The sequence below is a fragment of the Micromonospora noduli genome (genome assembly GCF_003264475.1).
GTDB classification, from domain to species: domain Bacteria; phylum Actinomycetota; class Actinomycetes; order Mycobacteriales; family Micromonosporaceae; genus Micromonospora; species Micromonospora noduli.
Window position 1 is genome coordinate 1 of sequence record NZ_PYAC01000002.1, and the last position, 227,010, is coordinate 227,010.

The 227,010-nt window shown below is 71.2% G+C and carries 209 protein-coding genes, 4 tRNA genes, 1 other RNA gene and 2 pseudogenes; 131 read left to right on the forward strand and 85 right to left on the reverse strand.

Annotation, left to right across the window (positions count from 1 at the left end):
- The first annotated feature begins 324 nt into the window (after positions 1-324).
- On the forward strand, positions 325-948 hold the full coding sequence (locus MED15_RS05545; RefSeq protein WP_112586860.1) for a DUF6230 family protein: 624 nt from the start codon (positions 325-327) through the stop codon (positions 946-948).
- 92 nt (positions 949-1,040) lie between these two features.
- On the forward strand, positions 1,041-2,597 hold the full coding sequence (locus MED15_RS05550; protein WP_112734948.1) for a DUF6114 domain-containing protein: 1,557 nt from the start codon (positions 1,041-1,043) through the stop codon (positions 2,595-2,597).
- 122 nt (positions 2,598-2,719) lie between these two features.
- Here the strand turns inward: MED15_RS05550 and MED15_RS05555 are convergent, their stop codons facing one another.
- Positions 2,720-4,390: a DUF885 domain-containing protein gene (locus MED15_RS05555; RefSeq protein ID WP_112604771.1), complete on the reverse strand. Its 1,671-nt coding sequence runs from the start codon at positions 4,388-4,390 to the stop codon at positions 2,720-2,722.
- Positions 4,391-4,520: 130 nt separating this feature from the next.
- Here MED15_RS05555 and MED15_RS05560 point away from each other — a divergent pair, with 130 nt between their 5' ends.
- Positions 4,521-5,501 (forward strand): DMT family transporter, encoded by a 981-nt coding sequence (locus MED15_RS05560; protein ID WP_112586854.1) that lies wholly within the window; start codon positions 4,521-4,523, stop codon positions 5,499-5,501.
- Between the two features lie 189 nt (positions 5,502-5,690).
- On the opposite strand, the gene MED15_RS05565 is transcribed toward MED15_RS05560, so the two are convergent.
- Both MED15_RS05565 and MED15_RS05570 read right to left on the reverse strand, forming a co-directional pair.
- Positions 5,691-6,764 carry a PHP domain-containing protein gene (locus MED15_RS05565; protein ID WP_112586852.1) on the reverse strand — a complete coding sequence of 358 codons (1,074 nt, stop codon included), beginning with the start codon at positions 6,762-6,764 and terminating at the stop codon, positions 5,691-5,693.
- Position 6,765: 1 nt separating this feature from the next.
- On the reverse strand, positions 6,766-7,527 hold the full coding sequence (locus MED15_RS05570) for a M23 family metallopeptidase (RefSeq protein WP_112586850.1): 762 nt from the start codon (positions 7,525-7,527) through the stop codon (positions 6,766-6,768).
- A gap of 64 nt (positions 7,528-7,591) precedes the next feature.
- On the opposite strand from MED15_RS05570, the gene MED15_RS05575 reads away from it, so the two are divergent.
- The 4 genes from MED15_RS05575 to MED15_RS05585 all read left to right on the forward strand — a co-directional run bounded on the left by MED15_RS05575 (position 7,592) and on the right by MED15_RS05585 (position 9,497).
- Entirely contained in the window at positions 7,592-7,981 is a 390-nt protein-coding gene (locus MED15_RS05575) for a hypothetical protein (RefSeq protein WP_181518659.1), read from the forward strand.
- Between the two features lie 111 nt (positions 7,982-8,092).
- Positions 8,093-8,260 carry a hypothetical protein gene (locus tag MED15_RS33390; RefSeq protein ID WP_167362451.1) on the forward strand — a complete coding sequence of 56 codons (168 nt, stop codon included), beginning with the start codon at positions 8,093-8,095 and terminating at the stop codon, positions 8,258-8,260.
- Positions 8,261-8,377: 117 nt separating this feature from the next.
- Positions 8,378-8,905, forward strand: coding sequence for a tRNA adenosine deaminase-associated protein (locus MED15_RS05580; protein WP_112586846.1), 528 nt, complete (start codon positions 8,378-8,380; stop codon positions 8,903-8,905).
- 145 nt (positions 8,906-9,050) lie between these two features.
- The gene (locus tag MED15_RS05585; protein WP_091403639.1) at positions 9,051-9,497 is read left to right on the forward strand and encodes a nucleoside deaminase; all 447 of its coding nucleotides are present in this window, start codon (positions 9,051-9,053) and stop codon (positions 9,495-9,497) included.
- Positions 9,498-9,511: 14 nt separating this feature from the next.
- Here MED15_RS05585 and MED15_RS05590 read toward each other — a convergent pair whose 3' ends face one another.
- Complete coding sequence (locus MED15_RS05590; RefSeq protein WP_112734949.1) at positions 9,512-10,666, reverse strand: sensor histidine kinase; 1,155 nt, start codon at positions 10,664-10,666, stop codon at positions 9,512-9,514.
- The gene (locus MED15_RS05595; protein WP_208646544.1) at positions 10,663-11,319 is read right to left on the reverse strand and encodes a response regulator transcription factor; all 657 of its coding nucleotides are present in this window, start codon (positions 11,317-11,319) and stop codon (positions 10,663-10,665) included. The genes MED15_RS05590 and MED15_RS05595 overlap by 4 nt, the downstream gene beginning before the upstream one ends.
- A 141-nt stretch (positions 11,320-11,460) precedes the next feature.
- Here MED15_RS05595 and MED15_RS05600 point away from each other — a divergent pair, with 141 nt between their 5' ends.
- Genes MED15_RS05600 through MED15_RS05615 form a run of 4 tightly spaced genes read left to right on the forward strand, consistent with a single transcriptional unit; the run spans position 11,461 to position 14,952 of the window.
- Positions 11,461-11,973 (forward strand): hypothetical protein, encoded by a 513-nt coding sequence (locus MED15_RS05600; RefSeq protein ID WP_225855149.1) that lies wholly within the window; start codon positions 11,461-11,463, stop codon positions 11,971-11,973.
- Entirely contained in the window at positions 11,970-13,061 is a 1,092-nt protein-coding gene (locus MED15_RS05605; protein ID WP_112734951.1) for a peptidoglycan-binding protein, read from the forward strand. The genes MED15_RS05600 and MED15_RS05605 overlap by 4 nt, the downstream gene beginning before the upstream one ends.
- Positions 13,062-13,069: 8 nt before the next feature.
- The gene (locus tag MED15_RS05610) at positions 13,070-13,753 is read left to right on the forward strand and encodes an ABC transporter ATP-binding protein (protein WP_208646576.1); all 684 of its coding nucleotides are present in this window, start codon (positions 13,070-13,072) and stop codon (positions 13,751-13,753) included.
- Positions 13,753-14,952 (forward strand): ABC transporter permease, encoded by a 1,200-nt coding sequence (locus MED15_RS05615; RefSeq protein WP_112604765.1) that lies wholly within the window; start codon positions 13,753-13,755, stop codon positions 14,950-14,952. Before MED15_RS05610 ends, MED15_RS05615 begins: the two co-directional genes overlap by 1 nt.
- 242 nt (positions 14,953-15,194) lie before the next feature.
- Here MED15_RS05615 and deoD read toward each other — a convergent pair whose 3' ends face one another.
- The gene (deoD, locus tag MED15_RS05620; protein ID WP_074315244.1) at positions 15,195-15,902 is read right to left on the reverse strand and encodes a purine-nucleoside phosphorylase; all 708 of its coding nucleotides are present in this window, start codon (positions 15,900-15,902) and stop codon (positions 15,195-15,197) included.
- A gap of 75 nt (positions 15,903-15,977) precedes the next feature.
- Here deoD and MED15_RS05625 point away from each other — a divergent pair.
- From MED15_RS05625 to MED15_RS05635, 3 genes are all read left to right on the forward strand, one after another.
- Positions 15,978-16,064, forward strand: a tRNA-Ser gene (locus tag MED15_RS05625).
- Between the two features lie 269 nt (positions 16,065-16,333).
- Positions 16,334-17,110, forward strand: a complete 777-nt coding sequence (locus MED15_RS05630) for a DUF5131 family protein (RefSeq protein ID WP_112604762.1) — start codon at positions 16,334-16,336, stop codon at positions 17,108-17,110.
- An 82-nt stretch (positions 17,111-17,192) separates the two neighbouring features.
- On the forward strand, positions 17,193-18,287 hold the full coding sequence (locus MED15_RS05635; RefSeq protein WP_112604759.1) for a three-Cys-motif partner protein TcmP: 1,095 nt from the start codon (positions 17,193-17,195) through the stop codon (positions 18,285-18,287).
- Between the two features lie 448 nt (positions 18,288-18,735).
- Here the strand turns inward: MED15_RS05635 and MED15_RS05645 are convergent, their stop codons facing one another.
- Both MED15_RS05645 and MED15_RS05650 read right to left on the reverse strand, forming a co-directional pair.
- Positions 18,736-19,485 carry an SDR family oxidoreductase gene (locus MED15_RS05645; RefSeq protein ID WP_112586831.1) on the reverse strand — a complete coding sequence of 250 codons (750 nt, stop codon included), beginning with the start codon at positions 19,483-19,485 and terminating at the stop codon, positions 18,736-18,738.
- A 56-nt stretch (positions 19,486-19,541) separates the two neighbouring features.
- On the reverse strand, positions 19,542-20,456 hold the full coding sequence (locus tag MED15_RS05650; RefSeq protein WP_244220387.1) for a TIGR03620 family F420-dependent LLM class oxidoreductase: 915 nt from the start codon (positions 20,454-20,456) through the stop codon (positions 19,542-19,544).
- A gap of 129 nt (positions 20,457-20,585) precedes the next feature.
- On the opposite strand from MED15_RS05650, the gene MED15_RS05655 reads away from it, so the two are divergent.
- Entirely contained in the window at positions 20,586-21,221 is a 636-nt protein-coding gene (locus MED15_RS05655; RefSeq protein ID WP_112700049.1) for a TetR/AcrR family transcriptional regulator, read from the forward strand.
- Between the two features lie 84 nt (positions 21,222-21,305).
- Here the strand turns inward: MED15_RS05655 and MED15_RS05660 are convergent, their stop codons facing one another.
- The 3 genes from MED15_RS05660 to MED15_RS05670 form a co-directional block, all read right to left on the reverse strand.
- The gene (locus tag MED15_RS05660; RefSeq protein WP_112734952.1) at positions 21,306-23,729 is read right to left on the reverse strand and encodes a hypothetical protein; all 2,424 of its coding nucleotides are present in this window, start codon (positions 23,727-23,729) and stop codon (positions 21,306-21,308) included.
- 159 nt (positions 23,730-23,888) lie between these two features.
- On the reverse strand, positions 23,889-24,383 hold the full coding sequence (locus MED15_RS05665) for a hypothetical protein (RefSeq protein WP_373861091.1): 495 nt from the start codon (positions 24,381-24,383) through the stop codon (positions 23,889-23,891).
- Positions 24,384-24,476: 93 nt separating this feature from the next.
- A complete protein-coding gene (locus tag MED15_RS05670; protein WP_112700047.1) occupies positions 24,477-25,031 on the reverse strand; it encodes a hypothetical protein in 555 nt (184 codons plus the stop codon).
- Positions 25,032-25,155: 124 nt separating this feature from the next.
- On the opposite strand from MED15_RS05670, the gene MED15_RS34095 reads away from it, so the two are divergent.
- Positions 25,156-25,377, forward strand: coding sequence for a DUF1349 domain-containing protein (locus MED15_RS34095; protein WP_244220388.1), 222 nt, complete (start codon positions 25,156-25,158; stop codon positions 25,375-25,377).
- Positions 25,378-25,411: 34 nt separating this feature from the next.
- On the opposite strand, the gene MED15_RS05680 is transcribed toward MED15_RS34095, so the two are convergent.
- Both MED15_RS05680 and MED15_RS05685 read right to left on the reverse strand, forming a co-directional pair.
- Positions 25,412-25,603 (reverse strand): DUF397 domain-containing protein, encoded by a 192-nt coding sequence (locus tag MED15_RS05680; protein WP_112734953.1) that lies wholly within the window; start codon positions 25,601-25,603, stop codon positions 25,412-25,414.
- A complete protein-coding gene (locus tag MED15_RS05685) occupies positions 25,594-26,361 on the reverse strand; it encodes a helix-turn-helix domain-containing protein (RefSeq protein ID WP_112734954.1) in 768 nt (255 codons plus the stop codon). The genes MED15_RS05680 and MED15_RS05685 overlap by 10 nt, the downstream gene beginning before the upstream one ends.
- A 197-nt stretch (positions 26,362-26,558) precedes the next feature.
- Between MED15_RS05685 and MED15_RS05690 the strand changes: the two genes are divergently transcribed.
- The gene (locus MED15_RS05690) at positions 26,559-26,801 is read left to right on the forward strand and encodes a flavin reductase (protein WP_112734955.1); all 243 of its coding nucleotides are present in this window, start codon (positions 26,559-26,561) and stop codon (positions 26,799-26,801) included.
- A 197-nt stretch (positions 26,802-26,998) separates the two neighbouring features.
- Here the strand turns inward: MED15_RS05690 and MED15_RS05695 are convergent.
- A tRNA-Ser gene (locus MED15_RS05695) sits at positions 26,999-27,083 on the reverse strand.
- 82 nt (positions 27,084-27,165) lie between these two features.
- On the opposite strand from MED15_RS05695, the gene ffs reads away from it, so the two are divergent.
- Positions 27,166-27,255, forward strand: an RNA gene (gene ffs / locus MED15_RS05700) — signal recognition particle sRNA small type.
- Positions 27,256-27,458: 203 nt separating this feature from the next.
- A complete protein-coding gene (locus MED15_RS05705) occupies positions 27,459-30,305 on the forward strand; it encodes a DNA polymerase III subunit gamma and tau (protein WP_112734956.1) in 2,847 nt (948 codons plus the stop codon).
- Positions 30,306-30,365: 60 nt separating this feature from the next.
- Here MED15_RS05705 and MED15_RS05710 read toward each other — a convergent pair whose 3' ends face one another.
- Entirely contained in the window at positions 30,366-31,037 is a 672-nt protein-coding gene (locus MED15_RS05710; protein WP_112730897.1) for a DUF998 domain-containing protein, read from the reverse strand.
- A 201-nt stretch (positions 31,038-31,238) separates the two neighbouring features.
- On the opposite strand from MED15_RS05710, the gene MED15_RS05715 reads away from it, so the two are divergent.
- The 7 genes from MED15_RS05715 to MED15_RS05745 all read left to right on the forward strand — a co-directional run bounded on the left by MED15_RS05715 (position 31,239) and on the right by MED15_RS05745 (position 38,300).
- Positions 31,239-31,547: a YbaB/EbfC family nucleoid-associated protein gene (locus MED15_RS05715; RefSeq protein WP_007466279.1), complete on the forward strand. Its 309-nt coding sequence runs from the start codon at positions 31,239-31,241 to the stop codon at positions 31,545-31,547.
- An 8-nt stretch (positions 31,548-31,555) separates the two neighbouring features.
- Positions 31,556-32,149 (forward strand): recombination mediator RecR, encoded by a 594-nt coding sequence (gene recR / locus MED15_RS05720; RefSeq protein ID WP_091403417.1) that lies wholly within the window; start codon positions 31,556-31,558, stop codon positions 32,147-32,149.
- Positions 32,150-32,464: 315 nt separating this feature from the next.
- Positions 32,465-34,129 carry an ABC transporter substrate-binding protein gene (locus MED15_RS05725; protein WP_112604800.1) on the forward strand — a complete coding sequence of 555 codons (1,665 nt, stop codon included), beginning with the start codon at positions 32,465-32,467 and terminating at the stop codon, positions 34,127-34,129.
- Positions 34,130-34,214: 85 nt separating this feature from the next.
- The gene (locus MED15_RS05730) at positions 34,215-35,219 is read left to right on the forward strand and encodes an ABC transporter permease (RefSeq protein ID WP_088950603.1); all 1,005 of its coding nucleotides are present in this window, start codon (positions 34,215-34,217) and stop codon (positions 35,217-35,219) included.
- The gene (locus MED15_RS05735; RefSeq protein ID WP_112588586.1) at positions 35,216-36,178 is read left to right on the forward strand and encodes an ABC transporter permease; all 963 of its coding nucleotides are present in this window, start codon (positions 35,216-35,218) and stop codon (positions 36,176-36,178) included. Before MED15_RS05730 ends, MED15_RS05735 begins: the two co-directional genes overlap by 4 nt.
- An 8-nt stretch (positions 36,179-36,186) precedes the next feature.
- Positions 36,187-37,200 carry an ABC transporter ATP-binding protein gene (locus tag MED15_RS05740; protein WP_112588584.1) on the forward strand — a complete coding sequence of 338 codons (1,014 nt, stop codon included), beginning with the start codon at positions 36,187-36,189 and terminating at the stop codon, positions 37,198-37,200.
- Positions 37,197-38,300: an ABC transporter ATP-binding protein gene (locus MED15_RS05745; protein ID WP_112588582.1), complete on the forward strand. Its 1,104-nt coding sequence runs from the start codon at positions 37,197-37,199 to the stop codon at positions 38,298-38,300. Before MED15_RS05740 ends, MED15_RS05745 begins: the two co-directional genes overlap by 4 nt.
- Before the next feature lie 24 nt (positions 38,301-38,324).
- Here the strand turns inward: MED15_RS05745 and MED15_RS05750 are convergent, their stop codons facing one another.
- Both MED15_RS05750 and MED15_RS05755 read right to left on the reverse strand, forming a co-directional pair.
- Positions 38,325-38,714, reverse strand: a complete 390-nt coding sequence (locus MED15_RS05750; protein WP_112604883.1) for a hypothetical protein — start codon at positions 38,712-38,714, stop codon at positions 38,325-38,327.
- Positions 38,690-39,346, reverse strand: coding sequence for an HNH endonuclease family protein (locus MED15_RS05755; protein WP_112588598.1), 657 nt, complete (start codon positions 39,344-39,346; stop codon positions 38,690-38,692). The genes MED15_RS05750 and MED15_RS05755 overlap by 25 nt, the downstream gene beginning before the upstream one ends.
- 107 nt (positions 39,347-39,453) lie before the next feature.
- Between MED15_RS05755 and MED15_RS05760 the strand changes: the two genes are divergently transcribed.
- On the forward strand, positions 39,454-40,947 hold the full coding sequence (locus tag MED15_RS05760; RefSeq protein WP_112588580.1) for an MFS transporter: 1,494 nt from the start codon (positions 39,454-39,456) through the stop codon (positions 40,945-40,947).
- A 29-nt stretch (positions 40,948-40,976) separates the two neighbouring features.
- On the opposite strand, the gene leuA is transcribed toward MED15_RS05760, so the two are convergent.
- Both leuA and MED15_RS05770 read right to left on the reverse strand, forming a co-directional pair.
- A complete protein-coding gene (gene leuA / locus MED15_RS05765; protein ID WP_112588578.1) occupies positions 40,977-42,728 on the reverse strand; it encodes a 2-isopropylmalate synthase in 1,752 nt (583 codons plus the stop codon).
- Between the two features lie 237 nt (positions 42,729-42,965).
- Positions 42,966-44,237 (reverse strand): MFS transporter, encoded by a 1,272-nt coding sequence (locus tag MED15_RS05770; RefSeq protein ID WP_112726043.1) that lies wholly within the window; start codon positions 44,235-44,237, stop codon positions 42,966-42,968.
- Positions 44,238-44,314: 77 nt separating this feature from the next.
- Between MED15_RS05770 and MED15_RS05775 the strand changes: the two genes are divergently transcribed.
- Positions 44,315-45,301 carry an ArsR/SmtB family transcription factor gene (locus MED15_RS05775; RefSeq protein WP_112604811.1) on the forward strand — a complete coding sequence of 329 codons (987 nt, stop codon included), beginning with the start codon at positions 44,315-44,317 and terminating at the stop codon, positions 45,299-45,301.
- A 6-nt stretch (positions 45,302-45,307) separates the two neighbouring features.
- Here the strand turns inward: MED15_RS05775 and MED15_RS05780 are convergent, their stop codons facing one another.
- Positions 45,308-45,838, reverse strand: a complete 531-nt coding sequence (locus MED15_RS05780) for a nitroreductase family protein (RefSeq protein ID WP_112588573.1) — start codon at positions 45,836-45,838, stop codon at positions 45,308-45,310.
- Positions 45,839-45,922: 84 nt separating this feature from the next.
- Entirely contained in the window at positions 45,923-46,711 is a 789-nt protein-coding gene (locus MED15_RS05785) for a hypothetical protein (protein ID WP_225855148.1), read from the reverse strand.
- 259 nt (positions 46,712-46,970) lie between these two features.
- Here MED15_RS05785 and MED15_RS05790 point away from each other — a divergent pair, with 259 nt between their 5' ends.
- Positions 46,971-48,236 (forward strand): aspartate kinase, encoded by a 1,266-nt coding sequence (locus MED15_RS05790; RefSeq protein ID WP_030489892.1) that lies wholly within the window; start codon positions 46,971-46,973, stop codon positions 48,234-48,236.
- A gap of 5 nt (positions 48,237-48,241) precedes the next feature.
- Positions 48,242-49,303, forward strand: a complete 1,062-nt coding sequence (locus MED15_RS05795; protein ID WP_112734957.1) for an aspartate-semialdehyde dehydrogenase — start codon at positions 48,242-48,244, stop codon at positions 49,301-49,303.
- A gap of 100 nt (positions 49,304-49,403) precedes the next feature.
- Here the strand turns inward: MED15_RS05795 and MED15_RS05800 are convergent, their stop codons facing one another.
- On the reverse strand, positions 49,404-50,768 hold the full coding sequence (locus MED15_RS05800; protein WP_208646578.1) for a GGDEF domain-containing protein: 1,365 nt from the start codon (positions 50,766-50,768) through the stop codon (positions 49,404-49,406).
- Positions 50,769-51,013: 245 nt separating this feature from the next.
- Here MED15_RS05800 and MED15_RS05805 point away from each other — a divergent pair, with 245 nt between their 5' ends.
- Entirely contained in the window at positions 51,014-51,793 is a 780-nt protein-coding gene (locus tag MED15_RS05805) for a phosphodiesterase (protein WP_112588569.1), read from the forward strand.
- Positions 51,794-51,802: 9 nt separating this feature from the next.
- Entirely contained in the window at positions 51,803-52,453 is a 651-nt protein-coding gene (locus MED15_RS05810; RefSeq protein ID WP_225855147.1) for a histone deacetylase, read from the forward strand.
- 34 nt (positions 52,454-52,487) lie between these two features.
- Here the strand turns inward: MED15_RS05810 and MED15_RS05815 are convergent, their stop codons facing one another.
- Positions 52,488-53,285: an alpha/beta fold hydrolase gene (locus tag MED15_RS05815; RefSeq protein WP_112734959.1), complete on the reverse strand. Its 798-nt coding sequence runs from the start codon at positions 53,283-53,285 to the stop codon at positions 52,488-52,490.
- Positions 53,286-53,563: 278 nt separating this feature from the next.
- Here MED15_RS05815 and MED15_RS05820 point away from each other — a divergent pair, with 278 nt between their 5' ends.
- Positions 53,564-55,291, forward strand: a complete 1,728-nt coding sequence (locus MED15_RS05820) for a bifunctional metallophosphatase/5'-nucleotidase (protein ID WP_112734960.1) — start codon at positions 53,564-53,566, stop codon at positions 55,289-55,291.
- Positions 55,292-55,904: 613 nt separating this feature from the next.
- Here MED15_RS05820 and MED15_RS05830 read toward each other — a convergent pair.
- The gene (locus tag MED15_RS05830) at positions 55,905-57,188 is read right to left on the reverse strand and encodes an MFS transporter (protein ID WP_112588563.1); all 1,284 of its coding nucleotides are present in this window, start codon (positions 57,186-57,188) and stop codon (positions 55,905-55,907) included.
- 150 nt (positions 57,189-57,338) lie between these two features.
- On the opposite strand from MED15_RS05830, the gene MED15_RS05835 reads away from it, so the two are divergent.
- Positions 57,339-57,812 carry a hypothetical protein gene (locus MED15_RS05835; protein WP_112588561.1) on the forward strand — a complete coding sequence of 158 codons (474 nt, stop codon included), beginning with the start codon at positions 57,339-57,341 and terminating at the stop codon, positions 57,810-57,812.
- Between the two features lie 96 nt (positions 57,813-57,908).
- On the opposite strand, the gene MED15_RS05840 is transcribed toward MED15_RS05835, so the two are convergent.
- The 5 genes from MED15_RS05840 to MED15_RS05860 form a co-directional block, all read right to left on the reverse strand.
- Positions 57,909-58,733, reverse strand: a complete 825-nt coding sequence (locus MED15_RS05840; protein ID WP_112699830.1) for a class I SAM-dependent methyltransferase — start codon at positions 58,731-58,733, stop codon at positions 57,909-57,911.
- A 38-nt stretch (positions 58,734-58,771) separates the two neighbouring features.
- Positions 58,772-61,396, reverse strand: coding sequence for an ATP-binding protein (locus MED15_RS05845; RefSeq protein ID WP_112734962.1), 2,625 nt, complete (start codon positions 61,394-61,396; stop codon positions 58,772-58,774).
- Positions 61,397-61,553: 157 nt separating this feature from the next.
- Positions 61,554-63,551, reverse strand: a complete 1,998-nt coding sequence (locus MED15_RS05850) for an FG-GAP-like repeat-containing protein (protein ID WP_167457613.1) — start codon at positions 63,549-63,551, stop codon at positions 61,554-61,556.
- 469 nt (positions 63,552-64,020) lie between these two features.
- Positions 64,021-64,635, reverse strand: a complete 615-nt coding sequence (locus MED15_RS05855; RefSeq protein ID WP_112734963.1) for a hypothetical protein — start codon at positions 64,633-64,635, stop codon at positions 64,021-64,023.
- 237 nt (positions 64,636-64,872) lie between these two features.
- A complete protein-coding gene (locus tag MED15_RS05860) occupies positions 64,873-66,165 on the reverse strand; it encodes an HNH endonuclease signature motif containing protein (protein WP_112734964.1) in 1,293 nt (430 codons plus the stop codon).
- 881 nt (positions 66,166-67,046) lie between these two features.
- On the opposite strand from MED15_RS05860, the gene MED15_RS33175 reads away from it, so the two are divergent.
- The 4 genes from MED15_RS33175 to MED15_RS05880 all read left to right on the forward strand — a co-directional run bounded on the left by MED15_RS33175 (position 67,047) and on the right by MED15_RS05880 (position 71,725).
- Positions 67,047-67,478 carry a hypothetical protein gene (locus tag MED15_RS33175; RefSeq protein WP_146766690.1) on the forward strand — a complete coding sequence of 144 codons (432 nt, stop codon included), beginning with the start codon at positions 67,047-67,049 and terminating at the stop codon, positions 67,476-67,478.
- A gap of 178 nt (positions 67,479-67,656) precedes the next feature.
- Complete coding sequence (locus tag MED15_RS05870) at positions 67,657-69,219, forward strand: AAA family ATPase (RefSeq protein ID WP_146766691.1); 1,563 nt, start codon at positions 67,657-67,659, stop codon at positions 69,217-69,219.
- Positions 69,220-69,223: 4 nt separating this feature from the next.
- Complete coding sequence (locus tag MED15_RS05875; RefSeq protein ID WP_112734967.1) at positions 69,224-70,075, forward strand: HNH endonuclease; 852 nt, start codon at positions 69,224-69,226, stop codon at positions 70,073-70,075.
- Between the two features lie 870 nt (positions 70,076-70,945).
- Complete coding sequence (locus MED15_RS05880; RefSeq protein ID WP_112734968.1) at positions 70,946-71,725, forward strand: HAD family hydrolase; 780 nt, start codon at positions 70,946-70,948, stop codon at positions 71,723-71,725.
- Here MED15_RS05880 and MED15_RS05885 read toward each other — a convergent pair.
- Complete coding sequence (locus MED15_RS05885; protein WP_244220389.1) at positions 71,683-72,186, reverse strand: P-loop NTPase family protein; 504 nt, start codon at positions 72,184-72,186, stop codon at positions 71,683-71,685. The two genes, MED15_RS05880 and MED15_RS05885, sit on opposite strands and share 43 nt — an antisense overlap.
- Positions 72,187-72,233: 47 nt before the next feature.
- Positions 72,234-73,088, reverse strand: coding sequence for an AAA family ATPase (locus MED15_RS05890; protein WP_112734970.1), 855 nt, complete (start codon positions 73,086-73,088; stop codon positions 72,234-72,236).
- 200 nt (positions 73,089-73,288) lie between these two features.
- Between MED15_RS05890 and MED15_RS05895 the strand changes: the two genes are divergently transcribed.
- From MED15_RS05895 to MED15_RS05945, 11 genes are all read left to right on the forward strand, one after another.
- A complete protein-coding gene (locus tag MED15_RS05895) occupies positions 73,289-73,687 on the forward strand; it encodes a transcriptional regulator (protein ID WP_112734971.1) in 399 nt (132 codons plus the stop codon).
- A gap of 257 nt (positions 73,688-73,944) precedes the next feature.
- Entirely contained in the window at positions 73,945-75,594 is a 1,650-nt protein-coding gene (locus MED15_RS05900) for an FtsK/SpoIIIE domain-containing protein (protein WP_244220394.1), read from the forward strand.
- On the forward strand, positions 75,591-75,896 hold the full coding sequence (locus MED15_RS05905) for a spread protein (protein WP_112734973.1): 306 nt from the start codon (positions 75,591-75,593) through the stop codon (positions 75,894-75,896). Before MED15_RS05900 ends, MED15_RS05905 begins: the two co-directional genes overlap by 4 nt.
- A 27-nt stretch (positions 75,897-75,923) precedes the next feature.
- On the forward strand, positions 75,924-76,112 hold the full coding sequence (locus MED15_RS05910; protein ID WP_112734974.1) for a hypothetical protein: 189 nt from the start codon (positions 75,924-75,926) through the stop codon (positions 76,110-76,112).
- Entirely contained in the window at positions 76,109-76,375 is a 267-nt protein-coding gene (locus MED15_RS05915; RefSeq protein ID WP_112734975.1) for a hypothetical protein, read from the forward strand. Before MED15_RS05910 ends, MED15_RS05915 begins: the two co-directional genes overlap by 4 nt.
- On the forward strand, positions 76,360-76,974 hold the full coding sequence (locus MED15_RS05920) for a hypothetical protein (protein WP_112734976.1): 615 nt from the start codon (positions 76,360-76,362) through the stop codon (positions 76,972-76,974). Before MED15_RS05915 ends, MED15_RS05920 begins: the two co-directional genes overlap by 16 nt.
- Complete coding sequence (locus tag MED15_RS05925; protein ID WP_112734977.1) at positions 76,971-77,408, forward strand: hypothetical protein; 438 nt, start codon at positions 76,971-76,973, stop codon at positions 77,406-77,408. Before MED15_RS05920 ends, MED15_RS05925 begins: the two co-directional genes overlap by 4 nt.
- Positions 77,396-77,635 carry a hypothetical protein gene (locus MED15_RS05930; protein WP_146766692.1) on the forward strand — a complete coding sequence of 80 codons (240 nt, stop codon included), beginning with the start codon at positions 77,396-77,398 and terminating at the stop codon, positions 77,633-77,635. Before MED15_RS05925 ends, MED15_RS05930 begins: the two co-directional genes overlap by 13 nt.
- On the forward strand, positions 77,632-79,359 hold the full coding sequence (locus tag MED15_RS05935; RefSeq protein WP_112734979.1) for a replication initiator: 1,728 nt from the start codon (positions 77,632-77,634) through the stop codon (positions 79,357-79,359). The genes MED15_RS05930 and MED15_RS05935 overlap by 4 nt, the downstream gene beginning before the upstream one ends.
- Positions 79,360-79,370: 11 nt before the next feature.
- Positions 79,371-79,637 carry a helix-turn-helix domain-containing protein gene (locus MED15_RS05940; protein ID WP_112734980.1) on the forward strand — a complete coding sequence of 89 codons (267 nt, stop codon included), beginning with the start codon at positions 79,371-79,373 and terminating at the stop codon, positions 79,635-79,637.
- Entirely contained in the window at positions 79,637-80,728 is a 1,092-nt protein-coding gene (locus MED15_RS05945) for a tyrosine-type recombinase/integrase (RefSeq protein WP_112735039.1), read from the forward strand. The genes MED15_RS05940 and MED15_RS05945 overlap by 1 nt, the downstream gene beginning before the upstream one ends.
- Before the next feature lie 56 nt (positions 80,729-80,784).
- Here the strand turns inward: MED15_RS05945 and MED15_RS05950 are convergent.
- Together MED15_RS05950 and MED15_RS05955 are read right to left on the reverse strand one after the other, a co-directional pair.
- Positions 80,785-80,861, reverse strand: a tRNA-Pro gene (locus MED15_RS05950).
- A 220-nt stretch (positions 80,862-81,081) separates the two neighbouring features.
- Complete coding sequence (locus tag MED15_RS05955) at positions 81,082-81,975, reverse strand: metallophosphoesterase (RefSeq protein WP_091403364.1); 894 nt, start codon at positions 81,973-81,975, stop codon at positions 81,082-81,084.
- Between the two features lie 25 nt (positions 81,976-82,000).
- Here MED15_RS05955 and MED15_RS05960 point away from each other — a divergent pair, with 25 nt between their 5' ends.
- Complete coding sequence (locus MED15_RS05960) at positions 82,001-82,456, forward strand: GatB/YqeY domain-containing protein (protein ID WP_112726035.1); 456 nt, start codon at positions 82,001-82,003, stop codon at positions 82,454-82,456.
- A 111-nt stretch (positions 82,457-82,567) separates the two neighbouring features.
- Here MED15_RS05960 and MED15_RS05965 read toward each other — a convergent pair whose 3' ends face one another.
- Positions 82,568-85,012 (reverse strand): penicillin-binding protein, encoded by a 2,445-nt coding sequence (locus MED15_RS05965; RefSeq protein ID WP_112604886.1) that lies wholly within the window; start codon positions 85,010-85,012, stop codon positions 82,568-82,570.
- A 407-nt stretch (positions 85,013-85,419) separates the two neighbouring features.
- Between MED15_RS05965 and MED15_RS05970 the strand changes: the two genes are divergently transcribed.
- Positions 85,420-85,740 (forward strand): WhiB family transcriptional regulator, encoded by a 321-nt coding sequence (locus MED15_RS05970; RefSeq protein WP_030328078.1) that lies wholly within the window; start codon positions 85,420-85,422, stop codon positions 85,738-85,740.
- Positions 85,741-85,746: 6 nt separating this feature from the next.
- On the opposite strand, the gene bagB is transcribed toward MED15_RS05970, so the two are convergent.
- From bagB to MED15_RS05985, 3 genes and pseudogenes are all read right to left on the reverse strand, one after another.
- Complete coding sequence (gene bagB / locus MED15_RS05975; RefSeq protein WP_091403361.1) at positions 85,747-86,898, reverse strand: ArsA family ATPase; 1,152 nt, start codon at positions 86,896-86,898, stop codon at positions 85,747-85,749.
- A 53-nt stretch (positions 86,899-86,951) separates the two neighbouring features.
- On the reverse strand, positions 86,952-87,929 hold the full coding sequence (bagA, locus tag MED15_RS05980) for an ATPase BagA (protein WP_112588553.1): 978 nt from the start codon (positions 87,927-87,929) through the stop codon (positions 86,952-86,954).
- 26 nt (positions 87,930-87,955) lie between these two features.
- Positions 87,956-88,525 (reverse strand): annotated as a pseudogene (locus tag MED15_RS05985) (Rv0361 family membrane protein); the annotation flags it as partial.
- 602 nt (positions 88,526-89,127) lie between these two features.
- Between MED15_RS05985 and MED15_RS05990 the strand changes: the two are divergent.
- From MED15_RS05990 to MED15_RS06015, 7 genes are all read left to right on the forward strand, one after another.
- Positions 89,128-89,610, forward strand: a complete 483-nt coding sequence (locus MED15_RS05990; protein ID WP_112726034.1) for a hypothetical protein — start codon at positions 89,128-89,130, stop codon at positions 89,608-89,610.
- 44 nt (positions 89,611-89,654) lie between these two features.
- Complete coding sequence (gene sp36, locus MED15_RS33395; protein ID WP_007466198.1) at positions 89,655-89,810, forward strand: Sp36 family protein; 156 nt, start codon at positions 89,655-89,657, stop codon at positions 89,808-89,810.
- Positions 89,807-90,268: a RidA family protein gene (locus MED15_RS05995; RefSeq protein ID WP_112726033.1), complete on the forward strand. Its 462-nt coding sequence runs from the start codon at positions 89,807-89,809 to the stop codon at positions 90,266-90,268. Before sp36 ends, MED15_RS05995 begins: the two co-directional genes overlap by 4 nt.
- Positions 90,269-90,390: 122 nt before the next feature.
- The gene (locus MED15_RS06000) at positions 90,391-91,227 is read left to right on the forward strand and encodes an MBL fold metallo-hydrolase (RefSeq protein WP_112726032.1); all 837 of its coding nucleotides are present in this window, start codon (positions 90,391-90,393) and stop codon (positions 91,225-91,227) included.
- Entirely contained in the window at positions 91,224-94,871 is a 3,648-nt protein-coding gene (locus tag MED15_RS06005) for an adenylate/guanylate cyclase domain-containing protein (RefSeq protein ID WP_112726031.1), read from the forward strand. The genes MED15_RS06000 and MED15_RS06005 overlap by 4 nt, the downstream gene beginning before the upstream one ends.
- A gap of 231 nt (positions 94,872-95,102) precedes the next feature.
- Positions 95,103-95,606 (forward strand): hypothetical protein, encoded by a 504-nt coding sequence (locus MED15_RS06010; RefSeq protein ID WP_112588543.1) that lies wholly within the window; start codon positions 95,103-95,105, stop codon positions 95,604-95,606.
- A 30-nt stretch (positions 95,607-95,636) separates the two neighbouring features.
- Complete coding sequence (locus MED15_RS06015; RefSeq protein ID WP_112734981.1) at positions 95,637-97,133, forward strand: serine/threonine-protein kinase; 1,497 nt, start codon at positions 95,637-95,639, stop codon at positions 97,131-97,133.
- Here MED15_RS06015 and MED15_RS06020 read toward each other — a convergent pair.
- Positions 97,120-97,461: a hypothetical protein gene (locus MED15_RS06020; RefSeq protein ID WP_146758878.1), complete on the reverse strand. Its 342-nt coding sequence runs from the start codon at positions 97,459-97,461 to the stop codon at positions 97,120-97,122. The two genes, MED15_RS06015 and MED15_RS06020, sit on opposite strands and share 14 nt — an antisense overlap.
- Before the next feature lie 168 nt (positions 97,462-97,629).
- On the opposite strand from MED15_RS06020, the gene MED15_RS06025 reads away from it, so the two are divergent.
- Positions 97,630-98,571 (forward strand): transporter substrate-binding domain-containing protein, encoded by a 942-nt coding sequence (locus MED15_RS06025; RefSeq protein ID WP_112588537.1) that lies wholly within the window; start codon positions 97,630-97,632, stop codon positions 98,569-98,571.
- Positions 98,568-99,761: a hypothetical protein gene (locus MED15_RS06030; protein WP_112734982.1), complete on the forward strand. Its 1,194-nt coding sequence runs from the start codon at positions 98,568-98,570 to the stop codon at positions 99,759-99,761. Before MED15_RS06025 ends, MED15_RS06030 begins: the two co-directional genes overlap by 4 nt.
- A gap of 111 nt (positions 99,762-99,872) precedes the next feature.
- Here the strand turns inward: MED15_RS06030 and MED15_RS06035 are convergent, their stop codons facing one another.
- The 9 genes from MED15_RS06035 to MED15_RS06075 form a co-directional block, all read right to left on the reverse strand.
- Positions 99,873-101,063 (reverse strand): acyl-CoA dehydrogenase family protein, encoded by a 1,191-nt coding sequence (locus MED15_RS06035; RefSeq protein ID WP_112588533.1) that lies wholly within the window; start codon positions 101,061-101,063, stop codon positions 99,873-99,875.
- Positions 101,060-103,057 carry an ATP-binding protein gene (locus MED15_RS06040; RefSeq protein WP_112604851.1) on the reverse strand — a complete coding sequence of 666 codons (1,998 nt, stop codon included), beginning with the start codon at positions 103,055-103,057 and terminating at the stop codon, positions 101,060-101,062. Before MED15_RS06040 ends, MED15_RS06035 begins: the two co-directional genes overlap by 4 nt.
- Before the next feature lie 11 nt (positions 103,058-103,068).
- Positions 103,069-104,670, reverse strand: a complete 1,602-nt coding sequence (locus MED15_RS06045; protein WP_112699837.1) for an acyl-CoA carboxylase subunit beta — start codon at positions 104,668-104,670, stop codon at positions 103,069-103,071.
- Complete coding sequence (locus MED15_RS06050) at positions 104,667-105,863, reverse strand: acyl-CoA dehydrogenase family protein (protein WP_112734983.1); 1,197 nt, start codon at positions 105,861-105,863, stop codon at positions 104,667-104,669. Before MED15_RS06050 ends, MED15_RS06045 begins: the two co-directional genes overlap by 4 nt.
- Positions 105,860-107,536: an acyclic terpene utilization AtuA family protein gene (locus tag MED15_RS06055; protein ID WP_112734984.1), complete on the reverse strand. Its 1,677-nt coding sequence runs from the start codon at positions 107,534-107,536 to the stop codon at positions 105,860-105,862. Before MED15_RS06055 ends, MED15_RS06050 begins: the two co-directional genes overlap by 4 nt.
- Entirely contained in the window at positions 107,533-108,330 is a 798-nt protein-coding gene (locus MED15_RS06060) for a TIGR03084 family metal-binding protein (RefSeq protein ID WP_112734985.1), read from the reverse strand. The genes MED15_RS06055 and MED15_RS06060 overlap by 4 nt, the downstream gene beginning before the upstream one ends.
- A gap of 37 nt (positions 108,331-108,367) precedes the next feature.
- Positions 108,368-108,973, reverse strand: a complete 606-nt coding sequence (locus MED15_RS06065) for a TetR/AcrR family transcriptional regulator (protein ID WP_091403316.1) — start codon at positions 108,971-108,973, stop codon at positions 108,368-108,370.
- 437 nt (positions 108,974-109,410) lie between these two features.
- Entirely contained in the window at positions 109,411-110,154 is a 744-nt protein-coding gene (locus MED15_RS06070) for a metallophosphoesterase family protein (protein WP_112734986.1), read from the reverse strand.
- A 111-nt stretch (positions 110,155-110,265) separates the two neighbouring features.
- A complete protein-coding gene (locus MED15_RS06075; protein WP_007466162.1) occupies positions 110,266-110,943 on the reverse strand; it encodes a Crp/Fnr family transcriptional regulator in 678 nt (225 codons plus the stop codon).
- Positions 110,944-111,086: 143 nt separating this feature from the next.
- Here MED15_RS06075 and MED15_RS06080 point away from each other — a divergent pair, with 143 nt between their 5' ends.
- The 6 genes from MED15_RS06080 to MED15_RS06105 all read left to right on the forward strand — a co-directional run bounded on the left by MED15_RS06080 (position 111,087) and on the right by MED15_RS06105 (position 116,425).
- Positions 111,087-111,794, forward strand: a complete 708-nt coding sequence (locus MED15_RS06080; RefSeq protein ID WP_112699842.1) for an adenosylcobinamide amidohydrolase — start codon at positions 111,087-111,089, stop codon at positions 111,792-111,794.
- A gap of 11 nt (positions 111,795-111,805) precedes the next feature.
- Positions 111,806-112,984, forward strand: a complete 1,179-nt coding sequence (locus MED15_RS06085) for a CapA family protein (protein ID WP_112699843.1) — start codon at positions 111,806-111,808, stop codon at positions 112,982-112,984.
- A gap of 41 nt (positions 112,985-113,025) precedes the next feature.
- Positions 113,026-113,814 carry an endonuclease III gene (gene nth / locus MED15_RS06090; RefSeq protein ID WP_112731218.1) on the forward strand — a complete coding sequence of 263 codons (789 nt, stop codon included), beginning with the start codon at positions 113,026-113,028 and terminating at the stop codon, positions 113,812-113,814.
- Entirely contained in the window at positions 113,811-114,494 is a 684-nt protein-coding gene (locus MED15_RS06095) for a TlpA family protein disulfide reductase (RefSeq protein WP_112604866.1), read from the forward strand. The genes nth and MED15_RS06095 overlap by 4 nt, the downstream gene beginning before the upstream one ends.
- Complete coding sequence (locus MED15_RS06100; RefSeq protein WP_091403299.1) at positions 114,491-115,183, forward strand: NUDIX hydrolase; 693 nt, start codon at positions 114,491-114,493, stop codon at positions 115,181-115,183. Before MED15_RS06095 ends, MED15_RS06100 begins: the two co-directional genes overlap by 4 nt.
- Positions 115,184-115,246: 63 nt before the next feature.
- Entirely contained in the window at positions 115,247-116,425 is a 1,179-nt protein-coding gene (locus tag MED15_RS06105; RefSeq protein WP_091403296.1) for a MarP family serine protease, read from the forward strand.
- Positions 116,426-116,444: 19 nt separating this feature from the next.
- Here MED15_RS06105 and MED15_RS06110 read toward each other — a convergent pair whose 3' ends face one another.
- The 4 genes from MED15_RS06110 to eccCa all read right to left on the reverse strand — a co-directional run bounded on the left by MED15_RS06110 (position 116,445) and on the right by eccCa (position 123,432).
- Positions 116,445-117,152 carry a phosphatase PAP2 family protein gene (locus MED15_RS06110; protein WP_112734987.1) on the reverse strand — a complete coding sequence of 236 codons (708 nt, stop codon included), beginning with the start codon at positions 117,150-117,152 and terminating at the stop codon, positions 116,445-116,447.
- Positions 117,153-117,189: 37 nt separating this feature from the next.
- Positions 117,190-117,981 (reverse strand): phosphatase PAP2 family protein, encoded by a 792-nt coding sequence (locus MED15_RS06115; protein WP_112604871.1) that lies wholly within the window; start codon positions 117,979-117,981, stop codon positions 117,190-117,192.
- 52 nt (positions 117,982-118,033) lie between these two features.
- Positions 118,034-119,374: a type VII secretion-associated serine protease mycosin gene (mycP, locus tag MED15_RS06120; protein ID WP_112604874.1), complete on the reverse strand. Its 1,341-nt coding sequence runs from the start codon at positions 119,372-119,374 to the stop codon at positions 118,034-118,036.
- Positions 119,375-119,448: 74 nt separating this feature from the next.
- A complete protein-coding gene (eccCa, locus tag MED15_RS06125; RefSeq protein ID WP_112734988.1) occupies positions 119,449-123,432 on the reverse strand; it encodes a type VII secretion protein EccCa in 3,984 nt (1,327 codons plus the stop codon).
- Positions 123,433-123,533: 101 nt separating this feature from the next.
- Between eccCa and eccD the strand changes: the two genes are divergently transcribed.
- The gene (gene eccD / locus MED15_RS06130) at positions 123,534-124,937 is read left to right on the forward strand and encodes a type VII secretion integral membrane protein EccD (protein ID WP_112734989.1); all 1,404 of its coding nucleotides are present in this window, start codon (positions 123,534-123,536) and stop codon (positions 124,935-124,937) included.
- 31 nt (positions 124,938-124,968) lie between these two features.
- Here eccD and MED15_RS06135 read toward each other — a convergent pair whose 3' ends face one another.
- The gene (locus tag MED15_RS06135) at positions 124,969-125,475 is read right to left on the reverse strand and encodes an inorganic diphosphatase (protein ID WP_091403280.1); all 507 of its coding nucleotides are present in this window, start codon (positions 125,473-125,475) and stop codon (positions 124,969-124,971) included.
- A 527-nt stretch (positions 125,476-126,002) separates the two neighbouring features.
- On the opposite strand from MED15_RS06135, the gene dacB reads away from it, so the two are divergent.
- The 3 genes from dacB to tilS all read left to right on the forward strand — a co-directional run bounded on the left by dacB (position 126,003) and on the right by tilS (position 129,640).
- The gene (gene dacB, locus MED15_RS06140) at positions 126,003-127,472 is read left to right on the forward strand and encodes a D-alanyl-D-alanine carboxypeptidase/D-alanyl-D-alanine endopeptidase (RefSeq protein WP_341866338.1); all 1,470 of its coding nucleotides are present in this window, start codon (positions 126,003-126,005) and stop codon (positions 127,470-127,472) included.
- Positions 127,473-127,566: 94 nt separating this feature from the next.
- Positions 127,567-128,637, forward strand: a complete 1,071-nt coding sequence (locus MED15_RS06145) for a zinc-dependent metalloprotease (protein ID WP_091403614.1) — start codon at positions 127,567-127,569, stop codon at positions 128,635-128,637.
- A 10-nt stretch (positions 128,638-128,647) separates the two neighbouring features.
- Complete coding sequence (gene tilS / locus MED15_RS06150; RefSeq protein ID WP_112601569.1) at positions 128,648-129,640, forward strand: tRNA lysidine(34) synthetase TilS; 993 nt, start codon at positions 128,648-128,650, stop codon at positions 129,638-129,640.
- Between the two features lie 13 nt (positions 129,641-129,653).
- On the opposite strand, the gene MED15_RS06155 is transcribed toward tilS, so the two are convergent.
- Positions 129,654-130,616, reverse strand: a complete 963-nt coding sequence (locus MED15_RS06155) for a GlxA family transcriptional regulator (RefSeq protein WP_112582848.1) — start codon at positions 130,614-130,616, stop codon at positions 129,654-129,656.
- A 42-nt stretch (positions 130,617-130,658) separates the two neighbouring features.
- On the opposite strand from MED15_RS06155, the gene MED15_RS06160 reads away from it, so the two are divergent.
- The 4 genes from MED15_RS06160 to folE all read left to right on the forward strand — a co-directional run bounded on the left by MED15_RS06160 (position 130,659) and on the right by folE (position 134,781).
- Positions 130,659-130,904, forward strand: coding sequence for a hypothetical protein (locus MED15_RS06160; RefSeq protein WP_112700626.1), 246 nt, complete (start codon positions 130,659-130,661; stop codon positions 130,902-130,904).
- Positions 130,905-131,004: 100 nt separating this feature from the next.
- Positions 131,005-131,580, forward strand: a complete 576-nt coding sequence (gene hpt / locus MED15_RS06165; RefSeq protein WP_112582849.1) for a hypoxanthine phosphoribosyltransferase — start codon at positions 131,005-131,007, stop codon at positions 131,578-131,580.
- Positions 131,581-132,110: 530 nt separating this feature from the next.
- The gene (gene ftsH, locus MED15_RS06170; RefSeq protein ID WP_112582850.1) at positions 132,111-134,129 is read left to right on the forward strand and encodes an ATP-dependent zinc metalloprotease FtsH; all 2,019 of its coding nucleotides are present in this window, start codon (positions 132,111-132,113) and stop codon (positions 134,127-134,129) included.
- A 34-nt stretch (positions 134,130-134,163) separates the two neighbouring features.
- Positions 134,164-134,781, forward strand: coding sequence for a GTP cyclohydrolase I FolE (folE, locus tag MED15_RS06175; RefSeq protein WP_112601529.1), 618 nt, complete (start codon positions 134,164-134,166; stop codon positions 134,779-134,781).
- 106 nt (positions 134,782-134,887) lie between these two features.
- Here the strand turns inward: folE and MED15_RS06180 are convergent, their stop codons facing one another.
- Entirely contained in the window at positions 134,888-135,622 is a 735-nt protein-coding gene (locus MED15_RS06180; RefSeq protein WP_373861304.1) for a hypothetical protein, read from the reverse strand.
- A gap of 13 nt (positions 135,623-135,635) precedes the next feature.
- Positions 135,636-138,197 carry an FtsK/SpoIIIE domain-containing protein gene (locus tag MED15_RS06185; RefSeq protein ID WP_112734991.1) on the reverse strand — a complete coding sequence of 854 codons (2,562 nt, stop codon included), beginning with the start codon at positions 138,195-138,197 and terminating at the stop codon, positions 135,636-135,638.
- Positions 138,198-138,392: 195 nt separating this feature from the next.
- On the opposite strand from MED15_RS06185, the gene MED15_RS06190 reads away from it, so the two are divergent.
- Complete coding sequence (locus MED15_RS06190; protein WP_112734992.1) at positions 138,393-138,947, forward strand: hypothetical protein; 555 nt, start codon at positions 138,393-138,395, stop codon at positions 138,945-138,947.
- A gap of 6 nt (positions 138,948-138,953) precedes the next feature.
- Here MED15_RS06190 and MED15_RS06195 read toward each other — a convergent pair whose 3' ends face one another.
- The 7 genes from MED15_RS06195 to MED15_RS06225 form a co-directional block, all read right to left on the reverse strand.
- Positions 138,954-139,553 (reverse strand): hypothetical protein, encoded by a 600-nt coding sequence (locus MED15_RS06195; protein WP_112700338.1) that lies wholly within the window; start codon positions 139,551-139,553, stop codon positions 138,954-138,956.
- Positions 139,554-139,566: 13 nt separating this feature from the next.
- Positions 139,567-140,745 carry a M23 family metallopeptidase gene (locus tag MED15_RS06200; protein WP_112730709.1) on the reverse strand — a complete coding sequence of 393 codons (1,179 nt, stop codon included), beginning with the start codon at positions 140,743-140,745 and terminating at the stop codon, positions 139,567-139,569.
- The gene (locus MED15_RS06205) at positions 140,742-141,299 is read right to left on the reverse strand and encodes a hypothetical protein (RefSeq protein ID WP_112734993.1); all 558 of its coding nucleotides are present in this window, start codon (positions 141,297-141,299) and stop codon (positions 140,742-140,744) included. The genes MED15_RS06200 and MED15_RS06205 overlap by 4 nt, the downstream gene beginning before the upstream one ends.
- The gene (locus tag MED15_RS06210) at positions 141,296-143,251 is read right to left on the reverse strand and encodes an MFS transporter (RefSeq protein ID WP_112734994.1); all 1,956 of its coding nucleotides are present in this window, start codon (positions 143,249-143,251) and stop codon (positions 141,296-141,298) included. Before MED15_RS06210 ends, MED15_RS06205 begins: the two co-directional genes overlap by 4 nt.
- 1 nt (position 143,252) lies before the next feature.
- Entirely contained in the window at positions 143,253-146,684 is a 3,432-nt protein-coding gene (locus MED15_RS06215; RefSeq protein ID WP_112734995.1) for an ATP-binding protein, read from the reverse strand.
- Positions 146,685-146,754: 70 nt separating this feature from the next.
- Positions 146,755-147,117, reverse strand: a complete 363-nt coding sequence (locus MED15_RS06220) for a hypothetical protein (protein WP_053654782.1) — start codon at positions 147,115-147,117, stop codon at positions 146,755-146,757.
- A gap of 13 nt (positions 147,118-147,130) precedes the next feature.
- Positions 147,131-147,445, reverse strand: a complete 315-nt coding sequence (locus tag MED15_RS06225) for a hypothetical protein (RefSeq protein ID WP_030327982.1) — start codon at positions 147,443-147,445, stop codon at positions 147,131-147,133.
- Positions 147,446-147,801: 356 nt separating this feature from the next.
- On the opposite strand from MED15_RS06225, the gene folP reads away from it, so the two are divergent.
- The 7 genes from folP (at position 147,802) to MED15_RS06260 (ending at position 152,395) form a co-directional block, all read left to right on the forward strand.
- Complete coding sequence (gene folP, locus MED15_RS06230) at positions 147,802-148,698, forward strand: dihydropteroate synthase (RefSeq protein ID WP_112734996.1); 897 nt, start codon at positions 147,802-147,804, stop codon at positions 148,696-148,698.
- Positions 148,695-149,063: a dihydroneopterin aldolase gene (gene folB / locus MED15_RS06235; RefSeq protein ID WP_112601536.1), complete on the forward strand. Its 369-nt coding sequence runs from the start codon at positions 148,695-148,697 to the stop codon at positions 149,061-149,063. The genes folP and folB overlap by 4 nt, the downstream gene beginning before the upstream one ends.
- Positions 149,060-149,587 carry a 2-amino-4-hydroxy-6-hydroxymethyldihydropteridine diphosphokinase gene (gene folK, locus MED15_RS06240; RefSeq protein ID WP_112582861.1) on the forward strand — a complete coding sequence of 176 codons (528 nt, stop codon included), beginning with the start codon at positions 149,060-149,062 and terminating at the stop codon, positions 149,585-149,587. Before folB ends, folK begins: the two co-directional genes overlap by 4 nt.
- 19 nt (positions 149,588-149,606) lie before the next feature.
- Positions 149,607-150,143 (forward strand): DUF3180 domain-containing protein, encoded by a 537-nt coding sequence (locus tag MED15_RS06245; RefSeq protein WP_112734997.1) that lies wholly within the window; start codon positions 149,607-149,609, stop codon positions 150,141-150,143.
- A gap of 118 nt (positions 150,144-150,261) precedes the next feature.
- Positions 150,262-151,476 carry an ABC transporter permease gene (locus MED15_RS06250; RefSeq protein ID WP_112732332.1) on the forward strand — a complete coding sequence of 405 codons (1,215 nt, stop codon included), beginning with the start codon at positions 150,262-150,264 and terminating at the stop codon, positions 151,474-151,476.
- Positions 151,477-151,529: 53 nt separating this feature from the next.
- Complete coding sequence (locus MED15_RS06255; protein ID WP_091403607.1) at positions 151,530-151,838, forward strand: hypothetical protein; 309 nt, start codon at positions 151,530-151,532, stop codon at positions 151,836-151,838.
- A 125-nt stretch (positions 151,839-151,963) separates the two neighbouring features.
- Positions 151,964-152,395 carry a hypothetical protein gene (locus MED15_RS06260; protein ID WP_309251436.1) on the forward strand — a complete coding sequence of 144 codons (432 nt, stop codon included), beginning with the start codon at positions 151,964-151,966 and terminating at the stop codon, positions 152,393-152,395.
- Positions 152,396-152,447: 52 nt separating this feature from the next.
- On the opposite strand, the gene MED15_RS06265 is transcribed toward MED15_RS06260, so the two are convergent.
- Positions 152,448-153,452: an ABC transporter ATP-binding protein gene (locus MED15_RS06265; RefSeq protein WP_208646565.1), complete on the reverse strand. Its 1,005-nt coding sequence runs from the start codon at positions 153,450-153,452 to the stop codon at positions 152,448-152,450.
- A gap of 2 nt (positions 153,453-153,454) precedes the next feature.
- On the opposite strand from MED15_RS06265, the gene MED15_RS06270 reads away from it, so the two are divergent.
- The 4 genes from MED15_RS06270 (at position 153,455) to MED15_RS06285 (ending at position 157,860) form a co-directional block, all read left to right on the forward strand.
- Entirely contained in the window at positions 153,455-154,141 is a 687-nt protein-coding gene (locus tag MED15_RS06270; protein WP_091403225.1) for an ABC transporter permease, read from the forward strand.
- Positions 154,138-154,878 carry an ABC transporter permease gene (locus tag MED15_RS06275; protein WP_091403223.1) on the forward strand — a complete coding sequence of 247 codons (741 nt, stop codon included), beginning with the start codon at positions 154,138-154,140 and terminating at the stop codon, positions 154,876-154,878. The genes MED15_RS06270 and MED15_RS06275 overlap by 4 nt, the downstream gene beginning before the upstream one ends.
- Positions 154,879-155,078: 200 nt before the next feature.
- Positions 155,079-156,083 carry a glycine betaine ABC transporter substrate-binding protein gene (locus MED15_RS06280; RefSeq protein ID WP_112582865.1) on the forward strand — a complete coding sequence of 335 codons (1,005 nt, stop codon included), beginning with the start codon at positions 155,079-155,081 and terminating at the stop codon, positions 156,081-156,083.
- A gap of 160 nt (positions 156,084-156,243) precedes the next feature.
- A complete protein-coding gene (locus MED15_RS06285; RefSeq protein WP_208646567.1) occupies positions 156,244-157,860 on the forward strand; it encodes a hypothetical protein in 1,617 nt (538 codons plus the stop codon).
- Between the two features lie 18 nt (positions 157,861-157,878).
- Here the strand turns inward: MED15_RS06285 and MED15_RS06290 are convergent, their stop codons facing one another.
- From MED15_RS06290 to MED15_RS06300, 3 genes are all read right to left on the reverse strand, one after another.
- Positions 157,879-159,066 carry an NADH-quinone oxidoreductase subunit D gene (locus tag MED15_RS06290; RefSeq protein WP_181518448.1) on the reverse strand — a complete coding sequence of 396 codons (1,188 nt, stop codon included), beginning with the start codon at positions 159,064-159,066 and terminating at the stop codon, positions 157,879-157,881.
- Positions 159,063-160,211 (reverse strand): SAM-dependent methyltransferase, encoded by a 1,149-nt coding sequence (locus MED15_RS06295; RefSeq protein WP_112734998.1) that lies wholly within the window; start codon positions 160,209-160,211, stop codon positions 159,063-159,065. The genes MED15_RS06290 and MED15_RS06295 overlap by 4 nt, the downstream gene beginning before the upstream one ends.
- A 65-nt stretch (positions 160,212-160,276) precedes the next feature.
- Entirely contained in the window at positions 160,277-161,188 is a 912-nt protein-coding gene (locus MED15_RS06300) for an SDR family oxidoreductase (protein WP_112734999.1), read from the reverse strand.
- Positions 161,189-161,306: 118 nt separating this feature from the next.
- On the opposite strand from MED15_RS06300, the gene MED15_RS06305 reads away from it, so the two are divergent.
- The 8 genes from MED15_RS06305 (at position 161,307) to MED15_RS06340 (ending at position 168,762) form a co-directional block, all read left to right on the forward strand.
- On the forward strand, positions 161,307-161,876 hold the full coding sequence (locus tag MED15_RS06305; protein WP_112735000.1) for a TetR family transcriptional regulator: 570 nt from the start codon (positions 161,307-161,309) through the stop codon (positions 161,874-161,876).
- 128 nt (positions 161,877-162,004) lie between these two features.
- Positions 162,005-162,979, forward strand: coding sequence for a Rossmann-like and DUF2520 domain-containing protein (locus MED15_RS06310; protein ID WP_112735001.1), 975 nt, complete (start codon positions 162,005-162,007; stop codon positions 162,977-162,979).
- The gene (gene panC / locus MED15_RS06315; protein ID WP_112735002.1) at positions 162,976-163,824 is read left to right on the forward strand and encodes a pantoate--beta-alanine ligase; all 849 of its coding nucleotides are present in this window, start codon (positions 162,976-162,978) and stop codon (positions 163,822-163,824) included. Before MED15_RS06310 ends, panC begins: the two co-directional genes overlap by 4 nt.
- A gap of 44 nt (positions 163,825-163,868) precedes the next feature.
- Entirely contained in the window at positions 163,869-164,297 is a 429-nt protein-coding gene (gene panD, locus MED15_RS06320) for an aspartate 1-decarboxylase (RefSeq protein WP_030327945.1), read from the forward strand.
- A 96-nt stretch (positions 164,298-164,393) separates the two neighbouring features.
- Positions 164,394-165,290 (forward strand): septum formation family protein, encoded by an 897-nt coding sequence (locus MED15_RS06325; RefSeq protein WP_112735003.1) that lies wholly within the window; start codon positions 164,394-164,396, stop codon positions 165,288-165,290.
- Between the two features lie 108 nt (positions 165,291-165,398).
- On the forward strand, positions 165,399-167,093 hold the full coding sequence (locus tag MED15_RS06330; protein WP_112601542.1) for an L-aspartate oxidase: 1,695 nt from the start codon (positions 165,399-165,401) through the stop codon (positions 167,091-167,093).
- The gene (gene nadC, locus MED15_RS06335) at positions 167,090-167,986 is read left to right on the forward strand and encodes a carboxylating nicotinate-nucleotide diphosphorylase (RefSeq protein WP_112582873.1); all 897 of its coding nucleotides are present in this window, start codon (positions 167,090-167,092) and stop codon (positions 167,984-167,986) included. Before MED15_RS06330 ends, nadC begins: the two co-directional genes overlap by 4 nt.
- 17 nt (positions 167,987-168,003) lie before the next feature.
- Positions 168,004-168,762, forward strand: a complete 759-nt coding sequence (locus MED15_RS06340; RefSeq protein ID WP_091403191.1) for a type III pantothenate kinase — start codon at positions 168,004-168,006, stop codon at positions 168,760-168,762.
- Positions 168,763-168,798: 36 nt separating this feature from the next.
- Here the strand turns inward: MED15_RS06340 and MED15_RS06345 are convergent, their stop codons facing one another.
- Positions 168,799-169,539, reverse strand: a complete 741-nt coding sequence (locus MED15_RS06345) for a class I SAM-dependent methyltransferase (protein ID WP_112735004.1) — start codon at positions 169,537-169,539, stop codon at positions 168,799-168,801.
- Positions 169,540-169,627: 88 nt separating this feature from the next.
- On the opposite strand from MED15_RS06345, the gene lysS reads away from it, so the two are divergent.
- The 3 genes from lysS (at position 169,628) to MED15_RS06360 (ending at position 174,675) form a co-directional block, all read left to right on the forward strand.
- On the forward strand, positions 169,628-171,136 hold the full coding sequence (lysS, locus tag MED15_RS06350) for a lysine--tRNA ligase (protein WP_112733703.1): 1,509 nt from the start codon (positions 169,628-169,630) through the stop codon (positions 171,134-171,136).
- A 112-nt stretch (positions 171,137-171,248) separates the two neighbouring features.
- On the forward strand, positions 171,249-171,593 hold the full coding sequence (locus tag MED15_RS06355; RefSeq protein WP_036392792.1) for a histone-like nucleoid-structuring protein Lsr2: 345 nt from the start codon (positions 171,249-171,251) through the stop codon (positions 171,591-171,593).
- Positions 171,594-172,131: 538 nt separating this feature from the next.
- On the forward strand, positions 172,132-174,675 hold the full coding sequence (locus MED15_RS06360) for an ATP-dependent Clp protease ATP-binding subunit (RefSeq protein WP_030327930.1): 2,544 nt from the start codon (positions 172,132-172,134) through the stop codon (positions 174,673-174,675).
- 617 nt (positions 174,676-175,292) lie between these two features.
- On the opposite strand, the gene MED15_RS06365 is transcribed toward MED15_RS06360, so the two are convergent.
- Positions 175,293-176,204, reverse strand: a complete 912-nt coding sequence (locus tag MED15_RS06365; RefSeq protein ID WP_112601574.1) for an HhH-GPD family protein — start codon at positions 176,202-176,204, stop codon at positions 175,293-175,295.
- A 96-nt stretch (positions 176,205-176,300) separates the two neighbouring features.
- On the opposite strand from MED15_RS06365, the gene MED15_RS06370 reads away from it, so the two are divergent.
- The 3 genes from MED15_RS06370 to MED15_RS06380 all read left to right on the forward strand — a co-directional run bounded on the left by MED15_RS06370 (position 176,301) and on the right by MED15_RS06380 (position 178,205).
- Positions 176,301-176,813, forward strand: coding sequence for a glycine cleavage system transcriptional repressor (locus MED15_RS06370; protein ID WP_112588162.1), 513 nt, complete (start codon positions 176,301-176,303; stop codon positions 176,811-176,813).
- Between the two features lie 5 nt (positions 176,814-176,818).
- Entirely contained in the window at positions 176,819-177,382 is a 564-nt protein-coding gene (locus MED15_RS06375) for a peptide deformylase (protein ID WP_112588179.1), read from the forward strand.
- 106 nt (positions 177,383-177,488) lie between these two features.
- Positions 177,489-178,205 carry a hypothetical protein gene (locus MED15_RS06380; RefSeq protein WP_112699310.1) on the forward strand — a complete coding sequence of 239 codons (717 nt, stop codon included), beginning with the start codon at positions 177,489-177,491 and terminating at the stop codon, positions 178,203-178,205.
- Positions 178,206-178,211: 6 nt separating this feature from the next.
- Here the strand turns inward: MED15_RS06380 and disA are convergent, their stop codons facing one another.
- The 4 genes from disA to MED15_RS06400 form a co-directional block, all read right to left on the reverse strand.
- Positions 178,212-179,396 carry a DNA integrity scanning diadenylate cyclase DisA gene (gene disA, locus MED15_RS06385; protein WP_030327921.1) on the reverse strand — a complete coding sequence of 395 codons (1,185 nt, stop codon included), beginning with the start codon at positions 179,394-179,396 and terminating at the stop codon, positions 178,212-178,214.
- Positions 179,397-179,527: 131 nt separating this feature from the next.
- Positions 179,528-180,985 (reverse strand): DNA repair protein RadA, encoded by a 1,458-nt coding sequence (radA, locus tag MED15_RS06390; RefSeq protein ID WP_091403173.1) that lies wholly within the window; start codon positions 180,983-180,985, stop codon positions 179,528-179,530.
- Positions 180,986-181,070: 85 nt separating this feature from the next.
- Positions 181,071-181,850: a hypothetical protein gene (locus MED15_RS06395; protein WP_112735005.1), complete on the reverse strand. Its 780-nt coding sequence runs from the start codon at positions 181,848-181,850 to the stop codon at positions 181,071-181,073.
- Positions 181,851-181,990: 140 nt separating this feature from the next.
- Positions 181,991-182,830: a UbiA family prenyltransferase gene (locus MED15_RS06400; protein ID WP_225855232.1), complete on the reverse strand. Its 840-nt coding sequence runs from the start codon at positions 182,828-182,830 to the stop codon at positions 181,991-181,993.
- A gap of 46 nt (positions 182,831-182,876) precedes the next feature.
- On the opposite strand from MED15_RS06400, the gene MED15_RS06405 reads away from it, so the two are divergent.
- The 4 genes from MED15_RS06405 (at position 182,877) to MED15_RS06420 (ending at position 186,676) form a co-directional block, all read left to right on the forward strand.
- A complete protein-coding gene (locus MED15_RS06405; protein ID WP_112735006.1) occupies positions 182,877-183,650 on the forward strand; it encodes a class I SAM-dependent methyltransferase in 774 nt (257 codons plus the stop codon).
- Positions 183,651-183,690: 40 nt separating this feature from the next.
- Positions 183,691-184,857, forward strand: coding sequence for an acyl-CoA dehydrogenase family protein (locus tag MED15_RS06410; protein ID WP_112601545.1), 1,167 nt, complete (start codon positions 183,691-183,693; stop codon positions 184,855-184,857).
- An 85-nt stretch (positions 184,858-184,942) separates the two neighbouring features.
- Positions 184,943-186,001, forward strand: coding sequence for a type III polyketide synthase (locus MED15_RS06415; RefSeq protein WP_373861102.1), 1,059 nt, complete (start codon positions 184,943-184,945; stop codon positions 185,999-186,001).
- 24 nt (positions 186,002-186,025) lie between these two features.
- The gene (locus tag MED15_RS06420) at positions 186,026-186,676 is read left to right on the forward strand and encodes a flagellar basal body-associated FliL family protein (RefSeq protein WP_112601546.1); all 651 of its coding nucleotides are present in this window, start codon (positions 186,026-186,028) and stop codon (positions 186,674-186,676) included.
- 10 nt (positions 186,677-186,686) lie between these two features.
- On the opposite strand, the gene MED15_RS06425 is transcribed toward MED15_RS06420, so the two are convergent.
- The gene (locus MED15_RS06425) at positions 186,687-187,379 is read right to left on the reverse strand and encodes a hypothetical protein (RefSeq protein ID WP_112588150.1); all 693 of its coding nucleotides are present in this window, start codon (positions 187,377-187,379) and stop codon (positions 186,687-186,689) included.
- Positions 187,380-187,707: 328 nt separating this feature from the next.
- Between MED15_RS06425 and MED15_RS06430 the strand changes: the two genes are divergently transcribed.
- The 4 genes from MED15_RS06430 to MED15_RS06445 are packed head-to-tail and all read left to right on the forward strand — an operon-like array spanning position 187,708 to position 190,483.
- The gene (locus MED15_RS06430) at positions 187,708-188,193 is read left to right on the forward strand and encodes a CarD family transcriptional regulator (protein ID WP_007073334.1); all 486 of its coding nucleotides are present in this window, start codon (positions 187,708-187,710) and stop codon (positions 188,191-188,193) included.
- A 56-nt stretch (positions 188,194-188,249) separates the two neighbouring features.
- A complete protein-coding gene (gene ispD / locus MED15_RS06435) occupies positions 188,250-188,945 on the forward strand; it encodes a 2-C-methyl-D-erythritol 4-phosphate cytidylyltransferase (protein WP_091403154.1) in 696 nt (231 codons plus the stop codon).
- A 13-nt stretch (positions 188,946-188,958) separates the two neighbouring features.
- Complete coding sequence (gene ispF / locus MED15_RS06440; RefSeq protein ID WP_112588173.1) at positions 188,959-189,444, forward strand: 2-C-methyl-D-erythritol 2,4-cyclodiphosphate synthase; 486 nt, start codon at positions 188,959-188,961, stop codon at positions 189,442-189,444.
- 10 nt (positions 189,445-189,454) lie between these two features.
- The gene (locus MED15_RS06445) at positions 189,455-190,483 is read left to right on the forward strand and encodes a tetratricopeptide repeat protein (protein WP_112735007.1); all 1,029 of its coding nucleotides are present in this window, start codon (positions 189,455-189,457) and stop codon (positions 190,481-190,483) included.
- On the opposite strand, the gene MED15_RS06450 is transcribed toward MED15_RS06445, so the two are convergent.
- Positions 190,480-191,646: a homogentisate 1,2-dioxygenase gene (locus MED15_RS06450; RefSeq protein ID WP_112735008.1), complete on the reverse strand. Its 1,167-nt coding sequence runs from the start codon at positions 191,644-191,646 to the stop codon at positions 190,480-190,482. The two genes, MED15_RS06445 and MED15_RS06450, sit on opposite strands and share 4 nt — an antisense overlap.
- A 94-nt stretch (positions 191,647-191,740) precedes the next feature.
- Here MED15_RS06450 and MED15_RS06455 point away from each other — a divergent pair, with 94 nt between their 5' ends.
- The 6 genes from MED15_RS06455 to MED15_RS06480 all read left to right on the forward strand — a co-directional run bounded on the left by MED15_RS06455 (position 191,741) and on the right by MED15_RS06480 (position 196,618).
- The gene (locus MED15_RS06455) at positions 191,741-192,610 is read left to right on the forward strand and encodes a hypothetical protein (RefSeq protein ID WP_112735009.1); all 870 of its coding nucleotides are present in this window, start codon (positions 191,741-191,743) and stop codon (positions 192,608-192,610) included.
- On the forward strand, positions 192,607-193,803 hold the full coding sequence (gene fahA / locus MED15_RS06460) for a fumarylacetoacetase (protein ID WP_112735010.1): 1,197 nt from the start codon (positions 192,607-192,609) through the stop codon (positions 193,801-193,803). The genes MED15_RS06455 and fahA overlap by 4 nt, the downstream gene beginning before the upstream one ends.
- 175 nt (positions 193,804-193,978) lie before the next feature.
- Positions 193,979-194,188 (forward strand): DUF397 domain-containing protein, encoded by a 210-nt coding sequence (locus tag MED15_RS06465; protein WP_112588140.1) that lies wholly within the window; start codon positions 193,979-193,981, stop codon positions 194,186-194,188.
- A gap of 144 nt (positions 194,189-194,332) precedes the next feature.
- Positions 194,333-194,815: an SRPBCC family protein gene (locus MED15_RS06470; protein WP_091403139.1), complete on the forward strand. Its 483-nt coding sequence runs from the start codon at positions 194,333-194,335 to the stop codon at positions 194,813-194,815.
- A gap of 81 nt (positions 194,816-194,896) precedes the next feature.
- Positions 194,897-196,153: an outer membrane protein assembly factor BamB family protein gene (locus tag MED15_RS06475; RefSeq protein WP_112735011.1), complete on the forward strand. Its 1,257-nt coding sequence runs from the start codon at positions 194,897-194,899 to the stop codon at positions 196,151-196,153.
- A 102-nt stretch (positions 196,154-196,255) separates the two neighbouring features.
- Complete coding sequence (locus tag MED15_RS06480) at positions 196,256-196,618, forward strand: LPXTG cell wall anchor domain-containing protein (protein ID WP_112588136.1); 363 nt, start codon at positions 196,256-196,258, stop codon at positions 196,616-196,618.
- 40 nt (positions 196,619-196,658) lie between these two features.
- Here the strand turns inward: MED15_RS06480 and MED15_RS06485 are convergent, their stop codons facing one another.
- Both MED15_RS06485 and MED15_RS06490 read right to left on the reverse strand, forming a co-directional pair.
- A complete protein-coding gene (locus tag MED15_RS06485) occupies positions 196,659-197,582 on the reverse strand; it encodes a hypothetical protein (RefSeq protein ID WP_208646569.1) in 924 nt (307 codons plus the stop codon).
- Positions 197,583-197,709: 127 nt separating this feature from the next.
- Positions 197,710-198,264 (reverse strand): hypothetical protein, encoded by a 555-nt coding sequence (locus MED15_RS06490; protein WP_225855229.1) that lies wholly within the window; start codon positions 198,262-198,264, stop codon positions 197,710-197,712.
- Between the two features lie 178 nt (positions 198,265-198,442).
- Here MED15_RS06490 and MED15_RS06495 point away from each other — a divergent pair, with 178 nt between their 5' ends.
- Positions 198,443-198,895 carry a hypothetical protein gene (locus tag MED15_RS06495; RefSeq protein WP_146766693.1) on the forward strand — a complete coding sequence of 151 codons (453 nt, stop codon included), beginning with the start codon at positions 198,443-198,445 and terminating at the stop codon, positions 198,893-198,895.
- Positions 198,896-198,986: 91 nt separating this feature from the next.
- Here MED15_RS06495 and hisC read toward each other — a convergent pair whose 3' ends face one another.
- From hisC to hppD, 4 genes are read right to left on the reverse strand one after another with little or no spacing between them, the layout of a single operon-like run.
- Positions 198,987-200,090 (reverse strand): histidinol-phosphate transaminase, encoded by a 1,104-nt coding sequence (gene hisC, locus MED15_RS06500; protein ID WP_112588132.1) that lies wholly within the window; start codon positions 200,088-200,090, stop codon positions 198,987-198,989.
- Positions 200,087-201,082 (reverse strand): RDD family protein, encoded by a 996-nt coding sequence (locus MED15_RS06505; protein WP_112735014.1) that lies wholly within the window; start codon positions 201,080-201,082, stop codon positions 200,087-200,089. Before MED15_RS06505 ends, hisC begins: the two co-directional genes overlap by 4 nt.
- Positions 201,079-201,786, reverse strand: coding sequence for an RDD family protein (locus MED15_RS06510; protein ID WP_112735015.1), 708 nt, complete (start codon positions 201,784-201,786; stop codon positions 201,079-201,081). The genes MED15_RS06505 and MED15_RS06510 overlap by 4 nt, the downstream gene beginning before the upstream one ends.
- Positions 201,787-201,797: 11 nt before the next feature.
- The gene (hppD, locus tag MED15_RS06515; RefSeq protein WP_112588126.1) at positions 201,798-203,003 is read right to left on the reverse strand and encodes a 4-hydroxyphenylpyruvate dioxygenase; all 1,206 of its coding nucleotides are present in this window, start codon (positions 203,001-203,003) and stop codon (positions 201,798-201,800) included.
- Between the two features lie 139 nt (positions 203,004-203,142).
- Here hppD and MED15_RS06520 point away from each other — a divergent pair, with 139 nt between their 5' ends.
- From MED15_RS06520 to MED15_RS06540, 5 genes are all read left to right on the forward strand, one after another.
- Positions 203,143-203,646 carry an Lrp/AsnC family transcriptional regulator gene (locus MED15_RS06520; protein ID WP_112588124.1) on the forward strand — a complete coding sequence of 168 codons (504 nt, stop codon included), beginning with the start codon at positions 203,143-203,145 and terminating at the stop codon, positions 203,644-203,646.
- A gap of 72 nt (positions 203,647-203,718) precedes the next feature.
- Positions 203,719-205,161 carry an outer membrane protein assembly factor BamB family protein gene (locus MED15_RS06525; RefSeq protein WP_425271072.1) on the forward strand — a complete coding sequence of 481 codons (1,443 nt, stop codon included), beginning with the start codon at positions 203,719-203,721 and terminating at the stop codon, positions 205,159-205,161.
- 126 nt (positions 205,162-205,287) lie between these two features.
- Positions 205,288-206,955 carry a fumarate hydratase gene (locus tag MED15_RS06530; protein WP_091403108.1) on the forward strand — a complete coding sequence of 556 codons (1,668 nt, stop codon included), beginning with the start codon at positions 205,288-205,290 and terminating at the stop codon, positions 206,953-206,955.
- Positions 206,956-207,214: 259 nt separating this feature from the next.
- Positions 207,215-210,193, forward strand: coding sequence for an AfsR/SARP family transcriptional regulator (locus MED15_RS06535; protein ID WP_112735016.1), 2,979 nt, complete (start codon positions 207,215-207,217; stop codon positions 210,191-210,193).
- Positions 210,194-210,228: 35 nt separating this feature from the next.
- Positions 210,229-211,638 carry a class II fumarate hydratase gene (locus MED15_RS06540; protein ID WP_181518450.1) on the forward strand — a complete coding sequence of 470 codons (1,410 nt, stop codon included), beginning with the start codon at positions 210,229-210,231 and terminating at the stop codon, positions 211,636-211,638.
- 19 nt (positions 211,639-211,657) lie between these two features.
- Here the strand turns inward: MED15_RS06540 and MED15_RS06545 are convergent, their stop codons facing one another.
- The gene (locus MED15_RS06545) at positions 211,658-211,948 is read right to left on the reverse strand and encodes a hypothetical protein (protein ID WP_112601553.1); all 291 of its coding nucleotides are present in this window, start codon (positions 211,946-211,948) and stop codon (positions 211,658-211,660) included.
- Positions 211,949-212,778: 830 nt separating this feature from the next.
- Here MED15_RS06545 and MED15_RS06550 point away from each other — a divergent pair.
- From MED15_RS06550 to MED15_RS06560, 3 genes are all read left to right on the forward strand, one after another.
- On the forward strand, positions 212,779-213,591 hold the full coding sequence (locus MED15_RS06550; protein WP_112601578.1) for a helix-turn-helix domain-containing protein: 813 nt from the start codon (positions 212,779-212,781) through the stop codon (positions 213,589-213,591).
- Positions 213,582-213,764, forward strand: a complete 183-nt coding sequence (locus MED15_RS06555) for a DUF397 domain-containing protein (protein ID WP_112601554.1) — start codon at positions 213,582-213,584, stop codon at positions 213,762-213,764. The genes MED15_RS06550 and MED15_RS06555 overlap by 10 nt, the downstream gene beginning before the upstream one ends.
- A 97-nt stretch (positions 213,765-213,861) precedes the next feature.
- The gene (locus MED15_RS06560) at positions 213,862-214,461 is read left to right on the forward strand and encodes a GNAT family N-acetyltransferase (RefSeq protein WP_112699293.1); all 600 of its coding nucleotides are present in this window, start codon (positions 213,862-213,864) and stop codon (positions 214,459-214,461) included.
- Here the strand turns inward: MED15_RS06560 and MED15_RS06565 are convergent.
- On the reverse strand, positions 214,428-214,973 hold the full coding sequence (locus MED15_RS06565; protein WP_091403587.1) for a CGNR zinc finger domain-containing protein: 546 nt from the start codon (positions 214,971-214,973) through the stop codon (positions 214,428-214,430). The two genes, MED15_RS06560 and MED15_RS06565, sit on opposite strands and share 34 nt — an antisense overlap.
- Positions 214,974-215,059: 86 nt before the next feature.
- On the opposite strand from MED15_RS06565, the gene MED15_RS06570 reads away from it, so the two are divergent.
- The 3 genes from MED15_RS06570 (at position 215,060) to MED15_RS06580 (ending at position 218,728) form a co-directional block, all read left to right on the forward strand.
- Positions 215,060-216,025 carry an EamA family transporter gene (locus tag MED15_RS06570; protein ID WP_112699294.1) on the forward strand — a complete coding sequence of 322 codons (966 nt, stop codon included), beginning with the start codon at positions 215,060-215,062 and terminating at the stop codon, positions 216,023-216,025.
- A 97-nt stretch (positions 216,026-216,122) separates the two neighbouring features.
- On the forward strand, positions 216,123-216,818 hold the full coding sequence (locus MED15_RS06575; protein ID WP_112735017.1) for an HAD family hydrolase: 696 nt from the start codon (positions 216,123-216,125) through the stop codon (positions 216,816-216,818).
- A 191-nt stretch (positions 216,819-217,009) separates the two neighbouring features.
- Positions 217,010-218,728, forward strand: a complete 1,719-nt coding sequence (locus MED15_RS06580) for a S8 family serine peptidase (protein WP_112735045.1) — start codon at positions 217,010-217,012, stop codon at positions 218,726-218,728.
- Positions 218,729-218,927: 199 nt separating this feature from the next.
- Here the strand turns inward: MED15_RS06580 and MED15_RS33775 are convergent, their stop codons facing one another.
- Positions 218,928-219,407 (reverse strand): endonuclease domain-containing protein, encoded by a 480-nt coding sequence (locus tag MED15_RS33775; RefSeq protein WP_208646571.1) that lies wholly within the window; start codon positions 219,405-219,407, stop codon positions 218,928-218,930.
- Positions 219,408-219,646: 239 nt separating this feature from the next.
- Here MED15_RS33775 and MED15_RS33780 point away from each other — a divergent pair, with 239 nt between their 5' ends.
- The gene (locus MED15_RS33780) at positions 219,647-219,961 is read left to right on the forward strand and encodes a hypothetical protein (RefSeq protein ID WP_208646573.1); all 315 of its coding nucleotides are present in this window, start codon (positions 219,647-219,649) and stop codon (positions 219,959-219,961) included.
- Positions 219,962-220,618: 657 nt separating this feature from the next.
- Here the strand turns inward: MED15_RS33780 and MED15_RS06590 are convergent.
- Positions 220,619-221,260: pseudogene (locus MED15_RS06590) on the reverse strand (IclR family transcriptional regulator); the annotation flags it as partial.
- Between the two features lie 381 nt (positions 221,261-221,641).
- On the opposite strand from MED15_RS06590, the gene cysS reads away from it, so the two are divergent.
- The gene (gene cysS / locus MED15_RS06595; RefSeq protein ID WP_112735018.1) at positions 221,642-223,057 is read left to right on the forward strand and encodes a cysteine--tRNA ligase; all 1,416 of its coding nucleotides are present in this window, start codon (positions 221,642-221,644) and stop codon (positions 223,055-223,057) included.
- Positions 223,057-224,190 carry a 23S rRNA (guanosine(2251)-2'-O)-methyltransferase RlmB gene (rlmB, locus tag MED15_RS06600; protein WP_112582882.1) on the forward strand — a complete coding sequence of 378 codons (1,134 nt, stop codon included), beginning with the start codon at positions 223,057-223,059 and terminating at the stop codon, positions 224,188-224,190. The genes cysS and rlmB overlap by 1 nt, the downstream gene beginning before the upstream one ends.
- Before the next feature lie 138 nt (positions 224,191-224,328).
- On the opposite strand, the gene MED15_RS06605 is transcribed toward rlmB, so the two are convergent.
- On the reverse strand, positions 224,329-225,420 hold the full coding sequence (locus tag MED15_RS06605) for an ABC transporter ATP-binding protein (RefSeq protein ID WP_091403085.1): 1,092 nt from the start codon (positions 225,418-225,420) through the stop codon (positions 224,329-224,331).
- Positions 225,421-225,761: 341 nt separating this feature from the next.
- On the opposite strand from MED15_RS06605, the gene MED15_RS06610 reads away from it, so the two are divergent.
- Positions 225,762-225,838, forward strand: a tRNA-Thr gene (locus MED15_RS06610).
- A gap of 129 nt (positions 225,839-225,967) precedes the next feature.
- Positions 225,968-226,759: a hypothetical protein gene (locus MED15_RS06615; RefSeq protein ID WP_112735019.1), complete on the forward strand. Its 792-nt coding sequence runs from the start codon at positions 225,968-225,970 to the stop codon at positions 226,757-226,759.
- The last annotated feature ends 251 nt before the right edge of the window (positions 226,760-227,010 follow it).

Consider the following 227,010-nt stretch of genomic DNA (forward strand, 5'->3'; position numbering starts at 1 on the left):
CGTACGACCTGCGTGCTTTACATTTGTTATTTGATTGTAATTAGTCAATGCAGAGTCACGTTGCGCTGATACCACTGCCGCTTCATGCCTGCCTTGTCGCCATATAGGACGGTTGCGAGGGTGAATGAGTTCACTTTCAGTGATGCCGTACCTCCGTCTGGTTGCCCGGCTGTTACCGCCTGGTAATCAGGGGGTTGTGACCTGCGCCGCAACGGGTGCACCATCAAGCCCGATGGTTACCAGCCGGTAACAGGCTGCGGGCTCCCAGTGCGGGTCGCCCGCTCGGGACCGGCCACTCGCGCGCATCGACCCGAGGAGGAACCCGTGCAGGATCGGTTAGAGAGTCAGGGTCGTACCCGATGGTGGCGGTTCGCCGCCATGATGGTGCCCGCCACGGCGGCTGCCGGCGCCATCCTCTTCGGAATGTCGACCGGCGCGATCGCGTCCGACATCACGGTCTCCGGGCAGACGTTCAAGATCGGCGCCGACCGTCTGGAGGGCGACGGCTTCAAGCAGTACGGCGGCATCGTCCGCGAGAAGGGCAAGGACGGGAAGTCCGGTCAGGTCCACCCGATCGCGCTCTCCGAGATCAGCAGCGCCGAGTTGTACAGCCTCTGCCAGTCCGTCCGCGCCGACCTGCCGGGCCTGCCGGTGGTGCTCACCATCAACGCCGGCGAGGGCAAGGAACCCGCCCGCGCCAAGGACCTGCTGATCGCGATGGACTCGTTGAACGGCAACGCGACCTTCACCAACATCAGGATCGGTCGGGACGCCACCGACCTGAACCCGACGGCGCAGGCCGGCTCGTTCGGCCAGAACTCCGACCACGTCACCATCACCAACCTGCAGCAGGTGTCCCGCTACACCACGGCGGCCACGTTCAACCTGGTCGGCCTCCGACTCAAGGTCAACGTGGGTGACGACGCCAAGGGCAAGGAGTGCTTCTGAGCTGAGCCCAGGCCCGCGGTGGTCAACGCCGCGGGCCGGGCCCATGCCCCCATCCCCGCTCGGTCCCGTCTCTGCTCGGCCAGGAGGAGTACGTGACAACCGCGAACCCGTCCCACGCCCGGCCCGGTGGTCCGGCTCAGGCGTGGCGGCTCTTCCGCCGCTGGCAGCGCAGCCGGCCGTTCTGGGGCGGACTGCTCATCGCCCTGGCCGGGCTGGAGATGTTCGCCTCCACCCGGATGACCCTCAACGGCCTCAGCTTCCACAGTGGTGCGACAGGCCTGCTCTCGCTGCTGATCCCGATCATCCTGGTGACCTGTGGCCTGCTGCTCTGGTTCACCCCGGCGCAGCGGCTGTTCTACTCGGTCGTCGCGGCGGTCACCGCTGTGTACTCGCTGATCGGGCTCAACCTGGGCGGCTTCTTCGTCGGTCTGCTGCTCGGCATCGTCGGCAGCGCGCTCGCCTTCGCCTGGACCCCGATCCACCTCACACCACCCACCCCGCCACCGGCCGAGATCGAGCAGAACGGCGACGACCCGGGCGGTGCCGGCCTGGCCGGCGTCGGCCTGGCTGATGTTGGCGCCGACGGATCTGACAGTGGCAGCGCCGAGCAGGACGGTGTCGGACGGGCCGGCGCCAGCCCGGGCGGTGTTGACCAGGGCGGTGCTGGCCAGGGAGGTGCTGGCCAGGGCGGTGTCGTGCGGGTCGATCATCCGGGGGGCGGAGCGTCCGACGAGGGTGCACCGCCCGAGTGGCCGGGACGTTCCGCTGATCCGCGAGCCTTCGCCATTGCTCTCGTGATCCTCGGCCTGGCGGCCGTCGGTCTGGCCAGCCAGCCCCGAGCGGTGCAGGCCGCGCCGAGCCGACCGGCCTCGACCGGCTGCCCCACTCCGCCCCGGGCCGTCACCCCGTCGCCCAGCCGTAGCGCGGCCGCGCCGACGCCCACCCCGAGCCCGGCGCGGGGCGGCAACGTGATCACCGACATCCTGGACGGGATCGGCGATCTGCTCGGCATTGGAGGCGAAGAGGACCCTGCCCCCTCGGTGGGTCCCACTGTCACACCGACAGTCCGGCCGACCAGCACGGCGACGCCCCGCCCCGGCCCCGCCGACTGCCCGTCGCAGGCCCCGGGCAAGCCGACCCCGGGCAAGCCCGGGAAGCCGGCACCCGACCGGCCGGAAACGGTGCAGCCGGGCAAGTTGCTGCCGCGGATCGCCGCCGATCCGGCCCTGCCGACGGTGGCCCAGACGCCGTCGAAGCTCACCGGGTCGTCGGTGCGGATGACCGGGCTGCGGTTCGAGGGAGTCACGGACCTGCACACCGTGAAGGGCGACCTCAAGGTGCTGAAGTTCAGCATGCGAGAGGCGGTGACCGCCGACTTCCTGCTGCGGGCCGACGGCCCCGCAGGGCGCGACCAGCGGTACGCGACCAACCAGTTGACAGTGCGGGGAGACGTGGCCTTCTACGCGACCCGGTTCGTCGGCCGACTGCTCGGCATCAAGATCACGCTGACTCCGGATCTGCCGCTACCGGACGGTCTTCCGATCACCTCGCCCATCCCGATCACGTTCACCGACCCCACCATCGACCTGGCGTACGTCACCAGCGACACGCTGACCGCCCGCCCGGCGTTGGCACTCACCCTCGGCTGAACGCACAGCCGCAGAGCGGCCTCGGGGTGGAGCGCCCGTCGCGCGAGCAGCCTCGGCTCGGGGCGTGGCCGCGCGCGGCGACGGACTCGTCGTACCGTCGGCGCGCGCAGCCACCGCCCCGGTCAGAGCCGGGCCAGCGCCCGGCGCAGCGGGTCGAGACCCAGCGCACCCAGGTCCAACGCCTGCCGGTGGAACTCCCGCAGGTCGAAATCGGCGCCCTTGCGGGCCTTGGCGTCCTCGCGGGCCTGGAGCCAGATCCGCTCACCCACCTTGTACGACGGCGCCTGCCCCGGCCAACCCAGGTAGCGGTTCAGCTCGAAGCGCAGGTTCTCGTCCGGAACCCGGCAGTGCGCCCGCATGAACTCCCAGCCCAGCTCGGGCGTCCACCGCTCGCCCGGGTGGAAACCGAACGGATTGTCCTTCGGGATCTCCAGCTCCAGGTGCATGCCGATGTCCACGATCACCCGTGCCGCGCGCATCGCCTGGCCGTCGAGCATGCCCAGCTTGTCGCCCGGATCCTCCAGGTAGCCCAGCTCGTCCATCAGCCGCTCCGAGTAGAGCGCCCAGCCCTCACCGTGGCCGGAGACCCAGCAGAGCAACCGCTGCCAACGGTTGAGCAGGTCGGCCCGGACGGCGGTCTGCCCCACCTGGAGGTGGTGACCCGGCACGCCCTCGTGGAAGACCGTGGTCACCTCTCGCCAGGTGGAGAAGTCGCTGATGCCCTGCGGCACCGCCCACCACATCCGACCCGGCCGGGAGAAGTCCTCACTCGGGCCGGTGTAGTAGATGGCGCCGTCACTGGTCGGTGCGAGGCAGCACTCGATGCGGCGGACCTGCTCCGGGATGTCGAAGTGGGTGCCGTGCAGCTCGGTGATCGCCTTGTCGGCCAGCGCCTGCATCCAGTCCCGGAATGCCTCCTTGCCCTGGATGGTCCGGGCCGGGTCGGCGTCCAGGGTGGCCACGGCCTCGTCGACGCTGGCACCGGAGCCGGCGATGCGCCCCGCCACGACCCGCATCTCCGCCTCCAGGCGGGCCAGCTCGGCGAAGCCCCACGCGTACGTCTCGTCCAGGTCGACCTTGGCGCCGAGGAAGTACTGCGAGGCGAGCTCGTAGCGCTCCCGGCCGGCGGCCTGCTTGTCCCGCCCGTGCGGGGCCAGCTCGGTACGCAGGAACTGGCCGAACTCCGCGGTCGCCGCGGTCGCCGCCGCCGCACCCCGACGCAGTTCGGAGCCGAGCGTGCCCTCCGCCCCGAGCCGCTCGACCAGCCCGTGGAAGAAGTTGTCACCGGTCGGGTCGACCCAGATGTCGCACTGCTTCGCCACCTCGACCAGCTGCACCTTCGAGCTGACCTCACCGGCGGCGAGCGCCTCACGCAGCGTGGTCTTGTAGCCCTCCAGTGCGGCGCCGAAGCCGTTGAGGCGGGCGGCGATGTTGGCCTGGTCGTCGCTGGTAGTGGTGGGCATCAGGTCGAACACCATGCGGATCTCGTGCAGCCCGCTGGTGATCACGCTGACCTCGCTGGTCACCTCGCCGGCGTCGTACCGGGCGAGGTCCAGGCCGAGCCGTTCCTGCATGGCCTCCTTGGCGGTCCGTTCCGATTCGGTCTCCGGCTCGGTCACCTCCAGCTCGGCTAGGGTCCGGCGGGTGAGGTCCGCGCGCGCCCCGTAGCCCTCGGGCGAGAGGTCGTCGAGCTGGTCGTCATGGCCGGCGATGCCGACGAAGGTCGCGCCGGTGGGGCTCAACGGCGCCCACTCGGCCACGTAACGGTTGGCGAGTTCATCAATTCGTCCCACGCTGCGACCCTACGTGACCACCCCACCCCTGTGTCGCCGACGTTTGTCGTGTTGGAGCTGCGGGTTCAGGTACGGCGTGACGGCCGAAAGGCGCGCGACTTTGTCGTACGGTTGCGGCAGAGTGTCAGGGGTGACCACCGATACCACTCCTGACAAAGCGCCGGTCCGCGCCTGGCTGCCCGGCTTTGTCGCCCTCGCCGCGATCTGGGGTTCCAGCTTTCTCTTCATCAAGGTCGGGGTGGCCGAGCTGCACCCGGTCCAACTCACCCTCTACCGGGTCGTCGCCGGCGGTCTGACCCTGCTGGTGGTCCTCGCCGTGCTGCGCGACCGGCTGCCCCGTGAGCCCCGGGTCTGGGCACACCTGACCGTCGTCGCCGCCTTCGGCGTGGCGGTGCCGTTCACCCTCTTCGGCTACGGCGAGCAGCGGGTCGAGTCGATGCTGGCCGGCATCTGGAACGCCACCACGCCGTTGATCGTGCTGCCGCTGGCGGTGCTGGTCTTCCGCACCGAGCGGCTCACACTGCGCCGCGCGGTCGGGCTCGGGCTGGGCTTCGTCGGGGTGCTGGTGGTGCTCGGGGTCTGGGAGGGCATCGGCGGGGCGCACTTCACCGGGCAGCTCATGTGCTTCGGTGCGGCGGCCTGCTACGGCGTGTCCATCCCGTACCAGAAGCGGTTCGTCGCCGGCAGCGCGTACTCGGGTCTGTCGCTCTCCACCGCGCAACTGCTGCTCGCCGCCGCGCAGCTGGCCATCGTCACCCCCTTCGTCGCCGGCCTGCCGCCGCTGCCCACCGAGCTGTCGGCGGGGGTGGTGGCAAGTGTGCTGACCCTCGGCGCGCTCGGCACCGGGCTCGCTTTCGTGATCAACATGCGCAACATCCGGGTGGCCGGCGCGAGCACCGCGTCCACCGTCACGTACCTGATTCCGATCTTCGCGGTGCTGATCGGTGCTCTGGCGCTCGACGAACGACTCAACTGGCACCAACCGGTCGGCGCACTGATCGTGCTGCTCGGGGTCGCGGTCTCGCAGGGGATGTTCAGTCGCCGCCGGAGCAGCCCGGTCGTCGGCGTCGGTGCTCCCGCCACACCCGCCGCCGAACCCGCCCGCCGCTGACAGCACCGCACCCGCCCGCGGGCAGGCCGCCGTGGACCGTCGGGCCAGTCGCCGTGTCCATCCGGTTCGTGATCGACTCGGTTTCCTTGAAATCGGCAGGTCCCGGTCCGCCGGACACCCCGGTTTCAAGGAACGCGAGTCGATCAACGCTGAGCTGGCCGGCCGTCGAGGAGGCGCGAGGGAGGCTGGTCAGGTGCGGTTGTGCGTCCAGGTCACCAGTTGCTCTGCCGACCAGGTGTTGATCACGCGGTCGGCGGGGACGCCGCAGAGGGCGGCGCGTTCACAGCCGAATCGTTGCCAGTCGAGTTGGCCGGGCGCGTGCGCGTCGGTGTTGATGGCGAACCGGCAGCCAGCCTCCAGGGCGCGGCGGATCAGGCGCTTCGGCGGGTCCTGCCGCTCCGGCCGAGAGTTGATCTCGACGGCGGTGTCGTGCTCGGCGCAGGCGGCGAAGACGGCGTCCGCGTCGAAGTCGCTCTCCGCCCGGGTACGCGCGCGGTGCCCCCGATCGCCCGGACCGGTCACCCCGGCCGGGCGGGACGACACCATTCGGCCGGTGACGTGACCGAGGATGTCCAGGTGCGGGTTGGCGACCGCCTTCAGCATGCGCCGGGTCATCTTCGACCGCTCGTCCTTCAGGCCGCTGTGCACCGACCCGACCACCACGTCGAGCCGCGCCAGCAGGTCGTCGTCCTGGTCCAGGGAGCCGTCGGCGAGGATGTCCACCTCGATCCCGGTGAGGATCCGGAAACCCTCGGGCAGCGCCGCGTTGACCTGCGCCACGTGGTCGAGTTGCCGGCGTAGGCGCTCCGCGGTCAGCCCCCGGGCCACCGTCAGCCGGGGCGAGTGGTCGGTCAGCACCAGGTACTCGTGGCCCAACTCCACCGCTGCCAGCGCCATCTCCTCGATGGGCGAGCCGCCGTCGGACCAGTCCGAGTGGGTGTGACAGTCGCCGCGCAGGGCGGCGCGGAGCGCCGTGGCCTCGGCGTCCAGGTCGCTGCCCTCGGTCGCCACCAGCCGGCGGAGGTAGACCGGTTCCTCACCGGCGAGGGACTCCGCCACGCAGCGGGCCGTGACGTCACCGACACCGGCCAGTTCGGTGAGCGTGCCGTTGCCGGCCCGTTCGGTCAGCTCGGCCGCAGGCAGGCCGGCCAGCGCCTTCGCCGCCGACCGGAACGCGCGTACCCGGTAGGTGGCCTCGTTCGCCCGTTCCAGCAGGAACGCGATCCGGCGCAGGTCGGCGATGGGATCTCTCGCGCGGGCCATGTCAGGGCGCCTTCGGGCAGCCGTGCTTGCGTTGCCACGCGGTGACCTCGGCGGCCGGCTCCCGGTTGCCGCCGCGCCGCCAGGAGTCCAGGTAACGCGCCGGCCAGATCACCCCGCGCCGGATCCACCAGCCGTCCTTGCCCGCGCACGCCGGCGAGATGCCGAAGTGCACGTGACACACGTTGTTCGCGTTGCCGGTGCGGCCCACCTTGCCGAGCTGCTGCCCGGCGCGGACCCGCACCCCGACGTCGACTCCGCTGGTCACGACGCTCAGGTGCGAGCCGTAGTAGCGCACCCCGTCATCGCCGAGCAGAGCGACCGACAGACCGCCGTTGTCCGGGCCCTGTGGCCCACGCTTGCGGTACCGGTCCACGCGGCTCACCTCCAGCACCGTCCCGTCGGTCACCGCCACGAACGGCTCGCCGCAGTCGGCGAAGAGATCCGTCCCCGGGTACGCCCCGTGCGTCGGGTGGTAGTCGACGTTGTCGGCGCGTACCGGAAAGACGTGCTTCAGCCCGGTGCGGGGTGCCGTCGCCGACGGCCTGGCCGACGACGGCGCCGGGGGGCTCGGGTCGGTCGCCGCCGGCGTGGGCGGCTGCGACGCCGGTTGGTCGGCGGTCGCCCAGACCGAAGGTGGCGTCGGCGCGGCGCCTTCGGGCACCCCCGGCCGGGTGGTCGCACAGCCGGCGGCCAGCACCGGGGCGAGCAGCAGCAGGATCGGGTACGCCGGACGAGCGCGGCGCCTGATCGTCGGCGAGGACATCCGGTCATCCTGGCAGAGCCGGTACCGTGGGCACGAGCGGCACGCGTGAGAGAGGGCAGCGACGGTGACCATTGCCCGACCCGATCCTGGCCCGGATTTCGGTGCCGTCCGCCCGGTGCCGCGTACCCCGTCGGGTCTCTTCCCCTCCGGGCCACCGACGCGGCCCACCTACCGCGAGCCGCACCCGGTCACCGGTGGTGGTGTCGCCTCCGGTGGTGGCGCGGCGGCCGGTTGGCTGCTGCTGTTCGGCCTGCTCGGCACCGACGTGACCAGCTACGCGTGGTGGACGGTGTTCGCCGGCCTGCTGGCCTGGGTCACCGCCCTGGTGCTGGTCCGCTACGGCGACCGAGGGGTGGCCACCGGGGTCGCCATCGTCACGGCGGGTGGTTGGAGCATCGCGGCCGCCGTGGTGGCGGTCCGCTGGGCCACCAGTGGTGACTGGCCGCTGTGGTGACCGGCACGGACGGGCCCCGAAACGGCGCTCGGTGACTGCACCGTGTGCCCGGTTGGCTGCGTAGCGAACGCCGTCTTGACGTGGCCGCCGAGACTCGGCACGCTCGGGACTATGGCCTGGACCACTCCCCGGCAGGATCCCGATCGCAATCGCCGTCGACTGCAGTTGCTGGCCGAGTTGGCGGGCGCCCGGGCGGTCCGCCAGCGCAGCCGACCGCAGCGGCAGCGCACCGAGCGTCTGCGCCAGCTCATCGCCACCCGCCGTCGAGTCGTCGGCTGATCCGACTTTGTCAGGAATGACCCGCCCTTCGGGGCGTTGACGAGTCACCTGCCGACCCGACCGGCTAACGTGCACGCGTAACGAGTCGACGCTGTGTCGAGGGCTATTGGGGGGACCGTGTCGTACTTCGCTGCGGCCGTGGTGCGCGACGACAGTGGCTGGACCGCCGCCGAGGTCAGCCTGCGTGGCGCCACCGACATCGACGAGGTTGCCGACCGGCTGCGTGACGTCGACCAGGAGGCCGACGTGTCGCTGCTCTTCGTCGAGGGCGACGACGCGTACCTGGTGATCCTGCGCCTCGACGAGGGCGAGGACCTGCGGGTGTTCGGTTCGGACTCCGCGTACGCGGAGGAGTCGCAGCTCGGGGCGCTGCTGGTCGGTGACCTGAAGACCTCGGTCACCGGGCTCGACGGTGACGACGAGCCACGCCCGGTGAGCACCGGTGACGAGGAGAGCGAGCAGCCCGTCGTCGACCCGGAGGCCGACCCGGTCGGTGACGCCGACCTGCTGGCCAACCTGGGCATCTCCGCACAGAAGCTGCTGACCCTCTGCACCCACGAGGGGATGATGCCGGCGGACGTCACCGCCGAGATCTGCCAGGTGCTCGGCTGCGCCGACGAGGTCGAGGAGCTGCGTGAGGTCTGAGCCGGCCGACGCCACCGATCCGTCGCTGGAGTCGATCCGACCGGGCCAGCCGACCCCCGGCGTGGTGGGCCGCGCCGGGCCCGGCGCCCACGAGGGTTTGGCGGACCCGGGCGAGGTCGGCCGACGACAGCGGCACGAGCTGTGGATGCGTCGCGCCCTGGAGATCGCCGTCGCCGGTCCACCCGTCGACGACACGGTCAGTACCGACGTCGACGACGTGCCGGTGGGGGCGGTGCTCTACGGGCCCGACGGCACCGAGTTGGCCACCGGACGCAACGAGCGCGAGCTCACCGGAGACCCCACCGCCCACGCCGAGGTGCTGGCCCTGCGCCGGGGTGCCGAGCGCACCGGCCGGTGGCGGCTGGACGGCTGCACCCTGGTGGTCACCCTCGAACCGTGCACCATGTGCGCCGGAGCGCTGGTGCTGGCCCGGGTCTCCACAGTCGTGTTCGGCGCGTGGGAGCCCAAGACCGGCGCGGCCGGATCGCTCTGGGACGTGCTGCGGGACCGTCGGCTCAACCACCGCCCCGAGGTCTACGGCGGGGTGCTGGAGGCTGAGACCGCCACCGTCCTGCGCGCGTTCTTCCGCTGAAGCCGCGTCGCCGGTCAGGCCGGCGGCAGTGTGACCGTGACGATCAGACCGCCGTCCGGCCGGGGCTGCGCCTCGGCGGTGCCGCCGTGAGCCCGGGCCACCGCGCGGACGATGGACAGCCCCAGCCCGAAGCCCCGCGCGCCGACGACCCGCTCCCGCGACAGCCGGCGGAAGGGCTGGAACATCGTCTCGACGTCGTAGCCGGGGATGACAGGGCCGGTGTTGGTCACCGTGAGGGTGGGCCGGCCGTCGACCAGCCCGGTGCGCACCTCCACCCAACCGTCGGCGGGCAGGTTGTGGCGCAGCGCGTTCTCCACCAGGTTGAACGTGAGCCGCTCCAACAGCACCGGGTCGCCGCTGGTGGGCGCCGGGGCCAGGGCCCGCCGAACCCGCACGTCGGGTGCCTGCTTCCCGGCCTGATCGGTCGTGTGCGCGCAGACCTCGGCCAGGTCGACCGGCGTACGCTCGGTCAGCTCGTTCTCCGAGTCGGCCAGGGTCAGCAGACCGTCGATCAACCGCTCGTGGCGTTCGTTGACCGCCAACAGCGACTCGCCCAGTCGCCGGGTCTCCGCCGACGCGTCCGGGCGGGTGATCGCCAGCTCCACCAGGGCGCGGTTGAGCGCCAGCGGCGTACGCAGCTCGTGCGAGGCGTTCGCCACGAACCGGCGCTGCCCGTCGAAGGAGCGATCCAGCCGTTCCAGCATCTCGTCGAAGGTGTCGGCGAGTTCGCGTACCTCGTCGGGAGGGCCGGTGAGCGCGATCCGCTCGTGCAGACCACGGCCGGCGGTGTCCGCGCCGGCGATCCGGCGGGCCGTGCCGGTGATCTGGAGCAGGGGCTGCAACGCCCGACCGGCGAGCAGCCAGCCGAACGCGATCGCCACCGTCGACACCACGATCAACGCGATACCGCCCTGGGTGAGCAGCGACTCCAACGCGTTGCGCTTCGCCTCGTCCTGCACCTCCTGCAACAGGGCGCGCAGGTTGTCGACGTTCTGCCCGCTGGGCGTCGTGGGGGCTGTCTTCGGCAGGTCTCGCAGGCTCACCCCGAACGGCTGCGGCATCCGCTGATCCACCAGCACGTACGTGACGGCGAGCAGGACCACGCCGGCCAACAGGAAGAGCCCGCCGTAGATGAGGGTGAGCCGGGCGCGGATCGTCAGGCGTTTCATCGGATCTGGTACCCCGCCCCGGGGACCGTCTCGATCACCGGTGGGTCGCCGAGTTTGCGGCGCAGCTTCATGACTGTCACCCGGACCACGTTGGTGAACGGGTCAATGTGCTCGTCCCAGGCGCGTTCCAGCAGGTCCTCGGCGGAGACCACCGCGCCGTCGGCGCGCAGCAGCTCGGCCAGCACCGCGAACTCCTTGCGGGACAGCGCCACGTGCCGGTCGTCACGGCGTACCTCGTGTCGGGCCGGGTCGAGCTGGATGCCGGCGCGACGCAGCGTCGGCGGCGCCGCCGGGCGGGACCGGCGGGTCAGCGCGTGCACCCGGGCCGACAGCTCGACCAGGGCGAACGGCTTGGTCAGGTAGTCGTCGGCACCGAGCGCCAACCCCGCCACCCGTTCCCGGACCGCCGCCGACGCGGTAAGCATCAGCACCCGGGTCTCCCCGCCCGCGTCCACGATCGCCCGGCACACGTCGTCGCCGTGCACCACCGGCAGATCCCGGTCCAGGACCACCACGGCGTACTCGTTGACGCCGATCCGCTCCAACGCGGCGTCCCCGTCGTACGCCACGTCGACAGCGAACGACTCCCGACGCAGCCACTCGGCGATGGCGTCCGCCAGCACGTTCTCGTCCTCGACCACCAGCACTCTCACCCCTCAATGGTGCTCGGGGTGCGGTAACGCCGGCATAACCGCCGACGGTAACGCCGGGGATACGCCCACTGCCATGCACTGGGTGTCACGTTCGGCAAACCGCGCCGGACCTGAGCGGAAGCGGACACCATGCGACGACAGATGCTTGCGATCCCCGTCCTGCTCGCCCTGGCGCTGTCCGGGTGCGGCGCGGGAGGCGACGACGGCGGCGGGGTCGCTACCGCCGGTGGGGCGAAGGCCGAGGCCACGGCGAGCGGCACGCCGGTCAGTGACTCGGAGCGGCAACTCGCCTTCGCCCGTTGCATGCGGGAGAACGGGGTGGACATGCCCGACCCGGAGGCGGGCGGGCGTCCCGGCTTCCGGTTCGGTGCGGATGTGGATCAGCAGAAGGTCCAGGCGGCCATGGAGAAGTGCCAGGACAAGCTGCCCAACGGCGGGCAGGGACCGCAGCTCAACCCCGAGCAGGCCGAGCAGATGCGGACGCTGGCCAAGTGCATGCGGGAGAACGGGGTGCCGGACTTCCCGGACCCGGACGCCGACGGGCGGGTCCGTATCGGGGCGGGGGGCAACGCGATCAACATCGGCGACCCGGCCATGAAGGCCGCGCTGGAGAAGTGCCGGCAGCACGCGCCGCAGTTCGGAGGTGGCCGGTGACCGGCCCCATCCGACGCTCGCGGTTGCGCGCCGCCGTCACCGGCGGCGTCGTCCTGCTGGTCGCCGCCGTGGGCGTGGTCGCCGCGGTGGGCTTCGGCGGCGGCGCCGACGGGGGCCGCGCCCAGGCCGGCGGCGCGCCACCCGCCACCGCCACTGTCACCCGGCAGACCCTCGCCGACTCGGAGACCGCGGACGGTGAGCTGGGGTACGGCGCGACGCGTACCGCCACGGCGAGGCTCAACGGCACCGTCACCGGGCTGGCGGCCACCGGGTCGACGGTGCGGCGGGGCAAGGCGCTCTACCTGGTCGACAACGAGGAGGTGGTGCTGCTCCACGGCGGGTTGCCCGCGTACCGGACCCTCGCCCCCGGGGTGGAGGGGCCCGACGTCGCGCAGTTCGAGCGGAACCTCGAAGCGCTGGGCTACACCGGCTTCACTGTCGACGACGAGTACACCGGCGCCACCGCGGACGCCGTCCGGGACTGGCAGGACGATCTGGGCCTGAGCGAGACCGGTCGGGTCGAGCCGGGGCGGGTCGTGTACGCCGACCGGGAGGTCCGGGTGGAGAGCCACCAGGTCGACGTCGGCGATCTCACCCAGCCCGGCCAGGCGGTGCTGACGTACACCGGCACCAGCCGGGTCGTCACCGTCGAGTTGGACGTGGACGACCAGCGGTTGGCCAGGCGCGACGCGAAGGTCACCGTGCGGCTGCCGGACGGCGGGACGGTGGCGGGCACGATCAGCACTGTCGAAACGGTCGTCCAGGCCGGCGCGACCGGCGCCAACGGGCAGGCCGGCGACGCCGAGACGAAGATCGAGGTGACCGTCGCGGTGACCGACCCGAAGGCCCTCACCGGCTTCGACCAGGCCAGCGCGGACGTGACGTTCACCGTCTCGGAGCGCCGCGACGTGCTCACCGTGCCGGTGGCGGCGCTGTTGGCGCTGGCCGAGGGCGGCTACGGCGTCCAGGTCGCCGAGGGCGACGCGAGCCGGGTCCTCGCGGTGACCACCGGGTTGTTCGCCGACGGCCGGGTGGAGGTCACCGGTACGGGCCTCACCGAGGGCACGTCGGTGGTGGTGCCGACGTGAGCGGCGAGGTGATCGTGCTCGACCGGGTCAGCAAGCGGTACACCGGTGGCGTCGTCGCGTTGGACGACGTGTCGCTGCGGATCGGTCACGGCGAGTTGGTCGCGATCGTCGGCCCGTCCGGATCGGGCAAGTCGACCATGCTGCACCTGATCGGCACCCTGGACCGGCCGTCGTCGGGCAGCGTCCTCATCGACGGGTACGACGCGGCGAAGCTGACCGACCGGGAACTGTCCGCGCTGCGGGCCACCCGGATCGGCTTCGTCTTCCAGCAGTTCCACCTCGCTCCTGGCGTCCCGGTCGTGGACAACGTGGCCGACGGGTTGCTCTACTCCGGCGTACCGCTGCGGCGGCGGCGCGAACGGGCGGAGGCCGCGTTGGTCCGGGTCGGCCTGGGCCACCGGTTGGGGCACCGGCCGCACGAGCTGTCCGGCGGGGAACGGCAGCGGGTGGCCGTGGCCCGCGCGGTGGTCGGCGAGCCGGCGGTGCTGCTCGCCGACGAGCCGACCGGCAACCTCGACTCCCACTCCGGTGCCGGGGTGTTGGAGTTGCTGCACGATCTGCACCGGGCCGGCACCACCGTCGTGGTGATCACCCATGATCGGGAGATCGCGGGAAGCCTGCCCCGGCAGGTGCGGATGCGCGACGGCGCGGTGCGGCACGACTCGGCCCTCGCGTCGGGTGGGGTCGGCTGATGGCGACGCTGACCCCGGCCCGACTGCGGCCGGCGGACGTCGTGCGCGTCGGCGGGGTGGGGCTGCGGACCCGTCCCCTGCGGGCGTTCCTCTCCGCGTTGGGCATCGCGATCGGCATCGCAGCGATGATCGCGGTGGTCGGCATCTCCTCGTCGTCCCGGGCCGAGCTGGACCGGGCGCTCGACGCGCTCGGCACCAACCTGCTCACCGTCGAGCCGGGCACCACCCTGTTCGGCGCGGACGCCCAACTGCCCGAGGAGTCGATCGCGATGATCGGGCGGATCGGTCCGGTGACCGAGGTGTCCGCGACCGGGCAGGTGCCCGACGCCAAGGTGTACCGCTCGGACCGGATCCCGGCGGCGGAGACCGGTGGCATCGCCACCCGGGCGGCCCGGCTGGACCTGCTCGGCACCGTAGGAGCCGAGGTGACCACCGGCACCTGGCTCAACGAGGCGACCGCCCGTTACCCGGCGGTCGTGCTCGGTGCCACCGCCGCGCAGCGGCTCGGGATCACCTCGGCGGACCCGCAGGTGCAGGTGTGGCTGGGTGGGCGGCCGTTCACAGTGGTCGGCACCCTCGCCGCCGCACCGCTCGCCCCGGAGTTGGACACGTCGGCGTTGGTCGGCTGGGCGGCGGCGGCCGAATACCTGGGCTTCGACGGTCACCCGACCACCGTCTACACCCGGGCGCAGGAGTCGCAGGTCGAGGCGGTCCGGTCGGTGCTCGGCGCGACCACCAATCCGGAGGCGCCGAACGAGGTCGAGGTGTCCAGGCCCTCGGACGCGCTGGCCGCCGCCGAGGCGACCGACGACGCGTTCACCGGCCTGTTGCTGGGCCTGGGCGCGGTCGCCCTGCTGGTCGGTGGGGTCGGTGTGGCGAACACCATGGTGATCTCGGTGCTGGAACGCCGAGCCGAGATCGGCCTGCGCCGGTCACTGGGCGCCACCCGCGGTCAGGTACGGGCCCAGTTCCTCACCGAATCGCTGCTGCTCTCCGCGCTCGGCGGGATCGGTGGGGTGGTGCTGGGCATCCTGGTCACCTCGGGCTACGCGCTGTCGCAGGACTGGCCGACAGTGGTGCCGGCCTGGGCGATGCTCGGCGGGGTGGGCGCGACGCTGGTCATCGGCGGCTTCGCCGGCCTCTACCCGGCGGTGCGCGCCGCCCGCCTGGCGCCGACCGAGGCGCTGGCCGCCGCCTGACTGGGCTGGCGGGTCGGGCTGGCATGGCGGTCTGGCCCGGCGTGGCGCGGTCGGGCCGGTGTGGCGCGGTCGGGCCGGTGTGGCGCGGTCGGGCCGGTGTGGCGCGGTCGGGCCGGTGTGGCGCGGTCGGGCCGGCGTGGCGGTCTGGGCCCGGCATATGTGGAAGAGCGGTATGACTCTGAGGCATATTTATACCTCTGAGTCATACCGCTCTCGGCAGTGCCAGCGCCCGCCGGAATGGATCAGGCGATGATCGTGTCGAGGGCGATCTCGACCATCTGACTGAAGGTCTGCTCGCGCTCCTCCGAGGTGGTCTTCTCACCGGTCTTGATGTGGTCGCTGACTGTCAACACGGTCAGCGCACGGGCCTTGAACCGGGCAGCGATCGTGTAGAGCGCCGCCGACTCCATCTCCACCGCCAGCACGCCGTAGTCGGCGAGGGTGTCGTACAGGTCCGGCCGGTCGGTGTAGAAGGCGTCCGCCGCCAGGATCGGCCCCACGTGCATGGTGATGCCGCGCCGCTCGGCCACCTCGACCGACGTACGCAGCAGCCCGAAGTCGGCCACCGGGGCGTAGTCGATCAGCCCGTCGAAGCGCATCCGGTTCATGTTCGAGTCGGTGGACGACCCGATCGCGGCCACCACGTCCCGCAGTTGCAGGTCGGTGCTGAGGGCACCACAGGAGCCGACCCGGATCAGCGTCTTCACGCCGTACTCGTTGATCAGCTCGTGGGCGTAGATGGAGGCCGACGGCATGCCCATGCCGGAGCCCTGGACGGAAACCTCGACGCCGTTCCAGCGGCCGGTGAAGCCCAGCATGCCCCGAACCGTCGAGTAGCAGGTGGCGCCCTCGAGGTAGGTCTCCGCGATCCACTTGGCCCGCAGGGGGTCACCCGGCATCAGGACCCGCTCGGCGATCTCGCCCGGCTTCGCGCCGATGTGCGTACTCATGGCAAAGATCCTGCCAGGCCGGCCCGGGCGATACCGGTTCGGCGTCGGAACCGGCGGTCCTGTACCCTCGTCGGCGGTGGCGTGTCCGAGCGGCCTAAGGAGCACGCCTCGAAAGCGTGTGAGGGTTAACGCCCTCCGAGGGTTCAAATCCCTCCGCCACCGCTCTGAGATGCAGAAACGCCCGGTCGATCCGCGAGGATCGACCGGGCGTTCCGCTTGTGGTCTCAGTTGGGTCCTTCGGCGCCCGACCCCGCCCGCCTGCTGCTTCGGCCGGCCGTACGGCTTGTCCGGTCGAACGCGCTGCCCTCGGCCCCGTGAGGCGTTATACGGATGACATAAGCCATCTCACACCCGTATGAGACGTGACGGTAGGTGACCCTTCCGTTCCGAACGGATGTTCGACAAGATGTGTGATCAGAGGAGGTGATGACGTGGCGGATCGTAGTTCCATCGAGTGGACAGAAGCTACGTGGAACCCTACGACCGGATGTGATCGCATCTCCGCGGGTTGCGACAACTGCTACGCCCTCGCCCTGTCCAAGCGGCTCAAGGCCATGGGCTCGGCTAAGTATCAGAATGATGGCGATCCACGAACGTCTGGGCCGGGATTTGGCGTGACGGTCCATGCGGACGCGTTAGAGATCCCGCGTCGGTGGCGAGACCCGCGGCTCGTGTTCGTCAACTCGATGTCTGATTTGTTCCATGCCCGGGTGCCGTTGAGTTACGTGCAACAGGTGTTCGAGGTTATGCGTGAGACGCCTCGACATACATACCAATTGCTCACCAAGCGGGCCGCAAGGCTGACGAAGGTGGCCCACCAGCTCGACTGGCCCTCAAATGTATGGATGGGCGTTAGCGTCGAGGACGCCAGCGAGGTGGGTCGCATTGATGACTTGCGGGAGGTGCCCGCCGCCGTGCGCTTCGTCTCCGCTGAGCCCCTGCTAGGCCCGCTCCTCGATCTGAATCTGGACGGTATCGATTGGCTGATCGCCGGCGGCGAGTCTGGGCTCAACTGCCGTCCGGTGGACGCGGCATGGGTGCGAGCGCTGAGAGATCAGTGCGTCGCAGCCGGGACTGCCTTCTTCTTCAAGCAGTGGGGTGGCCGCACACCGAAGGCCGGCGGCCGTCGTCTCGATGGGTTTGAACACTCTGCGATGCCCGCGGTTGGCTTTAGGGGTGTTCAGGAGATGGAGGCTGCCCGCAGCTGAGACGTGCAGCCCTAATCGGGAGTTCCATCGGAGCGGTTGCGATGGGACACTGATCCATGACCTTGAGTAGTCAGGAGGGCTGATGCCGGTCAGCGGTGACGTTCCATGGCCATGTGCGCAACACACGGGTGCTAAACACGACATCTACCGCCGCTATCTTGAGCGATGGTTCCCCATCCTGCTCGCCGGCTCTAACGCATACCCGTCGGTCACCTACGCGGAGGGCTTCTCCGGCCCGGGCGTCTACAGCGGCGGCGAAGACGGCTCGCCTGTCATCGCGATGCGGGCGCTCATCGAGAAGGTTCCACCGAACAAGGGTGTTGCTCGCTTCGCCTTCATCGACGACGACCAGCGCTGCGTCGATATGTTGTGGGACACCCTCAGGGCCGTCTTCCCTGACCGTCCGCGACCGGACACGGCGATGCCATTGAAGATCGTCAAGGGGACGTGTGCCGCCCATCTGGAGGCGACCCTCGACATCATGAAGGCATGGGGCCAGCCGATCTTTGCGAATCTGGACTCCTGGGGAAACGCCCCAGTGCCGTATCGGCTTCTGAGACGTCTGGCTGCGAACGTCTCAAGCGAGGTCATCGTCACCCTGTTCCCCCAACACTTCGTCCGCTTCGTCAGCACCCAAGGCGAAGCGGCTGATGAGGTGTTCGGTGGTGATCCGAACTGGCGAACGGTTATGGACCTGGCTCCCGCAGCGAAGAGCAGGCATATCCTCACCTGTTATCGAGAAGCGCTGCACAAGGCGGGCTTTTCGTACTTACTGGACTTCGAACTCATCCCCAGGAACGGGCAACCTCTCTATCTCGTCTTCGGTACCGGCCACCCTCTCGGGGTGAAAAAGATGAAGGACAGCCTCTGGGAGGTCGACCGTGCCCAAGGCGTCGGCTTCCGCGATCCTCGGGACGAGCAGGCCGAGACGTTGTTCGCCTTTGATGAACCCCAACTCGGGCCACTGACCCGGCTGCTTGCCCACAAACTTCGGGAGAGCGGTCCTGTGCGGGTGCAGGAACTGCGCGACTTCACACTGTTTGAGACCGTTTACCGACCGGAGCACGTCATCGAAGCGTTGAAGCCGCTTAGGGATCAAGGCGCGCTCAACGTCGATGGTGGGGGCCCGTTGCGGATAGCGTCACTGGTCTCGCTGGCGCCAGCACCGTCCCGCTAGGCCCTAGCCTTACCGCTCCGGTGGCCTGGGCTAGCACCAACGCTGCCAGCCCAGGCCGCCCTTCTGCTAGTCGCCGGGGTCTTCGGCGTCCCAGAGCAGGCCGCCAATCCGTTGAGCGATGTCTCGTCGGACCCGAACAAATCACCGGTCACCCCGTGACCGTCCAACGTCAACCGCCTAAGACTGAACCACCGGAGCTGATCGCCGACATCAACCGCGCTCGCACCATTCTGGACTGGACCCCAGCAAGGTCCAAGCTGAGCGAGATCCTTGCGGATGCATGGGAGGCATGGCCCCGTGGTCTGTCGACAGAGCGCGGCTAGAGGGCGGGCCGACTATGCCTCCGGCAGGGGCCAAACAATGAGTTACTTCTTGTCGCGAATCCTGGTCGGACGTCGAGGGGTGCGATGACCGCACGAGTTAGGGCGATCAGGTATGCGTTTTCGCGTCAGAGCTGCTGCTCGCCACCGTCGACGAACAACTCGCCGCCGGTCATGAAGCTGCTCTGGTCGGAGGCGAGGAAGAGCGCGGCGTTGGCGATCTCGTCCGGGTGTGCCATGCGCTGCATGGGCACGCCCGAGGCGATGGCCTTCAGCAACCCGGGAGCTTCCGCGGGGCTGGGCGCGAGGCCCGCGAGCCCGGGGGTCTCGGTCGAGCCGGGGATCAGAGTGTTGACCCGGATCTTCCGGCCGATCAGCTCGGCGGCCCAGGTGCGGCCGAACGAGCGGATGGCCGCCTTGGACGCGGCGTAGACGCTGAACGCCGGGGTGCCGTTGCTGGCGGCGGTCGAGCCGGTCAGCACGATCGACGCGCCCTCGTTGAGCAGGGGCAGGGCCTTCTGCACTGTGAAGATGGTGCCGTAGATGTTGGTGTCGAAGGTGGTGGCCACGTGCTCGACAGTGATCGAGTCGAGCGACCGGAACTCGCCACCGCCGGCGTTGGCGAACACCACGTCCAGGCCGGCGCCCCGCTCCTCGATCGCCCGCATCACCCGGTCCAGGTCGTCGAGCTTGCTGACATCGCTGGCGATGCCGGTGACGTTCGCGCCGATGCTGGCGACGGCCTCGTCCACCGGGCCCTTGCGGCGACCGGTGACGAAGACGTACGCGCCTTCGGCGGCGAAGCGGCGGGCGGCGGCCAGGCCGATGCCAGTGGTGCCCCCGGTGACGAGGGCGGTCTTGCCGTCGAGCTGTCCCACGATGGATCTCCTCTGTTGGGGTGTGGCGGTGTGCGGCCGGCCGTTGGGGCCGGTGGTCAATGGGTTGCGGAGGCGGCGAAGCTCGGCAGGAGGGTGGCCAGTTCGCGCCACTGCGGCAGGGGCAGCGTCGGCCGGTCGGGGCCGTCGGGCCGCAGCACGTGGAGGGCGACGTGGTCCGCGCCCGCGTCCAGGTGCTCCCGGATGCGCGTGGCCACCGCGTCCAGGTCACCCCAGGCGACGAGGGCGTCGATCAGGCGGTCGCTGCCGCCGGGGACCAGGTCGTCGTCGGTAAACCCGAGGCGTGCCAGGTTCGCCCGGTAGGTGGGGAAGCCGATGAACATCCCGATCCCCGCCCGAGCGGCGGCGCGGGCCCGGTCCGGGTCCTTGTCGAGGACGACCGCGAGGTGTGGCGCGATCAGCGGCTGATCCCCGACGCGCTCGCGCTGCGTCGCCGTGTAGTCCGGCGTCACGAGGAACGGGTGCCAGCCGGCCGTCCGGTCGGCGGCCAGGTCCGCCATCTTTGGCCCGAGCGCGCCGAGGATGCGTCGTCCGGCGGGGACCGGCCGAGGCGCGGCGTCGAGGGCGTCCAGCCAGCGACCCATCGTCTCCACCGGTCGGCCGTACTCCTGGCCCGCCTGAGCTGCGGAGTGGGCGTTGCTCACCCCGAAGCCGAGAACCGTCCGGGGTCCGTGTGCGGCGTCCAGCGCGGCCAACCGGTCGCCCAGAGCCGTCGGGTCCTGGCCCCAGATCGCCAGCACTCCCAGTGCGACCGTCGCGTGCGGTGCCGCCCCCAGCAGGTGCCCGACGTCGTCCACGGCGCCGCCGCCGTCCAGCCCGGGCACCCACAGCGCCCGGAAGCCGTGCTCGTCGAGTTCGGCCGCCGCGTCCCGGACGGCCGGGTCGGCGGCCCCACGCAGCTCCATGCTCCAGAGCCCGAACGCAGGCAGCGAGGCGTTCAGTCCAGCCGTCACACCAACCTCCAGCAAGTTTTGTACCGAGCGGTACGTATCCGACCGTAGCAACCGCCGACCGGGTCCGCAAATTTCTGTACCGATCGGTTTTTGCTGCCGGTAGGATGGGCGGAGAAGGGGTGGTGGGCTGTGCCGCAGCGAGGTCGACCACGGGGCTTCGACGCCGACGAGGCGCTGGAGCGCGCTGTGGAGGTGTTCTGGCGTCAGGGGTACGAGGGCGCCTCGGTGAGCGACCTCAGCGAGGCGATGGGGATCAACAAGCCCAGCCTCTACGCCGCCTTCGGCAGTAAGGAGGAGCTGTTCCGCAAGGCCGTGGCCCTCTACGCCGAAAAGGACATGGGGTACGCGCGGGACGCCTTCGCCCAACCGACCGCGTACGAGGTGGTCGCCACCCTGCTGCGCGAGAACGTGGTCGCCGTGACCCGGACCGACCGGCCGGCCGGTTGCCTGTCGATCCAGGGCGGCACCAGCTGCTCCACCGAGAACGCGCCCATCGCCGGGTTCCTCGCCGCCAGCCGCCTGGGCGGTGAAGGTGCCCTCGCCGACCGGCTCGCCCGCGCCGTCGCCGAAGGCGACCTACCCGCGCACGCCGATCCGGTAGCGCTCGCCCGCTTCGTCATGATCGTCACCGAGGGGCAGGCGGTGCATGCCGCCGCCGGAGTCAGCCGGGACGACCTGCGACAGGCCGCGGAGATCGCGCTCGCCGGTTTCGTCGCCGCGTCCGGGGCGCGGCCGGGAACGAGCGATTTCGCGACGGTCCACTAGTACGACTTCTGGCGGTCGCTCGGCCGCTGACGCTGTGGTGTTCGGCGAGCCGGCTCTCCGAGTGGAGAGCCGGCTCGCCGCCCGTCACGCGCCGGGGTTGCTGGGGTCGCGGTGGGTCAACTGGTACGCGGCGTCGACGCCGTCCGCCTCCAGGATCACCGTGACTGGTCCGTCAGGTAGCGAGCAGGAAATGGTCCGCTCGACGGCGTAACCGGTCGGGCCGCAGTAGCGACGCCCCTCCGAGTCGAACACCGACAGGCGAGCGTCACCGGTACCGTCGGTCCGCTTCCACGTGAACGACTCCGTGGCGGCGCGAGCGTCGGCCGGGATCGAGAAACAGACCCCGAACCGGTCCGCACCCGTCGTCACCGTGGCACCCGTCGCACCCGCCGGCAGCGTCGGGCAGGCGGGCGGGCCGTCGGTACGTGCGAACGCGAGCGAGTACGGCCCGTCCGAGGCGCCGTTGCGCGAGTTGAGCACGGCGAGGAACGGCGCCTGGCCGGTCAGCTCGCAGTGGTACTGGCGCAGCGCCCAGGAGGAGTCACACATGAACGCCCCGGTGGAGTCGATCACCGTCACGTCGGGCGAGCCGGCTCCGGTGGCGTCACCCGGGAGCAGTTCGGTGATGAGGGCGCCGGAAGGGCTGCTCAGCTGGAGGCAGTCGTACTGCGCGGGGTTGGCGAGCTGCCCTCGTACCGGTGCGTCCTGCCAACCGGTGTCGGACGCCGGCCGGCAGTCGGACGGCAACCACGGCAACACCGCGAGGTGGTACCGCAGGCCCTCGTCGATCACGGAGTCCGGAGCACCGCCACCGAGCACGAGCGTGTACCTGCCGGCGGTGGGGACCTGACACGACTCGTCCGTGCACACCCGGTGGCCGGTGCTGTCGTAGACGTTCGCGTACTGCCGGTAGTTGTCTTCCCCGACCGCCTTGACCCGGTAGGCGCCCGCGGCGGGGAGGTCCAGGACGCGGCACCGGACGGCGCCGAGCGGGCCGGCCGGGGCGGCGTTGTACGCACCGGGCGTGACCGTCGGGCAGCCGGTCGCGTCCGAGAGGCTGCGCACCTGCATCCGGTAGGTCAGGTCGGTGTCCTCCGACTCCCAGCGGGAGAGGTAGGAGATGACCCGGAAGGTCCCGGTCGACGGAAGGACGCAACCGTCCTCCCCCTCCGTGGTTTCGGTGCACACCACGCCGCCCTGCTCGTCGACGAGCCAGGAGGAGACGTCGTTGTACCGGTCCGGGGTCCGGTAGACCATGACGCGCTCACCGGCCTCGCCGTGGAACGGCTGGCAGTTGGTCTGCACCGCCGAGGTCTGGTGCACCGTCAGGGTCGGCTGGTCCCACCCGAGCCCGGTGGGGGCGGCACAACCTTCGAGCTGGTCGAGCCGGGCCACCGCCACCTGATAGGTGACCGGTTCCCAGTTCCAGTTCTGCGCCACGAAGGTGTAGTTGCCGGCCGTCGGTGCGGCGCAGGACCGCGAGGAGTCCCACTCCGTGCACACCACTCGTCCGGCCTCGTCGTACACCTGCCAGTTGAGGTACTGGTTCGCGTACTGCTCCATGCGGACGACGAGCGGGCCGGGGGTGGTGACCCGCAGCGCTTGACAGCTGATGCCCTGGTTCGGCGGCACGGTGCCGGTCCCGATCGCCGCGCCCGGGTCCCCGAATGCGGTCAGGGGCAGGGCCGGGCAGCCGACGGACCGCGAGAGCCGCGGCATCTTGAGGGTGTAGGCGGCCTTGTTGCCGTAGGTCTCCTGAAGGAAGAGCCGGTACGGCCCGGACCCTTCGAGCGTGCAGTCCGTGGGGTAGCGCACCGAGCAGACCGGCTGGAACTGCCCGTTGAGGATGGCGCCCTGGATGTCCTCCTCGCCGCCCGGGTCGGCCAGGTGCAGGACCGTGCCGGCGGGCTGCTTGAACGTGAAGCAGCGGGCGGCCAGGCCGGCGGGCAGCGTGCCGCTGCGTCCGGTCGAGGCGAAGGAGAAGAAGCCCTCGGGCAGATTGGCGCAGGTGGAGGGGGTTCGCATCGACTCTGCCGACAGCGAGTAGGCGCCCTTGCCGGTGTTGTGGCTGAGAGCCACCGTCACCGTGTAGGTGCCCGCGGCGCCGAGCACGCAGTCCGTCAGGTATGAGCTGACGTAGCAGGCGTGGGTGCCATCGGGGCCCTTGACCTCGGCCCCGACACCGTCACCGGAGATTGCTCGGAGCCGGATGTAGAGGGTGTCCTGGTCAACGGTCGAGGTGATCGTCCACGTCTGCTTTGCGGCGTCGGCGATCGACGCGCAGTTCTTGACCGTGCCCAGCGGAAGCTGTCCGCCGCAGGTGGCCGCCGTGCTGCCGACCTTCGCCTGGGTCTCGGTGGCCGCCGGGATGACCGGCGCCTGCGCCGGCTTGGTGGCCGGGCGCGGCTGCTCGGTTGTCACTGCCGGTCGCGCTGGCTGCTCGCCGGTCGGGGCGGCGGTGGCAGGACCGGCCAGCAGGCCCGCCCCGGCGGCGCTGAGGGCGGCCACGGCCGTCCACCTCGCCAGGTATCTCCACACTGGATCGAACACGGTTGTACGCACGCTTGGCTCCCCCGCTAGAGTCGCGCGATCTGCGCGAGCGGAGGCATAATTTCACGAAGCTCGATGACCAACAATCGGCTTGTCGGGCACCAGCTGAACGGCGCTTCAGCAGGGGCCGACGCCCTCGTCGAAGAGGCGGCGGGCCCAGTCCGCGTACCCGGCGATGGTTTTTCGGACCGTGCGCCCGTCGTGCAGGAACAGGTACGCGCGGTCGCCGCTGCGGGCGAGCAACCCGTCGAGGCGACGCGTCCCCTGTGGAGCGCGCAACCGGCTGACCTCCGGGTAGCGGTCCCAGACCTCATCGACGGGTGAGCCTGCCGCTATGCCCTCCGGTGTCCGCATCGGGTCGCCGACCCAGAGCAGCACGAGCTTGTCTTCCATGAAGACCGGGCTGACCGTGTCGTGGCCGGCGAGCATCGGCCCGCAGGCGTCCAGGCTGGTACGCAGGATGCCGCGTCGGGTCAGCTCGTCCTCGGTGGCACCGAACTCGATGTTGCGCAGGCCGTTCAGGTCAATGATTTCCACGTTGCCGGCGGGCCGGCCGTTCGGGATCGACCCGGTTGGTGGTACGCCGCTGCCCGCGATCGAGGCAGCCGTCAGCAGTGTGGCGATAAATGCAAATTGTCGCAATTTCATGGAATCCCCCAGTCCCCCAACGGAACGGGAGCGTTCAGGTTGCTGCCGAACGCCGGATTACTGGTTTTCCCACTGTTCGACCAGCTCGTCCCAGTAGTCGGCGCTGAGTCGACGCCGCCCGTGTGCCAGCCAACCGTCGGTGTTCCGCTCCAGGTGCAACCCCAGTTCGGCGAACGGGTCGATCCACGTGCCGGGCTCGACACCCAGCTGGGTCAGGGCACCGTTGATCGGCCACCGCTCGCGCGGCCCATCCAACTCGTCGTCGAAGCGTGGGCCCCAGGACGGCACCCCGCCCAGCCACACCGCCGCCGACTGGTAGCCGGCTCCGCCACCGAACTCCGCCTCCAGATAGGCCACCGGCCCCGACTGTGACCAGCGGGTCAGCACCTCGACCAGCGCCGTCGACAACACCAGGCCGAACGGATGCTCGGCGCTGCGGTCGTCCGTCGCGTAATCAGGCAGCGACCCGGTCAGCTCGACCACCAACTGGGGCGTGACCGGCAGCAGCCCGAAATCCTGGCGCAGCTCGCCCAGGACCGCGTGATCCAGCTCTGCGGTCTGCTCGCGGAGCAGTTCGATGTCCGCGACCACCGCGCTGAGCTGGTAACCCATGGAACCTCCGGTCGTCCACAGCCTGTGGATAGAACATGTGTACGACGGCATGTCGGCCCGTCGGTGCCTGGCACGGTACCGGGGTCTCGCCCCACGAGCGGGGCACCGGCGAGCAGGGGCGACGGTGTGGCTGCGGGTCTCCCGGATCGACGGGGTCTACGCGTACCACGCCTCGGTCGACGGGGAGACCTGGCAGTTGATCCGCGTCTTCCTCCTCGACCCGGACACGTCTCGCGACCGGATCGGCCTCGCTGGCCAGTCCCCGACGGGTGAGGGGTGCGGCGTGACCTTCGACGAGATCACGTTCCGGGCAGAGCGCCTGGCCGACCTCCGCGACGGCTCCTGACCTACCTGCCGTTGGGCAAGTGACCGGGCGCAGGTCAGGCGCGTCGGGTGAGCTGGGTGACGAACGCGCGCCAGGCCGTGGGCGCGAAGGCGAGCGCCGGGCCGGTGGGGTCCTTTGAATCCCGTACGCCGATGACGCCGGGCAGGTTGTCGGCGACCTCGACGCAGGCGCCGCCGTTGCCGCTGCTGCGGCTGCTCTTGCGCCACCGGGCGCCGTTCAGCTCCATGACTCCGCCACTTCCTGGATGAGTTCGACCGACTGCCAGTGGGACAACGCCTCGCCGCGCACGTTCTCCCATGCCGCCATCATGGCCGCGATGTCCTCGGGGTCGCTAGCCACTTGTCCCTGAAGTTGGTTGTCGAGGTAGCCGGCGACCCGGTGGTCGTGGCTGTGCGCGATCACGAAAGGTCCGTTGAGGCCGGCATAGGCGCCGACCGTGCTGGGCACGACGTGCACCCGGATGTGCGGCTCGACGCAGGCCGACGCCACGGCCAGCAGTTGCTCGCGCATCGTCGACCGGCCGCCCACCGGACGGCGGATGACCGCCTCGTCGACGACCGCCGTGAACTGCGGCGGGTCGTCCCGCTTGAGGATGCCCTGCCGGCCGAGCCGGACCGTGAGATGCCGCTCGATCTCACCCCGAGGGATCAGGCCCGCGTCGCCCAGCACCGCGCGGGCGTACGCCTCGGTCTGGAGCAACCCCGGCAGAACTGTCGACTCGAACCAGCGAAGCGACACCGCCTCGCGCTCGATCTCCTGCCACGGACGAAACCAAATGGGATCACGACGTCTTGAAGTGTCCGGCCAGATGTCCGACACGTCCTTGTGCAGCGCCTCCGCGGCCGCCAGCCGGTGGCGTGGATGCGGGATGCGGTCCTCGGTCAACCAGCGCCCCACGGTCTTCGGGTCGACGCCGACGGTCTCGGCGAGGGATTCGGTGGTGTGCCCGGTGTCGCTGAGCGCCACCCGAAGCGCGTCGTTCACGGCCCCTCCATTGGATGTCCTAAATATCTGGCAACCATATCGCTACGCGGTGTATCTGTCTCATAACTCTCCCGAGGGTGGTCCACAGAAGACGGCGTGGCCGGTGGAGGTGCAGGAGCCCGGCGGTCGGCGTCAGTCCGGGGTCGCCCCGACGGGGAGGCGGGGCGGCCCCCGCCCACCGCGAAGGAGATCCGCCCATGCCCCGCCGCCGCTACCGGAACCACCTACCGACCCGGCCGACCTGGCGCTGTGCCGCGTGCGGCATCGCCTGGCCCTGCTCGGCGGCGAAGCTGCGACTGCTCGGCGAATACCGGCACGACCGGCTCGCGTTGGCCGTCTACCTGGCGGCGCTGCAAACAGAGGCCGGCGAACACCTCACCGACGTCGACCCGGCCCGGCTGACCGACCGCTTCCTCTCCTGGGCCCGCGCCCGCGCCTGACCTCGCCAGCTAGCTGCGAAGCGAGAACACGCTAGGTTCCGGAGGTCGAAGTGATACGGCAAGGTGGTGTTCGGGGAGGGGTGGTTCTCGGCGCAGGGCGCGGAGCACGTCCAGGTGGTGGGCTGACGCCACCGCACAGACGACTCAGGGCCGGTCCCCGTTAGGGCCGGCCCTGTCGTTCGTGCTGCTCAGGCGAGCGGAGGATACGAGATTCGAACTCGTGAGGGTGTAAACCCAACACGCTTTCCAAGCGTGCGCCCTAGGCCTCTAGGCGAATCCTCCGCGAGCCAGGATACAGGCCCGTGTCGGCCGGGCCACCCCACCACCCCCTGAAGATCGACGGGCGGTCGGGTAGGCTGGGCGTCACCTCCCGTGCGGCGGTATCTCGTGAACCTCCCCAGGGCCGGAAGGCAGCAAGGATAAGCGAGCTCTGCCGGGTGCACGGGAGGCCTTTTTGTCTGTGGGCCGGTTGATCCACTCGGCATCCGTGATGTCGCGGTGTCCCGGCCATGCGGACACCGCGGTTTCCAGGAAGCCGAGTCGATCAAGGCCGATAGCCGAGTCGATCAAGCCCGAAGGCCCAGGCGCCCCGGGGTGGTGGGTGGTCACCCGCGCCCGACCGGCGCAGAATGGCTCGGTCGAGAGGAGGCGGGACGAGTGACGCTGGCGCTCTACCGCAAGTACCGGCCGCGTACCTTCGCTGAGGTCATCGGTCAGGAGCACGTGACCGAGCCGCTGTCGCAGGCGCTGCGCAGCGGACGGCTCAACCACGCCTACCTCTTCTCCGGCCCCCGTGGCTGCGGCAAGACCACCAGCGCCCGGATCATGGCCCGCTCGCTCAACTGTGAGCAGGGCCCCACTCCCGAGCCGTGCGGCAAGTGTGACTCCTGTCGCTCGCTGGCCGCCGACGGCGCCGGCTCGATCGACGTGATCGAGATCGACGCGGCCAGCCACGGCGGTGTCGACGACGCCCGCGAGCTGCGCGAGCGCGCCTTCTTCGCGCCGGCCAGCAGCCGCTTCAAGATCTACATCATCGACGAGGCGCACATGGTCTCGACCCAGGGCTTCAACGCCCTGCTCAAGTTGGTCGAGGAGCCCCCGGAGTACGTCAAGTTCATCTTCGCCACCACCGAGCCGGAGAAGGTCCTCGGCACGATCCGGTCGCGGACCCACCACTACCCGTTCCGGCTGTTTCCGCCGAAGGTGGTCCGCCCGTACCTGGAGCAGCTCACCCAGGCCGAGGGCGTCGCCGTCGAGCCGGCGGTCTTTCCGCTGGTGGTCCGCGCCGGTGGCGGCAGTATGCGGGACAGCCTCTCGGTGCTCGACCAGCTCATCGCCGGCGCCGGCGCGGAGGGGGTCAGCTACGCCCGGGCCGTCGCGCTGCTCGGGGTCACCGACTCGGCGCTGATCGACGAGATGTGCGACGCGCTGGCCGCCGGTGACGGCGCGGCCGCGTACGCCACCGTCGACCGGGTCGCCGAGGCCGGGCACGACATGCGCCGGTTCGCCTCCGACCTGCTGGAGCGGCTCCGCGACCTGATCGTGATCCAGCAGGTGCCGGACGCCGCCGCGAAGGGTCTCATCGACGGCCCGGCCGACCAGATCGAGCGGATGGCAGCCCAGGCTTCGCAGCTCGGCTCGGCCACCCTGTCCCGCTGCGCCGACATCGTGCACAACGGGCTGGTTGAGATGCGCGGCACCACCGCGCCCCGCCTGCTGCTGGAGCTGATCTGCGCCCGGATGCTGCTGCCCGGCGCGGACGACTCCACCGGCGGCCTGCTCCAGCGCCTGGAGCGGATGGAACGCCGGCTCACAGTGGGCGGCACCGACGCGCCGTCGGCCGCCGCCGGTTCCGCGCCGGCCAACCACCCAGGGGTACGCCCACAGCAAGCCACCCCGGTCCCGGCTGCCGCCACCCCGGCACCTGCGAACGCCCCGACCTCCGCACCGCCGTGGGCTGTCGACCAGGCGGCGTCCCCGGCCCAGGGCGCTTCCGCCCCGGCTGCTTCGGTCACCCGGGCGCCCGCTCCGACCTCCGGTGCACCGGCCACGTACGCCTCGGCGGCCGACTCGCCGATCCCGGCCTCCCCCGGCGCGTCGACCGGGTCGGCCCCCGCTGACCAGGCCGCACCCGTCTCGCCCGCCGGGCCGGCCCCGCGTCGCGTGGTGCCACCGTCGGCGGTGCTTCCCGACCCGGCCACGCCCGCGCCGCCCCGACCCGGAGCACCGGCCGCAGCGCTGGACGCGGTAGCGGTCCGCCGCGTCTGGCCCGACGTGGTCGGCAAGGTCAACCGGACCAACAAGCGGATCGCCGCCCTGATGCGCGACGCGGTCGTCCGCGAACTCGACGGCGACATGCTGGTGCTGACGGTGAAGTCCACAGTGCTGGCCAAGATGATGGCCGACCACGCGGCGGTGCTCACCGACGCGCTGTACGAGGAGTTGGGCGGGCGCTGGCAGATCCGCTGCGAGGTGGCCGGCGAGCGCGGTGGCGTGTCGTTGTCCGGCTCACCGCGCACCCAGCAGACCGCACCGGCCCGCCCCGCCGCGCCGCCAGCCACGTCGGACACGCCCGCCGCTGCGACGAACGCCGCGACCCCGGCTGCCCCCGGCCCGACGAGCGCGCCGCCAGCCGGGCCGAGCACGAACCGCGCGCCTGGCTCGAACGCAGCGCCAGGTGCGAACGCCGCCCGGCCGGGGACTGTGGGACCCAACGCCCCGACCGCCGCCGGTCCGACGAACGCCTCGCCTACCGACGCGAACCCGACCGGCGCTGCCGGCTCGGCTTCACGTGGCGGTGTCGGTGCGGGTTCCGCTGGTCACGGTGCTGGTGGGCAGGGCGCAGCGCCCTCCGCCCCGGCGACGGACGACGACGGCGACTGGCCGGCGGCGGCCCGCCCCGGCGGCGGCGCTCTCGCCGCCGAGGCTACGGATGACGAGGACTGGCCGGAGGCCGCCCGACCTGGCGGCGCGTCGGCCGGAAACGAGTCGAACTCCCACTCCGCACCGGCGTCGAGCGGCGCGAACGGCAGCGGCATCAACGGTGGTGGCACCAACGGCGGTGGCGCGAACGGCACCGGAGCAGGCGGTGCCGGGTCAGCGGCCGGTGGCGGTAAGCCGAGCGGGCGGGGTAACCCGACACCGGCGGCCCGGCAGCCGGCGACAGCCGGTGGTGCGCCGGTGAGCAGCGCCATCGCCGCGGCTCGCGCGGCGGCGGCGGGGCGCGGTGCCCGTACCGGAGCGGCAGCCCGGCCGGTCGCGGACGCCGAATGGGCCGGCGAGCCGCCCTACGACCCGGACTTCGACGGCCCCGCGCGGGCCGGCCGACCCGGCGGCGCGGCACCGGCCGCGGCCCCGGCCTTTGAAGGGTTCGACCCGGGCGACGAGCCGTTGGACGAGATCATCGACGAGAAGACCGCACGGGAGTCCAGCGAGGAGCAGGCGGTACGGCTGCTCCGGGAAACCTTCGGCGCCGAGAAGATCAACGAAGTCGACGCCCGCTAGCGGCTCCGCTCGGCACGGCGATCTTGCAGCTTCGGTCGTCGTCTTGCGTGGAATGCCCCCTTATGTCGAGGCAGGAAGTGCAAGATCGCGCAGGGGAGGGGCCTCGGCGAGCAGGACACCCAGGGCGCAGGCCCAGAGGGGGAAGGGTAGGACGGCTACTCGTTCCATGCCGCCTACCCCGATGGCCAGGCCCTGCTGGGCGGCGAACAGTGTCGTTCCGGCCAGCGCGATGAGCCCGGCGGTGAGAGTGAGTCGTCGCCACCGGCCGAGCGTCGTGCCGCGTGGTGCGAAGCCGGCGAGGAGCAGGCCGATGTTGCCCATCCCCATGATCAGGACTGCGCCGAGGACGTGCAGGTTCTCGTCGATGTCGGCCGGGTGGAGGGCCACGAGGGCGTATCCGCCGGTGGCCAGCAGCAGGAGTGTCTGAGCCGTGCGCACCACCGGGCCGTGACCGAGGATCCGCCAGGTCAGCAGCAGCCCGGCGGCGAGCAGGACGGCGGTGGCCAGTGTCGCGGTGTTCATCAGTGGGTGCCACGGTGAGCAGACGTAGCGGGGGCGGGTCGTGTCCCAGATGCCGCAGTGGGCGTTGCCGAGGTCGCTGATGTTGTGGGTGGCCCAGCTGTAGGCGGGCTCGCGCCACCGCAGCCCGGTGATCAGGCTGGCGACGAGGAAGATGGGCGCGGCCGCGAGCCAGCACAGTGCGCCGACCCGGCCGGTGCGGTTGAGGTTCATGCCACGAGCAGACCAGTGCGACGGCTGTGGGCGCACTACCAGCAGATGGCCGGTTCGGGGTAGGGGTAGCCGTACCCGAAGGCTCGGCGTGGGCGGACGCACCGGGCGGGGCGAGGTCGGTCCCAGCGGATAGGCTGAGCGGCGGTCGAGCAGACGAGTGCGAGAAGGAGCCATCCCGTGCGCCCAGGTGGACAGCCGAACATGCAGCAGATGCTGAAGCAGGCGCAGAAGATGCAGCAGCAGATCGCCGCCGCCCAGGCCGAGCTGGCCGAGGCCGAGCTGACCGGCACCGCCGGCGGCGGGCTGGTCACCGCGACCGTCTCCGGCTCCGGTGAGCTGAAGGCCATCAAGATCGACCCGAAGGCCGTCGACCCGGACGACGTGGAGACGCTGGAAGATCTGGTCGTCGCGGCCGTGCACAACGCCGCCGAGGCGGCCCGGGAGTTGACCGAGCGCAAGATGGGCCCGGTCGCCGGCGGCATGGGCGGCCTCGGCCTGCCCGGTTTCTGAGCCGGCAGATGTACGAAGGTGCCATCCAGGATCTGATCGACGAGCTGGGTCGGCTGCCGGGCGTGGGTCCGAAGAGCGCTCAGCGGATCGCGTTCCACGTCCTCTCGGCGGATCCGGCCGACGTCAACCGGCTGGCCGGCGCGCTGCGCAAGGTCAAGGAGCTGGTGCGGTTCTGCACGACCTGCTACAACGTGGCCGAGTCCGAGCAGTGCCGGATCTGCCGCGACCAGCGTCGCACCGACGAGGTGCTGTGCGTGGTCGAGGAGCCCAAGGACGTGGTGGCCATCGAGCGGACGGGTGAGTTCCGCGGTCGCTACCACGTGCTGGGTGGCGCGATCAATCCGCTGGAGGGGATCGGCCCGGACAACCTACGCATCCGGGAGCTGATGATCCGGCTCGGTGGCGGCGGGGTACGGGAGTTGATCCTGGCCACGGATCCGAACACCGAGGGCGAGGCGACCGCCACCTACCTGGCGTTGATGGTGAAGCCGATGGGCATCTCGGTGACCCGGCTGGCCAGCGGGCTGCCGGTCGGTGGCGATCTGGAGTACGCCGACGAGATCACCCTCGGTCGGGCCTTCGAGGGGCGCCGCGCGGTCTGATCCCCCTGACGAACGGCCGGTGGCCGGCACCCCGTGTGGGTGCCGGCCACCGCTGCGTCTCTGCCCGGAAATGATCTGACACCTGTGCCCTCATCGGGGCTGTTCGACGTAACAGTTTGGCATCGCGGGTGCTGATTGATCGGTTTTTGCCGCTGTTTACCTAAGAATCGAATGTCAAGCGGCGGTTGAGGCACGATCCGATACCAACCGTCCACTCAGCGGTTTCCGGGTGGACGCATCGGGAGCTATGGTCACCGCCATCGGTGACCCCTGTCACCACGTTGTCCGTACCCCCAAGGACGAGGTGAAGCACACATGCGTGCACCCAGGCCGAAGGTCGCGATCGCGGCCATCGCGGTCGCGGCCCTCGCGGTAGCAGGCTGCGCCGAGAGCAACCGCGACGACGACAAATCCGGTGGTAGCAAGAAGGACACCCTCGTCTTCGGCGTCGCCGGAGACCCGAAGGTGCTCGACCCGAGCTTCGCCAGCGATGGTGAGTCGCTGCGCGTCGCGCGTCAGGTCTTCGAGACCCTGGTCCGACCGGAGGAGGGTGGCACGAAGGTCACCCCCGGCCTGGCCGAGTCCTGGACCCCGGACGCCGCCGGCACCACCTGGACCTTCAAGCTCCGCTCGGGCGTGAAGTTCCACGACGGCACCGACTTCAACGCCGAGGCCGTCTGCGTCAACTTCAACCGCTGGTACAACGCCAAGGGCCTCATGCAGAGCCCGGACGTGACCGCGTACTGGCAGGACGTCATGGGTGGCTTCGCGAAGAACGAGAGCGAAGACCTGCCCGCGAGCCTCTTCAAGTCGTGCGCCGCCAAGGACGCGACCACTGTGGACCTGGCGTTCACCCGGGTTTCCAGCAAGATCCCGGCCGCGCTGATGCTCCCCTCGTTCTCCATCCACAGCCCGAAGGCGCTGCAGGAGTTCGACGCGAGCAACGTCGCGGGCACCGCCGAGGACATCAAGTACCCGGCGTACGCGACGGCGCACCCGACCGGCACCGGCCCGTTCAAGTTCAAGGCCTGGGACGTCGCCAACAAGACGCTGACCCTGGAGCGCAACGAGGACTACTCGGGCGCCAAGGCCAAGCTGAAGACCCTCATCTTCAAGACGATCTCGGACGAGAACGCCCGCAAGCAGGCGCTGCGCTCCGGCGACATCCAGGGCTACGACCTGGTTGGCCCGGCCGACGTCGAGCCGCTGAAGAGCGAGGGCTTCAACATGCTCACGCGCCCGGCGTTCAACGTGCTCTACCTGGCCATGAACCAGAAGGGCAACCCGAAGCTCGCCGACATCCGCGTCCGGCAGGCCATCGCGTACGCCCTGAACCGTCAGCAGCTGGTCACCTCCAAGCTGCCGCCGGGTGCCAAGGTCGCCGACAACTTCATGCCGGACACCGTCGAGGGCTGGAACGGTGACGTCACGAAGTACACCTACGACCCGGCCAAGGCGAAGGCGCTGCTGGCCGAGGCGGGCGCGTCGAACCTGACGCTGAAGTTCCACTACCCGACCGAGGTCACCCGGCCGTATATGCCGAACCCGAAGGACATCTTCGAGTTGCTGTCGGCGGACCTGAAGGCCGTTGGCATCACCGTCGAGGCGATCCCGCTGAAGTGGAGCCCGGACTACCTGAACGCCACCACCTCGGGTAGCAAGCACGACATCCACTTCCTGGGCTGGACCGGTGACTACGGCGACGCCTACAACTTCATCGGCACCTTCTTCGACCGGCCGAAGGACGAGTGGGGCTTCAACAACAAGGCCCTGTTCGACCAGTTCAAGGACGCGGACACCACCGCGGACATCGCGGCCCGGACCGAGAAGTACAAGGCCCTGAACAAGTCCGTGATGGAGTTCCTGCCCGGTGTGCCGATCTCGCACTCGCCGCCGGCGATCGTGTTCGGCAAGGACGTGACCGGCGTCAAGGCGAGCCCGCTCACCGACGAGCGCTTCGCGACCGCCGAGTTCAAGTAAGTCCTGATCTGACGCAGCAAGGAACGCGGGCGGGCGCTGTCGCACAGCGCCCGCCCGCAACCCTCCGCACCCCTTCGAGGCCGCCGTGTTCCGGTTCATCGTCAGGCGCCTGCTTCAGCTGATACCCACGCTGTTCGGGCTCTCCCTTCTGCTCTTCATCTGGCTCCGCCGGCTCCCCGGCGGCCCCGAGACCGCCATCCTCGGCGAGCGCGGCACGCCCGAGATGCGTGCCGCCATCCGCCGCAACATGGGGCTCGACGAGCCCATCCTGGTGCAGTACGGCCGGTTCGTCCGGCGGATGATCAAGCTCGACCTGGGCACCTCGACCTCCACCAAGCGGGCGGTCACCACGGAGTTCATCGAGCGCTTCCCCGGCACCGTCGAGCTGACCATCACCGCGATGATCATCGCGATCGGCATCGGCATCCCGCTGGGCTACCTGGCCGCCCGCCGTCGCGGCCGTTTCCTGGACCACGCGTCCGTGGGCGGTTCGCTGATCGGCATCTGCATCCCGGTGTTCTTCCTGGGCTACGTGCTCAAGGCGATCTTCTCGGAGAACCTGCACTGGTTCCCGTCCAGCGGGCGGCAGGACCCGACGCTTGAGGCGACCCGGGTCACCAACTTCTTCGTCCTCGATGGCCTGATGACCCGCGAGTGGGACGCCGCCGCCGACGCGCTATGGCATCTCGTGCTGCCCGCCATCGCGCTGGCCAGCATCCCGCTGGCGATCATCGTCCGGATCACCCGGGCGAGCGTGCTGGAGGTGCTCAACGAGGACTTCGTCCGCACCGCCGAGGCGAAGGGCCTGACCGAGCAGACGGTCCGTCGCCGGCACGTCCTGCGCAACGCGATGCTGCCGGTGGCCACCTCGATCGGTCTGCTCGCGGGCGGCCTGCTCTCCGGCGCGGTGCTGACCGAGACCGTCTTCGCCTTCAGCGGCATCGGAGCGTTCGTCGCCGAGGCCATCGGCCAGCGCGACTATCCGGTGCTGATGGGCTTCATTCTGATCATCGCGGTGGTGTACGTGCTGGTGAACCTCCTGGTGGACCTCTCCTACAGCTTCATCGACCCGAGGGTGAGGGTGCGATGACGCTCAGCCCAGGCAAGAAGCGCGAGAAGATCGACCGGCTCTCCGAACTGGCCGCCCGGGACGACGAGCGCGGCGTCAGCCTCTGGCAGGAGGCGTTCCGCCGGCTGCGGGGCAACCCGGCCGCGATCGTCGGCGCCGTCATCCTGGCGCTCTTCGTGCTGGTAGCGATCGTCGGACCGTTCCTCGTGCCGTACGCGGCGACGGACACGATCGGCATCCGGGAAGGGCTGATCAAGCCGGGTGTCATCCCCGGCCCGACCGGTGACCACTGGTTCGGTTACGACCACCAGGGCCGCGACGAGTTCAGCCGGATGATCGTGGGTGCCCGGCAGACCCTGCTGGTCGGCGTGGTCTCCACCCTGATCGGTCTGGCGATCGGCGCGTTGATCGGTGGCGTCTCCGGTGCCGCGGCCGGTCTCGGTGGCCGGTGGGGGCGGTGGATCGACACCACCCTGATGCGCTTCATCGACATGCTGCTGGCGATGCCGAGCCTGCTGCTGGCGGTGAGCATCGCCGCCCTGCTCGGGGCCAGCCTGACCACTGTGATGATCGCGGTCGGTGTGGTCTCGGTGCCGGTGTTCGCCCGGCTGCTGCGCGGCTCGATGATCTCCCAGGCCAACAGCGACTACGTGCTGGCGGCGACCTCGCTCGGCGTCAAGAAGTCGAAGATCGCGCTGACCCACGTGGTGCCGAACTCGCTCGCCCCGGTGATCGTGCAGGCCACGCTGACCCTGGCCACCGCGATCATCGAGGCCGCGGCGCTCTCCTTCCTCGGCCTCGGCAACCCGGACACCGCCGTACCGGAGTGGGGGGTCATGCTCGCCGACGCGCAGCAGTACCTCGGCATCCGGCCGTCACTGGCGATCTACCCGGCCGTCGCGATCATCATCACCGCGCTCGGCTTCACCCTGCTGGGTGAGGCGATGCGTGAGGCCCTCGACCCGAAGCTGCGGAAGTAGGCCCGGCAATGGCACTGCTCGAAGTTGAAGATCTCTCCGTCACGTTCGCGCGCCGCGGTCAGCGGGCCGTGCACGCTGTCGACGGGGTGTCCTTCTCGGTCGACGCCGGTGAGGTGGTCGGCCTGGTCGGCGAGTCCGGCTGCGGCAAGAGCGTCACCTCGCTCGCGATCATGGGTCTGCTGCCCAAGCAGCCCGGCCTGCGGGTCGGCGGCAAGGCCGTCTTCGACGGCACCGACCTGCTCCAACTCGACGACCGGTCGCGGCGGGACATCCGGGGCCGGGACATCGCGATGATCTTCCAGGACCCGCTCTCCTCGCTGAACCCGGTGATCCCGATCGGGTTGCAGGTGACCGAGGTGCTCACCCGGCACCGGGGGATGAAGGGCGAGGCCGCGGCGAAGGAGGCGGCGGCGCTGCTGGACCGGGTCGGCATCCCCGACCCGAAGCGGCGGCTCAAGGAGTATCCGCACCAGCTCTCCGGTGGGATGCGCCAGCGCGCGCTCATCGCGATGGCGGTGGCCTGCCAGCCTCGGCTGCTGATCGCCGACGAGCCGACCACCGCGCTGGACGTCACCATCCAGGCCCAGATCCTGGAGCTGCTCAAGGAGTTGGTCCGGGACTCCGGCACCGCACTGTTGATGATCACGCACGATCTGGGCGTGGTGGCCGGCATGTGCGACACCGTCAACGTGCTCTACGGCGGCCGGGTGGTGGAGACGGCCCGCCGTCGTCCGCTGTTCCGCCAGCCGCGTCACCCGTACACAGTGGGTCTGCTCGGCTCGGTGCCACGCCTGGACGCCGGGCGGGGCGAGAAGCTCAACCCGATTCCCGGTTCGGTCCGCGACCTGCTGCCCTGGCCGGACGGATGTGCCTTCGCCCCGCGCTGCGCCCGTCGGATCGACGAGTGCGTGGGTGAGCCGCCGGAGCTGGTGCACGCGCACGACGGACGGAGCTACCGGTGCGTCAACCCGGAGCCGCTGCCGGGCATGGTGCCCGCCCCGCGCGAGGAGGAATCAGCGTGAGCGAGAACGACGTCCTCGTCGAGGTGCGCGACCTGAAGGTGCACTTCCCGATCAAACGGGGGGTGCTCTTCGACCGGGTGGTCGGCCAGGTGAAGGCCGTCGACGGGGTCGACCTGAGCATCGCGCGGGGCAAGACGTACGGCCTGGTGGGCGAGTCCGGCTGCGGCAAGTCCACGTTGGGTCGGGCGCTGCTCCAGCTCACCCCGCCGACCGCCGGTGAGGTCAGCTTCGACGGCGTCGAGCTGACGACGCTGCCGCCCGGGAAGCTGCGCAGCATGCGTCGCCGGATGCAGATGATCTTCCAGGACCCGATGTCCAGCCTCGACCCCCGGCAGAACGTCGAGTCGATCCTGACCGAGGGCCTGCAGACCCACGGGATCGGCACCGACCGCACCGACCGTCGACGGATCATCGGCGAGACCCTGGACGCGGTCGGGCTGCCGCGCTGGGCGCTGTCCCGCTACCCGCACGAGTTCTCCGGCGGGCAGCGCCAGCGCATCGGCATCGCCCGCGCGCTGGTGCTCGGGCCGGAGCTGATCGTCGCCGACGAGCCGGTCTCGGCGCTCGACGTGTCGATCCAGGCCCAGGTGGTCAACCTGCTGGACGAACTCCAGGACAGCCTGGGGCTGACCTACCTGGTGATCGCGCACGACCTCGCTGTGGTCCGGCACATTTCCGACACGGTCGGCGTCATGTACCTGGGCGCGCTGGTCGAGGAGGCGCCGAGCGACCGGCTCTACACCGAGCCGCTGCACCCGTACACGCGGGCGCTGATGTCGGCGGTGCCGGTGCCGGACCCGGACGTGGAGGACCGCCGGGAGCGGATCCTGCTCGCCGGTGACCTGCCGTCGCCGGCCAACCCGCCGTCCGGCTGCCGCTTCCACACCCGCTGCCCGTGGGCGCAGCCCACCCGCTGCGCCGACGAGCGACCGGTGCTGCGGGACATTGGCGCCAGCCGGGTGGCCTGCCACTGGGCCGAGCAGATCGCCAGCGGCGAACTGCGCCCGCACGGGGTCAGCGCGCAGATCGTCCGACCCGAGGGTGAGGGGGACGCGCCGGGCGTGGTCTCCGCGCCCACCGAGCCCGGCTCGTACGTCTGAGACTGGACGCGGTGCCGGCGCTCGTCAGCCCTCGGGGCGGTTCAGCAGCCCCACGGCGACGCCGTGCACCGCGTCCAGCCCGGCCGGGTCGGCCAGCGTGACCGACGTGCCGGTCACCGCGTACCACTCGTCCGCGTCCTTGTACTGCACCCGCACTGTGACCTTGCCGTCGGCGTACTCGGTGCGCAGCGTCAGGTCACCGGTGACGACGCCGACCTCGTCGGTCATCACGCCGCCGGGGCCGGGCACGATGTCGGTGGTGCGGGCCTGTGGGCCGGCCGCCCCGCCCGAATCCGCGACCATGCCGGCACCCGGCACGGCGGCGGGGGTCTCGGCGGTGCCGTCCGCGGTCATGCCGGCGGCGGACGGGCCGCTCTCCCCGGCGGCGTTCACGAATCGCTCCCCACTGAACAGCCCTCCAACATGTCGGTCAGGGCGGCCTTCTCGGCGGTGGTCACCGTCAGCCGCCAGTAGTGCTTGACCGTCACCCAGTCCTGAGCGTATTTGCACCAGTAGGACCGGTTTGCCGGCTTCCACTGCGACGGGTCCTGGTCACCCTTTGCCCGGTTCGACGAGGCGGAAACCGCGAAAAGCTGCGGACGGGTGGTGTCGTTGGCGAAATCGCCGCGCTTCGTGTTGTCCCACTCGTCGGCACCCGAGCGCCACGCGTTGGCCAACGGCACCATGTGGTCGATGTCCACGTCGGAGGGATCCGAGAAGCTGCGACCGTCGTACACGCTCTCCCAGCGCCCACCGACCACGTTGCAGCCGGAGAGCTTCACGTCCTTGCCGTCGCGCTGGAGGATGCTGTCCCGGACATCGCAGTTCTTGCCGGTGTCCCGCCAGTGCGGGAAACGCTCCCGGCTGTAGCCCTTCATCGAGCCGGCGGTAGCGACGGTGAGCTGGCTCAGCTGCTCCGCGGCGTTGCCGCCGTCGCTCGACGGCGGTGTGGTCGGCTCATCCTGCGGGACGCAACCGGCCACGCCGAGCGCCAGCGCCGCGGTAAGCGCGGCCACCGCCGCTCGCGGTCCTGATCTGGTACGCACAGACGACACCTCTCCAGCTTGGGGGCTCCCGGCGATTGCGCACAGTACCCGGGCACGGTTTCGGCGTTTCGTGGCGTCTCCCACATGATGCAAGGCAGATTGGTGGGATGACCGCATCCGTACCGGCGACCGCCCTCCGGATGGGCACCACCGCCGGCCGGGGCACGCTGCTCGCCGCCGTACTCGCCTCTGGCATGGTCTTCCTTGACAGCACCGTCGTCAACGTGGCGCTGCCGAAACTCGGGCAGGACCTTGGCGCGAACGTGGCCGATCTCCAGTGGACCATCAACGGCTATCTGCTGATGCTGGCGGCGTTCGTGCTGCTCGGCGGCGCGCTCGGCGACCGCTTCGGCCGACGACGCGTCTTCCTCATCGGCGTGGTCTGGTTCACCGCCGCCTCCGTGCTCTGCGGGCTGGCACAGGGCACCGGCATGCTGATCGCGGCCCGGTTCCTCCAGGGCGCCGGTGGCGCGCTGCTCACACCCGGGTCGCTGTCGGTGCTCCAGGCGAGCTTCCATCCGGACGACCGGGGCCGGGCGATCGGTGCCTGGGCCGGGCTGTCCGGGGTGTCCACAGCGCTGGGCCCGTTCATCGGGGGCTGGCTGATCGACGCGCTCTCCTGGCGCTGGATCTTCTTCCTCAACCTGCCGATCGCCGTGCTGGTGCTGCTGGCCGCCCTGCGCTGGGTGCCGGAGAGCCGGGACGAGAGCGCCTCCCGCACCGAGGGACGGGGTCGGACCCGACGGCGGTTCGACGTCGCCGGAGCCCTGCTCGGAGCGCTCGCGCTCGCCGGCGTCACCTACGCCCTGATCGACGCGCCGGCCCGCGGGTTCGACTCCGCCGAGGTGCTGATCGCAGCCGTGGTCGGGGTGCTCTCCGCAGTGGCCTTCGTCCTGCTGGAACGGCGGCGTGGCGACGCCGCGATGCTGCCCACCGGGCTGTTCAGCAGCCGACTCTTCTCGGTGCTGAACCTCTTCACCGTCGTCGTCTACGCAGCACTCGGCGGCTTCACCTTCTTCTTCGCCGTCTACCTGCAGAACGTGGTCGGCTGGTCGGCCTTCCGCACCGGCATCGCGTTGCTGCCGATGACAGTGCTGCTGTTGGTCGGCTCCGCGCGCGCCGGTGCGCTGTCGGCCCGGATCGGCCCACGGCTGCCGCTGGCCATCGGACCGGTGGTAGCCGCGGTCGGCCTGCTGCTGCTGCGCGGCGTCGGACCGGGCGCGTCGTACTGGCGGGACGTGCTGCCCGGGGTGCTGCTCTTCGGCATCGGGTTGACCCTGGTGGTGGCACCGCTGACCGCGTCGGTGCTGGCCGCCGTGCAGGACCGGTTCTCCGGTGTGGCCAGCGGTTTCAACAACGCCGCGTCCCGCGCCGGCGGCCTGCTCGCGGTGGCGGCGCTGCCGCTGCTCGTCGGGCTCTCCGGCGGCGGCTACGAGCAGAAGGCCGAGCTGACCGACGCGTTCCGGGGCGCGATGGAGTGGTGTGCCGGGCTGCTCGTGGCCGGCGCGCTGCTGGCCCTGGTGCTGGTCCACCGACCGCCCCGGAAAGCCCCGCCGTCCCAGCCCTGCCATTCACTGCCGGCCGCGACACCCCCGAAGTAGGAAGCCACTTCGGGGGTGTCGCGCCCAGGTCAGCGGCGGGCGCGGTTGACGGCGCTGGTGACCGCCTTGATCGACGCCGTGACGATGTTGGCGTCGGTGCCGACACCCCAGACCGTCCTGCCGTCCACCTCACACTCCACGTACGCGGCGGCCTGCGCGTCACCACCGGAGGAGAGCGCGTGCTCGTGGTAGTCGAGCACCCGTACGCCCACCCCGACCGACTGGAGCGCGTTGACGTACGCGTCGATCGGGCCGTTGCCGACCGCGGCGAGCGAGCGCTGTTCGCCGCCCACACCGACCTGGGCCTCGATCTCGACCTTGCCGTCCACCGTGCCGATCGTGTAGCCGGTCAGCCGGACCGTCGGGTCGGGCTGGTGGTCGAGCAGGTAGTGCGTCGCGAAGATCTCCCACATGGCGGCCGGGTCGACCTCGCCGCCGTCGTGATCGGTGACCTGCTGCACCACCCCGGAGAACTCGATCTGGAGCCGGCGCGGCAGGTCCAGTTGGTGCTCGCTCTTCATGATGTACGCGACGCCGCCCTTGCCGGACTGCGAGTTGACCCGGATGACCGCCTCGTAGGTGCGGCCCAGATCCTTCGGGTCGATCGGCAGGTACGGCACCGCCCAGGTGTGCTCGTCCATCGGTACGCCGGCCGCCTTCGCGTCGGCGGCGAGGGCGTCGAAGCCCTTCTTGATCGCGTCCTGGTGGGAACCGGAGAAGGCGGTGTAGACCAGGTCGCCCGCGTACGGGTGGCGCTCGTGCACCGGCAGCTGGTTGCAGTACTCGACGGCTCGTCGGATCTCGTCGATGTTCGAGAAGTCGATCATCGGGTCGATGCCCTGGGAGAAGATGTTGAGCCCCAGGGTCACCAGGTCGACGTTGCCGGTGCGCTCGCCGTTGCCGAACAGGCAGCCCTCGATGCGGTCCGCGCCGGCGAGCAGGCCCAGCTCGGCGGCGGCCACGCCGGTGCCCCGGTCGTTGTGCGGGTGCAGGCTCAGCACCACGCTGTCCCGGCGCGGCAGGTGCCGGTGCATCCACTCGATCGAGTCGGCGTACACGTTGGGGGTGGCCATCTCGACGGTGGCCGGCAGGTTGATGATCAGCGGCCGGTCCGGGGTCGGGTCGATCACGTCGATCACCCGGGAGCAGACCTCCAGCGCGTACTCCAGCTCGGTGCCCGTGTACGACTCCGGCGAGTACTCGTAGAAGATCTCCGTGTCCGGGGTGTGGATCTCCGCGTACTTCTGGCAGAGCCGCGCCCCGGTGGTGGCGATGTCGGCGATGCCGTCCCGATCCAGACCGAAGACCACCCGCCGCTGAAGGGTGGAGGTCGAGTTGTAGAAGTGCACGATGGCCCGCTTCGCGCCGCGCAGCGACTCGAACGTCCGGTCGATCAGGTGCTCCCGGCACTGCGTGAGCACCTGGATGGTGACGTCGTCCGGGATCATGTCGTCTTCGATGAGCTGCCGGACGAAGTCGAAGTCGGTCTGGCTGGCCGAGGGGAAGCCGACCTCGATCTCCTTGTAGCCCATCTGGACCAGCAGCTGGAACATCCGGCGCTTGCGCTCGGGCGACATCGGGTCGATCAGGGCCTGGTTGCCGTCGCGGAGATCCACGGCGCACCAGCGGGGGGCGGCCTCGACGGCGCGGGTGGGCCAGGTGCGGTCGGGCAGTTCGACGCGGAACTGCTCCTGGTACGGCTGGTAGCGGTGGTACGGCATCCGGCTCGGGCGTTGCCGGGCGATCGGATCGGTCTCAGCGTCGGTGACAGGTTGAGCCATCTCAGAGTGCTCCCTGGAACATGTGGCGTCAGCAGATCGGAAGGTGTCGGCGAGATGCCGGGCGACGGTGCGCGGCGGTGCCGAGAAGAAGTTCGGATGTGCTGGACGGCGCGATGCGACTCCGCGACGAGGTGCCGGCCGGTCAGGCCTCGTCGCGGCGGCTAAGGAGGAGAAGCGCCTGCCACATGTCCAGGTCACCCTACGTGATGGAACGGGGGGTGGAAAGACAGGTCCGGACTATGGGACCGGGGTCATGGCCGGCTCTGCGGCCTCGGCACCCAGCCTCGGCGTCCGTTGCGCCCAGGCCACTGCGGGCACGATCGCCGCCGCTACCAGCACGAAGATCGCTGCCGTCGGTAACCAGCCCCACCCGCCGGTGGTCACCCCGAGCGCGGTCAGCCCCGCCGGCGCGATCAGATACTGGACCTGCACGCCGAGTCCGAGCGCCCCCACGTACGCACCGCGCTGGTCGGCCGGCGGAAGGGTGGCGGTGAGCCCCCAGCTGCCCGCCGACTCGATCAGCTCGGCCAGGATCAGCAACATGGCGGCGGCCACCAGCACCACGACGGTCAGCAGGCCCCGGGTGACCCCGGAGATCGGCAGGACCAGGCAGAACAGTGCGATCAGCAGCCCGCCCCGGCGGGATGCCCGGGCCGCGCCGGCCGCGGTGTCCGCACCCCGGCTGACACGCACCTGGAGCAGCACGATCAGGATCGTGTTGAGCAGCACCAGCCCGGCGATCATCGTCTTCGGGGCGTCGGTGTGGGTGAGGATCCACAGCGGCATGACCGTCAGGTAGAGCACCCCGTGCGCGGTGAGCAGCCCGGACAGCACTGACACCGCCATGAACGGCCGGTCCCGCAGCACGGCGAGCCGACTCATCGGCTCTGCCGGTCGGGCCACCTGCGGCAGCCGGGGCAGGCGCCGCACGAAGAGGGCCGTCACGAGGAAGACCGTCGAGATGAACCAGACCATCCCCCGGTACGCGGTGATCGTGTCCACCGCCAGCACCAGGCCGCTGATCACCGCGCCGAGCCCGAAGCCGACGTTCAGCGACGAGCGCTGGTACGCCATCGCCGTGACCCGTTCGGCCGGCGGAAGCGCGTTGATCGAGTAGACCTGTCGGGCCACGCCGACAGCGGCGTCCACGGCGGCCAGCGCCACCACCACGGCGAGGAACCCCGCGAAGCCGCCCACGAACGGGTAGGTCGCGAACAGCGCCGCGTTGAGCACCAGCCCCACCACCCAGACCCGCTGCGGCCCGTACCGGTCGGTGAGCCCACCCAGCGGCACCGTGCCCAGCAGCGACACCCCCGCCGCGACGGACAGCCCCAACCCGACCTGGGCGGCGCTGAGCCCGAGCGCCCGGGTGAAGAAGACGGCGCTGCCGGCGTGGAACAGGCCGCTGCCGACGGCGTAGACCATGGCCTGCACGGCCAGGGCGCGGGTCAGCCCGGCCGGCGGTACGACGTCTCGAACGGCGGTGCGGATGGTTTCTCTGGTCCCCATGTCCGGGGAGTGAAGCGGGCCCCCATCGGTCCGGTCGAGTCTTTTAGGCTGGACCGAATCCTGTTCCTGGGGGGCGTGTGTCCGAGTTGCGGTTCAGCCTGGCCGACGTGGCGGGAGTACGGCTCGCCGTGTCACCGGCCAACGAGACGGTCATGAGCATGTGGGCGCTGGCCAACCCGATCCGCTACGCGGTGCACCTGCCCTGGATCGACCGGGCCCGGGTGACGTTGCGTCGTCCCGAGGTGGCCGACCGGGTCCGACCTCTGGTGGGGTTGGTCGTGCCGGGTCGCTGGCTGCCCGACTTCCTCACCCCGGCCGCCCGGCCGAACGTGGAGATGGCCGAGCAGCTCGACCAGATCGCCGCGACGCCGCCGGCCGTGGTGGTCCAGGACCTGCTGTCGACCACCTGGCGGAAACCGTTGAGCCCGTTCGGGCGGGCGCTGCTCGCCGACCCCGGCGGGCTGCTGCCGCAGGTCGTCGACGCGGTGCGGGTCTGGCACGACGAGGCGATCGCCCCGGACTGGCCGCGGATGCGGGCGCTGCTCGACGCCGACGTGGCGTACCGGGCCGCGCAGCTCGCCGAGAGCGGCGCCGGTCGGTTCTTCGAGCAGCTCCACCCGAGTCTGCGCTGGCACGGCGACCGGGTGATCAGCGACGACACGTTCGAGCGGGACTTCGACCTCCGCGGTCGTGGGCTGGCGCTGAACCCGACGGTGTTCACGGAGCAGCACGTGCTGTGGAACCTGCTGGAGGATTCGCTGCCGGCCGGCGCGTACCCGGTTCGTGCCGTCGGGACGCTCTGGGAGGCGGCCGCGCCGCCGTCCGGCGACCCACTGGCACGGGTGATCGGGCCGGGCCGGACCGCGCTGCTGTACCTGCTCGAGACGGCGCTGACCACCACCGACCTGGCCCGACTCACCGGGATGTCCGCTGGAAACGTCTCCCAGCACCTGGCCGCGCTGCACGGCGCCGGCCTGGTGTCCCGGTCCCGCGAGGGTCGGCACGTGCGCTATCGCAACACCGATGCCGCAGCGGTCCTCGTCCGGGCCAGCCGCGGCGGGTGAGTCGGCTCAGCGCAGCAGCAGGTCGGCGACCGGACGGCGGTGACGCAGGCCGGTCTCCCTGGCCCGTAGTTCGGCCGGAAGGGCGAACGGGTCCCCGAGTCGGCCGACGGCGGCGACCACCAACGGGCGGACGCCGCCGGGCAGGTCGAGTTCGGTGGAGAGGCCGGCCCGGTCGAACCGGGTGAGCTGGTGCACGTGCAGGCCGAGCGCGGTGGCCTGCACGGTCAGGTGGGCGACCGCCTGGCCCAGGTCGTACGCGGCCCGCTCGGTGTCGAGGCCGGTGTGGGCGCCGACCACCAGGGTCGCGGCGTGCCGGATCCAGATCTGGTCGTCGACCGGGAGGCTGATCAGGATCCGTTTCCAGGTCTCGTCGTCGCGGTGGCCGAGGGCGAACCGCCAGGGCTGCCCGTTCTCCGCCGACGGGGCCCAGCGCGCGGCCTCAAGCAGCGAGGCGGACTCCTCCGGGGTCAGCTCGGCGCTCGGGTCGAAGGCTCGTGGACTCCAGCGGTAGGCGAGCAGCGGGGTGAGGTCGGCCATACACCGGATCGTCCTGTATGGGTGATTCGCCCCTCAGGATGGGGGGCATAAATGTGGGCAAGAGCACCCGTAACGGGACGAAGATCAGGGCGTTCCCGCGCTCGGGCTCTCCGACGGGTCCGGGGTCGGCGGCGCTGCGGTGTCGAGCGGCTCCCGGTCGATCACCACCGGGCCGGCCAGCTGCACGGTGGCCGGTGCCGGGCCGGGTGCAGCGGCCAGCCGCAGCGTCCCGGCCCCGGTCCGGACGCCGGTCGGCGTGCCGTCCTGGTCGTAGCAGTAGATGCCCACATCCAGCGGGGCGTTGAGCGAGGCCGAGGTGGAATCCACCGAGTAGCAGGTGCCGGTGAGACCCTTGGGCGGGTTGGCCGGGGCGACCGCCAACGGCGCGCGGCGGTCGGTGAGTACGTTCAACCAGTCGGTGAGCAGGTGCTGAACCCGGGGGTCCGACCGGCGTGGGATCGCGTCGTCGCGATCACCCAGACGTACGCAACTCGCCGACCCGGTATGACCGGCCGACGGCAGGGCGCACTGGAACAGCCCGTCGGCAGTGCCGGCCATCGAGACATCGGCGGTGCCACCCAGGGCACCCCCCGGCACATCCACCCGCCAGCTGCCGTCGTTCGCGCTGGTGAACACGATGGTGCGATCCGGCTTGCCCGCCTGGCTGTAGACGTACTGGGCCACCAGGTGACGGTCCTGAGCCGCCGCGGCCAGCGCGGCCAGCTCATCCCGTGCGGCGTCCACCTCGACCGGCCCCGGATCGACGGGCGGCGGAGTCGGAGGCTGTTCACTGGTGCAGGCGACCAGGAGGGCTGGCAGGGCGAGGACGAGCGGCCCGAGCACGCGGCCGGCCGAACGGATGAGGACGGGCACCGGCCCATTCTGGTGGGTGCGGGCGGTCGGTGGGTGCCGGCGCGTACCGGGCTCCTTCCGGCGTGTCGGGCGGGGCGTCCCGGCGTACCCGTCGGACCTGGTGGGACCGGCCCGGCCGGTCCCGGCCGGGCCGGATGGTGGGATCACCTGACCCGGCTTCGTTGTCCGCCGGATACCCTCATGGGGTCTGACACGCGCCGCCGGCCCCGGTTCCGGCGGCGTCGGCACGCTCAGGGTCGCTGGGAGGGAGTGCACCGTCGTGGCACTCGTGGTGCAGAAGTACGGCGGGTCCTCCGTCGCCAACGCCGAGCGGATCAAGCGGGTGGCCGAGCGCATCGTCGCCGCCCGCAAGGCCGGCGACGACGTGGTGGTGGTGGTCTCCGCGATGGGCGACACCACCGACGAGCTGCTCGACCTGGCCAACCAGGTCAGCCCGCTGCCGCCGGGCCGCGAGCTGGACATGCTGCTCACCGCCGGGGAGCGGATCTCGATGGCCCTGCTGGCCATGGCCATCCACAACCTGGGGTACGAAGCCCGCTCGTTCACCGGTTCGCAGGCCGGCGTGATCACCACTTCGGTGCACGGCCGCGCCCGGATCATTGACGTCACCCCCGGGCGGCTCAAGGGCGCGCTCGACGAGGGTTCGGTGGTCATCGTGGCCGGCTTCCAGGGCGTCTCGCAGGACACCAAGGACGTCACCACGCTGGGCCGGGGTGGTTCGGACACCACCGCCGTGGCGCTCGCCGCCGCCCTGCACGCCGACGTCTGCGAGATCTACACCGACGTGGACGGCATCTTCACCGCCGACCCGCGGATCGTGCCCAACGCCCGACACATCCAGCACATCACCTACGAGGAGATGTTGGAGCTGGCCGCCTGCGGCGCGAAGGTGCTGCACCTGCGTAGCGTGGAGTACGCCCGGCGGGCGGGGTTGCCGATCCACGTCCGTTCGTCATACTCGACCAACACCGGCACGATGGTCACCGGATCGATGGAGGACCTTTCCGTGGAGCAGGCACTGATCACCGGGGTCGCGCACGACCGCAGTGAGGCCAAGATCACGATCGTCGGGGTGCCCGACGAGCCGGGTGCCGCCGCGCGGATCTTCGACACCGTCGCCGGCGCCGAGATCAACATCGACATGATCGTGCAGAACGTCTCCACCGAGGGCACCGGCCGGACGGACATCTCGTTCACCCTGCCCAAGGCCGACGGCCCCACCGCGATGGCGGCGCTCAGCAAGATCCAGGAGCCGGTCAAGTTCAAGGGCCTGCTCTACGACGACCACGTCGGCAAGGTCTCGCTGATCGGCGCGGGCATGCGCTCGCACCCCGGGGTGGCGGCCGGCTTCTTCGCCGCGCTCGGCGCGGCCGGGGTCAACATCGAGATGATCTCCACCTCCGAGATCCGGGTCTCCGTGGTCTGCCGGGACACCGACCTCGACGCCGCCGTCCGCGCCATCCACGACGCGTTCGAGCTGGGCGGCGACACCGAAGCCGTGGTCTACGCGGGGACAGGTAGGTAGCGCCGATGACGGCGCTGCCCACCCTCGCCGTGGTCGGAGCGACAGGTGCCGTCGGCACCGTGATGTGTGAGCTGCTCACCGGGCGACGCAACGTCTGGGGTGAGATCCGGCTGCTCGCCTCCGAGCGCTCCGTCGGACGCCGGGTCCGCTGCCGGGGCGAGGAACTCGTCGTCCAGGCGCTGACCCCCGAGGCGTTCGACGGGGTCCAGGTGGCCATGTTCGACGTGCCCGACGAGGTCTCCGCCGAGTGGGCGCCGATCGCCGTCGCCCGGGGCGCGATCGCTGTCGACAACTCCGGCGCGTTCCGGATGGACCGCGACGTCCCGCTGGTCGTTCCGGAGATCAACCCCGAGCAGGTCCGCAACCGGCCCCGGGGCATCATCGCCAACGCCAACTGCACAACCCTCGCGATGATCGTCGCCGTCGCGCCGCTGCACCGCGAGTACGGCCTACGGGAGCTGGTGCTCGCCTCCTACCAGGCGGTCTCCGGAGCCGGTCAGTCCGGCGTCGACATCCTGCACGACCAGCTCACCAAGGTCGCCGGCGATCGGGCGCTCGGCTCGCGCACCGGCGACGTACGCCAGGCGGTCGGCGACGACCTGGGTCCGTTCCCGGCACCCATGGCGCTCAACGTGGTCCCCTGGGCCGGCTCCCCGGCGGACAGCGGCTGGTCATCGGAAGAGATGAAGATCCGCGACGAGTCGCGGAAGATCCTCGGCCTCCCCGACCTCAAGGTCTCCGCCACCTGCGTCCGGGTGCCGGTGGTCACCGCCCACTCGGTCGCCGTGCACGCGGTCTTCGCCACCGAGGTCGACGCCGAGGGCGCCCGCGAGGCGCTGCGCAACGCACCCGGGGTGATCCTGGTCGACGACCCCGCGGCCGGGGAGTTCCCGATGCCGATCGACGCCGTCGGCACCGACCCGTCCTGGGTCGGCCGGATCCGCCGCGCCCTGGACGATCCCCGCGCCCTCGACTTCTTCGTCACCGGCGACAACCTCCGCAAGGGCGCAGCCCTCAACACCGCCCAGATCGCCGAACTCCTGGCCAAAGAACTCCGCACCCCCTGACCCTCCGCTGCCGCGATCTTGCAGTTTCTGTGCCGACACAAGGGGCGAGGGCGACAGAACGGCAACCGAAAGTGCAAGATCAGCGGGGACCTGGGGGCGGTTACGCCGCAGAGAGCAGGACGCCGTCTCGGCCTTGGCGTTTCACCGCGTAGAGGGCCTGGTCGGCTCTCTTCAGGGTGCGGTCGGGGGTTTCGCCGGGGCGGGGCAGTGCGACGCCCACACTGATCGTGCGGCCGATGCGTCGTGCCGCCTCGGTGAGCCGTTCGGCGATCCGGACCGCCTCCTCCGGGCGGCTCACCTCGATCACCGCGACGAACTCGTCACCGCCGATCCGGTACAACTCGTCGCCGTGCCGCAGCGCCCCCTCCAGCGCCCGGGCCAACCCGACCAGCACCCGGTCGCCGGCCTGGTGGCCGTACGTGTCGTTCACGGTCTTGAAGCCGTCCACGTCGATCGCCAGCAGCGCCGTACGCCCGGGGGTGGCCGCCGCGATCCGCTGCCCGAACGGGCCGGTGTGCCGCAACCCGGTCAGCGGGTCGGAGCTGGCCTGCTCCCGCAGCCGGGCCAGCGTGCGCAGCCGGTCCACGCTCGTCCAGGCCTGCCCGGCGAGCAACTCCATCAGGCTGACAGTGGTCGGGTCCGGGCGCAGCGCGCGTTCGTCGGCGACCAGCAGCACCCCACCGGCGTCCGTGGGCCCGACCGGCACGGCCACCAGCGTGCGTACCCCCGCCCGGGTCAACGGGCGGTAGTCCTCGGTCGGGGGATGCCCGGTCTCGCCCAGCGTGTACCCGGCGCCGTAACGATGGGCCCGTACGACCATCCGGTCCAGGGCGGCCGGACCCGCCGCGGCCAGCTCGGCGCGAATCCGGGTCTCCAGGTCGCTCGGCGTCGCCGGGGACGGGCCGAGCTGACCGCCGATCAGCAGCAGCGCGGTGGAGAGCGTGGAGACCTCCCGGGCGGCGCGGGCCGCTGCCCCCATCACCTCGCCCTCGGTCGGCGCGGAGGAGAGCGCCGCCGCGTGGCGAAGCAGCTTCTCGCTGCGACTCTCCGCAGGTGGGCCACCGAGGGCGGTGATCCGCGCGCCGAGCCCGTCGGCCAGCCGCTGCGCGGTCTCCCGCCACGGCTCCAGGTCGGTCGGCTCACTCCACTGCAAATCGAGGACGCCGATCGCCCGGCCCGTCGGGTCCAGCACCGGTACGCACAGCTCGGCGGTCACATCCGGGCGGACCGGTAGGTAGTCCGGGTCGACGGTGACGTCCGGGACGACGGCGGGGACGCCGGTCGCGTACACCCGGCCGACGATGCCGGTCCGCGCCGGCACGGTGGCGAAGACCTGCCAGGCCCCGGTCGCGGCGACGCAGCGCAGGCGGTCGTGGACCGCGAGCAGCACGGAGATGGTCGCCGGGGTGTGGCGGGACAGCCCGGTGACCGTCCACCGACACGCCTCCGGCGTGCTCGACGCCATCGGCAGGCGGACGGTGACGTCACGGATGACTCGCTGATGATCCACTCGCACGTCGTTCCAGGTAGGGGAGGGGGCTCGGCCGACGCCGAACCGCTCGATCAAGCGTACTCACGGTGGCTGAGACCGGCCGGGCTTCGTACACACGTGCTATCCACAGGCTGTGGACGCAGCCTGTGGACGCATGCCCCCCGGGACGCCGCGCCTGCCGATAGCGTGAAGCCTCCCGGCGCCGAGGAGGCGAGCCCATGCTCATCGCCCAGCTCAGTGACCCGCACCTGACCACCGGCCTGCTCGCCGCCGAACCGGCCGCCGGGTTGCACCGAGCGCTCGGCCGGGTGCTGGCGTTGCGACCCCGACCGGACTGCGTGGTGATCAGCGGCGACCTGGCCGACCACGGCCAGCCCGACGAGTACGCGGCGCTGCGCGAGGTGATCGGCCGCTTTCCGCTGCCGGTGCACCTGACCACCGGTAACCATGACGACCGTGAGTCCCTGCTCGACGCGTTCGGCGGCACGCCCTGGCTCGGCGGCGGCTTCTCGGCCTACTACCACGTCGACCACGATGCGGCGTCCGTCGTGGTGCTCGACTCGCTCGTCCCCGGCAGCGACGGCGGCCTACTCGGCGAGGAACAGCTCGGCTGGCTCGACGGGGTGCTCACCGGACGGCCCGAGGTGCCCGCCCTGGTCTTCCTGCACCACCCGCCGGTCGCGGTCGGCATCCCCGTGGCGGACTCCATCCGGCTCGCCGACGGTGACGCGCTCGCCGAGGTGATCGGCCGGCACCGGCACGTGGTACGGGTCGGCGCCGGCCACCTGCACCGCCCGGTCACCACGGCGTACGCGGGCACCGTCCTCACCGTGGCGCCCAGCACCTGGAAGCAGAGCACGCTCACCATGAGCGCCGACGAGCAGATCGGTTGGGTCAACGAGCCCACCGCCTTCCTGCTGCACTCGGTCGAGGCCGGCGGATGCGTGACCCACACCGTGCAGGTGAGCCACACCGCCGGGCAGACCTGCGGCTTCTGAGGGGTCGTCGTGCTGGCCTGGTACGTCTCGTACGGCTCGAACATGCACGCCGCCCGGCTGGGCTGGTACATCAGTGGCGGCTGCCCACCCGGCGGAAAGCGGACATACCCGGGCTGCCGCGACCGGCGTCCACCGAGCCGGTCGGCACCGGTGTCGCTGCCCGGCGGCATCTACTTCGCCGGCGAGTCCGGTGCCTGGACCGGCGGCATGGCCTTCTACGACCCGCACCTGCCGGGTGAGGCCGCAGCCCGCGCCTACCTGGTCACCCTGGAGCAGTTCACCGACATCGCGGCCCAGGAGATGTACCGCCCGCCGGGCGACACGACCGAGCTGATCCCGGCGACCGGCGCGGCCATCGACGCCGCCGTCGCCAACGGGCGGGCCACCCTGGGCCCGGGGCGGTACGAGACGCTGATCTGCCCGGGCAGCCGCGACGGCGTTCCGATGCTCACCTTCACCGCCCCCGAGAGGGCGTCAGCCGTGCCGTGCCGACCTCCCGCGCCGATCTACCTCGGCATGATCGCCCGAGGGCTGCGCGAGTCGCACGGCTGGCCCGCCGAGCGGATCGCCACCTACCTGGCGGCCCGGCCCGGCGTTGCGGGCGCCTGGCCACCGGCCGCCGTAGCTGCCCTGGTCGACAAGGCGCTGGCTGACGGCTGACCCGCGGGCTCGCGCCTCGTCGGCCGCTGGGCGGTCAACCGAGCAGGAACTCGCGCAGCGCGGGGGCCAGCGTCGTCGGCGGCACGTCGTGGTAACCGCCGTCGAGGCTCACGGACCGGCCCCCCGGAACGGCCTCGGCCGCCGCCCGACTCGCGTCCCGCAGCCACTGTGGACTGCCGGTGCTGTCCACCGCGAGGGTCGGCGCGGTGATGGCTGCCAGCCGCTCGGCGGGGAGTCGCCCTCCGGCGGTGACGATCGAGTCGTACACCAGCGTGTGCGCGACCGCCGTCAGCCCACCCCACACCGGTTGCGACCGCATCCCGCTGATCTGCTCGGCCGGCAGCCCCACCGAGGCGCTGAGGAAGGTCTCCACCGCGCCGTCCCGGTCGTTGGCGGCGATCAGCTCGATGAGCTGCGGGGTGATGTCCTTGCTGACGCCCACGTGCGAGCCGACCTGGAACGGTGGCTCGAACATGACCAACTTGGTCACCGGCAAACCCTGTGCGGTGGCGAGGGCGGCCAGGACGGCACCGGAGGAAATGCCGTAGACGGCGGCGGAACCACCCGCCGCCGCGATCAGCGCGGCCAGGTCGTCGATCTCGCGGCCGACCTCGTACGGTGCGGTGTCGCCGCTGTAGCCCCGACCGCGACGGTCATAGCTGAAGGCGGTGAAATCCGGCGCCAGCGCCGCGCCCAAATCGCGGGTCGCGTTGCGATCGCTGAACGCGCCGCCGACGAGGACGACCGCCGGCCCGGCACCGGACCGCTCGAACGCGATGGGTGTGCCGTCGACCGATCGCACCTGCTCCGCCACGGGTGTCGTTCCGCTCATGATGCCGCCCCCACTCCTCGTTGGCTGTCCAGTCCTTTCTAGACCCTGGGTCCGACGTTGTCCGGCAGACCGCGTTTAACGATGATCGATAGCGGCCTCGGCGTACGCGCTGCTCCGATGCGCTGCCCGGGTCGACCGGCGGGCGTCCGGATGAGAGGCTGTCGGGGCGGGGGCCATGCTCAACCACCGTCATCCGCGACCCTTTCGACGGCGTCCGTCGGCGGCCCGGTCGACCCAGAGGCCAGGCACCGTACGCGCCGATTCTCACGAGGAGATCCATGTTCATACCCGGGATGCGTCGGGCCGCTGTCGGCCTGACCGCGCTCGCGGTGGCCGCTTTCGGCGCGGTCGCCACCAGCCCTGAGCAGGCCGACGCCGGGCCGAAGCCGGTCGACGTCACCCTGCTCGCCCTCAACGACTTCCACGGCAACCTCGAACCGCCGACCTCGTCCAGCGGCACCATCGCCGGGCAGACCGCGGGCGGTGTCGAATACCTGGCGACGCACCTGGCCGAACTGCGTGCCGCAGCCAAGAAGAAGAACACCATCACGGTCGCCGCCGGTGACCTGATCGGCGCGTCCCCGCTGCTCTCCGCCGCGTTCCACGACGAGCCGACCATCGAGGCGCTGAGCATGGCCGGGCTGGACTACGCCAGCGTCGGCAACCACGAATTCGACGAAGGCGCCGCCGAGCTGCTGCGGATCCAGAACGGCGGCTGCCACCCGGTGGACGGTTGCGCCGACGGCACCCCGTACCGAGGTGCCGGCTTCCAGTACCTGTCCGCGAACGCCTTCACGACCGCCACCGGTAAGCCGTTGATGGCGCCGTACGCGATCCACAAGGTGCAGGGCGTCAAGGTCGGCTTCATCGGGATGACCCTGGAGGGCACCCCGCAGATCGTCAGCCAGCAGGGCGTCGCCGGCCTCAGCTTCGCCGACGAGGCGGACACCGCCAACCGGTACGCTCGCGAGCTGCGCCGCAAGGGCGTGGAGACGATCGTCGTGCTGCTGCACGAGGGCGGCGCCCAGGCGTCGACCGGCGGCATCAACGACTGCGTCGGCCTGACCGGGCCCATCGTGGACATCACCAACCGGATGGACCCGTCGATCGACGTGGTGGTCAGCGGGCACACCCACCAGGCGTACAACTGTGACATCAACGGCAAGTTGGTCACCAGTGCCAGCTCGTTCGGTCGCCTGATCACCGACATCGATCTCAAGATCGACCGTCGGAGCGGGGACGTGATCTCCGCCGCCGCGAACAACGTCGTGGTCACCCGCGACGTGGCCCCGGACCGGAGGCAGACCACGCTGATCAACCGGTACAAGACGGTGCTCGGCCCGGTCGCCGACCGCCAGGTCGGCGTGACCGCCACCCCCCTCCCCACGACGCAGGAGAAGCTGCTCGGCACCTGCTCACCGCAGGTGCCCAACTCGTGCGGAGAGTCGCCGATCGGCAACGTGATCGCCGACGCGCAGCTCGCCGCCACCGATGACGAGCAGGGCGCGGTTGCCGCCCTCATGAACCCAGGTGGGGTGCGGGCCGCCCTGGACGCCGGCCCGGTCACCTATGGGGAGGCCTTCACGGTGCAGCCGTTCGCCAACAACCTGGTGACGTTGGACCTGACCGGCGCGCAGCTCTACTGCGTCCTGGAGCAGCAGTTCGTCACCGGCCGCACGTTGTACCCGTCGGCCACGCTGAGCTACGTGGTCGACCTGAACGGCACCAGCGCCACCGCGGCCGACCCGTGCGCCGGCACCCGCGTGGTCCGGGGCAGTCTCACCATCGGCGGCACCGCCGTCGACACCGCCGCCACCTACCGGGTGACGGTGAACAACTTCCTGGCCGGCGGCGGTGACGGTTTCAGCACCTTCACCGGCGGGACGAACCTGGTCACCGGCCAGATCGACCTGGACGCGTTCGTGGCCTACCTGACCGCCCAGTCGCCGGTCTCCGCGCCGACGCTGGACCGGATCCGCACCACCGCCGAGGTCCCCGCCGCCTGACGGCCGACCCCGCGATCATCGGGCCCCGGAGCACCCGCTCCGGGGCCCGACCCGTCCCCGACACCGCCTGCCCGCGCCCGTGCCTGCCCGCCCGTGCCCGCCTGTGCCTGCCTGCCCGCCCGTGCCTGCCTGCCCGCCCGTGCCTGCCCGCGCACGCGCCTGCCTGGTGTTGCGGCCCGCGCACGCGCCTCCGGGCAAGATCGCGCTCGAACATGGATGTAGTGGCATCGGTGCGCGGGGATGCCACTACATCCAGGATTGAGCGCGATCTTGGTCCTCGACAAGATCAATGCCGAGGTCAATGAGGAAGATCCGCGCAACTTCCTGGATGTTGCTGTCTCCCGCGCGCCCGAGGCACCAACTTCCGGGAAGTTGCTCGGATCTTGGGCGTGGGTGCGGGTGCGGGTGCGGGTGCGGGGCGCCGGGGTGCGGGTGCGGGGCGTGGGGTGCGGGGTGCGGGGTGTGGGGTGCGGGGCGTGGGGCCGGGCGTGGGGCGCCGGGGCGCGGGGCCGGGCGCGGGGCGCCGGGGTGCGGGGCGCCGGGGTGCGGGGCGCCGGGGTGCGGGGTGCGGGGTGCGGGGTGCGGGGTGTGGGGCGCGGAGGGGGGTTCGAGGTCAGGCTGGGGTGGGTGCGGGGGCGGGGGACGCCGGGGCGGTCGTCGCGAGGCCGTCCTGCTCCGTGGTGAGCAGCCGGCGCAGGGAGAGCGCGACCAGCGAGGCGACCAGGCAGCCGCCTACCACCGTCGCCACCCAGAGCATGCCGTTGGCGGCGCCGATGAGCGGGCCGGCGGTCACTGGGCCGATCACACCGCTGATTCCGAAGATCATCGAACTCATCGCGTTGTAGCGGCCGCGCAGCTCGTCGGTGGCCAACGCGTTGGTCAGTGCGGGCATCACCGGGGACAGCATCGTCTCGCCGAAACCGAAGATCGCCGAGCAGAGCACCACGCACAGGGCGGCCAGCACGGCGTTCTCAGCACTGACCAGGCCGGCCGCGCCGAGGACCAGCCAGGCGGCGGCGAACACCGCTCCCACCACGGCCAACGCCCGGGTGCGGCTGCGCCCCTCGATCCGGCGGATAACCAGCAGTTGCGCGAGCACGATCATCACGGTGTTGGCGGCGAGTGCCCAGGCCACGACCCGGGGGTTCACCTCGGCCACCCGCACCGCGTACGCGGCGAAGCCCACCTCCACCTGCGCGTAGCCGCAGGTGGTGAGGATCAGCCCGAAGATCACCAGCCGCCGGAACGGGCGGTCGCGGAGCACCGTCAGGTAGCCACCGGGCGACGGCTCGTCGACGCCTCGACGTTTGCCGAGCCGGTGGCCCACTCCGGGCAGGGTGAGCAGGATCAGCGCCGGCATCAGGTAGGTCACCGCGTCCAGTAGGTAGATCGCCTGGAAGGTGCCGGGCCGGGCGGTGTCGACGATCGCGCCGGACGTCATGCCACCGATGCCGATGCCGAGGTTGAGCAGGGCGAAGTTCAACCCGAAGACGCGTTGCCGCTCATCGTCGTCGGTCAGCGACGCGAGGATGGTGTTCTGCCCGGACCAGATCGCCGAGCTGCCGATGGCGATGACCGTCATCACCAGCAGGGCCGAGCCGGTCGAGTGGACCAGCGCCAACGAGCCGGTGCCGATCGCCTCGATCAGCAGGCAGGGCACCACCACCCGGCGGGCGCCGATCCGGTCGATCAGCGTCCCGCCCAGCGGCGACAGGGCCAGGGTGACCACGCCGTACCAGCCGATGACGAGCCCCGCGCGGGTGTCGGTCAGCCCGCGTACGTCGGTCAGGTAGATGAACAGGAACGGCAGGGTCAGACCCCGCCCGATCGCCGACAGCAGAGTGCCGAGGAGGATCCGGCGAGCTTCCGAACGGCGGGGCAGGGCACGACGCAGCATGCAGGCATTCTGTTCGGTGGGTCTGACGCCGCGCGAACCGTTTTGGCCACACCTCGCGGTCACCGGGACCGGCGGGTGACCAATCCCACGTTGATCCACTCGCTGTGGTCGAGGCCGGTTGGTGTCCGCCGGGTCTGCGATGCTGGCGCGATGACCGGCACCTGGCGACATCTGCCCGCTACCGCCCGCGCCATCGCGTTGACCGCTACGACGGCCGTCGCCGCCGCCCAGGCACGCGACGGTCAGGCGTACGACGAGGCGGTCGGCGGTCTCGCCGCTGACGAGCGTTCCGGCTTGGTGCTCGGCGCGGTGGTCCGGTTGCTGCTGGAGGAGAGCCACCCGGACGGGTTGACCGGCGACGACATCCGCCAGGTGTTGACCCGTTGCGTGCAGGAGTCGACGCGGTGGCGAACGGATGTCGACCCGCACGTGGTGCTGGTCCTGTTGGCCGGCGCGCTGGGCGTGTACGACCCCGACGGCGACGAGTCACCGCCGGACGCGTCGGCGCTGGCCCGACACGCTCCACTACTGGTGGCCGACCTGTTGGCGGCGACCAGCGTCCCGTTGGAGGACTACCTGGCCGCCGCGTTCGCCGAGATCGAGCGCACCGAGCGGCAGGACTGAGATCGAGCGCACCGAGCGGCAGGACTGAGATCGAGCGCACCGAGCGGCAGGACCGACCGGCCCGCGCCACCTCGAACGGCGTGGCGCGGACGGGTGTCAGGCCGGGTCGGGGGTCCGCTGCGCCACGACCTCCAGGTACTCAGCCGGGATGCGGACCGTGGCGTCGGTGGCGCGGTTGTGGGTGCGGGCCAGCTCCACCAGATCGGCGTGCAGGTCCGGGCGTCGCTCCTCGGGCAGCACCTCGAACGCCTTCAACGTCGGCCCGTAGTTGGCCCGGAAGAAGTCGGCGAACTCCTCCGGTGTGCCGAAACGGAAGACGAATTCCCGGCGTACCGCCCGCACTTCACCCACGGCCGCGCCGAGCAGCTCGCGGACCCGGCCCTCGTCGCCCCACTCGACCGGCGGGCGCAGCCCTGCCGGTGGCGGCACATGCCGCCCCACCGTGCGGAACAGGTCGCCGATGAAGCCCTGCGGCGTCCACGACGCCAGCGCCACAGTGCCGCCGGGCCGGCAGACCCGGACCAGCTCCGCCGCCGCCCGCTCCTGGTCCGGCGCGAACATCACCCCGACGACGGAGACCACCGCGTCGAAGGACCCGTCGGCGTACGCCAGGCGCTCCGCGTCGCCGGTCACGAACGTGACCGGGAGCCGTTCCGCCGCCGCCCGCGTGTGCCCCCGTTCCAACAGTTCGGGTACGTAGTCGACGCCCGTCACGACGCAGCCGCAGCGGGCGGCGGCGATGGCGGCGTTGCCGGTGCCGGTCGCCACGTCCAGGACGAGGGCACCGGCCGACAGGTCGGCCGCGGTCACCAGCAGTTCGGAGATCGGGTGAATGAGCGCGGCGACCGCGCCGTAGTCGCCGCTGGCCCAGGTCACCTGCTGGCGTGCCTTCACGGCGCTGAGATCGATTGCGGTGGTCATGATGGTCCCCCCTCGGACGGTTCGTCGTGCCATCGACGCTAGGCGTGGCGGGGCCCCCGGGGATCGGCAGAAACACCTATGTTGGGCGGCACCAGGCCCTGCCGGCGGGCCGACGCGGCCGCCTGGCCCCGGCTGGGCACCGCGAGCTTGCCCAGCACCGCCGACACGTGGTGGTCGACGGTCCGGATGGAGAGCGACAGCCGGGCGGCGATCTCGGCGTTGCTGAGCCCGTCGGCGAGCAGCACGAGCACCTCCCGTTGCCGCGCGGTCAGACCTGTCGGGTGCGCGGCTGTCGCCGGTCGTGGCCCCCTCGGCACCCGGGCCATTCCGCGTCCGCGCAGGTCGGCCCGGACCCGTCGGACCACGGCCACCGCGCCAAGCCCGTCCAGGATGCGCAGCGCCTCGCCAGCCGCCGGGCCGTCGCCGCAGGCCAGCGCCTCGGCCCGGGCGTACGGACAGCCGAGTTGCTGCCATTCTTCGGCCGCACCGGCCCAGTCGCCCTCGATCAGTCGCCGGTACGGCGATGCCAGCACGCCAATGTCCCCGACCGGCTCGCCGATTCGCCACAGCCAGTACGCCAGTTCGCCGGCGAACCAGGGCTGGCATGCCTCGATCGCGAGCCGGTACGCACGCCGCAGCTCGGCGACCGCCGGCCCTGGCTCACCGGCCAGCCAGTGCCGTTCTGCCAACGCCGCCGCGACCGGCACCACGAACTGGAGTTCTCGGCTCTGCGCCGCCCAGCGTGCCGCCGTGTCCAGGTGTGTGGTCGGCTCGTCCCGGCGGGCACTGAGCCGGCCCAGTGCGGCCAGGGCCGGGACCAGGCTCCCACCGGGCTGCGCGGCGCCGGCCAGCGCCTGTTCGGCGTCGGAGCGCGCTCCGGCCCAGTCGCCGGTGGCCAACCGCAGCCGGGCCCGGTAGCCCAGCAGGTGCCGGGTGTACCCGTCGAGGTCCCGGCTGGTGGTGAACCGCAGCGCCCGGTCCAGGGCCTCGGCGGCCGGCGTGACCCGGTGCCACTCCACGGTCAGGGTGGCCAGGTTGACCAACGCCCGCGCCGCGTGATCGTCCAGGTGGTGTGCGGCGGCCAGGGTGTGCCCGCGCTCCAGCTCGATGATGCCCGCGACGTCTCCGCCCTGAAGGCGCGCCGAACCGACGTTGACCAGAGCGTGCGCCTCGGTCTCCACGTCACCGAGCCGCCGGGCCAGCTCCCGGGCCCGGTTGCCCCAGTCGATGGAACGGCGGTTCTCGTCGGCGAGCATGAGCAGCTGCGACATGTTGCTGTAGGCCATCGCCAGCTGCCTGCCGGGAGGCGCGGACTCCAGCACCTGGACGGCTCGGGTGCCCGCCGCCCGGGCCGCCGGACTGTCTCCGGTCCACCAGCACAGCCGGGACACCCAGCGCAGGTTCTCGCCGATCCGCAGCGGGTCGCCGTCGGCCTCCCGTAGGGCGAGCGCCTCGCGGCGGGCGGCCAGCGCCTGCGCGGCCAGCCCGGCCAGGTACGCCGCCGTCGCGTACGCCTCCAACAGCTCCGCATGGCGCGGCGTGGGCAGGCCAGCGGCGTGCGGCAGTACAACGGCAAGGTGGTCGGCGGCCTGCAGGTGGGCACCAGCCCGACTGGCCCGCTCGGCTGCCACGGGCGCCCAACGCAGCACGGCCTCCGGATCATCGGCGTGGTGCGCGTGGTGCACCAGCCGGGCGGCGTCCACGTCGGCGCGTGGCGTGAGCCGAGCCAGCACGGCAGCATGCAGTGCCACCCGACGCACCGGCGACAGCGACTCGCGTACCGCCCGACCCAGCAGCTCGTGCCGGAATGCCACCGCGTTGCCGACCGACACCAGCACGCCCCGGTCGAGGCATTCCTGCACCGCCGCAGGCGGGCGATCGTCCAGCAGGTACGCCTCGGCCCGGGACGGAACCACCGAGACCAGGGCGGCGACCTCCCGGGCCGGCGGCGGCAGCGCGGCCAGCCGGGCCAACACCAGATCGCGTACGGTCGGCGGCACGCCCGGGCCGGTCGCGGCCAGCACCTCGGTGACCAGCAGCGGGTTGCCGCCGGTGGCCTGGTACAACCCATTCAGGCTGCGGCCGGCGGTGCGGGCCAGCGCCGCGACGGCATCGGTCGACAGCGCCGGCAGCGGGAGCCGACGGACCAGCGGACGGGGCAGGCCCGCGAGCACGGCGTGCAGTGGATGCTCCGCCCCGAGCTCGTCGTCGCGCACGGTCAGCACGAGCAGCGCCGGGTGGCGGGCCAGCCGCCTCCCCACGTACGCGATCAGGTCCAGAGTGGCCCCGTCCGCCCAGTGCGCGTCCTCCACCACCATCACCGTCCGGCGGCCGGGCCGGGGACCCGTCAGCTCGTCGAGGAGCGCGTCGAACACGGCACCCCGGCGTTCGGCCTCCGTCGCGGCGTGCAGCGCGGCCAGTCGGTCCGCGAGCACCCCGCCCACCTGACGGGCGACGTCGTGCAGCGGGCCGAGCGCCCGAGGCGTCAGCAGCGGATCGCAGCTGCCCCAGAGCACCCTTGCCCTGGTCGTCGCGGCGAACGCGCCGACCAGGGCGGACTTGCCGGCACCCGCCTCGCCCGTGACGAGCGCGATCGCGCCGCCGGGGGAGACCAGCAGCCCGTCCAGGGTGGCGAGCGCGTCCGCGCGCTCCAGCAGCTCCATCGAGGTCGATGCTAGTCAGCGGGGTGCCGCCCAGGCATCGGCCGCGACGGCGGCTTCCCCACGTTTTCGCAGCAGAGTTCGGGCCGGAGGGAGCGCTGCCCGCCGAGCACAACCGCTGCCTGGGCGGCCTCGGCGGGACGGCGCTCTCCCACGTCACTCAGGCCCGACCCACCTGGACCTTCGGCGACGTCGCCGCTGACGCCGCTGCGGGCCGTTGCGGTACCACCACGAGCCCGTAGTTGTAGTTGGCCATCAGCAGGTCCTTCAGGCCGTCGTTGTTGATGTCGGCGACCGCGAGCCCACGGGGGGTGAAGGAGCTGGCGGGCGGCAACTGGGACACCCGGAACTCGTTGCCCAGCCAGCCGTCCGGCCGCTGCAGTAGGACGCTCGCCGCGCTCCAACCGCCGTGAGTGATGGCGACGTCGTCCCGACCGTCGTTGTTGACATCTGCGATCGCGATGGCGTCCGGCATCTCGTAGACCGGGTAGCGGATCCACCGTCCGAGCACACCGCTGCTGTCGTGGGTGAGCACCTGCACCTGGGCGTTCGGCGCGTTGCCGGACACGGTGACGACGACGTCCTTCCTGCCGTCGCCCGTCACGTCGCCGACGGCCATGGAAGCGACAGTCTGCAGGTGTCCGGCGGGCGCCTGATACCCCACCGGGTCGGCGAACGACCGAGGCTCCACCTGGGCGCTGATCTGGATCAGCTGCCCGAGCTGCACCACCAGGTCCGGCCGGCCGTCCCCGGTCATGTCGACCACGTCCAGCACGAAGCCGCGGTGCGGCGAGGCGAGAGCCGCGGGCGCGAAGCTACCGTTGTCGTCGCCGTACCGCACCAGGACGCCGTTGTCGCTCACCGCGACGATGTCCGTCCGGCCGTCACCATCGAGGTCGCGGAGCCTGAGGTCGATGAGGTCGTCGGCGAACGACAGGTGCTCGGCCGTCGAGAGCCCCGATCCGGTACGGCGGAACACGTCGACCCCGTCGCCCGTGGCGACGACCAGTTCGTCCGCGCCGTCACCGTCCAGGTCGCCGATCACCGGGTACATACTGCCGCCGGTGGAGGTCGACATCGCTACCTGCTGCTTCATCACGAGCTGGTTGTCCGCCTCCTGCACGAACAGGAAAGCGGAATGGTCGTTCGCGTCGTCGGAGTACTCGGTCGTCGTGATCACCACGTCCGAGAGGCCATCGCCGGTCAGGTCTCCGGCGGCGACCGCTTCCTCCCAGGAGCCGAGCTTCAGCCACGAGGGCCCGTTGAAGGCCACGGACCCGTAGGGCTGGGTGACCACGGGCACGGCATCGCCGGACACGCTCGCCCCGGCCGGTTGCCAGTCGGAGCCCTGGAACTGCGCATAGACCGAGGTCGGAGTCCATCCAGTGCCGTTGACCATGGCGATCGCCGTGCCGTCGGTGCCGTTGACACTGGCGAACGCGACAGTGCCGGCCGCGGACATGAACGCCACCTCGCCGCTGGGAATCCGGCCGTCGGCGTACCGCACGTTCGCGATGAGCAGGATCCGCTGTCCCTGCTCCACCGAGCCCGGTGACACCGTGATCGTCGTCGTGGTGGGGGGTCCGGTGTAGACCCGTACGGCGTCGGACGTGGCCGTGGCGCCGCCCGCGGCGACTGCCCGGATCCAGTAGACGTAGCGGGTGGCGACCGTGAGGCCGGTGTCCAGGTACTCGGTCGACGTCGTGGTGCCGACCACCGTCTCCACCGGGACCGCGTTACTCAGGCGGACGATCTCGTAGCGCACGGTGCCGGCCACGGCCTTCCACCGTAGGGTCATGCTCGTCTCCGCGGCGGTTGCCCGTACGTCGACGGGCTTCGGAAGCGAGGTCTGCACCGACACCTCGGACGAGTCGCCCGACGCCCGCTTGCCGGACCGGGACCGCACCACGTAGTAGTAGGTGGTCTCGGCGGCAACGGTTTCGTCGATGTACGACGTCCCGGTGGCGGTTCCCAGCATCGTGTACGGGCCACCCGACACGGTCGCACGCCGTACTTCATAGCTGCTGGCGCCTGCCACCGCCTGCCAGCTCACCTCGACCCGGGTCTCAGACACCGGTTTCGCGCCGACCGAAGCCGGTGGTGGCAGGGCCGCCGCGAACGCCGGTGTGCTGGACGCCACCATCACGAGCAGAGCCATCAGCAAGACCATCACGCCACGATTCAGCCTTCGCAGTTGCGACAACATGCGCATCTCCAGATCCCCCGGGGGCTTGTCACAGGCAGCCGTTGATACAGCGGCGGCGCATGCGGGAACGTCACGCGGGACGGTACGGCGGACCGATCAGGGAGCGGGGTCGGCCATGGGTTACGCACACCGCCGAGGCCGACCGAGGACCAGCCGTGACCAGCCGGCGACCCCGGCCGATGGGAAGATCGCCGGCGGCAAGAGAAAAGGCCAGGTGAGAGAAGATCCCACCTGGCCTTTTGCCTCTGGTCGGGGTGGCCGGATTCGAACCGACGACCTCTTCGTCCCGAACGCGGGCATGGCGCACCATCGGGTGTCGCCCGTTACGGATTTTCGCCGCTCAGCACGAGGGCGGTGCCGGTCTTTGCGGTCCTTGAACAGCGACCGCCGGTCGTCTCGCTGCCTCTAGGCTGCCCCTGGATTACCGCATCCGGTCAAACAAGCCGGGCTTGTCCTGCCGAACGTCGATCGTCCACGCCTCGCCGAGAACCTCCTGCGCAACGGTGTGAGTCAGTTGGTCCCAACTCCGCTGGTACTCCAAACTGGCGTCGGTTGCCTTCACGCTGATCTGGACGACGTTCTCTTCAACTCGGTGCCAAGACGCGGTTCTCAGCAGATCTGCTACCCGAGGCAGGAGGCCGCGCATTCGCTCCGCAGTCAAATCCCGGGCAGCGGAGAAGTCACCGGCGGCGGCGCGGGAGCGGGCAGCATCGCAACTAGCCAACCACTCACGTGCCTTCTCCCGCTTTTGGCGGTCCCGCCTTGCCTGCTGTTCCTTCGGGTCGCGAGCCTGGTGGGATTCGGCGGCCTCTCGGGCTTCGTCAGCAGTGGCACCGAGGAACCACTGTCGAGGACTCGCCCAGGCAGTAGCGGAAGGGCTGCCGGCGGAGCTGTAGACGTAGATGGGCACCCCGCGTTCACCCTCTACATCCTCTTCGGGCTTGGGGATGTGCCAGGCGATGACCCTACCGACGATCGGAGACTCGCCGTCGCCGAAGGTTTCCGCGACCCACAGTTCGTAGGTTTGAGGGATCATGGCGACCTCCTGGAGGGCTGGTTGTGCCTGCAAGATCGAGGGTGCAGGATCTTCCTCTGGCGCGCTACCCCACGCTGTCCTCCCGGTCGCACCTTCTGATCCGTAGCTCCGGGCGGTGCATTCTTGTAGGCACCTGCGAGCCGTTAGGCAGTCCCGCGTTGCCATAGGGCGGCCGTCGCAGTGCGAGTTGGTTGCTGTACTCGCTGCTGTACTACGGCCCGCTCGGCACTACGTACGTCAGCCGCGGAACATGTTCGAGTGGTGCCAGGCGTAGTAGGCCGAGCTGGCCTTCGTGTGGGTGCTGACGAGCCGTCCTTCGAGGTCGGCCACCTTGGTAGCAATGGCTTTGTGCTCTGACCCAAAGCTGCTGGTAACGATCTGGCCGTTTTCGTTGACGCTGATGTAGCCCGTCTCGAACAGCGCATCGCAACCGAAGACACAGGCGAGCATCCCCACGTGCGATAGGTCGCGGCGTTCGGCGTCCGTGCAGATCGACCGCGGCTTGATGTGGGCCGCCCATAAAAGGCGGGCTGGGTAGGTCTCGCCGCAGATAGCGCACTCTGCTTCGGACATCGAGCCGAGCAGTCGGCGGCGCAGAGCTGGTTGCTCTCCTCGCTGGGTTCCCGCGAACGGCTTCTCGAGGCTGCCTGTGAAGGGATCCGCTGCGACCTTGTCTGTTGGCGGCGTTGGGCTGGCGTCTGACTCAATCGCGGCACCGGCCTGGAAGCTGATGACGGGAGGACTGCCGGTCGCCTGGGCGTAGGGCAACTGGAGTAGAACGGCTCCGATGAAGGCACTCCGGTAGCCGACCTGGTCGGGGTGGATGGTGACTGAACCATGTTCCCGCAAAAGCTGCAGGGCCTCCTCGACCCAAGCGATCTGCACCAGTGCCCCGGCAGGTGACGACTCCGTGGCAACAACCACATCCGGCGGTTGAACGGCAAGGATCTTGTTCGTCCGACCTTTAACGGTAAGCAGAGGCACGCCGATGAGTGCACGGAGCAGCTCGGCTGCCTCCATCCGCGCTTCGCTCGGCACATAGCTGCCGGCGGCAACTCCCAGGGCTGGAAACCTGTCACTGAAGGTCGCTGTAAACGACTTGCCGAAGGTCTTGCTCAAAGGGAAGAGATAGCCCTGCTTAACCTTGCCCGCACGGTCGAACGGCCCACCCTGTGGCTCCCTCAGCCGTTCATCAAGCAGCAACTCGTCCAACGCAATCGCGTCCGCGGCTTCGCTGTAGGTGGTCCGAACCACGCGTCCGTCGCGGTCCCACATGTCTTCTGGCAGGTCACCGGGCCTGTGTGCGTCGACCGCGGCGGTCGCCACCACGCTGAGCGCACGGACGCCCTTCGCGTAGTGGAGGATCACGTCTCCTGCCCGCACGTCGAGCATCGACTGCCAGTGCAGAGGCTGGACGCCATTCTTCTGCACCTTCGGCGCCCAGAGGATCCCAGCCTTGCGCTCCTGGGGGTAGGTCTGGCCCTGGTTGACCCACCAGTAGTTCGTCTGCCCTAGCTCTGGTTCTGCCACGATGTCTGGTCTACCGAGTCATGCCAGCGGAAGACAAGGTTCGTTCGGTCGGCCCGCGTCGGCAACAGAGGTAGGGCGGCGCACTTGTGTCCATAACCTTTGGCTCCATGGCGCCGACCGGTCCGTCTAGCACCCCCGCGTGCGCCACGACCCGACCGCCAGCCATCGCGATGCTGGCCGCTACAGCCCCGTAGCTGCTGCTGCAACATGCTCTCCGGTGCCATCGCCTGCCTTCTCAGGCCATCGCCTCACCCCCGGTCCGCCGCCGCGCGCTACCCCCACGAACTTGATGGCGAATCTGTCATGTACCTGATAGACATCCAGCTCCACATAGGCCTGAGTAGGGGGCCGGGCCAGTGAACAGGCCTTACGCGCCTGGGTGCTTCTAACTGAGAGCATCTGTCAGTACGCTCACAGCTACGACTGTCGGGGGGACGGCTTACCTTGGAGGTGCTTCGTGACGGCGAGTCAGGGCCACCATCGGGAGGGGGAAGCCGAGATGTCCGTAGTGCCGCTACAGCGCCGGTATAGCCCTCCCCCAGCGAAGGCCTGCCAGGGATACGTGATCCCTTTTCGGCTGCCGAAGCCAGGCAACGAGCTGCATGTGGAATGCAGGACCTACCGAGACCACATCGTCGACTTCAGCGTTACACAGAGCGTTAGAGCTGACGGCCGGTGGGCAAAGGTGTCGCAGGTCCTGCAGGACGACGGGGCAGTAAAGCTCCGCCAGTACACAAGATCGACACAGTCAGAGGCAGCCGCAGAACTCGAGCTGCAAGTCATTCCTACGGATGGAGCCTGGGACGTGGTCGATAGGAGCTATGCCGAAGCGGTAGCCATGATGCAAGATAAGTGGGAAGAAAACCTTCGGAGGTGGGACGATGACAGCGCGTGACATCGACGAGCGCAGCGCCGCCTTCGATCTTGCTCAGCGACTAAGGGATCCACAGTTCCGGGCATACATGGTCCGAAACGGGTACGTGTCGGGCACGACAGTGGTCGTCGCCTACGACGATGAACCAGTGGCTGAGGTCTTCTCGCGGATAGTCAGTGAAGCCCAGCCGCCGGTCATCGTTGCAGTCCATCGGCCATCTGCAAAGCCTTACGGCTTCGTATTTATGCAAATAGGCCAGGTGGATTACGACGCCTCACCCGCGGCCTCCGACGACGATCCAAACATCGGCGACTCGGCAAGCATCGGAATGCTCTACGACACGATGGATGCTCAGACGCGACCTAAGACTCACCTAACCATTCCGAACGATTGGCGGCCGGCACGATTCAAAGTGCAGCTAGCCGGGGCGGCTTTTTAGCGCCCCCATATATTCACCAGAGGCCGAAGCAGCTCCTTGGCGCGCTTCGGCCTCTGCGTATGTATGCGATCGACCCCCAGGCCTCGAGGACGCAACACATGCAAACAGCCATGCCAGAGGATAACCAGCGGAGGCGGCGTGTCATCTCCACGTGTCCTCCCAAGGGTGGTGCTCGGCCGTGAAGTTCTATGTCATTTATGACTATCGCGACACTCCTCCGGCCTTGGAGTATCCCGCCGCCCTGCTCTACTGGGATAAGTGGGACGATTACGGTTTCAAGACGACATACACCTTGTTGATTGCGCTAGATCAGAACCGGCTGGCGGAAATTGGTGCGGTAAAGATCCTAAAGGACAGTCAGGCTTCCGGCGCGACTCCCTTGTCGGATTCGCCCTTCAGCCACTTGGACGAGTCGTACTGCTCTCTCGGTCAATCCCTGAGCTACTACCAGAGTTTAAAGCAACTAGGCGACCGATATTACCCTGCGATTCTCGCAGGGCTCAAGGATATCGTTTACGACCCCAGCATAGCTCAGCCATTCCTTGCTCACCGAGGCTTCAAGGACTCTCTTGAGCGCTTCGGAAGCTCTGTTCTAGCCATCAGCGACGCTGCTCCACTCTTCCGCGAGGCAAGCGTTAGGCTGACGGGTGAGTCAGTCTCGATGCGCTTTCAGACATCAGTTGGTGGAAACCAATTCCAAGTTCCGCTAGTCTTCAACGACGTACCGGAAATCCCTGGTCGACTAAATGCTCTCATCGGCTACAACGGGAGTGGCAAGACCCGACTACTTGCGAACCTTGCGCAGGTGGCCCATGCGGGGCTCACCACCCGGGGCGATTCAACCTTCGTTGATAAGAATGGCGCCTTCGTTGAGGGGCACGACTTCCGCTTCAGTTCGGTTATCGCGGTCTCGTATAGTGCTTTCGACACCTTCGACGTCCCTGGTGGGCACGAAGAGGAACGCGAGCAGCTGGGACGGCGAGGGGAGGTCTTTGGGTATGTCTACGCCGGTCTACGCAGCTTCGCTGATGCAGACGCCGATGATGCTGAGCTATCGGATACGGCGAGTGAGGAACCTGACCGACTCAAGTCTATCCAAGAGATAACTGCTGATTTCGAAGCTGCGCTTGCCGCGACACGGCACCCCTCCCGCGGAGAGCCACTAAAAGAGGTTTTGGCAAAGGTGCTGAGCGAAGCCTCATTCTTGCGGCTGGGTGTGGACCTTAATTCGATCCATGACGTGAACTTTGTACAGGACGTGTTTGCTCGGCTTAGCACAGGTCATAAAATTGTCTTGAATATCGCGGTCCAGCTTGTGGCCCACCTTGGGTTTCGATCTCTTGTGCTCATCGATGAGCCGGAGTCCCACCTGCATCCTCCTCTGCTGGCTGCACTGCTCCGCGGTATCAATACCGCGCTTGACATCTATGACTCGTACGCCGTGATTGCTACGCATTCCCCAGTCGTCCTTCAGGAAGTCCCACGGCGTTACGTCACAATCTTGCGCCGGTTCGATTCTGTAACCATTGTAGAGCAACCAACTGACGAGACATTCGGCGAGAACGTAGGGTTCTTGACCAAGAACGTGTTCAACTTGAACACGTCCGCGACCGATCACCATGCCGTCCTCAGGGAACTTGCACGCAGCCACTCTCTGCCCGAGATTGAGGAAATGTTTGGGAACCCTCTAAGCCTTCCAGCTCGAGCTTATGTAGAAAACATCCGTCGGTCGATCGGGTAGGTCCATGTATTCTCTCACCCCTCCCAACCGCGATGACTGGGAGGATTTCCTGGTCATGTGCACCCGCCGGGCTCCCGAGAATCGTTCAGTTCTGTCAGGGGTTTCTGCACAAGTTGAAGCCGCCTACGTCGATTACCATCGTCAGTATCAGAAGCCGTCTCGCCTCTCGGCAATAAGCATCACCAAAGAGCAGAGCGACGCATTAAAAGGAAACTTTGACCTCTTTGACGTGGGTCGGCCTTTTCGCACGCTGCGTACGCAGCTGATGGCTGAGGCGCGGAATAGGAAATGTCCGATGTGCGGGCACCGAGACGTTGCGACGTTGGATCATTTCCTGCCTAAATCCGTATATCCAGAGTACAGTGCCCTGTCGATCAACCTGGTGCCCGTATGCCCTTACTGCAATAACGAGAAGGGGAACAAGCTGGGCGACGCGGCTGGCAGGCGGTTCGTTCATGCCTATTACGACACATTACCGGAAATGGAACTACTCGTCGCGGACGTCACTGTTGACTCGTCGGTCTTTGTAACTTTCCGAATCGATCGACCGAGTGGCTTTGCCGATCCGCTGATTGATAATCTGGAATACCATTTCAAGGAGCTGAAGCTTGGGGAATGCTTTGAAAGCGAGGCTTTTGACGAGCTGACCGGCCGCGCCGGAATGTTCCACTACCAATACGCCAACAACGGAGGCGAACAGGGCCTAGCCGCCATGCTTAGCGTCGAGGCGGTCAGTGAACGACGCAAGGCTGGCCTGAACAGTTGGCGAGTTGCCCTCTACAATGCGCTGGCTCGCAACCGTGATTTTTGTTCGAGTGGCTTCCGCCTTCTTTCACGTGAGGACTGGGACTTCTAGCATCCTGCAGTGCCTAGTTCTGGCGCCAGAATGAGCGACTTACTGCTCCATCCCGTCTGCCGCCGACCCACACCTCGGTGGAGCGGGCCAGGGCCAGGGTGACAAGGTGGAGCGCCCTACCGGACGAACGACCTTGGCACCCTGGCCCTGGTCTGCTCGGCTTGCCTGGGTCGGTGGTAGACGGGATGGCAGCTCCCCAACCACCCACCCACCGGAACCGTTCGGCAACTCCATCTCGGAGTCGTCTGGCCCCCGCCGGAGGCAGCCCTAACCCCACTACTCCCTCATCCACCAACCCTCTCCACCTCCTTCCCTCTTCCTCGGGCCTCAGCGGAGCCGTGACCGCCGTTCGGCAACTCCGGCTGCCCGAGGTGCCTGCCGGTCTTCGTGCGCCTTCGGATCGCTGAGAACGGGTAGAGGCATGTTCGCCCCGGCCACGGCCATCCGGACTCGTCACCGGGTCACCTCACTGACCCAGGGGTGACGCGCGGGGCGGGGTGTGGGGTTCGGGCCGGCTGACTTTCCGCCCCGGCGCCGTAGGCGGCCGGGGCGGCGGCTCCGTCAGGAGCCGGTTACCGCGCCCCGGCCCGCGCCGCGCGGAGCGCCTTGATCTAGTACAGGCCAATTCGGCAACAGATCACAGGCAACTCCGAGCGACCAAGGCCAGCGCGACGCAACTCACCCAATCGAGCTTTCCACCGGCCGCGACGTGCCGCCCGGCCACGCTCCGGCGCAGTCGACTGAAACAGCCGCGACGAGGCCACTCAACGCTCCGGCGCCCCGACCCGCTCACATCGAGATCCTGCCGGCTCACCAAGCCCTAGATCACTGCTCCTTCACCGCTTCTCTTCGCTAGTGAAGGATGGCCCCATGCTTCGTACGCCTCGCGCACTCCTGCTGGACTTCGGCGGCGTCCTGGTTGACGCCCCTCCGCAGCCTTCGGCCCCGCCCGAGCTGGTTCGCCAGTTCGCCCGGATCGTGAAAGGCGCGGTATCCGATGAGCAGATCGCCGCTGATCTGAGCCAGGGCGCACGGGCATACGCGCTGTGGCGCGATGAGGTGGGCAAGACCGCCAACCCGATCGAAATTCCGCACGCGCAGGTGTGGGCTAACTTTGTCTCCCCCACCTGGCCTCGGTCAGCCCGAGACGCGGTCGAGCGGGAAGCCACCGCACTGGCATACGCCTGGACATGGCGGGCCGAATGGGAGGTACGTCCCGGCGTCCCGGAGGCACTGCGCGCCGCTGCCGACGCCGGGCTCCCCCTGGCCGTGGTCAGCAACACCCTGTGCGGCGCCGCCCACCGCGACTACCTCGCCACCACCGGCCTGTCCGACCTGTTCACCGCCGAGTTCTACAGCGACGAAGCCGGCCCCCGTAAACCCAACCCGCAGCTGGCCCTTCTGGCAGCTGACGCCGTTGGCGTACCTATCGGAGACTGCTGGTTCATCGGTGACAGCCTGCACCGGGACATCGCCTGCGCCCGCCGCGCTGCTGCTCAAGCCGCTATTCTGCTGCGTTCGCCCCGCACGGACCGTGAGCCACCGGACCCCGAACTGACCCCCGACGCGACGATCCAGGATGGTCACGGTCTACTCGAACTGCTCCGTCAGGCGTTCGGCACGGTCCATCGACCATCGGCCAGGACGTGACGGTGGATCCGCTCAGCTGCGGCATGCGGCGACACCTCTGCGGTGTCGATGATGAGATCCGCATCGGGTAGAGGTTCGGTGTCATCCCATGCCCGCAGACGCGCGTCCGCGTCGCCGGTCTGCCGCGCCAGGATCCTCCGCTCAGCCACGTCACGGGGACACCAGAGGTAGACCACCCACCAGCTGGCATCGGGGACAGCCCTCGTAACAGCCGCGACAGCTTCGCGTTGCCCAAGGTGCACGACAGGCACCGCGGCCGACAGCCGCTGCGCCAGGAACGGACGGTCGACCACGTACCGCGCGCCGTATCGATGGTTCTCCCAAACGACATCGCCGGCAAGGCGCAACTGGTCGAGCGTCGTCGCATCGGCCATGCGATAGCCCCTCGTGCGGCCCGGTCCCACCTTCAGCCGCTCGAACAGGACGTACCGGGGGTCGAGGTCGCGCAACGCAGCGGTCACGGTGTCCTTGCCGGCCGCTGGTGGTCCGTAGAGGATCACACCCCGCGTCACAAGCCCTCGCCCGCGAGGATCCCCTTTACCAATTCCTTGGCCTGCTCCTGCAAGGGACGGCTCGAAGCGCAGTTGTCTACCACCAAGTGAGCGTCCACCGGACGGAAGTCAAGGTTGATGGAGCCCACGTACGCCGGCCAGTCGGCAAGTTTGAACCCATCGCGGGCAGCGCCGCGCCGACGTACGTAAGTCAGCATCGTGTCGGCATCGCAGTACACCCAGACCACGGTGACAGCGGCGTTCGCCGCCTCGTAGAACGCACGTGTGCGAGCCATCCATGCGGGATCGCCGAACTCTCGAATGAAGGGCGCTGTCACAACGACGCTGTTACCGCACTGCACGTTCTCACTAGCCGCGTCTTGCAGGGCTTCGTACTCGCGCGGGCGGATAGTGGTCAGGTACGTCTGCGACTCGCGATCGTTCGGCGATAGTCCCAGCGTATCCAGCGCTGCCTCAACTACTGGCCGAGTCAGAGTGTCCTTGTCGAGCATCGGCCACCCCGTTTCGCGCGCCAGGATGCGGCCCAACTCGGTCTTGCCGCTACCTGCGTAGCCACCGATCAACAAAACTCGCGGACGCTCCGGGCGTACCTCGCTGCGGCGCAGCTGGTCTGGCGCGTGTACCACCCGCTTCGAGCGGGACTCGTTGATGACGAGCCCTTCATCGGCCAGCACCTTCATGGCTTCGGTGATGGTGAAGACGCTGACGCCCCACTCGTCCGCAAGCTTCCTGGTCGACGGCAGGGCGGTGCCGTGCACCAGTCGACCCGCCTCAATCTCGTTGCGGATGTTTCGAGCCACCTGCTGATGCCGGGCCTCCGGCCGCTCGGTGCGGCCCTGCGGAGAGGTCATCGCGGTGCTCCCTGTGGTTGGCGTCGCGTACCGCTTGCAGGCTACCAGCGGCCTAACAGATGAGCGGTGCCCTGACTGCTCGCTTGCGCTCCGCGAGAACTGATGACCTAACAGTTGACTGTCATCCATATCAGTTGTTAGGTTAGATGCATCACAGAGACCGGAGCGCCGGTCAAGTCGCAGCAGCGAAGGAGATCGACATGGCCCTCAGGGGTGGTACTCGGTTCTCGGTTCCGTTCGAGGCGGTTTTCCCGCACGGCTGTGTGTTGGTGCCGGACTCGATCGCGGAGGCGCAGGACTTCGATGAGAAGACCCGAGCGCGGACGCCGAGTAAGGACAAGCTGACGGGTCAGCGGGTGTGGCAGTGCCGGGTGATGGACATGGACCCGGAGTTGGGTTCTCGTTCGCGTGAGGTGTCGATCAAGGTTCTGGCGGATGTACAGCCGGTGCCGCCGGTGGGTCCGTTCCAGCCGGTGGAGTTCGAGAACCTGATGGTGACGCCGTACGTCGGCAGCAACGGCCGGCTGGCCTACTCCTACCGGGCGACCGCGCTGACGGCGCCGAAGACCCTGGCCGAGTCGCGCGGCAAGGTTGCTTGATCCCTTTCGTGGCGCGGGGCGGTCCGCTTCCTACGGCCTGACCGCCCCGCTGCCCTCTCAACCCTCTCGGCCTGGAAGGGCAGGTTCATCATGCCAATTTCCTTGGACTGGACTCGCGGCGGTAGTGCCGGCGCGCCGGTCCCGTGTGTGATCTGCGGGAAGCCGGCGATCTGCCGCAGCCCTGCGGGCAAGCCGGTGCACAAGGTTTGCGCGGAGGCGTGGACCGAGCAGCACAGCGCCCGTAAGGCGGTGGCGTGATGCGCGCCCCGCTGGTCAACTTCCGCCGCCTCCAGGTGGCTACCCCGTGGCCCTTGGTCTGGACGGTCACGATCGCGTTCCTTCTGGTCCGCCTCGCCGTGGCGGTGGTGCGCCTCGGAATCTGGGCGCTGCGCCACTGGCGTGCCTGGCCGAGCGTCGCCCTGGTCTTGGTCGCCGTCGACGTTCAGCAGTCGCGCGGCTGGTGGCCTCACCTTCTGGTCCTGCTCGTCCTCGCCGCTGCGGGCGGTGTCTGGTTCTGGCGTGGTCGGGACTCGTTCCACCGCCTGGTTGTTTTGCGTGCGGTCACGGTGTGGCGGCGGCTGTGGGTCTACCGGCGTCAGTGGCACGAGGCGATGACGCTGTGCGGGCTGGTGAAGAAGTACGACGGTGGCGAGAAGGTCCCCGACCTGCTGGCGGTGCGCTGCTCCTATGCCACGGATGAAGTGGTGCTGCGGATGCCTCGGGGGCAGAACCCGGAGGCGTATCACAAGGCGGCCCGGGACCTGGCGTACTCGTTCGGCACCCGGCACTGCCGCGTGTTCTCCGGCCGCCGGCAGGCACCGCCCGTGCGCTCGGGTCGCCTGGCCTGGCTGCTGCGCCGGGTCGATGCGATCCGGTTCCGGGATCGGCCTCGGCACGTGTGGCTGGTGTTCATCCGCCGGGACCCGCTGACCCGCATCGTGGCGCCGCTGCCCGTGCCAGCCCGCCCGGACTTCACCGCCTTACCGCTCGGGCTGCGCGAAGACCTGGCCGTCTACTGCCTACGACTCCTGGCGACCCACGTCCTGGTCGGCGGGGCAACCCGGATGGGCAAGGGCTCGGTCATCTGGTCCCTGCTTCGCGCGCTCGCCGCCGGCATCCGGTCGGGCCTCGTGAGGGTGTGGGCGATCGACCCGAAGGGCGGCATGGAGCTGTCCATCGGACGGCCGTTGTTCTCCCGCTACGTAGACGACGACTGGACCCGCATGGCGGACATGCTCGACGACGCCGTGACCCGGATGCGCGCTCGGCAACGGCTGCTGCGGGGCAAGGTTCGGGTGCACACACCAACGGTGGATGAGCCCCTGATCGTCATCGTGATTGACGAGATCGCCGCCTTGCTGGCGTACCTGCCCGACAGCGACATCCGCAACCGGATCGCCCAGAGCTTGGGGCTACTGCTGTCGCAGGGTGCCGGGCTCGGCGTCCTGGTCGTCGCCGCGACCCAAGACCCCCGCAAGGAAGTCGTCTCGGTCCGCGATCTGTTCCCGACCCGCATCGCCCTCGGCCTCACCGAACGCGGCCACGTTGATCTCCTGCTTGGTGACGGCGCCAGGGACCGGGGAGCACTGGCGGATCAGATCCCGCTCTCGGCCAAGGGCGTGGCCTACGTCCTGCTTGACGGCCAGCCGGAACCCGCCCGGGTCCGGTTCTCCTACATCGCCGATGACGTGATCCGGGACATGGCCGCGACGTTCCCCGCGTCGCCTGAGATGTCGCCGGAACCCGTCGAGTCCCCGGCCCCGGTGAAGCCGGCCCGCTCCAACGGCAACGGGCGGCACACCTACCGGCCAACCCCACCCCGCCAGGCTTCCGCGCCGCTGCTGCCGCCGTCGCTGCTCAACGCCCTGGACCTCAACACCACCCCGAACGGCGGTGACCCCCGATGACCGAGCTGCCCGAGGACGTCCCGGTGCGGATGCCTTACGCCGACGAACCTGACGAGCAGACGCCGGAGCAGCGTCGCTTCTACCGGCTGCGCGCCCCGCACGTTGACAAGGCCACGGTGCCGGTCACGGTCCGGGTCACCCCCGACGCCGACCTGTACATCGCGGTCGGCTCCGGCCGCCGCCGCATGTACCTCACCCCGGCTGAGGCGTGGGCGCTGTGGCGCTGCCTCTCGGAAGCCGTGGCCTCGACCGGTGAGCCACCGGAGTGGATCCGCGTGCACATCACCCCCACCCACCGCTGACCCCCTGCCCTGCTTGGAGCTTGCGCGATGCGTACCCGTCGACTCAACCGCCGGCCCATCCGCCGGACCTGCCTCGATCTCGCCCACACCGACCCCGACCAGCAGTGCCCCTACTGCGCTCCCGACACCGCTACCGACGCGATCTTCGCCGCCGCGCTCGCCCGGCACGCCGAGATCGCCGCCGACGACGCCGAAGCGTGGGGGTGGGCCGCATGAACCCTCAGCTGTGGTCCTGGCTCCTGATGGCCGTCGGCGTCACCGGCCTCTACCTCGCCGGTAAGCGCTCCTGGACCGGCTGGGCCGTCGGCCTCGCCGCTCAACTCCTGTGGCTGGCCTACTCCATCACCACCGAGCAGTGGGGCTTCCTCGTCTCCTGCTTCGCCTACGGCGCCATCTACATCCGCAACCTGCTCGCCTGGCTCCGCCCTACTCCGCCGACCGCGTCCGAGTCGGAGGTGACCGAATGCGCCGCGTCCTGAACGCCGATCGGTTGGAAGCCGTCGCCTTGGTCCTCATCCTCCTGGCCGTGGGCGGGATGGCCGGCGCCGCGTCGTTCACCCACGTCAAGGACTGGACCATGCTCCACGCCCCCGCCGGCACCGGGGACTGGTTCGGCTGGTCCAACGCCGTCATTTCCGAACTGACCCCGGCCGCCGCGCTGCTGGTCATCCGCCGACGTCGCCGCCACGACTCGCAAGCCTCCGTGCTCTACCCGCTGGCGATCCTGATCGCCGCCGTGGCGCTGTCCCTTGCCGCGCAGATCGCCGTCGCCAACGACAGTTTCTCGTCGCGGCTGCTGTCCTCGGTCCCAGCGCTGGCGTTCCTCGCCCTGTCCAAGCTCATCCTCAGCGGCAAGCCCACCGACCCGGCTCCGGCTCCGACCCGGCCCACGTCAGTCGCAGCAGAGGAACCGGCCGACATCGCCCCGGTCGACATGCCCGCCGATCCGACTCCGGCCGCCGTGGTCCCGACCGCACCGATGCCCACCCCGACGCCGGTGCTGCGCCCCGCGCTGGTGTCCTCCGTCGTCCAGTCGCCCCGCAACGGCCACGTCTTCACCTCGGAGGTGACCCGATGACCCGCACCCAGCTCGCCCGCGTCCAAACTCGCCGCCCCGCCGTCGTCGCTCGCCGGATCGTCGGCACCCCCACCGAAGTCGCCGCGACCGTCGCCCTGGTCCGCGACTCCAACCGGCTGCTCTCGATGAGCGAACCGCGCCTGCTCCCCGGCGACTCCCGGGTGACGGTCACGGTGCGGTTCCTCGACACCAACCGACCCACGCCCGCCCCGGCCCGCAGGGTCAACCGGGGTCGAGTCGCCGCAGCCGTCGTCCTCCCGGCCGTGGGCGCCCTCGCCGCTGTCGGCTACCTCGCCGCGCAGCTCGTCCAAGCGATCCGGGCTGCGTTTCCCGCTCTCGCGGGCGTCGTCCTGGTCCTGATCGTCATCGCCCTGCTACTGCGCCGCTCGGGTCGCTGCTGCCCCGGCCTGCACTGCCCCGGATGCGGCCACTGACCGCCATGGCTACCGGCTGGCCCACCTACTGCGCCCGCTGCGGTGGGCCAGCCACCGCCCTGATCGAAGCCGGCCAACCCGGCACCGGCCGCTACCGCGCCGAAACCACCTGCGAACGCCACACCGCTGCCGCCCACCGCTGGGCCAGCACCGCCGGCCCGACCCGCACCACTCCAATCGGTGACACCCAACCCGCCCTGTTCGACCTCCCGGAGGTGACCCGTTGACCGCCCCGACCCTGCCCGGCCTCGCCCCCGACGCCACCACCGAACCCACCCCCGCCCCGGCTGTCCCGCCGGCGAGCGGGTCCCGTGCCGCCCGCCTCGCTCTGCCCATGTCCCGTCAGGTGCTCACCGAGATGGCCGCCGAGTACGGCGTCTGTCTGCGCCCGGTCACCCTGCGCCGCACCGACCTGCACACCGGCCAAACCGAAGTCATCGACCTGCCCTGCGGCTCCACCCGGGAAGACAAGTGCGAGCCGTGCGCCAAACGCGCCCGTCGGCTGCGCCAGACCCAGATCCGCGAAGGTTGGCACCGCACCGACGAACCCGCCCCCGCGCCTGACCCCGCCACCGATGCACAGCGGGAGCTGATCCTGCTGCGCGCACACCTGGAATTCGCCCGCGATGAGGCCCAACGCGCCGCGCAGTTTGACCAGGTACCCGGCATCGACCACGCCATCGCGGAGGTAGAGGAAGCCATCGCCGCCGAAGGGCTACGCGGGCAAGTCGCCCCACCTCACGACGATGACGACTCTGACGGCGCCCGGCGCAAGCGGTCCACCAAACGTCGCCAGGACGCCCCCGACCTACCCCGCAAGAAGGTAGAACGACGCACCCTCGGCAAGGTCTACACCGCTCCCGACGGCACCGAACACCGCCCGTCGATGTGGCTGTCGCTCACCCTCGACAGCTACGGTCGAGTTCGGCCCGATGGGACACCGGTCGACCCGGACAGCTACGACTACCGGCGGGCCGCCTGGGATGCGGTGCACTTCGCCCGGCTCCTCGACCGGTTCTGGCAGAACCTTAGGCGGTGCGCTGGCTGGAACGTCCAATATGCCGGGTGCGTCGAGCCCCAACGCCGCCTGGCGCCGCACGCGCACTTCGCCATCCGAGGAACCATCCCCCGCGCGGTGCTGCGGCAGGTCGCCGCCGCCACCTACCACCAGGTGTGGTGGCCACCCGCTGACGAACCCGTGTACTCCCTCGACCGGCTGCCCCTCTGGGATAACGACCGCGGGGAGTGGGTCGACCCTGACACCGCCCAGCCGCTGCCGTCCTGGGCTGACGCCCTGGACCTGATCGACCCCGACCCCGACGCCGAACCCGTCCACGTCGTGCGCTTCGGGCGGCAGGTCCACGCCGAAGGCGTCACCCCCGGAACCGTGCACGCCGACCGCACCATCGGCTACATCACGAAGTACATCACCAAGAGCGCCGCCGACTGCCACAAGACCGACACCGACCGGCAGCGGGACCACCTTGACCGGCTGTGGCACCAACTGCGGGTGACGCCGTGCAACGAGCGGTGCGCCAACTGGCTGCTCTACGGCATCCAACCGAAGAAGGCACACGGACGGCTGCAAGCGGGACGCTGCAAAGGCAAGGTCCACCAACGTGCCACCCTCGGCATCGGTGGGCGCCGCATCCTGGTTTCCCGCGACTGGTCCGGAAAGACCTTGGCCGATCACCGCGCCGACGCTCGCGCCTGGGTCCGCAACCTCCTCGGCATCACCACCGGCGCCGACGGCTCCGACCCCGCCGGCCCGGACCAACCCACCGCCTACGCCTGGGAAATGGCCCGCCCCGACGACCCCGACATCCCACCCCTGCAACACCGGCTCCTACGTGCCCTGTCGCAACGGGCGCAATGGAAGGCCGCGCTCCTAGCCGCGAGAGACCGCGCTGCCACCGCCGCCCCGACCACCGTCGACCACCCCACATCCTGACCGGAGGAGCAATGGAACGCGCCACCATCCCCACCGCCACCCGTCCGGATCTGCCCGGTCGGATCCTGCGCACTAGTGACACCCGCGCCGTCTACTCCGTCCGCGAGGTCGCCCGCCTGCTCTCGCTCTCCCTGGGCAGCACCTACGCCCTGGTCCGCGAGGGAGAGATACCCGCCCGCAAGCTCGGCGGGCGCTGGGTTATCCCCAAGAAGCGATTCCACGACTGGCTCAACGAGGCCGACGAGCAGGACAACCGAGCATCGGAGGGGTGGGCCTGATGGGCTTCGTTCGTAAGACTCCCGTTGGGCGTCACCGGGCGTGCTGGCGTGATCCGGCTGGCCAGCAGCGATCAAAGACGTTCCGCACCAAGAAGGAGGCCAACGCCTTCCTGGCCGAAGTCGAGTCGGCGCTCAACCGCGGAACGTACGTCGCTCCCGATGCCGGCCGGCTCCGCTTCGCTGACTACGCGCAACGCTGGCTGAGCAATCGCAACGACGAGAAGGCGACTGCTGCCCGCGATGCCTCCATCATGCGAAACCACGTCGTGCCGCGTTGGGGTGCGGTGCCGTTGGCGAAGATCGAACACTCGGCCGTGCAGGAGTGGGTGACCAAGCTGGGGGAGCGGCTGTCGCCGGCTACGGTGCGCGAGTGCTACCGGCTCACGTCAGGGGTGCTTCGGTCGGCGGTTCGTGACCGGCTCATCGGCTTCAACCCCTGCGAGGGCGTCCGTCTCCCGCCCCGGCGGCGCATGGACACCGACGAACTGGTCATCTCCCGCGCGGATCTGTTCGACAGGCTTCTCCCCGCCGTCCCGGACCGGTATCGCGCCCTGGTCGCCGTCGCGGCCGGCACCGGCATCCGCTGGGGCGAGTGCGCGGGACTCCGCTGGGATGCCGTGGACCTGGCCGCGGGCGCGCTCCGGGTGGTGCGGGTCGCGGAGGAGGTGTCAGGACACGTCACGCTCAAGCCCTATCCGAAGTCACGAGCTGGCCGGCGAACTGTGCCGCTGCCGCCCTTCGTGGTCCAGGCGCTGGCCGACCACCAGCAGTCCTTCGAGACCGGCGCCGAAGATCTGATCTTCGTTGCCCGGACCGGCGAACCGCTCAAGCGCGGCACCTTCCGGGCGCGGATCTGGAAGCCTTCGCTGCAACGGGCCGGGCTGCCCGTCGCGCTCCGGTTTCACGACCTGCGGCACTCGTATGCGACCTGGCTCGTCTCCGATGGCGTGCCGATCAATGACGTCGCGAAGGTGATGGGACACGAGCAGACGTCCACGACTCTGGACCGCTACACGCACTCGACCCGCGACCGGGATCGCAGGGTGCTCGCGTCATTCGCTGCCTTCTCGCTGCCTCAGGATGAGCGATGAGCCCTGAAAACGAATCAAGACCCCTCCGTGGAGGGGCCTTGACCTGCTGTTACCTCTGGTCGGGGTGGCCGGATTCGAACCGACGACCTCTTCGTCCCGAACGAAGCGCGCTACCAAGCTGCGCCACACCCCGAGGCGTGCCGACAAATAGTAGCCCACCCGCCCCGATGGTCAAACTCGGTACCCCCGCCGCCCCGACCGTGCCCGGGGTGGCCAAGATCCGCACAACTTCCGGGATGTTGCCGCCTCGCGACGCGCCGAGGCAGCAACATCCCGGATGGTTCGCGAATCTTGAAGCGAATCTTGAAGCGGAGCGGCGGCGGGGTGGCGGCGGGGTGGCGACCAACCGGCGGTCAGCGGGGGATGAGGGTCAGGATGCTGGCCTCCGGGGGGCAGGCGAAGCGGATCGGGGCAGTCGGGTGGGTGCCGAGGCCGGCGGAGACGTGCAGCCAGGAGTCCGAGCCCGGCCACCGGTGCAGGCCGCGCGCCATCGAGCGGGGCAGGCCACAGTTGGTCACCAGCGCCCCGAAGCCGGGTACGCAGACCTGACCACCGTGGGTGTGCCCGGCCAGCAGCAGCCCGAAGCCGTCCGCCGCCATCTGGTCGAGCACCCGTGGTTCGGGTGAGTGGGTCAGCGCGATGGAGAGGTCCGCCGAGGACGACACCGCGCCGGCCACGGAGGGGTAGTCGTCCCGGTCGATGTGCGGGTCGTCGACGCCGACCAGATCGAGCTGTCGGCCACCGGCCTTCAGCATGGTCCGGGCGTTGTTGAGGTCCGCCCAGCCGGCGCCGGTGAAGACCTGACGCAGCTCCTCGTAGGGCAGCTCGACGCCCTCGGTGTACTCCCGGTCGGGCAGGAAGTAGGTGAAGGGGTTCTTCAGCACCGGCCCGGTGTAGTCGTTGGAGCCGAACACGAACGCGCCCGGGTAGTCCAGCAGTGGTTGCAGGGCCCGCAGCACCCCGGGCACCGCGCCAGGGTGCGCCATGTTGTCGCCGGTGACCACCACCAGGTCGGGGTCGAGGGCGGCCAGCGATGCCACCCAGCGCTGCTTGCGCGCCTGGTCGGGCATCATGTGCAGGTCCGACAGGTGCAGCACGCGCAGCGGCTCCGCGTCGGCCGGGAGCACCGGCACGTCGTACCGCCGCAGGGTGAACATGTTGCGCTCGACGAGCGACGCGTACGCGAGGGTGGCCGCGCCGATCGTGGCGGTTCCGGCGGCGAGCCGGAATAGTGTGCGCTTTCGCATGGCGTTCAGGGTAGTTTGACCGTCCATGAGCACGCTGAAGGACCGCCTCACTGCCGACATGCGTTCCGCGCTCAAGGCGCGCGACGAGCTGACCACCTCCACGCTGCGGATGGCCCTGGCCGCCGTCGGCACCGCCGAGGTCGCCGGCAAGGCCAAGCGCGAGCTCACCGATGACGAGGTGCTCGCGGTGCTGACCAAGGAAGCCAAGAAGCGTCGGGAGGCGGCCACCGCCTTCGCCGACGCCGGGCGCGCCGAGCAGGCAGCGAAGGAGAGCGCCGAGGGTGAGGTGCTGGACCGCTACCTGCCCAAGCAGCTCTCGGACGCCGAGCTGACCGAGCTGGTGTCGGGGGCGCTCGCCGCGGGCGGCTTTACCGGAAAGACCCAGATGGGCCCGGCGATGAAGGCGGCACAGGCCGCGGTGGCGGGCCAGGCCGAGGGTGGCCGGGTGGCCGCCGAGGTACGCCGACAGCTCGGTCTCTGACCCAGCGGGGTCAGCGGCGCTCAGGACGTGCGCCGCCGCTCGCTGGTCCGGACAGACGAAACGGGCGGGCACCCGAGGAGGGTGCCCGCCCGTTGTGTCCTACTCGTCGGCTCAGCCGTTCGGACGGCCGTTGCCTGGTCGGCCGGGTTGGTTGCCGGGCTGGCCGCCCGGAGTGCCGTTGGTGTTGCCCGGCGTACCGCCGCCGCTGCTGACCTGGATGGTGACCACGCCACCCTTGATCGTCCGTCCGTCCGGGCTGGTGCCGGCCGCGTCGCCCGCCTTGCAGGACGACGGCACCTTGGCGCTGGAGACAACAGGCTCGAAGCCGGCGCCCTTGAGCCGGGACTTCGCCTGATCCACCGAAACGCACTTCACGTCGGGGATGCTGCGCTGGTCACCCTCGGAGATCTTCTGGCCCGGAGGCTCGAACTGGATCCGCGGTTTGCCCTTCATGGCATCCCGCAGGGTCTCGTACACCGGCGGGTTGATGCCGTCCTTCTGGGAGTGCTTCATCTTGACGTTCGTCTGCGGCCAGTCCGGGTCGGCCATGATGCCGGCCACCGAGTACTGCTTGGTCATGGCGACCAGGGCGGCCGTCTTCTCCGAGTCGGTGGTGCCGGACTTGCCGGCCACCGGCGCGTCGACGATGCCCTTCACGACGGCGGCCGTACGGTTGCCACCGCACTTGCTGGTTCTGGAGTTGTCGCCCACCGGGCAACGGGCGGCGTCCACGGCGGCCCGGGCCACCTCGGTGCTGAACCGCTTCTCGCAGCGCGGGTTGGCGATGTCCAGCTTGTTGCCCTCCGGGTCCCGGATCTCCTGCACCGGGATCGGCTCGCAGTACTTGCCGTCGGCCGCCAGGGTCGCGTACGCGTTGGCCAGGTCGAGTGGGGTGGTGGAGGAGACACCAAGGGTGAAGGCGCCCCACTGGTGGGCATCGTTCTTGGTCGCGGCGAACTTGGCGTCGTTGCTCGCCCGGAACTGGATGCCGGCCCGCCGGGCGGCGTCGACCACGTTCTCCGCACCGACCTGCTGCTGCAGTGGGACGAAGTAGGTGTTGACCGACTGGGCGAACGCGCTCCACATGTTCTGCACGCCGCCGGGCTTGAGACCGGAGTTGGTCGGGCAGTAGAAGTGGGTGCCCTTGCAGGCCGCCGGGCTGCTGCTGTCGATGATGTATTCCGACTTGAACTGCTGCGGCGCGTTGAAGGTGTAGCTGAGCGGAATGCCCTTCTCCAGGGCGGCGACGATGCTGAAGATCTTGAAGGTCGAGCCGGCCTGGTAACCGGTGATGCCGTTGCCGCCGGTGAGCAGCGGGTTGACCGTCGCCGGGTAGTTGCCCCGGATCTTCTTCTTACTCTTCGCGGGGTCGCTGGAGAGCTTGTTCTTCGGGTTCTTCGGGTCGTCGAGCTTGAACTGCCGGTTGACCGCGAGCGCCCGCACCCGGCCGGTACCCGGCTCGACCACCGCGACCATTGCCGCTTCCTTGCTGTTCACGCTCTTGGCCTTACGGACCGCCTTGTCCGCGCCGCGCTGCGCCTGGACGTCGATCGAGGTGACGACGGTGTAGCCGCCGCTCTTCAGCCGCCGCTCCCGGTCGTACGTGGTCGAGCCGAACGTCTCCTGCTCCATCCACCAGCGGTAGAAGTAGTCGCAGAAGAAGCCCCACTCGTTGACGTTGGCGGCGACGCAGCCGTTCGGGGTGCGCTTGTCCTTCACCACCAGCTTGGTCGCCTTGGCGGCGTCCGCCTCCTGCTGGGTGATGGCTTTGATGTCGACCATGTTCTGGATGACGTAGTTGCGACGATCCAGTGCGAGCGGGTAACCCGCCTCGGTGGTCGGGTCGTTCGTCGTCGGCGCCTTGACCATGCCGGCCAGCAACGCCGCTTCCTCGATCTTCAGCTTGCTCGGCGACTTACCGAAGTAGACCTGGCTGGCGGCGTAGATGCCGTACGCGCCGTTGCCGAACGAGGCCAGGTTGAGGTAGCGGGTGAGGATCTCGTCCTTGGAGAACTCCTTGTCGACCTGGAGGGCCAGCCGCATCTCGCGCAGCTTGCGGGCGCTGGTGTCCTCGGTCGCCGCGACGACGTCCGCCGGGTGGGTGGCCGAGTAGGCGATGGCCAGTCGGACGTACTGCATGGTCAGCGTCGACGCGCCCTGCCGGCCGGAGCCTTCGCTCTGGTTGTTGACGAACGCGCGGGCGACACCGTTGATGTCGACGCCGTTGTGCTTGTAGAAGTCATGGTCCTCGGCCGCGATGATGGCCTTCTGCATGAACGGCGAGATGTCGGCGAGCTTCACGTCACGCCGGTTCTCGTCGTACATCGTCGCGAGCGGTGTCTTGCCGTCCGATGCCAGCAGGTAGCTGATCTGTGGCGCGCGGGCCACCGTCAGCTCCGTGGGCAGGGCACCGAATGTCTCGGCGCCGGCCTTTGCGGCCAAGCCGGACATCGCTACCGCGGGGAAGGCCGCCGCAGCGACCACCACGCCGGCCAGCAGGCCACACACGGCTAGCGATGCGGCGTTGGTCAGCACATTGTGGTCACGTTTCCGCATCCAGGTCACCTCGACAGGGTACGCGAGTAGGGAACGAGGGGCGCTGGGGCGTTCTTTCCCCATTTCCTGCGTGCGCTGCCCTCGTTGTGCTAAACGCACGACCCCCGGTGCTTGGTTGCGTGTGACCTGGCGTGAGTCTCCTCCGATTCAGTGAGGCGGCGCAGCGTTATCGCTGACCTCGGCGGGGTAACCGGCGGTCGAACGCCCGGGAAGCCGGGAGTGTCCGGAATGATGGATTTCGTCGACAACGTTGCGTAATCAGTCGACTACAGAGCATGATGGGGGCGGCGACAGCGCCACATGTCGTCCGCGCCGCCTTGGGGAAGGCAGGCCGGGCGATCGGGGGGAATTGCCGGCTGGCGTGCATCGACGAGGTCGGTAGGTACTGCAAGGGGGGACGTGTACACATGGGCATGATCACTGACTGGCCGTCGCTGGCGGCATGTCAGAACGGGGACCCGGACGCGTTGTTCGTACAGGGCGCCGAACAGAACGTGGCGAAGCGGATCTGCCGGAGCTGCCCAGTTCGGTACGAGTGCCTGGCCGACGCGCTGGACAACCGGATCGAGTTCGGTGTGTGGGGCGGCATGACCGAACGCGAACGGCGGGCGCTACTGCGTCGTCACCCGCAGGTGACGAGCTGGCGCAAGATGTTCGAGGCCGCGATGAAGAAGAACAGCAAGGACAAGGCCGGCAAGGACAAGATTCTCGTCAGCGCGGCCAACTGACGCCGGTCACGGCCGGCTGATCGCCGCGCCGATCGTCCGTAGCCCGTCGACGTCGTGCACGTCGGCGGGCTGCGCCGTGACCGAAACCGCCGGCACGGCAGGGAACGCCTCGGTGAAGCGCGCGGCGACCTGCTGCTCGCGTACCGCCTGGCGAGCCAACGCCGCGTGCGCCCGCAGCACGTCGGCGGTGGCCTCATGCCCACCCAGCTGGGTCAGCCGCTCGGCGGCGACCCGGCTCTGCTCGGCGTCCAGCTCCGGGACCGCCGGGCGGTGTACCCGGTTGAGCACCAGGCCGGCCAGCGGCATCCGCTCGTCCCGCAGCCGGCCCGCGAAATAGGCGGCCTCCCGGACCGCGTCCGGCTCCGGCGTCGCGACCAGCAGAAAGGCCGTCTCCCGCGCCTGCAGGATGCGGTACGTCTGCTCGGCGCGCTGCCGGAAACCACCGAACATCGAATCCAGTGCCGCCACGAAGCCGGACAGGTCGGTGAGCAGCTGCGCGCCGAGCACCTTCTGCACCACCTTCGAGAACATCCCGAACGAGGCCGTGACCAGGCTGAACATGCTCCGACCGCCGCTGCGCGCCGGGGCCAGCAGCAGCCGCAGCATCCGGCCGTCAAGGAAACGGGAGAGCCGAGCCGGCGCGTCCAGGAAGTCCAGTGCCGAGCGGGACGGTGGAGTGTCCACCACGATCAGGTCCCATTCGCCCCGGGCGTGCAACTGGCCCAGCTTCTCCATCGCCATGTATTCCTGCGTGCCGGCGAAGGTCGAGCTCATCGCCTGGTAGAACGGGTTCGCGAAGATCTCCGCGGCCTTCGTCGGGTCGGTGTGCTGCAACACCACGTCGTCGAAGGTGCGCTTCATGTCGAGCATCATGGCGTGCAACTCGCCGCCGCTGCTCTCGACGTCGATCCCCTTGACCTGGCGGGGGGTGTTGTCCAGCTCGGTCAGGCCCAGCGACTGGGCCAGCCGGCGGGCCGGGTCGATGGTGAGCACCACAGTGCGCCGGCCGTGGTGCTCGGCGGCCCGCAGCGCCAGCGCCGCGGCCGTGGTCGTCTTTCCCACTCCGCCGGCACCGCAGCACACGACGATCCGCACGCCTGGGTCGGCGAGGATCTGGTCGACGTCCAGCTGCGGCGCCGCGTCTTCGGAAGGCACCAATCGAGCGTATCGGGCCGGTGGGTCCGCGCGCCCGTGCTGCGCTCAGGTGTGAGTCATTCGGCGCGGACGAGGGTCTGGGCCAGGGTCGCGAGCCCCGCCCGATCAACCCCGTCGGGCAGCAACGGCAGCTCGATCATCGGCAGCCCCAACTCCACCAGGTCGGCGCGGAGCGAATCTTCCAGTTCACGCCGGATGAGCTGATCACGTGCCTCATCGTGCAATCCGGCCACAATGTCCCGATCGGCCGGCAGCCCGGCGGCGACCAGCCCGCGCTTCAACTCCGCGGCGGTGACCGCCGCTCCGGCGGGCAGCGGCGGCCGGACTCCGTTGACGAGCACCTTCCCGACGCCGAAGCCGAGGGCGGTCAGGTCGGCGATCGCGTCGACCGTCTCCTGGATCGGCATCTCCTCCAGCAGCGTGACCACGTGCACCGCGGTCATCGGGGACCGCAGCAACGCGGCGACCCCCTCGCTCTGGGTCTTGATCGGGCCCACCTTGGCCAGCCGGGCGGTCTCCGCCGTCACGTTGAGGAACCGGCCGATCCGCCCGGTCGGCGGGGCGTCCAGCACCACCGCGTCGTACGCGCGCCGCTGCCCGGTGGTGCGGGTGGTGGCCTCCTTCACCTTGCCGGTGAGGAGGACGTCCCGCAGGCCGGGCGCGATGGTGGTGGCGAAGTCGATGGCGCCGAGCTTGCGCAGTGCCCGGCCCGCCGCGCCCAGTTTGTAGAACATGTCCAGGTACTCGAGCAGCGCCTCCTCGGCGTCCACCGCGAGCGCGCGCACCTCACCGCCGTCCGGCGCATCGGCGAGGTGCCGCTCCTCGTAGGGCAGCGGCTCGATGCCGAACAGTTGGGCGATGCCCTGCCGCCCCTCGACCTCGACCAGCAGGGTGCGCCGGCCGCCGGCGGCGAGCGCGAGGGCCAGCGCCGCCGCCACGCTGGTCTTACCGGTGCCGCCCTTGCCGGTCACCACGTGGAGACGGGCGGGCCACCCGGTACCGGCCGGGTCGATCGGACGCTCAGCTGCACACACCCGTCGAGCCTATCCAGGCTGGCCGGTCAGGCGACCTCGCAGACCCACCAACCCGTCTTCTGCACCACAGTGAAGCGCAACTCCTGGTCGGCCACCTTCTCGTCGGCGGTGGTCATGGTGAGCCGGGTGGAGACGGTGGCCCGTTCCCCGGTCTGGTTGTCCACCTTCGGGGTGGTCCACCGGAAGCGCGGGTTCTGGTAGGTGGAGGCGTACTTCTCCACCTCGGCAACCTTCGCAGCGATCTTGTCGTCGTCGCGGGAAGCGGCGCAGACGCGACCGGCCGCCTTTGTCGCGTCGCGATCCTTGTAGACAGCGGTGAGGAACTCGTCGACGGCGACCGCCGGCTCCTTGGCGCCCTCGCCGGTCTCGGCATCGCGCAGGGTCAGGAAGGCCACCACGCCGCCCCCCACGCAGAGCACCATGATCACGACCAGGGCGATCGCCGCGATCAGCAGACCACGCTTCTTCTTCGGCTCGGCCGTGCCCGGATAGGGCGGATAGGCCGGCGGTGCCGCGGGGATCGACGAGGGGTTCGGGCTACCCGGCTGCGTCGGTGCGGTGGCCGAGGTGGGGCCACCAGGCCCTTCCGGCTGCCCGGCGCCGCCGAGCTGCCCCGGGAAGGCCGGCTGGCTGGGGCCGCCGGGCTGCCCCGGGAAAGCCGGTGAGGTGGGGGCGGCGGAGAGTGCCGGCTGGGCGGGGGAGGCGGGGAGAGCGAGCTGCCCGGGCGGTGCAGCGGGGGTCGGCTGGCTGGGGATGATCGGCGCACCGGGCTGACCGGCGGGATCCGGGTGTGCCGGTGGCTGAGCGGGTGTACCGGCCTGGTCGCCGCTGGGCGGGTGGGTCATGTCGTTCCCCCAGGGGTGCGGCGCCCGCCGCCACCCCTGGCGCCGAGCGTGATCGAGCGGGCGGCCGGGCGCTGCGCGACCGTCCGACCGGAAGGGTAGCGGTCGATGACCGGATCGGTGTCGCCCCTGCCTGTCGAGCGGCCCAGCGATCCGGTGAGCGGTACCCGCGTCGGTTTCGGTGTCGGGCCCCCGACCTGCGGTGTGTCGCATATGTGACTGTTGGTGGCTTCTTGTGCGCGTCCTGTTGGCGGGACCGCGGCGACAGACCTACCTTCGTCCCGGTGCGGGGGCCGGAACGGACGAATGGGTCCGGGCCGGAAGCATGGTCCGAGAGGTACGACCGGAGGCAGTGCATGCGCGACGCGGACAACATCCCTCGCACCCAGTTCCCGACGAACGACCGGCCCCGCCGGCTCGGGTCCGTGGTCGACGCCGGCGGGCAGGTCACCAACCAGCCGATCAACGAACGGTCGTACCGCCGGACGCCGGAGCCGGCGGAGACGGCCCGGATGCCGAGCCAGCCCGCCGAGCGGACCCGCGAGGACGACGAGCCGGGCTTCGTCATCCACCTGCCGATCCGGGTGCCGAATCTGGCGGCGGCGACCGTGCTGGCCGGTCGGGTCGCGGTGTCCCTGGGCTTCCTGCCCGAGTTGGACGCCGGCGAGACCACCGTCTCCAACGCCGACGATCAGAACAACCGGCACCGGGTTTTCTGTGACCTACTGCTGCCCGACCGGTCCCGCTGCCCCCAGGGGTACGAGCACGAGGGGCGCTGCGGGGAGCTGCCGGCCGCGCCGGAGCAGCGTCCCGTACCTCGTCCGGCCAGCGGACCGTAGGCTGTCCCTCGAACAATTCCGCACCGAGAGGGAGCCCTTCAGCGATGCAGAAGTGGGAATACTCCACGGTCCCGCTGCTGGTCCACGCGACCAAGCAGATCCTCGACAACTGGGGCGAGGACGGGTGGGAGCTCGTCGCCGTGGTCCCGGGCCCGAATCCGGACCAGCTGGTCGCCTACCTGAAGCGGCCCAAGGCGTGAGCAACGGTCCGCACGCGAAGCTCGCCGAGCTGGGTCTCGAACTGCCCGAGGTCGTGCCGCCGGTGGCCAGTTACGTCCCGGCCGTGCAGTCCGGGCAGCACGTGTACGTTTCCGGCCAGTTGCCGATGGCCGAGGGCAAGTTGCTGGCTACCGGCAAGGTCGGCGCCGGGATCTCCGCCGAGCAGGCGAAGGATCTGGCCCAGCGGTGCGGGCTCAACGCGCTGGCCGCCGTCGACTCGCTGGTCGGCTTGGAGAACGTGGTGAAGGTGGTCAAGGTGACCGGGTTCGTGGCCTCCGCGCCCGGCTTCACCGGTCAGCCCGCCGTGATCAACGGTGCCTCGGATCTCTTCGGCACCGTCTTCGGGGAGGCTGGCCGGCACGCGCGCAGCGCGGTGGGTGTGGCCGAGTTGCCCCTGGACGCCCCGGTGGAGGTCGAGCTGATCGTCGAGGTCGCCTGACGCGTCCCATCGCCCCGCGATCTTGCACTTCCTGCTCGGACGAAAGCCCTGAACCGGGATGAATCAGGGGCCGCAAGTGCAGGATCGTGGGGTGTGGCGAGCGGGGTCGTACGATCGCAGCCATGAGCGGGCACGTGACGGGGGCGGTGGCGGCGCTTGCCGACGAGTTGCCCCGCTGGGTTTCACTGCTGCGTGCGCCGAACCCGGGGCCGATGACCCTCGACGGCACCAACACCTGGGTGCTGCGCGCGCCAGCGGCCGAGTCGGGCATCGTGGTCGACCCGGGGCCGGCGGACGAGGGGCACCTGACCCGGATCACCGAGCACGGCCCGGTCGGGCTGATTCTGATCACGCACGGCCACCCCGACCACACTGAGGGCGCGGCCCGGCTGAGTGAGCTGCTCGGCGGCGTGCACGTGCTCGCCGTCGACCCGGCGCACACCATCGGCGGCGAGCCGCTGACCGAACCGGGCGAGCACTTGGGCGGCTTCGGTCTGCACATCAGCCTGTTGCAGACGCCAGGCCACACCGCCGACTCGGTCTGTTTCCTGGTCGAGCACGGCGACGAGCGGGTGGTGCTCACCGGTGACACCATCCTCGGCCGGGGCACCACCGTGGTCGCCCACCCCGACGGGCACCTCGGTGACTACCTGAGCAGCCTGGAGCTGCTGTCCGCGTACCGGGGGATTCCGGCGCTGCCTGGACACGGCCCGGCACTGGCCGACTGCGCCGCCGCCGCCGACTTCTACCTCGCCCACCGCCGGGCCCGGCTCGACCAGGTCCGGGCGGCGGTCGCCGCCGGCGCCCACACCCCCGCCGACGTGGTGGCGACGGTCTACGCGGACGTGGACCGCTCACTCTGGTGGGCGGCCGAATGGTCGGTCCGGGCCCAGCTGGAGTACCTGGGCGTCGACACCGGGGAATCCGCGCCCGGGGTCAGTGGGTTGGAGCACATGTGACCTGCCCCGTGTGTGGAACCGTTGCCGTTCCCGGCGCGCGGTTCTGCCACAACTGTGGCGCCGCGCTGCCGGCCGCCGCCACGTTGCCGGCGGCCGAGCGCCGGGTGGTCACCGTGCTCTTCGGTGACCTCTCCGAGTTCACCTCCTGGTCGGAGGATCTCGACCCGGAACGCGTCGGTGCGGTCACCGACCGGGTGCTCGCCGCCCTCGCCGGTGCGGTGAAGACGTTCGGCGGGCACGTCGACAAGCTGACCGGTGACGGCATCATGGCGGTCTTCGGCGCCCCGGTGGCGCACGAGGACGACGCCGAACGTGCCGTCCGGGCCGCCCTGTCCATGCAACGGGCCGTCCGCCGGGTGCTCGACGACGAGCGGGGCGGCGGCGCGCCGCTCGGGCTGCGGGTCGGGCTGAACACCGGCGACGTCATCGCGGGCATCCAGGCCGCGATTGAATACACGGTCATCGGCGACACTGTGAACACCGCGGCCCGGCTCGCCGACGCCGCCGCCGTCGGGGCCGTCTACGCCGGTGGACGTACCGCCGCGGCCACCAGGCACGTCTCCTCCTGGCGGGCGCTGCGCCCACTGCGGCTCAAGGGCAAGCGTGAGCCGGTCGAGGCGTACGAGCTGCTGGGTCTGCTGGACGCGCCGGGCACCCGCTCGGGGCTCGGCGACGAGGCGCCGTACGTCGGCCGGGAGACGGAGATCGGTCGGGTCGCGGGCCGGCTCGCCGAGGTGATCGACCAGGGCGACCCACGGGTGCTGCTGATGACCGCCGAGGCGGGCATCGGCAAGTCCCGGTTCGCCGCCGAGGTGGAGCGCCTCGCCGCCGGGTACGACGTCGGTGCTGGTCGGTACGCGGCACACACCGGGGCCCGGGTGCTCTCGGTGCGCTGTGCGGCGTTCGGGGAGCGGCGACGCCTCGCACCCCTGGCCGATCTGGTGCGGGCCGCCGTCGGTCTGCCCAGCGACGCGTCCACAGCGCTGACCCGCCCGGCGGTTGAGGAGCGGCTGCGCCGGCTCGGGCAGCGGCTCGCCCGCTCCGGTGCGGAGACGCCGCCGATCGCCACGGAACAGCTGCTGGCCCTGCTCGGCTACGCCGAACTCCCGGCCCACGGTGGCAGCGACAGCGGCGAGTGGGGCGGATCGGGCACTCCGGCAGCGGACGCCGAGGTGGTGCCGAACGCGGTCGCCGACCTGCTCAGTGGGCTCGCCTCGGAGGCGCCGCTGGTGATCGTGGTGGACGACCTGCACGACGCCACCGCCGAGACGATCAGTGCCCTCGGGTTGACCCTGTCCAGGCTCACCGGCCCGGTGCTGGTGCTGCTGCTCGGCCGCCCCGAGCTGGTGCGTACCGCTGGCGCGCTGACCCGGGTCGCGGACGCCGAGGTGCACTCGCTGCCGCCGCTGCGCGGTGCCGACGCGGCCCGGCTGCTCACGACCTACCTCGGCGGCGGCAAGCTGCCGCAGGCCGACACCGACCGGTTGCTCGCCACCGCGCAGGGCAACCCGTTCTACCTGGCTGAGCTGGTCACCCTGCTTATCGAACGGGGTGCGCTCACCACCGAATCAGTGCGCGGCGCCGCCTCGACGCGGGGTGCCGCGGGGGATCGGTCCGCCTCCGGCGAGCGGGAGCAGAGCGGGTCGACCGGCTGGCGGCTGGTACCGGGCTCGCTGGGCAGCCGGCTGCTCTCCCGGGACCTCGCCGCCGTGCTCGCAGCGCGGATCGACGCGTTGCCGCCGGACGCCCGGTCGGTGCTGCGCGACGCCGCGGTCACCGGTGACACGGTGCCGACCGGCGCTCTGGAGGCGATGCGGGAGCAACGCGGCGGTCGCGACGGTCGGCCGTCGGCAGTGGTCGCCGTCGAGCTCGACCGGGCGGTCGAGGAGTTGCTGCAACGCCGCATGCTGCACCGCTCGCGTGCCGGCTACTCGTTCGCCACACCGCTAATGCGGGAGGCCGCGTACGCAGGGGTGAGCAAGGCCGAGTTGGCTGAGCGGCACGCGGCGCTGGCCCGCTGGGCGGCGCCGACGGACGAGACCACGGCCAGCATGGTGGGCGGGTTCACCGACGAGGCCCGGGACGACTTCGTGGCGACGCACGTCGAGCGGGCCGCCACGCTCGCCGACGCGGTGAAGCTGCGCCCCGACGCGCCGGCCCGGGCGGTGGTTCCGCTCGGCGTCGCCGCGCTCGGCCGGGCCGCCCGCCGGTCGCTCTCCGCCGGTGAGCCGGCGATGGCGGTCGAGTACGCCGAGCGCGCCACCGAACTGGCCCGTGACGGGGTGCCGGCAGCCGATCGGGTGGTGCACGCGCGGGCGTTGCTCCAGATCGGCCGGGTCACCGACGCGTTGGCGTACGCCGAGAAGATCGCCGCGAACGCGGGGGACGAGGCCACACGGGTCAGCGCCCTGCTGTTGGCGGGGCAGGCCCAGGAGACCCTCGGCGATCAGGGCCGGGCGGTGACCGCATGGCAGGAGGCCTTGCAGGTCGCCACCGAGGGTCGGCTGCCCACGCAGCGCGCCACGGCGATGCGCCGGCTCGGCATGGCCGACTTCGTGGCCGGGCGGCTAAGTCAGGCGAGCAGCCGGTTGGCGGCCGCGTACCAGGTCAGCCTCGGTGCGCAGGACCGACGCGGGCAGGCGTGGTCCCTACAGAACCTGGCCTGGGTGACCACCACCCGGGGTGACTTCGCCGGGACCGACGCGGTGCTCGGCCGGGCCGCCAGACTCTTCGCCGAGCTGAAGGACCCGTACGGGCGGGCCTGGCTGCGCGGCACCACGGCGTTCGCCCGGCTGCTCGCCGGCCGACTGCGCGAGGCGTGTCGGATGGCGCAGGTGTTCCTGCCGTTCGGCGAGCGGGTCGGTGAGGCGTGGGCGGTGGGCACGTTGCGCGCGGTGGCGGCGTTCGCCACGGCCGAGCTGGGTGACCTGGCCGAGGCGGACCGGGAGGCCCGGCGGGCGTACCGGGAGTTCGCCGCCGCGTCCGACGACTGGGGGCGCGGGTTCGCCCTGGTGGTCCGGGCGGTGGTGGCGCGCGGCCTGGGCGAGCCGGAGCACGCCGCCGACCTGCTCACCGACGCCCTGGCGTACGCGGAGCGCACCTCGCATCCGCTGCTCACCGGGATGGCCGGCACACTGCGCGGCTTCGTCGCGTTGGACATGGGCGACTGCGAGACGGCCGAGCGGGTGGCCCGCGCGGTGCTGACCGCCGTGGAGCCGCACAACCCGCAGGCTCCGGCGCAGGTGGCGCCCCGGGTGCTGCTGGCGACGGCCCGTCTCGCCGCCGGCGACTCGGCGACAGCGGTCGGGCTGCTCGCCCCGGTGGCCACGGCCGCCGCGAACGCACCCTCGCTGCTCTTCTCCCGCCGCCAGACGATGGCTCAGTACGCTGCGGCGCTGCTCGCGCACGGGCAGCGGGAGCAGGCGTTGGACTGGGCACGTCGTGCGGTCACCGCACCGGCCGAGGACGTGCGCAGCCAGGTGATCGCGGCGAGTGTGCTGGCCGAGGCGTTGGCCGCCTGCGGTCGCCCGGCGGAGGCGGTGTCCTGCGCGCAGGAGGCGGTCCGCCTGGCGTACGCCACCGAGCAGCGCAGCGAACGAGCCGCAGCCGACGCCCTGCACACCCGCCTGACCGCCCTGGTCTAACCCCGCCCACACCCACCCCTGTCGATGCCCTCACCCACCCCTGTTGATCAAGAGGTTCGCGTCAGGATCCGGGCTACCGGTGACCGAAAGCTCTTGATCAACGCGACCCTGGGGGTGGGGGTGCAGGTTCTGCCGGTTCTGGGGATGTGGTGGTCTCGGGGAGCGGCTAGCGTGTCACCACCGCGTACGGGTCCACATTGGGGACCGTCGCCGTGCCTGGGGAGGCCGTTCATGAAGCTGCCGCGATCCATCGCGGGCTGGACCATCGCGGTCTTCGGCGTGTTGGCGCTGGTGATGGGCGCGGTTGGGCTGCTCTGGCCGGAGGCGCAGCTGCGCATGCTCGGGTTCGAGGTGCCGGCGACGCGGTCCGTCGGTGACCACACCGGGACGTTCCTGCTGGCGTCCTCGATGGCGGCCTTCAACATGGGCGTCTACTACCTGCTCGCCACGGTGACCGAGTGGCGGGTGTTCTACCGGTTCACAGTGGTCTTCCGGCTGGTCACGTTCACCGTGTTCACCATCGCGGTGCTGGCCGACATCGCTCCCGACCGGTTCTTCGGTGTGGCGGCGTGGGAAGGGCTGGGCGCCGTGGCCACCGCCATCGGTCTGCGTCTGGACGCCCGGCGGGGCATCCCGGCCGGCGGGGTCGGATCGTCCGAGGGTGCCGGGACGACTGCGGTCGCCGAGGAGGGTACCGGTCCCGCCGGTGCGGCTCCGGCGGACGCGGTGCGCTGAGCCATCGGTCGGGTTGGGTATTTTCGAGCGGTGACCGACACCCCGACCGGCGGCCTGCCAGTGCCGATCGTGCCCGGCCTGACTGATTTGCGGGTCTTTGCCCGGGGCGGGTACGCGACCGTCTACCAGGCCACCCAGATCTCCGTGGGTCGCGAGGTCGCCGTCAAGGTGGAGAACCGGACGCTGGACAGCGAGCGCGATCAGGCCCGCTTCCTGCGCGAGGCGCGGGCGGCGGGCCGGATGTCGTCCCACCCGCACGTGGTGGACCTTTTCGACGTCGGGGTCACCGTCGATCAGCACCCCTACCTGATCATGGAGCTCTGCGACGGCTCGTACGCCGAACGGATGCGCACCTCGCCGCTCGGCCCGGTGGAGGCCCGCGACCTCGGCATCAAGATCGCGGACGCGCTGGCCCACTCGCACGCCGCCGGGGTGCTGCACCGGGACGTGAAGCCGGCCAACATCCTCCACTCGCATTTCAACTCGGCGGTGCTCGCCGACTTCGGGCTCGCCGTCCTCGCCGAGCACCGGGACGCCTCGGTCACGCTGGAGGTGCTCACCCCGGCGTACGCACCGCCGGAGATGTTCAGCCACAGCCCGCCGTCACCGGCCGTCGACGTGTACGCGCTCTGCGCCACCCTCTACGCGGTGATGCACGGCCGGCCGCCGCGCTGGCAGTCCGAGCGCAACCCGAGCCTGGTCACCGTGCTGGAGATGTTCAACCAGCCGCTCCCCGCCCTGCCCGGGGTGCCGGACGAACTGATCGACGTGCTGCGCATCGGCATGGCAAACGATCCGGGCGAGCGTCCCTCCGCCCTCGAGTTGCACGACCTGCTCACCAATATCCCACTCGGCTCGCCGGCGACACCGGTGAGCGGCGCTCCGGTCAGCGGTGCCGCAACGCTCTCCGGCCCGTACGCGGCCAGCCAGCCGGTGCCCCGACCGCCCATCGAGGACACTCAGCGAACCGACCCCGCCGGTCGACGATGGCGGCGCTGGCTCTTCGGCGGCGCCGGGGTGCTCGCGCTCGCCGCCTCCGCGACCGCCGGGGCCTGGGTCGCCGACCGGGCGCCACCACCCGCCCCGTACCCGTCGGCCACCCAGATCGCCGCACCGGCGACCGGGCCGCTGCCCGGCTGTGCGACCGGCACCGGTGCGCCCACCGCCCTGCCCGAGGGTGCCCGGTGCCTGCCCGAGCTGGAGTGCTTCGGCCCGATGCGGATCCGCGGCAGCCGCGCCGAGGCGGCTCGACTGTCCTGCGCCGGCCGACACACCTGGGAGACGTACGCCGAGGGCATCCTGCCGGTGTCGCTGGTCGGCGCGGACTACGACGAGGTGGCCGCCGCTGAGCCGGTGCGGCAGGTGTGCAGCGCGAGGACGTTCCGGTTGACCACCGGGATCGCCGAGGCGACCGGTTGGCACCTGGAGGTGCTACCTCCGGTCGACGGCAGCATCGACCGGACCTACCGGTGTCTGGCGGGGCGCGGTGTGGACGCGCTCTCCGCGCCCACGCTCACCGGCCGCTGAGCCCGTTCGACCCGCGGCGGCGGTCACGCACCGCACGCAACGCGTCCCGGGGGTCCAGGGCGTCGAGGGTGTCCGCGTCGATCCCGTACGGCATCAGCTCGGGCGGCCCGAGGGCTGCCGACCGGTCCGCCGGCTCCGGATCGTCGACCTGCCGAGCGGCGGAGACGGCAACCCCGGCGATCATGGTCATTAGCACGCAGAGTAGCGCGAGAACCACGCCGAGGAGGTCCTGTCGGCGCCACACCACCAGCATGACCAGCGGCGCAAGGGCTCCGAGCGCCGCGAGCACCGCCACCGTGCGCGCATCAGGTCTGGACAATCGGCTCACCCGTCCAGCATGTCGCGGCCAGGCCGGCTGTCAACCGCAGAGCCGACCGCCGCGCCGATCGACGTCGATCCGAGCTGTCCACTCGACAGGGTCCACCGCGTCCACACGGATTGGACAAGAACGGCTACTCTCGGTGTTCCGCAGGCCCTTCCGGTAGCGAGGTCGCCCATGAACTCAGGCAGTTCGCAGTCCCGGCTCCGCTCGATCGCGTCGACGCTGGCGGTCGCTCTCACTCTCGTGCTCGCCGCTGCGGCCGGTTGCGACAGCCGGGAGGAACCGGAGCTGCCGTCGGTGCAGGAGAAGATGCGCGAGACGCACATCTACGGTCAGTCCAAGCTGCGGATCGGTGTCGCCACCAACGAGCCGCTGATGGGTGAGCTGCGAAACGGCCAGCACGTCGGGTTTGACGTCGAGATCGCCCGGTACGTCGCGGCCTCCCTCGGCTACGAGGGGGAACAGCGGCTGGAGTTCGTGTCGGTCGCCACCGAGGACCGCATCCCGTCGCTGCAAGGCGGCACCGTCGACCTGGTGGTGTCCAGCTTCTCCATGACGGAAGACCGTAAGCAGCTGGTCAGCTTCGCCGGGCCGTACTTCGTCACCACGCAGGAGGTGATGGTGCCGGTTCGACTCAAGGACAAGGTCCGCACCATCGAGGATCTGCGCGATCCGGCGTACAAGGTCTGCACCAGCGGCGGCTCCACCACGGAGGCCGAGTTGGAGAAGCACCAGGTCAAGACGTTCGTGGTGAAGGACGTCGGCGACTGCGTCGACGGCATCCGGAAAGGCCGGTACGACGCGGTCAGCTCCGACGAGTCGATCCTTGCCGGTTTCCTGGCCAGCTTCCCCAAGGAGTTCGAGATCGTGGACATGCCGTTCGGCACCAGCGAGTTGCTGGGCATCGGCGTGCCGATCGGTGATCCCGCGCTGCGCGACCTGGTCGCGTTCTTCCTGCAGAAGAGCTACGAGCAGGGCCGCGACGGAGATGCCAGCCCTTGGCAGACCGCGTACAACCGGACCCTGGGCCCCTGGCTGAAGGCCGAGAAGCGCCAGCCGCAGCCGCTGGAGGTCCCGAAGCTTGTCGACTTCGACGACAAGGCGCCCGCGAAGTGAGCGCGGCACCGACCGCCACCAGCGGCGACGGGCCGGTCCCGCCGCCCCGGACGTCAGTGCCCGGCGGCGACGCCGGGCCGGCGATCGACGGTACGGCCGCAGCGCCGCCGGCCGTCGATCGTCCAGCGGCTGGCGCAGGAGCTGACGTTGCCTGGCCGGCCGGAGTGCCGGTCGCCGAACCGGCCGAACCGGTCGTCGCCGCGGTTGAGCCCGGCCGGGTCCGGTGGGATCCGGCGGAGCGCCGCGCCCGCGCCAGCCAGTCGTTCTGGACGGCAGTGGTGGGCGTACCGGCGATCTTCTCCGTCCTCCGCCTCGGCGTGGAGGCCGGCGGGGAGCTCCAGACCACGCTGCTGCTGGTGGCCAACGTCGGGCCGGTCAACCTGCTCGCCGGTTTCCTGACCACGGCGGCCCGGCTGCTCTCCACCGGGCTGGTCGCCGTCTTCGCGCTCGGCGCGGTACTGGCCGTCAGCGCGGATCGACTTCCGCCGGGCACCCGCCGCCGCCCGCTCTTCGCCCGCTGGGCCGACATCACCCCGGCCTGGGTGGTGCTGGCCAGCTTCCTGCTCGCCCTGATCACCTGGCCGTTGCTCTATCTGCCGTTGCTGTTGCCGGCGTTCGTGGCGGCGTTCCAACTGCGCCCGGCGCGGCTGCACGAGCGGGTGGTGCCTCGGCTGCTGCTGATCGTCGCGCTGCTCGCCGGGTACGGCTTGCGAGATGCGATGCGGCAGGGCGACGAGTGGCTGGTGCTGGCGCTCATCGTGGTGCCCCCGCTGCTGGCGCTCTTCGTCGCGGGGCCGCTGCCGGGCATGGTGATCCGGCCGCTGGCGTCGGTGACCGAGGTGGCGGTGCTGGCCACCCTGATCTGGGCCGCGGTGCCGGTGATCACCACACCGGTGTTGCCGCTGACCGTCACCACGGTGGGCCCGGAGAGTGGGCCCACCGAGGACGTACGCGGGCACGTGGTCACCACCGACGACGTCAACATGGTGATCCTTCAGGAACGGGGTGGCGTCCGGTACGTCCCGGTCGGTCTGGTCCGCGCCCAGGTGCTCTGCCCGAGCGAGGAGGAGCTGCCCCGCCACCAACTGCGCATTCACGACTTTCACGTCGAGGATTCGCTGTTGGAGGGCATGGGTCGTCGGGTCCGCCCGGTCCACCGCATCGACGCCGCCTGCCGTACCCCAGCCTGACGGCCCCACCGGGGTCGGCCCGTGCGTGATCGACTCGGCTTTCCGGAAGTCGGGGCATCACCGATGCTTGGACACCGCGAGTTCAAGAAAACCGAGTCGATCTTGCGGGCGTCAGTAGGACTTGTCCTGGCCGAGGACGTGCTGGGCCACGAAGTTCAGGATCATCTCGCGGCTGACCGGGGCGATCCGGCCGGCCCGGACGGCGCCGAGCAGGGTCGCCACCCCGTACTCGGTGGTCATGCCGGCCCCACCGAGCACCTGCACGGCGGTGTCCACGGCGAGCGCGGCGGCCTCCCCGGCCGCGTACTTGGCCATGTTGCCGGACACCCCGGCCTCCAGGTCGCGGCCGGCGTCGTACAGGGTGGCCGCCTTCTGGATCATGAGGCGGGCCAGTTCCACCTGCACCGCCGCGTGTGCCAGCGGGTGCGACACCCCCTGGTGGGAGCCGATGCTCCGACCACCCCAGACCTTGCGGGTGGCGGTGTACTCACTGGCCCGCTCGATGGCGTACCGGCCGGTGCCGGCGCCCATCGCGGCCACCGTGATCCGCTCCGGGTTGAGCCCGGCGAAGAGCGCCGGCAGCCCGGCGTCCAGCGACTCACCGAGCAGCGCGTCGGCGGGCACCCGCACGTCGTCCAGGTAGAGCAGGAACTGGTTCTCCGGGGACACGATCTCCATGTCCAACTTGGACCGGGTCAGCCCGGCCGCGTCGGTCGGCACCAGGAACAGCGCCGGCTTGAGCTTCTGCGGAGACGCATCCGCTGAACCGGCTGGGCCGTCATCGACGGCGACACGGGCCACGACCAGCACGTGACCGGCCTCGTCGACTCCGGAGATGTAGCACTTGCGGCCGTTCAGCAGCCAGCCGTCGCCGTCGCGGCGGGCCACAGTGCCGAGTCGGTGGAAGTTGGAACCGGCCTCGGGCTCGGTGATCGCGAAAACGATCTTCTGGGAGCCGTCGGCGAGGCCCGGCAGGTGCCGCTTGCGCTGTTCCTCGGTGCCGTGCCGACTGAGCACCGTCGCCGCGATGGCGGGGGAGACCACAAGCAGCAGCAGCGGACAACCCGCCGCCGCCAACTCCTCGCAGACGATGGCCAGCTCGGTGATGCCACCGCCCCCGCCGCCGTACTCGGTGGGGATGTTGACCCCCAGGTAGCCGAGCCGTCCGGCCTCCGCCCACAGTTCGGTGGTGTGTTCACCGGCCCTCGCCTTCTCGACGAAGTAGGAGTGACCGTACCGGCGGCCGAGCGCCCGCACGGCGTCGCGCAGCTGGTCCTGCTCGGGGGTGAGGTCGAAGGTCATCGGGGGTCCTTATCGTCGACAACGGCCAACACGGCGCCCGTCTGCACCTGACCGCCGGTCGGCACCGGCAGCTCGGCGACCACGCCGTCGATCGGGGCGAGCACGGGATGTTCCAGCTTCATCGCTTCCAGCGTGAGCAGCGGATCGCCGGCCGAGACCCGCTGGCCGACCTGGACGTGCACCCGGGTCACCACGCCGGGCAGCGGCGCGAGCAGCGACCCGGCCGCCACCGCCGCGGTGGGCAGCGGGAGACGCGGCAGCTCAGCCAGGCTCGCCGCCCCGTCCGGGCCGTCCACGAAGACAGCCGACCCCACCCGGTGTACGCGGTACGCGCGCCGAACCCCGTCGACGTCGAGCACCACCCGGTTCGGGGTGGCCTCTACCAGCGCCACTGTGGGTGCCGTCGGCCGCTCGGCGGACTCCTCGGCCGCCGACGTGCTGGACCAGTCGGCGAGCCGACCGGCCCGGTCCAACCGGTAGCGGATCTCGATCTCGTCGCCGTCCGGTCCGACGAAGCGGGTGGTCTGGGGAACGGCGGGCACGTTGCGCCAACCGGAGGGGAGCCCGGGGAGCACCGGTGCGGTCGCCCGCCGTTGGGCGGCCGCTGCCAGTGCAGCGGCGAGGGCGGTGATCGGCAGCCGGTCGGCGGGGAGCAGCGGGGCGAAGACCTCCGGGTGCCGGTCCAGGAAACCCGTGTCGATCTCCACGGCGGCGAACGCGGGACTGCGCAGCACCCGGACCAGCAGGTCCCGGTTGGTGGTCACCCCGTGCAACTCGGCCCGGGCCAGCGCGCTGGCCAGCAGTCGGGTCGCCTCCGCGCGGGTACGACCCCAGGCGATCAGCTTCGCGAGCATCGAGTCGTAGTGCACCCCGACCACCGAACCGGCCACCACACCGGAGTCGAGCCGCAGACCCGGCCCGGCCAGCCCACCGAACTCGGCCGCCACCGCGCCGACGCCGAACCGGTGCAGGGTCCCGGTGGCCGGTCGCCAACCCGCCGCCGCGTCCTCGGCGCAGAGGCGTACCTCGACCGCGTGCCCGGTGCTCGCCGGCAGGGCCGCCGGCAGCGGCTCACCCTCGGCGACGAGCAGTTGCAACCCCACCAGGTCCAGTCCCGTGCACAACTCGGTGACCGGATGCTCCACCTGAAGGCGGGTGTTCATCTCCAGGAAGAAGAACTCACCGCCCGGGGCGAGCAGGAACTCCACGGTGCCCGCGCCCAGATAGTCGACAGCCCGTCCGGCGGCCACCGCCGCCTCGTGCAACGCCGTCCGCACCCGCTCCGGAACGACCGCCGGCGCCTCCTCGACGATCTTCTGGTGCCTGCGCTGGATCGAGCACTCCCGGTCACCGAGGGCCACCACTCGACCGTGGGCGTCACCGAAGATCTGCACCTCGACGTGCCGGCCGCGTTCGACGTACCGCTCGATGAAGACAGTGCCGTCGCCGAACGCGGCGGCCGCCTCGCGGCGCGCGGAGGCGACGGCCTCGGCCAGTTCGTCGGCGGTCCGGACGATCCGCATGCCCCGGCCACCACCGCCTGCGGACGCCTTCACCAGCACCGGAAAGTCCGCGATCTCGTCGGTGTCGGTCCAACTCGGCAGCATCGGTACGCCCGCCTCGGCGAGCAGCGCCTTCGCCGCCAGTTTGTCGCCCATCGCGGCGATCACCTTGGCCGGCGGGCCGACCCAGGTCAGACCGGCGTCGGTCACCGCCGCCGCGAACTCGGCGTTCTCGGCGAGGAACCCGTAGCCGGGGTGGACGGCGTCCGCGCCGCTGCGCCGGGCCGCGTCCAGGATCAGGTCGACCCGCAGGTACGTCTCGGCCGGCGAACTCCCCGGCAGGCGTACGGCCTGGTCGGCCTCGGCCACGAACGGCGCGTCGGCGTCCGCGTCCGAGTGCACGGCGACCGTCTCCACGCCCATCGCGCGGCAGGTGGCGAAGACCCGGCGGGCAATCTCGCCCCGGTTGGCCACAAGCAGTCTGTTGATCATGAGTGGCCCCTCTACATCCGGAAGACGCCGAAACCGTCGGCGCCCTTCACCGGTCCGTTGTGGATAGCCGAGAGGCAGAGCCCGAGGACGGTTCGGGTGTCCCGGGGGTCGATCACCCCGTCGTCGTAGAGCCGGCCGGAGAGGAAGAGCGCGCCGGACTGCGACTCGATCTGCTGCTCGACCATCAAACGCATCGCCGCGTCGGAGTCCTCGTCGTAGTCGCGCCCCCGCGCGGCAGCCGCCTGCCGGGCCACGATCGACAGCACCCCCGCGAGCTGAGCCGGGCCCATCACCGCCGACTTGGCGTTCGGCCAGGTGAACAGGAATCTCGGCTCGTACGCCCGGCCGCACATGCCGTAGTTGCCGGCGCCGTAGGAGGCGCCCAGGTTCACCGTCAGGTGCGGCACCGTCGAGTTCGACACCGCGTTGATCATCAGGGCGCCGTGCTTGATGATGCCGCGCTGCTCGTACTCGGTGCCCACCATGTAGCCGGTGGTGTTCTGCAAGAAGATCAACGGGGTGTCCGAGGTGTTCGCGAGCTGGATGAACTGGGCCGCCTTCTGCGCCTCCGCGCTGAACAGCACCCCTCGGGCGTTCGCCAGCACCCCCACCGGGTATCCGTGCAACTCGCCCCAACCGGTGACCAGCGCGTCCCCGTACGCCGGCTTGAACTCGTCGAAGTCGCTGCCGTCCAGGATCCGGGCCAGCACCTCCCGGGGGTCGAACGGCACCTTCAGGTCGGCGCTGGTGATGCCGAGCAACTCCTCCGGGTCGTACTTCGGCGGCTGCGGCACCGCCGTACGCGGCGACGGGCCCTGCTTGCGCCAGTTCAACCGGCGGACGCACTGCCGGGCCAGCCGGATGCCGTCCCGCTCGTCGGCGGCCAGGTAGTCGGCGAGCCCGGACGTGCCAGCGTGCATCGCCGCGCCACCCAGCGACTCGTCGTCGGTGACCTCGCCGGTCGCCATCTTCACCAGCGGCGGACCGGCCAGGTAGACCTGTGACCGGTCCCGAATCATGATCACGTGGTCGGACATCCCCGGCACGTACGCGCCACCGGCCGTGGCGTTGCCGAAGACCACGCTGACAGTGGGGATGCCGGCCGCCGAGAGCCGGGTGAGGTCACGGAACACCCGACCACCGGGAATGAAGATCTCCGCCTGCGTGGGCAGGTCCGCCCCGGCCGACTCCACCAGATTGACCATGGGCAGCCGGTTGGCCAGGGCGATCTCGCCGGCCCGCCGGGTCTTCGCCAGCGACCACGGGTTCACCGCGCCGCCGCGTACCGTCGGGTCGTTGGCGACGATCAGGCACTCCACGCCCTCGACCACCCCGATGCCGGTGACCACGCTGGCCCCGACCGGGAAGTCCGAGCCGTACGCGGCGACCGGCGACAACTCCAGGAACGGGCTGTCGGCGTCCACCAGCAGCTCGATCCGCTCCCGGGGGAGCAGCTTGCCGCGGGCGTGGTGCCGGGTCACGTACTTCTCGCCACCACCTGCCCGCGCCTGGTCCAGCGCGGCGTCCAACTCGGTCAACCGCTCCAGCAAGGCCGCCCGGTTCGCCAGGTACGAGGGCGCGGACGGATCGACCGCGCTGTCCAGGGTGGTCATAGGCCCATGCCTTTCGCGATGATCTCGTTCATGATCTCGGTGGTGCCGCCGCCGATGCCGAGGATCCGCGCGTCGCGGTAGTGCCGCTCCACCTCGGCGTCGCGCAGGTAGCCGAACCCGCCGTGCAGCTGCAACGCCTGGTCGACGACGTGGTCGCAGGCGGCCACCGCCACGTTCTTCGCCATCGCCACCTCGGTCACCACCGGCTCGCCGGCCGCGACCCGACCCGCCACTGCGTGCACGTACGACCGGGCCGCCTCGGCCCGGGTGTGCATCTCGGCCAAGCGGTGCCGGATCAGCTGCCGGCTGGCCAGCGGGCGCCCGAAGGTCTCCCGGTCCCGACACCAGCGCACCGCCAACTCGACGCAGCGCTGCGCTGTCGCGTACGCCTGGGTCGCCAGCGACAGCCGTTCCGCCGCGAAGTGCTGCATGATCGCCAGGAAGCCGGTGTTCTCCGCGCCGATCCGGTTGGCGACCGGCACCCGCACGTCCGCGAAGGACAGCTCGGCGGTGTCCGAGCAGTGCCAGCCCAGCTTCTCCAACCGGCGTCCCACTGTGAACCCGGGCGACCCCTTGTCGATGACCAGCAGGGTGAGTTCACCGCTGCCGGGGAAGTCCGTACACACCGCCGTGGTCACGAAGTCGGCCCGGTGCCCGCTGGTGATGTACGTCTTCGACCCGTTCACCACATAGTGGTCGCCGTCGCGGCGGGCGGTCGTGCGGATGCCAGCCACGTCCGAACCGCCGTCCGGCTCGGTGATGGCCAGCGCGCCGATCATCGTGCCGGACAGCGTGGGCCGCACGTACCGCTCGATCAGGCTGTCGTCGCCCGGGGACGAGACGCCACCGAGCCGACCGCCCAGCGAGCCACCGGTGCGGGCACCGGCCGCCGCGACCATGTGCGGCAACGCGATCCCGTGCGTGAACAGGGCCGCCACCAGCCCGGACGAGCCGCCGGAGCGGATCAGCTCCTCGGTCACGATGATCGAGTCCAGCAGGTCACCGCCGCTGCCACCGACCGACTCCGGGAAGCCGATGCCGAGCAGGCCGAGCTTCGCGGCGGTCGCGTGCAGCCCTCGGGGCACCTCGCCGGTCCGCTCCCAGTCGTCCAGGTGCGGCAACACCTCCCGGGTCACGAACGCCCGGGTCAGCTCGCGTAGTTGCCGGCGCTCCGGGGTGTCCACGATGCTCATCGGGATGCCCCCGTCGGTAGGTCGGCAGGCAGGTCGACGATCCGGGCGCGCAGCAGCTCGCCGAGCGCCTTGGCCTGCGGGTCGAACCGGGTGGACGCGGCCACCCCGGCGCCGAGCAGGCCCTCGATCACGAAGTTGACAGCACGCAGGTTCGACAACTCGTAGCGCCGCACCGACAGCGGCGCGGTCTCCGGCACCAGCTCGGCCAGCCGTTCGACTGTCAACCAGGTCCGCAACCAGGCGTACCCGGCGTCGGACCGCGCCCAGACACCGAGGTTGGCGTCGCCGCCCTTGTCCCCGGAGCGTGCGCCGACCACCTCGCCGAGCGCCCCGCGCCGGGTCGGGCCGTCGACCGCCGCGCCGCCACCCGGGGCCGACTCGTCCTGTGAGATGGGGACGGTGCGGATCGGCGGGGCGATCGGCACCCGCTCGCCGCCGGGTAGCACCGCGACGTGCGCCACCGCGTCCTGCGGCACCGCGTCGGCGGTGAAGACGCCGTACGGTGTCGCGTCACCGGGCACTGTGGTCAGCGTGCATCCCGGGTACGAGGCCAGGGCCAACTCCACCGCGGCGGCCGAGAACGCCCGCCCGGCCCGGGCCTTGTCGCCGTCGCGCAGGTGTACGTGCAGCAGGGCGCTGGCCGCCTCGGTGTCGGCGGCGTCCGGGTGGTCGGTCCGGGCCAGCGTGAACTCCAGCCCGTCCTTGCCCACCGCCTCCTCGACCTGCCCCCGGACGAGTGCTGCCTTCGCCACGATGTCCAGCCCGCAGAGGACGAACGTCATCGAGTTGCGGAAGCCGCCGAGGTTGTTGACGCCCACCTTGAGCGTGGACGGTGGTGGCGTGCCCCGCACACCGGAGACCCGGACCCGGTCCGGCCCGTCGGGGTGCAGCGTCACCGTGTCCAGTCGGGTGACCACGTCCGGCCCGAGGTACGCCGGCCCGCCGATCTCGTAGAGCAGTTGGGCGGTGACCGTCTCCACAGTGACCGCGCCGCCGGTACCCGGATGCTTGGTGACCACCGAGGAGCCGTCGGGGTGCACCTCGACGATCGGGAACCCGGGCCGGTGACCGCCGTCGGGCAGCTCGGTGAAGAAGCTGAAGTTGCCGCCGGTGACCTGCGCACCGCACTCGACGAGGTGCCCCGCCACGGTGGCCCCGGCCAGCTCGTCGAGGTCGTCGCGGCCCCACCCGTACCTGGCGATGGCCGGGCCGACCACGAGCGACGCGTCGGTGACCCGGCCGGTGACCACCACGTGCGCGCCGGCGTCGAGGCAGGCGGCGATCCCGAACGCGCCGAGGTAGGCGTTCGCGCTCAACGCGTCCGGTCGCTGGATCGTGTCGCCCTCGACGTACCCGACCTGCGTCGGCAGGCCGAGTCGGTATGCGAGCTTCTCGATGGCGGCGGCCAGGCCGGCCGGGTTCAACCCGCCGGCGTTGGTCACGATCCGCACCCCTCGGTCGAGTGCGGTGCCGAGGCAGGTCTCCAGTTGCCGCAGGAACGTCTTCGCGTAGCCCAGGTCGGGGTCGCGCAGGCGATCCCGGGCAAGGATCAGCATGGTCAACTCAGCGAGGTAGTCGCCGGTCAGCACATCCAGCTCACCGCCGTCGAGCATCTCCCGCCAGGCGGTGAACCGGTCGCCGTAGAAGCCGGAGGCGTTGCCGATGCGGATCATGCCCGTACCCCGATCCCGCCGGCCGGCTGCCGGCCGTCACCCGGCGGCCCGGCGAAGGCCTGCGCCACGTCGAGCCACTCGTCGGCGACCGGCCCGGTGGCGACCAGAGCGAGGTCCGCGCGGTGTCGGCGCTGGGTGACCAGCAGGCAGAAGTCCCGAGCCGGGCCGGTGACGCGGTCGGCGGCGTCCGCCGGACCCCAGCTCCAGGTCTCCCCGCCGGGCCCGACCAGCTCGACCCGGACCGGTGCCGTCGGTGCCTCCCGGCCGTGCGCGGCGAAGCCGTGCCCGAGGGTACGCACGCCCAGGTGCGCAACGTGCCGGAGTCGGTCGCTGTCGGGTCGGACCACGTCGAGGGCGTCGGCCACGTCCGCGCCGTGCGCCCAGGTCTCCATCATCCGGGCGGTGGCCATCGAGCTGGCCGACATCCGGGTGCCGTACCAGGGCAGTTTGCCGCCGGCCGGAACGGCGGCCAGTGCGTCGACGAGCGCTGTGCGCCCGGCCCGCCAGCGGGCGAGCAGTTCGGCCGGCGGGGCGAGGAATTCCTCGGCACCGACGTCGACGAGTCGGGTCACGTCCGGCGCGACGGTGACCGTTGCGTAGAACGCCTCGGGATCGGTCGCGGCCAACAGCGCGACGTGGTCGGTCCAGGCGAGGTGGGCGATCTGATGCCCGATGCTCCAGCCCGGCGCGGGGGTCGGCCTCGCCCACTCGGCCACGGGCAGGGGAGCCACCAGGGCGTCCAGTTGGGCGGACTCGTCGGCCAGGTCCGTGAGCAGGTCGCTGAGGTCGACCATGGTGCCTCCGGTCGGTGGTGGCCGGTGCGGCCGGCGGTCAGGGCGTGAGCAGGGTGGCGAGCTGGCGCTTCCAGGTGGTCAACAGGGCGGCCCGGCGGGCGGAGTCGTCGCTGAGGAGGTTGGCCACCCCGAGCCCACGGAGCAGGTCGAGCGTGGCCTGCACCGCTTCGCGGACACCGGGTCGACGCTCGTCGACACCGAGCAGGGCGACGGTGAGCCGGTGCATCTCCCGCCCGACCGTCGCCTCCAGCGGCACCAGGGCGTCGCGCAGCTCCCGATCGGTGCGAGCGGCGACCCAGAGCTCAAGCGCGGCCACGAACAGCGGCCCGGTAAACGCCACGGCGAGCAGGTCGACGACCCGGTCCAACCGCTGCGGGCCAGCCGGCAGCGCCTCGGCCTCGGTGCGCAGCTCGTCGGCCCGGCGCTCGGCCAGATGGGCCACGGCGGCCGTCACCAGCGCCGCCTTCGTCGGGTAGTGGTGCAGCTGAGCCCCACGCGAAACACCGGCCCGCGCCGCGACCACTGTGGTCGTGGTGCCGGACCAGCCGTGCTCGATCAGGCAGTCGACGGTCGCCTCCAGCAGCCGGGCCTGGGTGGCGCGGCTGCGTTCCTGCTGAGGTACACGCGTCGATGCGGTGGGCACGGAGACAGCCTGGTGCCTACGAAACAAACAGTCAAGACTGACTTTTTCTGAGCTCGCGCGCGACACCCGGGTGGGCTCTGCGGTGGGGCGGCGCGGGAGGTGAGCCTGGGTGGTTGGTCTCGCTATGGAGCTGATGTCACAAACGAATCGCCGTCGACCAAGCCGGTCGACCGCGCCCGTAACGGCGCTCGTAACCGCGCCCGTCGAGCTCGTTCGAGGATCGGCCTACCGATCATCTACGGCTGATGCCGCAAACGATTCAGCTCCAAAGGCTCGCTGACCGGTATCCCGCCGCCGCCCGCCCGCCATGCGCCCGCCGCCCGCCCGCCGCCCGCCCGCCCGCCGCCCGCCCGTGCGCCTGCCCGCCTGCCTGCCGCCTGCCCGCCTGCCTGCCGCCTGCCCGCCGCCTGCCGTCCGGCTGCCGGCTCAGTGCTGGCTCAACGGCCGTCGCGGGGGCCGAAGGCGGTCAGCGCGTCGGCGTCGCTGTGCTGGGAGCGCAGGTACTCGTCCGCCCAGGCGGCGGCGTCGGGGAAGGTCGACTCCGCCGCCACGCGGGCGCAGGCCAGGTCCACGTCGAAGGCGGTGCGGCGCAGCTGGATGCCCGGCCCGAGCAGCGCCCACCACGCGCCCGCGCCCCCGTACGGCATGCCGATGCTGCCCGGGTTGACCACCAGACGCCGGTCGACCAGCCGGGTGAAGGGCATGTGCGTGTGGCCGCAGACCACCGTGGTGATCTCGGCGGACAGACCGTCGAACACCTCCGCCCAGCGCGCCATCCGGGAGTCGACGAGCACGACCTCCTCGTCATCGCGGGGCGTGGCGTGGCAGAACAGCGTCGGCCCGAGGCCGTCGATCTCCAACGTCGCCGTCGCCGGCAGCGCGCCGAGCCGGGCCACCTGGTCGGCGCGCAGCTGCCCGGCGGCCCAGTTCGACACCTCGATCGACGCCGGGCGGCCGGCCCGGGCCTCGACCAGCTCGCGGTCGGCATTGCCGCCGACCCAGCACACCCGGTCGCCCAGGCCGGCGAGCACGTCCAGCACCTCGACCGGTTGCGGGCCGGCGGCGATGTCGCCGGTGAGCACGATCAGATCGGCGGCGGCGACGTCCGGCTCGGCCAGTACGGCCTCCAGCGCCGGCAGGACACCATGGATGTCGGAGAGCACCGCAACTCGGTTCACCATGGCCCCACCCTCACCGCGGGCATCGCCTCCGGGCCAGCGATTCTGCGTCAGGCAGACGGCAAACGTCCCCGCCTACCGTCGGTGACGGCAGGCGGGGACGTCGGGTGCTGCTCAGACGCGGGCGCGACGGGCCAGGCGCTCCGGGTCCAGGATGATGATGCTCTTGCCGTCCAACCGCAGCCAGCCGCGCGAGGCGAAGTCGGCGAGCGCCTTGTTGACGGTCTCCCGCGAGGCGCCGACGAGCTGGGCGATCTCCTCCTGGGTGAGGTCGTGGGTCACCCGCAGAACGCCGCCGTCGCGGGTGCCGAAGCGGCCCGCCATCTGGAGCAGGTTCTTGGCGACCCGGCCCGGCACGTCCGTGAAGATCAGGTCGGCGAGCGAGTCGTTGGTCCGGCGCAGCCGCCGGGCGAGCACCCGGAGCAGCTGCTCGGCGATCTCCGGGCGGTTGTTGAGCCACGGCCGCAGCGCCTGCTTACGCAGCCGCACCAGCCTGGTGTCGGTCACCGCGGTGGCGGTCGCCGTACGCGGACCCGGGTCGAAGAGCGACAGCTCACCGACCATGTCCGACGGCCCCATCACCGCGATGAGGTTCTGCCGGCCGTCCGCTGCGCGGCGACCAACCTTGATCTTCCCGGACAGCAGGATGTAGAGGCTGTCACCGGGCTCGCCCTCATTGAAGACGATCTCGCCCTTGCGGACCTCGATCGTCTCCATCTCCTTGGCAAGCGCCTCGGCAGCTTCCGGGTCAACACCCTGGAAGATCCCGCTGCGGGCCAGTACCTCGTCCATTGCGCACCTCCGGTTGCGCGTGCCGTCCGTCGGCCGGGGCCGCCGTCCGCTGATCCCCTCGCGCGCCGCCAAGTCTAGGCGCACGTGAGCATGAATCAGAGGTCGCCCCTGGAATCTTGATCGGTGGGCGTAACCTGCCCGACGTGCTGACCGAGCCGACTCTGACCAGCCGCGCCGAGGACGGGCGCCACGTCCCGCTGCTCGTCTGGCGCGCGGACGTGCCCCTACGGGCCGTCAGCAGTGCCCCGCTGGGCGGTGGCATCGGGGTCCGGCGGTGGGTGTTGAACGCGACCGTACCGATGTCGTACGACCGGGATGACCCCGCGGCGCACCTGGCCTCAATCGCCGCCGAGCTGGCCCTCGACGGGCCCGGTGTTGGTCTGCTGACCGGCGTCGATGTGACCGAGGTGGTCGCGCGAACCGACGCCGGGGTGCGGGCCTGGGCGACGGTCGGGCTCGGCACGCCGGTGCCCGCGGCCGCGCCGACGCCGGCCGCGCTGGCCCCACACGTCGGCACTGTCAACATCGTGGTGTACGTGCCGGCCCGGCTCGCCGATTCGGCACTGGTGAATGCGGTGGCCACCGCGACCGAGGCGAAGACCCAGGCGATCACCGAGCTGGGGATGCCGGGGACCGGTACGCCCACCGACGCGGTCACAGTGCTCTGCCCGGTGGACGGGCCGGAGGCCGCGTACGGCGGGCCGCGCTCCACCTGGGGGGCCCCGCTCGCCCGAGCGGTGCACGCGGCGGTGCTCGCCGGGGGTTCCCGGCCGGTCGTGCCGTGGTCCGAGCAGCTCAGGGGCGCAAAGTCCAACCGATCGGCTGTCGTCGGCGCGTTTAACGACCGGTAGGGTCGCGGGCGATGTACGCTCCCGCCCCTCTCGCGTCCCGCCCGCGTCGCCGCGTCGCCCTCGGCCTCGCCGCGCTGCTGGCCGCCCTCCTCGTGGCCGGCTGTGCCGACCCCGGTGGTGAGGCACCCGTCTGGCAGCCAGGCGCGGGAGGTGGTGGCACCGGCGCGCCGGTCTCCACGACCGGCCCGAAGGCCACCGGGCCCGCATCGTCCGGTCAGGGTGGCGCGATCTCGCTCTCCGCCACCGGCGACATCATCATGGGCAACGCGCCCAGTCGGCTGCCCGCCGCCGGCGGTAAGGGCTTCTTCAACTCGGTCACCGAAGCGCTCAAGGCCGACCTGGTGATGGGCAACCTTGAGGAGCCGTTGACTGTCGACACCGGCACCGGCAAGTGCGGGGCGAACTCCACCCGCTGCTTCCAGTTCCGCGCCCCGCCGGAGTACGCCGCGCACCTGCGCGACGCCGGCTTCGACGTGCTCAACCAGGCCAACAACCATGGCTACGACTACGGGCCCAAGGGCTACGAGAACACCCAGAAGGCGCTGAAGAAGTACGACCTGGAGCACACCGGCGCGCCGAACGAGATCACCGTGGTCGACGTCAAGGGCGTCAAGGTCGCCGTCGCCGGCTTCTCGTCGTACGTCTGGTCCAACAGCCTCGTCGACATCGACAAGGCGAAGGCGGTGGTCGCCAAGGCCGCCACCATGGCCGACCTGGTCGTGGTGCAGGTGCACATGGGTGGCGAGGGCGTCGACAAGACCCGGGTGAAGCCCGGCACGGAGATGTTCCTGGGCGAGAACCGGGGCGACCCGGTGAAGTTCTCGCACGCCATGATCGACGCTGGCGCCGACCTGATCGTCGGGCACGGCCCGCACGTGCTGCGCGGGATGGAGTTCTACCAGGGGCGCCTGATCGCGTACAGCCTGGGCAACTTTGCCGGCGGCGGCAACTCGCTGAGCAACGACGGCCGCCTCGGCTGGGGCGGCGTACTGAAGGTGTCGCTCAAGCCGGACGGCAGTTGGGCCGGCGGCTCGTTCACCTCCACGTACATGAACTCCGCCGGCAAGCCGACGATGGACCCGGACGACCGGGGCCTGGGCCTGGTCACCGAGTTGAGTCGCGCCGACTTCCCGAAGGGCGGCGCTCGCCTCGACGGGCAGGGGAAGATCTCGGCGCCGACCGGCGGCTGACCCGACGAGGAGCGTCCGGGGTGCGACGTAGGCTGACCGTCGTGACCAGTAGCCCTCCCGGTGCCAGCGAGACCGATCTCGGGCGCAAACGCCGTGCCCGCAAGATCGGCCGGGTGCTGGCCGAGACGCATCCCGACGCGCATTGTGAGCTGAACCACTCCAACGCTCTGGAGTTGGCCGTCGCCACGATCCTGTCCGCGCAGTGCACGGACAAGAAGGTCAACGAGGTCACCCCGAAGCTCTTCGCCCGCTACCCGAGCGCTGCCGCGTACGCCGGCGCCGACCGGGGCGAGATGGAGGAGCTGATCCGGCCCACCGGCTTCTACCGCAACAAGACCGACTCACTGCTCAAGCTCGGTCAGGCCCTCCTCGACCGGTACGACGGCACGGTCCCGGGCCGGCTCGTCGACCTGGTGACGCTCCCCGGCATCGGCCGCAAGACCGCCAACGTGATCCTGGGCAACGCCTTCGACGTCCCGGGCATCACCGTCGACACGCACTTCCAGCGGCTGGTCCACCGGTGGCGGCTGACCACCGAGACCGACCCGGTCAAGATCGAGCACGCGGTCGGCGCGCTGTACGACAAGCGCGACTGGACCATGCTCTCGCACCGGATCATCTTCCACGGGCGACGGGTTTGCCACGCGCGCAAGCCGGCCTGCGGCGCCTGCACGCTCGCGAAGCTCTGCCCTTCGTACGGCACCGGCCCGACCGAGCCGGCGGCCGCCGCCAAGCTGCTCAAGGGCCCTCGGGCGCGCGACCTCGCGGTAGCTGCCGGGGTCGACCCGGAGTTGGTGCCGGCGCAGGCGATCACGGCGGAGGTGCCGTGAACCGCCGCCGCCTCGCCCTTGCCGTCCTGCCGCTGCTGCTGGCCGTCACCGGCTGCACCAGCGGCACGGCCGACGACGAGCCAGCCCCCCGGCCGGCCGCCGCTGAACGACCTTCGCCGTTCCGGGACTGCGCCACACTGAGCACGGCGCCCAGGACCACGTCGCCCGGCTCCGGCACGGCGACCCCCACAACGGACACCCCCGCGTCGCCCGGCACGACGGCCCCCAATGGCCCGACGGCCCGCGCCGCTGGCGGGTCGGCGCTGCCGGAGTTGACGCTCTCCTGCTTCACCGGCGGTGCCCCCGTCGTGCTGCGGGAGGTGGCCGGGCCGGCGGTGATCAACGTGTGGGCTTCCTGGTGCCCGCCGTGCCGCAAGGAGCTTCCCGCCTTCCAACGCCTCAGCGAGCGGGCCGCCGGTCAGCTCCAGGTGGTCGGGGTCAACAGTCGGGACAGCCGGGGCGGCGCCCAGTCCATCGGTGAGGACTTCGGCGTCCGGTTCCCGATCCTGGTGGACCAGGGCGAGGCGCTACAGCGCGAGCTGAAGCGCAACGCCATTCCGCTGACCCTCTTCGTCGACGCCGACGGTCAGGTCCGGCACATCGACGCCAGCGGTGCTCTCGACGACACCAAGCTCGCCAAGCTGGTCCGCCAGCACCTCGGCCTGGCGGTGCCGGCGTGACCCGTCGGCCCCCCGAGTGGATCGAGCCGTTGCTGACCCGGCTGGGCACCGCCCGCGCCGAGGACTTCACCCGGCTGACCACGCCGGCTGAGGGCGGTCGGGAGAGCGCCGTGCTGGTGCTGCTCGGCGAGCAGCCCGGCGCGGGTCCCGACGTGCTGGTCCTGCAACGCGCCGCCACCCTGCGCAACCACGCCGGCCAGCCCGCCTTTCCCGGGGGTGCGGCCGACCCGGAGGACGCCGACGTCCGCGCCACCGCCCTGCGCGAGGCGAACGAGGAGGTGGGCCTCGACCCGGCCAGCGTGACAGTGCTGGCCGAGCTGCCGAAACTGTGGATCCCGGTCAGCGACTTCGTGGTCACGCCGGTGCTGGCCTGGTGGCACGACCCGCACCCGGTGCACCCACGGGAGCCGGCCGAGGTGGCACACGTCGCCCGCCTGCCAGTCAGCGAGCTGGTCGATCCGGCCAACCGACTGCGGGTCCGGCACCCGAGCGGCTGGATCGGGCCGGCGTTCTCGGCGCGCGGGATGCTCGTCTGGGGCTTCACCGCCGGGGTGCTCGCAACCCTGCTCGAGATGGGCGGCTGGGCCCGTCCCTGGTCGCGCGGGCGGGTGGTGGAGCTTCCGCCGACCGGGGCGACACCGGCCCCGTCCGCCGGCACCGACGACGCCGACGAGAACGCCCTGCGCTGACCGCACGGTCACCATCCGCAAGCGATGGTCATCCGGTGGGCACACTGCCCGTACGCTTGACCCGTGTCCGTCGTGGATCTCGTCCTGCTGCTGCTCATGCTCGTGTTCGCGATCAGCGGATACCGCCAGGGTTTCGTCATCGGCGTCACGTCGTTGTCCGGCTTCTTCCTGGGTCTGCTGCTGGGTCTCCAGCTCGGGCCGCTGTTTGCCAGACAGTTCGTGGACGCCGGCACCCGTGTACTGATCTCGCTGGTGGCCATCTTCGGGCTGGCGGTGGTCGGGCAGGCCCTCGCCGGTTGGCTCGGCTCGCACCTGCGCAAGACGATCACCAGCGACGTGGGTAAACGGGCCGACGACGTCGGTGGGGCGCTCGTCTCGCTGTTCGCGGTGCTCCTGCTCGCCTGGCTGGTCGCGGTGCCGCTCGGCTCGTCCTCGGTGCCCTGGCTCGCCGCCTCAGTCCGCAACAGCGCGTTGATCACGGTGGTCAACCAGGTCCTGCCGGAGCAGGCCCAGCAGCTGTCCACGGCGTTGGAGGACACCGTCGACACCGACGGGTTCCCGGACGTCTTCGGTGACCTCGCGCCCACCCGGGCCCGGCAGGTCGACCCGCCGGACCCGGCACTGGCCGGCTCGCAGGTGGTGGTCAGCGGTCAGCAGTCGGTCGTGAAGGTGCTCGGTTCCGCGCCCAGCTGCTCACGCCGGATCGAGGGTTCCGGCTTCGTGTACGCGGACGACCGGGTGATGACCAACGCGCACGTCGTGGCCGGCACCCGCTCGGTGGCCGTGGAGCTGGGCGGCGAGCGGTACGACGGCAAGGTGGTGGTCTACGACCCGAACCGGGATCTGGCGGTGCTGCTCGTGCCCGGGCTGCCCGGGCCGTCCCTGCGGTTCGCCGCCGGCAACGCGGGCAGCGGCTCCGACGCCATCGTGCTCGGCTTCCCGCTCGACGGCCCGTACAACGCGCAGTCGGCGCGGGTCCGGGACGTCGACCGGATCAAGGGCCCGGACATCTACTCGTCCAGCGAGGTGACCCGGGAGATCTACACGATCCGGGCGCTGGTGCGCAGCGGCAACTCGGGCGGTCCGCTGCTCTCCGCCAACGGCCTGGTGCTCGGCGTGATCTTCGCGGCGGCGTCCGACGACCCGAACACCGGCTTCGCCGTCACGGCGGCCGAGGCCCGCCCGGTGGCGTTGGCCGGTGCCGAACGCAACCGGCAGGTCGCCACCGGCGAGTGCACCTGAGCGTGGCCGCGGGGCCAGCTCAGCTCCGAGCCGGCAGGGTGCGGCGCCCGACGGTCGGTAGCTTCGCCCGGCCCCACCGCAGCCCCCGGTCCAGCACGGCACGGGCCATGATCGCGACGCGCGTGCCGCCGTTGAGGAAGGACGCCACCACGTCGCTCGGGTGGTGCATTCCCCGGTACATCCGGGTCATCGCCACGCCCAGCGGCACCATCAGCAGCAGCGTCCACCAGGCGACCTTCGCGCCGGTGCTCCGTGCCCGCAGCGCCAGCAGCACGGCGATGCCGACGTAGAGCGCCACCGCCGCCGAGGTGTGCCCGGACGGAAAGCTCGACGTGGGTGGCGAGACGTCCATGTGCTCCACCGCCGGCCGCTGACGGTCGATCGCCAGCGTGGTCAGCAGGAACACCAGTGCCTGGGCGGTCACCGCCGCGCACAGGAACAGCGGCTCGCGCCAGCGCTTCAGCCAGAGCCGCAGCGCCAACGCCACCAGCACGGTGACCACGACGATCATCTGGGTGCTGGCCAGCGTGCTGAACACCAGCGAGACGTTGTTCCAGTCGCCGGTGCGGTCGGCGGCCAGTTCCCGGTTCACCGCGTCCTCCACGGTGAACGGCCAGGTCCTGGCGAACACCCGGGTGACCAGCACCCCGAGCAGCACCATGAGCCCGAGCAGGAGGGACACCGGCAGCAGTACCCGCCGGACGATCTGGACCACGGTCTCGGACATGGGTCGGCCAGTACCCGGCCGACCTCGTCCTCACTCCTCAGGCCGCTCCCGGCTGCCGCTCGACCTCGGGAGCGACGCCGTCGCGGGTCGGCCGGACCGGCCGAAGACCGGTGTGTGCCCGCCAACTGGTGAACGCGGCCGTGGTAGCCGCGACCACAGCCACACCGAGCAACCATCCACCCACCACGTCGCTGGTGAAGTGCACGCCCAGCGCCACCCTGCTCAGCCCGGTCACCACTGTGAGCAGGACCGCCGCCACCCAGAGCGCGGCCCGCGCCGCCCCCCGTCGGGCGTACGGCAGGAGCACCAGCAGCAGCACCCCGGCGGCCAGGGTGGCGTTCAACGCGTGCCCGGAGGGGAACGAGTAGCCGGCGGCCCGGGCCACCGGGGCCAGCAACTCCGGCCGGTCCCGGCCGACCAGCAACTTGAGCAGCGGACCGATCAACCCGCCGACGACCATGGTGGTGGCCGCCCAGAGGGCCAGCCGGCGGGCTCCCCGGCGCAGCAGCCAGACCACCAGGAGCAGGGCGACGGCGCGCAGTGGCATCGGTGCGAACACCTCGGTCCAGACCCGCATCAGCACGACCCAGGCCGGGTGATCCTGGGCGTAGCCGTGCAGCGCGTCGGTGACCGCCGTGTCCAGCCGGTGCAGCGGTGCCCAGGCGCCGAGCACCAGCAGTGTGAGCAGCGCGAACGGCACCAGCACCAGGAACGCCGCCGTCGCGGCGAGAGTGAGCCGCAGACCCAACGCATGGTCGGGATCGAATCGGCGGTGCCGCCAGGACGGCTGGCCGGTGGGGGCGAGGGTGGGCGGCCGGTGCGTACTCATGGGTCCGTTCTACCCGGCCGTGCAGCCGGTCAGGCCTGCCGGTCGGTCTCGATCAACGGGTCCGCTGACGCAGTCGGCGCACCATCAGTGCCGCACCGCCGACCAGAGCGACGAGGAGCACGACAGTGGTCCACAGCTGCTCGGGCGCGGAGGTGTCCTGACCGCCCGCCGCCCGAGCCGTCCAGCGGCTCTGCTGACCGGATGCGGCGAGACCGAGTGGATCGCTACCGGCACCGGCCACCGGATCGTCGTCGGCCGAGCCGGGCGCCGGACCGAAACCGGTCACGCCCGGCGACGTCTGGTCGTCCAGCGGGTTGGCGGTCACCGGCGGCACCTGAGCGGTCAACGCAGCCACCGGGTCGACCACCCCGTACCCGAAGCGGTCGTCCCGACCGGTCGGGCCCACGTCCCGGGCGGTGGCCAACAACCGGTTGACCACCTCACCCGCGGGCATCTGCGGATAGCGGGAGCGGACCAGCGCGGCGGTCGCCGCCACCAGTGGCGCGGCGAAGCTGGTGCCCTGCACCCGCCAGTACCCGCCGGGCGGCTTGGCGCCGACCAGCCCGCTGGCGGGAGCGGTGAGCACCGTCGCCCGGCCGGTGATCGAGCCGGACCACAGGTTGTCGCTGCTGCGTTCCAGACCGGACACGGCGATCACACCCGGCTCACGAGCCGGGTACCAGACCTTTGTGCTGGTGGAGGTGGCCAGGTTGCCGGTGCAGGCGACCACGACCACGTCCCGCACGAACGCGTAGTCCAGGGCGGCGGCCAGGGCCGGGCTGTCGCCGCTGCCGCCCAGCGACAGGTTGATCACGCGGGCGCCGTTGTCGACCGCCCAGCGGACCCCCTGGGCGACGATCAGCGCGTCGTCGTAACGGTTCTCCTCGTCCAGCACACGGACCGGCAGGATCCGGGCGTCCGGTGCCAGGCCGACCACACCCCGCTTGTCGTCGTTGCGCCCGGCGATCAGGCCGGCGACCGTGGTGCCGTGACCCACCGGATCCGGGCCCGGCGCACCACCCGGGCCAACCAGGTCCTTGCCGGGCAGCACCTGGCCGACCAGGTCGGGGTGGTTGCCGTCCACTCCGGAGTCGACCACCGCCACTGTCACGCCCCGGCCGGTCGAGCTGCGCCACGCCGTCTCGGCCTGCAACTCGTCGAGCTGCCACTGCTCGTCGCGGACCTGATCGGTGCGGGCGACGGCGTCACCGGGGGCGAACGCCATCGGCGCGCCGGCGAGCTGTCCACCGTTCGTGGGCGCGGCGACCGGCACGGCTGCCGCGGTCGGGGCCACGACGGCAAGCGCCGCGGCCACGCCGAGCAGTGCCCGGCCGGTCGCTCGTCGGGCCGCTGACGGACCGCTGTACCGCACCCCAGTCACATCCTCAGCCATCCATCCCGACGGAACCACGACGATCGGAGATTACCGGTTTCCCCACCCGTCACGGGAAGAACCGGCGAGTCAGGTCATTGCGGAGGCAGTTGTGCCAACTGAACGAGGCGTACACCCTCCCGCCGGGTGACCAGCCGACCACGCCCCGGCGGCAGCGGTCCGGGTCGCACCGGCCCGACGAGTGCGCCCTCCTCGGGGCTGCCCGCCATCACCAGGCCGGCCGTGGACAGCTCCCGCAGGCGCTGCACGATCGGCTCGTACTGGGCCCGGCTCGCCCCACCGGACCGGCGGGCCAGCACCAGGTGCAGCCCGATGTCCCGGGCGTGCGGCAGGTGCTCCTCCAGTGCGCGCAACGGGTTCGCCGGCCCCGCCGCCACCAGGTCGTAGTCGTCCACCAGCACGAACAGCTCCGGCCCGGACCACCAGGACCGGTCCCGCAACTGCTGCGGGGTGACCTCCGGTCCGGGAGCCCGCCGCTCCAGGTAACCGGCGGCCGACTCGACCAGGTCGGCGGTGTGCGCCGCCGCGGTGCCGTACCCGATCAGGTGTGGCGTCTCGATGGCACCGAGCAGGCTGCGTCGGTAGTCGACGAGGATCACCCGGGCCTGCTCAGGAGTGAACCGGGTGATGATCGACGTGGCCAGCGCGCGCAGGAACGACGACTTGCCGCACTCCGAGTCCCCGAAGACCACGAAGTGCGGCTCGGTGGCGAAGTCGAGCAACACCGGGCGCAGGTCCGCCTCCGCGATCCCGATCGGCAGCCGCAGCCCGGTCGTCGAGGTGAGGTCCAGATCGGCGTACGGCAGCACCGGCGGGAGCAGCCGCACCCGGGGCGCCGGAGCACCCACCCACCCGTCGGCGGCCCTCTTGACCAGGTCGGCGGTGTCTCCGCCGGCGGTACCGAGCTGGGGAAGCGCGGTGAGGAAGTGCAGGCCCTCCGCTGTCACCCCTCGGCCGGAGCGCTCCGGCACGTTGGCGGCCGCACGCCGGGCCACCAACGAGTCGGCCGGGTCACCGAGGCGCAGCTCCAGCCGGGAGCCGAACAGGTCCCGGATCGCCGGGCGGAAATCCAGCCAGCGCAGCCCGGTGGCGACCACGTGCAGCCCGTACGACAGACCCCGGGTGGCCAGGTCGGTGACGAGTGGCTCCAGGTCGTCGTACTCGCCGCGGATGGTGGTCCACCCGTCGATCACCAGGAACACGTCGCCGTACGGGTCGGTGCCCGGCTGGCCCACCGTCCCCGCTGCCGCTCGACGCTGCCGGTACGCGGCCATCGACTCCACGCCCAGCTCGGCGAAGCGGCGTTCCCGGTCGACCAGCAGGGTGGTCATCTCGCCGACGGTACGTCGTACGGCGGTCGGGTCGGCGCGGCCGGTCACCCCGCCGACGTGCGGAAGGTCGCGCAGCGCGGCCAACCCACCGCCGCCGAAGTCGAGGCAGTAGACCTGCACCTCGGCCGGTGTGTGGGTGAGCGCCAGCGCGCAGATCAGCGTGCGAAGGGCGGTGGACTTGCCGCTCTGCGGCGCACCGACCACCGCGACGTGCCCGGCAGCGCCGTCCAGCGCCAGCCAGAGCAGGTCCCGGCGCTGCTCCAGTGGTTTGTCCACCACCGCCATCGGCACGCCGAGTGCCCCGTGCAGCTCCGGGTTGCCCACTGTCAGCCCGCGTTTCGGGTGCACCTCGACCGGACCGAGCAGCTCGTCCAGGGCCGGCGGCTGGCCGAGCGGCGGGAGCCAGACCTGGTGCGCCGGCGGGCCCTGCCCGACGAGCCGGTCCACCAGCAGGTCGAGCAGCGTCCTGCTGCCCTCCTCCTCCGCCACGACGGGCACGACCGGGGCCGACGGCTCAGGCACCGGTACGACATGGGTGGTGAAGGTGAGCAGCCGCGCGCCCCCCTCGGCGGCGACACCGCCCGGCGCGGCCCGACGGTGTACGGCACCGGATACGTACGCGGCCTTGAAGCGGGCCAGCGGGTCGGTGCCGGCACGCAGGTAGCCGTGGCCCGGTGAGCGGGGCAGCTCGTGCGCGTCCGCCACGCCGAGCACCGTCCGGGACTCCAGCGCCGAGAAGGTGCGCAACCCGATCCGGTACGAGAGGTGGGTGTCCAACCCGCGGAGCCGACCCTCCTCCAGGCGCTGGCTGGCGAGCAGCAGGTGCACGCCGAGCGACCGGCCCAGCCGGCCGATCTGCACGAACAGGTCGATGAAGTCGGGCTTGGCGGAGAGCAGCTCCGAGAATTCGTCGCAGATCAGCAGCAACGACGGCAGCGGGGCGAGGGGACTGCCGGCCGCCCTGGCCCGCTCGTAGTCGCGCACGCTGGCGAAGTTCCCGGCCCGCCGCAGCAACTCCTGGCGGCGTACCAACTCCCCGTTGATCGCGTCCACCATGCGATCGACCAGGGGCAACGCGTCGGCCAGGTTGGTGATCACGGCCGCGGTGTGCGGCAGCCGGTCGAACGAGGTGAAGGTGGCGCCACCCTTGAAGTCGACGAGCACGAAGTTGAGCTGCTCGGAGCTGTGCGTGGCGGCGAGCCCCAGCACCAGCGTGCGGAGCAGCTCGGACTTGCCGGAGCCGGTCGCCCCGATGAGCAGGCCGTGCGGACCCATGCCGTCCTGGGCGGACTCCTTGAGGTCCAGCTCGATGGCGCCGCCGTCCGCGCCCACCCCGATCGGCACCCGCAACCGGTCCCGTGCCGAGCGCGGCAACCAGCCCTGTTCCGCCGTGAAGCTCTCCGGATCACCGAGGCCGAGCAGCTCGGGGAGGCCCAGGTCGGCCTGGAGCGGGGCGTCCGGCCCGCGGGCCGCGCCGGCGAGCCGCAGCGGCGCCAACCGTCTGGCGACCGCCTCGGCGTCGGCCAGGTCCAACTGGTCGGCGGTGCCCACCTCGGCGTGCCCGTCGGTCGACAGCGAGTGCAGCCGCCGGCCGTGCAACTCCAGCAGCAGCGCGTACCGGTCCAGCAGTCGGGGCGGCGGGGTGTCCAGGTCCAGCACGGTGACCGCGTCGATGCCGCCGTCGCCGGTCAGGTCACTGGCACCGGTCAGGTCGCCGCCGTCGAGGACCACCACCACGTGTGGGCCGTCGGTGGCGGGGCCGGCCGGGCTGAACCGGGACCGGGTGGACAGCACGTCGGCCAGCAGCGACTCCAGCTCGGCGGCCGAGCTGGTGACCAGGCGTACCGGGCCGAGCGCGTCGGTGCGGCCGGGATGGTGGGCGTGCGGGAGCCACTTCACCCACTCCCAGCAGGCGCGGCGCTCCGGCCCGGCGCACACCGCGACGAGCAGCTCGTCGGGGGCGTGGAAGACCGCCAGCTGGGTCAGCACGGCCCGGACCAGCGCCTGTGCCGCCGGGTCGCCGGTGGGTGGCCCGCCGGTGGTCGGGGTGGTCGTCCGGCCGCGGCCGGCGGGTCGTACGTGCACCCGGGCGAAGCTGCGCAGCGACAGGGCCACCGGCAGGTCCGGCACCACTGAGTACGCGTCCAGGAAGCGGCGTAGCGCGCCGGCGGTCATCGGCTCGAGCTCCTCCAGCGGCCGGGTGACCGGTGGGACCAGTGGGGTGGCCAGTGTCTGCGGCCCGACGGCGACCCGCACCACAGCGAAATCGGGGTCGGCGGGGCGCCGCTCCCAGACCCGGTGGCTGTCCACCGTCGACCAGAGCCGGCCCGGATCCGGGTGCCGGTAGTAGAGCCCGGCCCGTTGCTGGCCCGCGGTCCGCCGGACCCGCCGCCGCAGCGTGGCCAGGTGGCGCAGGTACTCCCTGCGGGCGGCCATCATCTCGGACTTCTTCGGAGTGCCGGAGGCGCTGCCCCAGGACGTCACAAGCATCGCCAACGAGGAGAGCCCGAACATGCCGCCCACCACGTACGAGTAGGCCCCGCCGCCCCGGCCGAACATCATCGCCATCGCGACGGTGCCGCCGAGCATGGGCAGCAGCATGAGCAGCTGCTGCCACCGCCCGCCGGTCACCACGGGGATCTCCGGCGGTGCGTCGACCGACAGCTCACCGGTGGGAATCTCCGGCGCTGGTCGGCGCGGTGGGCGCTTGATGACGACGGTGGACACTCGGCCTCCTGACAGCGCTGGGTAACCCGAGCCTGGCTCATGGTAGGTAAAGTCCTGTCGTCCGCGCAGCCTCCGATCCCAGTCGATATGGAGACCAGTCGATGACTACCGGGCTGGCACGCGTCACCATCAGCGCGCCGCAACGACGGGTGGACGTCGCCCTGCCGGAGCAGGTGCCCCTGGCTGAGCTGCTGCCCGACGTGCTCCGGCACGCCGGTGTCGGGCTGGCCGACGACGGCGAGCAGCACGGCGGTTGGGTGCTCCGCCGCACCGACGGGGCGCTGCTGGTGACCGCACAGGCGCTGCTGCCGCAGGGGGTGCGCGACGGTGAGGTGCTGCACCTCGTGCCGGCCCGCGCGCACTGGCCCGAGTTGGAGTACGACGACGTCATCGAGGCGATCGCCGACGGTGCTCGCCGCCGGGGCGGTGCCTGGTCGCCCACCGCCACCCGGGCAGCCGGTCTGGCCGGTGCCGCAGTGCCACTCGCGGTCGGGCTGCTCGCGCTGCTCGCCGGTGGCCCGACGCACCGGGCCGGCTGGCTGGTGGCCGTCGCGGTGGCGCTGCTGCTCACCGTGGCCGGCACTGTCGCCTCCCGCGCCAACGGCGACGGCGTCGCCGGGGCGACGCTCGGCGGCTACGCGCTGCCCTACGCGTTCACTGCCGGTGCCCTGGCCGTCGGCTCCGGCGACCCGGTCGGACCGTTCGGGCCAGCCCGCTGGGTGGGCGCTCCCGAACTGCTGGCCGGCTCGGTCGCGCTGCTGCTGGCGGCGTTGATCGGTCTCCTCGGGGTGGCCAGTCGGCTGCGGGTCTTCGTGGCCGGTGTCACTGTCGGCCTGATCGGCCCGGGGGCCGCGCTCGGTGGGCTGCTGATGACAACGGCCGGTACGGCGGCGGTGCTGCTCAGCGCACTGGTCTTCGCCGTCGGCGTGATACCACTGCTGGCCATCCGGCTGGGCAAGCTGCCCCTGCCGCCGATAACCCTGCCGGCCGCCACCCCCGCGGAGGAGCCGGAGCGGGTGCGGGACCTGCCGGACCGGGGCCGGGTGCACGCCGCGGTGATCCGCACCGAGGAGATGCTCACCGGGATGCTGATCGGCCACGCGCTGCTGGTGGTGGCCACCTCGGTCGTACTCGTGGTCGCCGGTGGCACGCCCGGTCGGGTGCTGGTGGCGGTCACCTCGGCCGTGCTGCTGCTGCGGTCGCGACTGTTCGTGGCGCTGCGACACCGGGTGCCGACGGTGCTCGCCGGGCTGGCCGGCTACGCGGCGCTGGGTGCCGTGCTGGTCGGTCGGACCGACGAGACCGGGCGGTTGGTGCTGGTCCTGGGCGGGGCGGCGCTGGCCCTGGTGGCGGTCGCCAGCGGCACCGGGTACGCCCGCCGGCCGGTCTCGCCGTACCTCGGAAGGATCGCGGACCTCACGGACACGGCCCTGGTGGTCGCCGTGGTGCCGATCGCCTGCGCTGTGCTCGACCTGTACGACCGGGCCCGAGGGCTGCTCGGTTGAGCGGCCCCCGGGCCCGGTGCGTCAGGGTCGATCAGTGCATGGATTCGCCGCGCGCCTCGGCGTCGCGGGCCCGCTGGTAGGAGGCGTGGATCTCGGCCTCGGCCTCGGTGCGGCCGACCCAGGTCGCGCCCTCCACCGACTTGCCGGGCTCCAGGTCCTTGTAGACCTCGAAGAAGTGCTGGATCTCCAGGCGGTCGAACTCGCCCAGGTGGTGGATGTCGCGCAGGTGCTCCTGGCGGGGGTCCTCGTAGGGCACGCAGAGGACCTTGTCGTCCCCACCCTTCTCGTCGGTCATCCGGAACATGCCGATGGTGCGGCAGCGGATCAGACAACCCGGGAAGGTCGGCTCGGGGACCAGCACGAGGGCGTCCAGCGGGTCGCCGTCCTCACCCAGCGTGCCCTCGATGAACCCGTAGTCGGCCGGGTACTGGGTGGAGGTGAAGAGGGTGCGGTCCAACCGGATCCGGCCGGTCTTGTGGTCCACCTCGTACTTGTTCCGGTGACCTTTGGGGATCTCAACCGTCACGTCGAAATCCATCTGCACGCTCCCTCGTCTGCCCACGCTGGCTAACGGAACCAATGGCGGCCCTCCGGACAGGTGAATGCCCACCCGCCGACTCCGGCCGCCGCATAGTCTTCGGACCGAAGTAGTGTCACCCAAGCCGATTTTCGCTGGGGGAGGAGGGGGTCGTGGGGAGGGAAGATTCACACTACCGCCCGGACGGGGGCTCCGCGCACGGTACCGGACGATCCGGCTCCGGCAGTGCCAAGGGGCGGGTCCCGGTGCCGGAGGCGCACCTCCCACGTGCTCCCGAAGCACCGACCCCGGCACCGGAGACGGTGCCCGAGCGGCCCCCGCCGCTGCCCTGGCGCCCGCCGGCCGGGCCGACGTCGCCCGCTCCGAACGCGGGTCACTTCCCGGTAGCCGGCGGTGAGCAACCGGTGAGCGGCCCGCCACGCGGCAGTGCCACGGTCCCGGTGAGCCCTGCGCCGGTCAGCCCGTCGTTCGGTCCCGGGCCGACCGGCCCCGGAGGGGTTCCCCCGGTGGGCCCGCCGATCTCCGCGTTGCCGGCACCCGCCGACGCCGCGCCCGCGCCCGCGCCCGCCGCGCCGCGCCGCCGGAGGCGCCTGCCGGTGGTGCTGGCCGCCGTGCTCCTGCTGGTGCTCGCCGGTGTCGGAGTCGTGATCACCCGTCCCGGCCCGGTCGCCGGGTGGCTGGGCGACGACGCCGGGTCCGGGCCGAACGCGGTCGGCGTGACTCCGGAACCCGCCCCGTCGGACGTGCTGGGCGGCCCGGACTCGAACGCCCCGGTGCCCACCCCGGACGGGGTTCGGGCCGCGCTCGACCCACTGGTCGGCGTCGCCACCCTGGGCGACCGGGTGAACGTCTCGGTCGCCGACGTGATCACCGGTCAGACGCTGTTCGCCAAGGGGGCGGACGACGGCACCGTGCCCGCCTCGGTGACAAAGCTGGCGACCGCGGTGACCGTGCTGGCGGCCCGGGGGCCCGGCTACCGGATTCCCACTCGTGCCGTGGCCGGCGCGAAGGCTGGCGAGGTGGTGATCGTCGGGGGCGGCGACCCGACCCTCGCGATCAACAAGAAGGGCTACTACCCGGGTGCGGCGCGCCTCGACGACCTGGCCGCCCAGGTGCGTACCGCGCTCGGCGGCACGCCCCCGACCAGTGTCACCGTCGACGGTTCGGTCTACTCCGGCCCGGTCTACGGCCCTGGCTGGGACGACGACATCCCCACCGGCGGTTCGGGCGGCGCGGTGACCGCGTTGATGACCGACGGCGCGCGTACCGACCCGGGCGCCGAGCACGGGTCCGCCCAGCGGTTCACCGAGCCGGACCTGGCCGCCGGCAAGGCGTTCGCCCGGTTGCTCGGGGTGCCGACCGACTCCGTGAAGCGGGGCACGGCCCCGCCTCAGGCGGCGGCCGGTGCCAGCCCGGCACCGGGTACCGAACTGGGCGTGGTGCAGTCTCCGCCACTGATCCGGCTGGTCGACGTCATGATCAGCGAGAGCGACAATTTGGTGGCCGAGGCGCTCGCCCGGCAGGTCGCGTTGGCCCGCGGTCAGCCCGCCTCGTTCGACGGCGGCGCCGCCGCCATGGACGCCGAGGTGGCGGAGCTGGGCCTGCCCGCCGACGAGATCAGCGTCTCCGACGGCAGCGGCCTGTCCCGACTCAACCGGATCAGCCCGTCGCTGCTGACCGATCTGATCCGCCTGGCTGCCAGTCCGGACCATCCGGAGCTGGCCGGTGTCTTCGGCGGTCTGCCGGTGGGCGGCTGGTCCGGAACCCTCAACGAGCGCTACCGCACCGCCGCGGGCACCGCCGCGGGCGCGGGCAGCGTCCGGGCCAAGACCGGCACCCTGACCGGTGTGCACTCCGTCGCGGGCCTGGTCACCACCGCCGATGGTCGGCTGTTGACCTTCGCGGTGCTCACCGACAAGGTGCCGGGAGACCGGGACACCGCCCAGCCGGCACTGGACCGGATCGCCGCGGCGTTGGCCGGATGCGGCTGCGGCTGACAGTCGGCGGTTCGGGGGGCGACGCGGTCGCCATCGGCGTCGATCGAGGGCGCGAGCCCGGGCCGGGGTGTCGCGGCGCGGGTACGGTGGGTTCATGGCGCAGTTCGTGGACTGGGATCTGGCCGCCGCCACGGCGGGGGCGTTGAGCAAGTCTGGCCCCCGCGTGTCGTACGCGGAAGCCACCGACGTGGTCGGCGACCTGCGTCGGCTGACCGACGAGGCGGCCGGGCACGTGGCCGACTACACGGGGTTGCGGGCGCAGGTGTCGCATCCGCCGGTCCGGGTGGTCGATCGCCGCGACTGGGCCGCGACCAACATCGCCGGTCTCCGCGAGGTGATCACACCGCTGGTGAGTCGGCTCTCCGGCGACAAGCAACCGGGCGCGTTGACCGAGGCGATCGGGTCCCGGCTCACCGGGGTGCAGGCCGGCACGGTGCTGGCCTACCTCTCCGGCCGGGTGCTCGGCCAGTACGAGGTCTTCTCGGCCGACCCGGGCCAGCTGCTGCTGGTCGCACCGAACATCGTCGAGGTGGAGCGCAAGCTCGGCGCGGACCCTCGGGATTTCCGGCTCTGGGTGTGTCTGCACGAGGTCACCCATCGCACCCAGTTCACGGCCGTGCCGTGGATGCGGGCCTATTTCCTCAGTGAGGTGCAGGCGTTCGTCGACGCCTCGTCCAGCGGAAGTGAGCACCTGGTCGAGCGGTTGCGGCGCGGGGTGGCCACGTTGTCCGACGCGGTCCGTGATCCGGAGAGCCGCACCAGCGTGCTTGACATCGTGCAGACCCCGGCACAGCGGGCCGTACTGGACCGGCTCACCGCGTTGATGACCCTGCTGGAGGGGCACGCCGAGTTCGTGATGGACGGCGTCGGCCCGCAGGTGATCCCGAGCGTGGAGCGGATCCGGGCGTCGTTCAACCGACGCCGGGAGGCGGGCAACCCGCTGGAGAAGGCGATCCGCCGGCTGCTCGGGGTGGACGTCAAGATGCGCCAGTACGCCGAGGGGCGCAAGTTCGTGCACGGAGTGGTGGAACGCGTCGGCATGGACGGGTTCAACTCGATCTTCAACTCGCCGCTGACCCTGCCTCGACTGTCGGAGTTGGGTGACCCGGACGCCTGGGTCGCCCGGGTGCACGGCCCGGCCGGCACCATCCCGGCCGCTGGCTGACCACCCGCCGGTGGCCGCGCTCGCTCCGCCGGTGGCCGCGATCCGGGTGGCGGTCCGCCGCGCCCTGACCGGTCTGCCGTCCGGCGGTCCGGTGCTGGTCGCCTGCTCCGGTGGTGCCGACTCGCTCGCGCTCGCGGAGGCCACCGTCTTCGTGGCGCCGCGGCTGGGCCGCGCCGCGACGCTCGTCACCGTCGACCACGGCTTGCAGGACGGCTCCGCGGAGCGCGCCGAATCGGTGGCCACCTGGGGGCGAGGGGTCGGTTTCGCGTCGGCGACGGTGGTCCGGGTGGAAGTGGCCGGGCGTCCCGGCGGGCCGGAGGCGGCCGCCCGCGAGGCCCGCTACCAGGCGCTGACCGAGGCGGCCCGGCAGCAGAACGCCGTCGCCGTGCTCACCGGGCACACCCGTGACGACCAGGCGGAGACGGTGCTGCTCGCGCTCGCCCGGGGCGCCGGCCCACGAGGGCTGGCCGGGATGCCCGCCCGACGCGATCTGGGCGGGGTGCCACTGCTGCGTCCGCTGCTCGAGATCGGTCGGGAGCAGACGCGCGCCGCCTGCGCCGTTCTCGGGCTGAGCCCATGGCAGGATCCGCACAACAGCGACCCGTCGTACGCCCGGTCGAGGGTGCGGGGCGACCTGCTGCCGGCGCTGGTGCGGGCGCTCGGGCCGGGCGTGGTGGACAACCTGGCGCGGACCGCCCGGCTGGTGGCCGCCGACAACGCCGCGCTCGACGAGTTGGCGGGGACGGCGCTGGCGGCGGCCCGGTGCCCCGACGGAGGGCTGTCCGTGCCGGCGCTGCTCGGCCTGGTTCCCGCCGTCCGCAGCCGGGTGCTGCACTCCTGGGCCCGCGAGTTGGGCGCGCTGCCCGGTGCCCTGTCGCACCGGCACGTCGCCGCCCTGGAGGCCCTGGTGACCGATTGGCACGGTCAGGGTCCGGCCGATCTGCCCGGCGGTGTCCGGGTGCTCCGCCGCGACGGCCGGCTGGCATCGGTGCGCCCCGCCTGACCTGCGGCCGGTCTCAGCCGCTGTGCGCCCGGTCCCGGAATGTGGTCCGGTAGCTGTGTGGGGTGGCACCGACCCGGCGACTGAAGTGGTGACGCAACGCGGCCGCGTCGCCGAAGCCGGACTGGTCGGCCACCGCCTCCACGCTCAACGGGGTCTCCTCCAGCAGCCGCCGGGCGAGCAGCACCCGCTGGTTGGTGAGCCAGTCGTGCGGGGTGGTGCCGGTCTCGGCGCGGAACCGGCGGGCGAACGTGCGGGGCGCCATGCCGGCGCGGGCGGCCAGCTCCTCCACGGTGATCGTCCGGTCCAGGTGGCCCATCAGCCACTCCAGCACCGGTTCGAGGGTGGGTGCCTCGGGCGCCTTCGGGATGGGCGCCTCGACGTACTGGGACTGACCGCCGTCGCGGTGCGGCGGGACCACCATCCGCCGGGCCAGCCGGGTCGCGGTGGCCGAGCCGTGCTCCTGGCGGATCAGGTGCAGGCACGCGTCGATGCCGGCCGCCGTGCCGGCGCTGGTGAGCAGCCGGCCGTCCTGGACGTAGAGCGAGTTGCACCGCACCCGGGCGCGCGGGTGCCGGCGTTGCAGCTCGTCCACGTACCGCCAGTGGGTAGTGCACTCGCGGTCGTCCAGCAGCCCGGCCTCGCCGAGCAGGAAGGCTCCGGAGCAGACGCTGAACAGGTGCGCTCCGCGGGCGTCGGCCCGGCGGAGCGCGTCGAGCACCGGGCCGGGGACGGCGGTGCCCTGGCTGTGCGCGGGGATGGCCACCAGGTCGGCCTCGTCGACCGGGCCGAGGTCGGCGTGCGGGGTGAGATGGAAGCCGGACGAGGTACGCACGGGAGCGCCGTCCGGGCTGCACACCTGGAAGCGGTAGGCGGGGAAACCGTCGGCTGTCCGGTCGGTGCCGAACACCTCGGCGAGCACGCCGAGCTCGAAGGGAGCGACCTGGTCGAGGGCGAGGACGGCAACGGACCGCAGCATGTGACGAGGGTAACCCGACAGGTGGCAGTAAATCGATGACCAATGGCATTCCTGCCACTGTCCGGTCGCTTCGTGAGGTCGCAGACTGGTCTCAGTCCGGTGCGCACCGGCGGCGAAACCCACAGCAATCATGCGAAAGCGAGCGCCGCCATGGAGTTCCTGTTCATCCTCCTGTTCCTCGTCCTCCTCGCTGCCGCCTCGGCGGCCGGCCTCACCGCCGACAGCCACGATTCGGCCGACTGGAAGCCGAGCGACGATGGCCGCCGCTGGCGGTCACGTACCAACTGATGTGATTAGCGTTATTTGCGCAGAAAATCCCCGGCGGGACCGCGCCAAAAGGTGCGGCCCCGCCGACGGAGGCCATCCGACGTACGGCAGGCTAGGAGTCATGGCTGACGGCTCCTGGTACGACGCCGACATCGACCACGTGATCATCTCCGAGGCGCAGATCCGCGAGAAGACGGCGGAGCTGGCCAAGCAGGTCTCCGCCGACTACGCCCACGTGGGCGACGGGCTGCTGCTGGTGTGCGTACTCAAGGGCGCGGTGATGTTCATGGCGGACTTCGCCCGGGCGCTGGGCCGCAACGGCCCGCCGGCGGAGCTCGACTTCATGGCCATCTCGTCCTACGGCCAGGGCACCACCTCCTCCGGGGTGGTCCGCATCCTCAAGGATCTGGACCGGGACATCGCCGGTCGGCACGTGGTCGTCGTCGAGGACATCGTCGACTCCGGGCTCACGCTCTCCTGGCTGCTGCGCTACCTCGAGTCGCGCTCGGCGGCGAGCGTCGAGGTGGTCGCCCTGTTCCGCAAGCCGGACGCGGTGAAGGTGCCGGTCCCGGTGAAGTACGTCGGCTTCGACATCCCCACCGAGTTCGTGGTCGGGTACGGTCTCGACTTCGCTGAGCGCTACCGGGAACTGCCGTACGTCGGGGTGCTCAAGCCCGAGGTCTACGCCCGCTCCTGACGCCGGGCCCGACCCATCGCGACGGCCCGCCGGTCGACATGAGCCCGAATTGCATCGGCATCCATCAAGCCGACGTTCAGCGCGCTCTCAGCTGATGCGGTTACCGTGTAGCACGGTGGCCCGGAGGTTTCTCCGCGCTCGACCCTCTCGATCGCGTGACCGGGCGCTCGGGTGGCCGAGCCGGACTCCCCGCCACGCCGGCTTCCACCCGGACTCGCCGTACGTTGGCTGCGGGGCTGGTGGGCCTGCCCACGGTGCGTGTCGTCGATGTCGAAGGCGCGCAGGGTGCAAAGGCTCGCAGGTTCGCTGCTGGCGTACACGGTCTTTTGATGGTGCACGACTGCGGGGCTCGCAAGCTCACTCCTCGCGTACACGGTGTACCGTCGAATGACCGCGGCGCGGTAGTTTTCGCGCCTCGGGGTCGAGGCCGGCCCGCACGGCGGCTCCGGCCGCCGCTCAACGCGGCGACACCATCAGACGGTCAGGACGTCGATCAGGAGGATGCGGGCGCCCCGGCGCTCGACAACAGTATGGAACGTACGCGTTTCTTCCGCCGACCGGTGGTCTGGATCATCCTGGTCATCCTCGGCGCCGTTGTGCTCAGTCAGCTGTTCACCAGTGGTCCCAGCTACCACCGCGTGGACACTTCCGTTGCGCTCGATCAACTGCACACCGCCAAGATCAACAAGGTGGTCTTCCAGGACAAGGAGCAGACGCTCCAGCTGGACCTGGCTCAGAAGACCAAGTTCGGCAAGACCGAGACCAACAAGATCGAGGCCCAGTTCCCGTACCAGGCTGGCGACCAGATCTGGAACGAGGTGCTGGACGCCAAGGCGAACAACCGGGTCACCGGCCCGGCCGACGCCAAGGTCTCCTCGGACAGCATCTGGGTGAGCCTGCTGGTCAACCTGCTGCCGATCGCGCTGCTCGTGCTCCTGCTGCTGTTCTTCATGTCGCAGATGCAGGGCGGCGGCTCCCGGGTGCTCAACTTCGGCAAGTCCAAGGCCAAGATGATCACCAAGGACACTCCGAAGACGACCTTCGCGGACGTCGCGGGTGCCGAGGAGGCGGTCGAAGAGCTGTACGAGATCAAGGACTTCCTGCAGAACCCGGCCAAGTACCAGGCCCTGGGTGCCAAGATCCCGAAGGGCGTGCTGTTGTTCGGCCCGCCCGGCACCGGCAAGACGCTGCTGGCCCGCGCGGTCGCCGGCGAGGCCGGGGTGCCCTTCTACTCCATCTCCGGCTCCGACTTCGTGGAGATGTTCGTCGGCGTCGGCGCCAGCCGGGTCCGTGACCTGTTCGAGCAGGCCAAGACGAACGCCCCGGCGATCGTCTTCGTCGACGAGATCGACGCCGTCGGCCGGCACCGTGGCGCCGGCATGGGCGGCGGCCACGACGAGCGGGAGCAGACGCTCAACCAGCTGCTCGTCGAGATGGACGGCTTCGACACCAAGGGCGGGGTCATCCTGATCGCGGCCACCAACCGGCCGGACATCCTCGACCCGGCGCTGCTGCGCCCGGGCCGGTTCGACCGGCAGATCCCGGTGGACGCCCCCGACATGGAGGGCCGTAAGGCCATCCTGCGGGTGCACGCCAAGGGCAAGCCGTTCACGCCGGACGTCGACCTCGACGCGGTGGCCCGTCGTACGCCGGGCTTCAGCGGCGCCGACCTGGCCAACGTGATCAACGAGTCGGCCCTGCTCACCGCTCGTAAGGAGCAGCGGGCGATCTCCAACGACTCGCTGGAAGAGTCGATCGACCGGGTGGTCGCCGGTCCGCAGCGACGGACCCGCGTGATGAGCGACAACGAAAAGAAGATCACCGCGTACCACGAGGGTGGGCACGCGCTGGTCGCCTGGGCGCTGCCGCACGCCGCGCCGGTGCACAAGGTGACGATCCTGTCCCGTGGCCGCTCGCTGGGCCACACCCTGGTGCTCCCGACCGAAGACAAGTACACCCAGACCCGCGCCGAGATGATCGACACCCTGGCGTACGCGCTGGGCGGTCGCGCCGCCGAGGAACTGGTCTTCCACGAGCCGACCACCGGCGCCGGCAACGACATCGAGAAGGCCACTCAACTGGCCCGCGCGATGATCACCCAGTACGGCATGAGCTCCAAGCTCGGCGCGATCAAGTACGGCACCAGCGGGGACGAGCCGTTCCTCGGCCGCAACATGGGCCACGAGCGGGACTACTCGGACTCGGTCGCCGCCGAGATCGACGGCGAGATGCGGGCACTGGTCGAGCTGGCGCACGACGAGGCCTGGGAGATCCTGGTGGAATACCGGGACGTCCTGGACAACATCGTGCTCGAGCTGATGGAGAAGGAGACCCTCTCCACGGCCGACATGGCGCGGATCTGCTCCCGGGTGGTCAAGCGCCCACCGCTGGCGCCGTACAACGGCTTCGGCAAGCGCCAGCCGTCCACCGAGCCGCCCGTGCTCACCCCCGCGGAGAAGGACAAGCTCAAGGCGCAGGCCGAGGCTGACGGCGCGCAGGCGTCCGTCGGTGGCGGGGCGTCGTCCAACAACTCGGACGGCACGCACTGAGCAACGACCCGACGGCGACGACGAGCTGGACTACGTGGCCGCGCGGCTGATCAGCGGCAAGCTGACCGGCCGCCCCGTCGAGGACGCCGTCGACCTGGGCCGGATCGAGAAGGCAGTCCGCGAGATCCTGATCGCGGTCGGCGAGGACCCGGACCGCGACGGACTCCAGCAGACCCCGGCCCGGGTCGCCCGTGCGTACGCCGAACTCTTCGCCGGCCTGCGGGTCGACCCGGCCCAGGTGCTCAGCACCACCTTCGAGGCCAACCACGAAGAGCTGGTCATCGTCCGGGACATCGACGTGATGAGCCTCTGTGAGCACCACCTGCTGCCCTTCCGGGGCAGTGCGCACATCGGCTACATCCCGGGCCCCGATGGGCGGATCACCGGCCTGTCCAAGCTGGCCCGACTCGTCGAGGTCTTCGCCCGTCGTCCGCAGGTGCAGGAACGGCTCACGTCGCAGGTCGCCGACCTGCTGATGAGCAAACTCGCACCACGCGGCGTCGTCGTCGTGCTCGAATGCGAACACATGTGCATGGCGATGCGCGGCATCCAGAAATCCGGTGCCAAGACCATCACGTCGGCCGTACGCGGCATCCTGCAGACGGACTCCAAGTCGCGGGCCGAGGCGATGGCGCTGATCATCCCCCGCTGACACCCTGACGCACCACGGCCGGCCGACACCCATCAGGGACGGCCGGCCGATGCGTTTCCCACCTACCCGGCTGTGTTGCGGCCGGGCGGCTTTCCGGCCCGGCGGGTCAGCCAGCGAGCAGCGCCAACAGCAGGCCGACCGTGGCCAGCACCGCCGGCACCAGGCACACCAACACGCCGAAACGCACAGTACGGTCCAGCCGCTCGGTGGGGCTGGCCCGGAACAACCGCCCAATGCCGATCCAACCGGCGACAAACGCGACCGCCGGCATCGGCAGCCCGCAGATCAACGCCGCCACGGTGGCCGGTCCCACCCCCGTCGCCGCCAGAACCACCACCTGGATCAGCGGCACCAGCAGCGCGAACGGCCCGTAAACCAGGAGGTTGCGCGCCCGCGCGGGCCAGGACCCCGGCCGGAACCGGCGGCGCGCGGCCAGCGCCGCGTCCGCCGCCTCCGCCCAGCCACGCGCGGCCCGCAGGGCCGCCAAGACGGCCGCCGGGCCACCCGCCATCGACCGCGCCGCCTCGGTCAGCTCCGGCGGTGACGGCACCAGGGAAATCGCCGGTACGCCCAACTCGCGCAGCCGTTCCTGCTGACTCGCCAGCCCGGTACGGACCACAGTCAACTCCTCCCGGGCGGCCTCCGCCGACCGGGCCTGCTCACCGGCGGCGGCAGCCGCGCCCCGGCGTACCCCGTCCAGCTGGCGGGCGGCAGCAAGATACTCCGTCCAGGCCGTGCTGGGGTCGACCGCCCGCGGCGTGGCGTCCCCGGTTGCCGCAGCTGCCCGCTGCCGCCCCGGCCCGGTCACCGTCGCGATCGGATCCACCTCGACACCCTCCACGCGCGCCACCTGATCAGCCGGCCTCGTCGGCGAACGGCACCAGGACGGTGCCCCGCTCGTCCGGGCCGTCCCAGAGCACCGCCCGGTCGGGGCGCACCTGCCACTCGACCGGCCGACCGAAGACCGCTGTGAGCTGCGCGACCGGCACATCCAGCACGGCCACCGCCGCCAGCTTGTCGACCTCGCCCGCCGGCTCGAACAACGCGGCGAACGGCGGCACCGCACGCCACCAGCCCAGCAGATGCCGTCCCGCCGGCGGCCCGTCCCGTAGGAGCGACCGCAGCCGCTCCACCGGCAGCTCCCGAGGACCCGGCCGGTCCAGCCCGAAGACCACCAGGTACGTCGGCAGGTCGTCGGCCGCGTCCGCGAGCAGCGTTGGCAGATCCACCAACTGGGCCGAATGCCGGGTCGCCAGATCGGCGGTCAACGCCTCCGCCAGGGCCCGGGCGCCCGGATCCGGTGCCGCCACCAGGAAGCGGGCACTGCCCGGTGCGTGGTGAGCCGACGTGCTCCGCGCCGCCGTCGCCAACAGGCCGCCCGCCGCGGTGCCCGAGCCCAACACCGCGAGGTTGCGCCCGGCCGCCGGACCCAGCGGCACCGCGACCGTCGAGCGGGCCACGTCCACCGCCCGGCCCAGCAGAGCCGCCGGTCCGTGTGCCTGTCCCGCCAGGGCCGCCCGGTGACGCGGATCGTTGCCCAGCAGCGGCCGGGCGTAACCCGCGAAGACCACCGGCGGCACCGACCCGGCCGGACGGGCCGCCCACAACTCGTGCCGCAGCTCCTCCACGGCCTCCGGATGATCCTGCGGGTCCGGATGACGGATCAACCGTTCGTGACCCCGGATGGCACCCCGTGGGCCGCCGAGCCCGCCGGCCGTGTTCACCACCGCGCTGCCCACCGGCAGACCGGCCGCCGAGTCGTTCGTCGGCTCCAACACCGGACTGCCACCCGGCAACGCCACCCGTACCGGAAACTGCCCGAGCACCGAATCCCGATGACCAGCATCCGCGCGCGCACTCAGCCCCAACTCGCCCGCGCCCGCCAGGACCAGGTGCACGCCGTACGCCCGACCCGCCCGGGCCAGCCCGTCCAACTGGGCGGCCACCTCGGCGGCCAGGCGGTCCCGCTCGGCGAAGAGCAGCGGCACATTGTCCACCACACAGACGATCCGCGGCAGCGGCTGGTGCTGACGCAGCTCCGCGAAGCGTTGCCCCCCGGCCCGAGCGCCCGCCTCCGTGCGGCGCTGGACCTCGGCCGTCAACTCGTCCAGCAGATCCCGGACGTACTCCCGGTCGGCGGCCATCGCGGCCGCGCGCACCTGCGGAACCCACGACCGATCCCGCTCGGTCTGCAAAAACTCCACGAAGGACTCGCCGTCGCCCAGATCCGCCAGGTAGAACGCCAGGTCGTCCGGGCCGTACCGGGCAGCCAGGCCGAGCAGCGCGGTGGTCAGGAACGCCGCCCGGCCCGCTGCGGACCGGCCACTCACCAGCCAGTGCGGGGTCAACTCGGTGAAGCCCAGCGGCACCGACCGGCCCCCGGCATCGCCGACGGTCGTGGTCAGCCCCTCGGCCGAGTCCGATTCCCACAGTCGCTCACCCGTCGGCGGCAGCAGAGCACCCAACGCCAACCGGGAACCCGCCTCCACCTGCTCGGCGAGCCGCCGACAGACCGCGTCGACCAGCTCGGCCGGCGGGTCCGACTCGACGAAGACCGGCGAGTTCAGACCACCCGGCGGATCGGCGCCCGGCCCGGCGAACGACGCCCCCGGCGGATCGCCGAGCAGCGCGTACGCATTCCGCAGCACCAGCGAAGTGGTGTGCGGCAGCGGCGCCCGGGCCGAGTACGGGCCGGCGGGCGGCCAACCCGCCACCACCAGGTGCAGCCCAGCGGCCGGGCCCTGCTCGGCCAACGTCTCGATGCGCGCCAGATCGGTCGGGCCGGTCGACTCCGGCAGCGCGGCCACCACCAGCAACAGCGTCCGATCGTGACGGCGTCGCCCACTCGCCCCCGGCGTCACCCACTGCTCCGCCTCGGTCAGTACCGCGCGTAGACCCGCCACGTCCACCGCTGGCGGCGGTAACAGGCCAGCATCCGCGAGTGCCCCGAACGGCGTCAGCACCGCTCCGGTGGCATCCACCGCGCGAATCAGCAGGGCACCCGCCGGTGCCGCACCCAACAACCGCAGAAGTACGGCCCGGAGCAACCCCGCAACCCGCGGCTCCCGCGCGTCAGCGTCCACGCTGAGGTGACCGGTGCCGACAAGCGGAACCAACGCGGGGAAACGAGCGTCGTCCAACGGCGCCGCGGTACCGACCCGAACGAACGGCGGCGGACCATCACCGGCCGGCGAGTCCACGGTGAGCGAGTCCAGTGCCGCGCCCGACCAGCCCGGCGCCAGCAGGGCCGCAGCCGTCCGTAGCCGATCGGCCACCTCGTACTGGCGACGCTGATCGGCCGGAGCCGGCCGCGTCTCGTCCAGGATTCCGGCGGCCGCGGTCGCGACGGCCGCCGCCCGACGGTGCAGGGCTGCGGCGCGGTTCGTGCGAGCCTTCGGACCGGCCACCGCGTCCACCCCCTCTACCCGAGGTTGGCAACCCCTCCCCAAGCAGAGACGGTATCCCAGCCGACGGTGCTCCTCCGGGAGGTGCCTCGGCGCTGCGCCGGTGTTGTCGCGGATCTCACCGGTGGGGAGGGGTCCGTCACGATCCGCTGGATCTGAGGCATTGGCTCCGGGGCGTCCAGCCGATAACTTCAGGAGGTGGAATCAGTGCAGCCCCCCGCCGGTTCCCAGGTCTCCCGCGTACCGGCCCAGCGGACACCGTCGGAGCAGCTGCCGCCCGCCCCGGCACCGCCGGCACCGCAGCCGCCACGCCGCCGGATGCGGACGGTGCTCACTGTCGTCGCCGGCGTGCTCGCCCTGCTCTGCCTCGGCGGAGTCGCTACGGCCTACGTGTGGTACACCCGCGCCTCAACGCCCGACCGCAGCACGCCGGACGCGGTTGTGGCCAATTACGTTCAGTCATTTCTGGCAGACCGGGACGACACGAGAGCAAGCGAGTTTGTCTGTCAAGGCGGTGTGAATATCGACGGTCTGCGGCAACTTCGGGAGGATCTGGTAGCGCGTGAACTCCGGTTCGGCACGAAGATCTCAACGAGTTGGGAGAGTTTCTCTATTCAGCGGCAAGGCGATTCCGCCAACGTGGAGGTCGACCTGATTTTTTCGGCCTTTGTGGACGGGATATCGCAAAGCGATCGCCAGCGTTGGCGATTTGAGACACGACACGAAGACGGCTGGCGGGTATGTGAGGCCGAACAGTCTTGAGCAGACCTACTCGATCCAAAGCAGGTGAACCGGGACCTCCAGGGTCGTGGGTGACTGACCGCGCCAGGCCCAGCGGTACCACTCCACCTCGGGTGTGACTCGCACGCAGATGTCCCCCTCGGCACCCGAGTAGGTCTCGGTGACCGCTCGAAGGTCGCGGTGCTCCAGGCCGCCCTCGACGTGCACCACCCGCCGACCAGTGACCGCGTCCGCTTCGAAGACCGGTGTGGGGGTGCGGTGGGCCGGGCCGTCCAGCGAGACCAACCGGATACCGCTGTCACGTGCGCCGTCCACCTCCGGTTGGCTGCCGACGGTCTCCACCCAGACCCGTTCCACCGGCACCAACGGCGCGAACACCTCGACCTGGTCGGCTTCCGCCCGGTACCACTCGTGCTCGGGGATCACCGGCACGTAGGTCCGGGCGCTCTGCACCACCCGGTCGTCCGCGCGCAGGTCCCCGCGCCAACCCATCCCGGGCAGCCCGACCAGCACCCGCCGTCCGCGTAGCTCGACCCGCTCCGTCGCGGGGACGATGGCCAGCGGTCTCGGCGGTTGCGGTGCCCAGTCGGGCTGGTCGGCGAACGGGTCGGGCAATGGTCCGGTCATGACCGCAATGGCCTCACTCAGCGGCGCGCAGCGGGGCACCCCGCTCGCGCATGAACGGGACCGGGTTCACCGCGCCAGACGCGTGGCGGTTGTTACGCAGGTGCACCTCGAAATGCAGATGCGGGCCGGAGGAGTTGCCACTGCTGCCGACCTTGCCGATCACCTGACCGGCCGTCACGATTTGATCCTTCTTGACGAAGGGCTGGACCACCATGTGGCAGTACCGGGTGATGTAGCCACCGGCGTGCAGCAGGTCGACGAACCAGCCGCAGCCCCCCTTGCCGGGAAAGCCGTCCACGTTGCAGTCCTGTCGACCGCGGTGGTCCTCGTCGCAGGTTGAGACCAACACTCGACCGGTCGCCGCCGCGCGGATCTCGGTGCCCTTGGCCGCGCCGATGTCGACTCCGTTGTGGCTGGGTCGGCTGGCGGTGCGGAAACCGGAGCCGACTCCGCCGGGGATCGGCGCGGTCCAGCCGGAAGCGGCGATCTGACCGCGTTCGGCTGCGTTGCACACCGCCTTGCCGTTGATCTCGACGGTGCGGGCCGCGCCGCCAGCCAGGGCGTCCACGATCCGGCTGGCTAGCTCTTCGTGTTTGGCGTACGCGTCCGGGTATGCGCTGACCTGCACCCGCTGCGCGACCGCGGTGAGCGGTCGGCGTTGCCAACTCTCCACCTTGACGAGCTTCTCGTAGAACTTGCGAGCCGCGTACGCGGGGTTCAACCGCTGGGCGACAGTGCCCCACCCCGGCCGCTGCTGGAACAGGCCCAGCGAGTCGTGGTCCGCGCCAACACCCTCGTGCGGCAGGGCCAGGGACTCGGGTACGCCGCTGTTCGCCAGGTTGCGTAGGGCGGACTCCTGCATCGCGGTGGCGAGGGCGACCACCCAACCTCGCGAGGGCACGCCCATGTCCTGGCCGACCTTGATGATGACCGCGGCATTGCGGACCTGGGTGTCGCCGTACTCGGTGAACCGCGGCAGCTTGCCCGCGACGTTCACCGCTCGGACCGGCCCGCACTCCATGCCCGCCAAGGCATCCACGCCCTCGGCGTCGTCGCCGCCGAGCCCGGTGAGGAAGAACGCCGCGGTGCCGCCGGTACAGCAGAGCAGGAGCAGCATCCCGGTGAGCATCGCGGCGACCACACCGAGCCGGAGGGGCCCGCGCCGAGTTCCGGCGTTACCAACGTCGTTCATGGCCGCTCCCAGTCCAGAACGTCGACCAGCCAACCACCGTCGGCGGTGACCAGCTCCAACCGGAGCCCGCCGGCATCAAGAGGGAGCAGCAACTCGACGAACGTCTCGTTCCGCTCTCGCATGCTTGGGGGACCGATGACCTTCTCGGCGGGCACGCTCTCGGGCTCGGCGCCGGTCAACTTCTCCCTCAGCGCCGGCGTGGAAAGTGGCCGCAGACCAGCCTGCCACTCTTCGGCGGTCATCCCGGGACGGCCCAGCCAGGCCTTGGCGAAGCGTTCGGCGGTCTGTTCGGGCGTGCGGGCGCCGGGCGACGTGACGGGTGACGGCGGGGCCGCGCTGTTGAGTAGACCGTCGTCGCCGGCCGTCGGGTCCACGGTGATGATCGGTCCATCCGGACGGCTACTCAACCCATCCGCTGAATCGGCCGGGTTGGATATCAGCCGGGTCGCCCCGAGCACGCTGACGACCACCACTCCGATCACGAGCGCAACGCCCAAGCGGGACCGCAGCGCCCGAGTGAAGAGGAATTCCAACGCCCGTCGCATGACCGTCACCTCGCCTCTGAGCGCACCCGAGGTCCGGTGCGATCCGGTACACGCTCGGTGGAGCCCGGGCGGTAGACCACGAACGACGGGTTCTCAGCCGGAACATCCGGCTCGGTCCAGGTCGCCGCCTGTCGGCGTCGGGGCTGCGGGGCGGTTGGGCGGCTCCGACCTCTGCCCTCCTCCGCCGGCGCCTCGGCGGGCCGCTCTCGACCATCGGGGCGTACCGCCTCTGCGCGTCGGCCCTCGGCCGCAGCTGTCGGCACCGGAGCCGGGTCCTCCCGCCGGGCCTCCGGGCGTAGCCGGGTCTGCGTTGCGTCGGGCGACCGTCGACGTCCGCCCACCGGCTCGGCGGTGCCACCCGGCTCGGCCACGTCCAGCCGAGCGGCGGTCCGCATGTCTCGGAAAAACCGGCGGTGCCAGGACCCGGCCGAACTGACCGCTTCGCTGCTGTCCTTGCCGCCGAGTTGCGTGATCCGCCGGTACGGCCGCAGCAGAAGCCATCCGACCACTCCACAGAGCCACACCAGCACCACCTGAAGCCAACCCGGCAGGGTCGGTGTGCTCATGATCAAATCAACCGCGAAGAGGTAGATCGCGGCGCCGGTGCCGAAGATGGCAATGTTGAACACTGCGGCAACGACCGCGTTAGCCAACCGGCGTAGCCCGGCGCTGGCCGGTCGGAGTAGGCCGATCGTGCCGAGAATCGGGGCAGCGATCACCGCCCAGCGGAAGATCAGAAAGCCGAGCAGCACGAGCACTGACGCGGTGAGATCGAACATTGCGAAGAGCACGGCCGCAAGCACCGCGATGAACCCGGAGCCAATTCGGTCCATGTCGCGAGTTCCCGTTAGAAACTCGTACGCCTCCGGGTCCTCGGCCTTGATCTGCTCGGCAATTGTCATCCACTGCTGCTGCTTGCGCTCGATCACTACACCACGAGTGCTGGGATTGGAACGGACTGATTCCGCCTCACCCCAGCTCAGCGATTTGGCGTCGTAGAGTGCCCGGCCGTATTTCTTGGCGGTCTCGCTGTCGGCTGAGCCAAGCACGCCGCGCAGCCAGTTGCGGTAGAGCATCGACTCGGTAGCGGTATCACTGGCCCTGACGGCCGGTGGCCGCTTGTCGACGCAGGCGTCCGGGTTCGGAAGTACACACTTGTCGGTCGGAACATCTTTTGACGCCGGACCTAAAGCATCGTGCACGACGCCGAGTGAGGTGATCAGGGTGCCGTCGGCGATGTTCGCCGACTTGACTGGCCAGGCCGCCAGCGCGGTGACCGCCACCATCACCAGTAACGCCCACCCTGCCGTCGTCATGGCATTGCTCATGTCCGACTGGCGGGAGCGCCAGAGCAGGTAGAGACCCACCACGCAGAGCGTGACAATCCCGAAGACGCTGAATACCTTTTGGTAGACGGCTTTGGTGGCCTTCTCGACCAGCGGGTCGGCCCAATCCCACATCGAGCGAGGATCCCAGGCTCGTTCGCGCAGGGCGTTCGAGGCGCCTATGACCGCCGTGGCGATCATGAGTTCGCCGTTGGCGACGGTGGTGGTGAACTTGTAGTCCGGATGGAGGACGGCGGAGGCACAACCACCATCCAGCTTATAAGTGTTGAAGCTGTAACCGCCGTAGCCGTAGTCGCTGTAGATGCCCTTTGGTCCGGGCAGCTTGGACGAGTCGGGGCGGGAGGCGAACCAGCCAGCAAGGCCCGAGTCCGGCGCGGACGGTACGGGCGGCTTCCGACACTCGATCTCTCCCTGACCTACCTGCTTGAGTTTCGCCACGCAGGCGCGGAAGTCGGCTTGCCATTGGGCGGTCGTGCAGAGGTCGGCGCGGGCCTGGGCGGTGGGCGGTGCGGCGGCTGCGGCCTCCGCGCCGATCAACGGCCAGGTGAGGGTGGCCCCGGCCAGTACGCCAAGGGCGAGCAGGAACGACGCAGTCCTTGCCCAGGCCCTAGCCATGTCACGCCTCCAGATCCGGCAGGGGGATACTCGGCAGGACTCCGGCCGCTGCGGCGATCGCGGCGGGCGTCGTGTCGAGGTGGTCCAGCAGCCCCTCGACGTACGAGACGTCGACTCGGACCTTCTGCACCCGGCCGTCGACGTCGCGCATCACGAACTCGCGGAAGCCGAGCCGGCTGGACGAGCTGGTGTCGGCGGCGGAGAGTGAGGCGAGGGTGGCCTCGTACCCGTCGTTGACCGGCACCCGGAGCAGCCGGAGCGCTTCGGAGGCGATCTCGGCGTCCTCGGCGATGCGGCCGACGAAGACGGTGGAGACGAGGTTCTGCACGTCGAGGCCGAGGATGTCGCGGGGGTTCTGGGAGGCGACCAGTGCGGCCAGGTTCCACTTGCGGGAGTCGCGGGCGAGTCGGACCAGGAAGGAGCGCCCGGACCGCCAGCCTTCCATGAAGTGCGCCTCGTCGAGGCCGACGAGTTTGCGGGATGACATGGAGCCGCCGTAGCAGCGCCGGACGGCGAGCCGGTGCGCGGTGTGCAGCATCGGCAGGGCCAGTGCTTCCTCGGCTGACCAGTACTCCCGTTCGATCTTGAGGTCGGGCAACCGTAGCCCGGCCATGGTGATCACGGTGAGTGCCGCGTCGGCACCCAGCAGCCCTTCCGGCGGTCGGCCGAAGAAGAGCATGGCCAGTGGCATCTCGGCGGTGTCCAGCAGGAGGTTGGCCAGTTCCTTGCCGGCGTCGTCGTCGAGCCGCCCGAGGCAGCTCACCACGTCGTCCAGGGTGGAGGTCTCCTCGGCGGGGACCTGGCGGACGGCGTGCCGGAAGAGGGTGGCGGTCGACGCCTCCCTGGCCACCTGCGGCGGGACGAGCATCATGCAGATGTCCTGGACGAGCATCCGCCGCTCGGCTCGGGCGTTGGAGACGGCGATCTCGAACTCCCGGTCACCGGCGGCCCCGGTGCCGAACTCGGAGCGCAGCGGCGTCGGGATGAGCGAGTAGGGCGCCAGGGTGCCGTGCTCCGAGCCGGTCAGGTTCAACACCCGGGAGTACGGCCGAAGCTCGGGCATCGCGCAGAGGCGGGCCAGCGGGCCGGATGGGTCGAGCAGGGTCACCTGGACACCTCGGCGGGCGGCCAGGTAGCCCAGGGCGCCGAGCAGGGTCGACTTGCCACCGCCCGGTTCGGCGACGAAGACCGCGAGCCCGGAGCGTTCCCGGACCTCCATGGGGAAGTGCAGGTCGAGGAAGACCGGGCGGCGGCAGGTGCCGGCGGTCCGGCCGATCAGGTCGCCCCGCCGGTCGCCCACGTTGGATGCGGCCTGGGGGAGCGCGGCGGCGAGCAACGGCACCGGCATGCGACGCACGTAGCCGGTGTTGGCGATCGGCTCGCCGGGGATGAACTCGCGGGCCAGCCAGTCCTGGTTCTTCGGGTGCTGCAGCGAGATGCGTAGCTCCCGGGAGTAGAGCTGGATGAGCCGGCGGGCCCGCTCCAGGCATTCCTCCCTGGTCCGGCCGCCGACCGCGATCCGGTGCCAGCCGTGCGCACGGGCCGAGTCCACCGGCAGGCCGGTGGTCATCTCGTCGCCGATCACCAGGGCGCGCTTGGCCAGTCGCTCCAGCTCCGGGGGAGCGTCGATGCCGTGTTCGGCGTAGTCGAGCTGTTGCGAGCGGATCATCCGCAGCCGGTGTTCGAGATTGCGGAAGGAGTCGCCGGAGCCGAGGATGTCGACGCGGGTCGAGATTTCCATCGGCCAGGGCAGCCGCTCGTGGAAGTGCAGCCAGGGTTCGTGTCGTTCCGGGATCTCCAGCGGCTCCATCCGGCCGACCGCGAGCACTGCCACGTGCCGCTCCTCGCCGGTCATCCGGTTGACCAGCTTGACTGTCGAGCCGTACGGGGTGCGGTAGCGCTCGACCTGCTCGGTCATGGCGAGCAGGTCGCCGCGCTCCCAGCGCCCGTCGGTGACGGGGGAGAGGGTGCTCGGCGGCGACATACAGAGCGCCACCGAGCGGTAGAGCAGCCATTCCAGCTCCTGGGCGGTGACCCGCCGGCCGCGCATGCCGAACGCCCCGAGCACCTCGTCGAACTGTTCCACGGTGCGACCCAGCTTGCGGCGTTCCCCATCGGCGGTGCCCCGGCCGAAGGTGCGCAGCAGCCGCTCGGTGAGCGAGTCGCCGAGGGACCGCCGGGCGAAGGTGACACCCAGGTAGGTCTGGCCCTCGGCGTGGTTGACCGCCATCAGGTGGCGTTGGGCGGCGACCAGGTGGTCGGCCCAGCCGGTGGTGCCGGGGACGTCGGGCAGCGGCGCCGAGGTGTGCGTGTCGATGGTGCGCGCCCACTCGTCGGCGGGGAACGGCCGGGTGGTGCGGCGCAGGTGCAGTCGGAAGCCGGCCAGGCCGGCGTACTGCTCGGAGATCGCCGACAGCAGCGCCTCGCGTTCGGCGTCCGGCCGGAACGCCCAGCGAACCTCGGGCAGCCAGTACCAGGCGGTGACGGTGTTCGGAGTGAAGGTGAGGTGGCCGGCGATCTCGGTGATGGCCAGTTCGACAGACGGATCCCGATCCCCGAATTTGATCTTTGGAGCGCGAACCCTGGTCGGCTTGATCGGTCGGTCCGGACGGCTCGCCGTGCGCTGTCGGGGTGCGGCGATCTCCTTGCCGGTGCTCCTGGGCCGATCCGAGTCGGTGGCCCGGCGCGGCGCGCGTTCGAGAGCTGGCCGATCCGCAGCCGTGATCATGGCCGGCTGCTCCGAGGTGGCCGTGGACCGGCCGGCCGTGGCCGTCGGCTGGGGCGCTTGAGCTGCCGGTCGGGCCGGCGACGTCGCTGCGGGGTGGCCGCCCGGCGCGGTGCTGGCGGGTCGGCGGACGGGGCTCGCGGTCGCCTGCGACCCGCCGCCGGTGGACGGGTCGGGCTCGTCCGGCGGACGCAGCATCGGCCGTCGATCGCCGGCCTGGTGCGGCACCCGGGACTCGCTGGCCGGGTGGCCGCCTCCGTGTCGTGGCTCGACGGGTCGGCCACCGTTGCCCGGCGGATCGGCCGGCGTCCACGGTGGCTCGAGCTCGGGAACCGCGCGGGCCGGTGCCGGGCTGGCGGCGGGTGGCGGCTGATGCGGGATCGCCGGCTGCTCGCGGGTGCTCGGACCGGCGGTGACGGCTCGTGGCGAGGCGGGTCGTCCCCCGCCGCCGAAGAGGTCCAGGAAGGGAGAGTCGATGTCGGCGTTCTCGCCGGCCGACACGGCGGTGGGCTCGGCCGGTGGCGTCCGGCGGGGAATCGGCCGGGGTGCCTGGAACACGCCGACGGCACCGTGGCCGGGCGACGTCACCAACGCGGGGTCGAGGGCAACCTCGTCCTCATCCTCGGTGTAGTCGAATGAGTGCGCACGGTGACCGGCTGGTGCGCCCGGGCGGCCGGCCGGGGAGCCCGGCGTGGAGGAGCGGCTCATGCGATCGCCTCGGCGACTGTCGGCAGACCCATGCCCGCGTCCTGCGACGGACCGTTCGACGTACGTCCGGTCATGCCAGCTCCTCCCTAATCCTGATCCGGCTGCCGACCAGGCGCGGATCGCGCTGCTCGACCGCCGGCTCCCGGGTGCGTCGCCAGTCGGTCAGCGCGGTGCGGATGACCACCCGCGCCGGCCGATCGGGGTCGACGTGCCGGAAGATGAACGACGTGGTCACGATGGCGAGCGCGATCTCCCAGGCTGGGAAGAGCTCGACCGTCAACGTGAACAGCCAGTGGATGAACATGTAGAGGGGGACCAGCAGCATGAAGAGCCCGTACTGGGCGTAGGGCAGGTGGACCGGAAGGGTGTAACCGGGCGGCCCGAGGTAGACCAGGCGGGCCCGGTAGATGTCGTCGTCGGTGCGCAGCCGCATCTGGTGAACGCGCCTATTCGAAGATCAGGTCGATCAGGTAATCGCCGACGAAGAAGAGTGTTGCCGCGCCCGCTATGAAGGCGAGCCCGACGATGGCGATCGCGGAGCTGGTCAGCACCTTGGAGATCTCGCCTCGGCTGGCACGGCCGATGAAGATGACGCCCAGGACGGCGAGCAGGATCGGCGCGATCTTGCTGGCGAAGAAGGTGACGACACTGTTGGTGTCGATTCCCTTCGGTGCCGGCTCCGCGAGTGGAGCCGACGCCAGGGTGGAGAGCGCGTGGGCGACGCCGGACGACGCCGTCTCCATGAGCTCGAAGGCGATCACTGGAACCTCCCCATAGCGCGGCCGGCGGTGCCGCGGCGGTGCAATAGGCAAGCCGGACGGGAAAAGTGCCCCACAGGGCATGGCGTTCTTGACCCTGTGTTCGTTACTCACCACGGAGGGTGGCGAGGTTTGGGCGGATTTTCCCCGCTTCGGCCCTCCCTCCAAGCTTCGCCATCTCGATGCTGGCCAATTCCAAAGCGTACGGGCCGCCCCGGATTGCGACAAGCCGCGAAGGGGCTGCCCGATACTGCCCAGATGACCGATCGTACACCTGTTCCAATCGGCACGTCAGGGGCAGTGATGCGCGGCCCACCCGGGTCGCTGGGCGCCGCCGCCGCGACCGGTACCGTCTAGTCGTGACCGATCTGGTGCGGGCTTCGGGCCCGGTGGTGATGGGCGTCCTCAACGTCACACCGGACTCCTTCTCCGACGGCGGACGGTACGCCGACCTGGACGCCGCCGTCGGACACGGCGTCCGTCTACGCGATGCCGGCGCGCACCTGGTCGACATCGGTGGCGAGTCGACCCGTCCGGGCGCCGAGCGGATCGACGCCGCGACCGAGGCCGAGCGGGTGTTGCCGGTCATCCGCGAACTGACCGCCGCCGGTGTGGCGGTCAGCGTCGACACCAGCCGCGCGCGGGTCGCGGAGGCTGCCCTGGTCGCCGGCGCGGCGGTGGTCAACGACGTCTCCGGTGGCCTGGCCGACCCGGACATGGCCCGGGTGGTCCGCGACGCGCACTGCCCCTGGGTGCTGATGCACTGGCGTGGGCACTCCCGTGCCATGCGCGAGCTGGCCACCTACACCGACGTGGTGGCCGACGTCCGGGCCGAGCTGGCTCAACGGATCGACACGGCGCTGGCAGCCGGGGTGGCAGCCGACCGCCTCATCGTCGACCCCGGGCTCGGCTTCGCCAAGACGGCCGCGCACAACTGGGAGCTCAGCGCCCGCCTGCCGGAGTTGCTGGATCTCGGCTACCCGCTGCTCTTCGGGGCGAGCCGCAAGTCGTACCTCGGTGGGTTGCTGGCCGGTGCGGACGGCACGCCACGACCGACCGCCCAGCGGGAGGCGGCCACCGTGGCCACCAGCGTGCTGGCGGTCGCCGCGGGCGCCTGGGGCGTACGCGTGCACGACGTGCAGGCCACCGCCGACGCGCTCGCCGTCTGGGCGGCGACCGGCAGCCCTCGCCTGGCCGTGCCGCCGCACGCCGGGAAGCGAACGCAAGACGATCACGAGCATGGGGTACGGCGATGACGACGGACCGGATCCAGCTGACCGGCCTGCGGGCGCGCGGCCGGCACGGGGTGTACGACTTCGAACGCGAACAGGGGCAGGACTTCGTGGTCGACGCCGTCCTGGAGCTGGACCTCGGCCCGGCCGCGGCCAGCGACGACGTCACCGCCACCGTGCACTACGGCGAGCTGGCCGAGCGCCTGGTCGCGGTGGTGACCGGCGAGCCGGTCAACCTGATCGAGACCCTGGCGGACCGGCTCCTCGCGGTCTGCCTGGCCGACGATCGGGTCGACGCCGCGACGATCACCGTGCACAAGCCGGAGGCTCCGGTGCCGCACACCTTCACCGACGTGGCCGTCACCATGACCCGGGCGCGTACGCGATGACCCGGGCGGTCCTCTCGCTCGGCAGCAACCTGGGCGACCGCCTGGAGCACCTGCGCACGGCCGTCGCCACCCTCGGCGACGCGGTGCTCGTACTCTCCGGGGTGTACGAGACTCCACCGTGGGGCGACACCGATCAGCCCGCGTACCTCAACGCGGTGGTGCTCGTGCAGGACGAGAGCGCGACTCCGCGCGACTGGCTGGAGCGGGCCCGCGAGGCGGAGCGCGCGGCCGGCCGGGTCCGTGACCCGCAGCGGCGGTTCGGGCCGCGCACCCTCGACGTGGACGTGATCGCGGTCTGGGGCGACGACGACGAGCCGGTGCTCAGCGACGAGGAGGAGCTGACCCTGCCGCACCCCCGGGCGCACCTGCGCGCCTTCGTGCTGCGTCCGTGGATCGACATCCAGCCGTACGGTCGGCTGCCCGGTCACGGCTGGCTGACCGACCTGCTGACCACCGGCCCCGCGGCCGACGAGGCGTTGGAACTGCGTCCCCGGCCGGAGTTGGCGTTAGAGTCGACGGCATGACCGAGCGGAACGGGCCGGCATGACGCAGGCGAAGCCCTCACCCGGCGGGTCGGGCCCGGACGGGTCTCGGATGGGCCCCACCCGGATTTCGACCCTGGTCGTGGCCGGCCTGGGTGCGGCGGCGGTGGCCTGGCTGCTGATCAGCACCCTTTACTACAGCGGCATTCCCCGGCTGCCCTGGCTGCCGGTGGTGACGCTGGCCGGGCTCGCCGTGCTGGAGGCGTACGCCGCGATCAACACCCGGGGCCGGATCGAGCGCAAGCCGGGTCGAGACCCGGTCAACCCGCTGTTGGCCGCCCGCTTCGTGGTGCTGGCCAAGGCGTCGGCACTGGCCGCCGCGATCTTTGCGGGCTTCTACGCGGGGCTCACCGGCTGGCTCTTCGTGGAAACCACCCGCGCGGCCCTGGACGATCGACCGGCCGCCAGCGGAGGCCTGCTCGCCTCGCTGGCACTGGTCGGCGCCGCGCTCTGGTTGGAGCGCTCCTGCCGGGTGCCGGAACGCCCGGACGACGAGCGCGAGCAGGACTCTCGGGAGAGCCGCCCCGGCCAGCGCTGAGCAGGGGGTTACGCCCGGCTGCGGGCGCGGGTACGGTGCCTGCGATCGGAGAGCAAGGGCCGCCCAGGGTCCGTCCGTGCGCCGGACTGGGACGGTCGGCCACTGGGGAGGCGGCGTCATGGGGTACGAAGAAGCGGGCCGGGACCGGTCGGCCGAACCCGCGTCTGGGGTGCCGGCCGCCGTACTGGAGAGCGTCTTCGACGACCCCACCCACGGTGAGCCCGGCCGTGATCGGATCGGCGTGCACCTGTGGTGGGAGCTGCTGCTGCTGGCCGGGCTGGCCGCCGTGAGCTGGCTGCTCTGGCGGGAGGATCCGGCCGCGGTGCGCGACGGCAACCTGCGCACGCTGCTGATCGACGCGGTCGGGCTGGGGTTGCTCGCGCTGGCCGCCGGGCTGAGCCTGCGGACGGCCGCGCCGAACCTGGCCGTCGGCCCGATCGCGGTGGCGGCCGCCCTGCACTACGCCGAGCAGGGTGACCGGGGCCTGCCGGCGTCGCTCGGCTCGGCCATGGCGGTCGCCGCGGTGGGCGGGCTGGCGCTGGCGCTGGCCGTGGTGGTGCTGCACGTGCCGGGCTGGGCCGCCAGCCTGGCCGGCGCCGCCGCCGTGGTGGTGTACATCGAACGCCGTTCGGCGCCCGTGCTGGTGCAGGGCGACTACGACCCCACCAGCAGCGCCGGTTACCTCTTCGCCGGCTTCGCCGCGGTGGCCGTCCTGGGTGGCCTGTTCGGCGCGATCCGGGCGATCCGCCGGCTCGTCGGCCGGTACCGGCCGATCACCGACCCGGCCCGTCGGCGGGGCGTGGTGGCCGCCGTGGTGACCGCCGTCGCGTTGGTCGTCTCCACGGTGCTGGCCGCTCTGGCCGGCATGCTGCTCGCCGCCAACGACCCCGGGCCGGTGACGCCCACCTCGGGGCTGGACTGGACGGTGCTGGCCATCGGCGTGGCCCTGCTCGCCGGCACCAGCGCGTACGGCCGCCGGGGCGGTGTGTTCGGCACGCTGCTGGCGGTCGGCCTGGTCACTGTCTTCCAGGTGTACGCGCCGGAGCGGGGATGGACGTTGAGCAACTGGGTGGTCGGCGGAGCGGCGCTCGGCGTCGGGTTGCTGGCCACCCGGCTGGTGGAGACGCTAGGACGACCCCGACCGGGCAGCCCCGACCGGCCCGAGCCGGTCAGCGACGGCACGATCAGCTCGGGCTGGGCCACGCCGCAGCCGCAGTCCGTCGACAACTGGCCTCCCACGCTGCCGACTCAGGCCGCGCCGCAACCGATGGACCCGTGGCGGGATCCGCGGTGGGAGGACGGGCCGCGACGGTGGGACACCGACGAGCGGTGAGCCGCGTCGCGTCCGCCGAGCCGGAGCTGATCTCGACCGTTAGGCTCGGCGACATGACCGACTCACCTGCCGCCACCCCGGGCGGAACCTCGTTCGAGGAGCTTGACGCGCTGTCCACCGAGGAGCTGCGGGAGCGGGCGTTCGCCCGGGCCCGGGAGCATCGGGACGTGGGCTTCTTCTGGTCGGTGCTGCGCCACCTGCCGAACGCGGACGAGGCCACGGTGCTGGACGGCGCCCCGAACTCGATCGGCCCGACGATCGACGAGGCCAACGCGCTGTGGCGGGAGCTGACCGGTCACGGCTACGAGGAGTCGGCGCCGCTGCTGCGCGCCGCCTTCATCGACTACCTGATGAAGCACTGAGCCGCTCGGGGCAGCCCAGGTCCGCCCGAGCCACCGGTTCGGGGCCTGGGCGGATCGCGTCGCTCGTCCACCGTTCCGGCCCGGTCAGCCGCTACGGCACGGCCGCCGGCACCGGCGCGCTCGCCGTGTTGCTGCTGGTCGGGATCTGCGGCAGTCCGGCGTACACCGGCTGGGCCGCCACCCTGACCGACCCGGAGTCGGGCGGCGCGTTCTACGCGCGCCTGCTCGCCTGGCCGGCCTGGCGGCTCGACGCGGACGGGCAGGCCGGCGGGTTGTTCGCCGCCGACCTGCGAGCTGTGCTGCTGGTGGTCCTCGCGGTGGCGCTGCTCTACCTGTTGCCCGCCGCGCAGGTCGCCCGGGTGCCCGGCCCGGTCAGTCAGTTCTTCTCCGGCTGGGCCGCGTACGTGCTCGCCGGCGGGCTGGCCGCCGTGCTGGCGGCGCTGCTCGGCCCGGCACCGTCACTGCTGGGGGCCCTGCAGGACGCCAGCACCGGTGCCGGTTACGGCTTCCTCACCGGGTGGATCATCGGCATCGCCAGTCTCGGCGGTCGCGCCTGACCCGGCCGAGGCGCGGTCAGGCACGGCGGTCGTGCCTGCCCCGGCCAGGGGTTCAGCTGCTCGGGCGGCCGAGGTCGAGGAGGCGCTGTCGGCTGAGCGCGCCCACCGGCCGACCGGCGTCGGTCACGAGGAGCCGGTCCCGGCCCGATGTGAGCAGGACCGCCAACGCGTCGTACGCCGAGCCGTCCACAGCGACGGTGGGCAGGTCCGGTGCGGCGTCCTCGGGCACCGGCTCCAGCGCCTCCCGGTCGAGCGGGGTGACCGCCAACCGGCGAATGCCCCGGTCGGCGCCGACGAACTCGCGTACGAACGCGGTGGCGGGTGCGCCGAGCAGTGCGGCCGGGGTGTCGTACTGCTCCAGGTGACCGCCCTCGGAGAGGACCGCGATCCGGTCACCGAGTCGGACGGCCTCGTCGAGGTCGTGGGTGACCAGCACGATCGTCTTGCGCACTTCGGCCTGGAGGCGCAGGAACTCCTCTTGGAGGCGGGCCCGGACGATCGGGTCGACGGCCGAGAACGGCTCATCCATCAACAGCACCACCGGGTCGGCGGCGAGCGCCCGGGCCACCCCGACCCGCTGCCGCTGGCCACCCGACAGCTCGTGCGGGTATCGACCGCCGAACTCCGCCGGGTCCAACCCGACCAGGTCGAGCAGTTCGTCGACCCGGGCCTGGGTCTGGCCCTTGGGCCAGCGGAGCAGGCCCGGCACGGTGGCCACGTTGGCCCGCACGGTCTGGTGTGGAAAGAGACCAACGTTCTGGATCACGTACCCGATTCGACGGCGCAGTCGCACCGGGTCGACGTTCGTGACGTCCTCGTCGCCGAGCGTGATGCGACCGGCGGTCGGTTCGATCAGGCGATTGATCATCCGCAGCACTGTCGACTTGCCGCAGCCGGACGGGCCGATCAGCACCACCAGCTCGCCGGCCCGGACGTCCAGGCTGAGGTCCCGGACGGCTTCGGTGCCGTTCGGGTAGCGCTTCTGGATGCCGTGCAGCGCGATCGGCGCCGCGCGAGGGGACTGGGCCACGCTGGCAGCCTCCGGGGTAACGTCCACGTATGTCCTTCCGCCTGAGCTACCGGGCCGACCCGGGTAACCCCTGGTTCTCCTGGCAGTACGTGCGGGACAACTCTGACACGATCCTCGCCGCGGTGCGTGAACACGCCTCCCTCACCGGCCGAGCGGTGTTGATCGCGGTGCTGATCGCCCTGCCCTTGTCCGTGCTGGCGTACTGGGTGCGTCCGCTCGCCGGTCCGATCCTCGCCGTCAGCGGGGTGGTCTACACCATCCCGTCGTTGGCGCTCTTCGCGTTCATCGCCCCCTACCTGGGCACCGGGGCGACCACGGTGCTGGTCGGGCTGGTCCTTTACGCGCTGCTGCTGATCGTGCGCAACGTGGTGGCCGGTCTCAACCAGGTGCCCCCGGAGGTTCGCGAGGCCGCCGAGGGCATGGGTTACGGCCGGTGGAGGCGGCTGTTCCGGATCGACCTGCCGCTGGCGCTGCCGGGCATCGTGACCGGCGTACGGCTGGCGACGGTCTCGACGGTGGCGTTGGTCACGGTCGGGGTGCTGGTCGGGCACGGCGGGCTCGGGCAGTTGATCTTCGCGGGCTTCCAGAACAACCTCTACAAGGCCGAGATCATGACGGCAGCACTGCTCTGCGTGGCGCTCGCGGTCGTGCTCGACCTGTTGCTCATCCTGGTCGCCCGACTGGTGACTCCCTGGTCCACCCGGAGGGCACGGTGACCGTCGCGGCGAACCCGATCGGGCAGGCGATCACCTGGATCAACGACCCACTGAACTGGACCAACCCCGGCGGCATGCTGGACCGGCTCGGCGAGCACCTGACGATCTCCGCCCTGGCGGTGGCGCTCGGCTGTCTGGTGGCCTGGCCGCTCGGGCTCTGGTTGGGTCACCTCGGTCGAGGTGGCGGCCTCGTGGTGCTGATCTCCAACGCCACCCTGGCCATCCCGACCCTGGCGCTGCTGACCATCCTGCCGGTCGTCTTCGCCAGCGGCTTCGGGAAGACACCGGTCGTGGTGGCACTTGCTGTCTTCGCCGTACCGCCGCTGCTGGCCAACGCGTACACCGGGGTTCGGCAGGTGGACCCGGAGGCCCGCGATGCGGCCCGGGGGATGGGCCTGTCCAGCGCGCAGCTGCTGCGCCGGGTGGAGTTGCCGCTGGCGGTGCCCTATCTGGCGGCCGGCTTCCGCACCGCGGCGGTCCAGGTGATCGCGACCGCGGCGCTGGCGTCCTTCGTCAACGGCGGCGGTCTGGGCCAGATCATCCGGACCGGCTTCGGTATCGGTATCGCGGCCGGCGGAGGGCAGATCGTCGCCGGCGGTGTGCTGGTGGCCGGGCTCGCGCTGTTGGCTGAGGTGGTCCTCGGCGGCGTCGAACGGCTGGTCACCCCCAAGCCGCTGCGGCGCGGGCGGCAGCGCCTCGGGCGGCCCCGGGCCGCCGACGCGACCGGGAGCGCCTGACCCGTCCGGGTGAGCTCGCGTCGAGCTGGCGACCCACGCCCGTCAAATCGGTGACGATGGGGTGACGAAGTCCATCCCAAGTTGTCGGTCGGTTCCGGAGCATGTTGGGTGGACATTCGCGGGCGGCCGACAGTCAGGATCGCCCGTCGGACACGCGGCCGGCCCGGGACGGGTCGCGCCGGGACACGGAAGGCGGGCACATGCGCGCACGTACACGTCTGGCGATCGGGGCGGTCAGCGCCGTCGCCGGGGCGGCACTCCTCACCGGCTGCGGTGACGCCGGCTCGTCCGGCACCGACGCACCCCAGACCAGCGCCTCCGGCGCCGGGTGCGCCCCGGTCGCCGGCCAGCAGCTCATCGCTCTGCAGGACGACAAGAAGCTCCAGAACTCCGACAACGTCATTCCCGCGGTCAACAGCAAGGCGGCCAACCCGCAGCTGATCGCCGCACTGGACAAGGTCTCCGCCGCGCTCGACACCCCGAAGCTGATCCAGCTCAACAAGGCCGTCAACGAGGACCGCAAGACCCCCAAGGTGGCGGCCGAGGAGTTCGCCAGCGCGAACAACCTCACCGCGGGCATCGCCAAGGGCCCGGGCGGTGACATCACGGTGGGTGCCGGCAACTTCGCCGAGAGTCAGATCCTGGGTGAGCTGTACCGGATCGCGCTCTCCGCCGCCGGCTACCAGGTCAAGGTGCAGCAGATCGGCAACCGCGAGTTGTACGAGCCGGCTCTGGAGAAGGGTGAGATCCAGGTCGTCCCGGAGTACGCGGCGACCATGGCCGAGTTCCTCAACACCAAGGCCAAGGGCGGCACTCCGCCGCCGATCTCCTCGCCGGACATCAACACGACGGTGACCGCGCTCAAGGCCGAGGGCGACAAGGTCGGCATCACCTTCGGCACCCCGGCCGCCGCACAGGACCAGAACGCCTTCGCGGTGACCCAGGCCTTCGCCGACAAGTACGGCGTGCGGACCCTCTCCGAGCTGGCGGCGAAGTGCTCCGGCAGCGCGACAGTGCTGGGTGGCCCGCCGGAGTGCGAGCAGCGTCCGTTCTGCAAGCCGGGCCTGGAGAAGACGTACGGGCTGTCGTTCGGCAAGTTCTCGTCGCTGGACCAGGGCGGGCCGCTGACCAAGAGCGGTCTGCGCGACGGTTCGATCAGCGTGGGTCTGATCTTCTCGTCGGATGGCGCCTTCGCCACCAGCTGAGCCATTTCCGCACGAGCTGAGGACGCCCTCGCCCCGACCGGGCGGGGGCGTCCGTGCGTCCCGGGGACCCCGTTCCCTCCAATGGTCAACGTGGGTAGGCTGCACATCCATGCCAGCCCCGGCCATCTCTGAAGCCCGGCGTCAACCATCGTTGCTGACCATGCTCTTCTGGGCGGGCGTCGCTCTCGCGCCGGTGGCGGCGCTGATCCTGCTGGTGGCTGACGGCAACGGCCCGCTGCGTTTCGCCGCGGTGCTCGCCATCCTCGCGGTGGTGCTGATCGGCCTCTCCATCGCGTTGCGGCCCGACGGCGAGGGCGACTCGGTGCGCGCCGACGAGTTGCTGAACGAGATCGAGGAGCTGCGCCGGGAGCTGCGCAGCGAGATCGTGGCCGCCGCCCAGCGCGGCAACCAGGCGCTCGACCAGGCGCAACGGGCCCAGGAGGGGATCGCCGCGGTGCGCCGCCGTCTCGACGCCAGCGGTGCCGCCCTTGCCGGTGCCGCCCCCGCCGTCGAACCGGCAGGCGCCGGACGGGCGCGGGTGGCCGTCGAGCCGCCGGTGGACGACACGCCGGTGGCCCGTAACCGGGGCGACGCGCCGGCCGGCCGTGCCCGGGTGTCCGGCCCCGACGACGCGCCCCGGTGGGGGCGCCCCGAGCACCCGGACGACGACGAGCCGGCGTACGCCCGGGAGGCCCCCGAGCCGCAGGCCACCGCCGGGATGTACGGCGGGGAACGGCCGGCCGCCACCGCGTACGGCTCAGCTCGCCCCCGGGAGCACGACCGCCCCGAGGCGGCGCACCGGCCGGGTGGCGTGGTCCGACACACCGAGACCGTGCACGTCACCACCCGGCACACAGTGGTGGACGGCGGCCCGGCCGAGCCGGCGGGGCGCTACGGCGGTGGGTACGCCGGTCAGTGGACCCCACCCGCGCAGGAGTGGACCCGGGGCGGCGACGCCGATCAGCCCTCTCGCCCGTCCGGCCGGGCGAGGAGCGAGCCGGAGCAGCACCCCAGAGCCGGGTACGGCGACGAGCCGGGCTGGACGGGCCGCCGCGACGAACCGGAGTGGACGGATCGGCGCGACGCGTACGCCCAGCCCGACGAGCCCCCTCCGGCGGCCCGGTCACACCGCACCCCGGAGAGGCCGGCGGCGGAATCCTGGGACAGCCCGGACGATCGGGGCTGGTCGGAGCAGCGCGACCGGGCGGGCGCCCCGGCACCGCAGCCCGGGCCGCCGCTGCGGGCCGACGACACCGGCGAGTACTGGTCGCAGCTGCGGGCCGGTGACCGGTGGGCCGCCGTCCGCGACGACGAAAACGGTCGCGAGTTGCGGGTCGGCGAACGTCGGGCCGAGGTGCACGCCGACGCTACCGGCACCGAGTACCGGGTGGCCGACCGCTGGGCCGCCGTCCGCCACGAGGAGCCGCGCCGTCACGAGGACGCCGTCCGCTACGAGGAGCCGCGCCGTCACGAGGACGCCGCCCGCTACGAGGAGCCGCGCCGTCACGAGGACGCTGGCCGCTACGAGGACGCCGGCCGGTATGAAGAACCGCGCCGTCACGACGGTGGTCGGCGGGCCGAGCCGGGAAGGCCCGCGCTGCCGGTGGGCGGTGTGCCGGTACCGGACGAGTGGCGCCCACCGCGCCAACGCGGGCACCAGGCGGAACCCGCGCCGGAACGGACCGGGCGGCGACGGGTCGACGAGCGCTACGGCTACCCGCCGCAGGACGACGTGCCGCGTGCCGGCGGCGCGCCACCCACCGACCGCTGGCGGTGACCGGTCAGGCGGCTCGGGTCACTTGTCGATGTCGCCGACCACGAAGAACATCGAGCCGAGGATCGCGATCAGATCAGGGACCAGGCAGCCGGGGAGCAGGGTGGCCAACGCCTGCACGTTCGCGTACGAGGCGGTGCGCAACTTCAACCGCCACGGCGTCTTCTCGCCCCGGGACACCAGGTAGTAGCCGTTGATGCCGAGCGGGTTCTCCGTCCAGGCGTACGTGTGCCCCTCCGGCGCCTTAAGCACCTTCGGCAGCCGGGTGTTGATCGGCCCGGTCAGCTGGTCCACCCGGTCGAGGCACTGCTCGGCAAGGTCCAGTGACGCGTACACCTGGTCGAGCAGCACCTCGAAACGGGCGTGGCAGTCGCCGGCGGTCTTGGTGACCACCGGAACGTCCAGCTCGTCGTAGGCCAGGTAGGGGTCGTCGCGGCGCAGGTCCAGGTCGAGCCCCGAGGCCCGGGCCACCGGGCCGGACGCGCCGAACGCGGCGGCGTCCGCGGCGGACAGCACGCCCACGCCGACGGTGCGGGCCAGGAAGATCTCGTTACGCCGGATCAGGTGGTCCAGGTCGGGCAACCGGCGGCGTACCTCGCCGATCGCCGCGCGGGCCCGCCCGGTCCACCCGTACGGCACCTCCTCCTTGAGGCCACCCACCCGGTTGAACATGTAGTGGATCCGGCCGCCGGAGACCTCCTCCATCACCGCCTGGATGGTCTCGCGTTCCCGGAAGGCGTAGAAGATCGGCGTGATCGCCCCGATCTCCAACGGGTACGAGCCGAGGAACATCAGGTGGTTGAGCACCCGGTTCAGCTCCGCCAGGGCCATCCGCAGCCAGGTGGCCCGCTCCGGCACCTCCATGCCCATGAGGCGTTCCACAGCGAGCACCACGCCCAGCTCGTTGGAGAACGCCGAGAGCCAGTCGTGCCGGTTGGCCAGCACGATGATCTGCCGGTAGTCGCGCACCTCGAAGAGCTTCTCCGCGCCCCGGTGCATGTAACCGACGATCGGTTCGCAGGCGACCACCCGCTCGCCGTCGAGCACCAGCTTCAACCGCAGCACACCATGGGTGGAGGGGTGCTGCGGGCCGATGTTCAGCACCATGTCGGTGCCGAGTTGCTGATCACCGGTGCCAGCGATCAGCCCGGCCCCGGTGCCGACGGTCAGTTCACGGAGGTCCCCGGCGTCGGTGGTCATGCCCGTCATCGTGCCACGACCGTCCCGAGCGGGATGCCGACCGGCTGGCGCAACCACCAGTGCCCGCCGAGGCCGGCCGGGTCGGTCAGCTCGGCCACCGCCGACGCGGCGGCCAGCGCCCGCACATAGCCGACCGGGTCGGTGCCGGCCAGGCTGAGCGGTGGTCGCCCGCCGTCGGCCCCGAGCGCCCGCAGCGCCTCCCGCTGCAAGACCAGGGAGTACGCGCACCGGGCGACCGCCGCGCCAGCGGAGGCGACGGAGTCCATGGCCACGTGTGCTGTGACATCACTCGACCCGTCGGGCACCGGAGGCACCTGCCGCCCACCCCGGTACCCGTTCAACGTCCCGTCGGCCGGCCTGCTCTCCCGCAGGTGCCCGTAGTCGACAGCGACCGCCATGCCCTGCTCGATCTTTTGCACCGCGTTGGCCCAGGCTTCGTCCCTGGTCCGTCCGATTTCGGCTCTTCTGTGGTCGCTGTGGGGGGTTTCGGGGCTGGGCCACCAGGTGGTGAGCCAGTCGTGATCATCGGGGCTGACCGGCTCACCGACTGATTCGGCACCGCTGTCGGGGTCGACCAGCAGGTATCGCCAGCCGTCTTCGGTGTGCACCGCCACGTCCAGCGGGACGTTGTCCAGCCACTCGGTGGCCAGCAGCACTCCGGTGATCTCGTCGGGGATCGCGGCTGTCCAGTTGATCTCTTCGGGCAGGTTCTCGGGGCGGTCGGCGTACTCGACGGCTGTGAAGCGCACCCGTTCCGCGAGCGACGGTCGGACCGTGCCGGACGACGGCTCATCCCGCAAGGAACGGACGGAGGCCGTGGAAGTCAGGGTTTCCGGGGAGCCCGCCCGCGGAGGGATCAAGCCTGACCGCCCGGAGCGGGTGGGCTCCCCGGAAACCCCCACCGCAACCCCGACGGACGCCAGCAGAGCGTGCAGCAGCTCCCCACGCCCGGCGCCCACGTCGACCACGTCAAGTCGCGAGGGGTGGCCGAGGGCTGCGTCCACCTCCGTGACAAGGCGCAGCAGGGCGGTGGCGAAGGCCGGGGAGGCGTGCACGCTGGTGCGGAAGTGGTCGGCCGGCCCGGTGCCGGCGACGAAGAAGCCGCCCGGCCCGTAGAGCGCCCGGCTCATCGCGTCCCGCCACAGGATCGACATCAGTCCACTCCGAGTTGAGCGTGGTTCACCGTGCCGACCCTACGGTCAGGACCGCCGTTCGTGGATCAGGCCTGGAAGTAGTGCCCTTCGTGCAGGTCGGCGATCAGGCCGGGGTGGGTGGGGGTCCAGCCCAGCAGTTCGCGGGTGATGGCGGACGACGTCGGGTTGTCCATCTGTGCGAACGAGCCGAGAAAGCCGAAGTGGTCGTCGGCCTCGGCGGGGCTGATGCTCCGAACCGGGATGCCGAGGTTGTGGCCGATGGCTGACGCGATCTGCTGGAAGGGGACGCCTTCGTCGGCAGCTCCGTGCAGACGCGTACCGGCGGGGGCCTTCTCGAGGGCGAGTCGGTAGAGCACGGCCGCGTCGAGCGTGTGGACGGCAGGCCACCGGTTGGTGCCCTCGCCGACGTAGGCGGCGTGCCCCTTCCGGCGGGCCGCGGCGATGATGGCGGTGATGAAGCCGTAGTGGTCGAGTGAGCTGTGCACGGTGGGCGCGAGCCGGACGATGGAGGAGCGCACACCGCGGGAGGCGAGGCCGGCCACGAAGTTCTCCGCGTCGATCCGGTAACCGCCGCCGGGGAAGGTGTCGTGTTCGGTGCCGGGGCGGCCGACGATGCCACCCATCACGAGCATTGCCGTCCCGCCGGTGCCGACCAGGGGCTTGCCGGAGCCGGCCAGGCCGTCGGCGAGTGCCGTGAGGGCGTCCAGGTCGGCCTTGGCGGCGCCGGCCAGGTCGCCGTCGACCATGAGGTCGTGGCGGAACGCCAGGTGGATCACCCCGTCGGAGGCGGCCGCCTCTTCCCGGAGCACGTCGAGGTCGGACAGGTCCCCGCGGTGTGCCTGAGCGCCGAGCTTCTCGATGGCGGTGGCGGACGTGTCGGAACGGGCGAGGCCGATGACCTCGTGTCCGGCGGAGAGCAGTTCCGGGACGACCGCGGAGCCGAGATGACCGGAGGCGCCTGTGACGAATACGCGCATTGTGGTTCCTTCGTGAGTACCGATGTCACCTTGCGACATCACCGTACCTCGCGTGATGTCACACCGCGACATGCTCGCGGAATTAATGTCGCAGTGTGACGTCGGCTACCATCGCCGCATGGCCCGCTGGCAACCGGACGCGCGCGGCCGCCTGGAGGCGGCCGCCTTCGAGCTGTTCCGCGAGCGCGGCTTCGAACAGACCACCGTCGCCGACATCGCCGCCCGTGCCGGCCTCGACAAACGCACCTTCTACCGGCTCTTCGGGGACAAGCGGGAGGCGCTCTTCAGCGGCAGTGGGCGCGTGGAGGAGGTCCTGGTCCGGGCGGTGACCGAATCTGACGCCGGCCCCTTCGAGGCGGTCGTCGCCGCCTTCCGCCGGGTGGCGGAGGAGCTCTTCGCAGACCGTCTCGAACTGGTCCGGGCGCGGCAGTCCATCATCGAGAGCAGCCCGGAACTACAGGAGCGCGAGCTGCGCAAGACTGGCTCACTGGCGGCCGCGGTCACCGCCGCCCTGCGGGCCAGGGGCCTCGACGAGACCACGGCCGCCCTGGCCACCGAGTCGGGTGCCACAGTCTTCCGGGTCGCGTACGCCCGCTGGGTCGCGCCCGACAGCGACGCCCCGCTCAGCGACCTGATCGCGGAGGTGGCCGCCGAGTTGCGCGCCATCACGTCGGCCCCAACGCCCTGACCCGCAGGCGACTCGGACGTGCCGTCTCATCGGTGGTGAAGGTTTTCACACATGCTTGTCCGGGTTCGGTAGCCCCGGCGCATACTTGCGATCGACCGGTACCCCTTCTCGAGGACTGGATCGTCGTCATGAGCGCACCGTTGCGCCCGCGTCCGGCCGGCCCATCCGGGCCCGCCGCCTCGTGGGATAGCGCCGTTCCCGGCGCCCGCGCCACCTCCCGTCTGCTCACCGTCGGTGTCGTTGGCGCCGGTCGGGTCGGTGCCGTGCTGGGCGCCGCGCTCGCCGCCGCCGGGCACCGGGTGGTCGCCGTCTCCGGCAGCTCCGGAGCCAGCCGCGCCCGCCTCGCCCTGCTGTTGCCCGAGGTGCCCCGCCGCCCGGTCGCCGCCGTGGCCCACGCCGCCGCCGACCTGCTGCTGATCGCGGCACCGGACGACAGGCTGGCCGGTGTGGTGACCGACCTCGCCGAGCAGGGCGCGCTGCATCCGGGCCAGATCGTCGCGCACACCTCGGGAGCCCACGGCCTGGCCGTGCTGGAGCCGGCCGTCGCGGTCGGCGCCCGGCCGCTCGCACTGCACCCCGCGATGACCTTCACCGGTACGCCGGACGACCTGGCCCGGCTGGACGGCATCTCGTACGGGGTGACCGCCCCGGCGGAGTTGCGCCCGCTGGCTGCCCGGCTGGTCGCCGACCTGGGTGGCGTGCCCGAGTGGGTGGCCGAGTCGGATCGTCCGCTCTACCACGCCGCGCTGGCCCACGGCGCGAACCACCTGGTGACCCTGGTCAACGAGGCGACCGACCGGTTGCGGGACGCCGGGGTGTCCCGGCCGGAGAAGGTCCTCGCCCCGCTGCTGCGGGCCGCCCTGGAGAACGCGCTGCGGCTCGGCGACGACGCGTTGACCGGCCCGGTCTCCCGCGGTGACGCGGGCACCGTGCAGCGGCACCTGGCCCGGTTGGCGGCCACCGCACCGGAGTCCGTCCCCGCGTACCTGGCGCTGGCCCGTCGTACCGCCGACCGGGCGATCGCGGCCGGCCGACTGCGGCCGGTGGACGCACAGTCGCTGCTCGGCGTACTGGCCGACAGCGGTCGGGAGGTGGCCGCATGACCCGGGTGGTGCACACGCGCGCCGAGTTGGCGGAGGCCCGGGCCGGGCTGAAGGGCACGGTCGGGGTGGTGATGACCATGGGCGCGCTGCACTCCGGGCACGAGACGCTGTTGCGCGCGGCCCGGGAACAGGCCGACCACGTGCTGGTTACGGTCTTCGTGAACCCGTTGCAGTTCGGGCCGAACGAGGACTTCGACCGCTACCCGCGCACCCTCGACGCCGACCTGGAGGTGTGCCGGCGGGCGGGCGCCGATCTGGTCTTCGCCCCGTCGGTGGCGGACATGTACCCGGACGGTCAGCCTCGCGTACGCCTCGATCCGGGCCCGCTCGGCGCCGAGCTGGAGGGGGCGAGCCGCCCCGGCTTCTTCCACGGCGTACTCACCGTGGTGCTGAAGCTGCTCCAGCTCACCCAGCCGGACCTGGCGTTCTTCGGCGAGAAGGACTACCAGCAGCTCACCCTGGTCCGGCGGATGACCCGCGACCTGGACGTGCCGGTCGAGGTGGTCGGCGTGCCGACCGTCCGGGAGCCGGACGGGCTGGCCCTCTCCAGCCGCAACCGTTACCTGAGCGAGCCGGAGCGCGCCGCCGCGCTGAGTCTGTCCGCCGCGCTGCGAGCCGGCGCGCAAGCCGCCGACGACGGCCTGGACGCGGGGGCGGTGCTGACCGCCGCGCACGCCGCGTTCGGCGCCGGTACGCCCGGTGCCCGCCTCGACTACCTGGTGCTCACCGATCCCGAGTTGGAACCGGGGCCGGTGGCCGGGCCGGCTCGGCTGGTGATCGCCGCCTGGGTGGGCGCCACCCGGTTGATCGACAACGCGGCGATCCACCTCGCCCCGCGTCCCTGACCCGGCCGTACCACCCTCCACCGATACCGCGAAAGGCCACTCCGATGTTGCGGACCATGCTCAAGTCGAAGATCCACCGAGCCACGGTGACCCAGGCCGACCTGCACTACGTCGGTTCGGTGACGGTGGACGAGGATCTGCTCGACGCCGCCGACCTGCTCCCCGGCGAGCAGGTGGCGATCGTGGACATCACCAATGGCGCCCGGCTGGAGACGTACGTGATCCCGGGCGAGCGGGGCAGCGGCGTGATCGGCATCAACGGCGCCGCCGCGCACCTGGTGCACCCCGGTGATCTGGTCATCCTGATCTCGTACGGGCAGATGGACGACGCCGAGGCACGGTCGTACCGGCCACGGGTCGTGCACGTCGACGCCGACAACCGGGTGATCGAGTTGGGTGCCGACCCGGCTGCGGCGGCACCCGGCACTGCCGGGAACCCGGTGCCCAGCCCGTTGGCCGTGTCCGGAGTCTGATCCCGCGTACCGCGATTCCGGTCTGTCACCAGAAGGTCATTTCCGGTTACCCTGGGCACGCTGGCGGAAGCCGGTCGGTGGCTGGGGGAGGCCGCGATGAGCCGTGCCATGACGACCCTGTTCGCCGCTGCCGTGACGGCAGTGCTGCTGGTGGGCTGTGCCGGGTCCGGCGGCCTGGACGGTGATCTGACCGACGACTGGGCGGCGTTGCCGGCGCCGTCGGCGTTCACCCCGGCCGCCGGTGTGTGTCACGCCGCCGACTTCACCGATCTGGTCAGCCTGGCCAGCTATGAGCCGGTGGACTGCGCCGGGCCGCACCGCCTGGAGACCGTGCACGTCGGGGCCTTTCCGGCCGAGCGGACGGCTGCTCCGGCGGGTGGTTCGGCCGAGCTGCGTGGCGCGTTCGCCGAGTGCGACACCCGGGCGACCGGCTACGTGGGTGACGACTGGCGGTCCGGCCGGCTGCGGCTGTCCGTGGCGCTGCCCAACGGGCCGGGGTGGGCGGCGGGTTCCCGGTGGTTCCGCTGCGACCTCACCGAGCTGAACACTGTCGAGGCGGCGGCCACAGTGGTGGTCCGGTCGGGCAGTCTGCGGGACGCGTTGAAGGGGCCCACCGGGCTGCGCCTCGGTTGCCAGCAGACTCGCGGTGGCGCCGGCCGGGGTGTGCAGACGCTGATCCCGGTGGAGTGCGGCAAACAGCACGACGCCGAGTTCGTCGGGGTGTGGCGCGCACCGGACCTGGCGTACCCGACCCGGGACGCCGACTGGTTGCCGCTCTACACGGGTTGTCGCAGCGTCCTGGCCCGGTACGCGGGCGTACCGGACGATGCCAAGCTGCGCTTCCGCAGCGGTGTGGTGGTCCGCCCGCCGGGGGCGGGGCGCTGGAAGGTCGGTGATCGGGGCGTCCGCTGCTATCTGTGGGTCAGCGACCGTACGGTGACCGCCTCGCTGAAGGGCGCGGGCCAGGCCGGTCTACCGGTCCGGACGAAGTGACCACGGCCCGACGGTCGACGCGGCGCGGCGCGCGCCGGACGGGGTCGCCCAAAACACTCGTCGCGCCCCCGCCGCCCCGGGCGAGGATGGTTCGGGTTGACTGGGGGGATGGACCTCCCGACCGTCGACCTGCCTACCCTGCCCGCGCTGCTGGCCGCGCCCGCGCCCGGCTGGGTGGAGACCACCGACGTGATCGTCGTGGGTTCCGGCGTGGCCGGGTTGACCGCGGCGCTGCACCTGCGTGAGGCCGGTCTGCACGTCACGGTGGTCACCAAGGTCAACATTGACGACGGATCGACCCGGTGGGCGCAGGGCGGCATCGCCGCCGTGCTCGACCCGGCCGACACCCCGGCGGCGCATGCCCGGGACACCGAGGTCGCCGGGGTCGGGCTGTGCGACCCGGCGGCGGTCCGGGTGCTGGTCGAGGAGGGCCCGACCCGGCTCCGTGAGCTGATCCGGATCGGCGCCGAGTTCGATCGTCACCCGGACGGCTCGCTGATGCTGACCCGCGAGGGCGGGCACCGGGCGGACCGGATCGTGCACGCTGGCGGCGACGCCACCGGCGCGGAGGTGCAGCGGGCCCTGCACGCCGCGGTGCAGCGCGACCCGTGGATCCGGCTGGTCGAGCACGCCCTCGTGCTGGATCTCCTGCGCGCGCCCGGCGACGGCCCGGACGGGCTCGGGGCGGCCTGCGGGATCACACTGCACGTGTTGGGTGAGGGCAGCGAGGACGGCGTCGGCGCGCTGCTGGCCCGTGCCGTGGTACTCGCCACCGGCGGCATGGGGCAGATCTTCTCGGCCACCACCAACCCGGCGGTCTCCACCGGGGACGGGGTGGCGCTGGCGCTGCGGGCCGGCGCGGCCGTGACCGACGTGGAGTTCGTCCAGTTCCACCCGACCGCACTGATCACCCCGGCCGGCGCGGGGGTGCCGGGGGCGGGGCACGCGCAGCAGCCGCTGGTCTCGGAGGCGTTGCGGGGCGAGGGCGCGTACCTGGTGGACGCGGACGGCAAGAGGTTCATGGTGGGCCAGCACGAGTTGGCCGAGCTGGCACCCCGGGACGTGGTGGCCAAGGGCATCCACCGGGTGCTGCTGGCCACCGGCGCGGACCACGTCTTCCTCGACGCACGGCACCTGGGCGGCGATTTCCTGGCCGGTCGGTTCCCCACCATCGTGGCGTCCTGTCTGGCGATCGGCGTGGACCCGGCGACCGATCTGATCCCGGTGGCGCCGGCCGCCCACTACGCCTCCGGCGGGGTCCGCACCGATCTGCGCGGCCGCACCTCCATCCCCGGCCTGTACGCCTGCGGCGAGGTGGCCTGCACGGGCGTGCACGGCGCGAACCGGCTGGCCAGCAACTCGCTGCTGGAGGGTCTGGTCTTCTCCCGGCGGATCGCCGAGGACATCGCGGCCGGCCTGCCCGAGCAGGCCCAGCCGGCGGAGACCGGCGCCTGGCGTGGCGGGACGGGCTGGGTGCTGCCCGCGGAGGTGACGCCGACCCTGCAACGGGCGATGACCCGCGGGGCCGGGGTGCTCCGATCCGCGGCGACGCTGGCCGGGACGGCCGGGACGTTGACCGAGCTGGGCGTTGCCCGGGGCCGGCCGCGGACCGCCGACTGGGAGGCGACGAATCTGCTCACCGTGGCATCGACGCTGGTTGCCGCCGCGTACGCCCGTGGTGAGACCCGGGGCTGCCACTGGCGGGAGGACTTCCCGACGGCCGACGAACGGTGGCTGGGCCATCTGGTCGGGGCCGTCGGGGCGCAGGGCCGGGTGACGCAACAGTGGGAGGGGAACTCGTGATCGAGTCGACGGAGACGGCGTTGCGGGCGGCTGGATTGGAGCCGGCGCACGTACGGCAGGTGATCGAGGGCGCGCTGGTCGAGGATCTGGGCCCGGATTTCCTTGACGTCACAAGCGTGGCCACCATTCCGGCGGAACAGACCGACACCGCCGACCTGGTGGCCCGCGCAGACGGGGTGTTGGCCGGGATGGCGGTGGCTGCCGCCGTGTTCGAGCTGGTGGGCGAGGTGACTGGCTTCGGTCGTACCGTCGAGGTGTCGGTGCTGGCCCGCGACGGCGAGCGGGTGGCCCGGGGCGACGTGCTGGCGACGGTGACCGGCCCGACCCGGCTGCTGCTGACGGCCGAGCGGACGGCACTCAACCTGCTCTGCCGGATGTCCGGGGTGGCCACCCACACCCGCGCCTGGGCGGACGCGCTGGCCGGCTCGAAGGCGATGGTGCTGGACACCCGCAAGACGACGCCGGGCCTGCGGGCGCTGGAGAAGTACGCGGTGCGGGTCGGCGGCGGCACCAACAAGCGGATGGGCCTCTACGACGTGGCCATGATCAAGGACAACCACAAGCTGGCGGCCGGGAGCATCACTGCGGCCTATCGGCGGGTCCGGGAGGCGTTCCCGGAGGTGCCGGTGCAGGTCGAGGTGACAGGAGTCGACGAGGCGGTGGAGGCGGTGGAGGCCGGGGCGGACTTCCTGCTCTGCGACAACATGTCGCCGGAGGTGCTGGCCGAGGCGGTGGCCGCGGTGGGTGACCGGGCGGAGCTGGAGGCGACCGGCGGGCTGACCCTGGAGGTGGCCGGCCGGTACGCGGCCACCGGCGTGGACTTCCTCTCGGTGGGCGCGCTGACGCACTCGTCGCCGATCCTGGACATCGCGCTGGACCTGCGCGCCGACTAGTTGTCTAGGCTGCGTGCGTGCTGCTCTGCATCGACATCGGAAACACCAACACCGTGCTGGCGACCTTCGACGGCGACAAGCTGGTGCACTCCTGGCGGATCAAGACCGATGCCCGCTCGACGGCGGACGAGCTGGGCCTGATGTTCCGGGGTCTGCTCGCCGGGGACAACGTCGAGATCACCGGTGTGGCCGCCTGCTCCACGGTGCCGGCCGCGCTGCGGTCGCTGCGCACCATGCTCAGCCGTTACTACGCCGACCTGCCGAGCGTCGTGGTCGAGCCGGGCGTGCGGACCGGGGTGCAGTTGGCGATCGACAACCCGAAGGAGGTCGGCGCCGACCGGGTGGTGAACACCCTGGCCGCGTACACCCTCTACGGCGGTCCGTCGATCGTCGTGGACTTCGGCACCACCACCAACTTCGACGTGATCAGCGAACGCGGTGAGTTCCTCGGCGGCGCGTTCGCCCCGGGCATCGAGATCTCCTTCGACGCGCTGGCCGCCCGGGCCGCGCAGCTGCGCAAGGTCGAGGCCACCAAGCCCCGCTCGGTGATCGGCAAGAACACCGTGGAGTGCCTCCAGGCCGGCCTGTACTTCGGCTTCGCCGGGCAGGTGGACCGGATCGTGGAGCGGATGACCGAGGAGTTGGGCGAGGTGCGGGCGGTGATCGCCACCGGCGGCCTCGCCTCCCTGGTGATCAACGAGTGTCGCAGCATCACCCACCACGAGCCGATGATCACGCTGATCGGCCTGCGGATGGTGTACGACCGCAACCTGTGACCCCGGCCGCCGTCGGGCGCCGGCCCCGTGCGGGCGTCAGCGCCGCCGGGCGCGCAGCACCAGCGTTCGGTACGGCAGCTCGATGGTGTCCCGACCAGTCAGGGCGGGGTGGGTGTTCAGGAGTTCGGTCAGTTCCCGCTCGACCCGTCGCTGATCGTCGGTGGAGGCGGTCAGCCAGTACGAGCGGGTGCGGACCATGCCGAGCAGCTCGTCCGGCGTGAGCGTGGTGCGGTGCGTGAACTCGCGCTTCTCGACGGCGTCGAACGCGGGGCCGAAGTCGGGGCGCTCGCCGAAGACCTGGCTGGTCGACTTGTCACCGAAGTGGGCGATGCGACCCAGCTCGGCCACCCAGTCGACGCTGCCGTCCCGGATGTTCCAGATGGGGGCGAAGGTGCCGCCGGGGCGGAGCACCCGGGCGATCTCGGCGTGCGCGGGCTCCCGGTCGAACCAGTGGTACGCCGTCCCGACCAGCACCGCGTCCACCGCCGAGTCGGGCAGCGGCATGGACTCGGCGCTGCCCGCCAGTGCCGTCGTGTCCGGGGTGCTGGCAGCGAGTTGCGCCCGCATCCCCGGATCGGGCTCGACCGGTACGACCTCGTGGCCCAGAGCCAGTACGGCACGGGTCAGGATGCCGGTACCCGCCGCGAGATCGACCACCCCGGCTTCGCTCAGCCCGTCGAGTGCCCAGAGGACCGCAGCCTCGGGATAACGTGGTCGAAACCGGTCGTAATCACTCGCAGCGGCACCGAAAGACAGGGCGTGAGTGTGATCGACCATGACGGGCAGGTTATCCCGTAACGCCCTCCGGACCGCTTGAGTACGCTCGGGCCTGACCCCCTGTATCTCCGTGACGAGGAAGCGTGCCGTGACCGAGCAGAACCCCGTGCCAGTGGACCCCGCCGATGACCTTCCCGAGCAGATGAAGGTCCGCCGGGAGAAGCGGGACCGGATGCTCGCCGAGGGCGTCGAGCCCTACCCGGTCGGCTTTCCCCGCACCACCACCCTGGCGCAGGTCCGGGCGGCCTACGCCGACCTGCCCACCGACACCGCGACCGGCGACCAGGTCGCGGTCACCGGCCGGGTGATCTTCGTACGCAACACGGGCAAGCTCTGCTTCGCGACCCTGCGGGACGGCGACGGCACCGAGTTGCAGGCGATGCTCTCCCTGGACCGGGTCGGGCCGGAGCGGCTGGAGGCGTGGAAGCGCCTCGTCGACCTCGGCGACCACGTCGGCGTCACCGGTGAGGTGATCACCAGCCGTCGGGGTGAGCTGTCGGTGCTGGCCCAGCAATGGGAGATGACCGCCAAGGCGCTGCGACCGTTGCCGGTGGCCCACAAGCCCCTCTCCGAGGAGGCGCGCGTCCGGCAGCGTTACGTCGACCTGATTGTCCGGCCACAGGCACGGGAGATGGTGCGCACCCGGGCCGCCGCGGTACGCAGTCTGCGGGATTCACTGCACGGGCAGGGCTTCATCGAGGTGGAAACGCCGATGTTGCAACTGCTGCATGGCGGCGCGGCGGCTCGACCGTTCGTGACCCACAGCAATGCGTTGAACACCGATCTGTATCTGCGAATCGCTCCGGAACTGTTTCTCAAGCGCGCTGTGGTCGGCGGCGTCGACCGCGTCTTCGAGATCAACCGCAACTTCCGTAATGAGGGTGTCGACTCTTCGCACTCGCCGGAGTTCGCGATGCTGGAGACGTACCAGGCGTACGGCGACTACGACACGATGGCCGAGTTGACCCGCAATCTCGTGCAACAGGCGGCGATCGCGGTGAGCGGCTCGCCGGTGGTGACCCACGCCGACGGGCGCGAGTTCGACCTGGGCGGCGAGTGGCGGTCCGTGACGTTGTTCGGTGTGCTTTCCGAAGCGCTGGGCGAGGAGGTCACGGTCCGCACCGAACGCACCCGCCTGGTGGAGTACGCGGACAAGGTCGGATTGGCAGTGGACCCGAAGTGGGGCCCGGGCAAGCTGGCCGAGGAGTTGTTCGAGGAACTGGTCGTTCCCGGCCTGGAGGCACCCACCTTCGTACGGGACTACCCGGAGGAGACCAGCCCGCTCACCCGGGCCCACCGCAGCGAGCCGGGGCTGGCCGAGAAGTGGGACCTCTACGTGCTCGGCTTCGAGCTGGGCACGGCGTACTCCGAGCTGGTCGACCCGATCGTGCAGCGGGAACGGCTGGTCGCCCAGGCGCAGTTGGCCGCCCGTGGCGACGACGAGGCGATGCGTCTCGACGAGGACTTTCTTCGGGCGATGGAGTATGGAATGCCGCCGGCCGGCGGTATGGGAATGGGAATCGACCGGCTCTTGATGGCCCTGACCGGCCTCGGAATTCGGGAAACGATCCTCTTCCCGTTGGTCCGCCAGGAGTAGTCCCCTCCGGGCGTACGCCGAGCCGTAACCGGATCCTATTGACGCGACGAGCGGCGCGCGGGTTATTGTGCTCTCGTTAGCAGGAGCACCCTGCTCGAAAGGAATGTGGGACGTGGCCAAGCAGATCATTCACAAGCTGGTCGATGACCTGGACGGCGGGGACGCGGACGAGACCGTCAAGTTCGCCCTCGACGGCGTTCAGTACGAGATCGACCTGTCGAGCGCCAACGCCGCGAAATTGCGCGATGCATTTGCGTCGTACGTGGGTGCCGGCACCAAGGTCGGCCGGGGCGGTGTCGTGATCGGTGGGCGGGCTGCCCGCGGTCGGGGTGGCGCGACCGCCGATCGGGAACAGAACAAGGCGATCCGGGAGTGGGCCAAGAAGGCCGGCAAGGACATCTCGGACCGGGGTCGAATCCCGCAGGAGATCGTGGACGAGTTCCACGCGAAGCGCTGATCCGTCAGCAGCTTGGTGGCCAGCCGCCACCGCAGGCGACACCGACGCCGGGCCGGAGGAGTTCTCCGGGCCGGCGTCGCCGTATCCGGGAGGCCTCGCCGTGCCCCGTTCGGGCGGCGTCGTCGTGCCCCTTCGGGGCCGGGAAGCATTCCGGGCCCACCGGCGTTGTCCACAACCAGTGGAACAGCTATCCACAGCCTGTGGACAACCTCCCCCAGGGGCCCGGCGCGGCACTCGTCGCGACCGCCGGTCCGCCCTCCAGGGCCTCCCGGAGCGCTTCCGGACCCCGGATCGGGCTTCCGTCGAGCCAGTCGGATTTCGCTCTGCGCGTAGCGACAGGGCTACCGGAACACCTCCTGAGCGCGGACGGTTGTTCAAAACGACGTGCAACCGACCCAGAGCAGAGACACACGACCTCAGCTGAGTCGGTCAGCGACGATAGAGTAAGGAGGCACGGACGCCCGTCCTGGACGTTCGTGCACCGGCCCCGCCAAGATCTTGACCATCAAGGCGCACGGCACGTGAGGAGCACGAGGGCATGTTCGAGCGGTTCACCGACCGAGCGCGACGGGTTGTCGTCCTGGCCCAAGAAGAGGCCCGGATGCTCAACCACAACTACATCGGTACGGAACACATCCTGCTGGGCCTGATCCACGAAGGTGAAGGCGTCGCGGCAAAGGCCCTGGAGAGCCTCGGCATCTCCCTGGAGGGCGTCCGTCAGCAGGTCGAGGAGATCATCGGCCAGGGCCAGCAGGCGCCGAGCGGGCACATCCCGTTCACGCCGCGGGCCAAGAAGGTGCTGGAGCTGTCGCTGCGCGAGGCGCTGCAGCTCGGCCACAACTACATCGGCACTGAGCACATCCTGCTCGGGCTGATCCGTGAGGGCGAGGGCGTCGCCGCCCAGGTGCTGGTCAAGCTCGGCGCCGACCTCAACCGGGTCCGCCAGCAGGTGATCCAGCTGCTCTCCGGCTACCAGGGCAAGGAGCCTGCCGCGGCGGGCGCCGCGCCGGGTGAGGCCGCGCCGTCGACCAGCCTGGTGCTGGACCAGTTCGGCCGCAACCTGACTCAGGCCGCCCGCGAGGGCAAGCTCGACCCGGTCATCGGGCGCGAGAAGGAAATCGAGCGGGTCATGCAGGTGCTCTCCCGCCGTACCAAGAACAACCCGGTCCTGATCGGTGAGCCCGGCGTCGGCAAGACCGCCGTGGTGGAGGGCCTGTCCCAGAAGATCATCAAGGGCGAGGTGCCCGAGACCCTCAAGGACAAGCAGCTCTACACGCTCGACCTGGGCGCGCTCGTCGCCGGTTCCCGCTACCGCGGTGACTTCGAGGAGCGCCTCAAGAAGGTGCTCAAGGAGATCCGCACCCGCGGCGACATCATCCTGTTCATCGACGAGATCCACACCCTGGTGGGTGCGGGTGCCGCCGAGGGCGCGATCGACGCCGCGAGCATCCTCAAGCCGATGCTGGCCCGTGGTGAGCTGCAGACCATCGGTGCCACCACGCTCGACGAGTACCGCAAGCACCTGGAGAAGGACGCCGCTCTTGAGCGCCGCTTCCAGCCGATCCAGGTGGGTGAGCCGTCGCTGGCCCACACCATCGAGATCCTCAAGGGCCTGCGGGACCGCTACGAGGCTCACCACCGCGTGAGCATCACCGACGCAGCTCTCGTGGCTGCCGCGACCCTGGCCGACCGGTACATCTCCGACCGCTTCCTCCCGGACAAGGCGATCGACCTGATCGACGAGGCCGGTGCCCGGATGCGGATCCGTCGGATGACCGCGCCGCCAGACCTGCGTGACTTCGACGAGCGCATCGCCCAGGTGCGTCGCGACAAGGAGTCGGCGATCGACGCGCAGGACTTTGAGCGCGCCGCCCAGCTGCGCGACAAGGAGAAGCAGCTCCTCGGCCAGAAGGCTCAGCGGGAGAAGGAGTGGAAGGCCGGTGACCTGGACGTCGTCAGCGAGGTTGACGACGAGCAGATCGCCGAGGTGCTCGGCAACTGGACCGGCATCCCGGTCTACAAGCTGACCGAGGAGGAGACCTCGCGCCTGCTGCGCATGGAGGACGAGCTGCACAAGCGCGTCATCGGCCAGGAGGACGCGGTCAAGGCGGTCTCGAAGGCGATCCGGCGTACCCGGGCCGGCCTGAAGGACCCGAAGCGTCCGTCGGGCTCGTTCATCTTCGCCGGCCCGTCCGGTGTCGGTAAGACCGAGCTGTCCAAGGCGCTCGCCGAGTTCCTCTTCGGCAGCGAGGACGCCCTCATCCAGCTGGACATGTCCGAGTTCCACGACCGTTACACGGTCTCCCGGCTCGTGGGTGCCCCTCCCGGCTACGTCGGCTACGACGAGGGCGGGCAGCTGACCGAGAAGGTGCGGCGTCGGCCGTTCTCGGTGGTCCTCTTCGACGAGATCGAGAAGGCCCACCCGGACGTGTTCAACACGCTCCTGCAGATCCTCGAAGACGGTCGGCTCACCGACGGTCAGGGTCGGATCGTGGACTTCAAGAACACGGTCATCATCCTGACCACCAACCTGGGCACCCGTGATGTCGCCAAGGCGGTGTCGCTGGGCTTCCAGCAGTCGGAGGACTCCGAGTCCAACTACGACCGGATGAAGCAGAAGGTCAACGACGAGCTCAAGCAGCACTTCCGGCCTGAGTTCCTCAACCGGATCGACGACACCATCGTCTTCCACCAGCTGCGCCAGACCGAGATCCTCTCGATCGTGGACATCATGATCCAGCGGATCGAGGGCCAGCTGCGGAACAAGGACATGGGTCTGGAGCTGACCGACAACGCCAAGAAGTACCTGGCCGCGAAGGGCTTCGACCCGGTGCTCGGTGCCCGTCCGCTTCGTCGCACGATCCAGCGCGACATCGAGGACAACCTCTCCGAGCGGATCCTGTTCAACGAGCTGACCCCGGGTCAGATCGTCGTGGTGGACTGCGAGGGCGACCCGGACGACATCGACAAGTCCAAGCTCGTCTTCCGGGGCTCGGACAAGCCGGTCGAAGTTCCGGACGCCGTCCCGGCCGATCTTGGTGGCACTGCCGCTGGCACCGCCGCCGCAGGCGTGGACGAGTAACACAACCAGCAAGGGGCGGGGCCCCGGTGGCGCAAGCCACCGGGGCCCCGTCTTTCTGCGTCCCCCTCACATCACCCCGCCGCCGCCCCGGCTCGTGCCCTCCCGGCCAGCCCCTGCGTCGCACTTGCCCGACGCACCCCACCCGCATGCGGGCGCTCTCACGCTGCGTGCGCGGCAAGATCCCCACAACATCAGGGAAAGTGCTGCCTCGCGGCGTCCGGAGACAGCACTTTCCCTGATGTTGTGGGGCAGGGTGGTGAGCTTGCCGGCGGCCTCGCTCCCCGTGGAGGCCTCGGCCGCAAATCGCGCAACATCCTGGATGTGGTGGCATCCGGCCCGCCCGACACCACTACATCCAGGATCGAGCACGATCTTGAGGGTGGAAGGCGCCGATTGCCGGCCTTCGCGCGCCGCGTTCGGGCGTTCGGCGTGGGTCCGGTGCGCGGCGCGCAGACGTGCGGCGGCTGCGCGGGCGTGCGGCGGCTGCGCGGGCGTGCGGAGGGCGGCCTGTGGGCGCGCGGACGTAGCAGCGTGTGGGCGTGCGGAGGGCGCGCGGACGTAGCAGCGTGCGGGCGTGCGGATGCCGGCCTTTGGGGCCGGCGCGGAGGGTGGGCGGGTCAGGTGGTGAGGTCCACGGTTGGCAGGGACGGGCCGTCACCGACCAGGCGGAAGGAGTCGGTGCCGGCGGGTTCGACCAGCCCGTCCTGCACCAGCCCGGCGAGGGCGCGGGCGCGTTGCACATCGTCGGTCCAGACCTGGTCCAAGCGCTGGTGCGGGACCGGCCCGGTGCTGTCCCTGAGCACTCCGAGCAACAGACCGCGGACCTGTCGGTCGGTGCCCGCGTACCGCTGGGGTCGGCGGGTCGGCCCGGCCGGCGCCTCCTGGCCGGACGCCCGCCAGGCGCAGACCGACTCGACGGGGCAGGCGGTGCAGCGCGGTGACCGAGCTGTGCAGATCACCGCGCCGAGTTCCATGAACGCTGCGCTGGCCAGTGCTGCTGCGGCCGGTTCGGTCGGAAGCAGTTCTTCGGTGGCGACGAGGTCCGCTGGTCGGGTGACGGGCCCGGCGTCCGGTTCGCCGGCCACCGCCCGGCACACGACCCGGCGTACGTTGGTGTCGACGACCGGGTGCCGCTGCCCGTACGCGAAGGCGGCCACCGCCCGGGCGGTGTACGTGCCGACGCCGGGCAGTGCGAGCAGTTGCTCCAGCCGGTCCGGCACCTGGCCGCCGTGCCGGTCGACGATCGCGACGGCGCATTCGCGTAGCCGGACCGCCCGACGGGGGTAGCCGAGGCGTCCCCACATCCGGATCGCCTCGGCTGGGGTGTCCGCCGCCAACGCGGCCGGCTCCGGCCAGCGGGCCAGCCATGCCTGCCAGGCCGGCACCACCCGGATCACGGGTGTCTGCTGGAGCATGACCTCGCTGACCAGGATGGCCCACGGGGTGACGCCGGGCTCGCGCCATGGCAGGTCACGGGCGTGCTGCTGGAACCACCGGCTGACCAGGGAGGCGAAGTCGGGTTGAGTCATGGCGTCGTCGATGATGTCACGCCCGGCGTTCCCGTTGGGTGGGCGGCTCGGGCGGGGTGCCACGTCCTCGTTCGGCGGACGGGGGAGAATGCGCGGATGAACGAGCTCGCGATCACCGTCATCGGTCGGGACCGGCCGGGCATCGTGGCCGACGTCGCGGAGGTGCTGGCCCGACTGGGCGCAAACCTCACCGACAGCACGATGACGCGGCTGCGGGGGCATTTCGCGATGACCCTCATCTGCACCGGCCCGGCGGCCGCCGAGGTCGAGGCCGCGCTGGCGTCGCTGGCCGCCGAGGGTCAGCTGCTGGCGACGGTACGCGCCGTCACCCCGGACGGCGATGTGCCTCCGGTGGGTGAGCCGTACGTGATGGCGGTGCATGGTTCGGACCGGATGGGGATCGTCGCGGCGATGACGCGGGTGCTGGTGGATGCCGGGGGGAATGTCACCGACCTGAGTACCCGGTTGACCGGTGCGCTCTACGTGGTCCTGGCGGAGGTCGAGTTGCCTGCCGGTGTGGCGGACGCTGTGCTCGACCGGCTGCACCGGACGGCTGCCGAGCTGGGCGTGGAGGTCACCCTCCGGCCAGCGGATCCGGATCTGTTGTGAGCGGCGTGGAGCGCGGGCCGGAGGTCGGCCTGGGGGACTGGACACCGGAGTCGCTGGACGTGCCGGGCGAGGTACGGGCGGTGGTGTCCGCCCCGCATCCGGTGCTGAGTCGGGCCGCGGACGAGGTCGACCCCACGGCGAAGGAGACGGTCCAACTCGCGGCCGACCTGATAGCCACTATGAAGGTGTCGCCGGGCTGCGTCGGGCTGGCCGCGCCGCAGGTCGGGGTGGGTGCGCGGGTGTTCGCCGTCGACGTGACCGGGCACCCGAAGGCGGTGACGGTGCACGGCACCTTCGTGTTGTGCAACGCGCGCGTGGTCGAGGCGACGCGGTGGAAGCCGGGCCGGGAGGGCTGCATGTCGGTGCCGGACCTGACCGGGGACGTGAAGCGGGCCAGCCGGCTGGTGGTGGAGGGTGACCTGCCGGGCAGCGGCGAGCCGGTGCGGCTGGTGACCGACGGCTTCGAGGCTCGGGCGTTGCAGCACGAGATCGACCACTGCGCGGGGCTACTCTTCCTGGACCGGGTGGCCGGCGCGCACGCGGTCTATCAGCGCAAGGTCTACCTGTGATCGGGTGCCGGACCGTCCTCAATGGAGGGTGGTGTGAGCGCCCCGGAGCGGCTCCGGCGCGTCGCGCCGCACTGCCGGGTACGGCGCGGCTACGGTGGAGGGCATCATGCGTCTGACGGTCGGCCCCCTGCCACCCGCCGTGTACTGGCGGCGTCGCGCCGTCGTACTCGGAGCGGGGTTCCTGTTCCTGATTGTCCTGCTCTACTCCTGCACCGGTTCGGGTCGTTCCGGCGACAAGGAGCCGAAGGCGGGCGGTTCGCCGTCGGCGACGTCCGCGGCGACGTCTGGTCCCGCCGGGCCGGTGCTGACACCTCAGACCGGCGGTCCGTCGTCGTCCGCGTCCGCTGATTCGGGTGCGACGAGCCCGAGTCCGGCGATCACCAGCAACACACCGCCGCTGGGCGCGGCGGCCGGTTCGGAGGACGACGGCACCTGCACCGATGAGGAGATCAGCGTGGTCTCGTCGGCGAGCCCGACCTCGGTGCAGCGGGGCGCGGTGGTCCAGCTGCAACTGAAGATCAAGAACACGTCGGATCGGACCTGCAGTCGCAACGTGGGTGCGGACGTCCAGGAGATCTTCATCAAGTCCGGTGCCGAGAAAATCTGGTCGTCGGACACCTGCGGCAAGGTCCAGGGCTCGGACGTCGTGTCCTTCACGCCGAACATCGAGCGCTCCTACCAGGTGCCGTGGAACGGGCGGGACACCAGCCGCTGCGACGGCGCGTTGGCCGGCGGGCCGTTCCCGCCGGTCGGGGCGTACCAGGTGTTCGCTCGGGTCGGCACGAAGCTCAGCGACCCGGTGAAGCTCACCGTCACCGGCTGAGCCGGGTCAGACGTAGCGTTCCAGGATGGATGCCTCGGCCAGCCGGGACAGCCCTTCACGAACGCCGCGGGCCCGCGCGTCACCGACCCCTTCGACGGCTTGCAGGTCCTCCACTGTCGCGCCGAGCAGACGCTGGAGGCTGCCGAAGTGCAGCACCAGGCGATCGACCACCGCCACCGGCAGCCGGGGCACCTTGGCCAGCAGCCGGAAGCCGCGCGGGCTGACCGCGGCGTCGAGCGCGTCGGACGCGGCCGGGTAGCCGATCGCCTTGGCCACCGACACCAGGTCGATCAGCTCGGTGGCACCGAGCAGATCCAGCTCGACAAGAGCCTCGTCCAGGGTGCGCGACTTGCGGCCGACGGGGAGGTAGTCCCGGATGACCAGCGTGCGGTCGGCGTCCACGCCGGCCATCAGCTCGTCGAGTTGCAGGGCGAGCAGGCGACCGTCAGTGCCCAGCTCCACCACGTAACCGGCGATCTCGTCGGCGATCCGGCGAACCATCTCCAGTCGCTGCACCACTGCCACCGCGTCCCGCACGGTGACCAGATCCTCGATCTCCAAGGCGGAGAGCGTGCCGGAGACCTCGTCCAGCCGGAGCTTGTAGCGCTCCAGGGTCGCGAGCGCCTGGTTGGCGCGGGAGAGGATGGCCGCCGAGTCGTCGAGCACGTGCCGTTGGCCGTTGACGTAGAGGCTGATGATCCGCATGGACTGGCTAACCGAAATGACCGGATAGCCGGTCTGGCGGGCCACCCGCTCGGCGGTGCGGTGCCGGGTGCCGGACTCTTCGGTCGGGATGGACGGGTCGGGCATCAGATGCACTGCCGCCCGGACGATCCTGGTGCCGTCGCTGGACAGCACGACAGCGCCGTCCATCTTGCACAACTCGCGCACGCGGGTCGCGGAGAACTCCACGTCCAGTGGGAAGCCGCCGGTGCAGAGGCCCTCGACCACCTTGTCGTAGCCGAGCACGATGAGCGCGCCCGTGCGACCCCGCAGGATGCGCTCCAGACCGTCGCGCAGGGCGGTGCCCGGGGCCATCAGGGCGAGATTGGCGCGTAGCGGATCTCCGGCGCTCCCGGCGGCTCCCGCAGTCACGCTCACGCTGATCGGGCGGGCGGGCGAGCCCACGGCGCCGGTGCGGGCCTGGGGCGGCGCGCCGGCTGGCTTGGTGGTATCGCGGTCGATCGGCACGGGCACAGTCTACGGACTGCCGTGCGGTGGGTGCTGTCGTGGTTACTGTGATGTGTCACGATGCCGCCCTTTCCAACGTTTCCCGCTTGGGACGTGCTGTCCGGTTTGGCCGCCCTCGTCGGCACGGTGGGTCACTCGGCGGACGCGCGGGCAGCATGGTGCAGCGCCGAACGGACGTCGGTGACCTCGGTCACCCGCATCTGCTCGGGGCCCGCGCCGGTGCTGGCCGGGCCGCAACCGGGCGGCACCAGGGCTACCTTGAACCCCAGTCGGGCGGCCTCGGCCAGCCGGCGCGGCACCGCCCCGACCCGGCGCACCTCGCCGGTCAGCCCCACCTCACCGATCGCCACCAGGTGCGGCGCGATCGCCAGGTTGAGCCCGCCGGAGGCGACCGCCAGAGCCACCGCCAGGTCGGCGGCCGGCTCCACCACCCGGATCCCGCCCACGGTGGCAGCGAAGACCTCCCGGTCGTGCAGGGTCAGCCGCTCGGTGCGCCGTTGCAGCACCGCGAGCACCATCGCCAGTCGCGCCGAATCGAGGCCGGAAACGGTGCGTCGGGGAGAACCCGCCACTGTCGCGCCGATCAACGCCTGCACCTCGGTGACCAGGGCCCGCCGCCCCTCCATGGCCACCGTCACGCAGGTGCCCGGGACCGGTTCCGCGTAGCGGGTCAGGAACAGCCCGGACGGGTCGGCCAGGCTGCTGATGCCGCCCTCGTGCATCTCGAAGCAGCCGACCTCGTCGGCCGCGCCGAACCTGTTCTTCACGCCGCGCACCAGGCGCAGCGACGAGTGCTTGTCGCCCTCGAAGTGCAGCACCACATCGACCAGGTGCTCCAGCACCCGAGGCCCGGCCACCTGGCCGTCCTTGGTGACGTGCCCGACCAGCACTGTGGCGATGCCCCGCTCCTTGGCGACCGAGACCAGCGCGGCGGTGACCGCGCGGACCTGGGTCACTCCACCGGGCACCCCCTCGGTGCCGGTGGTCGAGATGGTCTGCACCGAGTCGAGCACCAACAGGCCCGGCTTGACCGCGTCGAGGTGACCGAGCACCGAGGCGAGGTCGCTCTCCGCGGCGAGGTAGAGCTGCTCGTGCAGCGTGCCCATCCGCTCGGCGCGCAGGCGCACCTGACTGACCGATTCTTCGCCGCTGACCACCAGCGAGGGGCTGCCGGCGCCGATCGCCCAATGCTGCGCCACATCCAGCAGGAGGGTCGACTTGCCCACGCCGGGCTCGCCGGCGAGCAACACCACGGCACCGGGGACCAGGCCGCCGCCGAGCACCCGGTCGAGCTCGCTCACCCCGGTGGGCACGGCGCGGGCCGGAGCGGCGCTGATGGTGGCGATCGGTCGGGCCGGCTCGGACGGCATCCGGGAGCTGACCACCCGACCGGAGACGGTCGGGCCGGTCACCGTGTGCTCGACCACCGCCCCCCACTCGCCGCATTCCGGGCAGCGCCCCACCCACTTGGGCGGCTGGTGCCCGCAGGCGTCGCACTGGTAGGCCGGACGCGGATCGCGGGCGGCGGACCGACCACGGGCGGCACCGGCCGTGCCGCCACGCGGAGGGGTCGATCGGGAGGTGGTCACATCAGGACGCTAGCCCTCGCGTACGACGAAAACACCCCGGCGTGGTGGTCACCACGCCGGGGCGTTTGTCGATGTGCGGGTCGGGTCACTCGTGGGTCGTGCCGCCCTCGTTGCCCTCGTAGCCACCCTCGCGCTCGATGATCGGCGACGGAGGGGCCGCCGGGGTGAGCGGCACGGCGACCGGCGCCTGCCCGGTGACGGTGTTGCCGTTGCCGAAGTCGAAGGTCACGACGACGTTCTGGCCGGAGCGCAGCGCCTCGGTCAGGCCGATCAGCCGGAGCTGCGTGGTGGCCTCGGAGTTGAACTGGACGTAGCTCAACGGCGCCAGCTCGATCCGAGCCGGCTGGCCGGGGGCGGAGGGGCTGGCCGAACCGGACGCCCGCGCCGACTCCGGGGCGGACGGGGTGGCCGACGACGATCCGGTCTCGGAGGGCGTCACCGACGGGCTCGGCGAACCGGACGTCGAGTTCGACGGGCTGGCCGAACCGGACGGCGACGGGCTCATGGAGGCGGACTCCGAGGCGGACGGCGACGGGCTCGCCGAGCCGCCGCTGATCACGACCTCGCGGGCGCTCTCCGTGGTGACGGTGACCGTCACCGTCTCCTTGGAGTCGTTGTAGATCACGGCGCTGAGCCCCGCGTCCTGGCCGGTCTTGTAGCCCTCGGTGCCCGGGTAGTCCACGAGCAGGCCACGCACGGAGAAGGATCCGTTGTTGGTGGTGAGGCTGACGCCCTGGACCGACGCCTCCTTGGTGGCGGTCTCGGCGATCTGACCGGTGCCGCAGCCGGACGTCAGCAGACTGGCCGCCGCAATCCCGGACAGCAACAGGGCCGCCCGCCGGGATCCCCTGATCGAGCGCGTCACGTCGGTCCTCCTCGTCACAATCCCCACCCGGGCCGTACGCCGGGCACGGTGGCCATACCCGCGCAGACCGCGCTCCAGGGTAGTTGGGACTGATCGAGGCCCGCACGCGGACCCGGCAATGCCACCTGCCCGGGTGGCGTTCACACCACCCGACCGCTCGCCACCAGCAGAACCACGTCGATGAGGGCCACCAGCATCACCGCCCGGAAGGCCGCCACCGGCCGCCGGCCGGCCCGGGTCGCCGAGCGCCCGGCGTACCAGCTCAGCGGCGGCACCACGGCGGCCGTGCCGACCGCCGCCCAGCCGATCGCCGACGGCGGCCCGGGTGGTCCGAGGACCAGCGTCGCGGTCGCCGCGAGAAGGAGACCCGCCGCGGCCACCCGGCTGCCGGCGGCACCCAGCCGGTGGGGCAGGCCGCGCACGCCGGTGCGGGCGTCGTCGGCCAGGTCGGGCAGCACGTTGGCGAAGTGCGCACCGGCACCCAGGCAGGCTGCCGCCGCCACCAGCCAGACCGGCGGGGTCGGCTGACCGGGCAGCGCCAGCACCACGAAGGCGGGCAGCGCGCCGAACGACACGGCGTAGGGCAGCACCGAGAACGCGGTGGCCTTGAGCGGCCAGTCGTAGAGCAGGGCGGAGACCAGGGCGAGCGTCAGCCAGAACGCCGCCACCGGGTTCGTGGTCAGCGCCAGCAGCGGGCAGGCCACCGCGGCCGCCGCGGCGGCCCAGGCCGTGACGCGTCGACCGACCGCGCCACTGGCGACCGGCTTGTCGGTACGCCCCACAGTGGCGTCCCGCTCGGCGTCCAGCGCGTCGTTGGTCCAGCCGACGGCGAGCTGGCTGGCCAGCACGGCGAGCACCACCGAGACGATTCCGGCTGGCCGGTGGCCCACTCCCCAGGCCAGCAGACCGGCCACCGTGGTCACCGCCGCGGCCGGTTCCGGATGGCTTGCTCTGACCAGCCCTAACACCCTCGACGACATAAGGGAAGTCTGGTCGTTACCGAGCAGTCGTGCCACGCTCGGTTCCATGCGAGACGTGGCTGCGGCCGGGGCGTCCACCGGTCCGAGGGTGCTGCCGCGAAACGATCCGCGTCAGTACGACGATCTGGCCGGTGAGTGGTGGCGGCCGGACGGCGCGTTCGCGATGCTGCACTGGCTGGCTGAGGCCCGTGCCGCGCTGGTGCCGCCGGCCACCCGTCCGGACGCGTTGCTTGTCGACCTGGGTTGCGGCGCCGGCCTGCTCGCGCCGCACCTGGCCGGCAAGGGCTACCGCCACGTGGGGGTGGATCTGACCCGCTCGGCGCTCGTCCAGGCGGCCGAGCACGGGGTGCGGGTGGTCCAGGGTGATGCCACAGCGGTGCCGCTGCCCGACGGCTGCGCCGACGTGGTCTCGGCGGGTGAGCTGCTGGAGCACGTGCCGGCCTGGCCGCGCGCGGTGGCCGAGGCGTGTCGGCTGCTGCGCCCCGGGGGCGTGCTGGTGCTGGACACCCTCAACGACACGGCGCTGGCCCGGCTCGTCGCGGTCCGGATCGCCGAGCGGCTGCCGACGGTGCCGCGTGGCATCCACGACCCACTGTTGTTCGTGGACGCCCGGGCGCTGGTGGCCGAGTGCGCCCGACACGGTGTCGACCTGAGCCTGCGGGGCATCCGTCCGCAGGTCGGCGGCATGCTCGCCTGGCTGCTGCGCCGCGCTCGCGCGAGCCGAACGGCCGGTGCGGTGCCCGCCGGCCGGGCGCCGCGCATCGTGCCGACCCGCTCCACCGCCGTGCTCTACCAGGGCCGGGGGGTCCGCAAAGGATAGTCAGGCCGTGGCGGGGTATGGAACGCCGAGGAGGAACGAGATGACGGTGCACGCGCTTGAGGCAGCACGCCGGTTGGCGCCGCGGTTCGCCGCGCGGGCGGCCGAGCACGACCGGGACGGTTCCTTCCCCGTGGACGACTTCGCCGACCTGCGCGAGGCCGGCCTGTTCGGGCTGATGGTGCCCCGGGCGCTCGGCGGTCTGGGCGCCAGCTTCGCCGAGTACGCCGCGGTGGCCACTGAGCTTGCCCGGGGCAACGGTGCGACCGCCCTGGTGTTCAACATGCACGCCTCGGTGACCGGCGCGCTGGGCGCGGTGACGGAGGAGTTGGCCGAGGCGCTGGGCGTGCCCGACGAGGCGCTGGCCGCCCGCGACCGGCTGCTCAGCGCGGCGGCGCAGGGCTCCTGGTACGCGGTCGCGATGAGCGAGCGTGGCGCGGGCGCGCGGCTGTCCCAGCTGACCACGGCGTACGAGCCGACCGACGGGGGTTGGCATCTCAAGGGCAGCAAGACCTTCTGCTCCGGCGCCGGGCACGCGGACGGCTACCTGGTGGCGGCGCGCAGCGCGGCCGACCAGTCGGTGGTCTCACAGTTCCTGGTGCCGGCCGGCGACGGGCTGACAGTGGAGCCGACCTGGGACTCGCTCGGCATGCGCGCCACCTCCTCCCACGACCTGCACCTGGACGTCACGGTGCCCGCCGACCGGCTGCTCGGTGGGGTGGAGGGGCTTGCGCTGGTGGTGGCCCAGTTGATGCCGCACTGGTTGGTGGCCAGCTACGCCGCCGTCTACGTGGGGGTCGCCCGTGCGGCGATCGACGCGGCAGCCGAGCACCTCAACGCCCGCAACCTGGCCGGTCTGCCGGCGGTGCGGGCCCGGCTGGGTCGGGCGGACGCGGCGACGGCCGCCGCACAGTTGGTGGTGGCCGAGGCGGCCCGCCGGGTGGACGAGGCGCCCGGTGACGAGGAGACCAACCGTTGGGTGTGGCGGGCGAAGCTGCTCGCCGGGACCACGGCCGCCGAGGTGGCGGCGTCGGTGCTGGAGGCGGCGGGCACCTCGGCGACCCGCCGTGGACATCCGCTGGAGCGGCTCTACCGCGACGCCCGCTGCGGCTCGCTGCACCCGGCCACGTCGGATGTCTGCGCCGACTGGCTCGGCATCGCCGCACTGGGCGGCGACCCGGATCGTGACGGATCGGCACCGCGTTGGTGAGCCCGCCGCACCGGGCTCGCACGGAAGAACGACCAGCCGAGGTGGCTGGTGGGACGGCCAGGGGGAGGACAGCATCTGACGAGAGGTGGGGATCGTGTTCGTACCAGTGATCGCGGGGCTCGGGACAGCGCAGCCGCCGTCCGCTTCGCAGGACGAGTTGTGGGAGGGCTTCTTCTCCCGGCACTTCACCGGCACCACCCGGTCGTTGGCCCAGCGGATCTTCGCCAACTCGGGGGTGACCCGGCGGCAGGCCGCGGTCAATCCGCTGCTGGAGGACGTCTCGGACTGGCCGACCGAGCGCCGGATGCGCCGCTACCAGGTGGAGGCGCTGCCGCTGGGCAAGGAGGCGGTGGGTCGGGCGTTGACAGCGGCCGGGCTGAGCGCCGGCGACATCGGGCTGTTCATCGTCTGCTCCTGCACCGGGTACGCCACCCCGGGGCTGGACATCCTGCTCGCCCGGGACCTGGGCATGGCCGCGGACACCCAGCGGATGTTCATCGGCCACATGGGCTGTTACGCGGCGTTGCCGGGGCTCGGCGCGGCGAGTGACTTCGTCACCGCCCGGGGGCGACCGGCGCTGCTGCTCTGCGCGGAGCTGACCAGCCTGCACATCCAGCCGTCCAGCGCCCGGGTGGACACGCAGCAGATCGTCTCCCACGCGCTCTTCTCGGACGCCGCGGTCGCCGCGGTGGTCGTGCCGGGCGGCTCGGGGTACGCGGTGCGCGAGGTCACCGCCGTCACCGACACCTCGACCGCCGACCACATGACCTGGGACGTCACCGATGCCGGGTTCCGGATGGGGTTGTCGCCGAAGGTGCCGCAGGTGCTGTCGAGGCACGTCCGCGGGCTGGTCGAGGATCTGTTGGCCCGGCACGGCGTCACCAGCTCCGAGGTGGACGGTTGGGCGGTGCACCCGGGCGGGCCGCGGATCCTCAACGTGGTGGAGCGGGAGCTGGCGCTGCCTCCGCTGGGGCTGGCGGCGTCCCGGGCGACGCTTGACGAGCACGGCAACTGCTCGTCGCCGACCGTGCTGCTGATCCTGGACCGGCTGGGTCGGGCGACACCGGCGGCTCGGCGCATCGTCATGCTGGCCTTCGGCCCCGGTCTCACCCTGTACGCCGCCCTGCTCGATCGACAGGACTGAGCCTCCGGCCGGTACGCTCACGGGGTGGATGTGACCTCGGACGACCGGCTGCGCTCGGTGGTCCTGTTTGGCGCGGCGGCGGCCGTCCTGGTCGTCGGCGGCTGGTGGTGGCGTGCCGCCGCGCCCGCGTCGACGGCAGGGACGGCTGTCCCTTCGGCGGCGGCGGTGCCATCGGTCGGGCCGAGCGTCAGCACCCCGATGGAACGTCTCCTCGCGGCCGAGGAGCCCGATGAGCGGGTGACGGTGAGGTTGGACCCGAACACCGGCGAGGTCCTCCGGGTGCGCAACGGCTCGCACGTGGTGCTCGACCCGGCGACGGGCTCGATCACCGACATCGAGGGCGATCCCGCGGTGCTCTTTCCCGCGGGTGAGCTGCCCTCGTTTCAAATGACGATCTGGCGGGAGGAGCGGGAGCTCGCTCCTGGTCAGGATGTGACCCGGCAGGCCAGCAACGACGGCTCCCGCTACCTGCTCCAGTACCGGTGCACCCGGCCGGGCACGCTGGCGGTGACGAGCGACGAGGCCAAGATCAACGGTCCGGCGCGCATCGACTGCGACGGCACGGTCGCCAATGCCGAGGTGCTGCCCGGCGCCGGGCCGTTCCGGGTGTCACTGACGGCCGCCGACCGGCCCATCGACATCCAGGCGCAGCTCGTCGCCCTGCCCCCTCGCTGACAGGGGCCGCTCAGGCGGCCAGGGCGCTCAGGTCGCTCCGGTAGGAATCGACAGTGCCCAGGTCGGGCAGCACCCGGGTCACAGTGCCGGCCCGGTCGACCAGCAGGGCGGTCGCGGCGCCGGGGCGGGCCGGCAGGCTCAGGAACGAACGCAGGCCTCCGGCGGGGTCGGCCAGGGCGCGAGCCTGCCGCCCGATGATGGGACTGGCTGGCGCCGTCCGCCCTCCGGTGACGGTGACCACGGAGACGCCGGCGGGCGCGGCCGCCAGGGCGTCGGTGACGCGGTCCGGGCAGGGGCAGCCGTCCAACAAAATGATCATGGCGGGCAGTAGGCCGCGCAGTGGCACTGGTGCGTCGTCCGCGTCGACCAGGTCCAGTGCGGGCAGCGCCCGACCGACGAGGGTCGCGGGTGGCGAGTAGGGGGCCGGGGTCGGCCGGTCGGCGCCGCGGTTGGCGCGGGGCCAGGTGACCGCCAGCAGACCGGCCAGCGTGGTGAGGACCGCCACCAGCAGGACCACCAGCGGCAGGCCCAGGGCCCGGTGACCGCCCGGGAGGCCACTGGCCCGGCGCAGCTCACGGCGAACCTGAGCGGCCTCGACGGCCAGCGCGGAGGCGTCGTCGGGAACCACCACGCGGCCCCATTCGGGCGGTAGGCCGGGCAGGCCGTCGGCTGGCCCGTGACCCTCTGCGTCCGGCTTGCCCATCGGACCTCCTGGAAGCGTCTCGAGAGCGGAGTGCGGCTCGGTCTCCAGGGTCGCGCACCAGGGGCTCCTCCCGCTACATCTGGGCGCGGTCCTGCTGGCCGGGCTACCATGGGAGGAGCGCATAGCCCTTGATCTCGACGTTCTGTTCACCCGTACCGGGCAGTCATTTCCGCGTTACGGAGTGTGTTCGAACCATCGGTTTGACCGCCTGTCAAGCTGAAGCAAGACCTCTCACAGGGCCCCTGAGCTGCGCCAACGGTCAGGACATCGGTGAGACATCGGTGCCTGAGCGTGTTACCCTAGACACAGCGAAAGGGGTTTCGAACCTATGGTTTTCAGTGTCGGCGAGACCGTTGTTTACCCCCACCACGGGGCCGCACTCATCGAGGCAATCGAGACTCGGGTCATCAAGGGCGAGCCTAAGCAATACCTCGTCCTGAGGGTCGCGCAGGGTGACCTGACGGTCCGGGTGCCGGCCGAGAACGCCGAGATCGTGGGCGTCCGCGAGGTGGTCGGCGAAGAGGGCCTCGGGAAGGTCTTCGACGTTCTGCGGGCTCCGCACACCGAGGAGCCGACCAACTGGTCACGGCGTTACAAGGCCAATCTGGAAAAGCTGGCTTCCGGCAACCCGCTGAAGGTCGCCGAGGTCGTGCGTGACCTGTGGCGCCGGGAGCGGGAGCGGGGCCTCTCTGCGGGCGAGAAGCGGATGCTCGCCAAGGCCCGCGACATTCTCGTCGGCGAGGTCGCGCTGGCCGAGAAGAGCACCAAGGACGAGGCGGAGACGCTGCTCGACAAGGTCCTCACCGAGGCCTAGTCCGCACAGCATCGTCGTACCCACTTCGTAGTGAAGAAACCACCGAGGACCGCGACGTGACCGCGCAGCTCAATCCGCGCGGTGACGTCGCGGTCCTCGTGCCTGCGGCGGGTGCCGGCGTACGGCTCGGCCCCGGCCGACCCAAGGCGCTGCGCCTGCTCGCCGGTGAACCGCTGTTGGTGCACGCCGTGCGTCGACTGGCCGCCGCTCCGTCGGTGCACACCATCGTGGTGGCCGCGCCGGCCGCCGAGGTGCAGGCCGTCCGCGAGCTGTTGGCCCCGGTCGCCCCGGTGATCGTGGTGCCCGGCGGTGCCGAACGGCAGGCGTCGGTGGCCGCCGCGCTGGCCGCTGTCCCCGCCGGCCCGACGATCGTCCTGGTGCACGATGCCGCCCGGGCGCTCACCCCACCTGATCTGGTCGAATCTGTCGCGGCGGCGGTGCGTGGCGGGCGTGACGCGGTGATCCCGGTCCTACCGGTCGTCGACACGATCAAGGAAGTCGGTGCCGACGAGGTCGTGCTCGGCACCGTCGACCGTTCCGCCCTGCGCGCGGTGCAGACCCCGCAGGGTTTCCGTCGGGCCGTGCTCAGCGCCGCCCACGCCGCCGCCGGTGACTCCCTCACCGACGACGCCGGGCTGGTCGAGAAGCAGGGCGTCGCGGTGAGCTGCGTGCCCGGCTCGGAGTACGCGGTGAAAATCACCCGACCGTTCGACCTGGCTCTGGCCGAGCATCTGCTTGCCGCTGCCGGTTGACGCGTACCCTCTGATCATGATCGTTCCCCGGGTGGCCATCGGCACCGACGTGCACGCGTTCGAGCCGGGCCGGCCCTGCTGGGTGGCCGGGCTGCTCTGGCCCGATCAGGACGGCCTCGCCGGGCACTCGGACGCCGACGTCGCCGCGCACGCCGCCTGCAACGCGCTGCTCTCCGCCGCCGGTCTCGGTGATCTCGGTTCCGCCTTCGGGGTGGGCCAGCCGGAGTGGGCCGGCGCGTCCGGGGTGGCTCTGCTGACCGAGACGGCCCGTCGGGTGCGCGTCGCCGGCCTGGAGATCGGCAACGTGTCCGTGCAGGTCATCGGCAATCGCCCCAAGATCGGCCGGCGCCGCGCAGAGGCGCAGGAGGTCCTCTCCGCTGCGGTCGGCGCTCCGGTCACCGTCTCGGCGGCGACCACGGACGGGCTCGGCTTCGCCGGCCGCGAGGAAGGGTTGGCCGGGGTCGCGGTGGCCCTGGTGTACGACGCGCCGGCCGCCTAGGCTCGCCGCGATGTCCAGCGACCCCGCCCCCGACCAGTTCGCCGCCGACGGCTACGTCCAGCGGGCCCAACTCCTGGCCGAACTCGGCCGCTACGACGAGGCGGCCGGGGAGCTGGCGTACGGGTTGGCCCTCCAGCCGGATGACGTCGACGCGCTCACCATGCTGGCCCGGGTGCACCTGGCCGCCGGCCGCCCGGCCGAGGCGCTCACGGCCGCCGACACGGCCGTGGCCGCCGCACCGGAGGCCCTGCCGCCATTGGTCGCCAGGGGCATGGCCCTGGCCGACCTGGAGCGCTACAGCGAGTCGGCGGCCACCGCCGATCGGATCCTCACCCTCGGCCCGGCCGACGCGTATGCCCAGCGGAGCGCCGCGGCGATCCTGGCCGGCGCCCGCAACGGTCAGCCGGCGCTGAACGCGGCCTGGCGCGGTGTCGAGTTGGCCCCGCAGGAGCCGCAGGCGCACCTGGTGCTCAGCCTGGTCGCCGCCCGCCTGGACCTGTTCGACCTGGCCGAGCGGGCCTACCGGGAGGCGCTGCGGCTCGACCCGCGGATCGGCGAGGCCGGCCACGACGTGGGTGTCATGCGGCTGGAGCAGCGCCGCTGGTCGGAGGCGTTGGAGCACGTCGCCGAGGCGGTGACGGTCAGCCCGAGCCGGATCGACTCGCCACGAACCCTCGCGTACGGGCTGCACCGCCTGGTGCTCTACGGCGCGGGCTGGTCGCTGGCGGCGGCGGTGCTGGTCGCGTTCGCGGCGTCGGCGAGCGACGGGTTCTCCCGCGTCCTGGCGGTGCTCGCCGCCCTGACCGGCGGGATCATCGTCTGGCAGCTCGCGGCTCGGCTGCCCGGGCTGACCCGGACCGTCCTGCCCGCCCTGCTGCACTCGGACCGGGCGATGGCCCTGGCCATCTACGCCGTGGCCGCCGCGCCGCTGCTGCTGCTGGTGTACGCCATGGTCGGCTCCCCGTGGCCCCTGGTGCTGGCCATCGCCACCACGGCGGTAGCCGAGTTCGCCGTATTCACCAGAACCGCCATCCGCTAGACAGAACGCGCCCAGGTCCAGGCGTACCCCTCGTCTTCGCAGGAGCTGGCGGCGTCGCAGAGATCCAGCGGGCGGAAGGTGTCGACCATGACGGCCAGCTCGTCGAAGTAGTCCGCGCCGATGGAACGCTCGGCGGCACCCGGCTGGGGGCCGTGGGTGAAACCGGACGGGTGCAGGGAGATCGAGCCCTGTTCGATGCCGGAGCCGCGCCGCGCCTCGTAGTTGCCCCCGGTGTAGAACAGCATCTCGTCGGAGTCGACGTTGTGGTGGTTGTACGGCACCGGGATCGACTGCGGGTGGTAGTCGACCTTGCGCGGCACGAACGAGCAGATGACGAAGTTGGGCCCCTGGAAGGTCTGGTGCACAGGTGGGGGCTGGTGGATGCGGCCGGTGATCGGCTCGAAGTCGTGGATGGAGAACGCCCACGGGTAGAGGTGCCCGTCCCAGCCGACCACGTCGAACGGGTGGTTCGCGTAGACGTAGCGGGTCCAACCGCGACGGTGCCGGACCAGCACCTCGACCTCCTCGCCGTCGACGAGCAGCGGGGCGTCGGGGCCGCGGACGTCCCGCTCGCAGTACGGCGAGTGCTCCAGGAACTGGCCGCGTACGGAGAGGTAGCGCTTGGGCGGGCCGATGTGCCCGGACGCCTCCACGGCGAGCAGCCGGACGGGCTGGTCGCCGGTGGGCACCAGCCGGTGGATGGTCGAGGTGGGGATGACGACGTAGTCACCGGCGACCGCGTCCAGCACCCCGAACGGGGACTCGACCCGCAGGGTGCCCGACTCGACGTAGAGGCAGTGGTCGCCGGTGGCGTCGCGGAACAGCGGTGAGGGTCGGTCGGCGAGGACGTACCCGATCCGTACGTCGTCGTTGGCGAGCAGGTACTGCCGGCCGAGGATGGGGTCGGAGCCGCCGGTGTCCAGTTTGTGGGTGCGCAGGTGGCGGGGCTTGAGCGGCAGGTTCGGCGCCCGGGTGAACGCGGGCGGGGTGAACTCGTCGGCGGCCAGGATCGCTGTGGGCGCGTGCCGGTGGTAGAGCAGGGACGAGTCGGAGGAGAAGCCCTCCTGGCCCATCAGCTCCTCGGCGTAGAGGCTGCCGTCGGGCTGCCGGAACTGGGTGTGGCGCTTGCGCGGCACCTCGCCGACGCTGCGGTAATACGGCATCTCGCCTCCCGATATTTCCCGTTCACCGGCCGAAGGCGTCCGATAATCGGACGCTGTTGTCCGTTCCTCGTAGCGTCCCGTACATTCTTGTTCCGTGTCAACGCAGGTGCCAGCACTCCTCCACGGCCTGGTGGACGACGCCGCCGTCTTCCCACCGGGCAGCGCCGCGCTGCACGACGCCCTGGCTGCCCACCGTCAACACCGCGCCGCCTGGTACGCCGACCTGGTCGGCCCCCTGCTGATCCCTGCGTCGGACGTGGCCGCCGGTGAGCTGAGCGGTGTCGTCGACCCGGGCGAGGGCCTGGTGGTCGGCGTGATCGGTGACACCGGGATCGCGAACCTGCCGTTCGCGCTGCCGTTTCTCGCCCCGGACGGCGTCACCGCGCGTCAGGTCGAGGTGGCGGTCGCCAAGCGCGGCGAGGACCCGCTGCCCGGCATCGCCGAGTTGCTGCGGCTGACCGACGAGCTGCCGGGCGTGGAAGCCGTCTACGCAGAGCTGCCGCTGACCTTCGGGCTGATGGGCGCACTGGACGCGCTCGTCGCGGCGCGGGCCGACGGGGCGCCGATCGCGGCCAAGTTCCGCACCGGCGGCCTGGCCGCCGAACTCTTCCCCACCCCGACCGAGCTGGCCGCGGTGATCTGCGCCTGCCGGGACCGGGGCCTGCCGTTCAAGCTGACCGCCGGGCTGCACCAGGCGATCAGACACCTGGACCCGGAGACCGGGTTCACCCACCACGGCTACGCCAACGTGCTGGCCGCGACCCTGGCCGCCGCCGACGGTGACGGTGTGCGCTCGGTCGCCGAGCTGCTGACCGTTGTCGACCCGCGCCCCCTGGTGGAGCGCACGACGGCACGGCTGGACGGGCCTCGCCCTCTGTGGGTGGGCTTCGGCTCGTGCAGCATCCTGGAACCACTGACCGATCTGATCCGGCTTGGGCTGGTGAACGGGGGCTACGACGCATGACCTGGGTAACCGGCGCCGACGGTTCGCCGTACGGGGTGACGAACCTGCCGTACGGGGTGTTCCGGCAGAACGGGGGTCCTGCGCGGATCGGCGTACGGATCGGGTCCTGGGTCTTCGACCTCGCGGCGGCCGAGGCCGCCGAGCTGGTGCTGGCCGCCGGCACGCTGTGCCGGCCCGTGCTCAACGACTTCATGGCCCTGGGTCGTCCGCAGTGGACGGCGGTACGGCAGCGGCTCACCGAGCTGCTGACCGACCCGGCGCACCGGGACGCTGTGGAGCCACTGCTGGTGCCCCTCGACGACGTGGAGCTGCTGCTCCCCATCGAGGTGGCCGACTACGTCGACTTCTACTCATCCGTTCACCACGCGTCGAACGTCGGGCAGATCTTCCGCCCCGGCCAGCCGCCGCTGCTGCCCAACTGGAAGCACCTGCCGATCGGCTACCACGGGCGGGCCGGCACGGTGGTCGTCTCCGGCACGCCGGTGACCCGGCCGACCGGGCAGCGGGGCTCCGCCGAGGGCCCGGTCACCGGCCCATCGGTACGCCTCGACATCGAGGCCGAGGTGGGCTTCGTGGTGGGCGTACCCAGCGCGTTGGGCGATCGGGTTTCCGTGGACGACTTCGCCGAGCACGTCTTCGGGGTGGTGCTGGTCAACGACTGGTCGGCCCGGGACATCCAGGCCTGGGAGTACCAGCCGCTCGGCCCCTTCCTGGGCAAGTCGTTCGCCACCTCGGTCTCGGCCTGGGTGACGCCGCTGGACGCCCTCGCCGACGCCTTCGTGCCAGCCCCCGACCAGGACCCGCCGGTGGTGGACTACCTGCGGGACGTGCCGCACCTGGGCCTGGACCTGCGCCTGGCGGTCGAGTGGAACGGCGACCAGGTCAGCGAGCCCCCGTTCGCCACCATGTACTGGACCCCCGCCCAGCAGTTGGCGCACCTCACCGTCAACGGCGCTTCGCTGCGCACCGGTGACCTGTACGCCTCCGGCACCGTCTCCGGCCCGGACCGAGGACAGGTCGGCTCCTTCCTGGAACTGACCTGGGGCGGGGCCGAGCCGGTCAAGGTGGGCGGCGAGAGCCGTACCTTCCTCGACGACGGCGACACGGTGACCATCACGGCCACCGCCCCCGGCCCGGACGGCACCACCATCGCCCTCGGTGAGGTATCCGGCACGGTTCGTCCGGCCCGCTGAGCGGGCACCCGCCATCCGTCTCGTGCATGGGACCCGTGATCGCACCGGCTGTGCGATCACCGGCCCTGGTTGATCCGTTGATCGTCCGGATTCCGTTGCTACACCGCGCAATCCGAGTCGGGCTCTGCCCGGCCGTCAGCGGTGGGGCATCCCGACGCACACGGAGGTAACGACGATGCACGATCTTGCGGGCGCGGTCTGGCGTACCAGCAGCCGCTCAAACGACCAGGGGCTCTGCGTGGAAGTGGCGGACAACCTGGTCGATGTCCATGGTCTGGTCGGGGTCCGCGACTCCAAGGACCAGGCCGGTCCCACACTCGCGGTCAGCCCGCCGGGGTGGACAGCGTTCATCGGCGCGATTCGGGCCGGCCACTTCGAGCGCTGACCGGCGCTTCGGCACCGGTCGACGACGACCGGAGCCGAAGCGACCGCCGAATCGGACAGCGTGGCCCCCGGACGGTGAAAATTCCGCTCCGGGGGCCCCGTCCGGCCCTCACTCCGCGTACCGTCGGGGACACGGGAGGGTGGCATGTCGACGGTGGCGATTACCGGGATCATCGAGGCGCACGCTGTCGACGTCTGGCGTCTGCTGACCGACCTGCCCGGCCGCGCGGCCCGGTTGACCGCAGCCGGCCCGATCGAGGTGCTCACTCCGGGTTCGTTCGGCCCGGGCACCTCCTGGCGCGAGGAGCGGGTCCAGCCGGGCGGCGGCACGCTGACCGAGGAGTTCCTGGTGGTCGAGGCGCTCGCACCGCAGCGACTGGTGCTCTGTTCCTCCGGCACCGGCGCCGACTACCGCATCACCTGGAGCTTGCGGCCGGTCCGCCGCCGCCGTCGGGGTTGCACCGCGATCACCGTCACCCACGAGGCGGTGCCGACCGCTCCGTACGGTCGGGTGGTGGCGCTGCTGCTCGGTGGGCTGGCCGCGCGGGCGGTCGAGGCGGCGCTCTGGCGTGATCTCGCCGACCTCGCCGTCGCGGCCGGTGCCACCGGCTCCGTCGAAGCCGCCTGAGCGCCAGTCGCTCAGCCCTCGCCGTGACCTGAACGGGGTCCGGCCCCCTCCGCTGGGTAGGGTGCCGGGCGGAGGTGCGGCATGAGGTTCCCGAGAGGCCGGCGACGGCTCGCGATCGCGGTCGCGGCGCTGCTCGCGACGGCGGCCGTCGTGGTCATCGTCCACCGGGTCCTCGCACCGGCAGAGGTGAGCACTGTGGCGCGCGCCGACTATCCGGCCCCGGCCCGACCGGCTGCCGGAGTGATCGGTCGGTTGCCGGTCGCCCCGTTGATCGTCGACGGGAGACTGCGGGTGTACGCCGCACACCGCCAGGTCTACGCCGACCGGCCGGTCGACGGGCGGTACCGGACCAGCCCGTACTGGTCGTACCGGCGGTGGCCGGCGGAGCTGACCGGGGTGGTGGCCAGCGGCAGCACGGTGGTCAGCCGCTGGTCCGACGGGGAACTCGTCGCACTCGACGCCCGGACCGGCGGGGTGCTCTGGCGAGCCGACGGCCCGGAGCCCGTCGAGAGCACGGCACCGGTGCGTCGTACCTGGGCGGCGGTCGTCTGGGATGCGCCCGGGCTGCAGCTCACCGACCTTCCCGACGGGCGGATCGTGCTGGTGGTGACCGGGGATGCCCAGGCGCGTGGGGTCGAGCTGAGCGGCGGCCGGGAGCTGTGGCGGGTCGAGCTGCCCGGCAGGTGTCGTAGCGATGTCGGCACCACCGCCACCGGGCAGCTGATCGGCCTGGACACCTGCGCCGGAGCGGCCACTGTCGAGTTCCGGGACGCGGCGACGGGCGAGGTGCGTGAGCGTTGGCGACCGCCGGGCGGCCCGGACAGGTTTGTGGTGACGCCGCTCGGCTGTCGTACCGGCGGGTCGGACTGTCTGGGGTTGCGGACCGCCGGGCCGGGTGACGAGGGCGGTCGGGGTTGGTTGTTGGCTGCCGGTTCGCCGGTCGCCGCCCCCGCGCTGGACCCGGCCGGCGCCGCGCTGGTCGGTGAGCAGTCCGTCGCCGTGCTCGACGGGGTCGTCGTGGGCCGATCGGCGCGTACGGGCACCGAGCTGTGGCGGTCCGCGGGCCTGAGCGGGGCCGGGGTGCTGGCCGGGCAGCCTGGCCGCGTGCATCTGCTGACCGAGGCGAACGATCTGGTGACGCTGGATCCGGTGACCGGCAGGCAGTTGTCCCGCTTCGTGCTCAACGTCGGCTCGGACGGGACCGGCTGGGCACCCGGGGCGGTGACGGCCGAGGACGGGTTCGTCGCGATCGAGCGGCTCCGCAAGCCGGTCGACCCGACTGGCGACGACCGGCGCTACTACTACACCGGCGAGGCGGTGATCCTGGCCGCCACCTGATCGTGGCGTCTTCGACCACGGAACACCGAACCGTTCCATTCCCTTTGTCGCAAAAGGGTACTTTTTTCATGGTTCAGGTTTTCCAGTGGAAGGGGTCGGCGCATGGCCAGGACAGCAGCCAACTACCTCGCGGGTGGCGCGCTCGCCGCCACCGCGAGCCTGGCGTTGGCGGTGTCGCCGGTGCTGGCCGCCGACCCCGCCTCGGCGCGGGGGTTCGGCGTCGTCCGGGCCGAGCCGTCGGCGGGCACGGGCGTCACCTTCGAGATCCTGCCGGCGTCGCCGACCCCGCCCCCGACTCAGCCACCGCCCACGTCCACACCGACGGCACCACCCCAGCCCACACCGAGCCACGGCGGTGAGTTGCCGGTCACCGGGTCGGGTGGGTCGGCGCTGCTCCTCGCCGTGCTGGGCGCAGCCCTGATCGTCGCCGGGTGGTTCGCCGCCCGCCGGAGCCGGCCGAGCTGACGGGCCCGGCCGGAGCCGGTGGTCGGGCTGCCCCGCGCGATCAAAGCCGGGCCGGGGTGCGCTCCCTCGGGCGGCGAGTGGGAGGCCGACCGGACCGGCGGGAACGGCGGGCCAGCATGGCGAGGCCGACGGCCAGCAGCAGGCCCACGACGGCCGCCGCCACGGTCCACCCGGAGAAGATCCGGGAGACGACACTGCCCCGTTTGCCGACCTGACCAGCGTCGGGGAACGTGACCTGCGCGGTGATGCTCCGCTTCACCAGGCCGCTCTCCAGGTTCACCTCCGCCTTCCAGGGGCCGTTCGGCAACGTGGTCGGGAGTCGGGCGATGACGTGCCCGGAGGCGCCCGGTGCCAGCGTGACGCCCTGCCCGACCGGAAACGGGCCGGCCCGACTGCCGGCCGGGCCATCGCTCAGGAGGACCGCGCCGGTCAGGTCGAGGGCTCGGCCTCCGGTGTTGGTGACCTGAACGGTCATCGACGGCTCGCCCTCGGGGCTGCGGGCGGGGCGTACCTCGCCGATCGAGAAGTCGGAGGCGGGTTCGCCACCGGGCCCGATGTCGAGGTACATCCGGACTCCGACCCGGTGGACCTGCATGATCTCGCCGCCGGACCGGGGCGTTGAGGCGGTGGATGCCCAGACCACCCCGTACCGCTCGCCCCGGGAGGCGGTCGGCGGCACCGTGATGGTCGCTCGGACCCGGGTCTCGCCCCACGGTCCGAGCTCGACCGAGCGTTCGTCGAGTGTGACCCAGGAGGTCAACTCGTTCTCGGCGCGACCCTCGCCGAAGCGGAACGCCGCATCCTTCACTGTCGCGGCCGCCGGATACACGTCGACCCGACGGGTCTGGTCGGTGCGGTTGACGATCAGCAGTTGCCGCTTGACGGTGGTGCCCGGCGATAGGTGGTCGACGATGTAGCGCAGCGCCCGGGGGTCGGTGCGGCGCTCGGTCGGGGCTTCCAGCAACCGGATACCGATGGTGCCGTCGTCCGATCCCGCTTCCGGCTCGACCGCGCCGGCCCGGGTCGACAGACCCGGACCGGCGAGGCAGAACAGGGTGAGGGCGACCGCGATGGTCGACCGCCCCCGGCGGCTACGCCACCGAATGTGTCACCGTGCCGCTGTAGACGCCCGCGATGCTGTCCAGCGGAACGTTGACTTCCAGGGTGGGGTTCCAGCTGGCGGTGTTGCCCCCGCTGCCGCCACCGTGGGTGAACGCGGTGAGCGGGGTGACGCTGGACAGCGGCAGGGCGTTGGCGGCGGTGGCCTGCCCCGGCGTGAAGGTGCCGTCGCCGGTGAAGGCCGTTGTCGGGCCGGACCAGTAGTCGATCTCCTCGGGGAGGACCGTCTCGGGCGGTGAGCCGCCGCCGGTCTGGAAGACGCTCGCGGTCACCGAGGCGACCCAGGAGGCGTCGGCGGCGCCTCGGGAGTCGGTCACCGTCACCACGCCGAGCTGGCCGGTGATGACGCCACCGGGGGCACCGTCACCGAGGTCGGCGGCGGTCGGCGCGACGATGTCGAGAGTGCCGACGAGCACCTCGAAGGTGGTGTCGGTGGTGTCGGTGGGCGCGGCGGCAGCCGGCGCGGCGAGGAAGCCCACCATCGCCGCGGCGGCCGCCCCGGCCAGACAGATCTTGGCAGTACGCACTGTGGTTTACCCCGTTCTCGAAGTGAGCCGCCGCGGTCCTCGACACGTGCGGCCACTTCGGAACATAGGGTAGAAACCACGCAAAAATGGACAAAAGGCTTCGGTTCACGAATTGGAGGGCGCTTGACGGTCGAGGTGACGGTCATCAGACTCGGCCGACCTGGATTGGAGACACGAGATGCGTGTTGGTCGTCCCGCCGTATGCCTGGCCATCGGCATGGTCGTCCCCTTGCTGGTGGTCGGCGGCTGCACCAGCGACACGACGACACGATCGGCTGCGCCGTCCGAACCCCCGCCCACCGGGCCCAGCCAGCCCACCTCCACCCCGGAAGCGCCGACAGGATGGTTCCCCACCGGCCGGGTGCTGCTGGCCGGCCCCCTGGCAGAGCAGAAGGAAGCGACCATCACCGAGGTTGTGCCCAGCGGGGCCAGCTTCACTGTGTATTTCGTCTGCACCGGGGGAGGCCGGATGGCGCTGGACGTGAAGGCCGCCGCGCCGCTGCGGTATCCCTGCGACGGGGTGCCCAACCTGTCGCAAGTCTTCGTCGACAAGGGCGTCTCGACCGATCTTGCCGTCCGGGTCGAGGGTGAGGCGCAGTGGCGACTGGCCGTGGTCGACGGAGCGCCCTAGCTGGGCACAGGGCGGGCGGAGCAGCTGGCTTCCCCGCCCGCCATGTCGTTCGCTCCCTGCCGGTGCGCCCGCCGCGACGGCGAGCTGTCGCTCAGGCCAGGGCGGCCTCGGCCGCCGCCAGGAACGCGTCGTTCTCGGCCGGGGTGCCGATGGTTACCCGGACCCCGTCTCCGGCGAACGGCCGCACGATCACCCCGCGCGCCTCGCACGCCTTGCCGAACGCCACGGCCCGCTCGCCCAACGGCAGCCAGACGAAGTTGGCCTGGCTCGTCGGCACCTCGGGCACGAACTTGCGCAACGCCTCGGTGACCCGGTCCCGCTCGGCGACGACCAGGGCGCAGCGACGCTCCATCTCCGCCACCTGGGTCAGCGCGGCGAGCGCCCCGGCCTGGGCTGCCGTGCTGCTGGAGAACGGGGTCGCCACCTTGCGGATGGCGGCCGCCACCACCGGCTGGGCAACCAGCCAGCCCATTCGCAGCCCGGCGAGCCCCCACGCCTTCGACAGCGTGCGCAACACCGCGACGTTCGGCCGTTCCAGGTAGTCGAGACCGTCCGGCACCTCCGCGTCGGTGACGAACTCCCGGTACGCCTCGTCGATGACCACCAGCACGTCGTCCGGCACCGCGTCGAGGAACCGGTCCAGCTCGGCCCGGCGCAGCGCCGTACCCGTGGGGTTGTTCGGGTTGCAGACGAAAATCACCCGGGTCCGGTCGGTCACCGCCGCGGCCATCGCCGCCAGGTCGTGCCCGTGCCCGGCGTCGTTGGGCACCCGCACGCTGGTCGCGCCGCTGGTCGCCACGATGATCGGGTACGCCTCGAAGGACCGCCACGAGTAGAGCACCTCGTCGCCGGGCAGGCAGGTGGCACGCACCAGGTGCTCGGCCAGCGCCACCGAACCGCAGCCGGTGGCGATCCGATCGGCGTCCACCCCGTACCGCTGGGCAAGCGCGTCCCGCAGCGCGACCACGCCCATGTCCGGGTAGCGGTGCGAGGTGGTGATCGCCTCGGTGACCGCCTCCACCACGCCGGGCAGCGGCCCGTACGGCACCTCGTTGCTGGCCAGCTTGATGGCCTCCGGCAGGCCCAACTCCCGGGCCAGGTCGGCGGGGCTGCGCCCCGGCACGTAGCTGGGCAGCGCGTCCAGGTCGACGCGGGTCAGCCGCAGCGCCGGCTGGTGACGTCCGGAGTCGGTCATGGGGTGTCTCCCGGGGGCTGGTTACGGTCGTTCGAGGGGGCGGTATCGGTGTGTGGGGGGACTTCGACGACCACCGTCTGCGCGCGCTTGTCGTGCAGCGCCTGGCGCAGGGGGTGGTCGAAGAGGGGGGAGAGAGCGTCGACCAGTTGCAGCACCAGGCCGAGCCCGGCGCAGTACCAGAGCAGAGTCGGCAGGCCCAGCGTGCTCCACCGGCTCAGCGCCCGGCGGACGCCCAGCGGCTGGTCGGCGGCCATCGGCACCGCCCGGATCCGCATCACCCGCTTGCCGACGGTCTGCCCGCCGGAGGCCATTGTCGGCACCTCGTACGCCAGCCAGAGCGCGGTGGCGATCAGCAGGATCGCCACCAGCAGGGAATTGGCCTGCTCGCTGGGGATCGGCAGGCCGTCGGCGGACGTGTCGCCGCGCGACGCGCGCCGGAAGACCTCCTGCCAGTACGGGGCCCACTCCTGCGCCCAGCGCCAGACGAACCAGCCGTTGACAACCACGTTCAGTGCGAAGACGAGACCGAAGTCGATCAGCCGGGCGACCAACCTACGGCCGTAGCCGGCCAGCCTGAGGCCGTGCGGTCGCGGCTCGGGCGGTCGTCCGGGCCAGCCGGGATGACCGGCCGGAGGCGCCCAGCCGGGAGGGACACCCGGTGGGGTCCAGCCAGGCGGACCGCCCTGCGGACCCCAGCCGGGAGGGCCCGCCTGTGGTCCCCAGCCCGGGCCGTGGCCCGGTTGCGGGCCGTACCCCGGGGGTGGGCCCTGCTGCTGCGGTGACCAGCCCGGCGCGCCGGTCGCCGACTCAGGAGTCGTCGACGCCGCGGGCGCGGCCGGGGTGACCGGCGCGGGCGGTGGCTCGGCCGGCGGCGGGCCGTCCGGCGGGGTCGCGTCGACGGGAATGGGCGCACCGAGCCAGCCCTCGCCGTCCCAGTAACGCCGGGTCTCGGTATCGGCGGGGTCGACATACCAGCCAGGTTGAACGCTCACGAAGACACCTTAACGACGACCGTCGCGGCGAACTTGTCATGGAGGCACTGCTGCCACGGCTTGTCCCAGAGCTGCCAGAACCCGTCGAGGTAGCTGATCCCGGGGACCAGTGAAGCCGCCAGGTACTGCACGAGCCATCGCCGGCCAGCCATCCGCCGGTCCAGGGTGTGGGCCGGGTCGATCGGTACAACGCGCAGCTTCATCACCTTCTTGCCGAGCGTCTGACCGCCGCGCTTGAGGTACTCCACGTGGTAAAGCCAGTAGAACCCGAGCATCAGGACGAGGAGCCCAAGCTGGAGCAGCAGGATCGGCAGGAAGAAGCCGACGAAGAAGGTGCCCGGCTCGGGTTCCACGAAAGTCCCGTCGGGATTGGTCTGCGTCATCTCGGTGAACATTCGCCACCAGAGGATGAGGAAGAACGGGCTGAACAACGCAAGCGACACCGCGCTCGCCAGTGCCGTGTCGATCAGCCAGGCCAGCAGCCGGTCGGTGAAGCTGGCCAGCGGCTGACCACTCGGGCTCAGCGGCGGGGGCAGCGGGCCGGGTGGGCCAGCATGCCATTGCGGCGGAGCGTACCCGGGTGGGGCGTACTGCGGCGGCGCGGCGTACCCGTGGGGGTGTGGGCCGGGCTGCGGCGCGAAGCCGCCGGCGGTGGGTCGGGGCCCACCGGCCGGCGGCGTCGGGTACGACGGAGGTTGCGTCACGCTCGCAAGTGTTACAGGTTGCCGCGGGCTTCCTGCTCCCGCTCGATCGCCTGGAAGAGCGCCTTGAAGTTGCCCTTGCCGAAGCCCAGCGAGCCGTGCCGCTCGATCAGCTCGAAGAAGACAGTGGGACGGTCCTGCACCGGCTTGGTGAAGATCTGGAGCAGGTAGCCGTCCTCGTCCCGGTCGACCAGGATCTTGCGGGCCTTCAGCTCCTCGATCGGCACCCGCACCTTGCCGATCCGCTCGCGCAGCTCCGGGTCGTCGTAGTACGAGTCCGGCGTGTCCAGGAAGTCGACACCGGCCGCGCGCATCGCGTCGACGCTGGCCAGGATGTCGTTGGTGGCGACGGCGATGTGCTGCGCGCCCGGGCCCTGGTAGAACTCCAGGTACTCGTCGATCTGGGACTTCTTGCGGGCGATCGCCGGCTCGTTGAGCGGGAACTTCACCTTGCGGGTGCCGTTCGCCACGACCTTGCTCATCAGCGCCGAGTAGTCGGTGGCGATGTCGTCACCGACGAACTCCGCCATGTTCGAGAAGCCCATCACCCGCTTGTAGAACTCGACCCACTCGTCCATCCGGCCCAGCTCCACGTTGCCGACCACGTGGTCGACGGCCTGGAAGAAGCGCTTCGGCTGGATGCCGGCGTCGATCATCGGCTGCCGGTCCACGATCGGGCCCCGGGCCACGAAGCCGGGCAGGAACGGGCCGGTGTAGCGGGACCGGTCGACCAGCGTGTGCCGGGTGTCGCCGTACGCGGCGATGGCGGCCATCCGGACGGTGCCGTGCTCGTCGGTCACCTCGTGCGGCTCGACGACGCTGGCGGCACCCTGCGCGATGGCGTGCGCGTACGCGGCGTCCACGTTCGGGACCTCCAGCGCGATGTCGCTGATCCCGTCGCTGTGCCGGGCCACGTGCTCGGCGCCCTCGGCGTCCGGGCGCACCGCGCCGGTCAGCACGAACCGGGCCGAGCCGCTGGTCAGCACGTACTGGGCGTGGTCCCGGTAGCCCTGCTCGGGGCCGCGGTACGCCACGCAGGTCATGCCGAAGGCGGTGGAGTAGTAGTGGGCGGCCTGCTTGGCGTTGCCGACCAGGAAGTGCACGTGGTCGAGGCCCCGAACCGGGAACGGGTCGTGGCTGATGTCGTGGTCGACAGCGCCGACGAGCCGGTCGACGTCGACGTCCTCGGTCGACTGGGGTCGGTCGATCGCCTGGGTCATGGTGGGCTCCCTCGCGTACCGGCCGGCCTTGTGGGCCGCCGTGGTCGGTTCTTGTGGCGAGGATCGCTGCCCCGGCATCGAGTGGGCAACTGTTGCCAGAAATGCTGGTCAGGTTGCGCATTCGGTATGGTCTTCACTCATGAATGGTGAGCAGAATGTACAGCTCGACGCGCTCGACGTGCGCTTGATCGAACTGCTCGCCGAGGAGCCGCGGATCGGGGTGCTGGAGTGCTCCCGGCGGCTCGGCGTGGCCCGGGGCACCGTGCAGGCGAGGCTGGACAAGCTCATCGAGCGGGGGGTCATCAAAGGCTTCGGCCCCGAGATCGCGCCGGCCGCGATCGGGTTCGGGGTGACCAGCTTCGTCACCCTGGAGATCAGTCAGCGGCACGGCCACGACCCGGTCACCGCCCACCTCGCCGCCATCCCCGAGGTGCTGGAGGCGCACACCATCACCGGCTCCAGCGACCTGCTCTGCCGGATCGTGGCCCGCTCCAACACCGACCTGCAACGGGTCATCGACCAGATCGTCTCGTCCGCCGGCATCACCCGCGCCTCGACGATCATCGCGCTGGCCGAGCAGATCCCCTACCGCACGCTGCCGTTGGTGCGTAGCGCTGTTCGGGCCGAGGGAAGGGTGCTGTAACACCTCCGAGCGCAGAAAGCGCGGCGACACGGCGGCGCGGGCGTACGGAAGATCCGTGATCGTGGCTACGGTGTGCGGGTGGCGAAGGGGAGCGTGCGCGGTGGGCTGCTGCTCGGCCTCGCCGTGGTCGTCGCGCTCGCCGCCACCGGCGTGTGGAACCCGTTCCCCGGCCTGTGGGACTGGGTGGACCGCAGCGAACCCATCTCCGAGCCCGACGTGGTCTGGCAGCAGCGGGTCGGCGGCACTCCGCGCAGCGTGACCATCGCCGGCGACGCCGTCGTGGTCGAGCAGCGCACCCGGGTCGAGGCTCGCAGCCTGGCCACCGGCGCCCAACTCTGGGAGCGCAAGGCGGACTGGGCGGCGGTCGCCGGCGGCGACCGCGACTCGGTCGTGGCCGTGGGCAAGCTCCTGGTCAAGGGGTACGAGCTGCTCGACCCGACGACCGGGGTGACCCGGCGGCGTGACGATGACGCGGTGGCCGTCTGGACGTACCGCAACCTGCTCCTCGACGCCAGGTGCACGGACGCCACCGACTGCACCCTGAGCGCCTGGGACCCGCGTGGCACCGCGCCGCTCTGGACGGCCTTCCTGCCCGGGGTGCACAGCGGCCTGCTCGCCGACAATCCGGGTCTGCGCGGCACCCGCCGGCTCACCGCCACCCGGATCGACGACGGCGTGGCCGGGGCGGAAGCCGCGCCACCGCTGCTCGGCTTCCCGGTCGACGGTCGGGTCCACGTGGTCGACACCGCCACCGGCCGGGTGTTGCAGAACGTCGAGCCCGGCCGGGAGGAGCGGCTCTCCGTGGTGGGCGGCCGGCTGCTGCGGATCGCCGCCCGCTCCCAGGACGGCACCTGTTACTTCGCCATCTCCGCCCGGGACTCGGCGACCGGGCAGGAGGCCTGGCAGCGGGCCGGCATCAACCTGCGCACCGCCGACACCGCCGGCTGCGTGCAACGCGAGGACCCGCAAGGTGCGCGGAACGTGCTGATCGGCGTCGCCCCGGACGGCCGCGAGGCGGTCATCGACGGGTACGACGGCCGGCTGCTCTGGGTCGGTGAGCCGGGCACGAAGTTGATCGCGGTGGACGACCGTTCGGCGGTGTTCCGGGCCGCCGACAAGCGCTCGGTCATCGCCCGCGAGTTGGGCACCGAGAAGGTGCTCTGGACGCGACAGGCCAGCGGCAAGGCCGGGGCCGCGCTCACCCCGTACGCGGTGGTGGTGGCCGACGAGAAGCCGTCCCGGCTGGCGGCACTGGACCCGCGCACCGGCCGGGAGTTGGCCGTCCTGCGCACCTCGGCGAACGTCCTCGCCGTCGGGTCACAGGGCATGATCATCGGCGAGGGGCGGGAGATCGGGTACGTCCGCTTCGGCGCGTCCGGAAGCTCGCCCACCCGACCGCCCGGCGACGGTGGGAATCCCGGGCCGGGCGGCCCTGGCCCCGGCGGGCCGAACAACGGCGACTGCGGGCCGAAGGGGGAACTCTGCCCCGACCCGGGCGGCGGCAAGGACGGTTGAGCGGGCGGTTCGCCCGATGATCCACCGGGCGTACGGGGCCCGGCACGCCCGGCGGATGAGAGCGGCGTCCCAGGACCCGCCCGGCGGGTGGGAGTGATCGACCGGTCTGCCCTAGGCTTGCCGCTCATGAGCAGTGCCGCCGCATTCTCGTACGCCCCTCTGCTGCCGACCGGCCCGGACCAGACGGATTATCGCCTGGTCACCGACGAGGGCGTGGACGTCGTACACGGCCCGGGAGGCCGTCGGTTCCTCACCGTGGAGCCGGCCGCGCTCACCGCGCTGACCGCCGAGGCGATGCACGACATCGCGCACTTCCTGCGCCCCGCGCACCTGGCGCAGCTCCGGGCGATCATCGACGACCCGGCCGCCTCGCCGAACGACCGGTTCGTCGCGCTGGACCTGCTGCGCAACGCCAACATCGCCGCCGGCGGTGTCCTGCCCATGTGCCAGGACACCGGCACCGCCATCGTGATGGGCAAACGTGGTCGGCACGTGCTGACCGACGGTGCCGACGCGGAGGCCATCTCGCGGGGCGTCTACCAGGCGTACACCAAGCTCAATCTGCGCTACTCCCAGCTCGCCCCGCTGACCATGTGGGACGAGCGGAACACCGGCAGCAACCTGCCCGCCCAGGTGGACCTGTACGCCGAGGACCCGGACGGGCACCCCGACGCGTACAAGTTCCTGTTCATGGCCAAGGGCGGTGGCTCGGCCAACAAGTCGTACCTCTACCAGGAGACGAAGGCGCTGCTCAATCCAACGCGGATGATGCAGTTTCTGGAGGAGAAGCTGCGGCTGATCGGCACCGCCGCCTGCCCGCCGTACCACCTGGCCATCGTCATCGGCGGCACCTCCGCCGAGTACGCGCTGAAGACCGCGAAGTACGCCAGCGCCAAGTATCTTGACGCGCTGCCGACAGCGGGTTCGATGAGTGCGCACGGCTTCCGTGACCTGGAGCTGGAGGCGGAGGTGCTGGAGCTGACCCGCAACTTCGGCATCGGCGCCCAGTTCGGTGGGCGGTACTTCTGCCACGACGTACGGGTGGTCCGGTTGCCCCGGCACGGTGCGTCCTGCCCGGTGGCGATCGCTGTCTCCTGCTCGGCGGACCGTCAGGCCGTCGCCAAGATCACCCCGTCGGGCGTGTGGCTGGAGCGCCTCGAAACCGACCCGGCGCGGTTCCTGCCCGACGTGACCGACGATTCGCTCGACGCCGAGCTGGTGGTCCGGGTCGACCTGAACCGGCCGATGGACGAGATCCGCGCCGAGCTGTCGAAGTACCCGGTGAAGACGCGACTCTCGCTCTCCGGGCCGCTCGTGGTCGCCCGGGACATCGCCCACGCAAAGATCGCCGAGCGGTTGGACGCCGGGGAGCCGATGCCGCAGTACCTGCGTGACCACGCGGTCTACTACGCCGGCCCGGCGAAGACCCCCGAGGGGTACGCGTCCGGCTCGTTCGGCCCGACCACCGCCGGCCGGATGGACGCCTACGTGGAGAAGTTCCAGGCCGCCGGCGGCTCCCAGGTGATGCTGGCCAAGGGCAACCGGTCGGGTCAGGTGACCCGCTCCTGCCAGCAGCACGGCGGCTTCTACCTCGGCTCGATCGGCGGCCCAGCAGCCCGCCTCGCGCAGGACTGCATCAAGCACGTCGAGGTGCTCGAATACGCGGAGCTGGGCATGGAGGCGGTCTGGAAGATCGAGGTGGAGGACTTCCCCGCCTTCATCGTGGTCGACGACAAGGGCAACGACTTCTTCGCCGAGGTGACCAAGCCGGTGCTCACCGTCGGCCGCCGCTGACCCGACAGGTACGCCAACGGGCGCCGGGCGAACTCGCCCGGCGCCCGTTCTGTCGCCCGTGCTCTGCCGACATCGGTACGCCCGCCCCGCTGGGGTGGGACGGGCGCACCGCCCCCGTCGGATGCCGTCACCGACAACCCGGAATGAGTGTGCTGCGCACCGCTGTCGATCCGCTCTCAGATCACTATCGCCTGACCGAGGCGGTCTGTTACCACCGGACTACTCTGCTGGAAGTTGCACCACTGACGCGGGAGAGCAGATGCGGTTCGGGATCCTGGGGCCCCTGCGGGTGGGCGGTGGCGAGTCCACTGTCACCGCCGGGCGCGACCGGATCGTGCTCGCCATGCTCTTGTTGCGGGCCGGCCGGCTCGTGCCGGTCGACGAGCTGGTCGACGCGGTGTGGGAGGACCGCCCGCCGGCCACCGCCCGTGCGCAGTTGCAGACCTGCGTGTCGCGGTTGCGCCGCCGCTTCACCGAACTCGAACTGGCGCCGGACCTCATCGTCACCGACCCGGCGGGGTACGGGGTGCGTACCGCACCGACCGACCTGGACGCCGAGGTCTTCACCCGGGGCGTGGAGGCGGCCCGAGCCGCCGCCACCGCCGGTCGACTGGTCGACGCCCGTGTCGAATTCCGCGCCGCCCTGGCGTTGTGGCGCGGGCCTGCGCTGGGTGGAATCCCGAGCCGGAGCGTCCGCCGCCGTGCACAGGCACTCGACGAGCAGCGCCTCACCGCCCTGGAGGAGTGCGTCGACGTCGAGCTGCGCCTTGGTCAGGCAGCCGAGCTCATCGAGGAGCTCGCGGAGAGCGTCGACCGGCATCCGTTGCGGGAGCGGCTGCGCGGCCAACTGATGCTGGCGCTGTCCGCGGTCGGGCGGCAGGCCGACGCGCTCGCGGTCTACCGGGAGGGCCGGCGGTTCTACGCCGACGAGTTGGGCATCGAGCCGGGCGTCGAGTTGCAGGAGCTGCACCAGCGGGTACTCGCCGGTGACCTGGCCCTGGCCGGTCGGGAGGCGCGGCCGACCGCTCCGGTCCGCTCGCTGCCCCGGGCGATCGGCGACTTCACCGGCCGGCAGCAGACGATGGCCCGCCTGGTCAAGGAGGTGGAGGCCGGGGCCCGGATCCAGCTCATCGACGGCATGGCGGGCAGCGGCAAGACCACCCTCGCGGTGCATCTCGCCACCGCTCTCGCAGACGACTACCCGGACGCCCAGCTCTACATCGACCTGCACGGGCACAGCGAGCGCACTCCGTTGACGCCGGCCGTGGCGGTGGCCACGCTGCTGCGGCAGCTCGGTGTGCCCGCCGAGAGGGTGCCGACGAGCCAGGACGACCGGTTGGCGCTCTGGCGTAGCGAGCTTGCCGGTCGGCGGGCCCTGCTGGTGCTCGACAACGCGGCGACCGCCGACCAGGTGACGCCGCTGCTGCCCAACGGCTCGCACTGCCTGATCCTGATCACCAGCCGCCGCCGGCTGGTCGGGGTGGATGAGGGGCGACCGTCGTCGCTTCCCGTGCTCGACAGTGACGAGGCGGTCGAGTTGCTCGGGCGGGTCGTCGGCGTGGACCGGGTGGCGGCGGAGCCGGAGGCGGCCACCAAGGTCGTCCAGCGCTGCGGACACCTGCCGCTGGCCATCCGGCTGGCCGGTGCCCGGTTGGCACACCGACCCCGTTGGCGCATCGCCGACCTGGCCGAGCGGCTGAGCACCCGGCCGGATCCATTGGCCGAGTTCGAAGCCGGCGAACGGTCCGTCGGCCGGGCCTTCGCCCTGTCGTACGCCCAGGTGTCGCCGGTGGCGCAGCGCGCGTTCCGGTTGCTGGGCCTGCACCCGGGAGTACGGTTCGACAAATCGGTCGCCGCCGTACTGGCCGAGCTGTCCCTACCCGAGGCCCAGGACCTGCTGGACGAGTTGGTCGACGCGCACCTCGTGGAGGAGGCCGAGCCGGGCCGGTACCGGTTGCACGACCTGGTTCGGGAGTACGCGCGGACGCTGGTGGCCGAGCCGGAGCGGACGGTCGAGCGACGGGGCGGCATCGAGCGTCTGCTCGATCACCACCTGCACGTCGCCACGGCGATCGCCCGCGAGAGGGAACTCTCCGCGCTCCGCTCCCTGATTGTGGTGGGGGAGCCGCTCCGTCCTGACCTGGTCATGCTCGTCGCCGAGCAGGGTCGAGCCTGGCTCGACGAGAACCTGGCCGCCTGGACAGCCCTGGTCCGATTGGCGGAGACCGAGGGTTTTCTCCGCTACTGCTGGCAGTTGGCGAGAGCCTGCTGGCACGCCCAGTTCGAGGGCGGTCGCCTGGATGAACTGATTGAGACACACAGCATCGGCCTGCGCGCCGCCGAGGAGTTGGGTGACGACAGGGCGGTGGGGATGATGCTCAACTACCTCGCCTCGGCCCATTACCGGCTGGGTGATTTCCCCACGGCGATCCGGGTGATGGAGAGGTCACTCGACATCTTCCGCCGCCTGGGTCTGCAATACGAGTACCGCAACACCCTGGGCAACCTGGGCACCGCGTACGCGGCCAACTTCCAGTTCCGCCGGGCTCGCGAGTCCTACGACGCTGCTCGGGCGCTGGCGACGCGGATGGGCGACACGACGGCGCTGGCGAACGAACTCAACAACCTGACGATCACCCTACTGCTCTGGGGACGGCACGACGAGGCGCTGCACACCGCTCGGCGGCACCTGGGGATCGCCCGCGAAATCGGCGACATGCGGCGGCTCGGCAACGCCTTCGGGCACCTCGGGATGGTCCGGCATCGGATGGGCGACGTGGCGCCGGCCGCACGGTTGCTGCGGGTGGCGCTGCGCTTCAAGCGCCAGATGGGCGCCCGCTTCGGTGAGGGTGAGGTGCTCAACGAGATCGGGATGATGGAACGGGAGGCCGGCCGTCCGGAAGAGGCCGCTGATCTGCACCGTGCAGCGCTGGTCGCGATGACCGAGGCGGGGGATCGCATCGGCCAGTGCGGCTCGCGCAATCTGCTGGCCCGAGCCATCCTGGATCAGGGGGACGTGAGCAGCGCGCTCGACCTGCATCGTCGGGTACTCGTCGACGCCACCGGGCTGGGTTCCCTACACGAGCAGGGTCGGGCGCTGGAGGGCATCGCCCGCTGTCTGCTGGCGACCGACCCGGCGGCGGCGCGGGCGCACCTGACCCGGGCGCTGGCGCTGTTCCGGCAGATCGAGTCGCCGGACCAGCACGAGGTGGAACGGCTGCTCACCGAGTTGGGCTGACGGATCATCTGCGAGTCGGCCACGGGCGCGGCAGGATGGTACGCGTGACGACTCCAGAGGCGACCGGTTACCGCATCGAACGCGACTCGATGGGCGAGGTGGAGGTGCCCGCCGAGGCGCTGTGGCGGGCGCAGACCCAGCGCGCGGTGCAGAACTTCCCGATTTCCGGCCGGGGCCTCGAACCGGCCCAGATCAAGGCCCTCGCCCAGATCAAGGGCGCGGCGGCCGAGGTCAACGGCGAGCTGGGCGTGATCGACGCCAACGTGGCCGCCGCAATCGCCGCCGCCGCCGCGCACGTGGCCGACGGTGGTTACGACGACCAGTTCCCGGTGGACGTGTTCCAGACCGGCTCCGGCACCTCGTCGAACATGAACACCAACGAGGTGATTGCGACCCTGGCCAGCCGGGAGCTGGGCTCCCCGGTGCATCCGAACGACCACGTCAACGCCTCCCAGTCGAGCAACGACGTCTTCCCGTCCTCGATCCACCTGGCGGCCACCCAGTTCATCGTCGAAGACCTGCTGCCGTCGCTGGCGCACCTGGCGTCGGCGTTGGAGGCCAAGGCCGCCGAGTTCGAGACGGTGGTCAAGGCCGGGCGTACCCACCTGATGGACGCCACCCCGGTCACCCTCGGCCAGGAGTTCGGCGGGTACGCCGCCCAGGTCCGCTACGGGATCGAACGGCTGGAGGGCGCTCTGCCCCGACTGGCCGAGCTGCCGTTGGGCGGCACCGCCGTCGGCACCGGGATCAACACCCCGCTCGGCTTCGCCGCCGCCGTGATCGACAAGCTGCGCGAGTCGACCGGGTTGCCGCTGAGCGAGGCGCGTAACCACTTCGAGGCGCAGGGCGCGCGGGACGCGTTGGTGGAGACCTCGGGGCAGCTACGGACCGTGGCGATCGGCCTCTACAAGATCGCCAACGACATCCGCTGGATGGGCTCCGGCCCCCGCGCCGGTCTGCGCGAACTGCGTATCCCGGACCTCCAGCCTGGCTCGTCGATCATGCCCGGCAAGGTCAACCCGGTGGTCGCCGAGGCGATGCGGCAGGTCTGCGCCCAGGTGATCGGCAACGACGCGACCGTCGGGTTCGCCGGCTCACAGGGCGACTTCGAGCTGAACGTGATGCTCCCGGTGATGGGCCGCAATCTGCTGGAGTCGATCCGGCTGCTCTCCGCTGTGAGCCGGCTCTTCGCCGACCGGCTGGTGGTCGGCCTGGTCGCGGACGCCGAGGTCTGTCTGGCGTACGCCGAAGGCTCACCGTCGATCGTCACCCCACTCAACCGCTACCTGGGGTACGACGAGGCCGCGTCGATCGCCAAGGAGGCGCTGGCCAAGCAGACCTCGATCCGCGAGGTGGTCATCTCCCGGGGCCACGTCGACTCCGGAAAGCTCACCGAGACCCAGTTGGACGAGACGTTGGACCTGCTCCGGATGACCCACCCCTGACCCGGCTCGCCTGCCCCGGTCAGGGTAGGTGCCGTGGTCTCGCCCAGCCGAGGAAGCGGGTGAAGAGCGCGGCGGGGTCGGGGCCGTCGTGCGGGTTGAGTCGGTACAGGTCGGCAGCGGCCTCGTGCAGGGCCATGCACAGGTAGATGTTCAACCCGATGCGGTCGTGCGCGTACTCATGGCGCAGGGTGAGTCGGGCGACCGGGCACGGCCAGGGCGCGGCGCACACCCGGCAGAGCCAGAGCGGGCGCAGCGGCAGGTGCGGTCGGCGTGGTGTCGTCGCGCGGCCGTCCGGGGCGGTCCGGGACATGCGGCGGCCTTCCTTTCGACCTGAATCGTTTGTGGCATCACCACGCCCCCGGGGCTCGCCCCCGGGCCGGACTGCGCCAAGATCGTGCTCGACCCTGGATGTAGTGGCTTCCGCATGTCAGGACCCCACTCTTTCCAGGATCGAGCACGATCTTGCGTGGTCGGTCGGGGCTGCCAGTGGGGTCCGGTGGCCGAAGTGGTCGGTCGGTTGGTGGGCGTGGTCGGGTGCTGAGCGCGGCTGGAATGGTGGGCATGGCCGGCCGGGTCGGCATGGTCCGCCGGGTCGGCCTGGGTGACCTGGTCGGCCGGGGTGGCCGGGGTGGCCGGTGTGGGCGTGGTCGGGGATGTCTTGGGCGGATGCTTTGGACCTGACTCGTTTGTGGCATCGCCTCCGCTTGTCCTGGTGGGTGCGCTCTGATCGTGGCTCGCTCTGGCCGTGGCTCCCCGCGGTGTGGCTCGGTCCGGCTGTGGCTCGGTCCGGCTGTGGCTCGCTGCGGGGTGGCTCGCTCGACCGTGGCTCGCTCGACCGTGGCTCGCTCGGCCGTGGCTCGCTCGGCCGTGGCTCGCTCGGGCGTGGCTCGCTCGGGCGTGGCTCGGTCCGGCTGTGGGTGTCCGGGAGGTGGGACCGCCCGGCACGGGGGAGCGGGCGGTCCCGTGCGGCGCCGGCAGATCCCGGGGGACGGGGAGCGGCGCCGCGCTTCACAGTCTGGTGATCAGGCGACTACGGTCGGAAGGGTTTGGCCGCGTCGTCATAGTCGCCCTGTTTTGGGTGGCACCGCCGCTGGCGGCCGGCTGGAGATGATCGTCGGCGGGGTGGAGGGCGGGCACGGCATGGCCGATGGACAGATGACGGCGGCGGCGTTCCTGATCGCGGAGCTGCGCCGTGCGCGGGTCCGGCGCGGTTGGAGTCAGGACGAGTTGGCCAAGGCGGTCAACTACTCGGCGTCGATGGTCAGCGCCGTCGAGCTGGGTCAGCAGCCGCCCACCGCGAAGTACCTGGAACTCGTCGACCGCGCCCTGGACACCGGCGGCCTCTTCGGCCGGATGTCCACCGAACTGGTCAGCCTGGACCGGGCGCAGCCCTGGCTACGCGGCTGGCAGGCGATCTTCGAGCAGGCGCGCGCGGTCCGCTGGTACGAGCCTCGGTACGTGCCGGGGCTCTTCCAGACGGAGGACTATGCGCGAGCCGTCTTCGAGGCGGGCGGCCTGCTCGCCCCCGAGGAGGTCGACCGGCGACTGACCGCCCGGATGGAGCGTCAGGACGTGCTGCACAGCGAGCGTGCGCCGCAGATCGTGGCGGTGCTGGACGAGGCGGTGCTGCGGCGACGGGTAGGTGGACGGAAGGTGATGCGCGACCAGACGCTGCACCTGGTCGGCATCGCCACCGCGCACCCTCGGGTCCGGCTGCACGTGGTGCCGCGATCCGCCGAGGAGTACCCGGGGCTCGGCGGGCAGTTCGCGCTCGCCGCCCTGCCCGACGGCACGGAACTGGCCTATCTGGAGTGCCAGGTTCGCGGCCAGGAGCTGGACCAGCCGCAGGATCTGTTGCGGTTGCAGCGGGTCTGGGAGGCTACCTTGGGCGAAGCCCTGCCCCCGCAGGCGTCGATCGAGTTGATGAACGAGGTGGCCGAGTCGTGGAGTTGACCGACGCTCGCTGGCGCAAGAGCAGTCGCAGCAACCAGGACAACTTTTGCGTCGAGGTCGCGACGAATCTCGGGGACGTGGTCGGCGTGCGAGACAGCAAGGACTCGGACGGGCCCGTGCTCGTTGTCGACGCGTACTCCTGGCGGCTCTTCGTGGGCGCGCCCCCGCGCTGACCCGACCGCCTCGCCCGCGACGGCGGTCTGGTTTTCCGCGCACCTGGCCCTGATAAACGGCTCGACGGGGTCCTAAACGGCACGGATGATCCGAGCCATGGGTGACGATGGCGCGGCGGTGCCGGCGGGGACCGAGCGGCTGCGGTTGCGGCGGCTGACCATGGCCGACGTGGACGCGCTGGTCGAGTTGGACAGAGACCCCGAGGTGATGCGTTTCCTCACCGGGGGCGTCGCGACCCCGCTGGCCACCGTGCGCAACGAGCAGTTGCCGAGGCTGCTGGCGCAGTACGACAGATATCCCGGGCTGGGTCGGTGGGCGGCGCACGACCGGGAGTCCGGCGAGTTCCTGGGTTGGTTCGCGTTGGACCCGTCGGCGGACGGCACCGAGGCCGAGTTGGGCTATCGGCTGCGCCGCTCGACGTGGGGGCGCGGGCTGGCCACCGAGGGGTCGCGGGCGTTGGTCCGGTACGCCTTCGACACCGTCGGGGTGCGTCGGGTCTGGGCCGAGACGATGACTGTCAACGAACGCTCCCGGCGGGTGATGGTGAAGGCCGGGCTGCACTACGTGCGGACCTTCCACCTCCAGTGGGACGACCCGATTCCGGGCACCGAGCAGGGCGAGGTGGAGTACGAGGTGCGGGCGGAGGAGTGGGCGACCGTCGGTCAGGAGCGGCCGGCGGCCCGGCGGGCGCGGTAGGCGGTCACCGCGGCGCGGTTGCCGCAGCCGGCCTCGCAGAACCGCCGGGACCTGTTGCGGGACAGGTCGACGACGACGTTGTCGCAGTCCGGGTATTCGCAGATCCGCAATCGGCTCAGCTCGCCGGTCCGGACCAGGTCGGCCATCGCCATGGCGGCTTCGACCGCGATCCGGGTGGCCAGCGGTGCGTCGCGGGGAACGGCGTGCAGGTGGTACGGCTCGTCGTCGTGCTCGATGAGCTGAGGCAGCGCCTTGTGTTCCAGCAGCAGGCCGTTGACCACCGCGACGATCTCGGGTGGTTCGGCGTACCAGATGCGGCGCAGTTGGGGCCGCAGCTCCCGTACGGCGCGCAACTCGGCCTCGGTGTGCTCGTGCCGGCCGCTGTAGGAGTGGCGGACGAAGAACGCGTCCAGCGCAGCAATATCGGGCAGCAACTCACCGTCCCGACCTGCGGTGTTGACCAGCGCCGCGGCTGCGATCAGCGAACACTCGGTGTCATGAGCGAATAGCAACTTGACTCCTGTCAGGGCTTCCGCCTAGCGTCATCAGTACGAGGATAGTTTGCTCATGACACGGTGCCCATCCCGAGGAGCGCGACATGCACTCACGATCTGCTGCCGGCATCGGGTTGGCGCTGCTCGCCGCAGTCACCTTCGCCACCTCCGGAACCTTCGCCCGTTCGCTCATTGAGGCCGGCTGGTCAGCCGAGTCGGCGGTGATCGCCCGCGTCGGCGTGGCCGCCCTGGTGCTGGCGATTCCCGCCCTGCTGTCGCTGCGGGGTAGATGGGACGTGCTGCGGAGCAACGCCACCGCCATCGGGCTGTTCGGGCTCCTCGGTGTGGGGCTGGCCCAGGTGTGCTTCTTCAACGCCGTGCGCTACCTACCGGTCGGTGTCGCGCTGCTGCTGGAATACCTGGGCATCATCCTCGTCGTGGCCTGGATGTGGCTGCGGCACGGGCAGCCGCCCCGCCGACTCACCGTCGCCGGGTCGGTGGCCGCGCTGGTCGGGCTGGCGTTCGTGCTCGACCTCGCAGGCACCGCCGACTTCCACCCCGTGGGCGTGCTCTGGGGGCTCGGAGCGGCGTTCGGCCTGGCCGGATACTTCGTGCTCGCCGGCCGGGTCGACCCCCGGCTGCCCTCGGTCGCCATGGCCAGCGGCGGAATGGCCGTCGGCGCCGCCATGCTGCTCCTCATCGGGTTGACCGGCCTGCTGCCGCTGCACGCCACCTTCGGCGAGGTCACCTTCGCCGGGCAGCCCACCAGCTGGTTGGTGCCCATCGCCGGGCTGTCGCTGGTGGCCGCCGTCATCGCGTACCTCGCCGGCATCGCCGGCACCCGGATCCTCGGGCCCCGCCTGTCGTCGTTCCTCGGGCTGACCGAGGTGCTCTTCGCGGTGCTGATCGCCTGGCTGTTCCTGAACGAGCTGCCCACCGGCTGGCAGTTGTTCGGCGGTGCGCTGATCGTCGCCGGCGTCGCCCTGGTACGCCTCGACGAGCTGCGCGGGTCGCCCGCGACGCCCGGGCAGCCCACGCCCGAGCCCGAGCTGGCGCTTGACGGTCGGTGAGGTTTGGCGGTCGGGTGCTCCTGATGATCGGGCGATTGCCGGCGGGCGGTGACCTCAGCGGTCGGTGGGTTCCGCGGGCGGTGAGAGGGTGGGCGTTGTGCTGACCACTGTGGTGTTCGACGCTGACGAGACGCTGTTGGACCTGCGTCTGGCCGTCACCGGCGGGCTGGTGGCCGTCCTCGACGAGATGCGGCGACGCACAACTGCGGCGGCCGGGGTGACGCTCGCCGAACTGGAGTCGGACTGGGGCGCGGTCTTCGGCGAGTTGAGCGCCGCCCCGGTGGCGGAGATCCGGCGCGCCGCACTGGCCCGGTCGCTGGCCCGCGCCGCGCTGGTCCACCACCTGGACGAGATCGCGGACCTCTTCTTCGCCCAGCGCTTCGCCCTCACCCGACCGTTTCCGGACGTGCCACCGGCGCTGGCCACGCTGCGCAGCCGGTACACGCTTGGTTTCGCCACAAACGGCAACAGCCGCGCCGAACGGTGCGGGCTCGCCGGCGAGTTCGCCTTCGAGCTGTACGCGCACGAGAACGGCCTGCCCAAGAAGCCGGCCCCGGAGTTTTATGCCGGGGTGGTCGCGGCGGCCGGCGTGCCGGCCGGGCAGATCGTGTACGTCGGCGACTCGTGGGAGCACGACGTGGTGGCGCCTCGGCGGGCCGGCCTGCGATCGGTGTGGCTGAACCGGCTCGGCCTGCCTCGCCCCCTTGGCTGCCCACCCGACGCCGAAGTTTCCAGCATGGCTGACCTGCCCGCCGCGCTGGCGAATCTCGGTGTCGACGCGGTAGGTGTGTAGGTCGAGGAGGACGGTGCGGGTGTCTCTGCGGCCTGTGCCTCCGCGGCGTGTGCCGGTGCGGCCTGTGCCTGTGCGGTCGGGGTGCGGCTCGAACTGGCGGGATTCACGGCCATAACGGGCGCTCAACTGGCGTAATCTGGATCGTTGTTGTGTGATGGCTGCCACGTCCCTCAACGAGAGGATCCGATGTGGTGAGCAAGCGCTTCACCGCCCGTACGGTCGCGACCGCGGCTGTGCTGGCACTTACGGCTACGGGGTTGGGTGTGCCGGCCAACGCCGCGCCGAGCAACTCCAGGACCTTCACCGTCGTCGCCGAGGATGGCGTCGCCACCGACACGGCCGTCGCCGCGATCCGGGCAGCTGGCGGCACTGTGGTGTCCCGGTCCGATGAGGTCGGCATGTTCCAGGTCAGCAGCGACCGGGCCGACTTCGCGGCCAGGGCGACCGCCGCGCCGACGCTGATCGGCGCCGCCGAGCAGAAGGCCATCGGCCGCAAGCCGAAGCTGGACCGGGTCGAGCAGGAGCACCTGCCGGCCGCTGCCGGTGCTCGTGCCGGTGCTGCCGGTGCTGCCAAGAAGGGCGCCAAGCTCGATCCGCTCGATGACAAGCTGTGGGGCCTGGAGATGATCCGGGCCGACAAGGCCCGCAAGATCGAGCCGGGCGACCGTCGGGTGACCGTCGGCGTACTGGACACCGGCGTCGACGCCAGCAACCCGGACATCGCGCCGAACTTCAACTGGTCGCTGTCGCGTAACTTCGCGCCTGACCTGACCGATGTGGACGGCCCCTGCGAGGTGCCGAGCTGCCTCGACCCGGTCGGCACCGACGACGGCGGGCACGGCACCCACGTGGCCGGCACCATCGGCGCCGCGGCCAACGGCTTCGGTCTCTCCGGCGTCGCCCCGAACGTCTCGCTGGTCGAGCTCAAGGGTGGTCAGGACTCCGGCTACTTCTTCCTCGACCCGGTCGTCAACGCCCTGGTCTACGCCGGCCGGTCCGGGATCGACGTGGTCAACATGTCGTTCTATGTCGACCCGTGGCTCTACAACTGCACCGCCAACCCGGCCGACTCGCCCGAGGACCAGGCCGAGCAGCGGGCCATCATCAAGGCGATGAAGCGGGCGCTGGTCTTCGCGCACAACAAGGGCGTCACCCTCGTCGGTGCGCTCGGCAACAACAACGAGGACCTGGGCGCGCCGCGCACCGACGTCACGAGCCCCGACTACGGCGCCGACCCGTATGACCGCCCGATCGACAACGAGAGCTGCTGGGACCTCCCCACCGAGGGCCCGCACGTGATCGGCGTGTCGTCGGTTGGCCCGTCCGGCAAGAAGTCGGACTTCTCCAACTACGGCACCGAGCAGATCTCGGTTGCCGCGCCCGGTGGATTCGCGCGGGACGGCTTCGGGACTCCGACGTACAACACCCCCGGTAACCGGATCCTCTCCAGCTACCCGCTGAAGGTGCTCCAGGAGGAGCCCATCTCCGTCACCATCCCGGACCCCAAGGTGGACGCGGACGGCAACATCGATCCGCGCGTCGCCACGAGCGTGTTCAAGCAGTGCAAGGCCAACGGCGAGTGCGGGTACTACACGTACCTGCAGGGCACCTCGATGGCCTCCCCGCACGCCGCCGGTGTCGCCGCGCTGATCGTCAGCCGGTACGGCAAGGCGCAGGGTCGGACTGGCTTCGGCATGTCGCCGGACCTGGTCGAGCAGCACCTCTACCGCACGGCGGCCGAGCACGCGTGCCCGGAGCCGCGCCTCCAGCAGTACCGCAACGAGGGCCGGGACGAGACCTACGACGCGTACTGCGCCGGTGGGGTCAACTTCAACGGCTTCTACGGCTACGGGATCGTCGACGCCTACGCGGCGGTGAAGACCCCGCTCAAGCCGAGCGCCCGCCCGTAGCGCACATCGCACTGCGGTGGCCCAACCGCCGCCGTCCTCCGGGGCCCGGTCGACACCTCGTCGACCGGGCCCCGGCTCGTCCAGGCACGTTGTCACCGGCCACCGCCGGGCGCCAGTCATGATCGACTCGGTTTCCTGGAAGGCGCGGTGTTGGCGCCTGAAGGATGGCGCGGTTTCCAGGAACCCGAGTTGATCCTGGTCATCTGGACGATCCCTGTCGCCAGCCGCGGCTGACCAGCGCGTCGCGCACCTCTCGGAGCACCGACGGGAACTCGCCGTGCAGCCGGCGGCTGGTCACGTGCAGGACCAGCCAACCCGCGGCGACCAGTTGATTCAGCCGACGGCGGTCGCGGTGTAGCTGCTCCACGTCGGAGTGCCACTTCCCGTCGTACTCCACCGCTACCCGATATTGCGGCCAGGCCAGATCGGGGTGCAGAACATTGCCGCTGGGCAGGCGTACCGGATGTTGAACCGCTGGGCGCGGCAGCCCACTCAGCACCAACCGCACGCGTAGTTGTGACTCCGGCGGAGACTCGGCTCCGCCGTCGGCCAGGTCGAACACCCAGCGTGCTCGTCGCGCACCCGGCCGGTCAGCATTGCGAGCAGCCATGGCGGCCAGGGTCTCGCGACCGACCAGCCCCTGCCCGAGCAGCGAATCGACGATGGTGACCGCCCGCACCGGGTCGAGCCAGACAGCCGTCTCCCAGGCGGCCCGCCCGGGATCGGATCGGGGAATTGGGAGGTCTTGTCCCCTGGGCCTGGGCGGGCTGGCCGCCGCCCACCCATCGCCTCGACCAGCCACCACCATGCTCCCTGCTCCGACGGACACCGCGGCCGGACGGGACAGGCGCCGTGCTGGGCGTTGTGACATTCCGCCGGTAGGTGGGCGGCCCACCCCCGTAGGTCGCGCTGGATCACGTGGACTTCCAACGCTCGGCGGTCGTCCCGCGTCCGGCATTCGTCCTGCGTCGGGCGGTCGTCCTGCGTCCGGCGGTCGTCCTGCGTCCGGCGGTCGTCCTGCGTCCGGCGGTCGTCCCGCGTCGGGCGGTCGTCCTGCGTCCGGCATTCGTCCTGCACCTGGGGGTCGTCCTGCGTCTGGGGGTCGTCCTGCGTCCGGCGGTCGGATTGCGGCTGACCGATGTCCTGGCGTCGGCGGACGGCTCGCGTCCGATGGCTGGCCTGATGGTCGTCGTGCGGATGGCGCGGCCAGCTCGACGGTCTCGCTCGCCGTGAGCGGGGTGATGGCGTTGACGTGCACGCGGAGGCCACGCTGTGGGCCTATCCGCAGCGGTCGGGGCACGAGGACGTGCACATCGTCGGTAAAGCTCGCGGCGTGTTGGACGCCGTGCAGGTAGGCGGCCGACGGGCCGCCGACCACCACGCCGGGCGGTAGCCGCAGGAGGGCGGCGCGACACGCGAGGGCGTGATCACGGTCCAGCCGCGAGTCGGCGTAGATGTCGTGGCGCAACCGCACCCAGGCAGAGTTGCGCAGCTGATGTTCGGTGAGCAGGCCGTCCCGGACAGCGTCGGAGCCGCGGAAGACCTGCCAGGCCAGGGCATCGGGGCGATGCGGACGTGGGGGCATGCCGAGCAGCCTGCCGACCACGGACTGTCCACCGAAACCCCTGTGGACAACTCGGCCCGCGCATGCCGCCGGACCTGTGGACAACCACGAATCCGCCTGCCGATCGTGCTATGGCAGCGGTCAGAACGACCGACCAATCAGGCATCGGAGCCGTCGACGGGCGGTGATCCACTCGCGTTTCTGAAAGTCGGGCGATCACCGGCTTCGGGACACCGCGACTTCCATGAACCCGAGTCGATCAAGCCGCGGGGGCAGGGCGGGGTGGCGCGGCGGGGGGACGGTGAGGTGGGGTGCGGCGGTCGGGGTCAGCTGAGGGCGGTGGTGATGGCTCGGGCGGCGGCCAGCACCTCGGGGCCGATCGTGTCGACGTCCAGCGGGGCGAGCGCGACCACGCCGACGCTGGCCTCCAGGCCGGGTACGCCGAGCACCGGTGCGGCCACCCCGTACGCCCCGGCCTGCAACTCTCCGCTGCTACTCACCGGCTCGGCCACCCCGGCGCGACCGGCCAGGATCGCCCGGCCGGCCGCTCCCAGGTCCAGTGGATGCCGTGCCCCGGCCCGGTACGCGACGTGGAACGACGTCCAGCTCGGCTCGACCACGGCCAGGGCGACGCCCTCGCCACCTTCGACGACGGTCAGGTGCGCGGTCGCGCCGGCCTGCTCGGCGAGGCGGCGTAGCGCGGGCAGCGCACCCTCGGCGAGCAGCGGCTGGGCCCGTCGGGCCAGGTGCAGCAACCCGGCACCGAGGCGCAGCCGACCGTCTCCGTCGCGGCGCAGCATGCCGTGCCCGGTCAGCGCACTGACCAGTCGGTAAACGGCGGCCCGGCCGATGCCGAGCCGATTCGCGGCCTCGGTGACGGTCAGACCGCCAGAGGCGTCGGCGACCAGGTGCAGCAGCCGCAACCCCCGGTCGAGCGTCTGCGACGTCTCCCCGCCCCGCCCCGCAACCGCGTCGGCCCGCCCCGCGCCAGCATCGGCCCGCCCGAGGGTCGCGTCGGCTGAGCCGGAGCCCCGCCCGGAGGCCGCACCGGCTGAGCGGGAGGCCCGCCCGGAGGCCGCGTCGGTCGAGCGGGAGGCCCGCTCGGAGGCCGCGTCGGCTGAGCCGGAGGCGCGCCCGAAGGGCACGTCGGCCCGACCTCCACCTGCGCTGGACGATCCGAAGGTTGCGTCCGTCGGCCCGGAAGCCCGCTCGAAGGCCGGGTCGGCGGGGGCGGTGGGGTTGGCTGGCGGGTCACCGGAGCCACCGGAGCGTGCGGTCGCATCCACGCCTGGCAGCGTACGACCCGGCACCGGCGGACCCGGACAGGCACGGACAGCTACCCTTGTACGGTGACGCTACGCCTGTATGACACCGCCACCCGATCGGTGCGGGACTTCGTCCCGCGGGAAGCCGGCAAGGTGGGGGTCTACCTGTGTGGTCTCACCCTCCAGGCGCCGCCGCACATCGGTCACCTTCGCTCCGGCGTCAACTATGACGTCCTGCGTCGTTGGTTGTTGGCCGCCGGCTACGAGGTCACCTTCGTTCGCAATCTGACCGACATCGACGACAAGATCCTGGTCAAGGCGGGCGAGCAGGGCCGACCGTTCTGGTCGATCGCGTACGCCAACGAGCTGCTGCTCGCCGAGTCGTACCGGTCGTTGAACGTGCTGGCGCCCACCTACGAGCCGCGCGCCACCGGGCACATCCCCGAGATGCATGAGCTGATCACGAAGTTGATCGCCGACGGGCACGCGTACCCGGCGAGTGACGGCTCCGGCGACGTCTACTTCGACGTGGCGTCCTGGCCGGCGTACGGGTCGCTGTCGGGTCAGTCTCCGGACGCCATGCAGTCGGCCGGGGACGCCCCGGATCGGGGCAAGCGGGATCCGCGCGACTTCGCGCTGTGGAAGGGTGCCAAACCGGGCGAGCCGGCGGACGCCTACTGGCCTTCGCCGTGGGGGCTGGGCCGTCCTGGCTGGCACATCGAGTGCTCGGCGATGTGCTGGCGCTATCTCGGCCCGGAGTTCGACATTCACGGCGGTGGCCTGGATCTGACGTTCCCGCACCACGAGAACGAGATCGCCCAGTCCCAGGCGGCCGGGTTGCCGTTCGCCCGCTACTGGGTGCACCACGGGCTGCTCAGCATCGGCGGGGCCAAGATGGGCAAGTCCGCCGGCAACGCGCTGGGCCTGGCGTACGTGGACTCGCTCGGGGTGCGGCCGGTGGAGCTGCGCTACTACTACGCCGCCGCGCACTACCGCTCGGTGATCGACTACTCGGAGGATTCGCTGCGCGACGCGGCCACCGCGTACCGGCGGATCGAGGGTTTCGTGCAGCGGGCCGCCGAGCGGGTCGGTGCCGGGCAGCTCGGTGAGCTGCCCGCCGGCTTCGTCGCGGCGATGGACGACGACCTCAACACGTCCGCCGCGCTGGCCGTGCTGCAACAGCACATTCGGGACGGCAACACCGCGCTGAGCGTCGGCGACGATGTGACCGTCCGCACCACGCTGGCCGTGGTGCGGGCAATGCTGGATATTCTCGGGATCGACCCCCTCGACCCGGCCTGGACCGGTGGCGGCCGATCGGACGATCTTCGTGCCGTGGTGGACTCCCTGATCGCGCTGGCCCTGGAGCAGCGTGCGCAGGCGCGGGGCCGCAAGGACTGGGCTGCCGCGGACGCCGTGCGCGACCAGCTCAAGCTGGCCGGCGTGGTGGTCGAGGACACCCCCCAGGGCCCCCGTTGGACTATTGGAGAGCAGGACTGATGGCCGGCAACTCGCAGCGCCGTGGCCGGCGACTGACGTCGAAGGCAGGCGCCCCCAAGGGCACCGGCGGCAAGAACAAGGACTCGTTGGCCGGGCGGGGTCGCACCCTGCCCGCGGACGAGCGGCCGTGGCACAAGGGCTATTCGGGCACCGAGAAGCTGCCCCAGCGCACCGCCTGGAAGCAGGACAAGGAGCGCCGCGCGGCGGCCGAGGAGGGGCGCGCCCCCAAGATCGGCCAGCCCGGCAGCAAGGACACCACCTGGGGTCGGGGTGGCGGTCGGGGCGTACCGGTCGGCCGGGGTGCTGCCACCGGCGGGCGGGGCGGCAAGCCCACCGGGCGGTCCGGCCCCCGGGTCACGCCGGGGCGCAAGTCCAACCCGTCCAAGGACACCCCGGAGCTGTTGGTCGGGCGTAACCCGGTGCTGGAGGCGCTGCGCGCCAACGTGCCGGCGACGGCGCTCTACACGGCCCAGGGCATCGACATGGACGACCGGATCAACGAGATCATCCGGACCGCCGCCGACCGGGGCATCGCCAACCTGGAGATCAGCCGCGCCGAGTTGGACCGGATGACCGGCGGGGTGCTGCACCAGGGCGTCGGCTTGCAGGTGCCGCCCTTCGCGTACCAGCCGTTCGAGGACATGGTCGCCGCTGCCCTGGAGCAGCAGGCCCCGCTGCTGGTCGCGCTGGACGGTGTCACCGACCCGCGCAACCTGGGCGCCGTGATCCGGTCGGCTGCCGCGTTCGGCGCGCAGGGTGTCTTCGTACCCGAGCGTCGTGCCGCCGGGATCACCGCGACCGCCTGGCGGACCAGTGCCGGCGCGGCCGCGCGGGTGCCGGTGGCGCAGGTGACCAACCTGACCCGGTCGCTGAAGGCGTGCCGCGACGCCGGCTTCATGGTCGTCGGCCTGGATGCCGACGGCGACACCGACCTCTACAACCTGGAGGCCGCGGTCGGTCCGCTGGTGGTGGTGGTCGGTTCCGAGGGGCGCGGTCTTTCCCGCCTGGTCGGGGAAACCTGCGACCTGACCGTCAGCATCCCGATGATCTCCGAGGTCGAGTCGCTCAACGCCAGCGTGGCGGCGGCGGTCGCCCTGGCCGAGGTCGCCCGCCGGCGCTCCGTCGAGCAGTAGCGCACGTCGAACGAAGGCCCCCTCCCGCCGCGCGCGGGAGGGGGCCTTCGTGTCAGCTCTGACAGGTCAAGAGCCGCTTCGGGTACGACGAAGGGGCGGCCCGCCGAAGCGGACCGCCCCTGTCGGTACGGCGTTACGTCAGATCCGGCCACCGGTGGCGGCGTGGAAGACGTGGCTGCGACCGGCGACCGGCTTGACGAACACGGTGTCACCCATGTTCGGCATGTTGCGCCGGTCGGTGCGGACGACGAAGCGCTCCGAGTTGCCACCCAGCGCGGCGTGGCCGTAGACGTTGGCGTCCGAGCCGAGGTCCTCGACCAGCTCGACCACGACCGGCATGCCGCCCTCGGTGGGGCTGACCAGCTCGCAGTCCTCCGGGCGGAAGCCCACGGTGACCTTGCCGTCGCCACCCTCGGCGCGGGCCGCCTCGACCTGCTCGCGGGTCAGCGGGATCTGCAGCTCGGCGAACTCGGCGCCCCGCTCGTTCAGCGGAACGGTCTTGATGTTCATGGCGGGCGAGCCCATGAAGCCGGCGACGAACACGTTGGCCGGGGTGTCGTAGAGCGCCCGCGGGGTGTCCACCTGCTGGAGGACACCGTCGAGCAGCACCGCGACCCGGTGACCCATGGTCATGGCCTCGACCTGGTCGTGCGTGACGTAGACCGTGGTGACGCCCAGCTTGGCCTGCAGGGACGCGATCTGGGTACGGGTCTGCACGCGGAGCTTGGCGTCGAGGTTCGACAGCGGCTCGTCCATGAGGAAGACCTGCGGCTCGCGGACGATCGCCCGGCCCATCGCGACACGCTGACGCTGACCACCGGAGAGCGCCTTCGGCTTACGGCTGAGGTACTCCTCCAGCTGGAGCAGCCCGGCCGCCTCCTTGACCCGCCGGTCAATCTCCGACTTGGAGGTCTTGCGCAGCTTGAGGGCGAACGCCATGTTCTCGTACACCGTCATGTGCGGGTAGAGGGCGTAGTTCTGGAAGACCATCGCGATGTCGCGGGCCTTCGGGGGAAGGTGGGTGACGTCACGCTGGTCGATGTAGATCGAACCGGCGTCCACGTCCTCCAGACCGGCGAGCATCCGCAGGCTGGTGGACTTACCGCAACCCGAGGGGCCGACCAGGACGAGGAACTCCCCGTCGCCGATCTCGAGGTCCAGCTCGTTGACGGCGGGACGCTCTTGGCCCGGGTAGACCCGGGACGCCTTGGAATAGGTGACCGTAGCCATGGTGAAGCGCTTCCTTTCACCGGCAGGAACGTGCCGGACGATCCGAGTGAAGGAGCAACCGGCACGTGTCCGTGCCGGTTCAGCGGACGGCGGCGCGGTCGCGGGGGCGCCCGGTCGTCGTCCGTGTCAGTGAACCGTAAACGCGTTTACCCGTGCTGCCAAGGTGGGGGGCCGCCCTGCCCACCAGGCGGGCTACGCATTCCGGTCACTCGGGCACGGGCAGACATCAATCGACGCCGTGGGAAACGAGTCTGCGTCGGGTTGTTGACGATTCCCGTTCTCGGGAGGCCACGCGATCGGGATTACCGGACGTCAGTCGCTATGCTGACCTCGACGCACGCGCCCCTGTAGCTCAGCTGGCCAGAGCACTCGCCTTGTAAGCGAGATGTCGCCGGTTCGATCCCGGCCGGGGGCTCCAATTACATCAGACCTTTCCGAACGGCACTGCTGTCCCTGTCGGTCCGGCCCGAGCGGCACCCGGGCGTCGACCAAGTTCGCTATCGTGCCTCCGTCCCGCCATCAGGCGGTGGTCCACGGGGGAGTCACAATGAAACAGAGCACCACTCTGCTCGTGCTGGGCCTGACCGGCGGCCTGTTCGTTGCTGCCGGCTGCACTCCGACGACTGAGCCCACGCGCGCCGACAAGCTGGTCCAGGCCACGGCCACGGCCACCGCCACGGCCACTGCCGTGCCGTCTCCGACGCCCGACGTCCGCAGCGAATTGGTCGTGGCATTGCAGCGGTCGCAGGGGGCTGCCCACCGGTACGCAGTGCGCGGCAACCTGCCCGAAGGGCAGAACGTCAACGGCACGGGTGCCTTCGATCCGAAGAAGCGCCGTTTCCAGACCACGATCTCGGTCACCGGAGGGAAGTATCCGTCGGCGGGGAGCCGGATCGTGATTGGCAACGACAGTTACGTGCGGCCGTCCGACGACAAGGACTGGGTGCACGTCGATCTGAAGCGAGTGAAGCGCGACGATCCCTTCCTGCGCTTCGACTGGGTCGACCCGACCGGCCTGAAGGCGTTCACCTCGTCGATCGCCTCGGTGGACCGCGTCGACCCGCATACCTACACCGGCCGTTTCGACCCCACCGGCAAGGACGCCACGTCGTTCCTCCCGGTGGGCGCACCGAGCATCGTCTCGATCGGCATACGCCTGTCGCCGTTCACGATCACGACCGACGACCAGGGTTGGGTGACCTCGATCAAGGTGGAGCTGAGCCCCAGCGATGGCCCGAAGCTGACGCTGACCACCACCATGAAAGATCATGGGAAGTCCTTGAAGATCAACGCGCCGGCACGCGCTGGTGAGGCCGCCGACTTCTACTACCGTAAGTAACGGTTCAGCCGCACCGGGCCGGTGTCACTCCGGGCGCACGGTGTCCCACAGGTGTGGTTGGCGGTAGTGGTTGCGAGCACCAGCCGCCAGCACCGCCCGCAGCGGGACGAGGTGCGGGGTGTCCGCGAATCATCGGGGATCGGAGACAATCGTGCGGACCCCGGTCGCCCCGGTCGGGCCCGCGAGGGGCACTGCCACCGCGGATGCCCCGAGTTGAGTGGCGCGCCCACCCGACCGGACGACGGAGCGCC

Excerpts from the sequence above, each read along its gene's own strand:
- MED15_RS06085 (WP_112699843.1), top strand. The coding sequence starts at position 111,806 with ATGTACGCTCCCGCCCCTCTCGCGTCCCGCCCGCGTCGCCGCGTCGCC.
- hisC (WP_112588132.1), bottom strand. The coding sequence starts at position 200,090 with ATGACCGACTCCGGACGTCACCAGCCGGCGCTGCGGCTGACCCGCGTC.
- MED15_RS06605 (WP_091403085.1), bottom strand. The coding sequence starts at position 225,420 with ATGGCTACGGTCACCTATTCCAAGGCGTCCCGGGTCTACCCGGGCCAA.
- folB (WP_112601536.1), top strand. The coding sequence starts at position 148,695 with ATGACGACGGACCGGATCCAGCTGACCGGCCTGCGGGCGCGCGGCCGG.
- MED15_RS06070 (WP_112734986.1), bottom strand. The coding sequence starts at position 110,154 with ATGGTGAACCGAGTTGCGGTGCTCTCCGACATCCATGGTGTCCTGCCG.
- MED15_RS06000 (WP_112726032.1), top strand. The coding sequence starts at position 90,391 with ATGAGCGGGCACGTGACGGGGGCGGTGGCGGCGCTTGCCGACGAGTTG.
- MED15_RS06530 (WP_091403108.1), top strand. The coding sequence starts at position 205,288 with ATGAGCAGTGCCGCCGCATTCTCGTACGCCCCTCTGCTGCCGACCGGC.
- MED15_RS05960 (WP_112726035.1), top strand. The coding sequence starts at position 82,001 with ATGAGCACGCTGAAGGACCGCCTCACTGCCGACATGCGTTCCGCGCTC.
- MED15_RS05590 (WP_112734949.1), bottom strand. The coding sequence starts at position 10,666 with ATGAAACGCCTGACGATCCGCGCCCGGCTCACCCTCATCTACGGCGGG.
- MED15_RS06280 (WP_112582865.1), top strand. The coding sequence starts at position 155,079 with ATGCGCGCACGTACACGTCTGGCGATCGGGGCGGTCAGCGCCGTCGCC.
- MED15_RS06345 (WP_112735004.1), bottom strand. The coding sequence starts at position 169,539 with ATGGTCGATCACACTCACGCCCTGTCTTTCGGTGCCGCTGCGAGTGAT.
- MED15_RS06250 (WP_112732332.1), top strand. The coding sequence starts at position 150,262 with ATGGGGTACGAAGAAGCGGGCCGGGACCGGTCGGCCGAACCCGCGTCT.
- MED15_RS06270 (WP_091403225.1), top strand. The coding sequence starts at position 153,455 with ATGTCCTTCCGCCTGAGCTACCGGGCCGACCCGGGTAACCCCTGGTTC.
- MED15_RS06495 (WP_146766693.1), top strand. The coding sequence starts at position 198,443 with ATGCGTGTTGGTCGTCCCGCCGTATGCCTGGCCATCGGCATGGTCGTC.
- MED15_RS06220 (WP_053654782.1), bottom strand. The coding sequence starts at position 147,117 with ATGCGGCTGCGCACCGACGACGACATCTACCGGGCCCGCCTGGTCTAC.
- MED15_RS06450 (WP_112735008.1), bottom strand. The coding sequence starts at position 191,646 with ATGCCGTATTACCGCAGCGTCGGCGAGGTGCCGCGCAAGCGCCACACC.
- MED15_RS06040 (WP_112604851.1), bottom strand. The coding sequence starts at position 103,057 with ATGATCAACAGACTGCTTGTGGCCAACCGGGGCGAGATTGCCCGCCGG.
- MED15_RS05945 (WP_112735039.1), top strand. The coding sequence starts at position 79,637 with ATGGGCTTCGTTCGTAAGACTCCCGTTGGGCGTCACCGGGCGTGCTGG.
- MED15_RS06145 (WP_091403614.1), top strand. The coding sequence starts at position 127,567 with ATGGCGCAGTTCGTGGACTGGGATCTGGCCGCCGCCACGGCGGGGGCG.
- MED15_RS06160 (WP_112700626.1), top strand. The coding sequence starts at position 130,659 with ATGGCATTCCTGCCACTGTCCGGTCGCTTCGTGAGGTCGCAGACTGGT.
- MED15_RS06050 (WP_112734983.1), bottom strand. The coding sequence starts at position 105,863 with ATGAGCATCGTGGACACCCCGGAGCGCCGGCAACTACGCGAGCTGACC.
- MED15_RS05725 (WP_112604800.1), top strand. The coding sequence starts at position 32,465 with ATGCGTGCACCCAGGCCGAAGGTCGCGATCGCGGCCATCGCGGTCGCG.
- MED15_RS05830 (WP_112588563.1), bottom strand. The coding sequence starts at position 57,188 with ATGCTGCGTCGTGCCCTGCCCCGCCGTTCGGAAGCTCGCCGGATCCTC.
- hppD (WP_112588126.1), bottom strand. The coding sequence starts at position 203,003 with ATGACCCAGGCGATCGACCGACCCCAGTCGACCGAGGACGTCGACGTC.
- MED15_RS06545 (WP_112601553.1), bottom strand. The coding sequence starts at position 211,948 with ATGTCCCGGACCGCCCCGGACGGCCGCGCGACGACACCACGCCGACCG.
- MED15_RS06155 (WP_112582848.1), bottom strand. The coding sequence starts at position 130,616 with ATGCTGCGGTCCGTTGCCGTCCTCGCCCTCGACCAGGTCGCTCCCTTC.
- MED15_RS05690 (WP_112734955.1), top strand. The coding sequence starts at position 26,559 with ATGCCCCGCCGCCGCTACCGGAACCACCTACCGACCCGGCCGACCTGG.
- MED15_RS05835 (WP_112588561.1), top strand. The coding sequence starts at position 57,339 with ATGACCGGCACCTGGCGACATCTGCCCGCTACCGCCCGCGCCATCGCG.
- recR (WP_091403417.1), top strand. The coding sequence starts at position 31,556 with ATGTACGAAGGTGCCATCCAGGATCTGATCGACGAGCTGGGTCGGCTG.
- MED15_RS06330 (WP_112601542.1), top strand. The coding sequence starts at position 165,399 with ATGGACCTCCCGACCGTCGACCTGCCTACCCTGCCCGCGCTGCTGGCC.
- MED15_RS05680 (WP_112734953.1), bottom strand. The coding sequence starts at position 25,603 with ATGGAGCTGAACGGCGCCCGGTGGCGCAAGAGCAGCCGCAGCAGCGGC.
- ftsH (WP_112582850.1), top strand. The coding sequence starts at position 132,111 with ATGGAACGTACGCGTTTCTTCCGCCGACCGGTGGTCTGGATCATCCTG.
- MED15_RS06135 (WP_091403280.1), bottom strand. The coding sequence starts at position 125,475 with ATGGATTTCGACGTGACGGTTGAGATCCCCAAAGGTCACCGGAACAAG.
- MED15_RS05850 (WP_167457613.1), bottom strand. The coding sequence starts at position 63,551 with ATGGCTCTGCTCGTGATGGTGGCGTCCAGCACACCGGCGTTCGCGGCG.
- MED15_RS06215 (WP_112734995.1), bottom strand. The coding sequence starts at position 146,684 with ATGAGCCGCTCCTCCACGCCGGGCTCCCCGGCCGGCCGCCCGGGCGCA.
- MED15_RS06255 (WP_091403607.1), top strand. The coding sequence starts at position 151,530 with ATGACCGACTCACCTGCCGCCACCCCGGGCGGAACCTCGTTCGAGGAG.
- MED15_RS06475 (WP_112735011.1), top strand. The coding sequence starts at position 194,897 with ATGAGGTTCCCGAGAGGCCGGCGACGGCTCGCGATCGCGGTCGCGGCG.
- MED15_RS05990 (WP_112726034.1), top strand. The coding sequence starts at position 89,128 with ATGCGCGACGCGGACAACATCCCTCGCACCCAGTTCCCGACGAACGAC.
- MED15_RS05880 (WP_112734968.1), top strand. The coding sequence starts at position 70,946 with ATGCTTCGTACGCCTCGCGCACTCCTGCTGGACTTCGGCGGCGTCCTG.
- MED15_RS06560 (WP_112699293.1), top strand. The coding sequence starts at position 213,862 with ATGGGTGACGATGGCGCGGCGGTGCCGGCGGGGACCGAGCGGCTGCGG.
- MED15_RS05770 (WP_112726043.1), bottom strand. The coding sequence starts at position 44,237 with ATGGGGACCAGAGAAACCATCCGCACCGCCGTTCGAGACGTCGTACCG.
- leuA (WP_112588578.1), bottom strand. The coding sequence starts at position 42,728 with ATGGCTCAACCTGTCACCGACGCTGAGACCGATCCGATCGCCCGGCAA.
- MED15_RS05740 (WP_112588584.1), top strand. The coding sequence starts at position 36,187 with ATGGCACTGCTCGAAGTTGAAGATCTCTCCGTCACGTTCGCGCGCCGC.
- MED15_RS06370 (WP_112588162.1), top strand. The coding sequence starts at position 176,301 with ATGAACGAGCTCGCGATCACCGTCATCGGTCGGGACCGGCCGGGCATC.
- MED15_RS05845 (WP_112734962.1), bottom strand. The coding sequence starts at position 61,396 with ATGGAGCTGCTGGAGCGCGCGGACGCGCTCGCCACCCTGGACGGGCTG.
- MED15_RS06400 (WP_225855232.1), bottom strand. The coding sequence starts at position 182,830 with ATGTCGTCGAGGGTGTTAGGGCTGGTCAGAGCAAGCCATCCGGAACCG.
- MED15_RS33390 (WP_167362451.1), top strand. The coding sequence starts at position 8,093 with ATGGCCTGGACCACTCCCCGGCAGGATCCCGATCGCAATCGCCGTCGA.
- MED15_RS06035 (WP_112588533.1), bottom strand. The coding sequence starts at position 101,063 with ATGACCTTCGACCTCACCCCCGAGCAGGACCAGCTGCGCGACGCCGTG.
- mycP (WP_112604874.1), bottom strand. The coding sequence starts at position 119,374 with ATGGCTGAGGATGTGACTGGGGTGCGGTACAGCGGTCCGTCAGCGGCC.
- MED15_RS05795 (WP_112734957.1), top strand. The coding sequence starts at position 48,242 with ATGACGGCGCTGCCCACCCTCGCCGTGGTCGGAGCGACAGGTGCCGTC.
- MED15_RS05905 (WP_112734973.1), top strand. The coding sequence starts at position 75,591 with ATGACCGAGCTGCCCGAGGACGTCCCGGTGCGGATGCCTTACGCCGAC.
- MED15_RS05840 (WP_112699830.1), bottom strand. The coding sequence starts at position 58,733 with ATGACCACCGCAATCGATCTCAGCGCCGTGAAGGCACGCCAGCAGGTG.
- MED15_RS05570 (WP_112586850.1), bottom strand. The coding sequence starts at position 7,527 with ATGTCCTCGCCGACGATCAGGCGCCGCGCTCGTCCGGCGTACCCGATC.
- MED15_RS06535 (WP_112735016.1), top strand. The coding sequence starts at position 207,215 with ATGCGGTTCGGGATCCTGGGGCCCCTGCGGGTGGGCGGTGGCGAGTCC.
- sp36 (WP_007466198.1), top strand. The coding sequence starts at position 89,655 with ATGCAGAAGTGGGAATACTCCACGGTCCCGCTGCTGGTCCACGCGACC.
- MED15_RS05585 (WP_091403639.1), top strand. The coding sequence starts at position 9,051 with ATGCGTCGCGCCCTGGAGATCGCCGTCGCCGGTCCACCCGTCGACGAC.
- MED15_RS05615 (WP_112604765.1), top strand. The coding sequence starts at position 13,753 with ATGGCGACGCTGACCCCGGCCCGACTGCGGCCGGCGGACGTCGTGCGC.
- MED15_RS06360 (WP_030327930.1), top strand. The coding sequence starts at position 172,132 with ATGTTCGAGCGGTTCACCGACCGAGCGCGACGGGTTGTCGTCCTGGCC.
- MED15_RS05565 (WP_112586852.1), bottom strand. The coding sequence starts at position 6,764 with ATGGCCCGCGCGAGAGATCCCATCGCCGACCTGCGCCGGATCGCGTTC.
- MED15_RS06300 (WP_112734999.1), bottom strand. The coding sequence starts at position 161,188 with ATGCGCGTATTCGTCACAGGCGCCTCCGGTCATCTCGGCTCCGCGGTC.
- MED15_RS06210 (WP_112734994.1), bottom strand. The coding sequence starts at position 143,251 with ATGGCTAGGGCCTGGGCAAGGACTGCGTCGTTCCTGCTCGCCCTTGGC.
- MED15_RS05635 (WP_112604759.1), top strand. The coding sequence starts at position 17,193 with ATGCCGGTCAGCGGTGACGTTCCATGGCCATGTGCGCAACACACGGGT.
- MED15_RS06110 (WP_112734987.1), bottom strand. The coding sequence starts at position 117,152 with ATGTCCGAGACCGTGGTCCAGATCGTCCGGCGGGTACTGCTGCCGGTG.
- MED15_RS06365 (WP_112601574.1), bottom strand. The coding sequence starts at position 176,204 with ATGACTCAACCCGACTTCGCCTCCCTGGTCAGCCGGTGGTTCCAGCAG.
- MED15_RS05925 (WP_112734977.1), top strand. The coding sequence starts at position 76,971 with ATGACCCGCACCCAGCTCGCCCGCGTCCAAACTCGCCGCCCCGCCGTC.
- MED15_RS06200 (WP_112730709.1), bottom strand. The coding sequence starts at position 140,745 with ATGAACGACGTTGGTAACGCCGGAACTCGGCGCGGGCCCCTCCGGCTC.
- MED15_RS05930 (WP_146766692.1), top strand. The coding sequence starts at position 77,396 with ATGCGGCCACTGACCGCCATGGCTACCGGCTGGCCCACCTACTGCGCC.
- panD (WP_030327945.1), top strand. The coding sequence starts at position 163,869 with ATGTTGCGGACCATGCTCAAGTCGAAGATCCACCGAGCCACGGTGACC.
- MED15_RS06615 (WP_112735019.1), top strand. The coding sequence starts at position 225,968 with ATGAAACAGAGCACCACTCTGCTCGTGCTGGGCCTGACCGGCGGCCTG.
- MED15_RS06410 (WP_112601545.1), top strand. The coding sequence starts at position 183,691 with ATGACGGTGCACGCGCTTGAGGCAGCACGCCGGTTGGCGCCGCGGTTC.
- MED15_RS06570 (WP_112699294.1), top strand. The coding sequence starts at position 215,060 with ATGCACTCACGATCTGCTGCCGGCATCGGGTTGGCGCTGCTCGCCGCA.
- hpt (WP_112582849.1), top strand. The coding sequence starts at position 131,005 with ATGGCTGACGGCTCCTGGTACGACGCCGACATCGACCACGTGATCATC.
- MED15_RS05815 (WP_112734959.1), bottom strand. The coding sequence starts at position 53,285 with ATGAGCGGAACGACACCCGTGGCGGAGCAGGTGCGATCGGTCGACGGC.
- MED15_RS06115 (WP_112604871.1), bottom strand. The coding sequence starts at position 117,981 with ATGAGTACGCACCGGCCGCCCACCCTCGCCCCCACCGGCCAGCCGTCC.
- MED15_RS05955 (WP_091403364.1), bottom strand. The coding sequence starts at position 81,975 with ATGCGAAAGCGCACACTATTCCGGCTCGCCGCCGGAACCGCCACGATC.
- MED15_RS05900 (WP_244220394.1), top strand. The coding sequence starts at position 73,945 with ATGCGCGCCCCGCTGGTCAACTTCCGCCGCCTCCAGGTGGCTACCCCG.
- MED15_RS06195 (WP_112700338.1), bottom strand. The coding sequence starts at position 139,553 with ATGACCGGACCATTGCCCGACCCGTTCGCCGACCAGCCCGACTGGGCA.
- MED15_RS06010 (WP_112588543.1), top strand. The coding sequence starts at position 95,103 with ATGAAGCTGCCGCGATCCATCGCGGGCTGGACCATCGCGGTCTTCGGC.
- MED15_RS06380 (WP_112699310.1), top strand. The coding sequence starts at position 177,489 with ATGCGTCTGACGGTCGGCCCCCTGCCACCCGCCGTGTACTGGCGGCGT.
- fahA (WP_112735010.1), top strand. The coding sequence starts at position 192,607 with ATGACCTGGGTAACCGGCGCCGACGGTTCGCCGTACGGGGTGACGAAC.
- MED15_RS05875 (WP_112734967.1), top strand. The coding sequence starts at position 69,224 with ATGTATTCTCTCACCCCTCCCAACCGCGATGACTGGGAGGATTTCCTG.
- MED15_RS06290 (WP_181518448.1), bottom strand. The coding sequence starts at position 159,066 with ATGACGGGCATGACCACCGACGCCGGGGACCTCCGTGAACTGACCGTC.
- MED15_RS05760 (WP_112588580.1), top strand. The coding sequence starts at position 39,454 with ATGACCGCATCCGTACCGGCGACCGCCCTCCGGATGGGCACCACCGCC.
- MED15_RS06295 (WP_112734998.1), bottom strand. The coding sequence starts at position 160,211 with ATGTCGATCCTGTGGCGGGACGCGATGAGCCGGGCGCTCTACGGGCCG.
- MED15_RS05715 (WP_007466279.1), top strand. The coding sequence starts at position 31,239 with ATGCAGCAGATGCTGAAGCAGGCGCAGAAGATGCAGCAGCAGATCGCC.
- MED15_RS05670 (WP_112700047.1), bottom strand. The coding sequence starts at position 25,031 with ATGGGTTACCAGCTCAGCGCGGTGGTCGCGGACATCGAACTGCTCCGC.
- MED15_RS05915 (WP_112734975.1), top strand. The coding sequence starts at position 76,109 with ATGAACCCTCAGCTGTGGTCCTGGCTCCTGATGGCCGTCGGCGTCACC.
- MED15_RS05820 (WP_112734960.1), top strand. The coding sequence starts at position 53,564 with ATGTTCATACCCGGGATGCGTCGGGCCGCTGTCGGCCTGACCGCGCTC.
- MED15_RS06520 (WP_112588124.1), top strand. The coding sequence starts at position 203,143 with ATGAATGGTGAGCAGAATGTACAGCTCGACGCGCTCGACGTGCGCTTG.
- MED15_RS05600 (WP_225855149.1), top strand. The coding sequence starts at position 11,461 with ATGCTTGCGATCCCCGTCCTGCTCGCCCTGGCGCTGTCCGGGTGCGGC.
- MED15_RS05890 (WP_112734970.1), bottom strand. The coding sequence starts at position 73,088 with ATGACCTCTCCGCAGGGCCGCACCGAGCGGCCGGAGGCCCGGCATCAG.
- MED15_RS05940 (WP_112734980.1), top strand. The coding sequence starts at position 79,371 with ATGGAACGCGCCACCATCCCCACCGCCACCCGTCCGGATCTGCCCGGT.
- deoD (WP_074315244.1), bottom strand. The coding sequence starts at position 15,902 with ATGAGTACGCACATCGGCGCGAAGCCGGGCGAGATCGCCGAGCGGGTC.
- MED15_RS05800 (WP_208646578.1), bottom strand. The coding sequence starts at position 50,768 with ATGGCGTCGAGCACGCCGGAGGCGTGTCGGTGGACGGTCACCGGGCTG.
- panC (WP_112735002.1), top strand. The coding sequence starts at position 162,976 with ATGACCCGGGTGGTGCACACGCGCGCCGAGTTGGCGGAGGCCCGGGCC.
- MED15_RS05855 (WP_112734963.1), bottom strand. The coding sequence starts at position 64,635 with ATGATCCCTCAAACCTACGAACTGTGGGTCGCGGAAACCTTCGGCGAC.
- MED15_RS06285 (WP_208646567.1), top strand. The coding sequence starts at position 156,244 with ATGCTCTTCTGGGCGGGCGTCGCTCTCGCGCCGGTGGCGGCGCTGATC.
- MED15_RS06055 (WP_112734984.1), bottom strand. The coding sequence starts at position 107,536 with ATGATCCGCATCGGCAACGCCTCCGGCTTCTACGGCGACCGGTTCACC.
- MED15_RS06305 (WP_112735000.1), top strand. The coding sequence starts at position 161,307 with ATGGCCCGCTGGCAACCGGACGCGCGCGGCCGCCTGGAGGCGGCCGCC.
- MED15_RS06480 (WP_112588136.1), top strand. The coding sequence starts at position 196,256 with ATGGCCAGGACAGCAGCCAACTACCTCGCGGGTGGCGCGCTCGCCGCC.
- MED15_RS05895 (WP_112734971.1), top strand. The coding sequence starts at position 73,289 with ATGGCCCTCAGGGGTGGTACTCGGTTCTCGGTTCCGTTCGAGGCGGTT.
- MED15_RS05780 (WP_112588573.1), bottom strand. The coding sequence starts at position 45,838 with ATGGCCGACCTCACCCCGCTGCTCGCCTACCGCTGGAGTCCACGAGCC.
- MED15_RS05710 (WP_112730897.1), bottom strand. The coding sequence starts at position 31,037 with ATGAACCTCAACCGCACCGGCCGGGTCGGCGCACTGTGCTGGCTCGCG.
- MED15_RS05970 (WP_030328078.1), top strand. The coding sequence starts at position 85,420 with ATGGGCATGATCACTGACTGGCCGTCGCTGGCGGCATGTCAGAACGGG.
- MED15_RS05920 (WP_112734976.1), top strand. The coding sequence starts at position 76,360 with ATGCGCCGCGTCCTGAACGCCGATCGGTTGGAAGCCGTCGCCTTGGTC.
- MED15_RS06465 (WP_112588140.1), top strand. The coding sequence starts at position 193,979 with ATGCACGATCTTGCGGGCGCGGTCTGGCGTACCAGCAGCCGCTCAAAC.
- MED15_RS06430 (WP_007073334.1), top strand. The coding sequence starts at position 187,708 with ATGGTTTTCAGTGTCGGCGAGACCGTTGTTTACCCCCACCACGGGGCC.
- eccD (WP_112734989.1), top strand. The coding sequence starts at position 123,534 with ATGACTACCGGGCTGGCACGCGTCACCATCAGCGCGCCGCAACGACGG.
- MED15_RS06045 (WP_112699837.1), bottom strand. The coding sequence starts at position 104,670 with ATGACCACCCTGGACAGCGCGGTCGATCCGTCCGCGCCCTCGTACCTG.
- MED15_RS06470 (WP_091403139.1), top strand. The coding sequence starts at position 194,333 with ATGTCGACGGTGGCGATTACCGGGATCATCGAGGCGCACGCTGTCGAC.
- MED15_RS06060 (WP_112734985.1), bottom strand. The coding sequence starts at position 108,330 with ATGGTCGACCTCAGCGACCTGCTCACGGACCTGGCCGACGAGTCCGCC.
- MED15_RS06075 (WP_007466162.1), bottom strand. The coding sequence starts at position 110,943 with ATGGACGAGGTACTGGCCCGCAGCGGGATCTTCCAGGGTGTTGACCCG.
- MED15_RS06550 (WP_112601578.1), top strand. The coding sequence starts at position 212,779 with ATGGCCGATGGACAGATGACGGCGGCGGCGTTCCTGATCGCGGAGCTG.
- MED15_RS06025 (WP_112588537.1), top strand. The coding sequence starts at position 97,630 with ATGAACTCAGGCAGTTCGCAGTCCCGGCTCCGCTCGATCGCGTCGACG.
- MED15_RS06405 (WP_112735006.1), top strand. The coding sequence starts at position 182,877 with ATGCGAGACGTGGCTGCGGCCGGGGCGTCCACCGGTCCGAGGGTGCTG.
- folK (WP_112582861.1), top strand. The coding sequence starts at position 149,060 with ATGACCCGGGCGGTCCTCTCGCTCGGCAGCAACCTGGGCGACCGCCTG.
- rlmB (WP_112582882.1), top strand. The coding sequence starts at position 223,057 with ATGGCCGGCAACTCGCAGCGCCGTGGCCGGCGACTGACGTCGAAGGCA.
- MED15_RS05805 (WP_112588569.1), top strand. The coding sequence starts at position 51,014 with ATGCTCATCGCCCAGCTCAGTGACCCGCACCTGACCACCGGCCTGCTC.
- MED15_RS06245 (WP_112734997.1), top strand. The coding sequence starts at position 149,607 with ATGACGCAGGCGAAGCCCTCACCCGGCGGGTCGGGCCCGGACGGGTCT.
- MED15_RS06310 (WP_112735001.1), top strand. The coding sequence starts at position 162,005 with ATGAGCGCACCGTTGCGCCCGCGTCCGGCCGGCCCATCCGGGCCCGCC.
- MED15_RS06540 (WP_181518450.1), top strand. The coding sequence starts at position 210,229 with ATGGTACGCGTGACGACTCCAGAGGCGACCGGTTACCGCATCGAACGC.
- MED15_RS05910 (WP_112734974.1), top strand. The coding sequence starts at position 75,924 with ATGCGTACCCGTCGACTCAACCGCCGGCCCATCCGCCGGACCTGCCTC.
- MED15_RS06445 (WP_112735007.1), top strand. The coding sequence starts at position 189,455 with ATGTCCAGCGACCCCGCCCCCGACCAGTTCGCCGCCGACGGCTACGTC.
- MED15_RS33175 (WP_146766690.1), top strand. The coding sequence starts at position 67,047 with ATGACAGCGCGTGACATCGACGAGCGCAGCGCCGCCTTCGATCTTGCT.
- MED15_RS05735 (WP_112588586.1), top strand. The coding sequence starts at position 35,216 with ATGACGCTCAGCCCAGGCAAGAAGCGCGAGAAGATCGACCGGCTCTCC.
- MED15_RS06425 (WP_112588150.1), bottom strand. The coding sequence starts at position 187,379 with ATGGGCAAGCCGGACGCAGAGGGTCACGGGCCAGCCGACGGCCTGCCC.
- MED15_RS06325 (WP_112735003.1), top strand. The coding sequence starts at position 164,394 with ATGAGCCGTGCCATGACGACCCTGTTCGCCGCTGCCGTGACGGCAGTG.
- MED15_RS05965 (WP_112604886.1), bottom strand. The coding sequence starts at position 85,012 with ATGCGGAAACGTGACCACAATGTGCTGACCAACGCCGCATCGCTAGCC.